We start from the raw sequence: 193,543 nt of genomic DNA, 5'->3' as shown, positions 1-193,543 counted from the left end.
TCAATACCTGTGAGTGTCCACACAGATTACTTGATAAATTGTTAAAGAGCATTTGCACATCTCGGTAGTTCCGAGTGGCTAGGGCTGCGTATTCTACGCAATCCCTTGTTCGCGTCAAGCAGTTTTTGCAAACTTTTTGAGGCTTCACTTTTCAGTGACTGACCACCCTATCGCCTTAGCTACCAAGTGTTTCGACGCCGCGTTATCTGCTTTGCCGTGTCAGTGGATGCGCATTATAGGCAGTTCTGACTTGGGCGCAAGGGCTTTTTCAACGATCGGCGATCGCAAGTCGATCTTTTAATCGCTTCGCTGAATTAAGAAACAAAATGAGGGGAAATCACACAGAACCAATCGGGATCATTCAATATCAAAGGCCGCTAAAGTTCGTTTTTTCATCAATATGCTAGTGTAATTGCTAATAATTCATTACCATATACGAGCTGTTAACAGTTAATTATCAATTCCTCAGAGAACCTATTATATGCAAAAGCCATTTCTTATTGTTTTGATTGTCGCCATCCTAGGCGCATTGGCAATATCTCAGTTCACACCAGAGCTTTATTCAGCGATCGCATTTTTTACTGGTGCTATTATTGCGAGTGTTATTTTCACACTTCAGCCATCTGCCGCTAACGCTACCAGTGGTGATACTTACACTGGCCCCACTATGACACTCTATGTAGGCAATCTGCCTTACCGTGTACATGAAGGTGAAGTGAAAGAGCTATTTGGCAAATATGGCCCTGTTAGCTCGGTGAGATTGGTTCGCGATCGCAAGACGGGACGTCGTAAAGGTTTTGGCTTTATTGAGATGTCTGAAGCGGGCGCTAAGAAGGCGATGGCCAAGCTGAACGAATTCGAATTCCAGGAGCGTACGCTCAAGGTTCGTGAAGCCAAGTCTCAAGACACAGATAAAAACGAAGCAGCACAGGCCAGCTAATTTAATCCAGCTTATCTGACATTAGCTTTATCTTTAGCGGCACCAGAGCTTAGCTGCCGGTTTTCATCAGGCTATCGTTAAAGGCGGTAGCCGAACTGAATCCCCAGGCAGCTAAGGTCTTACTTAACCCCTCGGAAATCGTGTTCGTCGTGAACAGCGCCTGGCTCTTACCTCTCTCTCCGCTATTATCAGCATCGAGCAAACTCACCACCCTAGCCGCGATGGCATTGGATGAATCTAATAGATGCACAGACTCTCCCAACTCACGCTGCAGCTCTTCTCTCAAAATCGGAAAGTGAGTACATCCCAAGACTAAGGTATCCAGTCCAGACGCCTTTATCGGCTCCAGGATACGATGCAGCGCCTCGCGATCGACCGGCTTCTGAGCCATCTTATCCTCTGCCAGATAGACCAACTCAGAGGAGCCAAATCTGTCTACACGACAATTACTGGCAAACTGATCGATCAGATCTTGGGTATATTGGCGATTGACTGTCCCTGGAGTCGCCAGCAAACCCAGATGTTTCTTGTGCGATAGGGCCGCCGCGGGTTTGATGGCCGGCACCACCCCTACCACGGGAATGGTCAGGCAGCTTCTTAGTGCAGGCAGGATAAGCGTACTGGCGCTATTACAGGCCACCACCACGATATCGGCCTGGCATTGGGCAACCGCTTGACTAATTAAGGTGACACAACCCTGTACCAGTTCCTGTTCATCGAGTTCGCCATAGGGCAGCCTGGCATTGTCAAACAGATAACAGTAATTCGCACTGGGAAGCTGTTCTCGCACTGCCGCCAATATCGACAGACCTCCTACCCCAGAATCGAACACGAGTATATTTGCTGACAAATTGGCTCTCCTATCACTAAAAGGCTGGTACATAGAAGCAGGGATTTTTTCACATTCCCGATTAAAGCTAAAGCCATTGGGCTCACAATTGGCTTTTCAGGCGGGTTAATCGCCCGGGAAAGTCCGCTACAATGTTAGCCAACCCCTAGACATCAACGACAAGTAGTATACTATTTGCGCCCCCATAGACAGCAACGGTGTTAAGAAATGAATCTAGAAGCAATGGATCCTCAGCAATACGACGCGCAGCTCGATGTGAAACGTCAGAAACTAGCGCAGCTATTTGCCGACTTCGAGACACCCAAGCTGGAAGTGTTTGCCTCACAGAAGGCCCATTACCGCATGCGCGCCGAGTTCCGTGTCTGGCATGAGGGTGAAGATCTCTACTATTACATGTTTGATAAGGCGCTGAACCAGAAGGTTCGTTGCGACCAATTCTTACCGGCGAGCCAACTGATCAACGACATGATGCCCGAGCTGATGGCGGCCTTGCGCCCCAATCAGGTCCTGCGTCACAAGCTGTTCCAGGTGGACTTTCTCTCAACCCTCAGCGGTGAGATCTTAGTGTCACTGCTTTACCACAAGCAGCTCGATGCCCAATGGCAGCAGGAAGCCGAGGCGCTTAAGCAAGCATTATCGGCTAAGTTCAAGGTGAACATCATAGGCCGCGCCCGTAAGCAGAAGGTGGTGATGGATCGCGACTTCGTCATCGAATCCCTGCCGGTCAATGGCAAGGAGCTTATCTATAAGCAAGTTGAGAACAGCTTTACCCAGCCCAATGGTGAGGTAGCGATCAAGATGTTGGAGTGGGCCATAGATATCACACGTAATAGCAGTGGTGACCTATTGGAGCTCTACTGCGGCAACGGTAACTTCTCTATTGCCCTGGCGCAGAACTTCAACCGGGTATTGGCTACCGAGCTGGCCAAGCCATCAGTCGACTCGGCTCAGTACAATATCGAGGCGAACCAGATTGACAACCTACAGATAATCCGCATGTCGGCGGAAGACTTTACCGATGCGCTGGCCAAGAAGCGCAGCTTCAGACGTTTAGAGGGCGTGGATCTGGACAGCTATGATTGCAACACCATATTTGTCGACCCGCCGCGAGCCGGCCTAGATGACAATACCCTGTCTATGGTGCAGGGCTATGAGCGGATCCTCTATATCTCTTGTAACCCCAACACCCTGCTGGACAACCTCAAGGTGCTGGACAAGACCCACAAGATCACCCGCTTCGCGCTATTCGATCAGTTCCCCTACACAGATCATATGGAATCAGGCGTGTTGCTAGAACGACGCTGATCCAAAACAAGCATCAAAAAAGGGGCCAACAGGCCCCTTTTTTCATACAGATAACTCTAGCGATGTTCCATCTTCTGCTGCAGGCATTCGGCGCCTTTAGCCACCATGCGCAGCTGAATCACCAGGCGATCGGCCAAGATCTTACGATCGACCCGCTTCATGTCCAGCGCTGCCGCCCCGGCGTTAAACACTAAGGTCACTAAGGCCTCCGCCTGAGCCCTGGCCAACTCGGGGGTTCGCTTAGTAGTCGCCTCTGTGTAGTGAGCTAACTCTGAGATGAAATGTTCTATCTCTCTGGCCACCGCCGCACGAAACGGTGCCGAGGTGCCCGAGCGTTCATGCAGCAGGATACGAAAAACGTTGGGATTAGACTCCAGTACCTCCATAAAGGTATCGACTGAAATTCGAATCACGCTACCACCGGCCTCGGCACGCTGGCGCCCCTTGCGCATCATCTGTCTCAGGGTCAGCCCCCCCTCATCCACCATGGTGAGCCCCAGCTCATTCATATCTTTAAAATGACGATAGAAGGAGGTTGGCGCTATGTTGGCCTCGCGTGCCACTTCCCGCAGACTCAGGCTAGAAAAGCTGCGTTCGGCACTTAATTGATTAAATGCCGCATCGACCAAGGCGCGACGCGTTTTTTCTTTCTGCTGTGCTCTGATACCCATCATGATGAATCCACTAGATAAAACTCAATCTGGCAATCATACCTTCTTTAAGGCAAAAACGCAGCCCGCCTTGACCTGCCCTATTAAGTCGGTAGAATTGGCGTACAGCTGTACGCTCAAGTAAAAAAGAATCTGGACACTATAATGAAAAAACCTCCCCTCATCTGGACCAATATTCTCCTATTTGCCATCACCTTCTTAGGTGCTGTCATTCTCGTACCTTGGTACGGCATCACCTATGGCTATGGCATGGCAGAATGGGTTGCCTTTGTCGGGCTCGCCTTCGCCAGCGGTTTGTCGATAACCGCGGGATACCACAGGCTCTGGTCCCATCGCACCTATAAGGCGCACTGGTCGGTACGTTTTCTTTTTGCCTTGGGCGGTGCCTTAGCACTGCAAAATAGCGCCCTGCATTGGTCGTCGGATCACCGTATCCACCACAAGCATGTGGATGACAACGACAAGGACCCCTATTCGGCTAACATGGGTTTCTGGTACAGCCATATCGGCTGGATGCTTAGGGAGTATCAGGCGCAGCGTTATCACGATTATAAGAACGTCCGTGATCTGCAAAATGAGAAAATTGTGATGTGGCAGCACAAATATTACCTGCCGCTACTCCTCATCATGAATATTGGCCTACCGGCACTATTGGGCTGGCTCAACGGCGATGTGTGGGCCATGTTGCTCATGGCGGGTCTGCTACGCCTGGTTGTCGTGCATCACTGCACCTTCTTCATCAACTCGCTCGCGCATATTTGGGGCAGCCAGCCATACACAGATAAGAACACGGCACGAGACAACGGCGTGTTGGCGCTGTTTACCTATGGCGAGGGTTATCACAACTTCCACCACATCTTCGAAAACGATTATCGCAACGGCATCCAATGGTGGCATTACGATCCTACCAAATGGTTGATCAACACCATGGCCTGGACCGGACTGGCCAACAACCTCAGGGTCACCCCCCAGGAGCGCATCGAGAGTGCCAAGCTACAGATGCAGTTGAAAAAGGCGCAACACAAGGCCACACAGCTTGCCAACCACGAAGAGATCCTGGAAAAAATTCAGGCGGAATATGAGCTGCTCAAGACGCATATTGCCGAGTACTACCAGGCGCATAAGGAACTGCTCGAGGCCAAGCGCAAACAGCTAACCACACATCAGCTGATGCAGCAGGTAGAGCACCTGAAACAAGAACTGCTAACGCGCCAAAAACAGTGGAAGTCACTCACCACAGGCTTTGCCTAACCCATTCTCGAAGAGGCCATCCCACGGGGTGGCCTTTTTTCACTCTGAAATAAACAGGAATGATAGCGGCCTCCCGCCATTCATATCTAAGTTAGGCGATTGAAGTGCCGCACCTATGGGTCTATCATGAGCGGCTCTCCATTTTATCCAGAGATAGTTTGCGGTTATGTCAGTAGAAAAGATTAAACTCACCGAATACAGCCACGGTGCTGGCTGTGGTTGCAAGATTTCACCTAAGGTACTAGGCACCATACTGGCCTCTCAGCTACCCAGCTTTGACGATCCAAACATTCTGGTAGGTAATCAGACTCGTGACGATGCCGCCGTTTATCGCCTCAACGATGAGACTGGCATCATCAGCACCACAGACTTCTTCATGCCGATAGTGGATGATCCCTTTACCTTCGGCCGCATCGCGGCGACTAATGCCATCAGCGATATCTACGCCATGGGTGGCACGCCCATGATGGCCATCGCCATTCTGGGCTGGCCGGTCAATGTCTTGCCAGCGGAAATTGCCCAGCAGGTGGTCGATGGCGGACGCCAGGCCTGTAAAGATGCCGGTATCATGTTGGCTGGCGGCCACAGCATCGATGCGCCCGAGCCTATCTTCGGTCTCGCGGTGACAGGCCAGATCCCCCTAAACGAACTCAAACAAAACGACACGGCCAAGGCGGGTGACAGACTCTATCTGACCAAGCCGCTAGGTATCGGCATACTCACAACGGCGCAGAAGCAGAAGAAGCTTGCCGAGCAAGATATCAATATTGCCCCTGACGCCATGTGTCAGCTGAACAAGATAGGCGCCACCATTGCCAAGATCCCAGGCGTTAACGCCATGACAGATGTGACAGGCTTTGGCTTGGCAGGCCACCTCATCGAGATGTGCCAAGGCGCAACGCTGGCGGCCAAAGTCGATCTGAGCGCCCTACCCTTGCAGCCTAAGGCAATGGACTACCTCAAGCTTGGCTGCATTCCAGGTGGCACCCATCGCAACTACGACAGCTACGGCGAGCATCTGCCCCAGGTGAACGACGAGCAGAAAGCTCTATTGTGCGACCCGCAAACCAGCGGCGGCTTGCTGATTGCCGTATCAAACAGTCATGAGGCCGAGCTGCTTGCTCTGCTAGAAAAAGAGGGGCTGCCCACACAATGTATTGGTGAGCTAGTGCCTCAAACCGAGTCGCAGCCACTGGTGGAACTGATCTAATGGGCCACCTAAACGACAAGATTATCCCCGCGAGTGAATATGCTCGCATCCTGGCATCTGACCATCCCATCATGGATGTTCGCGCCCCCATAGAATTTACCAAGGGCGCCTTTCCCGTCAGTAGCAACCGTCCCCTGATGCGTGACGATGAGCGACAACAAGTGGGAACCTGTTATAAGGAACGAGGCCAGGACGCCGCCATCGCCCTCGGTCATTCCCTGGTATGCGGCGAGGTCAAACAGCAGCGTGTCGATGCCTGGCTCGCCTATCTCGACGCTCATCCCGAAGCCTATCTCTATTGCTTTCGTGGCGGACTGCGCTCTCAGCTGACTCAGCAATGGTTAGCCGAGGCCGGTAGAGCCGTGCCCTACATTCAAGGCGGCTATAAGGCGATGCGTCAGTTCCTTATCGACACCATAGACAGGGCGCCGGAGGTGAAACCTATGTTGATCCTCAGCGGCATAACCGGCAGCGGTAAGACAGATTTTCTGTTGCAGCGGCAAGAGGCAGTCGATCTCGAAGGGCTCGCCCATCATAGGGGCTCGAGTTTCGGTCGCTACCATGAGGCGCAGCCGACGCAGATCAACTTCGAAAATGGCTTAGGGGTCGCCCTGTTGAAACACCAACAGAGCGCCGCGCGGGATCTGCTGCTAGAAGATGAGAGCTATCTCATCGGACGCTCTGCGCTACCCAAGGCTTTCTACATGGGGATGCAGACCGCCAGCGTCGTCATCCTTGAAGAACCGCTGGAGGCCAGGCTGACACGTCTGCTGGACGAATATGTCCATAAGATGCATCAAGGCTATGTAGAGCGTCTGGGCGAAGAGGCCGGATTCGACGCATTTAGTGAGTATCTGGCAAACAGCATCTCAGGCATCAAGAAACGCCTCGGCGGTAAGCAACACGACGAGCTGCAACAGCTGATAAGAGACGCATTAGCGGTGCAGCTACAGCGTGGCGATACCCAGGCGCACCTTGAGTGGATCGAATTGCTACTCAGCAAATATTACGATCCCATGTATCAGTATCAGATAGCCAAGAAAGCCGAGCGGGTGATCTTCCAGGGCGACCATAAGGCTATGCATCAATGGCTGGATGAATACGCCGTTCGCTAGCACACTAAAACCTTATAAAGTGAAACCACCGAAAACATAAAGCCAGGTATGATGCCTGGCTTTATGTTTAACCCTTGCAAAAACGGCAAGCCGCTAGGATGCGGGTAACATGGCCTCGACCCGCTCGCGCAGCAGATGGCGGTTAGCCTCGGTACCCGACACCACATCATCGAGATCAACCGATATCTTAGACCAGAAGCGTTTGGGTCTGGTGCTCAGGGCATGCCCATCCTTATGACTGAAGTAGGAGCCCCAGAGGCCACTGAGCGCCATGGGGATCACTGGGACAGGATCGCGGGCGAGGATCTTGTCGATGCCGGGGCGGAATTCGCCCAGCTCACCGTTAGGGGTCAGGCGTCCCTCGGGAAAGATACACACCAAGTCTCCATTGGCCAGCGCCTGATGAATAGCCTCGAACGCCTGATTATAGGTTGCCTCACACTGGCGCGGGGAACAGATGGGGATCACTCCCGCGTGGCGAAACAGATACTTGAGCAGCGGCATCTCGCTGATAGATTTATCCATCACGAAACGGATCGGACGGGTCGAGGCGCCCATGATGATCAAGGCATCCACATAGCTCACATGGTTGCACACTATGATGCCGGCACCTTCGCTAGGCAGCTTGTCGCGGCCGGTCACAGTAACGCGATACAAAATATGGCTCAGCAGATAGCTGACAAATCTCTGGGTAAACTCAGGCACCTGACTATAGACATACAGGGCAACCACGGCATTGAGCAGCGCCAACAATAAGAAGAGATCTGTAATGCTCCAACCTAGGCCCTCCAACAGCAGAATAGACAGCGCAGCCGAGACCACCATGAACAGGGCATTCATTATGTTGTTTGCGGCGATTGCCTGAGCACACTCACCCCTATCGGCGCGCGACTGAATGAAGGCATACAGAGGCACGATAAACAGACCACCGCTCACCCCCACCATAAACAGGGCAAACATCACCCGGTAATGCTGCGACTCGGCGATGAAGCTACTAAAGCTATAGACGGTCTCGGCCTGGGCCGGCAACTCGGGGAGTGACCACAGCAGATCCACGCCAAACAGGGTCAGCCCGGCCACACCGAAGGGCAAGAGACCCAATTCCACGTGTCCAAAAGAGAAACGCTCACACAGGAAGGAGCCCACCGCGATACCGATAGAGAATAGGGCCAACAAGAGCGACACCACTGTCGCATCCGCATGCAGGTGCAGCTTGGCAAAGTTGGGGAACTGAGTCAGATAGGTCGCCCCGAGAAACCAGAACCAGCTGATCGCCAAGATGGCCATCCAGATACTCGGGGTCTTTCTGACTTTAGCTATGCTGCGCCAGGTGCCCGACAAGGGCGCGAAACGAATCTTAGTGATCGCGCCTTGAGGCGGCATGGCTGGAATCGCCCGGCTGGCCAGGTAACCGGCAACGGCCAGCACAAACACGGTCGCCGCGGTAGCGATAATGCCCTTGTCGCTGGCCACCAGAAGCCCGGCGCTGAGTGTGCCTATCAGGATCGACAAGAAGGTGCCCATCTCTACCCAGGCATTACCCGTCACCAGCTCATCTTCCGCTAAGGCCTGAGGCAGGAGCGAATATTTTACCGGCCCGAAATAGGCCGACTGGCTGCCGGTTAAGAAGAGCAACACTAACATCACCATATAACTCTGGCTCAGAATCGCCATGGCCGCGCAGGACATGATCACCAGCTCCAGCTGCTTTAAGCGTCTGATCAATTTGGCCTTATCCATGTTGTCGGCCACCACTCCCGCGTGGGCGGAAAACAAGAAGAAAGGCAGGATAAACACGCCGGCGGCGAGGTTAACGAACAGGTTTACGCTGATGGGCAGTTCCTCTATCTGGCTATAGGTCACCATCAGAAGCAGCACATTCTTGTAGATATTGTCGTTGAGTGCCCCCAGGCACTGAGTGGCAAAATAGGGAAAAAACCGCTTGGTTAACAGCATAACGCCTCCTTGTGATAACCCAATCCTTTAAGTTGAACCGCGATATGGTGGCGAATGGCCTCCTCGATACTTATCCCGGGAGCAAAGAGCTTATCGTCCAGCGCCAGACACACCAAGCCATGCACGCCCCCCCACAGGGCTCGGCTCGCCAGTAATCGTTGCTCACCGGATAGCTCGGGCAACAGCTCGCCCAGGCAAGACTCTATCAAGGCAAACAGCTGCGCAATAAGCCGGGCATGATGCTCGCTCAGCCCCTGCTCATCGGTTGCCTTAAGCTCGAAGATCAGCTGAAAGGCTCTAGGCTGCTCGAAGGCAAATTGCTGGTAGGCGTTGGCCATCGCCTCGAGTGGATTCGAGTCATAGGCTTGAGAGACTTGTGCATTAGAAACCAGGCACTGGTAAAGCTGATCCAGCGTCAACTCGGCGACGGCTAGTAGCAGACCCTGATAGCTCCCGAAGAGATTCACCAGGGTGCTGGGCACATAGCCGACAACTTGAGCCACCTTGCGCAGGCTCAGGCTATCGAGTGACTCGACCGCCAAATGCTGCAGCACGGCGGCGGTTGCCATCGCCCGAATCTCATCATGAGTATGTTCCTTACGTCTTGCCATCTCGGCTCCATCCCTCTGTCAATTTGCGTTCAAGTTACCAGCAAGCAAAATAAAAAACAATGTTCATAATAAGATTGTTTTTCGGCGACCAGAATAAAGAGGGAAATTTATCGGCTGAGTGTCATGAGAACTCTGTCTTCGTCTGGACCGAAGTAGTCGGCCTCCAGCCCTTGCTCGACAAAGCCTAACCTGGCATAGAGGTGCCTAGCAGGATTATCCGGCGCTACCGTGAGCTTCACCTGTGTCACGCTAGCGGGTAGCGCGCTCAAGGACTCTACAATCAAACGCCTGCCTATGCCTCGCCCCTGAGCGGCACTATCGACTGCGACCGAGAGGATCCAGGCACTATCTACCCGTTCGCTCCTGGCCAGCAGTATGTAGCCCAGTAGACACTCGTTTTCGTCACAAGCGACTCGCAGGCCGCTTGGCCAGCAGTCGAAACTCTGACGAAAGAAGAAGTCTGGATAGGCATGAGCACCAAATAGTCCCTGCTCCAGACGATAGAGCGCCTGCAGCTGGTGCTTACCAGCCGCCTTGATAGAAATATGAGGGAGATTATTCACGGGTTAACAGCTCGTCCCATGGCAGGTGGGTCGATCCCACGACGATAAAGTTGGGATTCTCTAGTGATTCGCGCTCGTTATAACTCAGTGGCTGTAGCTCGAGATCCATCACCTGGCCGCCCGCTTCTTCGATGATGATCTGCGCCGCGCCCGTGTCCCACTCACCCGTGGGACCGATACGCACATAACAGTCGGCGCGACCTTCTGCCACCAGACAGCTCTTAAGCGCCGCACCACCCAACACCACTAGCTCGCAGTGTTTAGGGTGATTGAAAAGCTTCAATACAGATTGGGGATCCTGACGACGGCTCACCGCCAGGCGCAAACAAGGTTCATCATCTGTGGTGAGCTGTTTGCTGGCGATACGCACCTCGCCCTTGCTGCTGCGCTTATAGGCGCCCAGCCCCGCAATGGCGTAATAGACCACGCCCGTCATAGGCACATAGACTACGCCCATGATAGGGCGATTGTGCTCGACCAGGGCGATGATCACCGAGAAGTCACCGCTACCGGCAATAAACTCGCCCGTGCCATCTAGGGGATCGACTAACCAGTAGCGCTGCCAGTCGGCGCGCTCGACGTAGGGGATATCGGCATCTTCTTCGGATAAAACCGGGATCTCAGGGGTGAGACTGTTAAGCTGGGAAGCGATGATCTTATGGGCCGCGATATCGGCAGAGGTCACCGGGGTATTGTCGGATTTCACCTCTTTGTCAAAACTGCCCTCGAGGTAGATCCCTTTAATGGCTTCTCCCGCCTCGATGGCAATCGAAATCGCCTGCTCAACATACTCTTCTGGCTTCATCACAACTCCAACAGCCTACATCTGGCAATGCCTAATATGATAATTCGGATTAACTACTTTAGTTTTAGATGTTTCTGTGCCAAAAACAAGGCGCTAACGCTTCGAGATTCGGAAAAGTCATCTTCTAATAACAACTCAGACCACTGGCTCAATGGCCAGCGTACCACCTCTATGGGTTCGGGCTCGTCACCCTGCAATCGACTCTCATACAGATCTTCGGCGACGAAGATCTGCATCTTGCTGGCAAAGTAGCCAGGCGCCAGGCTTAACTCCATCAGATGGGTCAACTTACGGGCACCAAAGCCGATCTCCTCCTGCAGCTCACGGTTGGCCGCCTGGGCATGGGTCTCGCCGGGATCCACCAGGCCTTTGGGGAAGCCCAGCTCGTAACTATGGGTGCCTGCCGCATATTCGCGTCCCAGCAGGAGTTCCTCGCCATGCACAGGCACCACCATCACGGCGCCGCGGGTATTACCCTTCATGCGCTCATATTGGCGCTCAACCTGATTCGAAAATTTTAAATGCACCTGCTCTATCTGGAACAGACGGCTCTGGGCAACAACTTCGGCATGTAGGATCTGCGGCTTTTTGTCCGACATTGAACTTCCTGAAAAATGGCGTTTGCTTAACCACTCAATCTTACTATGATGGGCCTAATCCACAACTCAAACCAAGGAATTTTTTTACTACCTTTATGTTTCCCTGGAATAAGATAGATACCGTATTGTTAGACATGGACGGTACCCTGCTGGATCTGCATTTCGACAACCACTTCTGGCTCAGCCTGGTGCCTCAGGCCTTGTGTCAGCAGCGGCAGATCCCACCGGCCGAGGCCCAGCAACTGGTAGAGAGTGCCTATGCCAAGGTCTTCGGCACCCTGGAGTGGTATTGCCTCGAATATTGGCAACAGGAGTTGGGTCTGGACATTCTGGCGCTGCATCACACCCTGGTCGACAGGATCCAGCTGCGTCAGGACAGCATGCCCTTTCTCGGCACGCTCGCCAAATACGGCAAGCGGCGCATCTTAGTCACCAACGCCCATCCCCACAGTCTGGCGTTGAAGCTCAAACATACCGAACTGGCTAGCGGGTTAGACGAGATGCTCTCCAGCCACACGACAGGCTATCCCAAGGAGCATCCCAAGTTCTGGCGTCACCTGTTTAATGAGTTTTCCCTGGATCCCAGCCGCTGCCTGTTTATCGACGACAGTGAGCCCATTCTACTGGCGGCCCAAAAAGCCGGCGTAGGCTATCAGCTAGGGATCAAGAATCCCGACAGCCAAAAGCCGCACAAGCAGTTTGCCGACTTCCCTGCCATCGACGATTACCATCATCTACTCGTCTCCCTAGAACAGGCTCAACGAGACTAGCCGCCTGCGCTTTACGCGCTAATCGCTTGATGTGACTGACAGAAAATCTGGTTAATACTTGCACTGTATAAAATACTGTATATACTGACAGGTACTGTATGGAAAGACAGGATTAATCATGAGACCCTTAACCCCGAGACAAGCCGAGATTTTAGATCTGATTAAACGCAATATTGCCGACACTGGCATGCCGCCTACCCGTGCGGAAATTGCGCGTCGCTTAGGCTTTAAGAGTGCCAATGCTGCCGAGGAACACCTCAAGGCGCTGGCCAAGAAAGGTTGCATCGAAATCATGCCCGGCACCTCACGCGGTATTAAGCTGACCCAAGAGGAAGAGCCTGAAGATCTCGGTCTGCCTCTAATCGGCCAGGTTGCCGCCGGTGAGCCCATTCTGGCCCAGGAGCATGTGGAGCAGCACTATCAGGTTGATCCAAGCATGTTCCGCCCCAGCGCAGACTTCCTGCTGAGGGTCAAGGGTGACAGTATGAAAGATATCGGCATTCTCGAAGGCGATCTGCTGGCAGTACATAAGGTCGAACAGGCCAGAAACGGTCAGATCATCGTTGCCCGCGTGGAAGACGATGTCACGGTTAAACGCTTCGAGAAGCGCGGCAGCACCGTGTTCCTTCATGCAGAAAACGAAGAATATTCCCCTATCGTCGTCGATCTCACCACTCAGAGCCTGAGTATCGAAGGCCTGGCCGTTGGCGTGATTCGAAATGGAGACTGGCAATGAACAACCTAATGGGCATGGCGCCACGTCATCCAGGACTTTGGGTCGATCTCGACAGCTCGCTTAAGCGCGGCGATGGCAACACTATCTCTACCACGGCAAGTTCGACTCAGGGCAAGCAGGAGCTCCAGGCCCTCACCCCTGAGCTAGCCAGACTCAGTCAGCAGGGGCAATGGGTGGTGCTGATCAGCCCGCCAAACATAGGCTACAAACAGATGCTGGCCGACGGCGGTGTTCGCATGGACCGTATATTACTTGTGCACACCAAGGATGAGGTCGAAACCCTGTGGGCGATGGAAAAAGCCCTCACAAGTGGTACATCCAGTGCGGTGATCTGCTGGGCACAAACCCTGGATGCCCGTGACAGTCGTCGCCTACAGATAGTCGCCAAGAATACCCGCGCATTAGGGGTAGTGATCGAAGATGCGAACGGTCACTTACCTGCCAGCCCGTTTTCCCAAGAGGATCTCAGCGGTCAGCCCTCGAATCTGTTTAGCTCGCTACACTAATCATCCTCGCACTACCTTTCCATACAAACGCCCCGCAAGGGGCGTTTTTGTGTCTGTTTTGTTTAGCAAAATAAAATAAAAGTGATCTTGATCAATATTTAAACAGCCATTAAGTTAGTAATAGATATCAACGATTATTTGTTATATCGCACAATTTGGTTGTCGGCTTGAGCGGCGAAAATAATCTTGTAACACCTCGCCCACGGAAGCTGAAATTGGTCTGATATATTCAGCCGTAAGTGCAAGCGTGGTCACCACCAACAGAACAAGAGTTTCACCACCGACGCACTTTGAAGTCATCGTTGCTTTTTTGGGAACTGAAGAGTTTGCATAGAGCCGAGACATACTGTGTGGCTCTTCTTTGTAGTTGCCTTCGCAATTGACAGAGGAGAAGTCTAGTGAAGCAAGTGTTGTGTTGTTTGCTGGCGTTGCTATTTACGCCCACCATACTCGCAGCAGATATGCCCCTGAACATGACATCAGGGGTCACAGAGATCAGTAATAAGGTGTTTAGCCTGCATATGACGATTCTCTATATCTGTTGCGCCATAGGCCTGGTCGTCTTTGGCGTGATGATCTACGCCATCATCAACCATAGACGTTCTAAGGGTGCCGTCGCGGCAAACTTTCATGAGAGCACTAAGGTAGAGATCGCCTGGACGCTCGTGCCTTTTGCCATCTTGATCCTCATGGCCATCCCAGCCACTAAGACACTGATCGCCATGGAAGATCCCAGCAATGCCGATCTCACCATTAAGATCACAGGTTCCCAATGGAAATGGCACTACAGCTACTTCGATCAAGACATAAGCTACTACAGCCTACTCGCCACTCCCAGAGAACAGATAGAGGGCAAGGAGGACAAAGGCGAACACTATCTGCTGGAGGTCGACAAACCGCTGGTGCTGCCGGTCAATCGTAAGATCCGCTTCCTGATGACCTCGGAGGATGTGATCCACTCCTGGTGGGTGCCGGCCTTCGCGGTGAAGAAGGATGCTAACCCAGGCTTCATCAACGAGGCCTGGACCCGCATCGACAAGCCAGGCATCTACCGCGGCCAGTGCGCCGAGCTTTGCGGCAAGGATCACGGCTTCATGCCGATCGTGGTGCAGGTGCTTTCCGAGGCCGATTTCGACAACTGGATTGTCGAGCAGGAGGCACAGGCCAGCGCGGCCGCCGCCGAGGCGCAGGCCGCACTGTCGAAAACCCTGTCGAAAGAAGAGCTGATGGCCCAGGGCGAACAGGTGTATATGGCGCGCTGCGCAGCCTGCCACCAGCCAAATGGCGCCGGCCTCCCGGGTGTATTCCCCTCGCTCATCGGCAGTCCAATCATAAAAGGCCCTGTCGCCGATCACATCTCTGTGGTGCTACACGGTCGATCTGGCACGGCGATGCAGGCCTTCGCGCAGCAGTTGACCGCCACAGAAATTGCCGCCGTGGTGACCTACGAGCGTAATGCCTGGGGCAACGATAGCGGCGATATTGTTCAGGCAGCCGACGTTAACCAGGCAAGCTCAGGTGCACCAAGCGGCACAGATGCCGGTACAAATGCCGAGACGGCCCAGCCGACACCTCCACCAGCAGCCACAACGACCGAGTCAACCGAGCCGGCCTCCTCTAATGATGACGCTAAAGCAGTGGTTTTAGACGACCTCAGCATGGATGAGCTGATGGCTAAGGGCGAGCAGGTTTACCTCGGCCACTGCGCCGCTTGCCACCAGGCCACAGGCATGGGTCTGCCGGGCGCCTTCCCGGCACTCAAGGGCAGTGCCATCGCCACAGGGCCCGTTGATAACCACATCGACATAGTGCTTCACGGCAAGCCGGGTACCGCCATGCAGGCCTTTGCCAGCCAGTTAACGCCTCAGGAACTCGCTGCGGTGATCACCTTTGAGCGCAACGCCTGGGGTAACAACACAGGCGATATGGTTCAGGCAACAGACGTCAATCAAGCAGGTCAATAGGGAGGCATTATGAATGCAATAACGCGTGAAGCAGATATGGATGCCACTCATATTGGCGAACATTCGACCCACCATGAGGAGCACCCCACGGGAATAAAGCGTTGGCTGTTTACCACCAACCATAAAGATATCGGTACCCTCTATCTCTGGTTTAGTTTCATCATGTTCTTAACCGGCGGCGCCATGGCCATGGTGATCCGTGCCGAGCTTTTCCAACCGGGTCTGCAACTGGTGGAGCCGAACTTCTTCAACCAGATGACCACGGTACATGGTCTGATCATGGTATTCGGCGCCGTGATGCCAGCCTTTACCGGCCTGGCTAACTGGCTGATCCCTATGATGATAGGGGCGCCAGACATGGCCCTGCCGCGCATGAACAACTGGAGCTTCTGGATCTTGCCCTTCGCCTTTGCGATCCTGATTAGCTCGCTGTTTATGGAGGGCGGTGGCCCTAATTTTGGCTGGACCTTCTATGCCCCGCTGTCGACGGCCTATAGCCCGGACAGTACGGCCTTGTTTGTCTTCTCGGTACACATCATGGGGATCAGCTCCATCATGGGCGCCATCAATGTGATCGTCACCATAGTCAACATGCGCGCCCCCGGTATGACCTGGATGAAGCTGCCACTGTTTGTCTGGACCTGGCTGATCACCGCCTTCCTGCTGATCGCCGTGATGCCAGTGCTTGCCGGTGTGGTCACCATGGTACTGACCGACAAGTTCTTCGGCACCAGCTTCTTCGATGCCGCCGGCGGTGGTGATCCTGTGATGTTCCAGCATATCTTCTGGTTCTTCGGCCACCCCGAGGTCTACATCATGATCTTGCCATCCTTCGGCATCATCTCGGCCATAGTACCGGCCTTCAGCCGCAAGAAGCTGTTTGGCTACTCCTCCATGGTATACGCCACCGCCAGCATCGCGATCCTCTCGTTCCTGGTCTGGGCCCACCACATGTTTACCACAGGGATGCCGGTGTTCGCCGAGCTCTTCTTCATGTACTGCACCATGCTGATCGCCGTACCGACCGGGGTGAAGGTATTCAACTGGGTAGCCACCATCTGGCGCGGCTCACTTACCTTCGAGACCCCCATGCTGTTCTCGCTGGCCTTCATCATCCTCTTCACCATAGGCGGCTTCTCCGGGTTGATGCTGGCCATCACGCCGGTGGATTTCCAGTACCACGATACCTACTTCGTCGTGGCTCACTTCCACTATGTGCTGGTGTCGGGCGCCATCTTCTCCATCATGGCGGCGGCTTATTATTGGCTGCCTAAGTGGACGGGACACATGTATAGCGAGAAGCTGGGCAAGCTGCATTTCTGGTGCTCCGTCATCTCGGTGAATGTGCTCTTCTTCCCCATGCACTTCCTGGGACTGGCGGGCATGCCGAGACGTATTCCAGACTACTCGATTCAATTTGCCGATGTGAACCAAATTGTCTCTATCGGTGGTTTCGCCTTCGGCCTGTCGCAACTGATCTTCCTAGTGGTGGTGATCAAGTGCATTCGCGGCGGCGAGGCGGCTCCCAGCAAGCCATGGGATGGCGCCGAGGGTCTGGAGTGGACCCTGCCAAGCCCGGCCCCCTACCATTCATTCTCGACACCACCCGAGGTGAAATAGCATGACGGACACTAAGGCGTACTCCAACCGTAAGCTGATCGGCCTATTGCTACTAGGTTGCGTGGGCATGTTTGGATTCGGATTCGCCTTGGTGCCCCTATACGATGTGCTATGTGAAAAATTAGGCATCAATGGTAAGACGCAATCGACCGCCGCCGAATATAAGGCGGTGACCATAGACACCAGTCGTACGGTAACGGTCGAATTTATGGCTCAGACTCAGAAAGATATGCCCTGGGTCTTCGCCCCCGAGATGAAACGTATTCAGGTGCATCCGGGTGAGGTGATCCGTACTCAGTTTCACGCCAAGAACCTCTCGGCACAGCAGATTGTCGGACAGGCGATCCCCTCTGTCTCACCGGGACAGGGCGCGGCCTACTTCCACAAGACGGAGTGCTTCTGCTTTAACCAGCAAAGACTCGAAGCCAATGCCGATGCGCAATTACCCTTGATCTTCTACGTCGATACCGAGCTGCCCGAGCAGATCTCGACACTGACCCTCTCTTATACGCTATACAACATCACCGACAAGGGGTACGTAGGTGATGTTGAGCAAGGAGCTGTGAAATGACAAGCAAACATGAACACTACTATGTCCCCGCCCAGAGCGCCTGGCCCATCATAGGTGCCGTCGGTCTCTTCCTGATCGCCTATGGCGCCGGCAGTTATGTACAGCAGTTACAGACGGAACAAACCAGCGGGGGTTATATCCTCACCGCAGGGATCGCCGTCATCCTCTACATGGTCTTCGGCTGGTTTAGGACAGTGATAGGCGAGTCCATGTCCGGCCTCTACTCTAAGCAGATGGATCGCTCCTTCCGCCAGGGAATGAGCTGGTTTATCTTCTCCGAGGTGATGTTCTTCGCCGCCTTCTTCGGTGCCCTGCTCTATGCCCGCACCATTGCCGTGCCTTGGCTCGGCGGCGCCTCAAACAATGCTATGACTCACGAGGTGCTCTGGCCCAATTTCCAGGCGGTCTGGCCCCTGGTGACCACACCCGATGGCACCAAGACGGAGGCCATGGGCTGGACGGGTCTGCCTCTGTACAACACCATCATACTGCTGACCTCGTCGGTCACCCTGCACTTCGCCCACGTGAGCCTGGAGAAGAGTAAACGCACCGCGCTCACCCTCTGGCTGGGGATCACCATACTCTTAGGTCTCGCCTTCCTCTTCCTCCAGGCGAAAGAGTATGCCCACGCCTATCAGGAGATGGGGCTGACCCTCTCCTCCGGCATCTATGGTAATACCTTCTTCCTGCTCACTGGATTTCACGGCATGCACGTGACCCTGGGAACCATCTTTCTGTTCGTGCTCTTCTTACGGGTATTAAAGGGGCATTTCACGCCTGATAAGCATTTCGCCTTCCAGGCGGGTAGCTGGTATTGGCACTTTGTGGATGTGGTCTGGCTCTGCCTGTTCGTATTCGTCTATGTCCTCTAAGGAGCCTTATGACCACCTATTAATAGGGTCTGGGATTTGGGGTGATCACCCCAAGTCCCAGGGCAATCAACAGCAAGAGCACCACCAGCACAGAGAAAAGCACACGCCGCCCCAGATACTGACTCATGGGCGCCTTGCTCTCTCCCTTCACCAAGACAAATAGGGCCCGGCCAAGATTAAAGATAATGAAGACCAACAGCAGTACTAAGACGACTTTAAACAGCAATATTTCGCTCATGAAGGCTCCCACAATTCGCGGCGGCACGATTTTTCTCGTTTTAGTTACTTTGCTGGTATTCACCGTCTTGGTCAAGTTGGGGCTGTGGCAACAAGGCAGAGCCGCCGAGAAGCAGGCACTGCAACAGGCGCTCGAACTCAAGCAGGCCGCCGCGCCGCTGGATTATCGGCAACTACTTAACCTAGCCGAGCACGAACCCCTCACCGGATACCGATTAGAAGTCACGGCGACGCCTGTAGACGCCCCCGCCATACTGCTGGATAACCAGGTCTATGAGGGCCGCGTCGGCTATCTGGCCTATCAGGTGATGCGTGTCGAAGCCGATGCGCCTTTGCTAATGGTCGAACTCGGCTTCATCGACAGTGGCCTAGACAGACAAAAGTTACCCCAAATAACACGAATGGCTCAGACGGTGACATTAAGCGGGCGTGTCTATCAGAGGGCTAGTAACCCCTTGAGCCAACACCTACTGCCCGAAGTGGGCGATCCCATGCGAATTCAAAACCTTAACCTGACCGAGCTATCTCAGCAGCTAGGCATGCCGTTGGCCCCCGCCATACTGCAACCCGAGGCGATACCGGGCGGCGCACTGCCACATCCCTGGCTGCCGATCCCCATGAGTGCACAGAAACACCAGGGCTATGCCCTGCAGTGGTTCTCCATGGCGACCGTCTTTCTAATGCTCATGACTTACCTGCTGATATTTAAGAGGAAAAATAAGGAATCCAGTGAAAACAAATGAGTGTCGTAACTTGTTGCGTAAAGACATCTGACCCTGTAGGTTAATCAATAGGCACCTTGATAAATAGGGTGCCTACCCAGGTAAATGGTCACTTCCTAGCCGTCTCGGGGAGTTGATATTTTTCGGTGTCTGGCGCGCGCTAACCCATAAAATAATCAACCAGAGGATTAAGATGAGATCCCCAAAGAGCCAAGGCGCAAAACCCCTAATTATCTTACTGCTGGTCTTTGTCTTGCCCGTGGCGGTAGCAAAACTAGTGCTGAGTCTGAACCTCTATCATGGCGGCGCCACCAATAAGGGGGAGCTTCTGCCGCCCGACACAAACTATGCCCGCCTGGCCATGACCAATCCCATGCCCAAACACTGGCAGATGATCTACCTGCTTCCGGCACAATGCGATCAGGCCTGTATGAACCGACTCTACATACTGCATCAGAGCCAGATCGCCCTGGGGCGAGACCAGCACAGGGTCAATCCCATTATATTATTGCAAGCTGACAGCGATCTCATGGCGCTGCAGGAGAGTGAGTTCGACTTCGCCACGGCCCAGGCCACCGAGGCGGTCAGCCAGATGCTGACCCGGGAGGAGATCATCATAGTGGATCCGCTGGGTTCGCTGGTGATGCGCTACCCCCAGGTTGAAGATGAACAGGCCCAGCTGATGCTCGGCAAGGCATTGATCGCCGACTTAAGAAAGATGCTTAAACTGTCGAGGGTCGGCTAATGCAGATGACATCGGTACTGAAACTCACCTTAGTCTTTACCCTGTGCGTGATCTTGATGGGAGCCTACACCCGACTCTCGGACGCCGGCCTAGGCTGTCCCGACTGGCCGGGCTGCTACGGCATGATCAAGGTGCCCACCCAGAGCCACGAACTGGCCAAGGCACAGGACAGCTTTCCCGAACATACGGTAGAACCAGAGAAAGCCTGGCTGGAGATGATCCACAGGTATATTGCCGGCACCTTAGGCCTACTGGTCGCTTTCATCCTCTTCATCAGCTTCAGGCAGCCCGATGCCCCTAAGAAGCTTCCCAGCTTTATCGCCCTATTAATCCTGTTCCAGGCGGCGCTGGGGATGTGGACGGTCACCATGAAACTCATGCCCGTGGTGGTGATGTCGCACCTGATAGGCGGTTTCACCCTGATCTCCCTGCTATGGCTGCTCTACCTCAGAACCAAGCCACTGCGACTACCCGGCGGCGAGCCCAGGCTGAGAAAACTCGCCCCCTACGCCCTCTTCTGCCTCGGCTTACTCGTGCTGCAGATCATCCTGGGCGGCTGGACCTCATCTAACTATGCGGCGCTGGCCTGCACCACACTGCCCATCTGCGAAGGGGACTGGGTAAGCAATCTCGACCCACTGCATGCCTTCTACCCCCTACATAAGACGGAAGGCAGCTATGAGTTTGGCATACTCGACTACTCCTCCCGCATGACTATCCATGTGGCGCACAGATTCGGTGCCATCATTACGGCGACAGCCCTGCTTTGGCTGGTCTACCGCATGATCAAACTGTCTCATTCCCAGCTGCTGAGACGCAGTGCCTGGGTGCTACTAGGCTTATTGTGCCTACAGATAGCGCTTGGCATCAGCAATGTTGTGCTGCACCTCCCCTTGGGAGTTGCCGTATCCCATAACGCGGGCGCCGCACTCTTATTACTCACCCTGGTTTTCATCAACTACGCCCTGTGGCGTAAGGCATAAGGAGGCATCGCCATGGCCAAACCTATGACAATCATCGAGCATGCCGTTACCCCTCTCCCCTGGCGCGCCTATCTGGAGATGACCAAGCCCAGGGTAGTAGCCCTGATGCTGTTGACCGTATTGGTCGGCATGTGCCTGGCGGTACCTGGCGCCGTACCGGTTCAACCCTTAATCGCCGGTCTAATTGGCATAGGCATGATGGCGGGGGCGGCTGCGGCCTATAACCATCTGATCGACCGCCGCATCGATGGCCTGATGGCCCGAACCTATAATCGTCCGCTCCCCAAGGGGCGCGTCTCCATCACCAAGGCGTTGACCTTTGCGACCGGGATGGCGATTCTCGGCTTTATGCTGCTCTACTGGGCCGTCAACCCGCTCACCGCCTGGCTCACCTTCGCCAGCCTCATAGGCTACGCGGTGATCTATACCGCCTATCTCAAGCGTGCCACGCCGCAGAATATCGTCGTCGGCGGCCTGGCCGGAGCCATGCCACCGCTGCTGGGTTGGACGGCGATAACCGGCGAGTTTCACGGCCATGCCCTGCTGTTAGTGATCATCATCTTCGCCTGGACGCCGCCCCATTTCTGGGCGCTGGCGATCCACAGACGCGCCGAGTATGCCAAGGTCGATGTGCCCATGCTGCCAGTGACTCACGGCGTCGAATTTACCAAGACCTGCATCCTGCTCTACACGGTTTTACTGGCCCTGGCCTGTCTCTACCCTGTGCTCGTTGGCATGTGTGGTCCCCTCTATCTGGTGGGGTCTACCCTGTTAAGTTGTGGCTTTATCTATAAGGCCTGGCAGCTCAAGTATAGAGACCAGCCGGGACTGGCGATGCAGGTGTTTCGCTTCTCCATCTACCACCTGATGCTGCTCTTCTTGCTGCTCTTGGTCGACCACTATCTCTGGAGCTAACGATGAAGCCAATACTGGTCATCATTACCTTACTCATCTTCAGCGGCCTGGGGGCGATCGCGGCGGTTAACTACACAGCTAAGCCCACGCCGCCCGAGTTGCTCACCAGCTATCGCTATCCCCAGCAGCGACCCTTGTCCCCCTTCGAGCTAACCGATCAGAATGGCAAGGCCTTTACCAACGACCAGCTTAAGCACAAGTGGAGCCTGTTCTTTGTGGGCTATACCTCCTGCCCGGATGTGTGCCCCACCACGCTTGGCAAACTGGCGGCGGCCTATCAACAGCTGGAAGGTGTGGTGGATCTGCAGGTGGTGTTTCTGTCGGTCGACCCTGCACGGGATACCCAGGCAAGGCTCAAAGATTACATCAACTTCTTTAATCCCAACTTCGTTGCCGTCACGGCCCCCCATAGCCAGTTGCTCCCGCTGACCCGGGAACTTGGCTTCGTCTATACCATGGTGGGCGAAGGCGAAAATTATCAGGTGGATCATAGCGCCTCCATGGTGCTCATCTCTCCCGACGGCACCCGAATGGCAACGGTTAAGCCCACCAGCCTAGATTCTCGTCAGCTACCTCAAATCCGCAACAAGCACCTCATTCACGATGTGATCGCCCTGGCGACCCACTATGGTGAGTAACAAAATCCTTCACTGTCGGCTCCCACACGGGAGCCGACTTAGTTAAAAAACTGTTATTTTTCAGGCAAGCTTCTTATTTACCGTCTATCTTTTGATCCTAGTGGAGTCTTAATGACAGGGATTGTAGAGGAGCCCCCCGATGACCCAGAGTCCGATTCGCTTGGCGTCTGAGCTGACGATTCGTAACATCCAGCAGGTCCACCATGATATTGCCGAACAGCTCACCGCGTCTGACACCTTGAGTATCGACGCCAGCCAGTTGACCCGGGTCGATACCTCAGGTGCCCAGCTGCTCTACTTTTTGCATCACTATTGCCAAACGCACCACCACGCCATCGAATGGACACCTCCCACCGAAGAGGTCGGGCATACCTTGGCCGAGTTGGGGCTCGACGCGGCACAGATCTTTGCGCTTGCTCAGGAGACAATTCAAGAATGAAGAAAATACTCGCAGTGGATGATTCTGCCTCCATGCGCCAGATGGTGGGCTTTACCCTTAAGACGGCTGGATTCGAGGTTACCGAGGCCTGCAACGGTGACGAGGCGCTGACCCAGGCCAAGAGCCAGGACTATGACTTAGTGATCTCAGACGTCAACATGCCAGTGATGGACGGTATCACCCTGATCCGTAACCTGCGCACCCTACCCAACTACAAGTTTACCCCTCTGCTGATGCTCACCACCGAGTCGGGCAGCGACAAGAAGCAGGAGGGACGATCGGCCGGTGCCACCGGCTGGATAGTCAAACCCTTTAATCCCGACCAGTTGCTTGCCACGGTCAACAAAGTATTACGTTAATTTGATTGGATGGTGAGATATGGAAATCGATCTGAGTCAATTCAGCCAAGTCTTCTTCGAAGAAAGTCTCGAAGGCTTGGAAAGCATGGAATCAGAGCTGCTGAAATTAGATATCGCCGCGCCGGATCCAGAGGCGATCAACACCATCTTTCGCGCCGCCCACTCCATCAAGGGCGGCAGCGCAACCTTCGGCTTTACTCAGGTCGCTAACTACACCCACCTGCTGGAAACATTACTCGACGAGATCCGTGACGGTCGCCGCGAGATGACCAGCCATCATCAGGACATCTTGCTGCTGTCGGTCGATCTGCTGCGCAACATGCTCGATGCCGTGATGCACCAACAGACCTTCGACGACCCCATGCTCAGCGAACTTGAGCAGAAATTTGCCGCCGAGCTGAACCAGGCTAACTCGCCAGAGCAAACACCAAACGAACCCGAAACGCCAGAGCTAATCACCTGGCAGATCACCTTCAAGGCGGGGACGGACATACTCAGGTACGGTAACGATCCCCTGTTGATGTTCAACGAGCTCAACCTATGTGGCAAGCTTAGAGTCAAGCTTGTCCCCCAGGAGATCCCCGACTTCACTCAGTATGACCCCGAGGCCTGCTATCTCACCTGGTCGCTCACCCTCACCACTGACCAGCCCCTGTCCCGTCTCAAGGAAGCCTTCGAGTGGGTCGAGGATGAATGTGAAATCGATTATCAGGCGCATACGCAAGAGAGCGCAACGCCGCCAGCCGAGGCTGAAGCCCCATCAGAGCCGGTTAGCCAAACCGATACACCAAACAAGGCTGCCAGCCCGGTAAAACCCAGCGTGGTGAGCAATAAGAACCAAGATGCGGGTTCGATTCGTGTCAGCATCGAGAAGATAGATCTATTGATCAACATGGTGGGCGAACTGGTGATCACCCAGGCCATGCTCGGCCAGATTGGTCAGCAGGAGGAGATGACACCAGAATCCTTCATCACCATGAAGCAGGGACTGGAGCAGCTGGCCAGCCACACCAGGGATCTGCAGGAGAGTGTCATGCAGATCCGCATGCTGCCCATCAGCTTTGCCTTTAACCGCTTCCCCCGTCTGGTGCGGGACATAGGTCAGCAACTGGGTAAAAAGGTGGAGTTGATCCTCAAAGGGGAAGATACCGAGCTGGACAAGACGGTAATGGAGAAGATCGTCGACCCTATGGTGCACCTGGTGAGAAACTCCCTCGACCACGGCCTCGAGACTCCAGAGGTGCGCCGCCAGAAGGGTAAGCCCGAGACAGGCACTCTCACACTGAATGCCTTCCATCAGGGCGGCAACATCATCATAGAGATCATCGATGACGGCGCCGGCCTGAATACCCAAAAGATCCTCGACAAGGCACGGGCCAAGGGGCTGGTAGGCAGCGATGAAGAGCTCAGCGAAGAGGCCATTCACCAGCTTATCTTTAAACCCGGCTTCTCTACCGCAGAGACAGTCTCCGACCTCTCGGGACGAGGCGTCGGCATGGATGTGGTGCTGAGAAACATCCACGAACTCAACGGCACCATAGAGCTGAAATCCACCCAGGATAAGGGCAGCCGCTTTACCATACGCCTGCCGCTCACCCTGGCGATCCTCGACGGCCAGTTGGTCCGCATAGGCAGACACACCTATGTCGTGCCTCTAGTCGCGATCCATGAGTCACTCGAGGTGCCCACGGCCCACATCAATCGCCTGAGTGAAGAGCATGAGGTGGTTCGTCTACGGGACGAATATCTGCCAGTGCTCAAGGTCTACGAGGCCTTCAATCATGAGGCCGACGCCAAACAGATTAAAGATGGCCTGGTGATGGTGGTCGATGCCAACAACGACAAGGTCGGACTCTTGGTCGACGAGCTTCTGTCTCAGCAGCAAGTGGTGATTAAGAGCCTGGAAGACAACTACAGCAAGGTGCCCGGCATCTCGGGGGCCACCATACTCGGCGACGGCACGGTTGCCTTGATCATAGATATTGCCGGATTAGTCGGCCTCGCGGGCATCAACAGTACCCAAGAGCACGCCGCCTAGGGAACCAAATGAAAAGGGAGATTCATCCATGACACAGGCAGATGAAGCAGGCATCACACTCACCGCCAAAGACGATGCCAGCGACCAGTATCTAACTTTCATCATGGCCGATGAGGAGTATGGCGTCGACATTCTCTCGGTACAGGAGATACGAGGCTGGGAGCCCACGACCGTCATTCCCAACTCCCCGGGCCATGTCAAAGGGGTGATCAACCTGCGCGGCACCATAGTGCCCATCATAGATCTGCGGCAGAGATTCGGTATCGCCAGCCTAGACTATGGCCCCACCACTGTGGTGATCGTCATCAAGGTCTGCGTCGGCGACGAACACAAGGTGATCGGCATAGTGGTCGATGCCGTCTCCGATGTCTTCAGCGTCCATCACAAGGATCTTCGCGATGCTCCTGACTTTGGCGAAGAGACAGATCTCACCTTCATCAAGGGACTCGCCAATCTGGCGGACAAGATGGTCATCCTTTTGGATATCGACACCCTACTAAACAGCGAGGTGTTGCCCGAGGCCGCCCAACTGTCAAACATCATCAATACTATCGACGCTGAATCGACACAGGCTATCAGCGCCTAAACCGGCAAGAGAGGAACAGAGAATGGATGCAATGAACAGCAAGACTGGCAACGCAAACAATCTGCCAATCATTGGACTGCTTATCGCCGCCGTCGCAGCCCTATTGGCCTTCACCCAGCAGCCCTCGCTCTGGGTTGGCATAGCTCAGGTGATTGCCATCGCCATCATCGCCCTGGGTATTCAACAGCAGGGACAGGTGCAACACAATCTGCGACAGGCCTTCGACGAGATCCGCCAGGCGATCAATGGCAAGAATCCCCCCAGCTTTTCCACCTTCGACTATCCTCATTGGCCAGAGATCAGCCACAGCCTGACCCAGCAATGGCACGCCAATCAAGCCAGCCAGGCGCAGCTGAGGGCGTTGGAGATCTGTCAGGCCAACGTGATGTTAGCCGACCCACAAGGCAATATTAACTTCCTTAACCAGTCGCTACGCCACACCCTGGAGCAGGCCGAATCAGACATACAGCAGGTCATTACCAGCTTCAGCGTCGATACGCTGATTGGCACCAACATGGACACCTTCCACCAGCAACCCAGCCATCAGCAGAACATCATAGCCAGCCTGAAGCGACCTCATTCCGCTCAGATCAAAGTAGGCAGTCGCATCTTCTCGCTGATCGCCTCCCCCGTGTTTGACGATGAGCATCAGCGCATCGCAACCGTGGTCGAATGGCAGGATAAGACGGAAGCCCTGGCCAAGGCCGACGCAGAGAACAAGCTGGCTCAGGAGAACAGCCGCATCAAGCAGGCATTAGATGTCTGCCGTGCCAACGTCATGGTGGCGGATGCCGATTACAACATCATCTACCTCAACGACTCTGTTACCCAGATGCTTAAGGACAATGAGCAGACACTGCAACAGACGCTGACCAAGTTCAACACAGATAGCCTGATCGGCAGCAATATCGATCTCTTCCACCAGAACCCTGCCCATCAACGTAAGATGCTCGACAGGCTCACCGGCAGCTATGACACCAGCATCCAGGTCGCGGGGCTGGACTTCACCCTGATCGCCACCCCGGTATTTGAGAATGGCGTGCGCACGGGGACTGTGGTCGAATGGCAGGATGTGACCGAGAAGCTGGCCAAGGAGGCTACAGAGCGTCAGCTGGCCGCCGAAAACGCCCGCATCAAGCAGGCGCTGGACAATGTCTCCTCCAATACCATGGTGGCCGACGCCGATCTGAATATCATCTACATGAACAAAGCCGTCAGCCAGATGTTCAAGCAGGCGCAGAACGATATCGCCAAGGATCTGCCGAACTTCGATGCCAGCAACCTCATCGGCGTCAACATAGACAACTTCCACAAGAATCCCAGCCACCAGCGCAACCTGCTCAAGACGCTGACCAACACCTATACCAGCCAACTCAAGGTGGGCGGACGCACCTTCCAGGTGGTTGCCAATCCCATCCGCGACCCTAACGGCACCAGCATAGGCACGGTTGTGGAGTGGTCCGACAGAACCGCCGAGGTAGCCATAGAGCATGAGATAGACTCCATCATCAGCGCCGCCAGCAAGGGCGATCTCTCCCTGAGGGTCGGCACCCAGGATAAAGAAGGCTTCTTCCTCAACCTCTCTAACGGTCTCAACCGTCTGGTCGGTATCGCCGATCAGGTGATCGGCGATGTGGTGAACATGTTTGATGGCCTAGCCAAGGGGGATCTCAATCGTCAGATCCAGGGCGAATATCAAGGCCAGTTTGGTAAGCTACAGGCCGATGCCAATGCCACCGCCTCCAAGTTGACCGAGGTGCTTGACGGCATCAACCAGTCTGCCAATACCGTCACCTCGGGGGCGGAAGAGATAGCCCAAGGTAATGCCGATTTGAGTCAGCGTACCGAGGAGCAGGCCGCCTCCCTCGAAGAGACCGCCTCCAGCATGGAGGAGATGACGGCGACGGTCACCCAGAGCGCGCAAAACGCGACGGTCGCCAACCAACTGGCCCAGGAGGCCAACACTAAGGCCGCCCATGGTGGCAAGGTGGTCGACCAGGCCGTGACCGCCATGGAGGCGATCAACGAATCGAGCAAGCGCATCGCCGACATCATAGGGGTGATCGATGAGATCGCCTTCCAGACCAATCTGCTGGCCCTCAATGCCGCCGTCGAGGCCGCCAGAGCGGGCGAACAAGGTCGCGGCTTTGCCGTGGTGGCTGGCGAGGTGCGTAATCTGGCCCAACGCAGCGCCGGCGCCGCCAAGGAGATCAAGGAGCTGATCCGCGACAGCGTGACCAAGGTAACCGACGGCACCCAGCTGGTTAACCAGTCTGGCGAGACTCTGGAAGATATAGTGCAGGCTGTCACTAAGGTAGCCGACATGATAAGCCAGATCAGCATAGCCTCAGATCAACAATCGGCGGGCATCCAGGAGGTCAACAAGGCGATCTCCCAGATGGATGAGATGACGCAGCAAAATGCCGCCCTGGTCGAACAGGTATCGGCCGCCGGCGATGCCATGGCGGAGCAGGCACGCAACATGAAGGCCCAGCTCGGCTTCTTCCAGTCCCAGACCCCGGTGCATTCGGGCATGACCTCGGCGCCGCTCTCGCTGGTATCCGGCGACAGCCATGGCCCCCTGAATATCAGCAACGAGGAGTGGAATGAGTTTTAATACTAACCATTGTAAGTAAGCGATCAGTTATTGATTACGATTGGTATAAAGTCTATGGGCGCCAAGGGAAGGCGCCCCCATTGAGTCGAATCGAACGCCAGGAGCCAAGATCAGGCTAGGGGAAACAATTGGAACAGAGCAACGAAAAGGAATTTCCGATGGCACAGCAAGACTTCGAATTTATTCGACAGCTTGCCTATCGCGAGTCGGGCATAGTGTTGCCAGACAGGAAGCAGCACATGGTCTACTCGCGCCTCAGCAGACGCCTGCGTGCGCTCAAGTTGAATAACTTCAATCAGTATTGCCAAAGACTCGAGGACGATGGCGGTGAGCTGATCAACTTCATCAACGCCCTAACCACTAACCTCACCTCCTTCTTTCGCGAGGCGCACCACTTCGACTATCTCGAGCAGCACTTGGTGCCTCAGTGGCAACAGAGACGCAACCGTCGCCTGCGCATCTGGTCATCGGCCTGCTCTAGCGGCGAAGAGGCTTACAGCATCGCCATGACTCTGGCGAAACACTTTCCACCGGCCAGCTGGGATCTGAAGATACTCGCCACGGATCTCGACACCAACGTGCTGGACAGGGCCAAGGCCGGTATCTACAGCCAGGAGGCTATGGCCAACCTGCCCAAGTCACTGCTGAACCAGTATGTCGAGCCAGGACCTAATGCCGATGAGGTCAGGCTTTGCGACTCGCTCAAGCGACTGATCCACTTTAAACAGTTAAACCTACTGGGCGAGTGGCCCATGCACGGCCCCTTCGATCTCATCTTCTGTCGCAATGTGCTCATCTACTTCGATATCCAGACCAAGGTGAAGATCATCCGCCAGTTTCGACAACTGCTCGCCGAAGATGGCCACCTATTTATCGGCCATTCGGAGACGCTGCATAATATCTCCAGCGATTTCAAACTGATCGGTCAAACCATCTATCAACCTCAACATGCCGCCCTGGTGCGGCAACGACTCGGTGCTAGAGCATGAGACAGATGACACGAGAGGATGGCGCCAGATGATAAAAGCATTGATCATAGATGACTCACCTCTGGTCAGGCAGCTGCTTACCCATATGCTCTCACAGGCGCCGGATATCAAGGTGGTCGCCTCTGCCGAAGATCCCTACGAGGCCAGGAGCCTGATCAAGCAGTTCAACCCAGATGTGCTGACCCTAGATATCGAGATGCCCAAGATGGATGGCATCGCCTTCTTGCGCAACCTGATGAAACTCAGGCCTATGCCGGTCGTCATGGTCTCAACCCTGACCCACAAGGGCGCCGAGGTCACCCTGGAGGCCTTGGCCTTAGGGGCGGTAGACTTCATCTCTAAACCTAAGTCGGACCTCACCAATACATTGCTGGATTATACCGATGAGCTGATCGACAAGGTGCGCACCGCCGCCGTCAGCCATGTTAAGCCGCTCACCCGTCCGGTGGCCCGGGTAACCACAAGTAGTAAGTTTGAAAACACAGGGGACAAGTTGATCGCCATCGGCGCCTCCACCGGCGGTACCGAGGCGATCCAACGGGTGATCACTCCGCTGCCGGCAAATACGCCTCCCATAGTCATTACCCAGCATATTCCCGCCGCCTTTAGCCTCTCTTTCGCCAAGCGACTGGATACCCACTCGGCGATGAAGGTGATCGAGGCCAAAGGGGGAGAGCTTATAGAGAGCGGTACCGCCTATCTGGCGCCTGGGGATGCACACCTAGCGGTGGAGAAGCGTGGCACCAGGCTCTATACCAAGCTGCTGGATTCAGATCCGGTCAATCGCCATAAACCCGCCGTGGATGTGTTGTTCAACAGTATCGCCGAGTGCTATGGCGCCGATACCATAGGCATACTGCTGACTGGCATGGGAAGAGATGGCGCCCAGGGGCTGGAACGACTCAAGGCCGCCGGCAGTCACACCATAATACAAGATGAGGCCAGCTCTGTGGTCTGGGGCATGCCGGGCGCAGCTGCCGAGCTCAATGCCCACAAGGAAATATTACATCTGGATAAGATCCCCACCCGGCTGATGCAGCTACTCAACAGCAACAAGACGGCGGAGATCTCCTAACACACGTTACTCCTGTATCCAGGTACCATCATTTTTCGGTCTAACCCAGGCCTGGGAGAACCAGTAGTAACGACCACTCACCTTACTTGGCGCGGTACAGTTATAACGTGAACGACCCGGCGGTAGATCCATCAGCGCGCGAATACTAAAGGTATCCTCACTCGACCAGGTCGGCTTCATGGCGCCTTGCCCCTGTACGAAGCACATCACCTGCCCGGCAAGGATATCTGTCATATCCAGGGTCACCTGCATCTCGGGTCGCCACTGTCCCTGCTCTAGCTGCGTATTGCGCGGCGTGATCGCCAGCACTGGCATGTTCAGGCTATAGAGCTTGGCCTTGAGTGAGGTAAGATCCGCATAGGCCCCCGCCACCGGAAAGCGCGGTAAGGCGGTAAGCGACGAGTAGCCTCCAGCGGCGCCAGACTCCTGCCCAAAACCCACGAAACCTAAGCTTTCCATTAAGGTCTCTATGGCCGTATTATATTCGCCATAGGGATAGGCTAACATTTTCACACTCTGGCCGGTTTTTGCCTGTATCTCTGCCTCGGTGGCGAGTAGATTGTCCTTAATCCGGGCCAACCAGGCCTGCTCATCCTCACCGTGCAGGCGTCGGATCAGATGCTCATGGCCCCAGCTGTGATTGGCCAGCGTCACCCCTTCATCGCTGAGGCGTTTCAGGGTCGCCCAGTTCATCACATTCTTATGCTTGCGCACTATGGGATCGATGGAGATAAAGATGGTGTAGGGGTAGCCGAACTCCTTCAAGATAGGATGGGCGGTATCGGCAATGTTCTGATAGCCATCATCGAAGGTGATGGCCACCGTCTTGTCGGGCAGTTCCCGTCCCTGCTTTAGCGCCTCGACCACTTGGGTCAAGGGCTTGACCTTGAAGCCATTCTCCCTCAGGTAGCTCATCTGCTCTCTGAACTGAGCGGGTGTCACGCTGGTCACCTTAGGGGTATCCTCGGATACATGATGATATTGTAGAATCACCACCGCCTGAGCCGAATAACTGAGACAGGCCAATAGCGCTGCTATCACGCTTCTAAACATATTGAGTAACCTCTGAGAGTCTATGTCGCCACTAAACTTATTGTTAAATAAACAGAAAAATAGCCAGCTGTTCGCGCTCGCCGTCCCCATGATTCTGTCTAACATTACGGTTCCCCTGCTGGGGCTGGTCGATACTGCCGTCGTGGGACATCTGAGTAACGCCTATTATTTAGGGGGAGTCGCCGTCGGGTCAACGGTGATCACCCTGATTTTGTGGATTCTGGGCTTCCTGCGCATGTCGACTACGGGCTTGGTAGCGCAGGCCTTCGGCGCCAAAGAGATGCAAACCCAATACCGTCTGCTGATACAGTCGACCAGCCTGGCACTTCTACTCGCGCTATTAGTCCTGCTTCTGCAGCAACCCATCATAGACACGGCCATGGCACTCTCCGATGCCAGCGAGCAGGTACAGTATTACAGCCAGGCCTATTTCAACATCCGCATCTGGTCTACCCCATTCGCTCTGGTCAACCTGGCACTGCTAGGTTGGCTACTGGGTCGCCAGCAACCTAAGGCCGCCATGTGGCAGCTCATCGCCGCCAACATCATCAACATACTGCTGGACCTCCTGTTTGTGATGGGGCTAGGCTGGGGCGTCGAAGGGGCTGCCCTGGCCTCTGTACTGGCCGACATGACTGGTTTTGCCGTGGCTGCCAGCATGGTACTGCGCACCATCAAACAGGAAGGTGACTTCGCCTTTATGCCACTGTGCCGCAGTCTGTCGCTCAACTGCTATCAGAGATTGGTGCGCCTCAACCTGGATATCTTTGTGCGCAGCCTCTGCCTGCAACTCGCCTTCGCCTTCATGACCTTTCAGGGAGCCAACCTGGGCGACAATACGGTGGCCGCCAACGCCGTGCTGCTCAACCTCCTGCTGCTCATCTCCTACGCCTTGGATGGCATAGCCTATTATGGTGAGGCCGAGGTAGGGCGGGCCGTGGGCGAAAAGAGCCATGAGCGCCTAACCCAAAGCGTCACCCTCGCCGGGCTATGGTCGGCCATCTTTGCCCTGCTGTTCACCCTATTTTTTGCCCTGTGGGGCGAGCAGATAATCCATCTTCTGACCAACATACCTAAGGTGCGCCAGGAGGCTCAGGCCTATCTTGCCTGGGTCGTTGCCCTGCCGCTACTCGCCTTCGGCTCCTACCTGTTTGACGGCGTCTATATCGGCGCTGCCCAGGGCAAGGCCATGCGCAACACCATGATACTCGCCACCTTCGCGGTCTTCTTCCCCACTTGGGCGCTGCTGCAGGACCATGGCAACCATGCCCTGTGGGCCGCCATGAGTCTGTTTATGCTCACCCGTAGCCTCAGCCTAGCACTGGATTACCACTACCGCCTCAGCAAGATGTTGACTCCAACGAAAACGGGATGACCTAAGTCATCCCGCTGTCTGCTTGCTTACTCTTTATACCAATCACGGTAAGTAAGTGATCAGAAATAGCGTAGGAAAAACATTCGAGAACAAGGCAGTATTTTCGATAAGTAGTTATTCTACAATCTAAAATACTAACACCGTTATCGGACGTTTTAACAAGCTAGCATGATCAATTATTTACTACGATAGGTATTATTGGTAAGAATGTTCACCGTGTTGGTGTTCGGTGACATCACGCACCCCGGTCAGCTCGCCAGGGAACATATCCAATAGCTGCTTCTCGATGCCATCTTTCAGGGTCACGTCAACCATAGAGCAACCGTTACAGCCACCGCCAAATTGCAGGATAGCAATACCGGCTTCGTCGATATCCACCAGCATGATGTTACCGCCGTGGCTGGCCAGCTGAGGGTTGATTTCAGACTGGATCACATACTCGATACGCTCTTTCAGCGGCGCATCGGCATCGACCTTACGCATCTTGGCATTAGGCGCCTTCAGAGTTAGCTGCGAACCGAGTTGATCGGTAACGAAATCGATCGAAGCCTCTTCGAGGAAAGGAGCACTCTTCTCATCCACCATGGCATGAAAACCATTAAATTCGAGTTCGATGTCGTCTGCCTCTACGGCATCCGGCGGACAGTAAGACACGCCACACTCAGCCGAAGGGGTACCTGGGCTGATAACAAAAACGCGAATATGAGTTCCTTCAGGCTGGTCAGCGAGTAGCTTAACAAAATGCGCCTGAGCTGCATCGGAAATGGTGATCATTAAGACATGCTCCGTCAGGATAAACCCGAGTGTTTTAGTAAGAATTAAGACTATGATACTCCGACTATCACCAGCTTTGTAGCCCCTTTGTCTAATAGTCGTGAGATTTTTGCCTTGGCAGTATGGCTAAAGTCAGACCGTAAGCTGGAAACTGACAGGTCTAACTGTTAATTTAGCCTTTATATACAATAATAAAGAGCATTACCATGCTGCAACTCTGCCTTTTGCTGCTTTCTATCGTTCCCCTGCTCGCGAGCTTTGCGACAAATGCTCAAAGCGTGATCTCAGTCTCGTCCGCCTACCAGACAAACAGCAGCCTGGCATCACCCAGCGAGTTCCTCGGTTACCCCCTTGGCCAGTGGCATCTGCGCCATGATCAGATCAACTATTATCTCAAGCAGCTCGCCCAAAACAGTCCCAGAGTCAGCCTGGAATCCACTGGACAGAGCCACGAAGCCAGACAACAGCTCACGGCGGTGATCACCTCATCCGCCAACCAGGCCAAGTTGGCACAGATCATCCAAGGGCGTCAGCAAGTGAAAGCGGGTAAGGCCCCCGATGGCCCGCTGATCATCTGGCTGGCCTATTCGATCCATGGTGACGAAGCCAGCGGCGCCCATGCGGCACTTGAGGTCAGCTATCGCCTCAGCCAGAGTCAGGAACCCTGGGTGCTGGAGTTACTGGATAAGGCAGTGGTGTTGATCACCCCGTCTCAGAATCCAGATGGCCTAGATCGTTTCTCAACCTGGACCAACAACTATACCGGTAAGGTAAAAGTGAGCGACGAGAATCATAACGAGCACAGACAAAACTGGCCCGCCGGCAGACGCAATCACTATTTTGCCGACCTTAATCGTGACTGGCTGTTCCTGCGCCACCCCGAGTCTCAGGGCCGCATCGCCCTGTTCCACAAGTGGCAGCCTCACTACCTGGGCGACTTCCACGAGATGGGCCACGACCAGACCTTCTTCTTCCAGCCTGGGGTACCGACACGCACCCATCCGCTGACCCCCAAGGAGAATCAGGCGATCACCCAAAAATTCGCCAGCTTCCATGCCAAGGCACTGGACGAGGGCAAGCAGCGCTATTTTACCAAGCAGATGTTTGACGATTTCTACTATGGCAAAGGCTCGACTTACCCGGACATTAACGGCGCGGTAGGCATACTGTTTGAACAGGCCAGCGTGCGCGGACAGCAGCAGGATTCAAAGAATGGCCTGCTGCGTTTCAGCCAGGCCATAGACAACCAGATAGCCACCTCCTTCTCCAGCCTCAAGGGGGCCCTGGCACTGGCAGATGAGCTGAAGCAGTATCAGAGCCGCTTCTATCAGCGCAAAGACAAACACCCACCATCGGGGCGCGAAGCCGGCTTCCTGCTCGGCGCGCCGGGGGATCCCGGCAGACGCGACGATCTCGCCCACCTGCTGCGCCGTCATGGAATCGCCTTCTTCTATCTCAAGGAAAGGATGCAGCAGGGCAGACATCAGTACGGCCAAGACGACAGCCTGTTCGTGCCCATCAATCAGCCGCAGAAGACGCTGCTACTGGCCATGTTCGATCTGCGCACCGAATTCGATGACGCTACCTTCTACGACGTCTCCAGCTGGAACCTGGCCTTCTCCTATAACCTGCAGATGGCCCGCAACGTTAACCTGAATGTCGACGACCTGCTCACCGAGCCGCAAGCCAGAACGCCCGGCATGCTGAGCAGCAATAACGTCGCGGTGTTGATCGATTGGCGACAGCAGAACGCCGCGCCCATGCTGCAGGCCCTGCTTAGCGAGGGCATTCGGGTCAAGTTTGCCGCCAAGCCCTTCAGCCTTAATCTCGACGGCCAGCCCCTGAATATGGAGGCCGGCACCCTACAGATCCCAGTGGCCCAGGCCGCCTTAGCGCCGGACGCCCTGCTCGAAAGGCTCGCCGCGCTGGCTAAGCAACATCGGGTGCAGCTAGTGGGCGTGGATACTGGACTTGCCAGCTCAGGAATAGACCTCGGCAGCCCGGATTTTCACGATATAGCCCCCATCAAGGCGCTAGTGGTGACCGGCTACGGCACCTCGTCGACCGAAGTGGGTGAACTCTGGTATTTCATGGACAACCTTATCGGTGCCCCCCTGACCCAGGTGGATGTCAGCCGTCTGCCCAGCATAGATCTGACGCCATACACCCATGTGTTCCTCATGGACGGAAGCTACGCCAACCTGGAAGATAAATACGCTCGCAAGCTGGGACAATTCGCCATAGAGGGAGGCGTCATCGTCGCCCAGAAAGGCGCGCTGCAGTGGCTATCCAAGGGCAACCTGCTCAAGAGCGATATCAGAGAGAAACGTTATTTCAGTCAGCTGTTCGCCACCGATGGCCTCGCCTTCGGCGACAAGGGCAAGCTGGATGCACGCCAGGCGATCGGCGGCGCCGTACTGGCACTGAATCTGGACACCAGTCACCCGATCACCTTCGGCTTGGGTGGCAATCGCCTGCCAGTGCTGAAGAACAAGGCGTTTGGCCTGAGCAAGAACCAGCCGCCTTTCGTCACCGCCGCCACCTACGCCGATGAGCCCCTGCTGGACGGCTTCCTGGCAGAGGAGTATCAGCGCAGCCTGAGTCAGACCCCCGCCATTCTCGTGGAGCGACACGGCAAGGGCGCCCTGGTGGCCCTGGCGGACAATCTCTTATTTAGAAATATCTGGCTTGGCTCGCAGAAGGTGTATGCCAACAGCCTCTACTTTATTCCGGCTCTACATTGATCTTCGCGCTTAACCCTTTTTCGACGCGGCAACGTTATAAAGGGTTAATCGCTAATCAGAGAATAGGAAAATGACATGAAGATATCCCACACCATAGCGGCGCTGCTTTTCACCCTTGGCTTAGCGGCTTGTCAGACGCAGGTGGACAAGGAGCAAGACGCCGCAGAGTCCAAACCACTGTCTATGGCGAACCCAGCCGCCCTCTACTGCGAATCCTTAAACGGCACGCTCGACCTCGAGAGCGGCATCTGCACCCTGCCCAGTGGCGAGCAGATAGAACATTGGACCCTATATCGCCGGGATCATCCTCAGGCTGAGGGCCAATAGCAAAAAAGCACCCTAGGGTGCTTTTTTAATACTAAGCGAGTAAGGCTAGCCGATAAAGCTGAGATAGCCCTGCAATATGATGGCGTTAACTATGTCGATGAAGAAGGCACCGACGATGGGCACCACCATGAAGGCCTGAGGCGATGGGCCCGTGCGTGACACCAGGGCCCCCATGTTCATCACAGCCGTCGGCGTGGCACCCAAGCCAAATCCACAGTGACCACCGGCCATGACGGCGGCGTCATAGTTGGCGCCCATCAGCTTGAAGGTGATCCAATAGGCAAACAGTGCCAGCACGGCGGTCTGCACCAACAAGATAATGAGCAGCGGCACCGCCAAATCGAAGATCTCCCACAGCTTAAGATTCATCAGCGCCATGGCCAGGAAGAGCGCCAGGGAAACCGTCCCCAAGACGTCGACACTCTCGCGGTTGATCTTAAAACCACGCGACACCTCTGTGATGTTGGTGATCACCACACCGAAGAAGAGCGCATAGACGAACTCAGGCATCTTCAACCAGCCGATATCCAGATAGCCCACCAGGGAGCCAAACCACTTGGCACCGGCCACACACAACAAGAGAATAAAGAGCACCTCAAGGATACTCTTGGCCGTCACCCTGTCTTCTTCGAGCTGGTCATAGGTCACCAGATCCGGATGGTCCTTGTGGTGATTGCCACCGACACCGTAAGCGGAGATGAGACCATTCTTGTTGATCAGGCGCTGCGCCACTGGACCACCTATGATACCGCCCATCACTAGGCCGAAGGTTGCCGCCGCCATCGCCAGCTCCAGGGTGTTGATACCATACTGATCGGAGAAGGTCTGCGCCCAGGCCGCACCTGTGCCGTGGCCTCCCGACAGGGTGATCGAACCGGCGATCAGTCCCATCAGCGGTTCCAGCCCCAGGGCGGTGGCGATACTGACCCCCACGGCATTCTGAATAATGATGTAGAGCGAGGCGATAGCCAGAAACAGGAACACCTTGGTGCCACCCTTCATCAATAATTTGTAACTGGCCGCCAGCCCCACGCTACTGAAGAACATCAGCATCAGGGTATTCTGCATCGACAGAGAAAACTCCAACGAAATGTTGTAGGAATGCAGCGCGGTGATCACAGCCGCCACCAGCAGGCCACCCACTATGGGTTCGGGAATATTATATTTACGAAACGCTGCCACGTGACGATTAACCGAATGGCCAATAAAGAGCACTAAAATCGCCACCAGAAACGACTCCAGCTCTCCAACGGTATAAACAGTATTCATGGTTCTCCTTATTTAGGCGATAGCCATATCGGCCTATCTAGCCTTGTCAGCGGACGCGCTACATCAAGCCGCCCAAGCATTGCCCAGTCTTGGGTCGCTCACGCCGGGCACAACTCCAATGTGTATCTCGTCAGGAGAGTCAAGATAGGAAGATGTCGGCAGTAAAGCGCCCCAACGGGACGAATGAAAATAAATTGAGGAAGGTCTCTAACCTAAGAGACGAGTTCAGCGGGTGGTTCGGCCGCCTCGGCGAGTCGTTCGCGTTCGGCCTTGGCGATATACTTAGGCTTACCTGTGCGATGAAGTTTAGCGTTCGCCTTCTTCGCCTTGGCCTTAAGTGTTTGATTGATTTTCTTCTTTCTGTTCATGGCGGCGATTATAGCCTAAAACGCCGCCCCGTTGGGTTATCAGAAAGTTAACAGTACAAATTTAATGCAAGTCAGTTCGGCTTAAATTGGGCGCCAGCGGCCTAATCCCCCTCGAAAGCCTTAGCCGCCTGCGCCTCGATCTCTACCCGCCAGTGTGGGTCAAACAGCCCCTGGACGAAGAGCAAGGTGGTTGGCAATCCGCCCACATCGAACCCCAGACGCGCCTTGGCGGCTTGGTAGGCTGGCAGATCATCTCTGTCGACAAGGTAGATACGCACCGACACCAAGTCTTTCAGGTCCATCTCGTTGGCCCGTAACACGGCGCGTAAGTTCTCCCACGCCTGCACTATCTGCCCCTCTGCATGGGGCGCAAGCTTGCCCTGCCTGTCTATGCCCAGCTGTCCGGCAATATTCAGCCAACGCGAGGGCGCAGGGATTAGCGCACATTGATGATAGTTGGCCGCAGGGACCGCCAGGGTATCCGGACTCCAGATCTTATTCATCTTCTCTCCTTTACTGGTTTGAATTAGACCCAGCGAGTCTGGCAAGTCGAGATACGGAGAAAAAGGGAGGTGGCTTGAACTCACTGTTCAGGCCAGGGGTAACAATCTGCCATAAAAAAGCGCAGCCTATGCCGCGCTCTATTGCTAGATATCGAACAAGACTGAATCTCGAGCAATATTTAGTCTCGAACAAGACTTAAGATTTGGTCACCACCCACAGGGCGTGTAACAGGCCTGGAATGAAGAACAGCAGGCAGAGAATGATGTTGATCAGCAGATCCTTACCGACACCACTCTTCAAGAAGACGGCAACCGGTGGCAGCAGAATAGCGATGATGACGAGCAGCAGTTTATTGGTATCCATAGACAGGCTTCCTTAATTGACTCAATTTCGTTTTGGCCAATCTAACTTCTCAGGCTTACCCCATGTTTGCAACTGGTTTTTTACCCCATCCAGGCCAAATGCCTCGCCCTGCTCAGGCGCGCGCTGATAGGCATAAGCCTGCCCCTGCCATTCGAACCCTAGGGCGAAGGCGTGCAGGTAGCCACGATCGGCCTCCTCACCACCATAGAGGCTATCGCCGAGGATCGGCACCCCAAGGCTGGCCAGCGCCACCCTAAGCTGATGTGTCTTACCACTGAGCGGCTTGAGCAGATAGAGACGCAGACCCTCGGCCACGGATTGCGAGAAAAACTGAGTGATCGCCGGGTTCTCCTTGCTGCGCAGCAGCTTATACATGCTGCGACGAGACTTGGCCATGTCGCCCACTATGCTGCCCTGCTTCTTCTTCGGCTTGCCCTTGGCCAGCGCCAGATAGTACTTCTGCACCTTGTGCTCGCTAAAGCGCTGGGTAAAAGCTGCCGCCGCCTCGCTCGACTTGGCAAACAGCAACAGGCCAGATGTCATGGTATCCAGGCGATGCACAGAATAGAGCTTGATATCGAGATCCCGCTCCAGCTGCGCCATCACGCCGGCACTGCCGTCTTGGCTGTGAAAGTGAACCCCGGGTGCCTTGTCGATCACCAGAAAGTCGGTCTCGTCGGCAATGATCTTGTACATGAAATGTCGGCCCTATGAAAAACGTATGCTCACCTGCAGCCCAGGCTGGTTATCGGAGAGCTCGATGCGGGCATTATGACGTTGCAGGATAGCCTTGACCAGCGAAAGCCCCAATCCCGTACCCTTGTTGTGACGGCTCGGGTCCAGACGCACCAGACGATCGAACACCTTCTCGGTGGCGTCATCCGGGATACCCGGCCCATTATCGCGGATCAGTATTTCATTGCCTTGCTGGATTATCTCAATCTTGGCGCCCTCGCCGGAATACTTGATGGCGTTGTCCACCAGGTTAAACAGCGCCTGGAACAGCAGGTATTTATCCCCCATCACGCTATAGTCTTGATCCAGCGACAGGCTCAGGGTCTGGCGATTGGACTCGGCCATCGCCTCGGCCATCTCAAACAAATCCTGACACAGGTCGTTAAGGCTCAAGGGTTGTAGCTCGAGATCCTGCTGCCCCTCCTCGATACGGGTGAGGGAGAGCATGGCATCGAAGGTCGCCAGGCAGTGATCCAGCTCCTCGATCAGGATGGCGCTGGCCTCATCCAGTTCCTCGGCGGGCCGCTGCGGTAACTGCTCCAGGCCTATCCTCAGATGAGACAGCGGAGTTCTGAGATCGTGGGCGATATTGTCGGTGGCGCCACGCACCGCGTGCAGGTTAGCCTCCAGGGTATCCAGCACCTGGTTAAAGTTACCCGCCAGCATGTCAAACTCATCCTGGCGCCAGCTGATTGGCAGACGGGTGGAATACTCGCCCCGCTCGATGCGGCGACTCAGGCGGTTGTACTGCACCAAGCGGCGCAGAATCGCCTTGGAAAACAAATAGCCCAGGGCCAGGGTCAGCACAATAGTCAACATCAGCGCCGTGATGGCCGCGTTGACGAAACGCTCGATAAGGGTGGCGAGCTGATCGGTGCGGGTGGCGATAAGCACAGGGCCATAACGGGTGATCACCAGGCCACCGGTAAGAATATGCAGCTTGTCCGGCCCGCTGGTGAGAATGGGAAAGTCACGCGTCTCAGGCAGCAGCGGCATGTCATCTGGCATCAGGCTCAGCGCCCCCACCAGATCCAGCGAGCTGCGCCACACCACCAGGGCCGTCTTGGGATCTGCGGTGCGGATCTGGGTGGCAAAGCTGCGTCTGTCCAGGGTGAGCGCCATCTGCTGATAACGCAGTTTTTCTGCTGCCAGGTGCTGATTGGTCTGCAGCTCCTGCTCGTTTATCAATTGGCGATACATGCCAAACAACAGGGTGCCGATAATCAGGGTCACCAGGGCAGAGAAGATGATGGTAATGCGCCAGGCACTACTCTGATAGGGTCTAATGCCCTTGACGGAGGCGATAGCCAGCCCCTCGAACCGTTTCGATCAGCTCGCCAAAGCCCAGCTCTTCAAACTTACGTCTCAGCTTGGCGATATGCACGTCGATCACATTGGTGCGAGGATCGAAATGGTAATCCCACACCGCCTCGAACAAGAGGGTGCGGCTGATCACCTGATTCGGGTGTTCCATCAAGTACTTGAGCAGTTGAAACTCTTTGGGTTGCAGTAAGATCTCGCTGCCCGCCAGGGTTACCTTGCGGGTCAACAGCTCCATCACCAGCTCGCCCACCTTAAGCTCTGTCTGCGCCGGCGCGGAGTTCCCACGCTGCATCAGCTTCTCGGCGCGCACCAGGAGTTCGGAGAAGGCAAAAGGCTTGGTCATGTAGTCGTCGCCACCGGCCCTGAGGCCCTTAACGCGCTCATCCACATGGCTCAGCGCCGACAGGATGAGTACCGGTGTCTGGTTGCTGGTCGCGCGCAGCGCCGCCAATAGCTTGAGGCCGTCGAGCTGCGGTAGCATGCGATCCAATATCACCAGGTCATACTGCATACTGGTGGCCAGCAACAGGCCCTGATGGCCATCGCTAGCGGTTTCGATATTGTGCCCCTGTTCGGCAAATCCCTTGACCACATACTCTGTGGTGGTCGCATCATCTTCTACCAGTAATATTTTCATCTGTTAATCCCACTTCAACAGGGGCAAAGGCCGCTGATTTTCGATATCGAAGGCTATCTTATGTTTGCCGTTGGCATCGATAAGCTTGAGTTCCAAGTAGCTGATGCCCAGGTCGTGATCCAGCTGCGCCTCGAGAATATGGGCGTTGCTGTCACCCATGGCCAGCTTAAGCAGTTGCGAGAAGCTCTGCTCCATCTCTTTGAGCAGGCGCACCGCCTTGAGCTCATCCTTATCGTCGGCTTCTAGGGCCTCCACCTTCTGGCGAATGAGTCGGCCATCTTTCGCCCAGAACTCAAATTCGCTTATGGTGTCGTCCTTGGTGTTGATCATGCTGATCTCATAGATCAACTGACCATTTTCCACATCGATCTGAAACTCGGATATCACCCCAGAGTAGGTCTTCTCCGCCTGCTGGATCATCTTCTGTGGAGTCAGGCTTTGGCTATCCGATAGCAACTCAAGCACTGCCGGATTGGCCTGGGCCGCATTCGCCCCCGCCAGTCCAGACAACAGCATTAAACTGATAAACCAACGAGCCATAGCTCCTCCATTAAATTCTTCAATATCGGTATCTTACACGCAAAAAATCCCAGTACCAATGGGATAGACGAGGGGCTTAGGGCTTTCAAGATTAAATTTAGTTTAAACTCATTTGGCCCATTTCACCCACGCCAGCGAGTTGGTCTCGGCCTAATGCGCCTGATCCACCAACTCTATGCTGTCGATCTCTATCTCGATACCGCGCCATTCGTCGTCCACCTCACCCCTCAGGGTGACAGTTGTATCGCTGGAGACCTCTATGTCGCGCCACAGGGCGTTGTCTATCTCCACCTCGACTTCGCCGCTGCTGTCGCGAAACAGGTACTTTTCATCCCCCAGGCTCTTGATCAGCTTGCCTGTCAGCTCCACTGGTGTGTCATCTTTGGCCGTGTGGGCGTCGCTAGCCTGCTGGATCACGCCGCCCGCCTTGGGGCCGTTGTAGGCGGCGAAGGCCGGCAGGGTGAGTACGCAAGAAAGGATTAGGGTGCCTGTGAGTTTCTTCTGCATCGTGTGTCTCCTCGAGTCTTAATACCCAAGGATAAATGACGGCAAATATCGGGGAGATGGAAGCCGTATTAAGGATTGATCATATTCTATTCAGCGGCGCAACAGCTTAGTCATTTTCCAGGATATGGATCAACTCAGACTTGAGGGCCACCTCTGTCTCGACGCCGGGCGACAGGCCCATCTTCTGGGCGAAATGCAGCGGCACCTCGGCATTGAGATGATGCTTCACCCCCTTGATGCTAGCGAGGATGCGCATGGTCTCACCCATACTCAAGCAGGACTCTATGGTGATACTGAGCTTGTTGAAGCTGCGGCACAGACGCCCCTTGGTGATGGAGTTAAACCTCACCCCCTGATTAGGGATCACCCAGCGCACCTTGGCGCCTATATCTAACTCTTCACGGTAATTACCGGCAATCAGGTGCTCACCAAACCTGAGCCAGGTAATCTGTCGCTCCGCTTCCTGCGCCACCACATGGGCGTCGAACAGGTTTCTTAGTCCCATCTGTTTGGCGACCGCCTCGTTGCGCGGACGGCTCAACACCTCCCGCGGACTGCCTTGCTGCAGCAGGGTGCCCTGGCTGATAAGGATCATGCGATCCGCCAGCAGCAACGCCTCGTTGAGATCGTGAGTCACCATGATCACAGGGATCGCCAGCTGCTCCTTGAGCCTGGCCAGCTCGAGATAGAGACGCTCGCGGGTCTCCCTGTCGACGGCGGAGAAGGGCTCGTCCAGCAGCAAGACTCTGGGCTCACGGGCCAGGGCCCTGGCCAGGGCCACCCGCTGGCGCTGACCACCGGACAGGTTGGCCGGCAGCCTATCCGGCAAGCCGTGAAGATTTACCCGCTCGAGCCAGTCTTTGGCCCGCGCGACCCGCTCCGCCTTGGGGATATGATCCAGCGCCGCCACCACGTTGGCCAGCGCCGTCATGTTGGGAAATAGGCCAAAGTGTTGCGGCACATAGCCGAGATGACGCTGCTGAGGCGTCAGGTAGCGCCCACTCTCGCTGCTAAACCAGACGCTGTCGCCATAGCGAATCTCACCCGACTCTGGCTTGGTCAAGCCGGCGATCATTCGCATCAGGGTCGACTTACCGCCCCCCGAGGGGCCGACCACGGCCAATACCTCGCCGGCGCGGCAGACAAACTCGGCATCCAGGGCGATGCCCTCTTGCTGATAGATCTTACAACTGAGATCAGCGACGTCTTGAGACACTCACGCCTCCTAATCGACGGGACAGGCTGGTGGTGAGCGCCAGCGCTGTGATGGCAAACAGCAGGAGCAGCAGAGACATCTGCCCCGCGGCGGCGAAATCGAACGCCTGCACGCTGTCATAGATGGATATGGCGATGGTCTTGGTCTCGCCGGCGATATTGCCACCCATCATTAGCACCACACCAAACTCACCCAGCACATGGGAGAAACAGAGCACCAGCGCGGTCAATACGCCCGGCCACACCAGAGGCAACTCTATCTTAAACAACACCTTGGCCGGACTCATGCCGCAGCAGGCGCCTGCGTCGCGCACCTCTTCGGGCACCGCCTCGAAGGCGCGCTGAATCGGCTGTATGGCAAAGGGAATATTGACCAGCACTGAGGCCACCACCAGCCCCGAGAAGTGGAACACCAGCTGTTGCCCCAGCAGGGCTTCGAGCGTCTGACCCAGCCAGGACTGGCTACCCAGGCCCACCAGCAGGTAGTAGCCGATCACGGTCGGGGGCAGCACAAGGGGCACCATGATCAGCGCCTCCAGCCAGGACTTGCCCCTAAACTGACGATAGGCCAGGAAGCGGCCTGCCCAGATGGCAAAAGGGATCAACACCAGCACAGTGACACAGCTTAACTTGATCGAAAGCAGCAGCGCCTGCCAATCCATCAGTGGTCTCCAGCCGGCTTATTAGCAACATCAGCGACTTCATTGCCTCTGCCATCGCCAGGTAGGCCGAAGCCAAACTCGAGGAACACCGCCCTCGCCTTAGGCTGACTCAGATAGGCATAGAAGGCCTTGGCGGTCTCACCCGCCTTGGGTGTGAGCACCATGCGCTGGTTCATGGGTGAGTGCCACTCGCTCGGCAGCACCACATAGTGGCTGGCGGCGCGAAACTGAGGCGCCATCGCCAACGACAGGGCGACGATACCGCCATCGGTAGAGCCGCTCAGGGCAAACTGCGCCGCCTGAGACACGTTCTCGCCATAGATGAGATAGGGCTGCAGAGGTTGCCAGAGTCCCAGATGTTGCAGCGCCTCTCTGGCGCGCTCACCATAGGGGGCGTGATCGGGATTGGCGATGGCAAAACGCTTTAATCCGCCCTGCTCCAGCAGTGTCTTAACGCCGACCAGCTCGGCATCTAAGGTCAAAGGCGAACGCTTGGGCGCCGCGAGTGCTAAGCGGCCGATGGCGTAGATCTCGCCATCGCTCTGGGTTACACCAAGCTTATGTAATTGATAGATATATTTGTCGTCTGCCGACAGAAACAGCTCGAACGGCGCACCGTGGCGCAGCTGCGCCACGAAGTTGCCTGAGGAGCCATAGGAAATGCGCACCCGCTTGCCCGTATCCAGGGTAAAATCGGCGGCTATCCTATCCAGGGCAAACTTGATGTTAGAGGCGGCGGCGATGGCCGGCACCTCGGCGGCCCAGCTTGGGGTTACTCCCAACAGCAGCAGGCAGCCTAAGACAAAACCTCTGAGTAAATCCATTTCAACCCTTCCTCATCACCAGGGTGCTGGCCCCGGCTTACTGCTTGTCCCACATTTTGGCAGCCTGCTCGTCGGCATCTTTAGCCTCGACCCAGTTCTTGCCCTGATCCCCGGCCTCCAGCTTCCAGAATGGCGCCTTGGTCTTGAGGAAATCGATCAGGAATTCACAAGCCGCGAACGCCGCCTTGCGGTGGGCACTGGTGACACCGATGAAGACGATCTGCTCGCCCAAAGCCATGGTGCCGACCCGGTGAATAATGGTCACATGGGTCAATGGCCAGCGCTCTCTGGCTTCGGCAGCGATCTGGTTGAGCACCGCCTCTGTCATGCCAGGATAGTGCTCCAGGGTCAGGTCGGTCACCGCGCTGCCGTCATTGAAATCACGCACCTTGCCTACGAAGGTGACCACGGCGCCGTCGCTGTCATCGGACGCGATACGGGCATATTCCTCGGGCACGCTAAAATCTTGCGTCTGCACCAATACTCGGTCAATCGCCTGGCTCATACTAACCTCCGGTAACGGGGGGGAAGAAGGCCACCTCGTCGCCATCTTCAACCTGGGTATCCCAGCTGCTGATGGTCTGATTGACCGCTACCAGTAGCTTGTCGGAGGCCAATACCTTGCCCCACTTGTCATCTTTGGCCGCCAGCAGTGCACGCAGGCCTTCGGCGGTAGTGGTCTGTTCGCTCGCTTCGACTTCGAGCTTGCTCTCGCCTAATAGTTCGCGCACCTGGGCGAAAAACAGCACATGAATCATAAACTTTCCCCTAAATACTCGTGTCGCTTAAACCTTAAAGTGCCCAGACTTGCCACCCCGCTTCTCCAGCAGGCGTGTCTGAGAGATCACCATATCTTTCTGCACCGCCTTGCACATGTCGTAGATGGTCAGTGCCGCCACCGAGGCCGCGGTCAGCGCCTCCATCTCGACCCCAGTCTTGCCGGACAGCTTACACAAACTGGTGATGCGTACCCGGTTATGTGCCGGCTGCGCCTCAAGATCCACCTCGACCTTGGTCAGCATCAGGGGATGGCACAGCGGGATAAGATCTGAGGTCTTCTTCGCCGCCTGGATCCCTGCGATGCGAGCCGTGGCGAACACGTCGCCCTTGTGATGGCTGCCGCTCATGATCATCTCAAGCGTCTCGGGCGCCATCTCGATGAAGGCCTCGGCGCGGGCCTCGCGCTCGGTAACCGCCTTCTCGGTGACATCCACCATGTGGGCATTGCCATCGGCATTAATATGGGTAAATTCACTACTCATCGATTGCTACCTTCTTCACGTGCATCACAAAGTTACAGGGTCTGTGAGTGGCATCCAGTTGTTCTTTTAAGATCTTGTTCCAGCCCGTCTTGCAGGCACCGGTAGAGCCCGGCAGACAGAAGATGGCTGTCTTATTGGCGAAGCCGCCCAGGGCGCGGGACTGTACCGTCGAGGTGCCCAGCTCCGTGTAGGTGATATGCCGAAACAACTCGCCAAAGCCCTCTATCTCGCGATCCAGCAGCGGCTTGACCGCCTGTGGTGTGTTGTCCCGCTCGGTAAAGCCTGTACCGCCGGTGGTGATGATCACCTGCACATCACTCGAGGCTATCCACTGAGACAATACCGAACGTATCTGATACTTGTCATCTTTAATCAGTCGGCGCTCGGCAAGCTTGTGTCCGGCCGCTAACAGAGCCTCTTGTAAAAACTGTCCCGAGGTATCTTGGCTCAGATCTCGACTATCGGAAAGGGTTAATACCGCTATATTGAGCGGTTCAAATTCGGTTCTCGTGCAATGACCCATAACGTCTCTCTTCACTCTTGGTGTGGTTTGCGGTTAACAGATGCGCCGACAGGAATATGGGCAGAGTATACCCACACGGCGAACGCGACTTCTTGCGCTGGCGCAAGCCAGCCTAGCCTCCGATAGAGGCCAGATGCTGGGTCACGCCTGTGATGCCATCGTGGAGGAAGTGGGTTTCCTTCTTCGCCCTCAACTGGCCGTGGAGTCGTTCGATCAACTCACCACGCTGCTCGTGGGATTGCAGCAGATCCCGCAAATCGACACCGTGTTCGGTGAAGAGGCACAGGTGCAGTTTCCCCTTGGCTGAGACCCGCAGGCGGTTACAGCTGGCGCAGAAGTTCTTCTCATAGGGCATGATCAGGCCGATGCGTCCCTTGAAGTCGTCATGGCTGAAGTTTTGCGCCGGGCCATCGTCGACCGCCGACTGATCCAACTGCCAGCCATCCTGAACAAGCTGCGACTTGATGTCGGCACCCGCCAGATGATGAGCCTTGAAGTAATCACGCCCCAGGCCGGTTTCCATCAGCTCGATGAAACGTAGGTCGATTGGGGTGTGCTTGATCCAGTGCAGGAAGCGTGGCAAGTCTTTGTCGTTTAAGCCCTTGAGCAGCACGGCATTGATCTTCACCCGCTCGAAGCCCGCCTCCAGGGCCGCGTCGACGCCGCGCATCACCTCGTCGAACTTATTCTCGCCAGTGATTTGATAGAACATGCGCGGGTCCAGGCTGTCTACCGAGACGTTGATGCGTCTCAGGCCGGCATCGAACCACTCCTTGGCATGCTTCTCCAAACGATAACCGTTGGTGGTGGTTGCCAGCGTCTTGATCTTGTCGTTATCGGCGACGATACGCACGATATCGGTAAAGTCTTTACGCAGGGTGGGCTCGCCACCTGTGATGCGGATCTTCTGGGTGCCGACCTCGGCAAAGGCGCCCACAAGATTCTCGATCTCATTGAGATCTAAAAACTTAGGCTTACCGTCGGGGCGATAACCATCCGGGAGGCAGTAGGTGCATTTGAAATTACAGACATCGGTAACCGACATCCGCAAATAGTGAAATCTTCGACCAAAATTGTCTTGTAGTTGAGACATGATCACCTTTCCAAGTAAGGGGAGGTGAGTCAATTTCTTTCCTCACCCCGGTGGCACTATTGCCACGGCTTAATCTCCCTATCTGTGGACGTAGGAGAGAAAGCTCGGAGAACCGTCGTTTCCCAATTATAGGCCGATATAGACCGGCTTTTATAGCAGAAACTTCCCGTTTCTTGTCTGAGATCAATCGGGCGTTAACATAATGTGACACCGCTCACGAAGATAAATACCATCAATTAGTCTATCCTGACTGCTTAAACTCTGTGCCATTTCGCCATTTTAGGGTAAGGTGGATGCAAAGAATAAAACACCCGTTTCAATCGGGGGAAAGCTAAAAGAGGTGAAGTGATGGAACGCGAATCGATGGAGTTCGACGTCGTTATCGTTGGCGCAGGCCCTGCCGGCCTGGCTACCGCATGTCGACTAATGCAAATCTCACAAGACTCTGGCCAGGAGCTCAGCGTCTGTGTGGTCGAGAAAGGTTCGGAAGTGGGCGCGCACATTCTCTCGGGTGCCGTGTTCGAACCTAAGGTGCTCGAAGAGCTATTTGGTGACTGGAAAGAGCAAGGTGCACCGCTACACACGGCCGTCACCCACGACGAGCTGCACATGCTCAGTTCAGACACGGCCTCACGCGCCATGCCCAACGCCCTTATCCCTAAGACGATGCATAACGATGGCAACTATATCATCAGCGTCGGCAACCTGGCCCGTTGGCTCGCCGAGCGTGCCGAGGCCTTGGGCGTCGAGATCTTCCCAGGCTTCCCCGCCAGCGAGCTGCTTTTTAACGAAGATGGCAGCGTAAAAGGGATCATCATAGGTGACATGGGTGTCGGCGCCGATGGCGAGCCCAAAGACAGCTATGAACCGGGCATGGAACTGCACGCCAAGTACACTGTATTTAGCGAAGGCTGCCGCGGCCACCTGGGCAAGCAGTTGATCGAGAAGTTCCACCTGGATAACGGCAAGACACCGCAACACTACGGCCTGGGCTTCAAGGAGATCTGGAAGGTCCCCGCCGAGCAGCACGAGCAGGGTAAAGTGGTTCATACGGGTGGCTGGCCGCTCACCGACGGCGCCTCGGGCGGTGGCTTCCTCTATCATATGGAAGACAACCAGATCGCCGTGGGTCTCATCATAGATCTCAACTATCAGAACCCACATCTGAGCCCCTTCGATGAGTTCCAGCGTTACAAGACACATCCAGTGATCAGCCAGTACCTACAGGGCGGCGAACGACTCTGCTATGGCGCCCGCGCCATCACCAAGGGTGGTCTCAACTCGCTGCCTAAGATGAGCTTCCCAGGCGGCCTGATCATAGGTTGTGACGCAGGTACCCTGAACTTCGCCAAGATCAAGGGTACCCATACCGCGATGAAGAGCGGCATGATCGCGGCCGAAACCATCTGCCACGCCCTGCATGCTGGCGTAGAGGGCGGTAAAGATCTCGACTGCTACCAGGAGAAGTTCGAACAGAGCTGGCTGCAGGATGAGCTCTACTGCTCACGTAACTTCGGCCCCGCGATGCACAAGTTCGGTGCCTACCTGGGCGGCGCCTTCAACTATATCGATCAGAACTGGTTTGGCGGCAAGTTCCCTATCACGCTCAGAGACGAGAAGGCCGACTATGCCCAGATGGCCGAGGTCAGCGCCTACAGCAAGATAGATTATCCTAAGCCCGACGGTAAGCTCAGCTTCGACAAGCTTTCTTCTGTCTACCTGTCGAACACCTTCCACGAGGAAGATCAGCTGTGTCACCTGCGTCTCAAAGACGAGCGGATCCCTATCGAGGTGAACCTGGTCAAGTTCGACGAACCGGCCCAGCGTTACTGCCCGGCGGGTGTGTATGAGGTGGTGGAAGACGCCGGCGAGAAGAAGTTTGTCATCAACGGTCAGAACTGCATCCACTGTAAGACCTGTGACATCAAAGATCCGAGCCAGAACATCACCTGGGTCACCCCAGAGGGCGGCGGCGGACCTAACTACCCGAACATGTAAGCCTGGCCTTGTTGCTCGACAAACAGACTAATTCAAACGCGCCTTAGGGCGCGTTTTTACTTGCGCTTAACATCCCTGGCCACCATAATGGCCCCATACCTACAAGCGTTACCAAGACGCACTCTATGATCCAGAGTGGATCGCCCTACCCTCAAAAAAAGTTCAATGGTTTAGCGTGTTTAGAAAACAGCGACTAACCTTAATAATCAAGTTGTCACACTCCGAGGGATGCTCGGACAGAGTAGATGCGAGTCATAAAAGATGAAACTAAACATGCTCACCATCAAGCAGAAAATATTACTCACGGTTACGGTCGCGGTATTGTTGTCTACCGTGCTAGTGGGTGTCTTGAGTCAACGCAGCGCCAAGGAAGTCGTCGAGCAACGCATGCTAACCTCCGAGCTGCCCAACACCTTGCAGGCGATCCGCAACAAGGTAGAGATGGATATCGCCACCCTGATGAACGCCGCCGAGCAGCTGGCCAGCAGCAAGATGCTCAAGCAGTGGCTGGTCGAGGGCCGCCCTGCCGAGACAGAGCCTCTGGTGATCGCCCAGCTCAAGGATGTGCAGCAGCAATATAAGCTGGTGCAAGCCTCCTATGCCGACAGGCAGACCGCCGCCTACTACACCCAGGACGGCTTTTTGCGGATCCTCACTCCGGATCAGGATGGCTGGTTCTTCAACTATAAAAACAGCGGCACAGAGCGCATGCTCAACGTCTTCACCGAGGCCAATGGTGATGTAAAACTCTTCATCAACTATCAACAGCCTAACGACCGCGGTTTGGTGGGGCTGGCCAAGTCACTGGATGACATGGTGCGCCTGCTGAAGTCCTTCAAGATCGAAGATACCGGCTTCGTCTACCTGGTAGATGCCAAGGGCGACGTTAAGCTGCACTCGGACACCAGCCAGATAGGCAAGGCCAGCCTGGCCTCCCTCTATGGCGGCGATGTGACCAGGCAACTGCTGAGCAAAGCCGACTTCGGCCTGACACAGACAGAGCTGGATGGTGAAACCCTGCTGGTCGCCAGCAGCTATATTCCCTCGATGGACTGGTATCTCATCGCCCAGGTGCCAAGAGCCGAGGTGTTTGCCCTGCTGGAAGAGTCGGCCTATCAGATCCTCATCTGGACTCTGCTGATCGCCGCCGCCTTCATTGGCTTCTCTACCTTCGTCTCCGCCTCGGTGAGCCAACCCATCGCCAAGGTAGCCGACATGCTGCAGGACATAGGTCAGGGTGAGGGCGACCTGCGTCAGCGCCTACCAGTCGAGGGTAACGACGAGCTGGCGCAGCTTGCCAAGGGCTTCAACAGCTTCATCGAGAAGATCCAGCACTCCATCATAGAGGTGACAGACACCAGCGTGCAGCTGAGTCACGCCGCCAAAGATGTGGCCAATCAGGCCCAGCAGACCCAGGACGACAGCCAGCTGCAGAAAGATCAGACCATGATGGTGGTCACCGCCATCAACGAGATGGGCGCGACCGTGCACGAGATCGCCGGCAACGCCGCCCAGGCCGCCGACAACGCCAAGGACGCCGACAACGCCTCAAGCAACGGTCAGATAGTGGTCACCCGCGCCCGCGACACCATCAATCAACTCTCAGAGGATGTGGAGCAGGTAGGCAATGTGATCGAGTCCCTGGCCACCCATACCACCTCCATAGGCAGCATCCTGGATGTGATCCGCGCCGTGTCGGATCAGACCAACCTGCTGGCCCTCAACGCCGCTATCGAGGCCGCCCGTGCCGGTGAGGCTGGCAGAGGCTTCGCCGTGGTCGCCGAGGAAGTCCGTAACCTCGCCTCACGCACCGCCGCATCGACCGATGAGGTGCAGAAGATGATCGACAACCTGCAGAGCGAGGCCGCCCGCGCCGTCGAGGCGATGACCCAGAGCAAGAGCCGCAGCCAGGAAGGGGTGCAGGCGGTCGACGAGGCCAGCCACACCCTGACGGAGATCAGCCAGCAGATAGGCGCCATCACAGACATGAATATTCAGGTCGCGGCGGCCACCGAGGAGCAGTCTACTGTGGTGGAAGATATCAACCGCAACGTCACGGAGATCAGCGAGATCACCCAGCGTACCAGCGAGACCTCCCAGGCCGTGGCCCAGGCCAGCCAGTCGCTCAACCAGCTGGCCCACAGGCTAGACAGCTTGGTCGCCGGCTTCAAGGTCTAGGCGGTTCGAAGCTTATAAGTGCTTCGGCCACAAAAAAGCCCGCAATCGCGGGCTTTTTATTTTGCCTAACAAGCATCAGGCCTTAAGAAATTTAATCGTCAATGGATACTGATAACTAATGCCCTCGCTGGCCTTCATGGCGGCTATGATGGTGACCACGATATCGAAGATCGCCAGCACACCCAGCAGGATAAAGCCGATGCCGACGAACATGAGGATCATGCTGATGATGGCGTATACCATCACGCTTATCTTAAAGTTCAGACAGTTGCGACCACAGCTGTCGACGAAGGCGATCTCCTCGCGCTTCATCAGCCAGACAATCAGGGGCCCTAGTATAGAACCGAAGGGGATCAGATAGCCGGAAAAGCTGGCCAGATGCACCGCCACCCCCATGTTTCTATCGTCACGGGACAGTTGTTCAATATCAGACACGAATTACACTCCTTGATGATTCATTATCAATTTTACGTATTGCTACAGGCGGTTAGGCCCAAATAAACGCACTTCCCAAGGCTCAATCTTGCGACTTTCCAGGCGGCGCTGCAAGCTATTTACCCAAGACTTCGCCAGCCCCTCACAACTGGCCAGGCGATCGTAGGCGCCGGGATCAAAGGTGGGCGAGAAATAGATACTCATCGCCTCGCGCAGGCTGATGTTGCTGCGGCGCTCGATAAGCCTGATATCATCTTCCAGACTAATTTCACCTGGCATGATCACCCGATAGAACCAGCCACACAGGCCACTGGTCTGCATGGCGAGGGCAAACTCGGGATGACCAAACTGATGGTTGAGCTTGAAGCAGGGAGAGCGCGGCTGAGTCACCTGCAGGCGCACCTCGCCGATGGCGATGATGTCGCCGATATTCACCTGGGTCTCGTCCAGCCCAACTGTGCTGATGTTCTCGCCCATGGCGGGCACATCCTTGAATCCCTGCATCATGTCCCAGCGACGATACTGACCATAATGCTCGCGAGGAAAATGGTGCAGCACACGGTCGGCGCCGCCGTGATGCTTGGGATCCGCCTGGCCGTCACCCTCGACGCCCAGCTCCCCCACCACCAAACGACTGCACGCCCGCTTGGCGTCGATCATGCTGGGTATTCCCTCGAACGCCTCGGCCTTGTCGCCACGATACAATCCCGAAATCTTATCTACCAACCGCGTCATATCCTTCACTCCCCTGACTACTGCTTACGCCTCTCGCCCTCAGACAAAGGCGAGACGATTCGATACAAACTCCCTCTGTCGCCTCAGGCATTGCCCCTGAAAAATAGCGGCCTAGGGCCTGTTTATCTTTCGCGTTCATTTTTGCAGCACTCTGTATCGATTTTATACAAGGCAGAGCGATTGTAATGTGGTGTGCTACATCAATGAGCGATAACGCAGTAGAAAAATGATACAGACGCTGCCCGCTGGGGTCGTCTTGAGCACGTTCAACTCTTTGTTACTCGGCTTTTATATAGAATAACTATACTTCAAGCCTCATGCCGCGATTTGAACGTGCTCAATTAGAACAAAAATTGTTCTCAAAAGGTCAACAGGCCCTAGTTCTCCCTCAAGAAGATATCATGAAACAACACCTATTAGCCGTCTTACCGCTTAATTTCATACTCTTGCAGGCCCAGTTAGGCCTAAGCCATAGCAACAGGCGCTAGACAAGGAACAAAGAACAAGAGGCAAGAAACTGCAGGCAAAAAAAAGCCCCAGAAGATGGGGCGAGAGAACAGAAAAACACACTATGTTTGAAAAGAAGCTACACAAAACAAGGTCAGGGAACCGCTTACGACCAATGGCGTTACTCTAATCTGGATAAATGACACTATGATGACAAATCTAGGCCTTTTGTGTGACCGCCTGCTCTAGGTATGCCTTTAACTGTTCTCCGGGTATCGAACTCTCTGTCGCCACCGCAAAGGCCGCCCAGCGCGCCCCCTCGGCCATGGCCTGACAATAGCCATCACCACGCACTAATCCATGGATCAAGCCCGCCGCATAGGCATCTCCAGCCCCAGTGGTATCCACCACAGTGGCGGCCTCGGCGGCGACTCGCGTCTCGCCTTCTGGCTGATAGAGCATGGCGCCGTCGGCACCATCTGTCACGATAAACGCCCTTAGACTCTCGCCGGCGATGGAGAGACCGAACTGCCAGGGCGACAGCTCGCTACGTCCCTGCATATCGGCGCGCGAGGCGATTAACAGATGGCAGGGACGCTCACGGTTGTCTTTGGCCAGCTGCGCCACGACTAAGCTATGAGGCAAGGCCGTCTTGGCCCAGCTCACCGAGCCTTCTGCCGAAGAGTTAATATAGAGGGCGTCCCAATTTCGCCAGTTAGGCGGGGCGGCAAGCTCAAACCTTGGTCGCTCGGGGCGTATGATGGTGCGCTCGCCATCAGGGGTCATCACCAGCAGCATCTCACAGGTATGTTGTTGATAGCGCTGCATCAGGCGGCAATCTATGCCTAGGGTACTGGTCTCGGCCAGCAACCAATCCCCTATCTCGTCGCGCCCCACCTGACTGACCAGTGCCACCTCGTGACCGGCCCACACCAGACCTATCCCTGTGTTGGCACCACCGCCACCTAGGCGCTGACCACCATCCTGATAATGAAAACGTCCCCCCATCTTCAGGGGCTTATCGAGTCTGAGAATACGATCGCAGTTGAGGTTGGCAACCAGCAAAATATTAGCCATGAATGCTCCGGGTAACGGGGGAGATGGAAAGATTAGGCTCCCCTAACGAAAAGGTTACTGGCCCCTAACCTCGTGTATCGGGGCCTGCCGTGCCTCCTTTATATCAAGCCAGGCAGGAGGGCTCAACAGATTAGGGCTGCAGCAGATACATGCCCTCACTCGCCGGTCGCGAGAATTTAAAACCAAACTTCAGATAAAGTTCTGGAACATCAGCCATTAAGGTAATGTAAGCCCCCTTAGGCGCCGCCTCATCCAGATACTCCATGATGGCGGACATGATGGCACTCCCCAGGCCTCGTCCCTGATAGCCGGGATCCACGGCGATGTCCACCAGCTCGAAGTTTAGGGCGCCATCTCCCACGACTCGCCCCATGGCTATCACTCTTTCACCCCCTAGTCTGTCATCGGCTAAGATGTGTACCCCAAACAGACTGAGGGGGAGCCCGGCTATCGCCGCGGCGCGGGATCTCGGCGTCAACCCTGTGATCTGCCTAAGGCGCAAAAAGTCAGCCAAGGGCGCGACCCGCCTTATCAGGCGAAAGTCCTGAATGCTCTCCCCTGTCTGTACTTGCCGCCACTCGCTTGCCAGCAGGGCATAGCCATACTCGCTGCCCCAACTCCCCTTGAAGAAGATATTGTCTCGGTAATGGGCCTCGCGGCGAAACTCCAGGCGCTCAAGCAGCCCCCAGGCGGCATGGTTTTTCACATCCGTGATGGCCGAGATTCTGTGCTTGCCGAGGCCATCAAACAGGTAGATAAGCAGGGCCTGTAGCGCCTCACGTGCCAAGCCCTGACCTTGATACTCGCTCGCCAGGGTAAAGCCAATCTCGACCTGTTGCTCGTCGATAAAATGCAGCGCCAGATCCCCGACCAAGACTCGGTTCTGATGACACTCCAGCGCCAACTGCATCCAGGTGCCCGACGTCTCGAAGGCAGTGTTTTGCAATTCATCAAACAGCGCCAGCGCATCGCGATATTGATAATCTTGCCAGCCCTGGTAGCGGGCCACCTCAGGGTCGGCGCGGTAGGCGGTAAAGGCCGCTAAATCGCTGAACTCAAAGGCGCGGCAAATTAGCCGCTCTGTCTCGAAGTAGATCATGGCTACATCCCTGCCCCTATGCTTATGCCAGTACTAATGCTAAGCCAGCGCGTAGTAGCCACCGGTCGGCGGCGCGGCAAACAGTAACATGGCGTCCTGCATCTTATCCTTTGGATAGGCCTGCACCGAGGCGCGGTGATGCTCGGCTGACTCCCAACGCTCGATCACCAGCAGGCGCCCCGCCTCATCGAGTGGGCATAAGACCTCGTAGCTTAGGCAGCCAGGCGATGCACAGATGTACTCGCTTAACGAGAGAAGGAAGGACTTTAACGCCTCAGCCTGACCCGGCGCGGCCTGAAACTCACCGATACGTACTATCATCAGATTTCCCTGTAAAAATGAAGAATTCACCAAGCTACCCTATTACCGGGTGCTCCACAAACGTCTCTTATGCGCTTTTCGACCAATGAGTGCATAAGTGATCGCCCATATTAGCTTAGGTGATATGCGACCTCTGACCTAAGCCAACTTTGGGAATGAAATAAGCATATGAAAAAATTAACAAAAAACTCATCAACCTTTCGGCTTATGCGGTTTTAGGATAAAAATCAGCCTCTACAAGCTGCCAACTTGACGTTAGGCTGACAAGCAAAAGAGGTTGTGAGGTTATTGAATGGACTCAATACTGACATTAGAAGAGCTGATGGATAAGCCCCTATGCAAGGAAGAAAAACTGCGCCGTTACCGCCAGTGCCTGAGAGAATTTGAGCTGCTAGGTTATCAAGATCTCTTTATCGAACAGATACGTCAGGAGGCTCGTCAGCTCGAGCAGAAGTTAGCACGCCGCGCTAAGGGTAATCACAAACAGGCTCCCAAGCGGGTCCCCTAGATCTCTTGCGCCAGCTGGTCGAGAAAGTCCTGCATCACCCGGGTGCGATGCCTTGCTTCTTCCCTCGCAGCAGCCGTCTGCATGGTATCGGCCAGGGTAAACAGCTTCTGCTTGAAGTGATCTAAGGTATAACGGCTGTCATCGGCCTCCCTGTGCTGGCAGAAAGGATCCTCGGCATGATATAGCGGGCGCCCGAGCGTTGTGCCTACCTGCAGGCAACGCGCCACACCTATGGCGCCCAGGGCATCGAGCCTGTCGGCATCCTGCACTATCTTGGCTTCCAGCGTCTCGGGGATCACCCTGGCGCTGAAGCTGTGGGCATGAATGGCATGGTGAATGGCATCATGGTACTGCTGGGGATAATCGATGCGCTTAAGGAAGGCGATCGCCTTATCGGCCGCCAGCAACGAACTCTGGCTGCGTCTTGGATCGTCTTTGGCCAGCGTCACGCAGTCATGCAACCAGGCCGACGGCACCACCACTTGCGCATTGGCCAACTCGAGCTGGCACAGGCGCTTGGCGATCTTCACCACTCGCTTCACATGATTGAGATCGTGGGCGGCATCGGCGGGTAACTCGGCGGCGATAAACTGGGCAAACAGGGTCTCGAAGGCCTGCATGGGGCGAACTCCGGCAATAAGAAAGGCCGATCTATGATCGGCCTCTTTAGCTTAGATAGCAAATGCCCCTTACATCTCGCAGGGCTACATATCACATGGCTACATATCGCAGGGCTTAAGCGGCTTACGCAGCTGCGCCCGCACGTTATCCATGCCTGAATAGAACTCTTTCATCATCAAGAGGCCCATCATCTTGCCGTTGTCCGTCACGATGAGATTATCGGGATCATTCGGGTCATTCTTGATGGCGCCGATCGCCTTCATCGAGGTCATCTCTTTAAACAGTGCCCAATCTAGGTTTACGCCGAAGGTATCGCGGAAATACTTGCGCGACAGACGACCCGAGAACATGCCCAGCAGGAAGCGATACTGCATCACATCCTTCTGACTATAGTTCTTCTGCTGCTCGACACCCATGCGGCCCGAGGCGATGTTTTCCTGATACTTGCGCAGAGAGAAGGTGTTCACATACAGGGTGTCGTTGAGGAAGCTGAAGGAGCCCGAACCCACCCCCAGGTATTCGTCATAGTCAATCACATACTCGTCGAAGCCTTCGTTGTTGGCCTTGCCAAACGCCCAGGCAGACAGCTGGTTATACTGACCATTGAGGCTATTGAGGATCTGGCGATACTGACGTGCCATATCCCCCTGAGGCGCGGCCAGCTTACCCTTGACGCTCTTACGGGTCTGATGGGTGATCATCAAGGGATAGGTGGTGATCTGACGAGGGTCTAGGCGGGAGGCCATATCCAGATCGTGCTGAATCACCTCGTCTGTCTGGCCACGGAATCCGAAGATGAGATCCACGTTGATGATAGGGAACAGCTCCTTGGCCGCCATGATCTTATCGAAGGTCTGCTGGCCCGAACCAAACTTCTCCAGACGATCTGTCATCGCCAGGATGTCGTCGTTGAAGCTCTGTACCCCGATAGACATGCGATCCACCAGGCCTTCGAGCAGTTTAAAGCCTGGGCTGTCCAGATGCTGAGGATCCGACTCGCAGGAGACCTCTTTGATGCTAGGGAACAGCTTCTTAGCATGTTCTATGGTGCGCGCCAGTTCATCTTCTAAAACCGTTGTGGTGCCGCCACCTATATACATGGACTCGAAGTCATAGCCCAGCGCCTTGACCATCTCCATCTCCTTACGCAGCGAGACGAAATAGGCGCGCGCCTTCTCCTCTTTGAACAGGAAACGGTGGAAGGTACAGAAGGAGCACAGGGTGTGGCAGAAAGGCACATGGGCATAGAGCATGTACTTCTTGCCTTCGACGGGCGCCGGCATCATGGAGGCGGACTGGGTATCGAGTCGCAGGTTCTTGTCGACATAATACTGCATCACTCGTTCCATCGAGTTCAGCATCCAGTTAGGGACGGTAATGTTAGCTTGGTACGGCTTAATCAATGCACCTGGCGCCGCTTGAACAATAGAAGACGAAGACATAGATATTCCTGGCTGAACCGGCCTTGAGAACAAAGCCTTTTTATAAATAAGGACTTAAAGCGATACACATCCATTTGCGGAACACAAAAGTATCACTTTAGGAATATATAAAACGTGAACTGGCTTAGAGTTACAACACCTAGCATTGGATTAGCCAAAGAATTGTTAAGCATGTCATGTTTTAGGAAATGTTGAATAAATGTGATCGCGCATTTTTACCCGATAAGGGTAGCGAGATAACAGGGAAAACGTTTAACAAAAATCGACCTGTTGCAGCGATGATTTAAATAGCGTAGGTTAAATTGGTAATAAAAATAAATATATAGACTCCGGCCCTTATGGCGGAGCGTTAACCTCTACAGGGACGTTAATCATGAAATGGAATCTATTGGTTTCGGTGCTGCTCACCGCATCGCTGGCACTCTTTGGCTATATCAAATACGACGAACTCGCGGCCAACCACCTCGCCACCACGCAACAGCTCTCCGCCCTGAGTAAACAAATCGCCGACAAGGGAAGCATCATTCCGGCTAAGACGGTCGCCTACTTCGACCTTGCCAGCTGCCCTGAGGGCTGGCAGCCCTACACCGAGGGGCGTGGCCGCTTTACCTTAGCCGTGAATCATCAGGAGAATGCGCTGTCGGTACGTAAACTCAATGCCATCGGCGGCGAAGAGAAACATAAACTGACACTCGCCGAGCTACCCAAGCACACCCACGTCTATGACGACTGGTACTACTATGACTCGGGAGACGAACCGGAATACGCGACAGGCGAAGGGGACGATGTGGGCATGCGCCAACATCAGAAGCGTCGCACCGAGCCCGAAGGCCACAGCGTCGCACACAACAATATGCCCCCTTTCGTCGTGCTATTGCAGTGCATCAAACAGTAAGAAAACCTTATCTGGCACATTCCCCCGGACTGTGGCTGAAGTAGCGTTTGAACTCGCGGCTAAACTGGGCCGGGCTCTCGTAGCCTACCTCGATGGCGGCCTGCTTCACCTTCACCCCAGGGCGCTGCAGCAACTCCCTGGCCTTGTTCAAACGCAGCTTCTTCAGGTACTGAATCGGCGACGAAGCGGTGACCTCCTTGAAGCTGCGATGAAACGCCGAGGGACTCATGTTCACTAGGGCCGCCAGCTGATCCACCTCTATGCTGGCAGCATAGTGTTTATGCAGATAGTTAAGGGCCTTGTCGATGCGCGACAATCTAGTATGACTCAGCGCCAGGGCATAGAGGGGGGCCGCGTTGGGCAGAGCTAGCAGGCGATATAGGATCTCCAGCACCATGGCTTCACCCAGCGCCTCGGCCTCCAGCGGCGATTGTAGCGCCAGTAGCAAACGATGAATGCTGCATTCGAGCGCCTCGCCGGTCGGCGCGACAAAATAGCCGGGCAGTCGAGACTCGTTCAGCGCCTGCGGTACCCTGTTGTGGTTGTCCATGACAGGAATGAGGCGGTTAAGCTGCGCCAGATCGATATCTATCATCATCACCAGCACAGGCTCTTCTGTGCTGGCAAAGGTTTCACACTCCACCGGCATGGGCACTGTCATCACCAGGGTGTTCTGGGGATCATAGTCAAACACCTTATCATCTAGGTAGACCCGCTTCTTGCCCTGCCCCACTATCATGATCCCCTGGGAGTAACACAGAGGACCACGGGCACCGTAGGCGGAGCAGCGAAACAGCTTGATGCCGGGCAATACACTATCATTCATCCCCTCATCGGGGGCCAAGGCAGACATCAGCTCGGCAATACTCTTCACACTTCACCTCTTGGGACAGGATAAGGGTTCAACGGATAGCGATAATATCACCCAAGCAGAAAAAGGCATCAAATTATATCAAATTTATGCCTTTTAAACCCAACAAAGCAGAAATAGGCAAGCACAGGGCAGCAATAGGTATTTAAAACTCGCGCCAAGAGACTAGTATGTGCAGCATATTCTTAGGTGACACAAGGTATCCCCATGCTTAACTTCGATTATCGTAATCCCACACAGATCGTCTTCGGTAAAGATCGCCTGGACGAGCTCGACAAGCTAATTCCAGCCGACGCCCGCGTCATGGTGACCTATGGCGGCGGCAGCGTAAAACGCTTCGGCACCCTGGACAAGGTCCTCAATGCTTTGGGTGACCGCACCGTCGTCGAGTTCGGCGGTATCGAGGCCAACCCACAATATGAGACCTTAGCCAAGGCGGCCGAGCTAGCGAGAGAGGAGTCTATCGACTTCCTACTGGCAGTCGGCGGCGGCTCTGTGATGGATGGCACCAAGTTCATCGCCCTGGCGACACGCTTCGAGGGTGACAGCGCCAGCCTGCTGTTCCACGGCTTCGCGCCTGTGCCGGTGGAGGCTGATCGCGTCCTGCCGCTGGGCACCATAGCCACGCTACCGGCCACAGGTTCTGAAATGAATGCCTTCGGCGTAGTGAGCTATAACGGCGGCAAATTCCCGGTCAACCATCCCAGCATCTATCCAACTTTCTCGCTGCTGGATCCGACCCTGACCTTCACCCTGCCTAAGGTTCAGGTAGCCAATGGTGTCGTCGACGCCTTCGTCCACGTGCTAGAACAGTATGCCACCTATCCGGTAGACGGCAGAGTGCAGGACAGAACCGCCGAAGGGATCATGCGTACCCTGATCGAGATTGGCCCTCTCACCCTGGAAGAGCCGGAGAACTACAACGCCAGAGCCAACCTGATGTGGAGTGCCACCTCCGCCCTCAACGGCATGATAGGCGCGGGCGTGCCGTTTGACTGGACGACTCACATGATAGGCCACGAGCTGACGGCGCTGTTTGGTATCGACCATGCCCAGACCCTGGCCGCGGTGTTGCCGTCTGTCTGGCGTGTACGCAAGAGCCAGAAACACGCCAAGCTGCTGCAATACGCCGAGCGCGTATGGGATATCACAGAAGGTGATGAGGCGAGTCGCGTCGACCTGGCGATCGACAAGACAGAGCAGTTCTTCCAGCAACTGGGCCTCAAGACTCGCCTGCGCGACTATGATATCGCCCAGGATCAGATTGACGACATAGTCACGGCGCTGGAGGCCCACGGCATGACCGCCCTGTCTGAGTCAGGCGATCTCGGCCTGGATATAAGCCGCGAGATCTTGCAGCTGGCCTGGTAAGACCGAGCACATTGAACCGAGAAAGGCATCCCTAGGGATGCCTTTTTGTTTGATAAGGCGACTCTGTCGGAATCACCATCCTCTCGATTCGCCGCTCTCTAAGCGGCCTTACCCCAAACCGCCGCGGGTCAGGCGCTCGGGATCCAGCAAGTGCCTGAGCTCCTCCTCGCTAAGATCTGTGAGTTCCATGGCAACCTCGAGTATGGGCCGCTGCTCCTGATAGGCCTGCTTGACGATTTTAGCGGCCTGCACATAGCCAACCTTAGGACTCAGAGCGGTGACCAGTATGGGATTGCGATGCAGGGAGTCGGCTATCTTGTCGCGATTCACCACGAAACTCGCAATCGCCTTGTCCGCCAGCAGGCGCGATACATTGCTGAGGATCTCTATGCTCTCCAGCAGGTTGACGGCGATCAGCGGCTGCATCACATTCAGCTCAAAGTTACCGGACTGCCCGGCAACTGTAATAGCCATGTCGTTACCCATCACCTGCGCGGCGACCATACAGGCAGACTCAGGGATCACTGGGTTGACCTTGCCCGGCATGATGGAGGAGCCTGGTTGCAGAGGTTGCAGGCTGATCTCACCGATCCCCGCCAGCGGGCCTGAATTCATCCAGCGCAGGTCGTTGCTGATCTTCATGATAGCCACCGCCAGCGTCTTCAACTGACCCGACAGGGCCACGGCGGTATCATGGCTCGCCATGCGGCTGAACAGGTTATCGGCCGGGCGAAACTGGGTGCGCGTCAGGGCGCTGAGTCTCTCACAAAATAGCCTTGAGAAATTCTCATGGGTATTGACCCCTGTCCCCACCGCCGTGCCGCCTACCGGCAGCTGAGTCAGCTCACCACTGAGCGCCACTAGTCGCTGGCGACACAGATCGATCTGACTCCCCCAGCCCCCCAAGACCTGATCGAAACGAACCGGCATGGCATCCATCAGATGAGTACGCCCCGTCTTGGTAACATCGGCCAGCTGCTGCGCCTTGGCCGTAATAGTTTGCGACAGGAGTGTTAGCGAAGGCAGCAACGACTGCTCTACCGCCAAAAGGGCACTGATATGAATGGCGCTGGGAATGATATCGTTGCTGCTCTGCCCTAGGTTGATCACATCGTTGGGATGCACCGCCTGACCCAGGCTCTTCGATACCAGGGTCGCCAGCACCTCGTTAGCGTTCATGTTGCTGCTGGTGCCTGAGCCGGTCTGAAACATGTCGATGGGGAAATGGCGCATCATCTGGGGATCCGCCAGCAGCTCCTGCACCACCTTGGCGACCGCAGGGGCAATATTGGGCGGCAGCAGCCTAAGCGCCACGTTGGCCTCGGCGGCGGCGAGCTTAGCCAGCAGCAAGGCACGGATGAAGCTGCGTGGCATAGGGCGACCACTGACCGGAAAATTCTTGATCGCCCGCGCCGTCTGCGCGCCGTAGAGGGCATCGGCGGGAATATTGAGATCGCCCATGCTGTCGCTTACCGCTTTACTCTCCATCTCTCTCTCCTGCTTGTTGAGACTAGCTTGATCTTAGGTCAAATACTGCTGGGTCGCGACCCGGCAACAAAGCACAAACCAACTCTAAACAGACAACAAACAAGCCGTTATCATTCAAGCTGTTATTGTAAGAACCACCTAGGTTTTGCTTGCAAATGTCACCCAAGCAGTTAGGCTGCCTCCACTTTATTTAATGCTAAGCGTTAACCTGTAGATGCGAGTAACCATGAGACATAAAGGAGCCTCTGGCTTTACCCTGATAGAGATGGTGGTGGTGATCATCATACTGGCCATTCTCAGCGTAGCGGCCGCCAGCAGGTGGATAAGCCTGACGCGAGAGGCGAGGATCGCCCAGCTTAAGCAGCTCGAGGCCTCGGTGCAGGCCGCCAATCAACTTGTCTATGCCCGCTCGGCCATCTTAGGGGTGGAGACGCAGCCCACGGCAAGCTACTACCTCAACCCAAGCGACAGCCAAAAAGTCCAGGTGAGATATGGCAGACCAGAATGGAGCAGCGACACCGTGTCTCAACTGCTGACAATCACCATGAAGGAATGGTTCTACGGGGCCAGCTGGATCCAAAAGGATATTGAGCTGCGCATCGGCCAGCGCAGCCTGTTTAAGACCCCAGGGGATCTCCTGGCTGACGATGCCCTCGCCTGCTACCTCAGGGTTGAGACCAAGGCCGACAGCGTCACCACAAGCATACGCGATGACGACTGTTAACCGGGTCGGTTAGACGGCTAGGACAATCGCGTCCTCATACATAGCGGCGCAACATCTGGTGTCATTGGCTAAGATCTTCAGCAGATCATCCCGCTTCAGACATAAAAAAACACCCCACCGGAAACCGAGTGGGGTGTTTAATCTTTCAGATACGAGACGCCAAAGCCTTACTCTTTGTACTTCAGCGTGCCGTTTTCTTTGATCTCGTCATACCAAAGGTTGTGATGCTGGGTCGCCCAGTTCTCATCACAGTAACCCGACACCATACACTCCATACCACCTTCTGACATCACGGTTGCCATGAAGATATGCACGATAGAGAAGGCGCAGATAACGATGGCACTGACAGAGTGAAGTACCAATGCTATCAGGCTCAGGGTGCGGCTCGGCTCGAACAGGTTCGGGAACAGCAATAACATGCCTGAGGCCGAGATGATGAGGCCGAATAGAGCAAAGGCCCAGAACCACATCTTCTCACCCGCGTTGGCAAAGCCTGCATCCGGGTGCTTACCCTTGAATGGGCCGAAGTTGATATAACCGCCCACAACCAGGAACCACTTAACGTCATACATCTTAGGCAGCTGGTTCTTAGCCCAAAGGGTAGTCATCAACGCCCAACCTAGCATGAAGGGGATCGCCATGTAGTCGTGAATCTGCTTAGCACCATAGACCAGGCCGGCCCAGAAACCTTCACCCAGGTAAGGCTGGAAGAAGAAACGTCCTGCCAGCAGCGTCAGACCCGTGAGGATCAACAGCAGACAAGGGATCGCCCCCAACCAGTGGATAGAGACATCAAATTTCGACCAGCGATACACCATCTTGCCCGAGAAGCCATGATGCAACTTGGAGATACCGTTCACCTTGATGAACAGCACGAAGATGATGATCATGCCAAACAACGCCGCCATCAAGGCGGGTGCCAGCCAGTCGCTGCGAAGCTCCAACACCCGCAGATCATAGCTGTTGATCGGCTGGTTATGGAACTGACCGTGAGAGGTCGTATATCCGGTGGCGCCCGCCTGTAGCTCAGACCAGATCTGCCCCTCGGTGGCGGCATGGGTATGGTCGGTCGCATCGCCATGGGCGAACGACAGGGCACTGAATGTGGTACCTATCACTAGCGCTAAGATCACGCTAAATTGTTTGAACCATTTGTTCATATTACATCCTTATCGTCCACACCGGGCAGGCCCGGTGTGGATTGTTGTGGCCTTATACAAGCTGGGGATTAACCCCAAATCGCATTTTTCGAACCACGGTATGCAACACGCTCGCGGAAGATGTTTGAGATAACCTCAGCATCACCGGCAAGTAGCGACTTAGTCGCACACAACTCGGCACACATAGGCAGCTTGCCTTCGGCAATACGGTTAGAACCGTACTTCTGGCGCTCTGCATCTGAATGGTTCTCTTCAGGACCACCGGCACAGAAGGTACACTTATCCATCTTACCGCGGCTGCCGAATGCGCCCTTCTTAGGGAACTGAGGCGCGCCAAACGGACAGGCGTACAGGCAGTAGCCACAACCGATACAGGTATCTTTGTTGTGCAGTGTCAGACCATCTTCCGTCTTGTAGAAGCAGTTTGCCGGACAAACCGCCTGACAAGGGGCGTCGGTGCAGTGCATACACGCCACAGAGATAGAGGACTCGCCAGGCTGACCGTCATTGATGGTCACCACGCGGCGACGTTGAATACCCCACTCGAGCGCAGAGTCGTTTTCGTTCTTACATGCCGTGACACAGCCGTTACATTCGATGCAGCGCTTGGTATCACATAAAAATTTCATTGTAGCCATAATGGCAAATCTCCCGATACTTAAGCTTTAGTGATCTGACAAAGCGACGCTTTGGTCTCTTGCATCTGCGTGACAGGGTCATAACCATAGGTCAATGCCGTGTTCGCAGACTCACCAATCACATAAGGCACAGTACCTTCTGGATAGTTATTCTCTAGGCTCTCACCGTGCATCACACCGGCGAAGTGGTATGGCATCCAGGTCACGCCAGGCTTAACGCGAGGAGTCACCATGGCCTTGATCTTGATGCGGCCGCCTTCGGCACCTTCCAGCCATACTGTGTCGCCGTTGCGGATACCGCGATCGGCGGCATCGCCTGGGTTGATCTCAACAAACATCTCTTGTTGCAGCTCGGCCAACCATGGGTTAGAACGAGACTCTTCACCACCACCCTCGTACTCAACCAGACGACCCGAGGTCAGACCCAGTGGGTACTTAGTTGCCGTGTCTTTCTCTTGAATAGACTTGTACAGCGTAGGCAGACGATGAACCTGCATGTCGTCGTATGTTGGGTACTTAGACACGAGATCGCGACGCGGCGTGTACAGCGGCTCACGGTGTACAGGCACTTGATCCGGGAAGGTCCACACGATACAGCGGGCCTTAGCGTTACCAAATGGGATACAACCGTGCTTCATGGCCACACGCTGGATACCACCAGAAAGGTCGGTCTTCCAGTTCTTGCCTTCGGCTTCAGCTTTCTCTTCGGCGGTCAGATCGTCCCACCAGCCAAGTTGCTTAAGCAGCTTGTCGCTGAACTCTGGGTAACCATCCTGAATCTCGGCACCCTTAGAGAAGCTGCCTTCGGCCAGCAGGTTCTTGCCTTGGTACTCGACGCCATAACGGGCACGGAAGTTACCACCGCCTTCCAGCACGTGCTTGTGTGTGTTGTAGAGGATCTGGGTACCAGGGTGTTTCTGCTCTGGTGTACCCCAACATGGCCATGGCAGACCATAGGTGTCGCCCTTGGCCGGGCCGCCTTCTGCCTCGAGCGTCTTGTTGCTGAAGGTGCCCCAGTTTTGGGTGTGCAGCTTCAGACGCTCTGGGCTCTGGCCAGACATACCGATGGTCCACATACCGCGGTTGATCTCGCGGGTGATGTCTTCGATCACTAGCATATCTTTGGCATCTTTAGCGATGCGCTTAGTGTATTCCTTGTCGAAGCCTAGCTTCTGCGACAGGCGATACATGATCTCGATATCTGTCTTAGATTCGAATAGTGGCTCGATCACCTTCTCACGCCACTGCTGGCTACGGCCAGAGTTAGATACCGAACCTTCAGTCTCGAACTGAGTCGCCGCTGGTAGTAGGTAGACACCATTCTTACGACGGTGCATGACACCCGCCATTGTTGGGAATGGATCCACAACCACGACTGTGTCCATCTTATCCAGGGCGTCACGCACCTCGCGCTGACGGGTTTCTGTGTTGACAGATTGTCCCCAGAAGAAGGCCATGCGTACGCGATCTTTCTGCGCCAGCTTCTCAGGCGTTTCTAATACGCCGTCGTGCCAACGAGAACACGGAATACCAGGAGTATTCATTGGGATGCGACCCAGGTATTCGTTCTGGTCGAAACGACCCTTAACCCAGTCGAAATCCAGATCCCAAACGTGTGACCAGTGCTTCCAAGAACCTGTCTTCAGGCCGTAGTAGCCAGGCAGGGTATCGAACAGCAGACCCAGGTCGGTCGCGCCCTGTACGTTATCGTGACCACGGAAGATGTTAGTACCGCCGCCAGAAACGCCCATGTTGCCCAGTGCAAGCTGCAGGATACAGTAGGCACGAGTGTTAGCGTTACCTACGTGGTGCTGGGTACCACCCATACACCAAACCACAGTACCAGGACGGTTTTCGGCCATCAGCTTAGCCGCTTGGTAAACCTGCTCTTCGCTCACGCCTGTGATGTTGGCCACTTCTTGTGGTGGGAACTTCTTCACCTCTTCACGGATGGTGTCCATCTCGAACACGCGCTGCTGGATGAAGGTCTTGTCTTCCCAGCCGTTTTCGAAGATGTGCCACAACATACCGTAGATGAAAGGAATATCGGTACCAGGACGCAGTGCACAGTGCAGATCAGAGTGAGCCGCAGTGCGTGAGAAACGTGGGTCGACCACGATGATCTTAGCGTTGTTCTTCTCTTTAGCGATCAGGATATGCTGCATGGCAACAGGGTGTGCCTCGGCAGGGTTTGAACCGATAAAGAAGATCGCGTTGGCGTTCTGGATATCGTTGAAAGAGTTGGTTTGCGCACCATAACCCCAGGTGTTTGCAACACCGGCTACAGTGGTAGAGTGACAGATACGTGCCGAGTGGTCGACGTTGTTGGTGCCCCACATGGCCGCAAATTTACGGTACATGTAGCAGCCTTCGTTAGAGAACTTGGCACTACCCATGAAGTAGAGTGAATCTGGACCAGACTCTTGACGAATGCTCAGCATCTTGTCGCCAACTTCGTTGAAGGCCTGCTCCCAAGAGAGCTTCTTCCACTTACCGTCGACCAGCTTCATTGGGTACTTAAGACGCTTCTCGCCGTGACCGTGTTCACGCAGCGCAGCCCCTTTGGCACAGTGACCACCGGCGTTGAATGGGTGATCAAATGCAGGCTCCTGACCCGTCCAGACACCATTTTGTACTTCGGCGTACAGACCACAACCGACCGCACAGGCACTACATACGGTGCGCTTGATCTCGATAGGTGCATCGTGTGGAATATCTTTCGCTTCGGCGCGGCGCATCATGCCGGTACCGAGAAGAGAGGCTGCCGCGATACCACCGGTAGTGATACCCGCATGCTTCATAAATTGACGACGGCTGATGCCCAAGCTTGGCTTGGCCGCAGCGACTGCCTCATTTGTTTTGCGCGTTAACTTCATCGCTCAAATTCTCCTAATTAGCTACGCAAGCTATTGTAATAACTGCGGATATGTGCAGTTTCATGGTAGCCATCGGCATGTTTTTCTTGAGATTTACTTTCTGTTGCATTGGCAACACTCACACCGCTCGCGGCAATGGCCACACCGGCCGTACCACCTATGGTGAGTGCTTTCAGCAAAGATCTGCGATTCAGATCGGGCTGTTGCTTCTTCATTCTTGCTCCTAGAGGAATAGGAAGTTTCGATTAGTAGGGATGATCTATTCAAACTCGCCACCGCAACACGAGTTAACCCAATGTTATTTACAGGTGGCTAATTGGTAAAAATGCTATATTTTTTAAAAACATCCGATTAATTGCCGTTGCAATATAAGGAAGAAATGAAGCTGAGATATTGATCTGAACAGGGGTAGGTACGCGGAAAAATTGAATAAATGACCAAAGTGTTAAGCCTGTCATACTTTACCAGTAGACGAATGATGGCTATCGCCAAAAACGGGCAAAACCGAGAGGCATCAGATGTAATGAAGTTGTTGTTATTGCAAATAAAAGGTTAGTCTGATATCTGGTAAGAGCCTAGAGTTCCACCATAAAAAACACCCCGCCAGGCAGCCAGGTGGGGTGTTTCGTTTATGCGCTTTTATTCAATAACGCGGCTGCGCTTTGAGTCTAGTCGCTGTAGGTCTAGTCCCTGTACGTCAGGGTACCGTTCTCTTTGATCTCGTCATACCAAAGGTTGTGGTGCTGTACCGCCCAGTTCTCGTCACAGTAGCCCGACTTCATACACTCCATACCACCTTCACTCAATACGGTCGCCATCCAGATGTGGACGATCGTAAAGGCGATGATGATGATGGCGCTGAGGCCGTGAACCAGCAGTGCCGCCATGGAGGCTTCACGTGGCAGTTCGAGCCCAGGCATTACCAGCATGATGCCGGAAACCCCGATGAAGAGACCGAACAGGGTCAGTGTCCAGAACCACATCTTCTCACCGGCGTTGGCGAAGCCGCTGTCTGGGTGCTTGCCCTTGAAGGGACCGAAGTTGATGTAACCACCAACCACCAGAAACCACTTAAGGTCATACAGCTTAAATGTCTGCAACGGCATCCATTTAACCACACAGATGGCCCAAGCCACGATGAACAAGGGACCCGCATAATCGTGGATCGTCTTGCTGCCGTAGATCAGCGAACCCCAAATACCTGTGCCCACATAGGGTTGCAGCACATGCTTACCCAACATGATGTTAAGACCGGTAAAGATCAACGCCAGGCAGGAAAGTGCCATCACCCAGTGAATCCAAAGATCGGCCTTGGTCCAGCGCAATACCATCTTGCCAGAGAAACCATGACTTAGCTTTGAAGGACCATTCACCAGATAGAAGATCAAGAAAGCACCGAACACACCACAAACGGCCAGTGCCATCACAGGGGTGAGATAGTCATTCTTAACGTTAGTGCCTTCGATGGCAGACACGTTAATCATTACCCCAGTCTCCACGCCCTTGGCTGTGGTGTATCCCTTGTCTCCTGACTTCACGGCTTTCCATAACTCAGCGTCGCTGGTATTGGCCATCTGTTGACTGGTCTGTTCGTCAACGGCGTAGGCTGACGTCGTCAGACCTAAGCCCATTGCCAAGACCAATGGCAATAACAACACAGTGAATAGGCTGCGCAGTGATTTTAATAACATAGTCACTCCTTTACAGACCGTAAGCCCGAAGGCTTACGGTACTATTCACTTTAAACGCCAGTCTTAGGGGTATAACCCCAGATCGCATTAGGGTTACCACGGGCCGCGATACGCTCACGGTAGATGTTGGAAACCACTTCCGCATCACCGGCGAGCAGCGCCTTGGTCGAACAAAGCTCGGCACACATAGGTAACTTACCCTCGGCCAGACGGTTAGCGCCGTACTTCTTACGCTCCGCATCGGAGAAGGTCTCTTCTGGGCCACCGGCACAGAAAGTACACTTGTCCATCTTGCCGCGGCTGCCAAAGGTGCTCTTCTTAGGGAACTGAGGCGCACCGAATGGGCAGGCGTATAGGCAGTAACCACAACCGATACAGGTATCTTTGTTGTGTAGTGTTAGGCCATCTTCCGTCTTGTAGAAGCAGTTTGCTGGGCAAACCGCCTGACAAGGGGCGTCGGTACAGTGCATACAAGCCACAGAGATCGAGGCTTCACCGGGTTGACCATCGTTGATGGTCACGACGCGACGGCGCTGGATACCCCACTCGAGAGCGGAATCGTTTTCGTTCTTACATGCTGTGACGCAACCGTTACACTCGATGCAGCGTTTGGTGTCACATAGAAATTTCATGACTGCCATAATGGCTTATCTCCTCATCAAGTTGCGTTAGGCTTTAGTGATCTGACACAAGCTAGACTTAGTCTCTTGCATCTGAGTCACGACGTCATAGCCATAGGTCAATACTGTGTTGGCCGATTCACCAATGATGTAAGGCACTGTACCTTCTGGGTAGCTCTTCTCCAGGCTCTCGCCTTCGAACATACCCGCGAAGTGGTACGGCATGAAACACTCACCTTCAATCACACGCGGTGTCACCATTGCCTGCACCTTGATCTTGGCGCCTTCTGGGCTGTGAACCCATACGACATCGCCATCACGTAGACCACGATCCGCCGCATCGGCAGGGTTGATCTCGATGAACATCTCTTGCTGAAGCTCTGCCAACCAAGGGTTAGAACGTGTCTCTTCACCACCGCCCTCGTACTCAACCAGACGACCAGAGGTCAAGGCGAGTGGGAACTCTTTGGCAAAGTCCTGATCCTGAATAGACTTGTACAGGGTAGGAAGACGCGCAACCATACGGTCATCGTAAGTTGGGTACTTAGACACAAGATCACGACGAGGCGTATACAGAGGCTCACGGTGAACCGGAATATCATCCGGGAAGTTCCAAACGATACAACGGGCCTTAGCGTTACCAAATGGAATACAGCCGTGCTTTATGGCGACGCGCTGAATACCACCAGAGATATCTGTCTTCCAGTTCTTACCTTCGGCAGCCGCTTTCTCTTCGGCAGTCAGGTCGTCCCACCAGCCAAGCTGCTTGAGCATCTTGTCGGTGAACTCTGGGTAACCATCCTTGATCTCGCTGCCCTTAGAGTAAGAGCCTTCGGCCAGGATGTTGTTGCCATTGTGCTCAACACCGTAACGGGCACGGAAGTTACCACCACCGAAGCGGACTTCACGGTCGGTACGGTAGAGGATCTGGGTACCTGGGTGCTTCATCTCAGGCGTGCCCCAACATGGCCAAGGCAGACCATAGGTTTCGCCCTTAGCTGGGCCACCCGGTGCTTCCAGGCTCTTGATGTCGAATGTGCCCCAGTTTTCCTGGTGCATCTTGAGACGCTCTGGGCTCTGGCCTGTGTAACCAATAGTCCACATACCCTTGTTGTATTCGCGGGTGATATCTTCGATCAACGGCTCGTCACCATTCACCTGGATATGCTTACAGAACTCTTTCTCTATGCCCCACGTCTTCGCCAGCTTGTACATGATGACGTGGTCAGGCTTAGACTCGAACAGCGGCTCGATCACCTGTGAACGCCACTGCAGTGAGCGGTTAGAGGCAGATACCGAACCATAGGTCTCGAACTGAGTCGCCGCCGGCAGCAGGTAGACACCGTCTTTACGGGTATGCATGACACCCGCCATGGTTGGGAATGGATCCACAACCACTACTGTGTCCATCTTGTTCAGTGCTTCACGCACCTCACGGCCACGGGTTTCGGTGTTGACCGACTGACCCCAGAAGAATGACATACGGATGTTGTCTTTCTGGGCGATCTTAGACTTGTCTTCCAGCACACCGTCGTGCCAACGAGAACAAGGAATACCGGTAGAGGTCATAGGATCCTGACCCAGACGCTGTTCCTGGTCGAAGCGAGCCTTGACCCACTCATAGTCCAGATCCCATACGTTACACCAGTGCTTCCAAGAACCTGTCTTGAGGCCATAGTAACCAGGCAGGGTGTCGAACAGCAGACCGAAGTCGGTAGCGCCCTGAACGTTATCGTGACCACGGAAGATGTTAGTACCACCACCGGAGATACCCATGTTACCCAGGGCCAACTGCAGGATACAGTAAGCACGGGTGTTGGCATTACCTATGTGGTGCTGAGTACCACCCATACACCAAACTATGGTGCCAGGCTTAGTCTCGGCCAGTGTCTTGGCCACACGGTACATCTGCTCTTTAGGTACACCGACCACGTTTTCAACTTCTTCAGGGGTCCACTTAGCGGCAGCTTCGCGAATGCGCTCCATGCCGTAGACACGCTGGTCGATGAAGGTCTGGTCTTCCCACTTGTTTTCGAAAATATGCCACAGCAGACCATAGATATAAGGAATATCGGTACCTGGGCGAATATGCACGTACTCGTCAGCCTTAGCCGCAGTACGGGTGAAACGAGGATCGACAACGATAATCTTCGCGCCGCGCTCTTTACCTTCCAGAATGTGTTGCATGGCAACCGGGTGAGCTTCTGAAGGGTTAGAACCGATAAACATCATCGCCTTGGCGTTGCGGATATCGTTGAACGAGTTGGTTTGCGCACCATAGCCCCAGGTGTTAGCAACACCGGCTACAGTGGTAGAGTGACAAATACGTGCCGAGTGGTCGACGTTGTTGGTGCCCCACATGGCAGCGAATTTACGGTAGAGGTAAGCCTGCTCGTTAGAGAACTTAGCACTACCCATAAAGAAGATTGAATCCGGGCCCGATTCCTTACGGATATCCAGCGCCTTCTGGCCTACTTCCTCGATAGCCTGATCCCAAGAGATACGCTTCCACTTACCGCCTTCTAGCTTCATGGGGTACTTGAGACGCTTCTCACCATGGCCGTGCTCACGCAGAGACGCACCCTTGGCACAGTGGCCACCGGCGTTGAATGGATGGTCGAAAGCAGGTTCCTGACCTGTCCACACGCCATTTTGCACTTCGGCATAGATACCACAGCCCACTGAACAGTGAGAACAGATGGTACGCTTCACTTCGGTTGGCGCATCATGTGGCACTTCTTTCGCTTCGGCTTTGCGCATCATTCCAGCGCCAAGCATAGAGGCCGCGGCAATACCACCAGTAGCAAGACCTGCAGACTGAAGGAACTGACGACGACTTAGACCCAGGGCAGGCTTTTTAGCGACTTCTGCCTGGTCTGTTTTGCGGGTTAATCGCATCACACACTCTCCTAATGTTATTGAATTACTGCGTAATTACTCGTCCAAGGCTTACTTGGTACGTAAAGACGCGTAATAACTACGAATATGATCTGTCTCGTGGTAACCATCGCCATGCGCTGCATCTTTTTGAGGTGCAGGCGTTGCTGCCGCAGCCTGGCCGCTCACGGTTGCCACGGCACCCGCTGCACTGCCCAGGGCTAATGCTTTTAGCAATTGACGACGACCCATATCGGAAGCTTGCTTCTTCATAGTGTCTCCTTGATGTTGACTCAATTTGGGCCCCAGTCTCATCATCTCGGTCAACCTAGCTTTCTGCCAGTTAACACTAAGACCAGAACCCGACGCTTGGTGAGGGTTGCCCCTCGGTTTCAGTATGTCGGCGCGTTGGCGCCGACATCAAAGCTAAACCACAGCCTAGGACGCGAGTTCGCTGGCTGTTGGTTCAATCTTCTCCGCTTCGCTGCCGGGGCAGTTCACCGGAATATCTAACTTAAGTTGTTCAAACTCATTGGCTTCGATAATGAAAAACGCCTTGGCCAGCTGCGCCACAGTGGCGTAGAAGGCCGCGCTTGGCGCCCGTCCAAGATGGTCGCAGAAGCGATCGATCCAGCTGCCGATGTGGCGCTGATAGAAGGCAAGCTGGCGGAAGCCCGGCGCCTCCAGGATCAAGGTGCCCATCACCTCACACAGGGCGGCCACGTGATCTTCCGGCTCCTTCACCTCTTCGCTGCGCTCAAACCCCAGCTGCGCCAGATCCTGTCTTAGCAGGGCCAGCGGCTTGTCCATCAGCGAGCCCGTCATAAACCAGCTGCCGTAGGGCAAGATCTCTCCGCTGCCGACGCCGAGGAAGATATTGAAATACTCATCTTCCAGCTGCTCGGGGGTAAACTGACCCGCCGCCAATTTCAGTGCTAACCAGGCCTTGGTCATGTCGCTGTCATCGTCGGCATCTATCTCCAGAGTGGAAAGGAACTGCAACAGTTCAGCACTTGGCTGCTTACGTAAAAGTGCCGCCAAAAGCTGGTAGATATCGGCTCTTAACTGATCGTTTTCTGATACTTCTCTTACTAATTCGGTCATGGCTAAACTCTTATCGCAGTTGCTTTTCAGGATCTTGAAGTATGTCTTCAAACATGTCTTTTACCCGGCAGTCGCTACACATCTTCAGACGCTCGGTATTCGCGCTAAAGGCACTGTGTCCGCCGACTACATCCAGCATCCGTTGCACCATGGATTGGGTGGCGAATGGGGTACCACAACGAATACATTCGAACGGGGCCTCCTCATTCAGGGTTTGACGGCTCTGACGGGCCGCCGCATCGAAATTAATCTGTGGTGTCAGGCTGATCACCTTCTCCGGACAGGCCGACTCACAAAGGCCACACTGCACACAGGCCTGCTCGACAAAATAGAGCGCCGGCTTGTCGCCGCCGTCGGTCAGTGCCTGGGTAGGACAGGTCGACACACAGGAGAGACACAAGGTGCAGTTGTCGGTATTAACACTCACCTTGCCGTAAGGAATATTGCTCTTGCTCAGGCAGGCATCGGTAGAGGCCGCCTGGCTGTTGAGGTGATCGATCGCCGCATAGAGGGTCTCACGCTTAGTGGTGGCAGCGAATTCACCCGGCACTATCACGGGCCAGCTTGCGCTCGGTTCGATCAGTGCGGCTAGCTCGGCAATCTGCTTGGCCTCAATCACGCTCACTCGCTGGGGCTGCCCCATCTCGTCGAGGATCTCGTTGGCCAGCTTGAGCTCGCCGTTGAGCATCTGGGTCAGGGTTGGCGCCGTGGCCTCAGTGTTGAGCACCAAGATCTGACGCGCGCCCCAGGCCAAGGCCGCCATCCAGTGATCCATGCTGGCGACCGTGATCTCCTCAATTTCTACCGGCAAGATGGCACCAGGCAGCTCGTCGCCGATCAGTGAGGCACCCAGGCTGGCATCGTGGAACAAAATCACGGGGGCGGTCTGCGCCGCACTGCGGAAGCGTGTCACCAGCTTGTTCAGGTAGGAGTGCAGCGCCTGTGGCGTCGGCAGGTCATAGCTGATGGCGCCGGTCGGGCAGGCATTGGTACAGCTGCCCGCACCGTGGCAGAGGTAAGGGTCGATCTCTATCTTGTGATCTACGCTGGCGATGGCATCGGCCGGGCAGAAGTTGAGGCAGCGGTTACAGCCATCGATACCGTTTCTGTGGTGAGCACAGATGTCGCTGTTCACCTTGACGTAGCGAGGCTTATCGAACTCGCCGATCAACTCGGGCAGCTGGGCGATGGCATCCATCAATTTGGCCTCATCCTGCCCCACGTAGAAGTAACCCGGTGGCAGCATCTCGAGGTTGATGCAGGGCACTTGGCTAAGGTCGAGGATCAGGTCGAAATGGGCCTTACGAATGGCCACCAGGCTGAGGTCGGCGGTGCCGTTGTCGTGCTCCACCTTCACCTGGAACTGGCCAAGGAAGCCTTTGATCTCGATTAGCTTGTTGTAGTAGCTCTCGACATCTTCGGCGGCGTTCATCACCTTCTCCAAGTGTTCTTCATCCTGGCTGGTGATCGATTCGTTGGCCAGAATGGCGCGCTGACCCATGTTGGTCAGCTTGTCGGCCGCCAGGCGTGCCAAGTCTTCCGGGCCAATGATCAACACATTGCCCTCTGTGGTGTAACTCACTGTGGGTGGGATCAGGTTTTGCAGAATTTGTGTCTGTCCCAGCACTTGCTGGCGCACCTGTTTCAGGTGGGCCAAATTGTCGCTCGTCTCTAAATGCATGCTCACATTGCGTTCCTAAGCAGTATTTGGCTGCTGTATCAGCCGGGTGGCTGTTGTGCTCTGACGGCATGCGCTTGTTGCGCCAGCTTCACCCTGAATTCAACGATTATCTAACTCGTTGTTAATTGCGGTTAATACAGCAATTCACGTACCAAATTTATGGATTTAAAAGCACTCTAAACTTACCTTAAACAACAGGTGGCTTGGTTGATACCTGTAATTCTGGTTCATTTTGGGGCACCTCATCGGATGCCCTGTCCAAATTGTCCTCGACCTGCGCCGCAGCGTTTTCCTGCTGCGCCAGCTGTGTTTCAGCCGCGTCGGCGCCAGCCTCCGCCGCCTCTTCATCCTTAGTCAGATGCCTGAAGACCTTCTTGGCTAATTCGGCCGATACCTCGGCGGTCAACTTGGGTTGATCCGTATAGTCCAGGGCATATTCCAGCAGGCCATCGATCTCGTTATAGTGAGGCTGTTTCCACAGGGCTCGCAGGGCCGCCGTCTTGGCTTCTGGGTCGACATTGTCGGCCATGAAACTGGCGAAACTGCCGCCCACCTCTATCTTCTCGGGATCCGGCAGGTCCTCGGCGGTCAGTATCTTCTTCTCTTCACCAGAGGCTTGGTCGCTCGGCTCGTTAACCTCTGCACCTTCGGCCTCAACCGAAGGCGGAGCAACTTGCTCCTCGGTCTGTTCGGCCAGGCGCGCCGCCTCTTCCTCGGCCTGCACCTGCTGGCGACGCTGGGTCCAGCGTGCGAAGAGTCCGCTTGGTTTATCACTCATCAGGACACCAGCCCCCTATCCGGATTGGTACTCGGCCCCTCGTTCTTACGGCGATTAACATGCTTGCGCCTATGGGCGCAGATCTCCACCTCGCCGTGACGGGTGATGAAGGCCTCGATCCAACAGGCGATCGCCTTAGGCATGGGGAAGTTCAGCACAGGAGTGTCGCCTTCAAGGCAACCGGCTGCGACATTTTGGTCGGCCGAGATATAGGCGGGTACCCAGGTACCATCTTCCAGCTCGTCGCACACCACGTAGAGCATGGCATTATCCATATCCAGGTTGATGCGATAGCTACCGCGCTCATCTTTGTAGAGCTCCAGCATGACGATGTGGGCCCCGGCAGGCGCGGGCTGAGTGGCTGGGACTATCTGATCTAACTCCCAACTTTCAGCGGTCCAGCGCCCCATCTGTTTCTCCACCTTTTTCAGTGAGACATACATGGGCCATTGACTTTCGGTATGTTGCATTGCGTCTCCGTTTTGCCTAGCAGGCCGGCGTATTGCAGATTCGCCGGGCATTGGGTTAGCGATAGACCTACCAAAGCAATTTACATGCCATCGCCAGAAGGGAAATAGTTTGAACTGGATCATCAAATCCCTAACAAGCGTAGGACAATTTGTCCTAAAAGCCATTTTGGCCGGGACAGAAAAGGGCGACATCTCACAAAGTCGACGCCTGGATCACGCATTTACACTCGAAATCCTTGCATGGGAACGATACTTGCTATGCTCAGTGCGCCCCCAATGCAACAAGACGAGAGCAATGACAAGTTATAAACACCCCACACTGGTCAAGACCCAGGCCGATGCCCCACTCACCATGGCCGTGAAGGCCATCAACGAGCAGGGCGAAGTGGTCGACAAGTATATCGCCTGTGAACGTCCCCTCACCCTCTACCTGAACTGGCGTCCCATAGTGACCCTGATGACACTCGGTGCTCGTCCCGAGGCGTTGGCACTGGGCTACCTGAAAAATCAGGGCTTCATCAGCGATGTCGAACAGCTCGAGTCTGTGATCGTGGATTGGGCGGTTAACTCGGCGGCGGTGATCACCAAGGAGTCGACCGCACACCTGGAAGAGAAGCTGGCGGAGAAGACGGTGACCACAGGTTGCGGTCAGGGCACTGTCTATGGCGGCTTCATGGATGGCGTCGAAGATATTCGCCTGCCGACTCCAAGGCTGAAACAGAGCATGCTCTACAGCCTGCTCAATAACATCAGCGCATACAACGAGACCTATAAGAATGCCGGCGCCGTGCATGGTTGTGGCCTGTGCGAGGGCGATCAGATCATCGGCTTCGTCGAAGATGTCGGCCGTCACAATGCGGTCGACACCCTCGCCGGCGAGATGTGGCTCAAGCAGCAAGGCGGCGGCAACAAGCTGTTTTACACCACGGGGCGACTCACCTCGGAGATGGTGATCAAGGTGGCCAAGATGGGGATCCCCGTCCTGCTTTCGCGCAGCGGTGCCACCCAGATGGGGCTGGAACTGGCCCAGAAGCTGGGGATCACCATGATCGCCCGCGCCAAGGGTCGCCACTTCCTCATCTACCATGGTGCGGAAAATATCGAATTTGATGCCACGCCGCCGAAACGCAACCTAGGTTAACGGCAAAGGTTTAAAGGACTATCCATGACTGAACCCAGCGAACTCGTCTACATGAGCGCCAAGCAGGTCGCCGAGTATCTCGACCTGAACGAGAAGAAGGTCTACTCCATGGCCAACGACCGCATATTGCCCGCCACCAAGGTGACGGGTAAGTGGCTGTTTCCCAAGATACTGATCGATCGTTGGGTCATGGACTCCTGCCACAGTGGCATGTTATCGGATCGCATGCATATCACGGGCAGCGACGATCCCCTGCTCTCCATGCTGGTGGCCCGTCTCATGTCTAAGATAGGCAAGAGCGATCTTATCAGCTACAGCTCCACAGGCTCTCGCATGGGGCTGGACCTCTTGTCTCGCGGCTATGCAGACGTCTGCACCCTGCATTGGGGGAATGTGGAAGAGCGTAACATTCGCCACCCTGCCCTGTTAAAGGGCTACCCTAACCACCAGCAGTGGGTGATGGTACACGGCTATACCCGTCAGCAGGGGCTGATGATGCGCAGCGAGATGCACCACAGATGTCAGGAGGAGGATAAGGTGATAAGTCTGCCCTGGCGCTGGGTGGGACGCCAGTCGGGTGCCGGTAGCCAGCAGCATCTGGAACACTGGCTGATCAAACAAGGGGCCAGCATAGAGCAGCTCAATCCCCAGATCACCGCCTACAGCGAGCGAGAGCTGGCAGGCTTCATCGCCCGCAACGAGGCCGACATAGGCTTCGGCTGCCAGTCTGTGGCGCTGGAGAGCGGCCTGAGCTTCGTGCCCCTTGTGACCGAATCTTTCGACTTCGTGATGCCCCAGGGGATCTACTTCAGACGTCAGCTTCAGGCGCTGTTCGAGATGCTGGGCAGCCCCCAGACCCGACAGCTCGCCGCGCAACTCGGTGGCTATGATCTCAGCCAGTGTGGTCAGATGCTTTGGACGGCCCATTAGCCCGAAATCTTTTGGCTTCATCGCCTTACAAAGCCTGTGCTATGGGGTAGTATGTAGGGTATTAGCAAAACATCTACAGGCAAGCCGATGGAAGCAGAGTTAAACGAGATCCAAAACTTCTTAGTCCAGTATCCCCCGTTTAACACCCTGCCCGAAGAGGTGATCAGCATGGTCAGTCGCCATGTGGAGATCGCCTACTATCGCCAAGACACCCCCATCATCCACTTCGGCGATCATATCCATGACCTCTACATGGTGCGCAGCGGCGTGGTGGAGGTCTATCGACGCAAGGGCGAACTCTATAACCGCCTGGACAGCGGCGATCTCTTCGGCCAGATGGGCCTGCTGACCAACAACAAGGTGCGTTTCCCCGTCAAGGCGATAGAAGATACCCTGGTCTATTGCATTCCCGAGGCGATCTTCCAGGAACTCTATGAGCAGCACGATACCTTTGCCGACTTCGTCGAGGTGGAAGACAGCGCCCGCCTGCGCCAGACGGTATCTAACTCCAGCGATCAAAATGACCTGACCACCTCTAAGGTGAAGACCCTGCTGACCCGGGATGCCCCGGTGATCCATAAAGATGAGAGCATCCAGCAGGCGGCCATCCGAATGGCCCAGGAGAATGTCTCCTCCCTGCTGGTGATCGATCCGGACGTCTTGGACGATGAGGAATCCGATGTCTCGCCCCTGCTGGGGATCATCACGGACAGGGATCTCTGCACCCGAGTCGTCGCCGAAGGCATAGACCCGGCCACCGAACTGGCCAGCGTGGTGAGCGCAGAGGTGATCACCCTAGATCACAACGCCTATGTCTACGAGGCCATGCTCACCATGCTGCGCTACAACGTGCACCACCTGCCGGTATGCAAGGGACGCAAGCCCATAGGCATCATAGAAGCCACGGATATCGTCAGATACGAGTCACAGAACTCGCTCCTCTTGGTCAGCAGCATCTTCCAGCAGCAGAGCCTGGAAGATCTGGCAACGCTTTCTGCCCAGGTTAAAGATAGCTTCGTGCGTCTGGTCAACGAGGATGCTAACTCCCACATGGTGGGCAGCGCCATGTCGGTGATCGGCCGTAGCTTCAAGCAACGCATACTCGAAATGGCGGAAGAGAAACTCGGGCCGCCGCCCATCCCCTACTGCTTTCTCGCCCTCGGCTCCATGGGCCGCGACGAGCAGCTGATCGTCACCGACCAGGACAATGCCATCATACTCGACGACAGCTTCGACAAGGGCAAACACGACAACTACTTCAGCCAGCTGGCCCAGTTTGTCTGCGACGCCCTGGATCGCTGCGGCTACAGCTACTGCACCGGCGATATCATGGCCACCAACCCCATGTGGCGCATGACCCGCAAGGAGTGGGAAGCCTGTTTCGCCGACTGGATTGACGACCCCAATCCCAAGGCCCTGCTTAACGCCTCCATCTTCTTCGATCTCGACGGCGTCTATGGCCGCCTCAAGTGGGCCGAGCAGCTCAACGGTTTCATCGTACGCCGGGCACGGAAGAACAACCGCTTCCTGGCCTGCCTGGCCCGCAACGCCCTCAATCGCACCCCACCACTGGGCTTCTTCAAAGACTTCGTGATGGAGAAAGATGGCCGCCATAACAACTCCATCAACCTCAAGCGACGCGGCACGGCGCCGCTGGCGGATCTGATCCGAGTACACGCCCTGGCGGTCGGCTCACGCTCTCGTAACTCCTTCGAGCGCTTGGACGACATCATAGACGCCAATATTCTTCCCAAGGGCCGTGCTCAGGATCTGCGCGACGCCATGGAGTTCATCTCCATGGTCCGTATCCGCCATCAGGCTTTTGATGTCGAGCAAGGCATAGATCCCGACAACAACATAGAGCCGGAAAATCTATCCGACTTCGAGCGGCGTAACCTCAAGGATGCGTTTCAGATCTTGAGTAATGCCCAGAACTTCCTCAAGTTCCGCTACAACGCCAGCAATCAGTTTAAGTGAGGCCAAGATGCTGAAGAAGCTACTCTCACCGCCTAGCATCGACTGGCCCGGTAAGTTCGAACAGAGACTCAAGACCACTGAGCATGAAGGCTTACGCCAGTACTACATGGGAGGCCTGCCCGATCCCGACACCCCGCTGGCGGAGATAGAGTTTCTGGCCATGGATTTCGAGACCACGGGCCTGAATGTCGACAAGGATGATATCGTCAGCATAGGCACAGTGCCCTTTAATCTGCGGCGCATCTTTCTCAACCGCGCCAAACACTGGACGGTAAGACCCAGAGAACAGCTGGCCGAGGAGTCGGTGATTATCCACGGCATCACCCACAGCGACATCCTGGACGCACCGGATTTTTCCGCCATCTTCGAACAGGTACTGCAGCAGATGACGGGTAAGATCATGGTGGTGCACTATCAAGAGATAGAGCGACGCTTCCTGGAACGGGCGCTGATCAACCGTATTCGGCAGGGGATAGAATTTCCCGTGATAGATACCATGGCGCTGGAAACCGACATACAGAATCGCCAGCATGGCGGCCTGCTCAATCGTCTCAAGGGCGACAAACCGGGCTCGGTAAGGCTGGGGCAAAGCCGCTCGAGATACGGCCTGCCCAGCTATCCGCCCCACAACGCCCTGACCGACGCCATCGCCACCGCAGAGCTGCTGCAGGCACAGGTCGCTCATCACTTCGACCCCAGCCGTCCTATCAAGGATTTTTGGCAATAAAAAAGGCGGCCAGGCCGCCTCTTTTGTCTGCTTTAACCGACTCAGCTTTAGAAGCGCTCGGTACGCATCCCCTTGAGCAGGCTGACACACATCAGCAACAGAATTACGGTAAAAGGTAGCGCGGTAGAGATAGCTCCGGCCTGCAAGGCCTGAATCGCCCCAGTGCCGCCAATCCACAGCAGTGCCATGGCAATCGCACCTTCCAGTAGCGCCCAGAACACACGTTGCGGTACGGGCGCGTCTATCTTGCCGCCGGCAGTAATGCTGTCGATCACCAGAGAGCCGGAATCCGACGAGGTGATGAAGAACACCAATACCAGCACCACGGCGATGATGGATAACAGAGTGCCGAAGGGTAATACATCGAACATCTGAAACATGGCCAGCGGCACGTCGGTCAGGCCTTTCTCACCCAGCTCGCCCACCTTATTGACCACTTGATCGATCGCCATGCCGCCAAATACCGACATCCAAATAAGGGTCACAGCCGTAGGTACCAGCAGCACTGCGGTAATGAACTCACGCACTGTACGGCCCTTAGAGACCCTGGCGATAAACATGCCCACGAAAGGCGACCAGGAGATCCACCACGCCCAATAGAATACCGTCCAACCCTGGAACCAGGCCTCATCGGTACGGCCGTGAGGATTACTCAGGGGAATGATGTTCTCCACATAGGCCATCAGGGTGGTGGGAATGGTGCCCAGACTCACGGCATAGCCGATCATGGCCACCAAGATAAGCAACAGGAAGGCGACGATCATATTGATATTACTGATCACCTTAACGCCACCGTCGATGCCGCGCACCACAGAGACCACGGCAAGCAGGGTCACACCGACAATCACTATCATCTGCAGCCCAAGGCCGGCATCTATGCCAAACACGTGGTGGATACCACTGGCGGCCTGCTGCGCCCCGAGTCCTAGCGAAGTTGCCAGGCCAAACAGGGTGGCCAACACGGCGAGGATATCGACTATGTGACCCGCCCAGCCCCAGGCTCTGTCACCCAGCAGGGGATAGAAGATGGAGCGGATAGAGAGAGGCATACCCTTGTTGTAAGCGAAAAAAGCCAGCGAAAGGGCGACCACACCATAGATGGCCCAGGGGTGCAGACCCCAGTGGAACATGGTGGCACCTAAGGCCAACTTGGCCGCCTCGGGTGTGTTCGGCTCAACGCCGAGCGGCGTCTCATACCAGCCGGTGAAGTAGGCCACCGGCTCGGCCACACTCCAAAACATCAGGCCTATCCCCATACCTGCCGCAAATAGCATGGACAACCAGGAGAGGAAGGAGTAGTCCGCCGTGGCCTCGTTGCCACCTAGGCGTATCTTGCCATACGGCGACAGGATCAGGCCGAGGCAGAAGATCACAAAAATATTGCCCGACCAGATAAACAACCAGTCGAACGCGCCAATAATCTTCCACTTGATACCGTCGAGCACAGACTTAGCCGTCTCGGGATCGGTCAGTAGGGTCGCCAGCAAGAAGGCAGCGATCAACCCGGCACTCACCCCAAATACGGGGTTGTGTACATCAAACCCCCACTTCTGCACATTGTCCTGACCAACCGTATAGTCGGTGCTTTCAATGCTGTATTTATCAATACCTTTCGTCATCGATTCTCTCCGTTAAAACCTCAAAGAATCGCCACCAGGCCATCATTTAGATTCGATTAAAATGATTTGAACTCATAGCAATATAATAAAAATATTCGCCCCCATTGTAACAGCCATAGCGGTGTTATTCCAAATTGAAGCCAAAGTTTGGCCATATATATCTATTTTTCCGGATAAAAACTGTATTTAGCGGCATATCGACAACCGGCGATATAATTCGAACACAAACAATAAAAGATTTATTGGAGGAGAATAAACTTATAACCATCCAGATAAAAAAGCCCCAAGACAAGGGCGGTTGGCCCGAAAGCACTTGAACCCGGCGAGTCGCCGCGGCTACTATCGATGCCAACATCGGCAATTCCAGAGAGCATCAGGATGCAAAAAACCATACTCATCACTGGCGTAGGCAAACGCATCGGCCTCTATCTGGCCAAGGCCTTTCTTGCCCGCGGACACAGGGTGCTCGGCACCTTTCGCACTCACTACCCCAGCATAGACGCCCTCGCCGAACTGGGCGCCGACCTCTATCAATGTGACTTTACCGATCAGGCACAGCTCGACGAACTGATCCAGACGCTGAAGCTGCGTTACCAAGGCCTGGATGCACTGATCCACAACGCCTCGCTCTGGCTGAGTGACGACGATCCTGCGGGTGTCGATGGGGTCATCAGCCAAATGATGCAGGTACATGTCTATGCCCCCTACCAACTCAACCTCGCCCTGGCGCCGCTACTGCAAAACCGAGAGGCCATGACAGACATCATCCATCTCACCGACTATGTGGCTCAGAAGGGCAGCAAGAAGCATATCGCCTACGCCGCCAGCAAGGCTGCGCTGGAAAATATGACCCTCTCCTTCGCCGCCAAGCTGGCGCCACAGGTCAAGGTCAATGCCATCGCCCCGGCGCTGATCTGTTTCAATGAAGATGACGATGAAGACTATCGTGACAAGGCCAGGGCCAAGTCTGTGTTGGCAAGAGAGGGTGGCGAAGCCGAGGTGCTACAGGCGATCGACTACCTGATGCAGAGCCAATATGTGACGGGGCGCTCCCTGGCGCTGGATGGCGGCAGACACCTGAAGTAATACCAATCGTAATAAACAATTGAGCATTCTAGCTTGTTAAAACGCTCGATAACTGTATTAGTATTTTTAATTGTAGAATAACTACTTATCTAAAAATCCTGCTTTGTTCTCAAGCGTTTTTCCTGCGCTACTTCTGATCACATGTTTACTGTGATTGGTATAATACTCAGATAACGGCAAAATCGACCGGACATAAAAAAGCGAGGCCAGGCCTCGCTTCTCACTTCACCATAAGTAAACACTCACACACCGCATACCTGGCAGCCAAACTGCTTAGGGAGTTTCATCTCGCGAAACTCCATGGTCATGGCATCTATCATCAGGATGCGGCCGCTAAGTGTCTTCCCCATCTTGGCCAGCACCTTGATCGCCTCCACCGCCTGCATGCAACCTATCATACCCACCACGGGCGCCAGAATGCCCGACTCGACACAGGTCAACTGTTGATCACCAAACAACTTGCTATAGCAGTGATAACATGGGCTCTGCTCGCCATAGTCGAACACCGTGACCGTCCCCTCCATACGTATGGCGGCGGCCGATACCAGTGGTACCTTGTGCCGGAAACAGGCCTGATTAAGCTGTTCACGCACCACTATGTTGTCGGTGCAGTCCATCACCAGCTGATGCTCTGCCACCAGCGCCAGGATCTGCTCGTCATCGAGCACGGCGTTGATCGTCTCCACCTTTAGATGCGGATTAAGCTGCATCAGCGATGCCTTAGCCGACTCCACCTTGGGCTGGCCGATATTGGCATCATGATGCAGTACCTGGCGCTGCAGGTTCGACAGCTCCACGGTATCGAAATCCACCAGCGTCAGCTGACCCACACCCGCGACGGCAAGATACTGGGTGGCGGCGCAGCCTAAACCACCGGCACCTATCACCAACACCTTGGCCTGCTTGAGTCGCTCCTGGCCGTCGAAATCCATCGCCTTGATAGAGATATGGCGGCTATAGCGCAGAATCTCAGCGTCAGAGAGGATCTCCTCTTGCATATTCGGCTCCATCTACCCTACCCCTAGAGTGCCAGCACTGAGTTGAAGGGCTCCACGGTCACCAGGCTACCGTCCGGCGTATCCCCCTGATCCTGAGACAGGATGATAAAGCAGTTGGCCAGGCTCATGGAGGTCAGCATGCCAGAGCCCTGACCACCGGTGACGCTCACCTCGGCCTCACCCTGGGCGTTTTGACTCAGCACACCACGTTGATATTCGACGCGGCCGGGGAACTTACGCAGGTTACCCTTGAGCTTGGCCTGCAATTGCAGTGGCTTCACCTGAGGCAGCCCCTGCATCTTATTTAACAGCGGCCACACCAGCTTGTAGAAGGTCACCATGGAGGAGACAGGATTACCCGGCAGACCACAGAAGACAGCCTCGCCGATGCGCCCGAAGGCGAACGGCTTACCCGGCTTGATGGCCAGCTTCCAGAAGGTGATCTCCCCCTCCTCGTCGAGGATCTGCTTGGTAAAGTCGGCATCACCCACGGAGACACCGCCCGAGGTGAGCACCATGTCGGCACTGGCCGCGGCATTACGGAACGCGGCGCGGATCGCCTCCGGATCATCCTCAATCACCCCGAGGTCTATCCATTCCACGTTGGCGCGGCTCAATAGCCCCTGAATGCTATAACGGTTAGAGTCATAGATCTGACCCGGTGCCAGCTCACTGCCCACGGGACGGAGCTCGTCACCGGTAGAGAAGAAGGCGACCTTCACCAGACGGGTCACCCGCACCTGGCTGGCGCCTATGGTGGCCAGCACGCCCATCTCTGCAGCACCAATCTGAGTCCCTGCCGACAACACCTTACCGCCAGTTTTCACCTCTTCGCCGCGACGACGCACGTTGGCGCCAAGGGCCTTGGGCGCCTCGATCACTATGCTATCGCCGTCTGCCTCGACCTTCTCCTGCATCTGTACCGTGTCGTAACCCGGCGGCACAGGCGCGCCCGTCATGATACGCACACAGGTATTGGCGCTGGCCTCGCCCTCGAAGGGATGACCGGCAAAGGATTGACCGATAAGCGTGAAACGATTTCCCTGGGCCAGATCCTCGAAACGGAAGGCATAGCCGTCCATCGCCGAGTTATCGAATGGCGGCAGGTCTATGCTAGACGCCAGATCCTCGGCCAGCACACGTCCCAGCGCATGGGGAAGCTGCACCATTTCCGATTCTTCCAATGGACGAACTTGTTCCAAAAGCTTGATGATGGCTTCATCGGGATGCATTAGGCTGGGTTTTGCACAGGGATCGGCTTGCATAGACATAGAGTACCTTAGCGTTAACTGTAGGATATGAGTAAAAGCGAATATTGCCGCTCATTATGCCATGCTGAGATCAGAAGACTATGATCTCGACGGCAGTTTTTGGCCGCAATCTGCCGAGATTCAACCAAAAAGCCGACACAGGTGGGACCTATGTCGGCTCGACTATCTCCAAAGATATAGATTAACCGGCGCTCAGCACCGGGGCGTCACCCTGCACTTTTACCTGTTGACCATCTTGCAGCGTCTCGGCGCCGCGGATCACCACCTGATCCCTGTCGCTTAGCTCGCCTTTGACGGCGATCCACTCCCCTTCACCGTCACCCAGCTCCACGGCCACCTTCACCGCCTTGTTGCTCTCATCTATCTTGAACACGAAGGCACCGGCGGAGCGCAGCACCACGGCATCGCGAGGCACTAAGGTGGTCAATTGTTTGGGAGCGATCGGCAGGGCAAGAGACACCAGCTCGCCAACGTTGAGCATATCCTGGCGCTCCAGCGGCAGGTCGATGCGGGCCTCGAAGGTCTGCGAGCGCACGTCGGACACAGGGATCAGGCTGCGGATCTTAGCGGAGAACTCTCCCAGGCCGTGGTAGACCCTAAGCTCATCCCCCACCTTCACCCGGCGGCTGTGCTTGAGCGGTGCATGCAAGCGGATCTCCAGGTTGTCCGGGTCTGTGATGGCGACGATAGACTCGGCGCGGCTGATATCCTCGCCCGCCTGACGCTGACGCGCCGTGATGATCCCTGCAAAGGGCGCCTTCACCTGGGTGCGGGCGATATCATCGAGGATCATCTTGAGCTTGATCTGCGCCAGCTTGAGGTTGGCCGCCGCCAGATCACGGTCCGAGCGCGCCTTGTCTAACTCGGTTTCCGAGGCATTCTTGTTAACGATCAGCTGCTGCAGCCGCTTCAGCTCGCGGTTAAGCCGCGATAGTCCCACGGTTTCATACTCTATCTGGGCCTCCTGCTGAGCCTTCTGTAATTCTAGGCGCGTCTTCTCGATACGGGCCACAACCTCGCCCGCCTTCACCTGAGTACCCGCCTCGATCACCCACTCTAGCTTGCCCTCGATACCCGAGGTCAGCTCGGCATAGTTACGGGAATGGACAGAGCCTATCACCATGATCTTGGGCGACAGGGCGCGGTTCTCAACCTGAACCACCTGCACCAGACGCTCAGGCGCCTCGCCCTGAGCCCAGCTCATGGGGCCGAAAAGAGAGAGCGCCAGCACGCCGACAATTAAGGATCTCATGACTTCACTCCTGTGGTGGATGCGAGGGCTGGCTCATCGGCCACCCGATCTGTAACTGGACTCAGCCTATGGGCCAGACGCAACAGGCTGGGCATTAAAATAAGGGTAAACAAGGCACTAAAGGTCATGCCGCCGACGATAACCGCCGCCAGGCCACGATAGATCTCGCTACCTACCCCCGGCACCAACATCAGCGGCAGCATGCCGAAGATGGAGGTCAGGGTACTCATGTACACGGGGCGGGCACGGGTCGCCACGGCCTGGGCGATGGCCAGATCGATATCCGGGTTGTCCCTATAACTCTGGCGAGTCTGATCCACCAGCAAGATGGCGTTATTGACCACCAGCCCCAGCAAGATGATGAAACCTATCATGGTCAGCAGATCCAGACTCTGGAAGCTAAACAGGTTAAGCAGGCGCAGGCTCACCACGCCACCGCAGATCGCCAGCGGCATGGAGAGCAAGACCAGCAGGCTATCCTTGGCAGACTTAAACATGGCCGCCATCAGCAGGAAGAGGATCACCACGGCCAGGGCAAAGTTGGCTCCCATGTCTTTGATGGTGCTGTCGAGCTTGTCGGCACTACCACGATACATGAGGGAGCTGTTCTCCGGCAGGCTGGCTCTCAGGGTCGGTACCGCCGATTCGTTGAGCTTCTCCAGCGCCTCATCCAAGGACATATCCGCCGGCGGGAAGATCAACAGGCTGACGCTACGCTTGCCGTTAACCCGCTGCAGCTGAGTCGGTCCAACAGTGCGCTTGAGGGTCGCCAGTTCGCCTATGGTCTGTATGCCCGCCGCCTGGGTATAGACGGGGGTCGCCGACAGCTGTTCGGGCACCTGCCACTTGGGCCCCTTGAGCAGCACATCCATGCGCTCGTTACCGTCGAAATACTCGCCCACAAACAAGCCAGAGGTATAGGCACGAATGGCATTGGCTATCTGTATCCTGTCGACACCGGCCTGGGCCAGGCGGCGCTCGTTAGGGATCAGCTGCAGCTCGGGTTGTGCCATGGAGAGCCCAGGGATCGGCCTGACAACCGCGCCAGGCAGCGCCTCCTGAATGAGCCCCATCCCCTTGCCTGCCGTCTCCATCAGGGCCTCCATGTCGGCCCCCTGAAGGTCGATATTAATCGCCCGGCCGCCATTAAAGCCAAACTGCAGCAGGGAGCCACGGTTGGTGAAGGCCTGGGTATCGGGCAGGCCCACCAAGATCTCCTTGTTGAGCAGATCTATCATGGTATCGGCCTGAGACGGGTCTTCGGGATAGATGAAGAGCACGTTGAAGGCGCTGTACATGGAGAAGTTATACCCCTTGATATAAGGCTGCTTCTCCTTGTCATAGTAAGGCTTGAGGCGCTCGATGATCACATCGCCCACCTCCTTCTCCAGCGTCTTCACATTGGCGCCCGGCGGCAACGCAAAAAAGGCAAATATGCCGTCGGAGCGCGCCTGGGGCAGAAAGTCGGGCCTAGGCATCAGGGCAAACGTCAACAAGGCGGCCCCTATGATCAGGGTGACACACCAGAAGCTGGCGCGTTTCAAGTCGCCGGTGAGGCGCTGGACAGTAGTCGATATCCACTGCCACAGGCGACCTTTTTGCTGCCCATCTTCCTGTGAGGAGAGTTTGAGCCACAACAGGCTAAATACTGGGATCAGGGTGATGGCACTGATAAAAGAAGAGACCACGGCCACCGACAGGGTAAGCGCCAGGTCTGAAAACAGCTGCCCCTCCACCCCAGGCATAAACAGGATCGGCAAGAAGATGGCCACTGTCGTCGCGGTCGAGGCCAGCAGGGCGCCCTTCACCTGATCTGTGCCCCGGGCGATGGCCTCGCGAACAGGTGCCCCCTGCTGCAAGATACGCACTATGTTTTCCTGCACTATGATGGCCGCATCCAACACCAGCCCCACGGCGAAGGCAAGGCCTGCTAGAGAGATCACGTTCAGAGTACGCCCCATCATCTCGAGGAAGAAGAAGGCGATCAACAACGCGACGGGGATGGTCGAGGCGATCATCAGGGTCGCCCGGAAGCTACGCAGGAAGGCATAGAGGATCACTAGGGCGAGTACCACACCTATCGCCAGGTTACCCTTCACCAGCCAGATGGCCCGCTTGATATGTACAGAGGCATCGAAGGAGAGATCCAGCACCAACCCCGCCTCCTTGAGCGGGCCCTGGTTGAGCTCGGCAATCGCCTCGTTAACGCCGTCCAGCACCTTCACCGTATTGGCATCGAAGGTGCCTTCTATCGTCATATAGTAGGCAGGATAACCATTACGCTTGGTAAAACCCTGCACTTCTGCGGTAGAAACGGCCACATCCGCCAGCTCGTTGAGGTAGATGGGGCGCCCCTCGTTATAGGTGACGATGAGATTGCCTAGGTTTTCCGGCGTGTACTGACCAATGAAGCGCACCGTATATTGGCGACGCCCCACATTGGCGGTACCGCCCGAGATATCCGCCGCCCGCGAGAGGGTGCTGCGCAGTTGATCTAAGGTGATCCCCAACGCTGCGGCGCGGTAGGGGTCGAACTCGATATGCAGCTCTTTCGGCAGGCGGCTTTGCAGTTGCACCGAGCCTACGCCTGAGATCAGCCTCAGCCTAGGCTCCACCACATCGTCGATCAGCTTCTGATACTGGGCAAAGTCGGTGGCCGGATTGTCCGGCGCCATGCGGATCAGCAGAGAGGCCAGATTCGGCGCACCGTTGCCCCCGCCGACATTGATGAAGGGCTCGTTGGCGTCCAGCGGCCGCGGCGGCGTCTGGTTGAGGGCGTTGATCACATTGATCATCCCCGCCTGCATGTCGCTACCCACCTCGAAGGTGAGTGTGATGCCGCCAAAGCCCTGAGAGATGTTGGAGGTCATTTCGACAACTCCCGGCACCTGGCGTAACACATTCTCTTGAGGCTCTATGATGTTGGATTCCATCTCCTGTGGCGCCGCCGAGCGCCAGTTGTTGAAGACAGAGATTTGCGGCCGCTGAATGTCGGGCAACAGCTGAATCGGCAACTTGCCTATGGCTAACACGCCGAATATCGCGATCAGCAGCAGCGCCACTAAGGTGCCGGCAGGATTACTAGTGCTTAATTTGGTGAGGTTCATCGGTTGTCCCACCCCTGGCGCTAAGGCTCGGCCGGGGTCATGAGATTAAATTCTTGACCCTAAAGCCTAGAGACAAAGTGTTAATAAATCCGCATGATTTGGTTAGCAAATGTAACAATTGAACGAAGAGCCACTTAATTAAGCCATTAACGATAATTATTTGCATTTAAAAACATTGAGTTAAGTAAAGATGGTTGCAATTCGCCGGGGGGTTAAACACAATAAAAAGGGCCTGTACCTTTCCTGTTTGTTTTTGCCGCAGTTTGAGGGTAATTGATACAAGGCAGAGCCTGAATCCTGTCGTTATTCAACACAAACTGGCGATAGCGCAGCAGAAATGGCCTAAAAACGCTGCCCAAAGGGTTCATCTAAACCCGTTTAGATCGAACAAAAACTGAACCTGAAAGATAAACAGGCCCTAAGCAATTAGAAATGACCCAATTAAGGAAGTAACTATGCTGGCACAAACGATGATAGATCAGTTGAACGCGCAAATTAATGTGGAGTTCTTCTCCTCTAACCTCTACCTACAGATGAGCGCCTGGTGTGAAGACAAGGGCTTTGAGGGTGCCGCGAAATTTATGCGTGCTCACGCCGACGAAGAGATGCAGCACATGCATCGTCTATTTACCTATGTCAGCGAAACCGGTGGCATGCCGCTGCTGGGGGCGATCGAGGCGCCTCAATCACAGTTCGAATCGCTGCTTGCCCTGTTTGAATACACCTATGAGCATGAGCAGATGATCACAAGCAAGATCAACGCCCTGGCTCACACCGCCTTTACCAATCAGGACTACTCGACCTTCAACTTCCTGCAATGGTATGTGTCTGAGCAGCACGAAGAGGAGAAGCTGTTCAAGTCTATCGTCGATAAGATCCGTCTGGTAGGCGAAGATGGCAAGGCGCTATTCTTCGTCGATAAAGATCTGGCACAGATGGCTCAGCAGGAGTCTGCCAGCGTGATGACAGTCGGCGAATAAGCCCGATGCGGGGCATAACGCCCCGCCTTCAACTCCCCCACAGGCCTCAACCCACAGGACTCACCCCACAGAGCTGAACCAATAGCCTCACCCCAAAGTCGCTCGCCTAATTTGGTGAAGATGACGCTTACCTGTAGTCACGAGTAAATAGCTGCCGCTCACAAACCTAAATGATTACTGCAGAGAAGTCGGTCTCACCCGAACGATGCGCTGCAGCAAGGGCTCGAGCTCGCTCACAGGCATAGGCTTAGCAACAAGATAACCCTGCACGAAATCACAACCTAATCCCTGTAGGAAGCTACGTTGAGGCTCACTCTCCACCCCTTCGGCCACCAGGCGCATATCCAGACTCTGTCCCATGGTGATGATCGCCTTGATCAGGTTGGCATCTGCCCTGTCTTCCAGCATGTTGTCGACGAAGCTCTTGTCTATCTTGATCACTGAGATGGGGAACTGCTTTAAATAGCTCAAAGAAGAGTAGCCGGTGCCAAAATCATCCAGATAGATCTCGACCCCCAGATGGCGAATCGCCGTCAGCGCCGCGAGGGATAGCTCGGTATCGGCCATCAGCATCGATTCGGTGATCTCTATATGGATATATTGAGGCGCCACATCATACTTCTGCAGCAGGCCGTTGAGCATACAGGCGAAATGGCTTGGGTCACCATGGGCCAGCTGGCGGCCAGAGACGTTGATCGCCATGTTGATCATAATCCCCTGGTTATGCCATTGACGCAGATCCCGCAGCGCCTGCTGGATCACCCACTCTCCGATAGGCTCGATCAGCCCAGTCTCCTCGGCGATGGGAATAAATTCATCGGGGGGGACCAAGCCCCGCTGCGGATGACGCCAACGCAGCAGGGCCTCGAGGGCTATGCCTTCACCGCTGCTGGTATCGACAATCGGCTGATAATGCAGGCAAAACTCATGTTGCAACACGGCGCTTCGCAGCGACTGCTCCAGAGTGATACGTGCCAACATGTTGTTGTTCATATCGGGCGAGAAGTAACCGAAGCAGTTGCGGCCATCTTGTTTTGCCTGATACATGGCTGTCTCGGCATTACGGGTCAGCACCTCGACACTGGTGCCGTTGCTGGGGTAGCAGCTGATACCGACGCTGGCGGAGATCAGCAACTCGTTGCGATTGATGCCGAAGGGCGATGACAGGTGCTGCAATATCTGCTTCGCCCGCAGCTCTATCTCGCCCTGATGTTTGGTGTGCCCCATAACCACCACAAACTCATCGCCGCTAAGCCGCGCCACGAAATCGTGCTGTTCCAACAGGGCTTCCAGCCTAGCCGCCGCCACCTGCAACAGCTCGTCACCCACAGCATGGCCATAGATGTCATTGATGTACTTAAATCTGTCCAGATCGATGAAGAGCACGGCCACCGAGCAACAACGTTGCTCCGCCAGCTGCAGCATCTGCGACAGACGCGAGGTATAGAGCTGACGATTAGGCAGGTTGGTCAGGGCATCATAGTTGGACTTGTACCAGATATCCTGTTCGTACTTCTTACGATTGCTGATATCCAGGAAGAGGCCGATATGCTGTACCACCCGTCCCTTGTCATCCTTAACCACGGTAATGGCTAGGTATTCGGGATAGATCTGGCCATTCTTACGCTTGTTCCAGATCTCCCCCTGCCACTTGCCGTACTGCTTGAGCGACTGCCACATCTGCTCGTAGAAGTGATGAGGCTGCTGATGAGAATTAAGGATCGCCGGGCTGCGTCCCTTGACCTCCGCCAGGGTATAGCCGGTGATCTGGGTAAAGGCGGGGTTCACCGCCTCGATCAGGTTCTCCTTGTCGGTGACCACTATCCCTTCGGCGCAGTATTCAAACACTGCCGAGGCCAGGGAGAGTTCACGGTTGGCCTTCTGGCGCTCGCTCAACATGGCGTTGAGGGCCATCGCCATCTTGGCGACCTCGTCTCGCCCATCCACCGGCACTGACAGCTGCAGCTGAGTATTCTGGGCCATGCGCTGCATCAGAGAGGCTATGGTACCGATGCGGGTCACCAGGTTGTTGACTATGAGGCGACCCAAGACGATCAAGAACAGAAAGTTGCACATGGCAGCCATGATACCGAGCACCAAATAACCCAGCGCCTCACGCCCCTGCCGTTCCACCAACAAGGCAATATTGCCACTCAAGATCAGGCTGGCCTGATTCATCTGGCTCAAGGACTCACTGGCCAAGGCCCACCAGGCTTCGCTGGTCACCGCAGGGGGTTGATGCTGTAACAGTGACAGCGCCTCCAGCATAGGCTGCTCTTCCCTGACTAGCGGCAAGGGCCCGGTATTGCCTGACAACTTATGCTGGCGCTGAGCGTATATCGCCTCACGATATTGCGACACGGCGTTAGCAATTTGCTCTAACGCCTTACGCTGTACCGATGTCACATAGGGTAACCCCTGTGCCTGACGCAGCGATTCCTGTATCGCCTGACGATCCTCTTCGAACAGCGTAATATTGGACGCCTCGCCTCCGAGCAGGTAATCCTGAAAGTGATCGATCAGGCCACCATACCCCAACCTTTCCCGGATTCGATTGGCGAGCAGAATCAGGTTCACCTGCCCCCTCACCCGCTCCTTCATCAGAGCCAACTCCTGGGTCGCTTCATTGTCCAGGGTCTCCTGGATAAGCACGAGATCCGCCATGGAGGTCGTGGACAACAGCTCATGGAAGGCATCATTCAGCTCATTTTCCATCGAATAGCCAGCAAGATAGGACTGATAATCCAGGCTATCGGCCGACAGCAGCCGGTTCAGCAAGTCTCTATCCTTGCCCGCAAGCTCCTGCAATTTAAGCATATGGATGAGATCGTTATAGGCCTTGGCGAGCAGGGTATTTTGCACCTGAGACTGGATCTGGGAGATGAGCACCAGGAGGTGCTGGGTAAACTCGCTGTAGAAGCTGAAACTGCCACTCTCCTTGAGCCTATCGACATCCTGACGCACCTCCTCCAGCCGCGCGGCGAGACTATGAATGGTATCGACACTCTGTTGCAGGTTGACGCTGGGTCTATCTATCTCGCTCAGGGAAAGATGCAAGTTGGCAATATTGGGAGCATCGAGTAGCTCCTGAAACGCCTTTTCAGTCTGACGCCGCTGGGTCTGCAGCCGCCGTTCAAATCGCTCCCCCTTGCTGGCAATAAAACCGGCCGACAGGCCGCGTTCGTTCTGCAGGGCATAAATGAGCTTCTGGGTCTGCTCTGTGATCATCACCCCAAGGGCATTACGTTGAGCCGTCTGCTGCCGCTCGATCAGATCGAACATGCGCAAGCTGCCGAAGATCAGCAGCAACAACATGGGGATAGTCGCCAGCAAGATTAATTTCTGGCTCAAACTATACCGGTTCAGCATAGATGACATCTAAAGCGCTCCTTGCTCGACAATCACAAAAGCAGACACGAGGGAATTAGGGTCTGAGAGTAGTAACATAGCCTAAGGCCCGGCGTCACACCTATTTAACCAAAGTCTAATCTAGGTCACGAAATTGACGGATCTATGGCGCAATATCCAATAAGCCTTTATTTTTTATTAACATTTAAATTGGTAGGAAGATTTGGTGAGAACGACTTTGGGCTCCAGCTAACTAGGCTGGCACAGGTTTTGACAAACCAGAAGACGGTTAACAGGGAGATTTTTGCGTCCTATTAATAAACAAAGAGCCAACATATGACTCTTTGTTCACCATAGATACTCAATAGAGTCCACAAATGTGAACCGACGAGCATTGAATTAGCTCGCCTGTTCGAGTAGCGACTTACGATAGCAGACGATATCTTCGATGGTCAGCACAGGCATCTTATGCTGCTCGCCGAAGGCGATGATCTCAGGCAGACGGGCCATGGTGCCATCGACATTGGTCACTTCACACAACACACCGGCCGGCTTAAGCCCGGCCAGTTTCATCAGATCGATCGTACCCTCGGTGTGGCCGCGACGCGTCAATACGCCACCAGGCTGTGCCCGTAGTGGGTAGACATGGCCAGGACGCGCCAGATCGCTCGGCTTGGCATCATCGGCAATGGCGGTCTTGATGGTCGTCACGCGATCGGCCGCCGACACCCCTGTGGTTACCCCCACCTTGGCCTCGATGCTCACGGTAAAGGCGGTGCCATACTGGCTGGAGTTGTCTGCCACCATGGGCGGGAGATCCAGCTGTTTCACGCGCTCGTCAGTGAGACAGAGACAGACGATGCCGCTGCATTCACGGATCAACAGTGCCATCTGCGCCTGGGTCAGGTGTTCTGCGCTATAAATAAGATCCCCTTCGTTTTCACGATCTTCATCGTCGACCACCAGCACGCCTTGACCGGCCCTTAGCGCGGCTAAGGCAGCTTCGACACGAGTGATGGCATCACCAAAGGGAGAAAGTAGAGACTGATTCATGGTTAAATCCTTAGTAAGACTAATAAAATGGTTTTTCCAGAATCAGGGCATACAGAAAATGGCGCGCCTTGAGATAAATTTATCTCGGCTCGCCGAATAAGAGGTGTGCAGGCACGAGAAAAGCAGAGGCTTGGCCTCATCTTCTCGCAGTCACGCTATCTTATATTCTCTTTCATCCGGACTTAGCGCACTAGGTGCTCATTACCGTCGGCTCTGGAATAAATGGCTTGGCGCGCACTTCACCAGATCTGCTGACCCTAGTTGCAAACTAATACCTAGATGCAAATAGGCGCTCGCGGGCTGACAACCCGAATGGATTGATCACCGCCGGTGGGGAGTCTCACCCCGCCCTGAGAATGTACTCTCCGTCGATGGAAAGCGTGGCTATGGTGCGCCTAAATCCATCAAAGTACAAGCGTCAGGGGTGACAAATATAAGCCAGATCACCTAAGCTCTTGCTCCAGCACCCGCTCACTTTCGATTCAGAATAAGGTCAGTCCTATGTCAGGGATAACTCCTCCTATCGCCCGCAAACAGCCTCATGTACTCAAGCACCATGGCGATGAGCGTATCGATGACTACTATTGGCTTAGGGACGATGACCGTCAGTCCCCCGAGGTACTGGCACACCTAGCGGCGGAAAACCGCTACCATAAGGCCTGCTTCGCCCCCTTCGAGTCGTTGCAACAGACACTGTTTCAGGAGCTGGTTGGCCGTGTGGACAAGGATGAATCCAGCGTCCCCTATCGCTGGCATGGGCATTGGTACTATAAGCGCTACCGGGGAGAAGACGAGTACCCCCTGTTTGGCCGTAAGCGAGCGTTAGAGGGCGAAGAGCAGCTGCTGTTAGATGCCAACGAGCGCGCCGAGGGTAAGGAGTTTTATAGCCTGGGCGGCTTGAGCGTCAGCCCAGATGAAACCCTGCTGGCGATCAGTGAAGACACCCTGAGTCGCCGCATCTATACCATCCGCATCAAACGACTCGACCAAGAGAGCTGGCTCGAGGACAGCCTAACCGACACAGACGGCGAAATCGTCTGGGCCAACGACAACAAACACCTCTTCTATATCGCCAAGGATCCGCAAACCCTGCTGGGCGACCGCGTCTATTGCCACCGTTTGGGCGATCCCCAGGCTAATGACCGTCTGGTTTATCAGGAAACAGACGACAGCTTCTATCTGTCGATCGGCAAGAGCCTGGATGAGTCGCGTATCCTGCTCACTCACGAGAGCACACTCACCAGCGAGGTCTCTGTGTTGGATGCCCAGCAGGCCGAGGGACACTTTAAGCCGCTGCTGCCGCGGGAGACGGGCCACGAATATTCGGTGGCCAAGCGGGGCGATGAGTATTACATACTGACCAATTGGCAGGCGGTAAATTTTCGGCTGATGAAGGCCCCCGAATCGAGCTTCGCCGACAAGCACAGCTGGCAGGAGATACTCCCGGCAGACGAGTCGCAGCGCCTGGAAGATCTCCTGGTACTGAAAGACTATCTGGTGGTGCAGTATCGCCAGCAGGGACTGAGCCAGATCCTTATACTGCCCGACAACGCCCCGGCCTATGAACTCAGCTTCGACGATGCCGCCTACGTGGTGGGGCTGGATGTCAATCCGACCCAGGACAGCCATTATCTGCGTATCTACTATGCCAGCCCATCGACGCCGGAATCTATCTACCAGGTAGATCTCACCCAGGCAACGCCGAGGCAACTGCTGAAACAGGAACGGGTGCTCGGCAACTTCGATAGCCAGCACTACCAGACCGAGCGACTGTTCATCGACGCCCGAGATGGCGCCAAGGTGCCCGTAACCCTGGTCTATCGTAAGGACAGATTCCGCCAGGATGGCAGCAACCCCTTATATCAATATGGCTATGGCGCCTACGGCTACACCATAGAGCCCGACTTCGACAGTGCCATCATTAGCCTGCTGGATCGCGGCGTCGTCTATGCCGTCGCCCACATTCGCGGCGGTGAGATGCTGGGCCGCCCCTGGTACGATGCCGGTCGCCTGATGCAGAAACAGAACAGTTTCAATGACTTTATCGACGTCACCCAGGCCCTGGTGAAGCTAGGTTACTGCGCCCGGGATAAGGTGGTCGCCAGTGGCGGCAGTGCCGGTGGCCTGCTGATGGGTGCGGTGATCAATCAGGCACCGCAGCATTATCTCGCCGTGGCGGCGCACGTTCCCTTCGTCGATGTGGTCACCACCATGCTGGACGAATCCCTGCCCCTCACCACCAACGAATATGACGAGTGGGGTAACCCAAATCAGGCCGAGGCCTACCGCTACATGTTGAGCTACTCCCCCTACGACAACATCTGCCGCCAGGCCTACCCACACCTGCTGGTCACCACTGGCCTGCATGACTCTCAGGTACAGTATTTCGAGCCCGCCAAGTGGGTGGCTAAACTCAGAGAGCTCAAACAAGATGACCATCTATTACTGTTTCATATCGACATGGAGGCAGGTCACGGCGGTAAGAGCGGCCGTTATCGCCACTATGAAGATACGGCCGAAGAGTATGCCTTCTTCCTCGGCCTGTTAGGGCTGGCCTAAGATGACACAAGAAGCTATGAACACAGGGCCTTGGAGCCTCTACATGATCCGCTGCGCCAACGGCCACCTCTACACGGGGATTACCACAGATATCGATCGCCGCTTCAAGGAGCATAGTGACAATGGCCCCAAGACCGCCAAGTATCTCAGGGGCAAGGGGCCGCTGACCCTGGTCTATCGTGAGCGGGTCGGTAGCCGCTCGGCAGCCCTGAAGCGGGAGATCGCAGTGAAAAGGCTCACAAAAGCACAAAAAGTTGCGCTAATACACTTTGATTCAAATGATGAAAACCCGTAGAAAATGCAAGGGAAAGCAGCTGTAAATCATAGGCTAAAGCCAGAACAAACCAGAGCGACTCGGCCCAACAAGATGTAAACCCAGGTTTTACATCGGGTTAAACGCCTTTACTTACCCATAACAAACCACTATCGTAGGCGGGCGCGTTTATGTGGAAAGACTATGAATTTACAACAACAAGCAAAGGCGATGGGAATGCCTGCGCAAGACAAGTACCAGGGACGCGGCTTTATTGGGTTACTCTTGTTTCTACTTTGTCTACACCTCTTAGTGTTAGACGCCTCGAACAATCTATCCCTATTTAGATTCTTTAACGGCATTGCGGCCTACGCACCCGCCGATCTCCTCCTGCTGATCACAGATCTCGGCAATGGCGTCACCCTTGGGGTGATCACTCTCTGCTGCCTGGTGAAACGTCCGGAGCTTCTGCTCAGGGTCGTCATCGCCAGCGTGCTGTCGCTGATCATAGTGCCCCTGCTGAAGCAGACCTTCGACGCTCCTCGTCCGGCCGTGTTGCTGGAGACGCTCAATATTGTCGGCGAGATCCGCCTCAAACACAGTTTCCCTTCAGGCCATACCGCCACCGCCTTCCTGTTTGCCGGCACCCTCTTCTTCGCCTTTAGGCAGACGCAGATCAAATGCCTGGCAATCGGCTTCGCCAGCCTGGTGGGACTGTCGCGTATCGTCGTCGGTGCACACTGGCCACAGGATGTGATCATGGGCGCCTTCGTCGGCCTCTTCTGCGCCTACGCAGCGGCCCATTGCCCTCTAGTCAAGCTAAGCCAGTTACACAAGGCGCTGATCATGGCCTTCCTCTGGTTTGTACTCGTGATATGCGAACTGGATAAGAGTTTCGATAAAGATCTTATCTGGCCGATACTCATGCTCAGGTGGGGCCTGATCACCACTGCCGCTATGTTGATCTGGCGCGAATATGGTGCCATGTATCGCACCAAGGCGTTGGCAGGCATTGCAAGGTTAACCACCCAAAAGGCGTAAGACTTTCACCAAGGTTCACGCTTTCTTCACACTTGGGAGCCTACACTGGAGACTCCTAAGATGAAGAGGTGTGCCATGTTCAGATTAACCCAGGCTCAGAATGCCAGGGAAACCTCCCTGACGATGACCACAGATCGCAGCCGCTATGGCGTCCTGCTACTGCTGGTCAGCATGCTCCTGCTCCTCTGCCTGAATCAGGTTCTCAACCTTGACCTCTTTCATGCCATCAACGGCCTCTCGCCCAAGGTGCCGCAGTGGCTACAGCTCGCAATTACAGATCTCGGCCACGGCAGCACACTGGGCACTATCGTACTCATCTGCCTGCTGCGTCGCCCCGAGCTGATGCCGCGAGTGCTGACCGCCAGCCTGCTGTCGATGATTTTAGTCCCCCTGCTGAAACAGTATTTCGATGCCCCCAGACCGGCGGCGGCCCTGGATTTTCTCTATATCGTCGGCGAGACACGCCTGCACCACAGCTTTCCCTCGGGTCACAGCACCAGCGCCTTCCTGTTTGCCGGCACCTTACTCATGGTCATGCGAGATAAGAAGAGCAAGTGGGCGTTGCTGATGGGGGCTGGCATGGTGGCGCTATCACGCATCTTGGTGGGTGCCCACTGGCCGGTAGACGTGCTGGCTGGCGCCTTATTGGGACTAAGTTGCGCCTACGTTGCCTCCTATATCCCCTTGGTGCGTATGTCGCCTAAGCGTTGGGGAATAATGGCAGGCGTATTGCTGATCACCCTGCTGACATGCCAATACAAGGAAACCTCTTCGCAGATGGCCTGGCAGATCATCGGTCTGCGCTGGGGACTCCTGCTGCTTGCCAGCATCTTGGTGATCCGCCAATATCTGCAAGCTCGCCAGCCTTTAGCACCCCGTAAGCTAGCCAGAGCCTGACCCCAGGTTTCAGGTTTAAAGGGTGGGCATCGGCTAATCCCTAGGTTCGTGCGACCCCGAGATTAGCCTCTGCGCCGGGAAGTCCTGGCTTAGTCTATGCTGACCTGACCCTGAATCTTGTCGAAGCTGAGGCTGCCTGAGCCTGCGTCTATGATGTGAAGCCCTTGGGTGTCCACTACACTAATGCCACCTGAGCCATCGTCTATGGTGACCTTACCTTTGATCCCTCTAACCTCTATGGCACCCGAGCCGTCGTCGATCTCCACATCTCCTTTTACCGATGCGATAGTCAGGCTGCCTGAGCCATCCTTAACCTGAATATCACCCGCCACATTGGTGAGCGAGATGCTGCCCGAGCCGTCGTCTATGGTGAGCTTGTTCCCGCCATCTATCTCTATGGCGCCGGAGCCATCTTCAATCTGCATGTCAGCCTGCACGCCGCGGATCACTATGCTGCCCGAACCATCGTGAATATCCAACATCATGTCGGCAGGCACCTTCACCATAAGATCTATGTAGGGCGACTGACCATTTGAGAAGCTCATGCGATGAAAGCTATCGAAGTTGGCCACCAGCTTGGCCTTGCTGCCGCTGCGGGTAAGTGTCAACTCGGGCTCGGCGCCATCATAACCATAGATGTCGGCGTCTAGGGTGATCTGCTCAACCGAGGCATCACCCACTATCTTCAGGTTACCAGCGCCCGTATCGGCGACCAGGGTATCTAGCGATTGGGCCTCCAGGGTCAGTTGAGTCTGCTTGTGATAATCGAAGTTGTCCCTACCCGCACTATTCACATTCACAATGCATCCAGTGAGTCCGAGTACCAGGGCGGTCACCATAGTAATTGCGCGAGCCAACATAAAAACCTTCCTTATTCTTTATTAGAGTCATTCGTCACGCCTCGAAGTGGCGTCTTAGATAGCCCAACTAAGCAGATAGCATGCCAACAAGTTATCTTATTGTTTTTAATGTGTTATTGTTATGTTTGCGCGATTTGAGGATGGTGACATCACCACCTGGTTCGTGGGATTAGTTACTATTTAGTGAAATACTTCATCAACTTATGAGGCGCCCAGTGGATTACTTAACCCTAAATCGAACGGCCTGGAATCACAGAACCTTAGAGCACCTAGAATCCAGCTTCTACGATGTCGAAGGCTTTCTCGCCGGTAACAGCTCCTTGCAGGAGATAGAGTTGGCAGCGCTTGAGGTGGAAGGGAAAAGCCTGCTACATCTGCAGTGTCATTTCGGTCTGGACACCCTCTCCCTGGCACGCCTAGGCGCCGAGGTGACCGGAGTCGATCTGTCCGATACCGCCATTCATCACGCCCAACAGCTGGCTAAGGCCTGCGGACTCGAGGCCAATTTCATCTGTAGCGATGTTTATCAGGCTGGTGCTCAACTGCAACAGCAATTCGATATGGTCTACACCTCCTATGGCGCCCTCTGCTGGCTGCCAGATCTACGGCGTTGGGCCGAGCTGGTCCATCAGTCGCTGCTACCGGGAGGCCAGTTTTATATGGTGGAGTTTCATCCCGTGCAGGCGATGATGGAGGGTTACAGCTACTTCGCCCAGCAGGAGGGCGATGTTGAGGAAGAAGGCACCTACACGGAAAATGCCAGCGACACCAAACACACCATGGTGACCTGGCCTCACTCGTTGGCCGACGTGATAGGGGCGCTCATCCAAGCCGGGCTCAGGATAGATGCGATTGAGGAGTTTCCTTTCAGTCCCTACGACGCCTTCGACAATCTGGTGACAGGTGAGAGCCTGGGACTGACCAGCGACAGGCCCAGATATTATCAGCTGCATCAGGGCAAGCCGATCCCTATGGTCTACAGCCTGTCGGCCAGCAAGCCAAAGGCACTGGAGTAACGCCTCGTTAGTCAGACCCGAATAGACAGGCCCGAATAAACAGGCATAAAAAAGCAGGCCAGGCCTGCTTTTTGGTTTAATCCCTTAGCACGGGATAGACACCGTACAGCTTGTCGTAATAGGGACTGCGCTCATAGAACCAGCGCAGTCTCGCCTCGGCATCCTTGGCAAACTCAGGATCCCTAAGCGCGGCCTCAAACTCGGCCGCCAGGGCAGGATCTTCTTCGAGCATCTTGGCCGCCAGCGGCTCTACCGCATAGTGCTCGATATATTCGGTGCGGGTAAAGATGGGATTGAAGAAGCCCCACTGCAGCAGCGAATCGGGCGACTGCGGCTCCAACAGGAGAATCGCCAGATCGCCGAGCGGCTGATGAGTGCTGATCTTCACAGTGCCCGCCGGCAGCACCACCTTAGTCTTATGGCTGGACACAGGGGCGGAGACCCGCTGACGCCCCTCGTAATCCTTGGCATCAAAGGCCGGCTCACCGAATCGATATTGGGTCAGGGTGAGTGTCTTGGCCTGCTCCAGGCGCGTCATGCGGATACCGTGAATACTCAGGCGCTCGATCACCTCCTGCCACTGGGGTGGAATATAGTAAGCCTTGGGGCGATTCACCTTGATGTCGGCACGGGTCTTACCCTTCACGGGCAGGTTCTCATACAGCTTGGGCTCACCGGTCCAGCGCACCACTGTCTCGCCGCTGATGGGGCTCTGCTCCAGGCGATAGTCTATCCCCTTGAAGTCCCAGCCCTTTGGCTGAGTCTCCGATTGCCAGGTGAGTGTGATACGGTCGCTATAGCGATAGCTGTCCTGCTTGATGGCGCTACGCAGCGCCGTGCCCTGCTCGCCTAGCACCTCTAGGGTCGAGGTCAGCATCACATAGGTGCCCAGAACCCGCTGCTTAAAAGGCTTGAGGCTGTGATTCTCGATCAATATGGTCGGCAGATGGCGCGCGTCACCATAGCCGTTCGAGTAGCGTGGACTGGCGTTCCACAAGGACAAGCCCTGGCTCAAATCACGATTGTCAAGGGCGAAGACCAGGGGGCCGGGCACATGCCCCTGGGCTCTTAGCGTCTGTTCCACTCGAGGACGATACTTATCATTGAGCCAGCGATAACTGGCGGGGCTCAGGCCCTGGGCCAGGTTATAGCCGAAGGTGACGTCATACTGATAATCGATGCCGTCGGTGACATGCACATCGATATAGAGATCCGGCTGCCAACGATTAATCGCCGCCAACATATGCTGCATCTCCAAGGTATCGGCCTTGGCATAGTCACGATTAAGGTTGAGGTTATTGGCCGTGGTGCGCCAGCCCATCTCCACCGGGCCACGCTGGTTAACCCTGTTAAACTGGCCGCTGCGCTCGTGGGCATCGACGTTGAAGATAGGCACAAAGAGTAGGTTCGCACCGGTTAACAGCGCCTGCTTGTCTCCCATGACCATGTCGCGTAGCAGCATCATGCCCGCATCCTTGCCATCTATCTCGCCCGAGTGGATCCCCGCCTGCACCAGCAGGGTCGGCTTGCCGTTGGCCTGAAGTTCATCGGGCGTCGCACCGCCCTCCTCGCTCGCCACTATCATCCAGATATCCCGCCCCTGAGGACTCTTACCCAAAGAAATCTTGCGGAGCTTGTCGCTGGTGGCGAGCAGCTTATCCAGCCAGGCGAAGGTGTCATCATAGCTAGGGCTGGACTTGAGGCCGCCCTGCTCGAAGGGCGTCGCCCAAGGATCATCTGCCGCGCGCAGCAAGGCCTCGCTGGCGCCTTGCCAGGTGATGCTCGGCGGCAAGATGGCATCGTTAATGTAAGTCTTATTTATCGAGATTTGGGCCGGTTGAGGGCCGCCAGTCTCCGCCATGGCGGAGCTGCCAAGGGCGGCGAAACAGAGGAGCGTAGCGCGAGAATATAGGGACATCTTAGGTTACCTAACGGCTTATTATTAGCCGATTATCTTTCAATAAATAGCCTGCAAGTGCAATATGTTAGACAATAAAAAGCCCGGTTATTACCGGGCTTTTTGACGAAATGGCTAGGCCTACTCTTGAGGCGTCGACTCGACGGGCTGAGACGCCGCCCCCTTCTTCTCGCGCTTGCTGAAGATACGCTCGACGATCACGAAGAAGATAGGGATAAAGAAGATCCCCAGGAAGGTCGAACTCATCATGCCGCCCAATACGCCGGTACCGATAGCGTTCTGACTGCCCGAACCTACGCCCGAGCTGATGGCCAGTGGCACAACACCCAGACCGAAGGCCAGCGAGGTCATCAGGATAGGACGCAGACGCACACGCACCGCGTGAAGTGTCGCCTCAACCAGACCCGCGCCCTTCTCGTAGAACTCTTTGGCGAATTCGACGATCAGGATGGCGTTCTTGGTCGCCAGACCTACGGTAGTCAACAGACCCACCTGGAAGAACACGTCGTTAGGCAGGCCGCGACCATTCATCGCCAGCAAGGCACCTATGATCCCCAGTGGTACCACCAGAATCACCGCGAACGGCACAGACCAGCTCTCATACAGGGCCGCCAGTACCAGGAAGACCACCATGATAGACAGGGCATACAGCGCCGGCGCCTGGTTACCCGAGAGACGTTCCTCGTATGACAGGCCGTTCCACTCGACGCCGAATCCTGGCGGTAGCTTGGCCACCATGGCCTCGATGTCGGCCATGGCCGCACCCGTACTATAGCCTTGGGCCGTACCACCCTGGATGTTCATCGCTGGCAGACCGTTGAAACGCTCTAGACGCGGCGAACCATATTCCCAGGTACCTGTGGCGAAGGCCGAGAAAGGCACCATCTCACCCTGGCTGTTACGCACATACCAGGTATCGAGGTCTTCCGGCTGCATACGGTACTGGGCATCACCCTGTACATAGACCTTCTTCACACGACCACGGTCGATGAAGTCGTTCACATAGCTACCACCCCAGGCAGTACCCAGCACGCTGTTGACCGCGTCGATATCGATACTCAGGGCGCGAAGCTTAGCGTGATCGATATGGATGCGATACATAGGCGCATCTTCCTGACCATTTGGACGCACGCCCACCAGGTTAGGGTTCTGCGCCGCCATACCCAGCAGCATGTTGCGCGCCTCGAGCAGCTTCTCATGGCCTTGGCCATTTCTGTCTTGTAGATAGAAATCGAAACCGTTTGCCGTACCCAACTCGATCACCGCGGGGGGCACGAAGGCAAACACGAAGGCTTCCTTCATCTGCATGAACATGCCCATGGCACGTCCGGCAACCGACTTAACGTCTTGACCCGGGCCGGTACGCTCAGACCAGTCTTTCATGCCCACGAAGGCCAGACCCATGTTTTGACCACTACCGGCGAAACTGAAGCCAGATACGCTAAATACCGACTTAACGCTGTCACCCGTCTCGTTGAGATAGAAGTCGGAGATCTTGCTCATCACCTTCTTGGTGCTCTCTTGAGTCGAGTTGGTCGGCAGGATCGCCTGGGTAAACAAGATACCCTGGTCTTCGTCCGGCAAGAAGGCGGTTGGCATACGCATGAAGATCCAGCCTACGGCTACGGTTAGCGCCAGGTAGATCAACATGACGCGTCCGGCGCGCTTGATCATAGCCGCCACGCTGGCCTCATAACGCGAGGTCATCTTGTCGAAGCTACGGTTAAACCAACCAAAGAAGCCGGTCTCGACCGCATGATGCCCCTTGGCAATCGGCTTCAGCATGGTGGCACACAGGGCCGGTGTCAGGATGATCGCCACCAGCACAGAAAGCGCCATGGCCGATACGATAGTCACGGAGAACTGACGATAGATAACCCCGGTCGAGCCCGACATAAACGCCATAGGCACGAATACCGCCGACAGGGTCAGACCGATACCCACCAGGGCGCCGGTGATCTGATCCATCGACTTCTTAGTGGCTTCTATCGGGCTCAGTCCCTCTTCCGACATCACACGTTCGACGTTCTCCACCACAACGATGGCGTCGTCCACCAACAGACCGATGGCCAGTACCATGGCGAACATGGTCAGGGTGTTGATCGAGAAACCGGTCGCCGACAGGATGGCGAAGGTACCCAGCAAGACCACAGGCACCGCGATCGTCGGGATCAGGGTCGCACGGAAGTTCTGCAAGAAGAGATACATGATGACAAACACCAGTACCACGGCTTCCAGTAGGGTATGCACTACGCCCTCGATCGATTTCTCGACGAAGGGAGTGGTGTCATAGGGATAAACCACTTCCAGCCCTTGCGGGAAGAAGGGCTGCATCTCGTCGACCTTCTCACGCACGCGCTCGGCGGTCGCCAGGGCGTTAGCCCCCGTAGCCAGCTTGATCGCCAGACCGGCAGCCGGACGACCGTTGTAGAAGGACTCTACCGAATAACTTTCCGAGCCCAGCTCGACGCGAGCCACATCTTCCAGGTAAACCTTGGCACCCGAAGGATCTGACTTGATGATGATTTTTCTGAACTCTTCCGCCGTCTGTAGACGACTCTGCGCCGTTACCGTGGCGTTAAGTTCCTGGCCCGCGATAGATGGCGCACCACCCAACTGACCCGCAGACACCTGAGCATTCTGCTCACGAATCGAGGCCATGATGTCCAGGCTGGTGAGGTTGTATTGCGTCAGCTTGAGGGGATCTAGCCATATACGCATGGCATATTGAGCACCGAACAGCTGGATCTCACCCACACCGGGCACACGACTCATGGGGTCTAAGATGTTAGAGCCCACATAGTCGGAGATATCATTCTTACCGAGCGAACCATCCTGGGACACGAAGCCCAATACCATCAAGAAACCCGAGCTGGATTTGTTGACCTTAACCCCTTGTGCCTGCACCTCTTGCGGTAGCAGAGGCATCGCCAGCTGCAGCTTGTTCTGCACCTGGACCTGGGCGATGTCTGGATCGGCCTCGGCGTTAAACGTCAGGGTGATCTGCGCGTTACCGAAGCTGTCACTGGTGGACGAGATGTAACGCAGATGGTCGATACCCGTCATGCGCTGCTCGATCACCTGGGTAACCGTATCTTCCATGGTCTTGGCAGACGCGCCCGGATAGATGGCGCTAATCACCACGGTCGGCGGCGCAATACTCGGGTACTGCGACACGGGAAGCTTCATGATAGATAGCACCCCGGCCAACATAACAATAATTGCAATCACCCAGGCAAAGATAGGGCGATCGATGAAAAAACGAGCCATAACTTTACCTTACTTCTGTGGTTGCTTGTCTGATTGCATCTCGCTGAGCGGCTTACCCACTACCGGGGCGCCTGGACGTATCTTCTGTAAACCCTCGACGATCAGCTGATCGCCGGCCTTCAGGCCACTGGTGATGCGCCACTGGTGATCGATCACCTCGGCTGTGGTCACCACTCTCGACTCAACCTTGCCCTCGCCGCCAATCACCATGGCTACGGCCTGGCCCTTGGTATTACGGGTGACCGCCTTCTGTGGCACCAGAATCGCCTTAGGATCTGTACCTGCGTTCAACACGGCGCGCACATACATGCCAGGCAGCAAGACGCCATCCGGGTTAGGGAATTCGGCCCTTAGGGTTACCGAGCCGGTGTTTTCATCCACGCTCACCTCGGCGAATCTGAGAGAACCCATATGTTCATACTCTGTGCCATCTTCCAGGATCAGACGCACATCGGCATTGTCGGCCGCCTGAAGTTGTCCCTGCTTAAGCTTGGCCTTGAGGCGCAGTAGCTGGGCGCTAGACTGGGCGATATCGACATTAATCGGATCTAGCTGCTGAATCGTCGCCAGGGCATCGCTCTGATTCGCGGTGACCAGGGCCCCCGCGGTCACAGACGACTTACCGATACGGCCTGAGATAGGCGCCTTCACCTGGGTGTATTCCAGGTTAATCTTAGCGGTATTGATCGCCGCCTTAGCCACGGTCACGTTAGCCAGTGCCTCTTTATAGAGGGCGTCGGCCTCGTCGAAATCTTGTTGGCTGATGGCATCGGTCTTGATTAGGGCCTTATATCTGGCCGCCTTGGCCTTGGCCGAGACGAGGCTGGCATTGGCACGGGCCAGATCGGCCTCGGCACTGACCAGCGCCGCCTTATAGGTCGACGAATCGATCTGATAGAGAGATTGACCCTCGGTCACCTCACCACCCTCGACGAAGCCGCGCTCTGTAATGATTCCCGTAACCTGAGGACGCACCTCGGCTTCAAGGTAGGCCTTGCTGCGACCCGGTAGCTCAACCTGAATAGCCTGGGACTGTTCGACAACCTGAACCACCCCAACCTCCATGCTTTGTGGAGCTGCCGCCGAATGACCTGGGTTCTCGTCCTGGCCACAACCTGTTATCCATAACGCCACACTAACTAACGAGGCAATTTTTACTATTTGCCGCATGAGAACTCCTGATCAAAGCCGCAACAAAAAATCCCCATGCACGATCGAGGCGCTATGGGATATCTAATGTGAGCAAAATTAAAAAAAGATTTAGAAACTATTTATCTCACACCTAGCTTAGTGCAACAAGAACAAGTAGGCGGAGATATTGTAAGTTAATGCAAATTTTTATTTTTAATCATGTTTTCTTGTTAAGAAACAGTTAAAGATTGCAACTTTTGGCTCAGTTTTAGCGTTTTTTGTGTCTAAATAGTGATCTTCGTCATTCGAACATGATGAAAACTAACACCATATTAAACATGAGGTTAAATCAAAGTTGTTCATAATTGTTCACATCTTTATTTGATCAGTTCATCTGTGCCAACAAGGCCATTCACAACTTGGACTTATAGTCGCCTCATCAGCCAAACAACAGCTAGATGAGATGAAGATGATGAAGACCTTAACTCAGTTAAAATGTTCGATACTCCTTGGCAGCCTGTTAGCCGCTGGCGGCGTCATGGCCGAGCCGCAAAGCACACAAGTGTTAGGTGGCAATATCACAGGCAAGCTGACCTTTGCCTCAGACTATGTCTTTCGTGGTGAGTCAGAGACCATGGATGGCGATGTCCCTGTTGTGCAAGGCACGCTGGGATGGGGAAATGATCAAGGTTGGTACGGCGGTGTTTACGCTTCAAACATCAAGTTTGCCGATCCTAACCTGGAAATCGTCACGGCACCCTACATAGGTAAGGCTGGCACCTTCGGCGATTCAGGCATTACCTATGATGTCATGCTCTTCTCCTATCTCTACCCTGGCGCCTCATACTCTAACTACACAGAGTTATGGCTCAAGGTAGGCAAACAGTTTGGCCAGGCCAACCTGCAACTAGAGGTTACACCCACCGTCGATGACTGGTTTGGCGTGGACGGCTGGCAAGGCGTCAACTATGCCATCCATCCAAGCTATCAGTTTGAAAATGGCATTAGCCTCTCGGGCAGCGTAGGTTATCAGGATCTCGATGGTAATGGCGCCGAGGGTTGGGGCCACTGGAACCTTGGGGTAAGTAAGACTTTCGCGGGCCTCAGTTTTGATCTCAGATACCACGGCAGCACAGTGGATGAGAGCCATAAGGTGTACGGCACACAGACCAAGATTTTTGATGACCGAGTCGTTATCGGCGTCAGCAAGAGTTTCTAAGCACTCGCAGTTTCCAATCTCTGCACGTTTTGCCAGCCCTCGGGCTGGCTTTTTTGTATATGGATGTGCTTATGGATTTATACATGGCCAAAAATGTTCCTGACATTTTTTGGCATTTCCTTCATCCATGAAGGTCAGTGAGCATAGAGGGGATATGTACAAGGCCAAAAATGTTTCCCACATTTTCTGGTATTCCTCCCTTCCATGGGGTCAGTTCGTTATCCCCTAAGTACAGGGATGAGCACTTAGTTATATCCTGTTGTCGCCCACGCCACAGGCGAGAATACGGCTGATCTCTGCCAGGGAGCGACCCGATTGAGCCTGCCAATCGTTGAAGGTTTCCTGCACCTGAGCCAAGCCCCGCTTCGAGGTAAAACCGGCGTCGATCAGCTTATGGACCTGAAAATACCCCTTGATATCCTCGGTCAGCAGAAAGGTGTCCTTGCCTATGGTACGCAGAAAATAGGGGCCGGTATTGCCACCCAGTCGGCAGCCCAGGCGTTTCAGCTCGGCCCAGAGTCCAACGATATTCTCGCTGGGCCAGTCGGCAATAAACTTGGCAAAGCTGCCGTGGGCGAGCTTAATATCATGCACCATCAGAGCGTTGTCATAGATCGCCATGGTCTTTTTCAGATGACGTATTAGCTCGGGGTCGCTGGCACGCTGCTGAATCTGCTCCGGCGACAACATCAAGATCTTATGGGGCTCGAAATTGAAGAAGGCCGCCTCATAGGCGGGCCACTTGTTGTCGACGATGCGCCATACAAACCCAGATTGAAACACCTTCTTACTCAACTCAGACAGCAACTCGGCATCCGAGTATTGAGCGATCTTCGCCTGAGGTAGCCCCTCTGGCAGACGGGCAGCCAGGCCCTCTTCTCCGCCTTTGCGCTCACAGGCGCGCTGATAAATGCTGTCGAATGATTCTAATCGCGCCATACTGTTGGCCGCTCCTTAAATACTTTTTGCCCCCTGATTACGTGTCTCACCTTGCCATAGATCACCCACCTGCAGACTCGCCATCACGCTCAGACTTTGACTTATTGGTTATCATCAACAATAAATAACCCATATATTGGGCTATTCTTACAACATTAGTAAACAATAACCAGAGATAATTGCTATCGGCTTGCCCTAAAGCTGGTGAGGTTAATTATGGACGCATCACAACTCTACCGCATGTTGGTCTTTGCCAGCGTGGTCGAACAGGGCTCGCTAACCCGCGCCGCCGAATCACTAAACATTAGCCGCTCTATGGTGAGTCAGCACCTGAAGAAGCTGGAACACAGGTGTCAGTCGCGCCTGTTAAACAGAACCACCCGCAGTCTGTCTCTGACCCAGGAGGGTCAATCCTTTTACCGCTACTGCGCCGAGTTGCTCAAACTCGCCAAACAGGCGGAGACCTCCCTAAAGCCCAGCGATGCCGAGCTACAAGGCAGCATCACGCTTGCCGTTCCGCAAGCCCTAGGCTATGAGGTCATCGCCCCCATCATCAAGGCGTTTCATCGAGATTACCCTAAGGTGCATCTCTCCTTGCTGATACAGGACAGACAACTGGATCTGGGCGACCACCAGATCGACGTGGCAATTCAGATAGGCGCCGCCAGTCAGCCCTGCGTTAACGAGACCAAGCTGGGCCGCTTCGATGAGTTACTGGTCGCCAGCCCGGAATACCTGGCCCACCATGGTGCGCCATTGCACCCGGACAATCTCAACCATCATCATTGGATAGGCCTAGCCGGCGACAGGCTCCCCAGGCACTGGCAGTTTGAAAACAGCGAGGGGGAGCGCATCCGCCTGCAGCTCACCCCCTTCTTCAACTGCAACAGCCTACAGGGTACCCTGAGCCTGGTGTGCCAGGGGCTGGGCGTGGCTCTACTGCCCGTTCCCTTGATAAACCAGCACCTTGCCAGTGGGCAGCTGGTGCATCTGCTACCCGACTATCACCTGGGACGCGGCGCCCTCTACCTGGTGCATCCCTACCTTGAGGTGATCCCACCCAGAGTCAGGGCGCTGATCGAGTTGCTGACCACCCGCCTGACGCCGCACACAACGGCATAAGGCAAGGTAAAAAGCAGGCCAGATGCGGGATTTCGGACTAAGATTAGCTTATCGGTTCTGGGCAAGTGGGAGGTGCATTTGATGGAACTGTTTTACCATCCCCTGTCACGATATTCCCAGAAAGTCTTGATCGCCCTATACGAGAAACAAGCTAACTTCTATCCCAGGGTGATAGAGCTGAGCGATCCCTTTTCCCGCAACGAATTTAAACAGCAATATCCCCTGGGGAAATTACCCCTGCTCAAGACACGTACCGGTGAGCTCTTGCCAGAGTCCAGCATCATCATCGACTACATAGACCATGAATTTTCTACCGGCACAAGGCTGCTGCCACAGGATTACCCACAGCGCCTACAGGTGCGCCTGTATGACCGTCTCATCGATAACGACCTGAATAATCCCCTCTACCTGCTGGAGCAGATGGATGCACGAGAAGAGGAAAATCCGCTCAAGGCGAGACAATTAGAGAAGGAGATCATGCTGCTTCTAAACGAGCTGAACGACAAGTTAAGAGAGAATCACTGGCTCTGTGGCGACGCCTTTACCCTGGCAGATTGCGCGCTGATCCCTTGCCTGAATCACGCCAGAAACCGCTTCAAGCTGTACCAGTTAGATCCCATCGACAGGTACCTGAATCAGGCTAACACTCGAGGTGCCTGGATCCAGGTACAGGAAGAGATAGAGTTAACCAGCGCCGCGGTGCAGGCGGGTTTTCGCCCCATCCCCTAATTGGCAGGTAAATTACGCTCTTTCTTCAGCGTGAGGAAGGCTTTCCACTTCTCGACTTCCGGCGGCAAGCTCGGCGCTGGGCCGCCGAAGCCTGCCTCCTTCAGCATATCCGGAATCGGCACCTGTTTACGGTTGTTCACGAATACGCCGCGCACATGCACGATACAGTGGAGCGTGTCGTCGCTGACGAAGCGCTGCTCGATATAGAAATATTTCTCGTCCCACCCCACCAGGCGGCTCTCGATATCGAAACGACGCAGCGGTTTGATGTCGCGGATATAGGTAAACTCGGCGGCGTTGACTATAGGTAGCCACTTGAGCTTCAAGAAACGTTTCAGTAGCCCCATCTCGGCCAGCATATAGGTGCGAGCCAGATCCATCAGGGCGGGATAACGTGAGTTGGTCAGATGCAGGTTGATGTCGCAGTCCATCGGCAAGGCGCGATAACTGATCTTACTCGTACCCAGAAAATCGATACTCCGGCAATGGCGCACCCGCCAAAACATCAACCAAAACAAACGAAAATAGAGGTTCATCTCACCTGGCTCCCTTAAATGAAGGGCAAAGGCTACCAGAGGTCTGACCAGGTGACAAGCAAGATCGCGCCAAGGCAAGGGCTGTTGTCAGGGCGCGATGAACGGAGAGTAGAGACTAATCCTTGAGGGTTAACAGGTGCTCAGCATATAACTTAACGTCTTCCCAGTCGGTGTAATCGATCACCGCCTTGGGATCGGTTGGGCCGTCGGTGATCTTCATGATCAGCTGGATCATCCACCTGTCATACCAACGCCAGGAGGGGTAATCCACCTTACCGGCGATCACCTTGACATCATCAGGCTTCCAGGGAGAAAGCTCGATAAATTTCTGCAGATACTTGTTGTTCTCGGGGATCCGCTTCTCTGGGTTACGGGCCACCACGTTGACACTAAAGAAGCTGTTTGGCTTGGCCGCCAACTCGGCCTGATAGCGGGTCACAAATTCGAACACTGACTTGTGGTAGCTACCATAGAGCACACAGGCACCTACGGCGACGTAGTCGTATTTTTCCCAATCTATACGCTCAAACTCGCCAATGCGCAGGGCATCACAGCTATGTCCCAAGGTGTTCAGGTGCGCCGCCATCGCTTGGGCTATCTTGGCCGTATGACCGCCGCGAGAGTAATAAACAATTAGTACTGAGGCCATAAACGACTCATCTGTATTGGAAAAGAGAGTCACATTGTTGCAGCAAAGCGCGAGAGAAACCTCAAATTGGATCACAATTTAGTTAAGGTTTTTGTGAAATACACCACCAATTGGATATTTAACTCGGGGTAAAATAACTACAAAATTATGAGCAATCCTAAAAGGACACAGGTCGGCTCTCGTTGAGTTACCCAGGCTGGCTGAGTATCATTGCTTTCACTTTCCCATTCAATTAGAATAATCTAATTAATAGAGTACAAGAGAGTTGCCGTATGCAAAAAGATATTGATGTAGATGCAATGGTCACCAATGCCCAGAGCGCAGCCAAGTGGCTAAAGGCAATAGCAAACCCTTATAGACTGATGATCTTGTGCCAGCTACTCGACAATGAACTGAGTGTGACCCAGCTGAATGAGAACGTGCCCCTGAGCCAGTCGGCGCTGTCACAACACCTGGCGGTATTGCGCGCAGAAGACTTGGTAGCGACCCGTAAGAGCTCACAGATCGTCTACTACACACTGAAGAACGAGCAGGTCACCGAGGTGATCTCCATCCTCTACAAGCGTTACTGCGCATAAGCCCTGGGAAGATGAAAGCCTTTAACGTTCGCTAAAGGCTTTCGCAAACTCCTGCACCTTATCCCAATCGGTAAATTCAAACGTGCCCGAGGTATCTGTTGGGCCCTTGGTGATCCACATGATGAAACGGATCATGAACTTATCGAAGAATCGATACTTGGGATAATCTATCTTACCGGCAAACACCCCCAGCTGCTGCGGCTGCCACAGCGTCAGCTGCAGAAACTTCTTCATGTAGGGATTGGTTTCCGGCGTGTTCTTCTCCGGCTTTCTCGCCACCACGTTTACGGTAAAGAAGGCATTCTTCTTGCTGTTTAACACGGCTCTGTGACGATTCACATACTGGAACAGCTCGGGTCTGTGTTTACCGTAACGAATGCTCGCCCCTATGAGGACCTTGTCAAAATAGGACAGGTTGACCGACTGTGCCTCTTCCAGGCTAACCATGGTCACCAGCTGATAGTCCGATTTGCACTGCTCGGCAATCCGATCACAGATGGCTTTCGTCTGACCGTCTACGGTCGAATAGATAATTAGGGTACGACTCATTAATTCTTCCAAAATGTCGGTGTAAACAACACCAATAAGGTAAACACTTCCAATCGGCCGAATAGCATGGCCACCACCAACACCCACTTCTCGCCATCGCCTATGCTGGCATAGTTACTGGCGACCTCACCCAGCCCAGGCCCCAGGTTATTCAGACAGGCCGCGGTGGCGCTGAAGGCGGTGATATTATCCATGCCCAGCGCCATCAGGATCAACATGCAAACCACAAAAACGAGGGCGTAAGCAGAGAAGAAACCCCACACCGCATCTATGATGCGATCCGGTAGCGCCTTGCCATTAATGCGGATGGAGAACATGCCCCTTGGATGTACCAGGCGTTTGAGCTCTCGGGAGCCCTGCAGCAACAGCAAGATCATCCGCATCACCTTGATACCACCCGCGGTCGAGCCACCACAGCCACCGATAAAGCTGGAGAAGATCAGCAGCATGGGCAAAAACAGCGGCCACATGTGGAAGCTTTCGGTGCCAAAACCGGCCGTGGTAGAGATAGACACCGCCTGGAACAGGGCGAAGTCGAAGGTCTCCTCGGCGCTGTCATAGATGCCGGTATGGTAGAGGGTCGCGAAACAGATCAGCGTCAGCGCCAGCTGGATCACGATAAGCGCCTTAAACTCGGCGTCTCTCAGGTAAACCTTGAGGTTGATGCCACGGCGGGTAAAGGCCGCAAAGTGCAGGCTGAAGTTCAGCGCCGCGATCAACAGGAAGACCACACACACCATGTTAATCGCGGTGCTGTCGAAATAGCCCATGCTGGCATCATGGGTCGAGAAGCCGCCGATGGCGATGGTCGAGAAGGAGTGACAGATGGCATCAAACACATCCATGCCGGCGATCCAATAGGCGATGGCACAGGCAATGGTGAGCGCCAGATAGATATACCAGAGCGCCTTGGCGGTCTCCGCGATTCGCGGTGTCATCTTACTGTCTTTCACCGGCCCGGGGATCTCCGCCCGGTAGAGCTGCATGCCCCCGATCCCCAGCACGGGCAAGATGGCCACCGCCAACACGATGATCCCCATGCCCCCCAGCCATTGCAACAGGTGGCGGTAGAAGAGGATCGCCTTCGGCAGGCTATCCAGCCCCACCAGCACGGTCGCCCCCGTGGTGGTGAGCGCCGAGAAAGACTCGAAGAAACTGTCGGTGAGCGAGAGATCGGGCTGACTAGAGAAGATAAAAGGCACGGCACCTATGGAGCCCAGCACGCCCCAGAAGAGCACCACCAGCATGAAGCCTTCACGGGTACGCAGATCCTTCTTGTGGCGTCGGTTGGGATACCAGAGCACGAAGCCGAGCAACAGACTGAGAAAGAAGGCCTGCAGAAAGGCGGTGCCTCCGCCATCTTTGTAGATCACGGCAACTAGCGCTGGCGGCAGAAGCGACAAAGAAAACAGCCCCATGAGCAGGCCTGTAATTCTTATTATGGTTCTATATTGCATTAGGGCGTTTTTATTATTCCGTTTGCGAAGACGCACTGGCGCATTCTCGCATAGTTTATCCCGGCAGTTGTATAAAATTTATTGGCACTTTGTGACCCGAGGCAAAAAGCCCTTTGCGAACATGTTAGTCCGCTCCCGAATTAGTCGGAAAACTCCGCCTTAAGGCGTCCCTGGCTTAACGTCGCCAACTCCTGATTGAAACGATTCTGGGTCGCCCTGGGCATCTCGAAACTCAGGCTCACCCTGTCGGTAAATATCTTGTCGCAGATCTGGCCGTCGCAAAGCTCGAGAAAGTGCTCCACATCTTTGAGCTGATGATAGTCACACGCCAGCCTTCCAGGATATCGGATCTGTTTAACCTCTGTCTCCAGCTGTGCCAGCCCCTGTTTAACGCCTGAGCTGTAGGCGCGCACTAAGCCGCCGACCCCAAGCTTGGTGCCGCCAAAATAGCGCACCACAACCGCGCCTACCTCGCCTATCCCGGCACCTTGCAGGCTCGCCAACATAGGGCGACCGGCGCTGCCAGAGGGCTCACCATCATCGCTACTGCCTATGGCCACATTATTGCCCGGCGCACCGGCGATAAAGGCATAGCAATAGTGATTCGCTCCCGGATACTCCAGCTTAATGTTAGTAAGTGCACACTTCAGAGATTCTTCAGACGGGCAGTGAAAGAGAAAAGAGATAAAGCGGCTATGCTTTATCTCTTCTTCTATGGTGATCGGCTGAGCCGGAATGGGATAACTCTCGCTCAAAAACGCCTTACCTGTTAACCATGCAGACCCAGATCACGGGTCATATTCTCGTTACGATCGCTATGGACAATCACGTTGTCTTCGATACGAATGCCACCGAAAGGACGCACCTGATCCACCATAGCCCAGTTAATCGACTCGGCGCGGCCATCCTGCTTAAACTCGTTGAGCAGGGTATCTATGATGTACAGGCCCGGCTCTATGGTCAGCACTTGGTTGGCCGCCAATGTACGGGTGCAACGTAGAAACGGATGCGCATCAGGCGGCGCAATATGCGTGCCGCGCTCATCGTGGAGGAAGCCCCCCATATCATGCACCTGTAAGCCCAACATATGCCCCAGGCCGTGAGGGAAGAAGGCGCTGGTGATCCCCTGCTCTATCAGTCCCTGCACATCGCCTTGCACCAGCTTGAAGTTCAGCAGCAGCTGCGCCAGCTTCTCGTGGGTCGCCAGATGCAGATCCACATATTTCATGCCGGGACGCATCATGTCGATGATATCCAACTGTAGCTTGTCCATGGCGGCGATTAGGTCGCCGAACAGGTTCTTCTCAAAGGCATAGGTACGGGTGATATCCGACGCATAACCATGGAAACTGCCGCCGGCATCGATAAGGAAAGAGAGTCGCTGCTTGGGCGACACATGCTCAAGCGCCGTGTAGTGCAGTATGGCCGCATTTTGGTTCAGCGCTATGATGTTGCCATAGGGCACATCGTTCTCACCCATATCGGTCGCGGCCAGATAGGCCTGCTGGATCTCAAACTCGCTGGCCCCCGCATAGAAGGCGCTCTTGGCCGCCACATGACCACGCACACCTATCTCACTCGCCTTGCGCATGCAGGCCAGCTCATATTCTGTCTTGCTGGCTCTGTGATAATGCAGGTAGCTCATTACCGCTTCTGGATTGCGACTGCCAAAGCTGAGTACATCGGCGACATCCAGGTGCTCACCAATATAGGCCCACTCTTGCAGGTTAACCGGCAGAAGATCCGCCACCTTGTCGGCCTTGGTCAGCACTTTAATCTCTATCTCGGTCGTCCAGAAATCATCGGGCAGGTCCGCGACCTTATGCCAGAAATCCACCGGACGATAGAAGATGAGCTGCGGCTTGTCCCGACCATTCACTATCAGCCAGCAGTGGGGATTATCGATAACCGGAAGCCAGGCCTTGAAATGGGGATTAACCTTAAAAGGGTAATCCAGATCATCGAGAAACTGACGATGAGGCTGACCCGAATGAATCACTAAGCCGGCCAACTGCTCTCTTGCGGTGATCTCGGCGACACGCCGGTTGAGTTCGGCAATATGGGCGGGATAAAGGGTGGCTAAGTTTTCCATAATAGGCTTCCTGTTATTCTTTTTCGGCCCCTTCTTTCACCCCTCCCTTTAGCTGAAAAGGTGTAATGAAAAGGCGCTATTTTTAGTACAGCGACTATGATCTAGTGAGTCTAACATAAGGGCAAAAATCCCCCTAATCGAACAAAATTAAACAAGTGTTTAAATTGGGTGTTGAAATTTATCTGATTTAGACGCACACTGAGCAGCAACTGGTCAAATGATGGCCTGCTGTAAGATAGAGATTTTTACCTACGCAATAAGATTCTAATAGTGGGTGGCGCTCTTTAAGCAATAAGGAAGCAAGCAATGATCTACCAAAGTCCTACGATTCAAGTGGAATTACTTGAAGACAATATCGCTCGGCTCTGTTTTAACGCCGAGGGCTCAGTCAATAAGTTTGATCGAGAGACCCTCAATTCTCTTAACGACGCACTCGATGCCCTGACACAAACCCAAGGGGTCAAGGGTCTGATGCTCACCTCGGGCAAAGATGCCTTTATCGTAGGCGCCGACATCACAGAATTCCTGGGACTTTTTGCACAAGAAGATAGCGTGCTACAGGGCTGGTTAGAAGACGCCAACAAGGTGTTCAACAAGCTCGAAGATCTGCCGTTCCCCACCCTGTCGGCCATCAAGGGTTTCGCCCTGGGGGGCGGTTGTGAAACCATCTTAGCCACGGATCTGCGTATCGCCGACACCACGGCGCGCATCGGCCTTCCGGAGACCAAGCTAGGCATCATTCCAGGCTTCGGCGGTACCGTTCGTCTGCCTCGCGTGATTGGTGCAGACAACGCGCTGGAGTGGATCACCACAGGTAAAGATCAACGCCCGGAGGCCGCCCTCAAAGTTGGCGCCATCGACGCGATTGTCGCCCCCGAAATGCTAGAAACGGCAGCGCGCCAGATGCTACAAGATGCCATCGCCGAGAAGATAGATTGGCAGGCCCGTCGTCAGCGTAAGTTGTCGCCACTCACCCTGCCTAAGCTGGAAGCCATGATGTCTTTCGCCACTGCCAAGGGCATGGTATTCAAGGTTGCCGGTAAACACTATCCTGCACCTATGGCCGCCGTCGAGGTGATCGAACAGGCCGCCAAGAGTGAACGTGCTGAGGCACTGCAGGTAGAACATCAGGCCTTCGTCAAGCTGGCCAAGACAGACGTGGCCAAGGCGCTTATCGGCATCTTCCTCAACGATCAGTTGGTGAAAGGCAAGGCCAAGAAGGCATCCAAACAGGCAAGTTCGGTTGACTCGGCCGCCGTGCTGGGTGCGGGTATCATGGGTGGCGGTATCGCTTACCAGAGTGCCAGCAAGGGCACGCCTATCGTGATGAAAGATATCAATCAGGCGGCACTGGATCTTGGTCTAAATGAGGCGGCTAAGCTGCTCACCGCACAGATCAATCGCGGCCGCTCGACACCGGCCAAGATGGCGGGTGTACTCAACAACATCCACGCCACCCTGGACTATGACGCGCTCAAGCAAGCCGACGTGGTGGTGGAAGCCGTTGTCGAACATCCTAAGGTCAAGTCGACGGTACTGGCCGAGGTAGAACAAGTCGTTGCCGACGATGCCATCATCACCTCTAACACCTCGACCATCTCCATCAACCTACTGGCCAAGAGCCTACAGAAGCCAGAGCGTTTCTGTGGCATGCACTTCTTTAACCCGGTACACAAGATGCCGCTGGTTGAGGTTATCCGCGGCGAAAACAGCTCTGAAGAGACCATCGCCTCCGTCGTGGCTTACGCCGCCAAGATGGGCAAGACGCCTATCGTGGTCAACGACTGCCCTGGCTTCTTCGTTAACCGCGTACTCTTCCCCTACTTCGCCGGCTTCAGCGGCCTGCTAGAAGATGGCGCCGACTTTGCGGCCATCGATAAGGTGATGGAGAAGCAGTTTGGCTGGCCTATGGGCCCCGCATATCTGCTCGACGTAGTCGGTCTGGACACGGGTCATCACGCCCAGGCGGTAATGGCCGAAGGTTTCCCAGACAGAATGGCGAAACAAGGCAAAGACGCCATAGATGTCATGTTCGAGGCCGAGCGTTTCGGTCAGAAGAACGGCAAAGGCTTCTATCAATATTCGGTGGATCGCCGCGGTAAGCCTAAGAAAGAGGTCGACCCGCTCAGCTATGAACTCCTAGGTAACGCATTCGGCGAGCAGAAGGAATTCAGCAGCGACGAGATCATCGCCCGCACCATGATCCCTATGATCATCGAGACGGTACGTTGTCTGGAAGAAGGCATCATCGCCACGCCGGCCGAAGCCGATATGGGACTCGTTTATGGACTCGGTTTCCCTCCATTCAGAGGAGGTGTGTTCCGCTACCTGGACACCTTAGGTGTCGCTAACTTCGTCGCCCTTGCCGACCAGTACGCCCACCTGGGTGGCCTGTATCAGGTAACCGACAAGATGCGTGAACTGGCTGCCATCAACGGCAGTTACTACCCAGCCTAATCACCCGGAAGGAATAGAATAATGAAACAAGCAGTTATTGTAGATTGCATCCGTACTCCCATGGGCCGCTCTAAGGCTGGGGTATTCAGAAACGTGCGTGCCGAGTCGCTCTCTGGCGAGCTGATGAAGGCGCTGTTGGTACGCAATCCTCAACTCGATCCTAATACTATTGAAGACGTTATCTGGGGTTGTGTACAACAGACGCTGGAACAGGGCTTCAACATCGCACGTAACGCGGCGCTGCTAGCCGGCATTCCGAAACAAGCTGGTGCCGTCACGGTAAACCGTCTGTGTGGGTCTTCCATGGAAGCCATTCATCAGGCGGCTCGCGCCATCATGACAGGCATGGGCGATACCTTTATCGTCGGCGGTGTCGAACACATGGGCCACGTGCCGATGAACCATGGTGTCGACTTTCACCCCGGCCTGGCCACCAACGTCGCCAAGGCCTCGGGCATGATGGGCCTCACCGCCGAGATGCTGGGCAAGATGCACGGCATCACGCGCCAACAGCAAGACGAGTTTGCGGTACGCTCACACCAACGTGCCCACGCGGCAACGGTCGAAGGCCGCTTTGCCAACGAGATCCACGCCATCGAAGGTCACGATGCCAATGGCGCACTGATCAAGGTAATGCATGACGAGGTGATTCGTCCAGAGACCTCACTGGAATCATTGGCGACACTGCGTCCGGTATTCGACCCTGCTAACGGCACTGTCACCGCAGGCACCTCGTCGGCACTGTCAGACGGCGCCTCGGCCATGTTGGTGATGGAAGAAGAGAAAGCCAAGGCATTAGGTCTGCCGATTCGCGCTCGCATCCGCTCTATGGCGGTAGCCGGCTGTGACGCGGCCATCATGGGCTATGGTCCTGTACCGGCCACTCAGAAAGCCTTGCAGCGTGCAGGCCTTACCATGAATGACATAGACCTTATCGAACTCAACGAGGCCTTTGCCGCGCAGTCGCTGCCTTGTGTGAAGGATCTGGGCTTGATGGATCTGGTCGATGAGAAGGTTAACCTCAACGGTGGCGCCATCGCCCTGGGTCACCCGCTGGGCTGCTCGGGTGCTCGTATCTCGACTACGCTAATCAACCTGATGGAAAGCAAAGATGCGACCTTAGGTCTGGCGACCATGTGCATCGGCCTGGGCCAAGGCATAGCAACCGTATTCGAGCGCGCATAACCCGCCACCCGAATATTAGCCTGATAAAAGGAGCGACCGAGTCGCTCCTTTTTTGTTTCACGTGAAACACCAAGACCACACTTCCCTCTGCAAGCCTTTTACGCCTCAAGCGACTAATACCAATCACAGTAAGTAGATGGTCAGAAATAGCGAAGGAAAAACGCGTGAGAACAAGGCCGGATTTTTAGATAAGTAGTTATTCTACAATCAAAAATACTAACGCCGTTATCGCGCATTTTAACAAGCTAGAATGAACAGCTATTTACTACGATTGGTATAAGATAGTTTCTAGCTTTAACTTCGCCACCACTGCTGTAATATCATCATCAGGCGCATGAATTAAGATGGAGGCATATGGACATTATTCGGTTAATCGACAAGCCCGAGGCCATAGGACAAGTGGCTACCTGGTATCACGAGGAGTGGGGACACTTAGGTGTCAATCGCACTCAGGCTGAGTTGACTCATACGCTAAGCCAATATCTGCAACTCTCGGGGATCCCGCAACTCTGGCTCGCCTTAGTCGACGGCCTTCCCGTCGGCGCAATTCAACTCAGATATCAGGAACACCCCGAGTATCCAGTCGATAGCGTGTGGCTAGGTGGCATCTATGTAATACCCGCTAATAGAGGACAAGGCATTGCAAAGAGACTGATAGCCACCGCAGAGCATTACGCATTAGCCTCTGGCGCCGACAGCCTCTATCTGCAAACGGAAGCTAAAAACCTCGCCCTCTATCACAGCCTCAACTGGCGGGTTATCGCTACACTTCCCTACTCAGACCTTTTGGTCAAGGTTATGCGTAAATCGCCAATAAGAGAGAATCATGACACCCGCGACTAAGATGCTCGATAAGGCCAAGATCACCTATCGTCTCCATGAATATCAACACGACGCCAATGCAGGCGCCTATGGCCTGGAGGCCGCCGAGAAGCTCAATCTTGCTACCGAGTTAGTCTTCAAGACTTTAGTGGCTGAACTGGACAGTGGCAATCTTGTGGTCGCCATCATCCCAGTAGATAAGAAGTTAAACCTTAAGCAACTGGCCAAGGCGGCAAAGGCTAAGAAGGCGGCCATGGCAGCACCGGATAAGGTTCAACGTAGTACAGGCTATGTGCTGGGCGGGGTTAGTCCAATAGGACAGAAGAAACGTCTTGCCACCTTTATCGACGTAAGTGCCGAGCACTTGCCCGAGATCTATGTCAGTGGCGGGCGCCGTGGCCTGGATATCGAGCTCACTCCAACAGATCTTCAAGGGGTGACTCAGGCTCGTTTCGTCGCCTTGGTATGATCAGGCCTGTTTCACGTGAAACGTCCTTAAAAGGATCACAAATCCAGGGGGCATGACTTGGCTTAACCGCCCGGCTAGCGTAATATTAGCCCCCTCTATTTCATCCGGTCTCACTTCAATTAAGGTTTACGATATGAGCGACCCTTTTGCACAAGCCCAACACCAACTCGATGCCCTAGGGCTACGTTGTCCCGAGCCTGTGATGATGGTGCGAAAGTCGGTACGTAAGATGAGTGACGGAGAGACGCTGCTGATCATTGCCGACGACCCAGCGACCACACGTGATATTCCCAGCTTCTGCGAATTTATGGATCACACCTTAATCGCCAGCCAGACAGAGTCTACTCCTTATCAGTACCTGATCAAGAAAGGGCTCTAAGCCAGCACTTTCCCTAGCATTCAAGGCTGTAATGCATTCGGCGCAGCCTTATCTGCCAACCTTTTCCCTCGCCACCTAAACTCGCTCGGCACTGTGCCGATTCCCCTTGCCAGCGGTTCGAGTCACGGTTTACACTGAGATTCGGCATTCAAAAGGATTGATAGAAATGGCAAGTTTACAAGGCATTAGCTACAAGGTAGTCAAAGGTGGATCCATGCTGGAAACCTCGGCGGCACTCGTCACCACCAGCACTGGGGTCGCACAAGATGTATTTGGAAAGCCAGGTAAACGTCAGGTCACCCTACTGTCGGCGCAGCAATGGCAAGATGCCTGTCAGACACTCGATACCGAACTCCCCTGGACAACACGTAGAGCCAACTTACTCATAGACGGCATCAGCTTCAGCAAGCAAGACCTAGGCAAGATCATTCGAATCGGCTCGCTCGAACTGGAGATCACCGGCGAAACCGATCCCTGCAAGAAGATGGAAATGGCTTATGCAGGACTCGAGGCAGCCCTGCGTCCCGACTGGCGCGGCGGAGTCACCTGCAGGGTGCTTAACGATGCCGAGATCAGTATCGGCGATAGCGTAGAGCTAGCCGAATAGCTCGGATTAAACGCCCCCCTCTGGCAGCCACCCAGGCTGCCAAGCTATCTACCCTCCCAGGTTAACTTAAGCTTCTACATAGATTGCGACTTAGGCTTCGACTCAGGCCAAAACGCCCCTGTCGTATCAACATTCACTATGCCTCTCGAGCCCGCCAAACTTAAACCGGATTTAAGCCCAACTTAAGCCACCCAGGCTATGCTCACCATTCACCAAATGTCACAGAAATTAGGTTTTACTGTTATTGAATTTATGCGATAACTAGGGCTGATTGTATACAACACTCTCTATGTAGCCACTCTAAGGCGCCCAACCAAGGATAATAATGAAACTGGGAACTCCTATGCTAAAACAAAAATTAACGCCCCTCTGCGCGGCGATCGCCCTCAGCCTTTCCCTGCCCAGCTGGGCGGCAGACAAAGATGCCGACTCAGCCTGGCAGGTGAATGCTCCGACCAAGGCCCCACTGGAACAGGTTAAGATAGACGTTACCGAAGGCACTTGGATGAACGTCAGTGTCAGCCCAGACGGCAAACATATAGTGTTCGACCTGCTGGGTGACATCTATCAGATGCCTATCGAAGGCGGCGAAGCCAAGCCACTGGCTCAAGGCATCGCCTGGCAGATGCAACCCGTCTATAGTCCCGACGGTAAGCACATCGCCTTCACCTCGGATGAAGATGGCGGCGACAATATTTGGGTGATGAATGCCGATGGCACAGATCCTCGCCCAGTCACCAAGGAAACCTTTCGCCTGCTCAACAGCCCAGCATGGAGCCCGGATTCTCAATACCTCATCGGCCGTAAACACTTTACCGGTAGTCGCAGCCTGGGGGCCGGCGAAGTCTGGCTCTATCATGTTGCCGGCGGTACAGGGGTTAAGTTAACCGAACGCCCGAACGAACAGAAAGACCTGGGCGAGCCAGCTTACTCACCGGATGGTCGCTATGTCTATTTCAGTCAGGATGCCACCCCGGGTAAGACCTTCCATTACTCCAAGGATTCGGTCAAAGGCATCTACAAGATCAAGCGCTATGACACCCAGACCGGCGACATAGAGGTACTGATCGAAGGTACCGGCGGCGCGATTCGCCCAACCCCTAGCCCAGACGGCACTAAACTCGCCTACATCAAGCGCGATGGTTTCCAGTCGACGCTTTATTTGTTGGATCTTAAGTCGGGCAAACAGGCCAAGCTTTATGACAAGCTCGACCGCGACATGCAGGAAACCTGGGCCATCCACGGCGTCTATCCAAGCATGAGCTGGACGGCAGATAATGAAGAACTGGTCTTCTGGGCTGGTGGTAAGATCAACCGCCTCGACGTTGAGAGCAAGTCGGTGAAAGAGATCCCCTTCAAGGTGAAAACGGAGCTCGCGGTGCAACCCTCGGTGCGCTTCAAGCAGAATATCGATCAAGACAGCTTCGACGTGAAGATGCTGCGCATGGCACAAGTATCACCGGACGGTGATAAGGTGGTTTACGAGGCACTGGGTAAGCTGTGGATCAAGCGTCTTCCTGAAGGCAAGGTCAGCCGCCTGACTAATTTAGACGATGAGGTAAGAGAGCTCTACCCTCAGTGGTCTCGTGACGGAAAGAAGATAGTCTTCACCACCTGGGACGATGACAAGCAAGGCAGCGTCCGCATCATCAATGCTCGCGGCGGTCGCAGCAAGACACTGACCCAAGAGCCAGGCAAGTATGTTGAACCCACCTTCTCTCCCGATGGCGATCTGGTGGTTTACCGTAAGATTAAGGGCGGTTATATCACGCCGCGCACCTGGTCACAGGAACCCGGCCTCTATGTTGTCGACATCAAGAGCAAAGAAAGCCGCAAGATCACACCCGATGGCTTTCAACCCCAGTTTGGTGCCGACAGTGATCGCGTCTTCTTCATGGATCATGGAGAGACACCTCAGCTAGCCTCGATCAACCTACATGGTTTCCAGAAGCGAGTGCACTACACCAGCAAGCATGCCACCGAATTCAGGGTCTCTCCAGACGGCGAGCAGCTAGCCTTTGCCGAGCGTTTCAAGGTATGGGTCACCCCATTTGCCAAGCATGGCGAGACCATAGAGATAGGTCCTAAGGCCGATAACCTACCTGTCACTCAGCTCAGCGTTCGCGCCGGTGAAAGCATCAGTTGGAACGGCGACAGCTCGCAACTCTACTGGACACTTGGCCCGGAGTTGTACCAGATGGATGTCGACACCGACTATCAGGCCGACGAAAAAGCGCCGACTATCGAACCCAAGATCACTCAGATTGGCTTCGAGAAGAAGGCCGATGTTCCACGTGGAACCATAGCCTTCGTCGGTGGACGCGTGATCACCATGGAGGATGACAAGGTGATCGAAAACGGCGTGGTGATCATCGAGAACAACAAGATCATCAAGGTCGGCGACGCCAACACTCAGGTGCCTAATGGCACCCAGGTTATCGACATCAAGGGCAAGAGCATCATGCCCGGCCTGTTCGACGCCCACGCCCATGGTGCTCAAGGAGAGAATGAGATCATTCCTCAGCAAAACTGGGAGCTGTATGCCAACCTGGCATTGGGTGTGACCAGCATTCACGACCCATCTAACGACACGACTGAGATCTTCGCCGCCTCTGAGCAGCAGAAGGCGGGTAATATCGTCGGGCCGAGAATCTTCTCAACGGGTACCATTCTCTATGGGGCGAACTTACCCGGCTATACCTCGCACATCGACTCGGTAGACGACGCCAAGTTCCATCTGGAGCGCCTCAAGAAGGTTGGCGCCTTCAGCGTGAAGAGCTATAACCAGCCAAGGCGCAATCAGCGTCAGCAGGTGATCGCGGCGGCGAGAGAACTTGAGATGATGGTGGTACCAGAAGGCGGCAGCCTGCTGCAGCATAACCTGACCATGATCGCCGACGGCCATACCACGGTAGAGCATTCTCTGCCGGCGGCCGCCATCTACAGCGATATCAAACAGTTCTGGAGCCAGACAGAGGTTCACTATACGCCAACCCTAGTGGTGGCCTATGGTGGTATCTCGGGAGAAAACTATTGGTACGATAAGACAGATGTCTGGTCTCACCCTCGCCTGTCTAAGTATGTGCCGAGCGATCTGCTAGAGGCACGCTCCATGCGTCGCCCTACCGCACCGGACGGACACTATAACCACTTCAATGTCGCCAGAGTCGCAAACGAACTCAACGACCTTGGCGTGAAACCAAACATAGGTGCCCATGGCCAGCGAGAAGGTTTAGCCGCACACTGGGAGATGTGGATGTTTGCCCAAGGTGGTATGGATAACATGGAGGTGTTAAAGACGGCCACCATCAATCCGGCGGAAACCTTCGGCATGGATCATCAACTCGGTTCGATCAAGACGGGCAAGCTGGCCGACCTGATCGTTATCGATGGCAATCCGCTGGAAGATATCCGAGTAACAGACAAGGTGAGTTACACCATGGTCAACGGTAAACTGTTCGACGCCGAGTCGATGAATCAGCTCAATGGTGACAAGAGCAAACGTAAGCCATTTTTCTTCGAAAATTAAACGTTTTGAATTTTAAAATCTGGCCAATATCTGCCACGAATTTTAATTTCAGAAAAATTTAAAAACAGATCAAAAATGGCCTAAAAGGCAGAAAGGGTGTTTCACGTGGAACACCTTTTTTATATCTTGTATTTACACTCGCCAGCAAATTAGCCTAAGCTAATCGACCAAAGCTCAATCAGGAAGAGCACAACCAAAAGGACGCTGGAAATGAAATCCCTAAAACTTCCCTTACTCATATTATTATCCATCTCGGCCATCGCCTATTTGATGCTAGAGGCAGACCATGCTCAATCAAGAGATGAGCCAAAAGCTCCCATCGCCCAAGTTAACCAAGACAAGAGTGATCAAAATCAGTCTCCGGCCCAGACTCATACTAGCAGCAAGGTAGAAACAGTAAGCCTTATAAGTGAGAACACCGACAGCGGGAATAAGGTCGATACAGATACAAACGAATCGAATGAAGTAAAGGACGACAAGCAGACCTCGGCCAAGCAGCTGGTGGCGCAAATCATTGACGCGCAGGGGGTCGTTGATGGTGAGCAGATAAAAAAACTATTTGATAAAGACCTGGAAGCCTATGTCGATCTCATCGAGTCCCTCGACAACTATGATGCCATCGGCCAGCAGCGCCAATCGGCACTGGCCGACAGACTCACCCGTTTGCCGAAGACCATATACAGTGAAAAATATGCCTGCGGAGACAGAATCTGCGTTCTAAGCCTTACAACAGACACTATCAGCCAACAAAGTATTGATAAATTAAGTGAATTTGATAAGAACTACGCATTTATCAAGCAGGCTCAACTCGACACGGGTGAGACACAATTTCAGGCCATCTATCTACAGACAGATGACCCTTCCACCATGCGCTTTAAGGGTTACTAAGCACCTTAGTTAGACTTATCTTGGTAACAGAAACAGTCGGCGGTGTGGTCGTTGACCATGCCTACCGCCTGCATGAAGGCATAGCAGATGGTCGGGCCGACAAAATTAAACCCAAGCTTTTTCAATGCCTTCGACATGGCTTCCGACTCGGAGGTCTGTGCCGGCAGCTGCTCCAGCCGTTGAAAGTGATTCATCTTGGGCTGGCCGCCAACGAAACTCCAGAGAAATTCGGAGAAGTCGTTGCCCTGCTCCACGAAGGCAATGTAGCCCCTGGCATTCTTGATGATGGAGTTCACCTTGAGCCGGTTACGAATAATGCCGGGATTTTGTAGTAATTCCTCTACCTTTTGCTCATCAAACTTAGCAATAACGTAAGGGTCAAAATCCGCAAAGGCAGCCTCATAATTTTGCTGCTTCTTGAGTATGGTGATCCAGGAGAGTCCTGCCTGCTGCCCGTCCAGACAGAGCTTGGCAAACAGTTCCTTAGCGTCATACACGGGACGCCCCCAAACCTCGTCATGATACGCCTGATATAGCGGATCTTCGCCGACCCAGCCACAACGCTTAACATCCATGGTGTTTTTTCCTATTTTTCCGCCGTTAAGGTAAAAAATAACCTACATAAGCCTTTTTCAACAAGGTATAATCGAAACCATTTTCTATCACAAGCCGACAGTAGTAGACATGACGACGAAACATGACGTAAAAACATTCCAGGGTTTCATCTTAACCCTGCAGGAATACTGGGCGCAGCAAGGTTGCGCCATCGTTCAACCGCTGGACATGGAAGTAGGCGCGGGCACTTTCCACCCTATGACCTTCTTGCGTTCTCTTGGCCCTGAGCCGATGAGCAGCGCCTATGTTCAGCCTTGTCGTCGTCCTACCGATGGTCGTTACGGTGAAAACCCTAACCGTCTGCAGCACTACTACCAGTTCCAGGTGGTACTTAAGCCGTCGCCAAGCAATATTCAGGAACTCTACCTGGGTTCTCTCGAGGCCTTAGGCGTCGACATGAATATCCATGACGTTCGCTTCGTGGAAGACAACTGGGAATCTCCTACCCTGGGCGCCTGGGGTCTGGGCTGGGAAGTGTGGCTCAACGGCATGGAAGTGTCTCAGTTTACCTACTTCCAACAGGTTGGTGGCCTGGAGTGTAGCCCTGTGACAGGTGAGATCACCTATGGTCTCGAGCGTCTGGCCATGTATATCCAGGAAGTCGACAGCGTCTATGATCTGGTATGGACCGACGGCCCTATGGGTAAGATCATGTATGGCGACGTGTTCCATCAAAACGAGGTTGAGCAATCGACCTACAACTTCGAACACGCCAACGTCGAAGTACTGTTCAAGCAGTTTGACGATTGCGAGAAGGCCTGTAACGAGCTGTTAGCGTTAGAAACGCCACTGCCATTGCCTGCCTATGAGCAGGTAATGAAAGCGTCTCACGCCTTCAACCTACTCGATGCCCGTCATGCCATCTCGGTCACCGAGCGTCAGCGCTATATCCTGCGCGTGCGCACCATGGCCAAGTCAGTGGCTGAGTCCTATTACCAAGCCCGCGAAGCACTCGGCTTCCCAATGTGTAAGTAGAGGTATATTAAAATGAAATTTGAAAACTTACTCATTGAAGTAGGCACAGAAGAGTTACCGCCAAAATCACTGCGCACCCTAGCCGAATCTTTCCTGGCTAACTTCGAAGAAGAGCTGCAGAAGGCCGAACTTAGCTATGAATCTGCTACCTGGTACGCGGCGCCGCGTCGTCTGGCTCTTAAGGTCAACGCCCTGGTTACGGCCCAGGCCGACAAGGTGGTTGAAAAGCGTGGCCCTGCCATCGCCCAGGCTTTCGACGCCGAGGGTAACCCAACGAAAGCCGCCATGGGCTGGGCCCGTGGTAACGGCATCACGGTCGACCAGGCCGAACGCCTCACCACAGATAAGGGCGAGTGGTTGCTACACAAGGCCAAGGTTGTCGGTGTAGAGACTAAGTCACTGGTTGCCGAGATGGCTCAGCGCGCCCTGGACAAGCTGCCTATTCCTAAGCCTATGCGTTGGGGCAGCAACAAGACACAATTTATCCGTCCGGTACACACAGTAACCATGCTGATGGGCGATGAGCTGATCCCTGGTGAACTACTGGGTATCGAATCGGCGCGCACCATACGCGGCCATCGCTTCATGGGTGTCGATACCCTGGAGCTGGATCATGCAGACAACTATCTCACCGCGCTGGAAACCCAGGGCAAGGTGATGGCCGACTATCAGGCGCGTATGGCCGTGATCAAGGCCGATGCTCAGGCCGCTGCCGATACCATTGGTGGCACAGCCGAGATCGATGAAGATCTACTGGAAGAGGTAACCTCCCTGGTCGAGTGGCCGGTAGTGCTCACCGCCAACTTCGAAGAGAAGTTCCTCGACGTACCGGCCGAAGCTCTGGTTTACACCATGAAAGGCGATCAGAAATACTTCCCAGTATTCGACAAGGCGGGCACTCTGCTGCCGCATTTCATCTTCGTATCGAACATCGAATCAAAGGATCCAGCACAGATCATCGCGGGTAACGAGAAGGTGGTTCGTCCACGTCTTGCCGATGCCGAGTTCTTCTTCGAGACCGACAAGAAGCATAGCCTGGAATCTCGTCTCGCCAGCCTGGAAACCGTAGTATTCCAGCAGCAGCTTGGTACCATCAAAGACAGAGTCGAGCGCATCTCTGCCCTCGCCGCCTTCATCGCCCAAGGCATTGGCGCCGACAGCGAGCAGGCAGGCCGTGCGGGTCTACTCTCTAAGTCAGATCTCATGACCAACATGGTGATGGAGTTTACCGATCTGCAAGGCACCATGGGCATGCACTACGCTCGCCTGGACGGTGAAACCGAGGCGGTAGCCCTAGCCCTGGAAGAACAGTACAAGCCTAAGTTCTCTGGCGACACAGTGCCGACTCAAGCTATCTCAATCTCGGTCGCACTGGCTGAGAAACTCGATACCTTAGTGGGTATCTTCGGTATAGGTCAGGCGCCAAAAGGCGCAGCGGATCCTTTCGCCCTGCGCCGCGCGGCAATCGGTATCCTGCGTATCTGTGTCGAAAACAACTTACCGCTGGATCTGGTTGACCTGATTGCCAAAGCTCAGGCACTCCATGGTGCCAACCTGAGCAATGCCGACACCGCCGAGCAGGTGCTCGAATTCCTCATGGGTCGCTTCCGCGCCTGGTACCAAGATCAAGGCATCAGCGTCGATGTGATCCTGGCGGTATTGGCACGTCGCCCAACTTCACCTGCCGATTTTGACAGTCGCATCAAGGCCGTTACCCACTTCAGAAGCCTGGAACAGGCCTCTGCACTGGCTGCAGCCAACAAGCGTGTGTCTAACATCCTGGCCAAGGTCGAGGGTGAGATCGCCAGCGAAGTTAACGCGACTCTGCTACAAGAGAGCGCCGAACAGGCACTGGCCAGCAAGCTCAACGAGCTGCAGCCACAGCTGGAGCCACTGTTTGCCAACGCCGACTACCAACAGGCACTGGCTTTGTTAGCCAGCCTGCGTGAGAGCGTAGACACCTTCTTCGAAGACGTGATGGTGATGGCCGACGACGAAGCCCTCAAGCAGAACCGTCTGGCGCTGCTGGCTAAGCTCAGAGCCCAATTCCTGCACGCGGCAGATATCTCGCTGCTGCAGTAAGTCGCTGCTCGTTAAACAAAAAACGCATCCCTAGGGGTGCGTTTTTTTATGTCCGGACATGGGATTAATGGCTATTGCGCCTCAAGCTGGGTAGACTCAGATGATTAGTGTCAGTCACAGGTTAATGCCCGCTTTGCAGACAAGTATCTACCCCCTGGGCGAACGCGCCCTGGTTCTCGATCCCGCGCCCAAAGCCACACTCTCTTGGGCGCTGCAATCCAAGCTCTGCTGGATAGCCGAACAATTGCGCCATTTACCGAGCGTCGAAGAGGCAATTCCCGGCATGAATAACCTGACGATAGTCGTCAGGGAGAGCAGACACTTAAAAGCCCTGCAGGCGAAACTCGACGCCCTTTGGCACAGCGCGCCAACTGAGGAGCTCGACAGCCGCACCATAGAGATCCCTGTAAGCTACGGCGGTGAGGCGGGGCCGGATCTGCATACTGTCGCCAAATACCATAGCCTGAGCCCGGAAGAGCTGATCAAGCTTCACAGCCAGGCCTGTTACCGGGTGTTTTTCGTCGGCTTTCAGCCTGGGTTTGCCTACCTCGACGGCCTACCCGAGACGCTACACACACCCAGGCTGGCAACCCCAAGACTAGAGGTTCCCGCAGGCTCTGTGGGGATAGGCGGCGAGCAGACGGGGATCTACCCCCTGGCCAGCCCTGGTGGCTGGCAGATCATAGGTCAAACAAAGGAAGTGCTGTTCGACCCCAAGAGAGAGCATCCCAACCTGCTCAAGCCTGGTGACAGAGTAAGATTTACGCCCGTGGAGATCTGCCTATGATACGGCTAGATAGCGTAAACGGCCTAGCCAGCATTCAAGATCTCGGCAGGCAGGGACAGGGGCATCTCGGCGTGCCGAGCGGTGGCGCCATGGACAGGTACTCGCTCATCCTCGCCAACCGCCTGCTGGGCAACGAGGACAATACCCCCGCCATCGAACTCGCCAGCGGCAGCTATGAATTGACCTTCGAGGCCCCAAGCTGGGTCGCCCTTTGCGGCGCCACCTTTGAGGCCAAGATAGATGATCGTCCCCTGTGGCATGGCTGGCGAGGACGGATTAATCCAGGGGAACGCCTGACGCTGAGGGGACCGAGACAAGGCGTGTGGGGTTACCTGGCCATCTTAGGCGGCGTGGTAGTGCCCGAGGTACTTGGCGGCAGCGGCACCTTCCTGGCCGGACAGTTCGGTGGCCATAGAGGAGGCCGGCTGGCATCCGGTGACAGCCTCAGTATAAAGCTAGAAGCCAAGGCTAGTTTCAGCCGCCCCGTCGGCGCAGTGCACAGGGCCAACGACGGTATCTTGCGGGCCCTGCCCGGCCCGGAGATGAGTCTGTTTAGCGACCAGGATCGTAAGGCCTTCTGGCACTATGCCTGGACCGTCTCGCCCCAAAACGATCGCATGGGCGCCAGGCTAACCGGCGAATCACTCGACTCGGCCAAACAGCTGAGTCTGCGCTCCCACGCCGTGCTGCCGGGTGTTGTCCAGGTGCCACCCGGCGGTCAACCTATCGTCTTGCAGGCCGATGCGCAGACCAGCGGTGGCTACCCAAGAATGGCGGTGGTTATCGAGGCCGACAGATGGAAACTGGCCCAGGCCAGAACGCCTCAGGCGATCCGCTTTCAGCATGTGAGCCCCAACCAGGTGGAAGATGCTAACCTTGAATGGCAACACTATTTCTACCGCCTAGCGAGGGCTATGGATGGAAGTTAAGCCACTAAAAATCGACCTCAACGCCGACCTCGGCGAGGGGGGTACTCAAGATGAGGCGCTGTTAGCCCTAGTCACCTCGGCCAATGTCGCCTGCGGCGGTCACGCCGGCGATCACCAGAGCATGCTGGCGACCGTTAAACGTGCCAAGGCACATCATGTGAAGGTTGGCGCTCACCCCAGCTACCCCGACAGGGCCAACTTCGGACGACTGTCTCTCGACATGGATGCCGAACAGCTTTTTGACTCACTAATACAACAGATTAACGCCTTAGGAGCCGTATGCAACGAGCTGGGCGTCAAACTCCACCACGTGAAGCCTCACGGTGCCCTTTACAACGACGCGGCCCAGGATCCAGTCCTGGGCGGTATTCTCATTCGAGCCATCGAGGCGATTAATCCTAATTTGAAGCTGATGATACTGGCAGGCAGCCCCTTGGTGGGTCAGGCGAGGCGCGCAGGCCTTGAGGTGATAGAAGAGGCCTTCGCCGATCGCGGCTACCTGGCCGATGGAACACTGGCCTCCCGCGCACAGCCTGGGGCCCTCATCAAAGACACACAAGGGGTACTTGCCCAGGTCGAATCTATTGTAAAGCAGCAACGAGTGAAGACATTAAGCGGTGAAGTCGTTAGCTGCCGAGCCACCAGCCTCTGCCTTCACGGCGACAATCCAGAGGCACTAGAGTTTGCCAGGGCGATTAGGGCAAGCCTAGAACGATAACCAAAAGCCTGTGGTAAGCGTGAAGCACTGAGATAGCTTTGCGTCGTACACATACAAAAAAGCCCCGGAAGACCGGGGCTTTTCACATTCGCAACCTGTTATACGTCCAGGTTGGCCACGTTGAGGGCGTTAGACTCGATGAAGTCACGACGCGGCTCAACCTGATCACCCATCAAGCAGGTAAACAGTTGATCGGCGGCGATGGCATCTTCGATGGTCACCTTCAGCATGCGACGCGACTCAGGGTCCATGGTGGTTTCCCACAGCTGCTCAGGGTTCATCTCACCCAATCCCTTGTAGCGCTGGATGTAGAGGCCACGCTTAGAGTCGTTCATCAGCCAATCTAAGGCTTCAACGAACGAAGAAACTTCTTTCACTCGCTCGCCACGCTTCACATAACCACCCTCTTCGATCAGACCTTCCAGTGCTTCGGCCAGTGCCGTCATGCGCTGGTAATCGCTCGACTGCAGGAAGTCGTAAGAGAACAGGTAGTGGGTATCGATACCATGCTTACGTACCGTCACCTTAGGCAGATAGACCTGACGCTCAGGGTCGAGGAAAGGCTCGGCGCTAAAGATAAAGCCACCGGATTCCGCCTCGGTCAGGGCCGCCACATAGTTGTCACACCACTGCTTCACCTTAGCTTCGTCGGCCAGGGTATCGCTGGTCAAGCCAGGCTGATACAGCATGCGCTCGGTCAACATGATAGGGAAACGTTGCTCTAGGCGATCGAAAATCGCTTCCACTTCGCGGTATTGATAAACCAACTTCTCGAGTGGCGCGCCAGACATGGCCGGTGCGTCTTGAGACGGATGGATCTCACCGCCGTCCAGGGCCAGGTTGGTCAGGTATTCGGTCAGTGCCGGATCATCTTTCAGGTACTGCTCCTGCTTACCCTTCTTCACCTTGTACAGTGGTGGCTGAGCAATAAACACATAGCCACGCTCAATAAGCTCAGGCATTTGACGGAAGAAGAAGGTCAACAGCAAGGTACGAATGTGCGAGCCGTCGACGTCAGCATCGGTCATGATGACGATGTTGTGATAACGCGTCTTATCAGGGTCATATTCGTCACGGCCAATACCACAACCTAACGCAGTGATCAGGGTTGCCACTTCCTGTGAAGAGAGCATCTTGTCGAAACGGGCCTTCTCCACGTTAAGGATCTTACCCTTAAGCGGCAGAATCGCCTGGTTCTTACGGTTACGACCCTGCTTGGCACTACCACCCGCAGAGTCACCCTCCACTATGTAAATTTCAGAAAGCGCAGGGTCTTTCTCTTGGCAATCCGCTAGTTTACCTGGCAGACCACCTAAATCTAATGCGCCCTTACGACGGGTCATCTCACGGGCCTTACGCGCCGCTTCACGGGCGCGGGCCGCATCGATGATCTTGCCGACAATCAGCTTAGCCTCGTTCGGGTTCTCCAGCAGGTAGTCACCCAACTTCTCACCCATGGTCTGCTCAACAGCCGACTTCACTTCGCTCGATACCAGCTTGTCTTTGGTCTGAGAGCTGAACTTAGGATCCGGTACCTTCACCGAGATAACGGCGGTCAGACCTTCACGAGCATCATCACCTGTGGCAGAGGTCTTGCCTTTCTTATTAAAGCCTTCCTTGTCCATGTAACTGTTGAGGTTACGGGTCAGGGCACTACGGAAACCGGCAAGGTGAGTACCACCATCACGCTGAGGAATGTTGTTGGTGAAACAGAAGATGTTTTCCTGGAAGCCATCGTTCCACTGCATCGCTACTTCAACTGTGATGCCGTCTTCGCGCTCCTGCACGAAGTGGAAGATCTCTTTGTTGACCGGGGTCTTGTTCAGGTTGAGGTAATCGACGAAGGCACTGATACCGCCCTCATACTTGAAGAACTCATCCTTGTTGTCGCGCTCGTCGATCAGGCGAATACCTACGCCCGAGTTTAGGAATGACAGCTCGCGAACACGCTTAGCCAGGATATCGAAGTGGAATTGTGTGTCCGAGAAAGTCTCGGCGCTTGGCCAAAAACGGATCTCTGTACCTGTGTTGGTAGCCTCGCCTATCTCGGCGATAGGAGCATCGGGCTCACCCATGGTGTAGAACTGTTCATACAGCTTGCCGTCACGGCGAATGGTCAGCTTAAGCTTCTCAGACAGGGCGTTAACCACGGAAACACCCACGCCGTGCAGACCACCAGATACTTTATAAGAGTTATCGTCGAACTTACCGCCGGCGTGCAGTACCGTCATAATAACCTGAGCCGCCGAAACCCCCTCTTCAGGGTGGATAGCAACCGGAATACCACGTCCGTCATCCTTTACCGATACCGAACCGTCGGCATGGATAGTAATGATCACGTCATTACAGTGGCCCGCTAACGCCTCATCGATAGAGTTATCGACCACTTCGAACACCATGTGATGCAGACCCGTACCGTCGTCGGTGTCACCAATATACATCCCAGGTCTCTTCCGTACCGCATCAAGGCCTTTTAGTACCTTAATACTCGAAGAATCGTAACTATTCTCTGACATATTATTCTCTCGTCGGTTATTCAATTACCGTTACACGCCCTTGTTCCACATGGAACACCTTAACGGGTGGCGTGTTTAACGAATCCATTATTGCCGCAGGCTCGATGGCGGTGACAAAGACTTGTGCGCCCGTATCGCTTAGCTGCTGCAGCAAGAGTTGCCTGTGCCTAGCATCCAATTCCGATGGCAGATCATCCACCAGATAAATACTGTTTTTATCTATTTGTTGTTTGAGCAACTTTCCCTGTGCAATACGCAGTGCGCATACGAGCAACTTCAATTGCCCTCGGGATAGGGCATCCTGTACCGGCAAAGTCCCGACCCTTAATCTGAGGTCGGCCTTATGAGGACCACTGGCCGTGTGTCCCGCCGCTACATCTCTGGGATATTGTGCCTGCAACAGAGTCTGATAATCAGTTTTACTATCCCAGCCTCGGGTAAAGGAAACCTTAACATCAACCTGAGGTAAAAACTCTTCGATTATACCCTTAAGTCGTTCATTTAACGAGCCTACATATCGCTTTCGTATCTCAGTCACAATTTCGGCGTAGCGCACCAATTCCTTATCCCAAAACTGAATTTGTTGATAAGGAGTTTCGCTCTTAAGCATCTGATTTCTATGCTTTAAAATTCGTCTTACATTAGCCCAAGCGGTATAGAAGCCTTTGTCGGTATGAAAGGCTCCCCAGTCGATAAACTGACGACGGGATTTTGGCCCCTCAAAAAGTAGCGAAAAACTCTCGGGAGTGATCACCTGAATGGGCAAAGTTTCGGCTAAGGTGGACAGACGTTTCACCTTCTCGCCGTTCATCTTGACTTCGGTTTCCCCGGAGCGATAACGCCTCAGCCCTATCTTGGTCTCCTGCTCGCCCTGTTCTAGATGGGCAAATAGGGTGAGCTTGTCCTGATCGTTCTGAATCACCCGCTGGGACAGGTGACTGCGAAAGGAGCGCCCCATCCCCAGAAAGAAGATCGCCTCGAGAATACTCGTCTTACCGCTGCCGTTCTGGCCATAGATTAGATTCAGGCCGTCACCGAGCTGCAACTGGGCACTGGCGATATTACGAAAGGAATCGATATGAAGGCGAGATAAACTCATCTAATACTCATGACAATGGCGCAGGGGCCATCTAAGAAGAGGCACGCCCTTGTGGGCGTGCACAGCTTAAGACTAGAGTCGCATCGGCATCACGACATACATGGAATCTTCTTCGACGTGATTTTCGATCAGGGCACTGGAGTTACCATCGATCAGCGTGATACGCACATCATCCGATGGCAGGTTGTTGAGCACGTCCAGCAGATAGCTGACGTTAAAGCCGATCTCCAGGGGCGCGTTGTCATATTCGATATCGAGAATCTCTTCCGCTTCTTCCTGCTCAGGGTTATTCGCGGTGATCTTAATCAGATTCTGTTCTAACTGAACGCGCACACCACGGAACTTCTCGTTGGAGAGGATCGAGGCACGCAGCAGCGCCTGCTTGAGCTGATTACGGCTGGCGATAACTATCTTGTCACCGCCCTTAGGCAACACACGACGATAATCCGGGAAGCGACCATCCACCAGCTTACTGGTAAACACGGCGCTCTGAGTCGTCGCACGAATGGCATTCTCACCGATAGCCAGGGTGACATCGAGATCTTCACCCTCAAACAGGCGCTGGAGCTCCAACACGCCTTTACGCGGCACGATCACCTGCTTCTCTGGCAGAGAATCTTCTACCATGCGATGGCTCAGGGCCAGACGGTGACCGTCCGTCGCGATGGCGCGCAGCACATTGCCTTCGGTTTCAAGCAGCAAACCATTCAGGTAGTAACGTACATCCTGGTTAGCCATGGAAAACTGAGTGGCATCGATGAGGGACTTGAGGGTGCCCTGCTTGAGGGTAAATTCGATGTCGGCCTGGAAGGCATCCACATTGGGATACTCTTCTGCCGGTAGGGTCGCCAGCGTAAAGCGGCTGCGACCCGAGCGTAGCAAGAGGCGATTGTCCTGCTGCTCAATTTTTAATTCGACTTGATCGGGAAGTGACTTGACGATATCGAGAAATTTCTTCGCCGGTACTGTGGTACGGCCCTCTTGGACCTCGCCTTGCAGCTGTGCCTGGCCGACTAACTCGACCTCTAAATCGGTACCGGTCAACTTAAGTGAGTGACCACTTACTTCAACTAAAAGGTTTGCCAGAATTGGTAAATTATGTCGTCTCTCCACCGCCCCACTCACGAGTTGAAGCGGCTTTAATAGGGCATCCCTATCAATTGAAAATTTCATCAGTTTCAATTTCCCAGAGTTTATGAAGATAGCGTACGGATTAAGTTAGCATAATCTTCTTTAATGTCATGACTTTCTTCACGTAGCTGGGCAATTTTGCGACAGGCGTGTAGCACTGTCGTATGATCACGGCCACCAAAGGCATCGCCAATCTCAGGCAGACTCTGGTTAGTTAATTCTTTCGACAATGCCATCGCCATCTGTCTCGGTCTGGCGACGCTGCGTGAGCGACGCTTCGACAGCATGTCGGCCATCTTGATCTTATAGTATTCAGCTACGGTTTTCTGAATGTTATCTATAGTGACCAATTTTTCCTGTAGAGCCAAGAGATCTCTTAGGGCTTCACGCACAAAATCGATAGTGATCGGACGTCCGGTAAAGTTAGCGTTGGCAATCACCCTATTCAGCGCGCCTTCCAGCTCACGTACGTTTGATCTCAGACGCTTGGCAATAAAGAAGGCCACCTCGTCAGGCAGGTTAATGCCACTCTCCTGCGCCTTACGCATCAGGATCGCCACACGGGTTTCTAACTCAGGCGGCTCGATGGCTACCGTCAGACCCCAGCCGAAGCGAGACTTGAGACGATCTTCCACCCCATCGATCTCCTTAGGGTAACGATCTGAGGTCAGGATCACCTGATGATTACCCTCTAACAAGGCGTTGAAGGTATGGAAGAACTCTTCCTGGGATCTGTCTTTGTTGGCAAAGAATTGAATATCATCGATAAACAGCGCATCGACGCTACGGTAGTAGCGCTTAAACTCTTCGATCGCATTGTTCTGCAGTGCCTTTACCATGTCTTGCACGAAACGCTCTGAGTGCATATAGACCACCTTGGCATCGGGCTTATTCTTGATGATGCCATTACCCACGGCGTGCAATAGGTGAGTCTTACCAAGACCCGTTCCACCGTAAAGGAACAGAGGGTTATAGGCACCACCCGGGTTTTCAGACACCTGCAAGGCAGCCGCCTTACCCAGCTGGTTCGACTTACCCTCGACGAAGTTATCAAACTGATAGGTGGGGTTGATGTTACTTCTATGATTGGCCGTAACCGCAGGTTCGTTGCTGTTAAATGACGGCTTGCTTGGGGACTTGCTGGCCGCGGGCGCAACAGGGCTCTTAGTCGAGGCAGCCGGCGCTACCGGTTTGCTCACCGGGCGGCTACCAATGTCGAAACGTAGCTTAGGGGCGTCACTGCCCATCTGTTCGGTAAAGAACTGATTGATGGTATTAAGGTACTTGTCTCTCACCCAATCGAGTACGAATCGATTCGGTGCATAGAGCACTAGAGTTTCCCCGTCCATTTCGGCTTGTAACGGTCTGATCCACATGCTGAATTGCTGAGCGGAAAGCTCGTCCTGTAGTCGTCCGATACATTGCTGCCAAAGTGAAACCGCCACGTACTTATCCCCAAAAGATCATACAAAAGAGGTGTATTCTATAGCGAGATCACTAGGATCGCTATCCTTTAAATAGATTTATCCCCAGTAAGATCATCTTTATTTATTTACACAGATCCAAAACGATCCTTATCGATCAAAATAATCTGACAAAGCAGTAAACTCAGCTTTATTAAGCGATCCAGATCGATCTATAATTGGCGACCTTCGATCTGGCTAATGATCACTAGATCCACAAGATGTAGTGGCCATTCACAGAGTTATCCACATTAGATAGTGTGTAAGGATGACAAGATAGGAAGATTTAGAGGCAGATTTTACCCACTTGACGGTTTTGCATGTTGACGGGCTTAACTAAAGTGATTACAATTCGGCCTCTTTTTTGCCCTTACCTCTTTTATAGGGATAAGGTTTATTCACCTAACAAAGACGGATTGCCATAATGAGTAAACGTACTTTTCAACCTAGCAACCTGAAGCGCAAGCGTTCTCACGGCTTCCGCGCTCGTATGGCTACTGTTGGTGGCCGTAAGGTTATCGCACGTCGTCGTGCAAAAGGTCGCGCTCGTCTTTCTGCTTAATAAGTAGAAATGCAAGTGACCAGCTATACCTTTACGCGGGAGTTACGTCTGTTAACTCCCGCGCAATTCAAATCTGTATTCTCCAATCCCATCAAAGCTTCTTCAGCTGAAATAACCTTACTCGCCATCCCTAATGAGCTACAGCATCCTCGTATTGGATTAACTGTTGCAAAGCGTTATGTTAAGCGAGCCAATCAGCGCAACCGAGTTAAACGTATCATCCGCGATAATTTTCGTTTGCACCAACACGAATTACCGCCACTCGATATTGTCGTGCTCGTCAGAAACGGCGTATTGGATATGGATAATGCAGCATTGCACAAACTGGTAGAGAAGTTATGGCGCAAGCTCAGTCGCCGTTACAATGGCTAGCCACTAAGCTGATCCGAGGCTACCAAATCTTTATCAGCCCTATACTGGGGCCAAAGTGCCGTTTTCACCCCACATGTTCCAATTACGCGCTCGAAGCGATTCGATTGCACGGATTTGTGAAAGGGAGTTGGTTTGCAGGGAAACGCGTATTAAAATGTCACCCTTTACATCCGGGCGGAGAAGATCCCGTCCCTCCAAAAAATAACAGGTGTAATAAATAGGCTATGGAATCTCAACGCAATATATTGCTCATCGGTCTGCTTTTTGTCAGCTTTTTGCTGTGGCAGCAATGGCAAACAGACAAAAATCCGCAACCGGTTGCCACTGAATCTTCAGTTGTAGCTTCAACCGTCACAGATGCGCACAGTGCTGACGTTCCTGATGCCGACGCTGCTCTTCCCGAAGCAGTGGCCGCCTCTAAAGAACTCATTAGTGTCACAACTGACCAACTGACCCTGAAAATTAACCCAGTGGGTGGCGATATCGTCTACTCTGCGCTGGTGGGTCATAAGCTAGAGCAAGACAAGGAAGAACCTTTCGTCCTGCTACAGCAAACCAAAGATATCTACTACATCTCTCAGAGTGGTCTTATTGGCCGCAACGGTATCGATAGCAGCGCTAAGGGCCGTGCTCACTTTACCAGCCAATCTCAAGCCTACAGCCTAGCCGATGGCCAGGATATCTTGGAGATCCCACTGAGCTATGTTGCCGACAACGGCGTGACCTATACCAAGGTGTTCACCCTGCACAGAGGCAAGTTCGATGTAGGCGTAGAATACCGCATCAACAACACCTCAGCAGAGCAGCTTCAGGTGCAGATGTATGGCCAGATCAAGCACAGCATCAAGAAGAGCGAAAGCAGCATGATGATGCCGACCTATCGTGGCGCCGCCTTCTCAACGGCAGATACTCGCTACGAGAAGTACAGCTTCGAAGATATGGCTGACAAGAACCTGGACAAGAAGACGCTAGGTGGTTGGGCGGCAATGCTGCAACACTACTTCGTATCGGCCTGGGTGCCACCAGCGAATGATCAAAACACCATCTTCTCTAGCGTAAGCGCCGGTGGCTTGGCCAATATCGGTTTCCGTGGTGCCGTCTACGATATAGCACCGGGTACACAACAGACGATTAGCGCCCAGTTCTACGTAGGTCCTAAGGATCAAGAGGCCCTATCGGCCATTTCTGAATCCCTGAACCTGGTAGTCGATTACGGCTTCCTATGGTGGCTGGCTATCCCAATCCACTGGTTATTGATGTTCTATCAGTCTTTCGTGGGTAACTGGGGTGTAGCAATCATCCTAATCACTCTGACCGTACGTGGTATGTTGTACCCGCTGACTAAGGCGCAATACACCTCTATGGCCAAGATGCGTAACCTGCAACCTAAGCTGCAGGAGATGAAAGAGCGCTTCGGCGATGATCGTCAGAAGATGGGTCAGGCCATGATGGAACTGTACAAGAAAGAGAAAGTGAACCCTATGGGTGGCTGTCTGCCTATCTTGCTGCAGATGCCTATTTTCATCGCACTCTACTGGGTACTGCTGGAAAGCTACGAGCTGCGTCACGCGCCATTCATGCTATGGATCACCGACCTATCGGTACAAGATCCATACTATGTACTGCCGCTATTGATGGGTGCTTCTATGTTCGCGATGCAGAAGATGCAGCCTATGGCACCGACCATGGATCCTATGCAACAGAAGATGATGCAGTGGATGCCGATGATCTTTACCGTCTTCTTCCTCTGGTTCCCAGCGGGTCTGGTGCTTTACTGGTTGGTCGGTAACTTGGTAGCCATCACCCAGCAGAAGATCATCTATGCCGGTTTGGAGAAAAAAGGGTTAAAATAACCTCTAGCTCCAACTAATGAGAAAGCGGTCGGATACTTTGTATTGACCGCTTTTTGCTTTTTAATGAAGACAACTTTCACTCCATCAGCGCAGGAAACACAGTAATGACGACAGATACTATCGTGGCACAAGCAACCGCACCAGGCCGCGGCGGCGTAGGTATCATAAGGGTCTCTGGCGACAAGACCAGCGACGTAGCCATGGCCGTACTAGGGCATCTGCCTAAGGTTCGTTATGCCGACTACTGTGACTTCAAAGACGCCGATGGTGCCGTGATAGACCAGGGCATCGCCCTCTACTTCAAGGGCCCTAACTCTTTCACCGGCGAAGATGTCCTCGAGCTGCAGGGCCACGGTGGCCAGGTGGTACTCGACATGCTGATCAGACGCGTCATGGATGTCGAGGGTGTACGCATCGCCAAGCCTGGCGAATTCAGCGAGCAAGCCTTCTTGAACGATAAACTGGATCTGACTCAGGCCGAGGCGATTGCCGATCTTATCGATGCCACCAGCGAACAGGCGGCCAAGAGCGCCCTTCACTCGCTACAGGGTGAGTTCTCCACTCAGGTACACGAGCTGGTGGAGCAGGTCACCAACCTGCGTCTCTATGTGGAAGCCGCAATAGACTTTCCCGACGAGGAGGTAGACTTCCTCTCAGATGGCAAGATTGCCGGCTCGCTCAGCAGAATCATCACTAAACTCGACTCTGTGCAATCCAGCGCCAAGCAAGGTGCCATCATACGCGAAGGGATGAAGGTGGTGATCGCCGGTCGTCCCAACGCGGGCAAATCTAGCCTGCTCAATGCCCTCGCAGGTAAAGAGTCGGCCATTGTCACCGAAATTGCCGGTACCACCCGCGACGTGCTGCGCGAACATATCCATCTCGACGGCATGCCGCTGCACATCATAGACACGGCCGGCCTACGCGATACCACAGACACGGTAGAGCAGATAGGGATAGAACGCGCCTGGGCCGAGATAGACACCGCAGATCAGGTGCTCTTCATGGTTGATGGTACCACCACGGACGCTGTCGATCCCCATGATATCTGGCCAGACTTTATCGATCGCCTACCCAAAAACTTAGGGGTTACTGTGGTGCGTAACAAAGCCGACCTCACAGGCGAGACACTCGATGCCACCGACGAGCAGGGCCATAAGGTATTCCGCCTGTCTGCCAAGACAGGTTCGGGCGTGGATGAACTCAAGGCGCACCTTAAGTCCCTGATGGGCTATCAGAGCAATCTCGAAGGGGGCTTCCTGGCCCGTCGTCGACACCTGGAAGCGTTAGAGCTCGCCAGCAGCCACCTGGCGCTCGGACAGGAACAGTTAGAGGTCTATCAAGCGGGTGAACTCCTGGCAGAAGAGCTTCGCATGTGTCAACTGGCACTGTCGGAAATCACCGGAAAGTTCACCTCGGACGATCTCCTCGGCAAGATCTTCGGCTCCTTCTGTATCGGCAAATAAGCATACTTATTGCTCTCTTATTGCACTATAGATGAGCGTTTTTCAAACAGCCATTTATGCTGCCCTCTACAGATAGCCTAAGGCTAGGGCCTTTGCCGTATCCAGAGAAGATTATTTAAACAAACAGTGAAAGATCCCGCAGGGATCTTTCCTCATTTTGGTGCATAAACATCCAAGATGGCGATCGAATTAATCAACAGAGATATCAACAAGTAATTCACTTGGCGATCAAAATTGGTGCATAACTCCTAATTAAAGCTAATTTATTGATTATATTTATTTTTTGTTCTTGCTTATTTTACACTCTGCTAAATTTCGATCCCTCAATGGGATCGAAAGTAAAAAGTTATACTCAAAAGCATGTCATGAATTTTGAATAAGATCTTTAAGGATCGAACCGCTAGTTGACCTCTACCACCCGACTGGCTTTCTTATACTTGACCCGCCAACCCTGCCAGCGCGGCAATTCCCAACGTTTGGGGCCAGATTTACGCTGCCCACTCAGGTACTCACACACCACCCACTTCCCCTTGATCTGATAACTGACACTGAGTTTAAGATCCGCCAGCGTCAACTGCATTGGGTAAGCCAGATCAAAGTCTTGCCGCAACCAGTCGGGGATCCCCGCAAACTCAAGATCCCCTGCCGAGATAAGCTCAAGATCGGCTAGTGTTTCAACGCCTAGGCTCGACAGTCGCTGCGCCAAAAATGTCTCCAATGTCTGGGGCTTGGGTACAGGTAAGGCGACACCACTGGCCTTAGCCTCCTCATAACCACCAAGCTCGAGCCAGATGTTCCAGGCCACAATATCCTGTGCTAGACGCTCACCAAGACCGGGAAACAACAGATTCTCGACAATACTATTGATGATAGAGGGGATAACCTCTTGCGCCTTTATCTTCTCGCGGCGCGTATCTATCACCCTGCCTGCATAGCATCGCTCAATACGCACCTCATCTGGGCTCAGCTGCTCGGCGACACTGTCTTCACCCAGTCCAACCTGCAACAAGGTATCTAAGGTTATCGGCGCCATACAGAGTGCCAGATTGATAGTCTGTTTCACGCCACGACCTGCGGTCACATGTTGATCAAACACCACGGCCGCCATTGGCGACGACTTGTCCTTGTCTGTTGGGCCGAAACGAGACTCCCGGCCGATAAGCACTTCACTCAAGCCATTCCCGAGCGCCTGATGACGCTTAAGCCGACAGATATAGGCGAGTTCGGGCTGGGCACGCATCACCGCAAGCAGCCAGTTACGCCTAAGTAGTGAGTCAGTAAGATCAGCCTTAGGAAGGGTGGTGAGCCGCAGCGCGCCGCGGATCTGCCCGGCCAAGTGTCGGGCCTCGGCTATCGCCTGATGATTAATATCTTTAAGGGGGATCTCATCGGCTTGCTCATCACTCCTAAGTAGCTTGATCAAGCAATAGGCATCGCAGCCAAAAGGCTCCCATAGCGACAACCTGTGTCGCTCATATTCATCATTGGGCAGCCGATAGAGACGCCCAGGCGTGGCCAAAGCTGCGGCCAGGTCTATCATCAAATCCAGGCAGTTGTCGTCAGGCATGACGCTAATCAAATGGGCAAATAGCGTATCTATGGGAAGCGGAAACAGACGCCGCCCATGGTCGGTGGCACGGCCCGCAGCATCCAATGCCCCCATGGCGATTAATCTCTTCTTCGCCAATTGCAGTGACCTCTCCGGCAGAGGATCGACAAAATCCAGCTGCGCCAAGTTGGCACCGGCACAGGCTGCCGCCAGCATGGGCTCGACCAGCTCCTCCCGCCTTAGCTCAGGCGGAGTGTTCGCCAGCAAAGGCGCCGCCCGTCCCCAGAGACGGATACAGATACCCGCCTGAACGCGCCCGGCCCTGCCCATACGCTGATTGCTACTGGCCTTGGAAATATGAGACAGGGACAAGACGGTACGACCATTGCGCTGATGCGTGCGGCGCTCCAATCCTGAGTCGATCACCGCGGTCACACCGGGAATGGTCAGGGAGGTCTCGGCAATATTGGTGGCAAAGATCACCCTGCGATGCTCGCCAGTCTGTAGCACCTTGGCCTGTTCCAGGGCATCTATGCCACCATGTAGCGGCAGCAGAGTGATATGTCCATCGACTTCGGCGAGTGGCGCCCGGCTGGCCTGTATCGCAGATAAGATCTCCCCCTTGCCCGGCAAAAAGACCAATATATCTCCCTGGGTCGACGCCAGGGATTGCTGCAACGCGGGGATCAGGCGCTGCTCTAACCCACGAATATCCGGCAGATGATGACTCTCTCTTGCCAGGTAGCTTAGTTCCACGTGAAACTTCTTTCCCTCAGCCCTCAGGCTGATGGCATTAACATCATGGTTATCAGATAGATAGTCAGCAATCACCCTACCCGCTATGGTAGCCGAGGTGATGATCAGCCTATGCTGCCCTCTGGCCTTAAGCAACGCAAGAAGCAAATCGGTATCCCAACGACGCTCATGAAACTCATCGATCATCACGGTATCAAAATCGCCAAGGCTGGCCATGTCGCCAGACAACCAGCGCAGGGCGATGCCCGGCGTGACGAAGGCAATTTGGGTTTCGGTCGTTATGGTGCAATCGAAACGGATGGCGTAGCCGACCCTTAAATCCGTCAGGCCTTGCACATATTCAGCCAACGCCAAACATGCCACCCGCCTAGGTTCCACCACCAATACTCGGGGACGCCTCCCCTGCTCGTCGGGTTCGGCGCACCACAGAGGCAGTCGGGTAGACTTACCCGAGCCCGTATCGGATTCGATCACCAGATGATGCCCTGAATAGGCAGCTTTAAACTCGGTGTAGAGGGTATCGATTGGTAGAAATGGATTCGTCATGGCAACAATTATCGGTAAATTATTCACCCAGAATAATAACCCACTGCAGACCCGAAACGAAAACCACCTTAGTTAAACAATCACTGATACAAATTAAACTTTGTAATTAAAATACTTACGATTTTCTGGCCCAGCCAGGTTACTGCTTATCTTTCGCTCGTGCTTATATTCATCCCAGCTGGCCACATTTCGGCCCCGATTAAGATGGGGAAACGCTTGCTGATGGCTGACAACCAGGGGATCGACACCGATGAAGTTAGCTAATTGCGACAAACTCTGGGGGTGATCCAGCTGCAGGCTCAAAAACTGCTGCGTCATCGCCTGACTTTGTTGAAAATAATCAAATACCTGCTGCTTATGCGCCAGATAACAAGTCTTTAAATGCTCGGCATCCATGGGATTCGCCGCTCGATAGATGTCAAAGGTATGGCCAAAACTGCGCTTGAGCAGCGGGTGAAAACGCCCTCGTCTCTCATCCAAATGCACCAGCATTCGGCCGAGTAGCATCTGCATCGAAGGTACCCAGGCATCTAGTGGCCGATCCAGATAAACAAATCTGGCGTCAGGATAGAGACGATGCAACTGACGATAATCGCTGAAACAAGGGGCATCGGAAACCGCGTCGGCCAGCATGACAGCCTGCTTGGTAAATGCCTGATGCGCCACCTTGAGTCCCATCTCTAGCATGGCAACACTGACGCTGGTGGTACCGGTACGTGGCAATCCTATGATGAAGGTTTTACTCGCAGGTCTTACTTGACGATCCGTCGATGTAGGCTGGTGAGAATTCATAGAGATGGCTCGGGAGAAATAGCTCGTGAGAAATAGGGGGCAGTATAATGAAAAGAGCTGGGCAGGAAAACAGGCGCTAGCGACCATAGACAGTACCTATCAAGCGTAAAGCTTAGCTGCCAACGAGATAGCGGCTTTAACTAACAGATCACTGTTAATCTAACACTAACCCTGTACAATCCGCGCCTTGTTTGACCCAAGACGGCACATTTGTACACCCACCATGATAGATCTGGCACTACTCCCCCTCTACTTAACCACGGTAATCGCCCTACTCCTAATCCCCGGGCCCGACATGCTACTGATCGCCAGCTCGAGTCTCAGCTATGGTAAAAAGGTGGGCGTCTATGCCAGCTTCGGTAATGCCACCTCAGGATTGATCTTGACCCTGTTGGCGGCATTGGGGGTCTCTGCGCTGATCGCACTCAATCCGGTAGCACTCGAAGTGTTAAGGATCGCCGGCGGCCTCTACTTACTGAAAATGGGCTGGGACTGCATGCGCGCCGCCCCGAGCCAGGCACCAGAAATTGCAGGGCAGAATAAATTAGCCAGGCAGCTCTACCGCCGCGCGGTGATCAGCAACCTGTTAAACCCCAAGGCGCTGATCTTCTTCGTGTTGTTTTTACCTCAGTTTGTCTCCAGCCAACTGACTGCCAGCTCGGCGGAGCAGATGCTGGCCCTGGGATTGCTGCTCAACATCATGGGACTCAGCTTCAACCTCTTGCTGGTGGCCCTAGTTGGCAGCTTAGGCAAGAATCTGCTTAACAATGAAAAGTTCAGAGCCAATCAGAACAAGTTCATGGGGCTTATCTTCTTCGTCCTGGCCATCTGGCTACTGGCCTCACAGCTACAGAGCATAGGCTAGGCAGCCCTGTTACACCGAGACCCGCTTACCATAATCCACTAGGGTGTCCCAATAGAGGGCGAGTAATCGCTTGTCCTCCACTGCCACCCCGATGCGCTGAGACGGCTTGTCCTGCCACTCATCGTGAGGATACGGGCGGCCATCAAATTTCTGTATGGTATGGCCTTCGGCCGGCCCATCTGTGACCACACGAACCGGGCCCTCTCGTAGGGTAAACAGGCTCTTGTCGATCACATAGGCGATGGCCGATGGATCATGCACATGGCAGCCTTCCAGCCCCAACTTCTGGGAATAAAACTTGAGGTAGAAGCGGCTAATCTTCCAGATAAACTCCCCCGGCTCCCCGGCCCCACCGCGCAGTTCATCGAGATATTGGCGGGTAAAGAAACTCTGCTGCGTCACATCCAGGCCTATGATGGTCGTTGGCCAACGCGCCGTGAAGACCAGATCCGCCGCATGGGGATCGTCATGGATATTGGCCTCGGCATAGGGCGTCACGTTACCTCTGTGACCGTTGACACCGAAGGCGCCGCCCATCACCACCACCTCTTTCACCAGATCCACTATATCCGGCGCCGCCTTAAGGGCGAGGGCCAAATTAGTCAGCGGCCCAACCGCTACCAGGGTGATCTCGCCGGGCTGAGATCGCACACTATCTATGATGTATTGATAGGCGGGTCTTGGATCGGCCTTAAGATCTTCTATCTTAGGCGCATGAAAGTCACCAAATCCCGTTTCACCATGGACTATGGTTGTCGCCCCGACCGGCGGCCGCTCAAGCGGTTTGTCTGCGCCTTTAACCACATCGGCCTTAAGCGAATATTTCTTTTTTAAAAACAGCGCATTTGCCGTGGCATTTTCTATTATCGCGTTACCATAGACGCAGGTGATCGCCTCAAGGGAGATATCGGGATGCGCCTCGGCAAACAAGATGGCCATGGCATCGTCTATGCCAGGATCTGTATCTAAAATAATTTTCTGTACCATGATCTTCACTTCCTTGAACAGACGTATAAAGTGACACAAGCTTAGCCTGCTCCTGGACAAACTAACGTGATCCAGCTTTTAGCTCATCAAAGTCACAGGGAGCATCACCTATAATGCAGTGATAAATAGCGGTTCTCCTGTTTTTAGACTAGATGCTTAGACTCGAGTAGCCGCCTTTATCGCCACAGACTAAGGCATTAGCCCATGTTAGACAAAAGCCAACTGAGCCGCTTCAAAACCAAGATAGACAGCCAAACGGAGATCGCCAAGTTCGATGCCCTGGCGAAGGAGTGGCGCGATCCCCAAGGTAAATTTAAGTATGTGCTCGGCTTTAACCAGACACGCCTCACGGCCATAGAAGATCAAATAGCCAGCCACTTTAACCGCGATCTCACCCAGGACATCCCCTTCGATGGGCTCTCGCTTTTAGATATCGGCTGCGGCGTCGGCCTCTTGTGTGAACCCTTAGCCAGCCAGGGCGCCCAGGTCACAGGAATAGATGCCAGCGAACACAACATCACCCTGGCCTGTCGCCACGCCAACAGCTGGTCAATTCCCATAGATTATCGCCACTGCTTAGCCAGCGATCTGCCAGGGGATCAGCCTCAATATGATGTGATCTTAAATACCGAGGTGATAGAACATGTGGAGGATCAGGCCGCGCTGGTGGCCACCTGTTGCCATCTGCTAAAACCAGGCGGTCTCTTAGTGATGGCAACCCTTAATCGCACCCTGAGATCTTATATCATTGGCATAGTGGGCGCCGAGTACATCATGCGCTACCTGCCCATAGGCACACACGACTGGTACCATTTCGTTACTCCGAAGGAGCTAGACGAGATGCTCACTCCCCACGGACTGTCGACTAAGGCTGTCGAGGGAATGGGCTTTAATCCCTTCACCCGCCGCTGGAAGCTGTCCAGCAATTCGGCGGTCAATTATCTACTCTACGCCAGCAAGCCCCCTTCAGGGCTTCTAGAAGCCTAAGCCCTTTCAGCTCGCGAAATAAGCGATGCAGAGAAGACCGCTAACGATAATTGGCTTATGATGGCTGCAATCCGTAACTGACAGCATTAGCTGTCTGGTTAGTGTCTGTTTATCTGTCTGGTTTATCTTGCTCAATCAAGGCGCATTTTGCGCAAGTTGAGAGCCATGAAACATAGTTGCACTATGTGAATAGCAAACGTTCAGGTCAACAGGAGCCGAGTTAACCATTTGAATTTAGGAAATATAATGGCAAAAATTGAACTTATTGTCGGCACCACTCTGGGAAGCGCAGAGTATGTCGCCGACGAGTTAGCCGGCCAATTGGAAGATCAGGGCCACGAAACCCAGGTACATCTAAAGGCAGAACTGAGCGATCTGGATCCCAAGAGCCTGTGGTTGATCGTCTCATCGACACATGGCGCTGGCGATCTACCCGACAATATCCAGCCATTTTTCGATGAGATCGACAGCAAAAAACCGGATCTGAGCCGAACCAAATACGCCTTATGCGCCATCGGCGATTCGAGTTACGACACCTTTTGTCAGGGCCCGGAGAAACTGATTGAAGCGATGGAAAATTGCGGTGCACAAGTCTATGTGGATAAGATCCAGATCGATGTGCAATACGATCCCATTCCCGAAGAGCCCGCTCAAGCATGGTTGAGCAGCTGGCAAGATAAACTTTAGATCCCCTCCCCCGTAATCAAAGCGATCTCACCCACAGATTAGATCTACCTTATCCACAAATTGCGATCTTAAATGATAAATATGTGGATAAGGTATTATTTTGATCTGATCTAACTCTGCATTATTCAACCCCTATCGATGAGTAAGATCTGCATTGTGGATAAGTAAGGGATCTACCCACAAGCTTATTTCGTTTAGATCGCGATCAGATCACAGGATCGAATGGCTGTTATCTATTGATTTTAAATGATAAATAGACTTACCCACAGAAGATCGCGATCTTAATAGTAAACATAACAAAAGATCTATATAAAGATCTTAAGATCTATAAGCCAGATCCTTTGGCGATCGAAAGGCCTAAATTGATCTTTCACCTATGGCTTTCCAGATGCTAAAATACTCGGCTACTCGATGAGTAACTCTGTCCGATCTCGGGGCAGTATCATTTTTATTTTCGATATAGGTTTTAAGGTAATCTGATGCATTTTCATGAGCGGTTTGATGTAATTGTTGTTGGCGGTGGTCATGCAGGAACCGAAGCAGCATTGGCATCTGCTAGGATGGGATCCAAGACATTATTGTTAACCCATAATATCGATACCTTAGGCCAGATGTCCTGTAACCCGGCAATTGGTGGTATTGGTAAGGGTCACCTTGTTAAGGAGATCGATGCCTTAGGTGGCGCCATGGCCACTGCAACCGATCATGCCGGTATTCAATTTCGTACCTTAAACTCGAGTAAAGGCCCTGCGGTGCGTGCAACCCGTGCCCAGGCGGATCGCGCCCTCTATCGCGCCAAGATCCAACAGATCCTGCAAAATCAGCCTAATTTACGCCTGTTCCAACAATCGGTAGACGATCTAATCGTTGAGAATGATCGTGTTATCGGGGTCGTTACTCAGATGGGACTCGCCTTCGAGGCGCCTGCTATCGTACTGACTGCGGGAACATTTTTGAGCGGTAAGATTCATATTGGTCTGGAAAATTACAGCGGTGGCCGTGCCGGCGATCCGCCATCGATCTCCCTTGCCGATCGTTTACGTGAATTACCGATTCGTGTTGGCCGCCTGAAGACAGGTACGCCACCGCGTATCGACGCCAACACCATTAACTTCGATCTCATGACTGAGCAGAAAGGTGACGATCCTTTACCTGTGATGTCTTTTATCGGTGACGTCAAGGATCATCCAAGGCAGATCTCCTGTTTTATTACCCATACCAATGAGCGCACCCATGAGATCATTCGTGGTGGCTTAGACAGAAGCCCAATGTACTCTGGGGTGATCGAAGGAATAGGCCCGCGCTACTGCCCTTCTATCGAAGATAAGATCAACCGTTTCGCCGATAAGAGTTCGCATCAGATCTTTATCGAACCTGAAGGCTTGAACACCAACGAGATCTACCCTAACGGGATCTCCACCAGCCTGCCTTTCGATGTACAGCTGAATCTGGTGCGCTCAATTCAGGGGATGGAAAACGCCGAAATCATTCGTCCGGGTTACGCCATCGAATATGATTATTTCGATCCGAGAGATCTGAAAAACTCTTTAGAAACCAAAGCAATTTCAGGTTTATTCTTCGCCGGTCAAATCAACGGTACCACGGGCTACGAAGAAGCCGGTGCCCAAGGTCTGTTGGCGGGCATGAACGCCTCATTGCAGGTACAGGGCAAAGAAGCCTGGTGCCCGCGTCGTGACGAGGCATATCTCGGGGTATTGGTAGACGATCTGTCGACCCTAGGCACCAAAGAACCTTACCGTATGTTCACCAGCCGCGCCGAATACCGTTTGTTGCTGCGTGAAGACAATGCCGATCTGCGTCTCACCGAGAAAGGCCGCGAGTTAGGACTGGTGGATGACGATCGCTGGGCTAAGTTCAATGCCAAACGTGAATCGATCGAGCTCGAATTACAGCGTCTGCGTAGCCAGTGGATCCACCCTAATTCGCCACTGGTCGATGCGCTTAACCCGCATCTTAAGACGCCAATCACCCGCGAAGCCACCTTCGAGGAACTGCTGCGCAGACCCGAGCTGGATTACCCCAAGCTGATGAGTGTAGAGGGTTTTGGTCCGGCCATCGAAGATCAACGCGCCGCTGAGCAGGTGCAGATCCAGGTGAAATACTCGGGTTATATCCAGCGTCAGCAAGACGAGATCGACAAGGCGATTCGCCACGAGAAGACCGGACTGCCACAAGATCTCGACTATCAAGAGGTACCAGGTCTCTCCAACGAGGTGATCGCCAAGCTTAACGATCATAAGCCGGATACCGTAGGTCAGGCCTCGCGTATCTCGGGGGTCACGCCGGCGGCTATCTCGATCCTCTTAGTTCACCTGAAGAAACGTGGCCTGCTCAGAAAGAGCGCCTAAATCACTAAAAAATCTATTTTGATGACCGGGATGGGAGGTCTAACACTTCCCATCCCTGCGACTCGGCTTCATAATATCCCATTGTTTATCGAGGATACCCCAGTGTTAGCAGCCCAATTAGACACCTATCTTGCCGACATGCTGATGACGGCTACCCCTAAGCAGAAGCAACAATTGCTTGATTTTGTTGCCATGCTTGCCAAGTGGAACAAGGCCTACAACCTGACATCTGTACGGGATCCCGAGCAGATGTTGATCCGTCATATCATGGACAGCCTGGCGGCCAGCCCTCATCTGGTGGGTGAGCGATTTATCGATGTGGGAACCGGGCCAGGCCTTCCAGGGATCCCGCTGGCCATCATGAATCCAGATAAAGAGTTTGTGTTGCTCGACAGCCTGGGCAAGCGGATTCGTTTTCAAAAACAGGTTCAATTTGAGCTGGCGATAGGTAATATTAGTTCGGTCGAGAGCCGGGTCGAAGCCTATCAACCCGAAGAGAAGTTTGATGGCGTGCTCAGTCGCGCCTTTGCGTCGATTCAGGACATGTTGCAGTGGTGCCACCATCTGCCAAAGCCCACAGGCTGTTTTTACGCCTTGAAGGGGCAATTGAGCGATGAAGAGATGGCGAACATGCCCGAAGGATTCGAGCTGACAGATGTCTTCGAACTGCGCGTACCTCGCCTAGACGAACAGCGCCACCTGCTACGGGTGGTCAAAGCGGCTTAGTCCCCTGGGTTAAGAGTTGCATTATTTAACCAGTTCAAGCAATTTGATAGAGCGTTTTACTATCTAATCGAAGAACGTGATAGACAGGATGATATTGTGGGTAAAGTGATAGCCGTGGCCAACCAGAAAGGTGGCGTCGGAAAAACAACAACTTGTGTGAACTTAGCGGCCTCTCTGGCTGCCACCAAGCGAAAAGTGTTGCTTATCGATCTTGATCCTCAAGGTAATGCGACTATGGGGAGCGGCGTAGACAAGTACAGCGTCGAAAACACCGCCTATGAACTCTTGGTCGAGGAAAAGTCGGTGGATGAGGTGGTCTATCGCGACACTGCCGGCAAATACGATCTGATCGCCGGCAATGGTGATGTGACCGCGGCCGAGATCAAGTTGATGGAGTTCTTTGCCCGGGAGATCCGCCTGCGTAACGCCCTGGCTCCGGTCAAAGATTACTATGATTTTATCTTCATCGATTGCCCGCCTTCGCTGAACATGCTGACGGTTAACGCTATGTCGGCTGCCGATTCGGTGTTAGTACCGATGCAGTGTGAATATTATGCGCTGGAGGGATTGACCGCCCTGATGGATACCATCAGCAAGCTGGCGGCCATGGTGAACCCAGGGCTTTCCATCGAAGGGATTCTGCGTACCATGTACGATCCCCGTAACCGACTCGCCAACGACGTGTCGGATCAGTTAAAACAGCATTTTGGCGATAAAGTTTATCGCACAGTGATCCCGCGTAACGTGAGGCTAGCCGAGGCGCCAAGCTTTGGTGCGCCCGCTATGTATTACGATAAGTCCAGCGCAGGTGCCAAGGCATATCTGGCGTTGGCAGGCGAGATCATTAGACGCGCTGAGCAGCATACTCAGTTAGAGCAAGCTTAAGGAAAAACAGATGACACCCAAGAAACGTGGTCTAGGCAAAGGATTAGACGCACTGTTAAGCACTAGCCATGCGGCGGCAAAACAGGCCCCGAATCAAGAGGCCGAGCCGAGCAACAATGAAGAGCTCAAGATGATTGCCCTGGATCTGCTGCAGCCAGGAAAATATCAGCCCCGTAAGGATATGTCGCCCGAAGCGCTTGAGGAGCTGGCAGAGTCTATTAAGACCCAGGGGATCATTCAGCCTATCGTGGTGCGCAAGGTGTCGGACCAGGGTTATGAGATCATCGCCGGTGAGCGTCGTTGGCGTGCGTCGCAATTGGCCAAGCTCGACAAGGTTCCCTGCATCGTCAAACAGGTACCGGACGAGGCCGCCGGTGTTATCGCCTTAATCGAGAACATTCAGCGTGAAGATCTCAACGCGATGGAAGAGGCTATTGCACTTGAGCGTCTGATCAAAGAGTTCGATCTGACTCATCAACAAACCGCCGATGCCGTGGGTAAGTCACGCACGACTGTATCAAATCTTTTACGTTTGAATGGCTTAGAAGAGCCAGTTAAGCGTATGCTTGAGTATGGTGACATCGATATGGGTCATGCCCGAGCGCTGCTCGCATTACCTGGAGATGAGCAAACCAACCTGGCCAGAGCCGTGATAGCCAAAGAACTAACTGTTCGTGAAACTGAACGATTAGTGAATAAAACCTTAAATCCACCTGAAATTGTCGATAAACCCGCAAAAGATCAGGATGTCGCCCGTCTGGAGAGCCAATTAATTGAAAAATTAGGGGCAAAAGTTTCCATTAGCCATAACAAAAAAGGCAAGGGCAAAATGGTAATTAACTATCAAAATTTGGCTGAATTGGATGGTATTATTGAGAAAATCCGTTAATTAGCCCAAGTTAACGTAATATTATGTAACTTTGTGACATCTGTTAATCTTTCACTTTTAGACTTTTGGCGTAGATCACGTTAAAAGTCCCTATTTTTACTTACCTTGAACTTGCTTTGAATGTGCGAAAAGGTATACTTTCGCAAGCTTTTTGTACCTCTAAGATGGCCTGATAATTTGTCGTCCGGTCATAGAAACAAAAAGTAAGAATGCGGAGAAGATGAATTGAGCAAGGTTTTAGCACGTCGTGGCCGGTGGTCTGCCTATAAATTGGTGTTGATGCAGGCGGCGGTGGCTGGGGGTGTTTCGATTGTCTTTTTCGCCGTGTGGGGAGCTCAGTACGGACTGTCTGCGTTAGCAGGTGGCGCCATTGCTGTACTCCCTAATTTTGTATTCGCGACCCTCGCTTTTTCCCATACGGGAGCAAGTTCAGCAGGAAAAGTAATGAAAACTTTTTACTGGGGGGAAGCGGTAAAGTTGCTGTTAACCATAGCAATGTTTTCGCTGGTGTTTATCAATCTAAAAGTGGTCTTTATGCCGCTTTTTGTTTGTTATATCTCGGCGCTAATAGTGCATTGGACAGCTCCTTTATACTTCAAGCAAAGTTAAGTGGGATGAATCATGGCTGCAACTGGTGAAGCGTTAACACCGCAGGGCTATATCCAGCACCACCTTACCAACTTACACGTTGGTGAAGGCTTCTGGACATGGCACATTGATTCGTTGTTCTTTTCGGTTGGGCTTGGTGTTCTATTCTTGTGGCTATTCCGCAGCGTTGGCAAGAAGGCAACGACAGGTGTTCCCGGTAAGCTTCAATGCTTTATCGAGATGATCGTTGAATTCGTCGATGGCAGCGTGAAGGAAACCTTCCATGGCCGCAATCCTGTTATTGCTCCGTTGGCACTAACGATTTTTGTGTGGGTATTCATGATGAACTTCATGGATATGATTCCAGTTGACTGGATTCCTGAGCTGGCAGCTGCTGCCGGTATCCCATACATGAAAGTGGTTCCAACGACCGACCTAAACATCACCTTCAGCTTAGCTATCGGTGTGTTTGTGCTGATTATCTACTACAGCATCAAGGTCAAGGGCGTTTCAGGCTTTGTTAAAGAACTGACATTACAGCCTTTTAACCATAAGGCAATGATACCCGTCAACCTCCTATTAGAGTCGGTTACCCTCATCGCTAAGCCTATTTCATTGGCATTGCGTCTGTTCGGTAACTTGTACGCAGGTGAGTTGATCTTCATCCTTATTGCGCTGATGTATGGTGCTAACTTGGCGTTATCTACCCTAGGTGTGACTCTACAACTAGGTTGGTTAATCTTCCATATTTTGGTTATCACTCTGCAGGCGTTTATCTTCATGATGCTGACGATCGTATATCTCAGCATGGCGCATGAAGATCATTAAGGGTTGCTGAAGAAATTTTTTTTAAGCTAAATCACAAACTAACTAAAGATTTAGAATATTGGAGATAGAGATGGAAACTGTATTAGGCATGACAGCTATCGCTGTTGCTCTACTGATTGGTATGGGTGCTCTAGGTACCGCTATCGGTTTCGGCCTACTAGGTGGCAAGTTCTTGGAAGGCGCTGCGCGTCAACCAGAAATGGCTCCTATGCTACAAGTTAAGATGTTCATTGTTGCTGGTCTATTGGATGCGGTAACCATGATCGGTGTAGGTATTGCACTATTTATGCTGTTTACTAACCCACTGGGTGCAATGCTGTAATCAACGCTTCTGTCTTTAATCTAAATAGGAGGCTGTTGTGAATATCAACGCTACCCTAATCGGTCAGACGGTTGCCTTTATTATCTTCGTGTGGTTCTGCATGAAGTTTGTTTGGCCCCCTTTGATGAATGCCATCGAAGAGCGCCAAAAAAGGATCGCCGACGGTCTAGCTGATGCTGATCGTGCTGTAAAAGACCTAGAGTTGGCACAGGCGAAAGCCACTGACCAACTAAAAGAAGCTAAGGCAACTGCTAACGAAATCATTGAGCAAGCTAATAAGCGTAAAGCTCAGATTGTCGATGAGGCCAAAGCCGAAGCAGACGCTGAGCGTGCGAAAATCATCGCTCAGGGTAAAGCAGAAATTGAAGCTGAACGTAATCGCGTGAAAGAAGACCTGCGTAAGCAAGTCGCTGCTCTGGCTATCGCCGGTGCAGAGAAGATCCTTGAGCGTTCGATTGATGAAGCCGCCCACAGTGACATAGTTAACAAACTAGTTGCTGAAATTTGATTAGGGAGTGAGTTATGGCTGAATTAAGCACCATCGCTCGTCCTTACGCAAAGGCAGCATTTGACTATGCTATTGAGAAAAATGCAGTAGAAAGCTGGGCACAAATGCTTAGCTTTGCCGCTCAAGTCAGTGAAAACGAGACGATGAAGCCGCTGCTGTCTGGTGCTCTCGCGAGCAGCCAGCTTGCCGACCTTTTCATTAAGGTATGTGGTGAGCAGATCAATGAGCAAGGTCAAAATCTGATAAAGGTAATGGCTGAAAACGGTCGTTTGGAAGTACTTCCTGCTGTATATGAACTCTTTCATGAGTTCAGCAACGAGTGGGCGAAAGAGGTTGAAGCAACTGTTGTTTCTGCCACTGAGCTTAGCGCAGAGCAACAGCAACAAATTAGTGCTTCTCTAGAAAAACGTCTCACACGCAAAGTTAAGCTGAATTGCAGCGTAGATGCCAGCCTGGTGGCTGGTGTAATCATCACGGCAGGTGACCTGGTCATAGATGGCTCGGTCAGCGGTAAACTAAACCGTCTGTCTGATAAGCTGCAGTCGTAATTGGGAGTTTGAGCATGCAACTGAATTCCACTGAAATCAGCGATCTGATTAAACAGCGGATCGAGCAGTTCGAAGTCGTTAGTGAAGCTCGCAACGAAGGTACTATCGTTGCAGTGAGCGACGGCATTATTCGCGTTCACGGCCTTGCCGATGTAATGCAAGGTGAGATGATCGAACTGCCTGGTAACCGTTATGCGATCGCGTTGAACTTAGAACGTGATTCTGTCGGTGCCGTAGTTATGGGTCCTTATGCCGATCTGGCAGAAGGCCAAAAAGTTAAGACAACTGGTCGTATCTTGGAAGTGCCTGTTGGCCGTGGTCTACTAGGCCGCGTCGTTAACACTCTGGGCCAACCAATCGACGGTAAAGGACCTATCGACAACGATGGTTTCTCTCCTGTTGAAGTGATCGCACCAGGCGTTATTGAACGTAAGTCGGTTGATCAGCCAGTACAAACTGGTTATAAAGCCGTTGACTCTATGATCCCAATCGGTCGTGGTCAGCGTGAGCTGGTCATCGGTGACCGTCAGACTGGTAAGACAGCACTGGCGATCGATGCCATCATCAACCAAAAAGATTCAGGCATTAAGTGTGTATACGTAGCGGTAGGCCAGAAGGCTTCTACCATCGCTAACGTGGTACGCAAACTTGAAGAACACGGCGCACTGGCTAACACAGTGGTTGTTGTGGCTACAGCTTCTGAAGCTGCGGCGCTACAATACCTGGCTCCGTACTCAGGTTGTTCAATGGGTGAATACTTCCGTGATCGTGGTGAAGATGCGCTGATTGTATATGATGATCTTTCTAAGCAAGCTGTTGCTTACCGTCAGATCTCATTGCTACTGAAGCGTCCACCTGGACGTGAAGCATACCCAGGTGATGTTTTCTATCTTCACTCTCGTCTACTTGAACGTGCTTCACGCGTTAACGCTGAGTACGTTGAGAAATTCACTAATGGCGAAGTTAAGGGCAAAACTGGCTCTTTGACTGCACTGCCTATTATTGAAACTCAAGCGGGTGACGTATCTGCATTCGTACCGACCAACGTAATTTCGATTACCGATGGTCAGATCTTCCTTGAAACTGACCTATTCAACTCAGGCCTACGTCCTGCGGTTAACCCAGGTATTTCGGTTTCTCGTGTTGGTGGTGCGGCTCAGACTAAGATCATCAAGAAACTGTCAGGCGGTATCCGTACTGCACTTGCACAGTATCGAGAGCTTGCAGCGTTCTCTCAGTTTGCATCTGACCTTGACGATGCAACTCGTGCTCAGCTTGAGCATGGTGAGCGTGTTACCGAACTCATGAAACAGAAGCAATATGCGCCAATGAGCGTAGCCGACCAGTCTGTGTCTATTTTCGCAGCTGAAAAAGGTTACCTAAAAGGCGTTGAGCTGAACAAGATCGGTGATTTCGAAGCTTCTTTGCTCTCTTACATGAACAGCGAGCATGCTGACCTAATGAAGACTATCAACGAGACTGGCGACTACAATGCCGACATCGAAGGTGGTTTGAAGGCTGGCCTCGACAAGTTCGTAGAAACCCAAACCTGGTAAAGACACGGAGGTGTCTTAAGGCACCTCAGGTCCAGATTGGAGAGTAAAGATGGCCGGCGCTAAAGAGATTAAAACCAAGATCGCGAGTGTTCAGAACACTCAGAAGATCACATCCGCGATGGAGATGGTTGCAGCCAGTAAAATGCGCAAGGCGCAGGAACGCATGGCAGCGAGCCGTCCATACGCGGAAAATATGCGTAAGGTGATCGGTCACGTGGCGCAGGGTTCTCTCGAATATAAGCATCCATATTTGGAAGTGAGAGAAGCCAAGCGAGTTGGTTACATTGTTGTGTCAACCGACCGTGGTCTTTGTGGTGGTCTTAACGTCAACCTATTTAAGAAGGTTGTCGCGGACGTGAAGAAGCAGCGTGAAGCCGGAGCGGAAGTTGAATTCTGCCCAATCGGTGCACGCAGCGTACAATTCTTCAACAGCTTTGGCGGAAAAGTGTCTGCTCACGCGTCAGGACTCGGCGATGCTCCTAAGCTCGCTGACCTGATCGGAACAGTACGCGTAATGCTAAAAGCATACAACGAAGGCACGCTAGACCGTCTGTATGTGGTATTCAACAAGTTTGTGAACACCATGAGCCAGACGCCTGTGATCGAACAGCTGCTACCTTTGCCTAAGTCAGAAGATGATGAGATTGCTCATCACTGGGACTACCTATACGAGCCAGATCCAAAAGAACTTTTGGAAACCTTATTGGTTCGTTATGTGGAGTCGCAAGTGTATCAAGGTGTTGTTGAAAACATCGCATCAGAGCAGGCAGCCCGTATGGTTGCTATGAAGGCTGCGACAGACAACGCTGGAGAACTTATCGATGACTTGCAGTTGGTCTACAACAAGGCTCGTCAGGCTGCGATTACGCAGGAACTGTCGGAAATTGTTTCTGGTGCCGCTGCGGTTTAGGCTGGGTAACGAATACAAGTTTTAGAGGATTAATCATGAGCACAGGTACTGTTGTCCAAGTAATTGGCGCGGTTGTGGACGTTGAGTTTCCACATGATGCCGTACCTCAGGTCTATGACGCTCTAGAGATCAAAAGTGAAGGCTTGGTGCTGGAAGTTCAGCAGCAGCTTGGTGGTGGTGTAGTTCGTACCATCGCTATGGGTTCTTCTGATGGTCTGCGTCGTGGTATCGAGGTAGTAAACACAGGTTCACCTATTACTGTTCCGGTTGGGAGTGCAACTCTTGGCCGTATCATGAACGTACTAGGTCAGCCAGTTGATGAAGCGGGTGAAATCGGTGAAGAAGAGCGTTATGAAATTCACCGTGAAGCGCCTTCATATGAAGATCAATCAAACACCACTGAACTTTTAGAGACTGGTATCAAGGTAATCGACCTTGTATGTCCGTTTGCTAAGGGTGGTAAAGTAGGTCTGTTTGGTGGTGCGGGTGTTGGTAAGACAGTTAACATGATGGAACTGATCAACAACATCGCTAAAGCACACTCTGGTTTGTCAGTATTCGCCGGTGTAGGTGAGCGTACTCGTGAGGGTAACGACTTCTACTACGAGATGGAAGAATCTGGCGTACTCGACAAAGTGGCCATGGTTTATGGTCAGATGAACGAGCCTCCAGGAAACCGTCTTCGCGTGGCACTGACCGGTCTGACTATGGCTGAGAAGTTCCGTGACGAAGGTAAAGACGTACTATTGTTCGTCGATAACATCTATCGTTACACCTTGGCGGGTACCGAAGTATCTGCACTGCTAGGCCGTATGCCATCAGCGGTAGGTTACCAGCCAACACTGGCTGAAGAGATGGGTGTTCTTCAGGAGCGTATTACCTCTACCAAGACAGGGTCTATTACCTCTGTTCAGGCGGTATACGTACCTGCGGATGACTTGACGGATCCGTCACCAGCAACAACCTTCGCTCACTTGGATGCGACAGTTGTATTGTCACGTAACATTGCTTCTCTGGGTATCTACCCAGCGGTTGACCCACTGGATTCGACTTCACGTCAGCTAGATCCACAGGTTGTTGGCCAAGAGCACTATGACGTAGCAAGTGGTGTACAGAACGTACTACAGCGCTATAAAGAGCTGAAAGACATCATCGCGATTCTGGGGATGGACGAACTATCTGATGAAGATAAGACTACCGTTGCCCGTGCGCGTAAGATTGAAAAATATCTTTCTCAGCCATTCTTCGTAGCAGAAGTATTCACCGGTTCTCCAGGTAAGTACGTTTCCCTTAAAGACACTATCCGTGGCTTTAAAGGTCTATTGGAAGGTGAGTTCGACCACATTCCAGAGCAAGCGTTCTACATGGCAGGTTCAATCGACGAAGTTATCGAGCGAGCTAACAAAAAATAATCAGGCATTAGCTTGATATTTTAAGGAGAACGGATGGCAGCCATGACAGTACAACTTGATATTGTAAGCGCAGAAAGCAGCATCTTTTCGGGTCTAGTAGCACACCTACAAGTCTCAGGTGCTGAGGGTGATTTAGGCGTTATGCCTGGCCACGCGCCTCTGCTTACGCATATCAAACCTGGCATGGCGCGCATCGTCAAGCAAGATGGTAAAGAGGAAGTGTTTTACCTTTCGGGTGGTATCCTGGAAGTACAACCTTTCTCAGTATCCGTATTGGCTGACGTAGTATTGCGTGCCGAAGAGATTGATGAGCAGGCAGCCGTAGAAGCCAAGCGTCGTGCAGAAGCCCATATGGCTAACGCTGGCGCAGACTTTAACTATGCCGCTGCAGCGATTGAATTAGCTCAGGCTATCGCTCAATTGCGCGTTGTAGAGACCATCAAGAAGAACATTGCCAGATAAGGTTATTGTTTGATGATAAAAGGCGGAAACCGCGAGGTGACCGCCTTTTTTGTATCTGTTTTCCTTCCCTAAATCTTCTATTTGCTTCCTTTACGTGATCGGGCCAGACGTTTCGTATTGATTGCAATGATAGGCTGATGCTCCTGTTTTCACTGGAGGATATGCCATGCAACAAGTCTTAATCGTCGTCAACGATGCGCCCTATGGGTCTGAGAAACTCTTTAACGCCCTACGTCTGGCGATACAGCTCAATGAGCAGACTCCCACACCTAAGGTTAAGCTGTTTCTCTTGTCCGATGCCGTGACAGGCGTGTTACCTAGGCAAACACCGGGTGAAGGCTATAACCTGCAGCAGATGCTGGAGATCATCTTGGCCCAAGGCGCCGAGGTGAAGTATTGCACCTCCTGTGTGCAGGCCCGAGGCCTCACCGAACTCTCTGTTATCGAGGGATGTATGAAGGCCACCATGGATGACCTCGCGCTCTGGCTGCTGGAGTCGGACAAGATAATCAACTTCTAAGCGGCTTAAAGGCGTGCCGTGTTCGCTTTTGCTGGCGCAATCTATTAAAATCGGCCGACTTAATTTGCATTTTCTTCTGTATCAGCAGTAATCACCCAAGGATATCTTCATGGCACTGAACGTCGTTATTTTGGCCGCAGGCAAAGGGACCCGCATGCGCTCAGACCTTCCCAAGGTTCTCCATCCCATCGCCCACAAGAGCATGGTGCAGCATGTGATAGACACCGCACATCAACTGGGAAGCGACGCGATTCAGCTGGTGTACGGATACGGTGCCGATAAGCTTAAGGCCCGCCTGGGCGAGCAGGCACTGAACTGGGTGTTACAAGCAGAGCAATTAGGCACCGGCCATGCGGTGGCACAGGCAAACGACAACATTAACGATGACGATACCGTGCTGATCCTTTACGGTGATGTGCCTTTGATTCAGGCTTCAACCCTGGAGGCGCTGCTGGGTGCACGTGACGATAACGGCCTGGCTATTCTTACCGTCAACTTGCCGGATCCTACAGGCTATGGTCGCATCGTGCGCGAGGCTGGTAAGGTCGTCGGGATTGTCGAGCAGAAAGATGCTAACGAAGAGCAGTTAAGCATCAAGGAGATCAACACGGGTATCATGGCGGCGCCGGGCAAGCAGCTAAAGGCTTGGTTGAGCCAGCTGTCGTCGGATAATGCTCAGGGCGAATATTATCTTACCGACATCGTGGCTATGGCTCATCGTGATGGCGTGAGTATCACCACGGCGCAACCCGCTTCGGCCATCGAGGTGGAGGGGGCCAACAATCGCGTACAGCTGGCCCAATTGGAGCGTGCCTATCAGGCGCGAGCAGCCGAAAAGCTGATGCTCGAAGGGGCTAACCTGCGCGACCCTGCCCGCATCGACGTGCGCGGCGAGGTGACGGTCGGCATGGATGTGATGATCGACGTCAATGTGGTCTTCCTGGGGAAGGTCACCATAGGTAATAACGTGACAATCGGCGCCGGTGCCATTCTCATCGATTGTGAAATAGCAGATAACGCCGAGATTAAGCCTTATTCTATTATCGAAAATGCGATTGTGGGTGAAGCCGCCAGTGCCGGTCCTTTTGCCCGCCTACGTCCAGGCGCCGAGCTCAAGCGTGATGCGCATATTGGCAACTTCGTCGAGATGAAGAAGGCCGTGCTGGGTGAAGGCTCCAAGGCGGGTCATCTGGCCTATATCGGCGACGCTCAAGTAGGGGCTGGCGTCAATATCGGCGCAGGAACCATCACCTGTAACTATGACGGTGCCAACAAGCACCTGACGGTAATCGAGGACGACGTGTTTGTCGGCAGCGATACTCAGCTGGTGGCACCAGTCACCATAGGTAAGGGGGCCACCTTAGGTGCGGGCTCAACCATCACCCGTGACGTGGCGGCCGATGAGCTGGTGATCACCCGCGTTAAGCAGCGTCATCTGACTGGCTGGGCACGCCCGGTGAAGCAGAAGAAATAGGCTGACTGCAGCGAAAGAAGCGACCCAGGTGGTCGCTTTTTTTATGCCTGTTTGTGCCAATGGAGGGCGAGCAAGTATCTGAGCGGGCTAATTTAGTGAACGAGATCTCCCTACAGTGTAAAGGGATGTAAATAAGCTTAAATAAAAATAATTCTCATTTATATTTGTCTCAACTTTCGTTTACTTGTCGTTTAGTGGTGAGGTTTGCATGTCATTTAAGTTGTGTTCGTTTAACTATTCTCCTGTCGGATTTGCGGTACTGGCCGCGCTGACGGCTACGCCCGCTTTGGCTGATGATGCCGAAAGCAGCCTGGTCGAAGCCAATATCGAACGCATCACCGTGACGGGGCGAACCTTTAACGACTATAAGGTTGGGGTCGCCTCGGGTGCCATGCGCGGCGATATCGATCTTATGGATACCCCGCAATCTGTAGCTGTTATCCCCGACTTTGTGACCGACGAGCAGTTGGCGACCAACCTGTCAGAAGTATTGGTGAACGACTCGAGTGTCACCAGCGGCAGCGAGAAGTGGAATCGCCAGGTATTCAACATTCGCGGCTTCGAACTGTCATCGGGTTCGGGTTATCTGATCAATGGTCAGCAGCAGTGGTCTCACTATGTTCAGCCTATTGAGACCCTACAACAGGTCGAGGTATTAAAGGGACCATCTAGCATGCTCTATGGTCAGTCTGGCCCTGGCGGTCTGATCAACATGGTGACCAAGAAACCAACCTACGACACCTTGTTCAACCTGGGATTCGACACCGATGAACATGGTTCGACGCGTTTTCAGCTTGATGCCGGTGGCAGCCTGAATGAGGCGCAGACCATACGCTACCGCACGGTGCTGGTTAAGCAAGACACCCAATACTGGCGAACTTATTTTGGAGAGAATGGGCAAGACGATACTAACCAAGAGCGCGATCGCTGGTTAGGCTATCTGAACCTTGAGTTTGATATCACAGATGATCTTATGCTGTCGCTTAAGTATGACCATACCCAGGACAAGACGGGTATCGACCGCGGTGGCTGGTTAAATAGCGATGGCGAGCTAATTGGTGGTAGAGATATCATCTGGGATATGCCCTGGGCCTTTACCGACAACACCATCTCAAACCTGGGCGCCGAGTTGACCTATCATCTCAGCGACGACTGGCAGGTTAAGGCAGGTTATAACGATCAGCAGTTTAATCGTCAGCGTTTAGATTCTTCACCTAGCCTGCTAAAGGGCTCGGAAGATCCCTTTACCGATGGTTACACCATTAGTCCGTTCGACCGTTATGACGACTGGCAACATAAGACCGGCTTCATCGATTTCACTGGCATAGTTAATACGGGTAACGTTGAGCATCAACTCTTGATTGGAGCCAACATGCTGGACTACTACTATGGCCAACTAAAAGAGTCAGGAAAGAAAAACCAGCCAGTGATGCCGGGTCAGCCACTGCCTAAGCCTGATCTGGATTATCACAATGATCCTGATGGTAAATATGAATCCGACTACAAACACTATGGTTTCTATATTCAGGATCTGATGACCATCAACCAGCAATGGCAGTTGTTGGCTGGCGTACGCTACGATGAGCAGAAGAAGGACGGTAAGGGCAACAACAGCTATGCGGTATCGCCTAAGTTTGGGGTGATCTACTCGCCAGCCGAAAATGGCAGCATCTACTTCAACTACTCTAAGAGCTTCACGCCACAGGGGATGGTGAATGATCCGGATGATGTGAACGATCAGATGAATCTGGACCCAGAGTATGGCGAGCAGTATGAGATCGGTACCAAGTGGGAGCTGTTCGATGGCAGTCTGCTGCTAACCGGCGCTGTTTTCGATATTACGGTATCCAATGTTACCGTGACCCAAGATCTTGAGGTGATCCCTACCAGTGGCGATAAGACGATCACCACTCAATCCGGTGAACAGCGTCATAAAGGCTTCGAGATGGGGGCCCAGGGACAGTTGAGCGACAAGTGGTTCATGACAGGATCTATGATGTATCTTGATGCCGAGTATCAACGGCCGGAAGAAGACAGACTCAACGGCAAGACGCCTGTGGACGCACCCGAATGGTCGGCTAACATCTGGACCCGTTACGAGATGACAGAAGACTTGGCATTTAACTTTGGTGCCGTCTACGTAGGTGAGCGATTTGCCAATACGGATAACACCATCACTAAGGATGCCTACGTGCGTTTCGATGTCGGCGCCGCCTATACCATGGATCTTATGGGCAGCGATGTCAGCGTGCGCCTTAACGTGAAGAACCTGTTCGATACCGACTATCTGGCTGGTGGCACCAATACCGATGTCACCGTAGGCGAGGGCCGTCACTTCGGTTTGGCGTTGGAGGCCAAGTTCTAGATTTACCCTGCCTAATTCTAGGTGTCGAGCCGCTATCTTAGATAGCGGCTTTTTTGTTTTTCGCTCAGCTTTGCGTCAATAGGGCTGGTAAAAAAGTTTCGAATAACTATAATTCATCTTTCGAAACGAAACTTAAGTGAAACTCTTTGTGAATAAACGAAACACCCAGCAGCGCCGTCATAGCATCATTGCCGTCTTGAACGAGACCGGCGAGGTGAGCGTGGATGAGCTGGCCAATCGTTTCGAGACCTCTGAGGTCACCATACGTAAGGATCTGGCTGCGCTGGAGAAAACCGGCTTGCTGCTGCGTCGTTATGGTGGTGCCGTGGCTATCCCGGACGAGGTCACTCAGCAGTTTAGCGCCAAGATAGCACCCAATAAGCTGTCGATTGCCGAGGCGGCGGCCAGGCTGATCAAAGACCATAACCGCATCATTATCGATAGCGGTAGCACCACCTCTGGCCTGGTACAGCAACTTAACGGCAAGCGGGGCCTGGTGGTGATGACCAACTCGCTGCAGCTGGCCAATGCCATCCACGAGCTGGAAAACGAGCCGACTCTGCTGATGACCGGCGGCACCTGGGATCCCCATTCAGAATCTTTCCAGGGGCAGGTGGCCGAGCAGGTACTGCGCTCCTATAACTTCGATCAGCTGTTTATCGGCGCCGATGGGATAGATCTCGCCCGAGGGACCACCACCTTTAACGAGCTGACCGGCCTTAGCAAGGTGATGGCCGAGGTTTCCCGTGAGGTGATCGTCATGGTGGACTCCGACAAGATAGGTCGGCGCATTCCTAACCTGGAACTGGCCTGGCAGCAGATAAGCGTGCTCGTAACCGACGATAGGGTCGATGAGCAGACGGTAAAACAGATTAGTGAGCAGGGGGTTGAGGTGATCCTCGCTCCCTACTCGAAATAGTATTTAAATTTTATTTTCATATTAGTGAGTAAGTAGGAAAAAACTATGTGCGGAATCGTTGGCGCAGTGGCGCAAAGGGATGTTGCGGAAATTCTACTCGAGGGGCTACGCCGCCTCGAATATCGTGGTTATGACTCTGCCGGTGTGGCGGTGATCCATAACAATGAACTGGCAAGCACGCGCCGTGTGGGTAAGGTGCAGGAGCTGTCTAGCGCCCTGGAACAGGCACCGCTCGTCGGCGGTACGGGTATCGCCCATACTCGCTGGGCGACCCATGGCGAACCTAGCGAGCGTAACGCTCACCCTCACCAGTCGAGTGGCGACATTGCCGTGGTGCATAACGGCATCATCGAAAACCACAATAAGCTGCGCGACATGCTAAAGGGCCTGGGCTATACCTTTAACTCAGACACTGATACCGAAGTGATCTGCCACCTGGTACACCATGAACTTAAGTCTCATGACACCTTGCTCGGTGCGGTACAGGCAACGGTTAAACAACTCGAAGGTGCCTACGGCACTGTGGTGATAGACCGTCGTGACAGCGAGCGCATGATAGTCGCGCGCTCAGGCAGCCCACTGGTAATTGGTTTTGGCTTGGGTGAAAACTTCGTCGCCTCGGATCAGCTGGCACTGCTACCAGTGACGCGCTCGTTCGCCTTCCTCGAAGAGGGAGACGTGGCCGAGGTGACTCGTCGCACAGTGAGCATCTTCGATGTCGATGGCAACGCGGTCGAGCGTGAAGTGAAAGAGTCTGAAGTGACCCATGATGCCGGCGACAAGGGCGAATACCGTCACTATATGCTTAAAGAGATCTATGAGCAGCCTCGCGCTATCGCTCATACCCTTGAGGGACGCATCGCCGGTGGCCATGTGCTGGATTCTGCCTTCGGTGAAAACGCAGCCGAGTTCCTAAAAGATATCAAACACGTGCAGATCATCGCCTGTGGTACCAGCTACCACGCGGGCATGGCGGCACGTTACTGGCTCGAGGATTGGGCTGGGGTTTCCTGTAACGTCGAGATCGCCTCAGAGTTCCGTTACCGTAAGTCGCACCTGTTCCCCAACAGCCTGTTGGTGACTATTTCGCAATCGGGCGAAACTGCCGACACCCTGGCGGCGCTGCGTCTAGCCAAAGAGATGGGCTATAAGGCGACCCTGACCATCTGTAACGCTCCGGGTTCTTCTCTGGTTCGCGAGTCGGATATGGCCTATATGATGAAGGCTGGCGCCGAGATTGGCGTGGCCTCAACCAAGGCCTTTACAGTACAGCTGGCCGGTCTTTTGATGCTGACTGCAGCCATCGGTCGTCACAACGGCATGTCGCCCGAGATGCTCGCCGAGATCACCCAGAGCCTGCAGTCTATGCCGGCCAAAGTGGAACAGGCGCTGGGCTTGGACGATGCCATCGCCGAGTTGGCCGAAGACTTTGCCGACAAGCATCACGCTCTGTTCCTGGGCCGTGGCGATCAATATCCTATCGCGATGGAAGGTGCGCTCAAGCTTAAGGAGATCTCCTACATCCACGCCGAGGCCTATGCCTCTGGTGAGCTTAAGCATGGCCCGCTGGCGTTGATCGATGCCGACATGCCTGTGATCGTCGTGGCGCCAAACAACGAACTGCTGGAGAAGCTCAAGTCGAACGTCGAAGAGGTGCGTGCCCGTGGTGGCCTCATGTATGTGTTTGCCGACAAGGACGCCGAGTTTGAGTCGGATGACACCATGAAGGTGATCCCTGTGCCACACTGTGACGACTACATGGCGCCGCTCATCTACACCATACCGCTGCAGCTACTGTCTTACCATGTCGCCTTAATTAAGGGCACCGACGTGGATCAGCCGCGTAACCTGGCTAAGTCGGTGACGGTAGAGTAACTTACGCTCTTAGTTAAATACCCCTTAGAAAAAGCAGCCCGTCCATGGGCTGCTTTTTTTGTGCCTTGCTACTGCTCAATATTGTTTCAATTTTTTATCTATCACTCCCTTGACCTGTGTCTAACACATAGGTTTATAGTCAGAGCATGAGCTTAAAAAAGTGTCTTGTTGGAGTGGTTATGCGCGTCAATCAACTAGCAAAAAATCTCAATATCACGGGTGATACCGTGCGCTTCTATACCCGCATCGGCCTGTTGAGCCCGGCTAAGTCTTCGGTCAACGGCTACAAGGACTATAGCGACAAGGATCAGTCGCGTATGCAGTTTATCTTAAGCGCCAGAAACCTGGGGTTTAGCGTCGATGAGATCAAGGTGATCTTCTCGCGCACGGATCAGGGCGAGAGCGCCTGCTCTCTGGTGCGTAAGATGATCCAGCAGAAGCTCGAGGAGACAGAGAAGCAGTTTGAAGAGATGGTGAAGCTGAGACGCAAGCTGTCGAATGCTGTGGAGGATTGGTCCCACAAGCCAGACAGGGCGCCCACCGGCAACATGATCTGCCATCTAATCGAAGGCACTTATACAGAAAGTAGTCAGTCAGAAGCCAATCGTGAATCAAGCATGACGCCTAGCCTGGAGGATTGAAGATGGACACCAACAGAGTACAACTCAATATCATAGGTGCCGGCTGTGCCAGCTGCGTCGGTAAGATAGAGAAGGCACTAAAGGCGGTGCCTGGTGTCGACTCGGCCGAGATGAACTTTGCCGAGCGCGTCGTCGATGTTTCGGGCTCGGCAACACCGCAGCAGCTGATTGCGGCCGTCGAGGCGGCAGGTTATAACGCGACCCAGCTGCAGGCTGAGGCAAGCTTTGATGCCATGGATGAGAAGGAGCAGGCGGATCTCGACTATTACCACAGCCTACTGCGCCACACCTTTATCGCCTTGTCTGTCGGTATTCCCTTGATGATCTACGGCCTGTTTATCGGTGAGATGACAGTGTCTACTACCGCAGAGCAGCTGGCCTGGGGGCTGGTGGGGCTGGTGACCCTCTCTATCATGGTGTTGTCGGGTAGGCACTTCTATGTGGGGGCGTGGAAATCCTTTGTGCACCACAATGCCAACATGGACACACTCATCGCCTTAGGTACGGGGACCGCCTGGCTCTACTCTATGCTGGTGGTCGCCTTTCCGACCCTGCTGCCCGAGATGGCGCGCCATGTCTACTTTGAGGCCACGGCGATGATCATAGGTTTGATCAACCTGGGGCTGGCGCTGGAAGTCAAGGCCAGGGGTAAGACCTCAGAGGCAATTAAGCGCCTGATCGGCTTACAGGCCAAGACTGCGCGAGTGATTCGTGATGGTAAGGAGCTGGATATCGATATCGCCCAGGTGCTGCAGGGGGATAAGGTACGGGTGCGTCCCGGGGAGAAGATCCCCGTCGACGGCGTGGTCATCGAAGGCAGTACCAGCGTCGATGAGTCTATGTTGACCGGCGAGCCCATTCCGGTAGAGAAGCATATCGACAGCGAAGTGGTCACAGGGACCTTAAACAAGTCGGGTGCCATCGTCTTTACCGCGACCCATGTGGGTAAAGACACGGCGCTGGCAAGAATCATCGCCATGGTGAAACGGGCGCAGAATTCTAAGCCGCCTATCGGTCGGCTTGCCGATGTGATCGCCAGCTATTTCGTACCTGCTATCATGATCATCGCCATCGTTAGCGCCATGGTGTGGTTTAACTTCGGCCCCGAACCTTCCATGGTGTTTGCCATCGTTTCGGCCACGACAGTGTTGATCATCGCCTGCCCCTGTGCCCTTGGGCTGGCCACGCCTATGTCTGTCATGGTGGGAGTGGGCAAGGCCGCTGAGTCTGGGGTTTTGATCCGTAACGGCGAGGCGCTGCAAACCGCCTCTAAGATCAGTGTCATGGTGTTAGACAAGACGGGCACTATTACCCAGGGCTCGCCTCAGGTCACTGACGTAGTCGTTACTCAGGCCTCTTCCCTTGATGAGCAAGGGGTATTGGCCCTGGCGGCGGGTATCGAGCGTCACTCTGAGCATCCTTTGGCCGAGGCTATCGTCGAGTCGGCGACTCGTCGTGAAATTGAGCTTGAGGATGTCGAGGCATTTACTGCCATTTCGGGTCGCGGCGTACAGGCTCAATTGAATGGTCAGTCGCTGCTGTTTGGTAACCAGGCGTTGATGCAGGACTATGAGGTGGATATTCAGGCTTATCAAGCCAAGGCGCAGCAGCTGGCGGCGGAGGCTAAGACGCCTATGTATCTCGCGCGTGATAATAAACTGCTGGCCATCATTGCCGTGGCGGATCCTATCAAGCCTGACTCGGCCGAGGCGATCGCCCGGCTCAAGGATAATGGCATCAAGGTGGTAATGTTAACCGGAGATAATCAGGCCACGGCCGCCGCGGTTGCCGCAAAGGTCGGCATAGAGACGTTTTTTGCCGAGGTGATGCCCCAGGATAAGGCCGGCAAGGTGGCTGAACTGCAAAAAGAGGGCGAGATAGTGGGCATGACGGGCGATGGCATCAACGATGCCCCAGCGCTGGCGTTGGCTAACGTGGGCTTCGCCATAGGTACGGGCACGGATGTGGCTATTGAGAGTGCCGATATAACCCTGATGCGAGGCTCCTTGCACGGCTTGGCCGACGCGATAGCCGTGAGTAAGGCGACACTGAGAAATATTAAGCAGAACCTGTTTGGTGCCTTTATCTATAACGCCGCAGGTATTCCCATTGCTGCGGGCATTCTCTACCCCATGTTTGGCGTGCTGCTTAGCCCAGTGATCGCCGGTGCGGCCATGGCCTTCTCATCGTTGACCGTGGTGAGTAATGCCAATCGTCTGCGTCTGTTTAAAGCCAAAGCGCATTAGGAGGCTGGTATGTTATTTATTAATCTGATTTGTCTCGCCTTGATAGGTTTTATCGTCTGGTGGTTTTGGCTCTATTCGCCGGAGGCGGCCGTGAGTCAGGAGGGCATAGAGATAGTGGTTAAAGACGGAGTCTATACGCCTTCGCGTATCAAGATAGCAGCGGGTAAGGCGACGACACTTACCTTCCTTAGGCAGGACAAGTCGGCCTGTTCGGCGACTCTGCAACTGCCGGCGTTATCGATCAGCGAGGAGCTGGCATTGGATAAGCCTACGGTAATCAAGATTCCGGCCACGACACCGGGGGAATATGCATTTCACTGTCAGATGCAGATGTATAAGGGTGTGCTAGTCGTCGAATGAATGGGGCGACTGAAGGGTGAATGAAAGAGTCGCATAAGCGCCAAATAAAGGGATTGAGTATAAATGGTAGGCAAACCTTATCTTCAGATTTGCCTACTTTTTGCTGGGTAATTTAGAAGCGATATCCCAGGGCGAAAGTAAAGGTATGGGTATCGAGCAGGTCCATCGCCTGATAGTGATAGGTGAGGCCGAGATCCATGCCCGAAGCGAACTCCATGCGCCAGCCTAGTCCAGCCAGCAGGCCGGTACCGTCATCGGTAAACTTGCGGTCGTTGTTGTCGGTATCGGTAAACTTCAGCCGATATTGGTTAGCGCCGAGTTTAAATATCAAGCGGTTTCTCTGAGACAGGGGAAGGGTATACAGGGCCGCTGCTCGGAAGCTGTCGACATCGTCGAGTTGATTGCCAAAGCTAAAGAGGTTGGTGAGAAATACATCCTGTCGCATGTAACCCACTTCAACTCCCCATTCTGGGCTGAAATGGTAGCGATAGGCGAGATCATAATGGGTCTGGAAATCATCACCGTCGATAGCTCTGTCTGATGAGACATTGGTATCTCCTATACCGGCCCCGATTGACAGGGCGTGATGGTAATCTGAGGCGAAAGAGATAGGGGTGATAAGCAGACAGGCTGCGGTAAGAATAGCTTTCATGACAATCCTTTGAAAGATGATAACAACATAAATATCGAGCTTGACTTATAGCAGAAACCATCCGCAAAAGGTATAGGTAACTCGCTATTAATTGAAGTTATCCGCTATTTGTCTTGAGTTGTCTCTGTTATTAAACTAAAAAACAACAATCATAAAGCATTTATCGCTTATATGATTTACCTGGTTGGCTGTTAGGCAAGTAGCGGTCGGGAGCGCTTCTCGATACGCTGCCACACCTTATCGTGAAAGTAGAAGACGATAGTGTTGATTGCCGGTTCAATAAGCGCCACCGCTCCACCAATCACTATGCTACCCGTCAGTAGGTAGGTGATACCGAATGCGACACCGAAGTGTAATATTGCGAAAGTGATTGTCTTTGCCATGATGCAACTCCTCTTTAATTAACTTAAATGATAATCGTTATCATTTGTAGTGTAAATGAAATTGGTCAGATGGCTTTAATCTTAAAAAACGATTAATTTTGCATGTTTGATAGCTTTCGTTGGTTTACTCCTTTCCAATTTCTACTCATAAACCGTTTTTATTAATTCCTCTAATTCCGCAATGCAGCTTCCGCAGCCACTACCCGCCTCAGTCAGCGTCGTTAGTGTCGCGGTATCTTTGACCTCTTGTTGCTTTATGGCGCAGGAGAGTGTTTTCTCGCCGACCTGCTTGCAGGCGCAGATGATTCTGCCTTCAGCCAATGTCCCCTTAGGCTCCGTCGACAGCAGGCTGCTTAATAGGGTTGAAAGCTCATCCTGATCATTAAATAGTGCTGCAAACCAGGCATGGTGGCTCGGATCAAGTTGCTCACTCACTATGTAGGCAAATTGCACCTGCTGCTGGCTACTCTGGGCTAATCGATAACACTGTTGTTGGGGCGACTCGGCCATGACTTGGGTTATCTGTTGATATGGTGACAGGGCTTTTAGGCTTTTATTAAGCAACCCTGGTGACAGCTCACTGGCAATGAAATAGCAAAACCCTCCCTTGATTGTCTGCTTTACCCAGTAGGGAGATTCGAGCCGCGCTAATGGTTGGCGACACACGAGTAATGCCTGACTCTGGGGGCTATAGCGGCGGATACTTACAGGTGTTGCTTTCATCTCAGGTTGACCTGAAATGGGGTCGATAAATGCCTTGCCAAGGGTACTGATCTTGCCGGCACTGGAGTTGCTATTGCTCCAGTGAATCGTCGAGAACGGCTCGCCGGGCTTAACCTCTTTGCCGACGTTGACCCTCAATAACGCCTTGCCCGTCACACTGGTTATCTCTGCAATGTCATGCTGATCGAGGCGATAAGCTGCGGCATCTTCGGGATGGATCTGCAGCTGTGGTTCTGGCTGATGTTGACATAGCCGAGCCGCCAAGGCGGTGCGTGTCATGGTGTGCCACTGATCCCGGCTGCGACCACTGTTGAGTTTCAGAGGAAACTGCTGATCACACGTTTGTGCTGAAGCAATATAGCGCACCGGGATCAGCCTGGCTCTGCGGTTATCGGTATTAAATCTGCCGTCTGCAAACAGGCGTTGATGGAACATTTGAGATTGCAATCGGTTAACAGGCCACTGCTGGGGAGCTAACCGATAATAATCGCTATCAGAAATATCGGCCAAGTCGCCGAGAACCAGCGCATTTTGGCTTAACCCATGAGCTTTGTTGGTGAGGGTGGCATATTCTCGGAATATCTGTGCTTCATGGCGATAGTTAAACCCATGAATAAATCCCATCTTTTTGGCCACTTCACTGATGATCCACCAGTCGGGTTTAGCCTCGCCCTGTGTGGTCGTTACCCTGCGCTGGCGCGATATGCGTCGTTCAGAGTTAGTCACTGTTCCCGACTTTTCTGACCAGCCCTGAGCCGGTAGCTTCACATCGGCTAATGCCAGAGTGTCGGTATCGGCCACACAATCTGATACCACCACAAAAGGACATTTGGCTAAGGCGGCTTTAATTTTATGGCTATCGGGCAGGCTGACGGCAGGGTTGGTAGCCATGATCCAGATGGCTTTAATTTTTCCCTCTGCAATTGCGTCGAACATATCTATGGCTTTGAGGCCGGGTCGGGTTGCTATTTGAGGCGCGCGCCAGAAGTCTCTCACAAGTTCACAGTTGCGGTCGCTAAAGTCCAAATGTGAGGCAAGCATATTGGCCAAGCCGCCCACTTCACGTCCGCCCATGGCATTGGGTTGCCCGGTAATAGAAAAGGGGCTGCTGCCGGGTTGACCTATTTTTCCCGTGGCCAGATGACAATTGATGATGCTATTGACTTTATCTGTACCCTGAGTGGATTGATTAACGCCTTGAGAATAGAGGGTTAATACTTTATCGCTGTGGCCAAATAGCTCAAAGAACTGCTTTAGCTGTACAGGACTTATCTGCAGCTGTTTAGCGGTCTGCTCCAGGGTGAGTTTATCTTGCTGTGCACTTTGTAATGTGGCTTCAAAACCCTGAGTGTGTTGCTCGATATAGTCGTGATCGAGCAATTGATTATCGGCGAGGTAAGCCAATAGGCGATTAAATAACAGTACATCTTTACCGTTAGCAAGGGCTAGATGCAGATCGGCATCATAGCATGAGGCGGTTTTTCTGGGATCTATCACCACCAGTTTGCAGTCGGGGTTTTGGGCCTTTGCCGCTTTTATGCGCTGAAAGAGGATGGGATGACACCAGGCTAGGTTTGAGCCCACAAGAATGATGAGATCGGCGGCCTCAATATCCTGATAACAACCGGGCATCGAATCACTGCCAAAGGCGCGTTTGTGACCCGCAACGCTCGAGGACATGCACAGTCTCGAATTGGTATCGACATTTGCGCTACCAATAAAGCCTTTCATCAGTTTATTGGCGACATAATAGTCTTCCGTTAATAGCTGGCCTGATAAATAGAAAGCCACCGAGTCGGGGCCATGTTTTGCTATGGTTTGCTGAAATTGCTCAGCCACGGTCGATATTGCCTTATCCCAACTCACTCGTTGGTTTTCGATCATTGGAAACTTAAGTCGATGGGTGTCCGATAGCGTTTCCCCTAATGCTTGTCCTTTAGAGCAAAGTTTACCTAAGTTGGCCGGATGGCTCTTATCACCGCGAATGAGTAGTGCACCGTTACGCTGCGGTTTTGCTTCGACACCGCAACCCACACCACAATAAGCGCAGGTTGTTTTAATCCAAGGAGTTATCGGATTTTGGCTCATGAAAACCTCTCTCTGCCGGATGGAATGGTTTTAAATTTACTCTTTGGAAAGCAAGTGGTAGGCCATGATGGTTTTATGTCTGGCATTGGTTTTTAAAGTTGTTATAAAACAATATCTTGAAATTTAATTTTTATAAATATACCCATTTAGAGGTATGTGGTTGGTGCTATATTTTTCATTGGCTTAGGATAAATGTTCAATAATGATCATTGTTTGCACGATTAGTGTGCGATCTAATTTGTTTTCAAGTCCTTAAAAACATCAATCTTTGCCTTTTATTTTTACGTGTATTTAATTATCTATTTGATTTTTAACTGCTTAAATCATTAACCAGTGCCTTTTTAAAGTTGTTGGCATCAAGTTTGCTCAATACTTGTTCAGTTGGCGATAACATTGAGGCTTAATTATGAACGAGCATGAGCAAACCCCTCACCACAGTGTCATCAATATCGGCTTTGGCGAGACTGGAAAGCCTGCATGCCAGGGGCGTGTCAGTCTAGTGGGCGCTGGGCCTGGTGATGCAGAGCTGCTGACCCTAAAGGCGATGCATATTATTCAGCAGGCAGATCTGATTATTTATGATCGCCTAGTCAGTGATGAGATCTGTGCCTTATTCCCAGCAAAGACGCCGGCCCTATATGTAGGCAAGGCTAAGCATGAACACAGTGTCGAACAAGAACGCATCAACGAAATCCTGGTTGAGCAAGCCTTACTGGGAAAACATGTCTGCCGTTTAAAAGGCGGGGACAGTTTCATCTTTGGCCGCGGGGGAGAGGAGATCCTCTCTCTTAAAGCGCAAAACATCTCTGTTGAAGTGGTGCCTGGCATTACCGCCGCCTCTGGCTGCACCTCTTATGCCGGTATTCCTTTAACCCATAGAGGGGTTTCCCAAGGCACCACCTTTGTTACCGCCCATGCTGAATCAGAGCTACGGCTCAATTGGCAGAGTCTGGCGATGTTGCAGCACACCTTAGTGTTTTACATGGGGCTAAGTAAGGCATCACTTATCGCCAAAGAACTCATTCAAGCCGGGCTAGCCAGCCATACCCCTGTGGCGCTCATCGAGCGTGGTTGCTCTAAAGAGCAGAGAGTTATCAGCGGTTTACTAAGAGAACTGCCCAATCTGGTGGTTAATCACCAGCTGCAATCGCCCACTTTAATTGTGGTGGGGCAAGTGGTGGATCTTGCGTCCCAGCTAAGTTGGTTCGAGCAGCAAGCGCAAGCTAAAGACAAGTATATATCGGCCCGTTTGAGTGCCTAGCGATATAAGGAGAGCAAGATGGATAACATATCTGTACTCGTGGTGGGCAATGGCATGGTTGGCCACAAGTTTATCGACAATATCTTAGCCAGCGAAGCGGCGGATAATGTGCAACTAATCACCTTCTCAGAAGAGCCCAGATTGGCGTACGACAGGGTACAGCTGAGTGCCTATTTCAGTGGTAAGACAGAGCAAGATCTGGCGTTAACCGATGAGGCTTACTATCGTCAGCACAAGGTCGATTTTCTGCTAGATACCAAGGTGATAAGTATCGACCCCACTGCGCATACCGTATTGACCGATAAGGGAAATACCCTGGCTTATGACAAGCTGGTGCTGGCGACTGGCTCTTATCCCTTTGTGCCACCAATTCCCGGCAATGATCAACCCCACTGTTTGGTTTACCGCACCATTGCCGATCTTGAGGCGATCACCGAGTCGAGTTGTCATAGCCAGTGCGGGGTGGTGATCGGCGGTGGCCTGCTGGGGCTTGAGGCGGCGAATGCCCTGAAAAATCTCGGCCTGGAAACCCATGTGGTGGAGTTTGCTCCAAGACTAATGGCGGTTCAGCTCGATGAAGGCGGCGCGAATCTATTGCGCCATCAAATAGAAGCCCTAGGTGTGCAGGTACATACCCAAAAGGCGACGACAGAGATTGTCTCGGGTGAGCAAAGTCGTTACCGATTGAATTTTGCCGATGGTACACATCTTGAAACCGATATGGTGGTGTTTTCTGCCGGGATCCGGCCACAGGATGAGCTGGCTCGACAGGCGCAGCTGGCGGTCGGTGAGCGTGGCGGTATCGTGATAAACGACTTTTGCCAGACCAGTGACCCAGACATCTATGCGGTGGGCGAGTGTGCCCTGTGGCAGGGGCGTATTTTTGGGTTGGTGGCGCCTGGCTATACCATGGCGGCGGTCGCCGCGGCGCATCTATCTGGCGGCGAACTCGCCTTCAAGGGCGCCGATATGAGCACCAAGTTAAAACTCCTTGGTCTGGATGTCGCCAGTATCGGTGACGCCCACGGGCAGACTGAGGGGGCACAGTCTTACACTTTTCATGATGAGATAGCTCAGGTTTATAAGCGTCTGGTGGTCAATCAGGCGGGAGATCGAGTCTTGGGAGCGGTATTGGTGGGTGATGTCAGCGCCTATGGCCAGCTGCTGCAGATGATGCTCAATGATATGCCACTGCCGGATCATCCTTCGGCGCTTATCTTACCTCAAGTCGAGGGCGAGGGGGCTGCTGGCATGGGCGTCGAAGCTTTACCCGCCAGCGCCCAAATCTGCTCCTGCTATGACGTGAGCAAAGGGGATGTGGCCGCTGCCGTGGCTAACGGGGCTACCGATATGGCCATGATAAAGAGTTGCACTAAAGCCTCCACCGGCTGCGGAGGTTGCAGCGCCTTGGTCAAGCAGGTGATGGACAGTGAGCTCGCCGCTTTGGGCCATGAAGTGGATAACAGCTTGTGTGAACACTTTGCCTATACCCGTCCTGAGCTGGTGGATATTGTGCGGATTAAGCAGATCCGTAGTTTCGATGAGCTGTTAGCCAGTCACGGCAAGGGGTTGGGGTGTGATGTCTGTAAGCCTGCCGTTGCATCGATTCTGGCTTCTTTCTGGAACGATTATATCCTCGACGATGCCCATATCGGACTACAAGACACCAATGATATCTATTTGGGAAATATGCAAAAAGATGGCACCTACTCTGTGGTGCCACGCATCGCCGGTGGTGAGGTGACTCCCGATAAGTTGATCGTGTTAGGCGAGGTGGCTAAGGAGTTTGATCTCTATACCAAGATCACCGGTGGCCAGCGAATAGACCTGTTTGGTGCGCAACTGCATCAGCTGCCGCTGATCTGGCGCAAGCTGGTGGATGCAGGGTTTGAGACAGGCCATGCCTACGGCAAGTCGGTGCGCACGGTGAAGTCCTGTGTGGGTGATGCTTGGTGTCGATATGGGGTTAAGGACAGTTTAGGCTTCGCTATCGATATCGAAAATCGATACAAGGGCTTACGTTCTCCCCATAAGTTAAAGTTTGCCGTCTCAGGCTGTACTCGTGAGTGTGCCGAAGCCCAATCTAAAGATGTCGGCATCATTGCCACCGAACATGGCTGGAACCTCTACGTTGGCGGCAATGGCGGCATGCGTCCAAGGCATGCCGAGCTGTTTGCCACAGGGCTTGATGACCAGACCTTGATCCGCTATATCGACCGATTCCTGATGCTTTACATTCGCAGCGCCGAAAGGCTACAGCGCACTTCTGTGTGGATTGAGAACCTCGAAGGGGGCCTGGAGTATCTTAAATCCGTGGTGATCCATGACAAGCTGGGGTTGGCTGACGAGCTGGAAGCTGAGATGGCCGGCAACATAGCTAAGTATCAATGCGAATGGAAAACCACGCTGGAAAATCCGGAAAAGCTCAAACGTTTTAAGCATTTCGTTAATGCCGAACAAGAGGATAGCTACTTGGCCTATGAGGTAAAGCGTTCACAGCGTATGCCGGCCAAGTCCAGTCAAATCATAGATGTATTAACCGTTGAATAGGGAGACAAGTGATGAACCTAGCAATCGATAAGGTGCAAGATCTTTGGGTATCTGTGTGTTCGCCACAAGATATTACTCCCGGTACCGGGGTGTGTGCCTTGGTTGGAGGGCGGCAGGTGGCGCTGTTTTGTTGTCGTCAGACACAGGCCTTTTATGCGATTGATAATTTCGATCCTATCGGCGGCGCCAGTGTGTTATCTCGGGGGATCATGGGATCGATTGCAGGTGAGCCTGTAGTGGCCTCTCCTCTGTATAAGCACTATTTCAATCTCAATACCGGTCGCTGTATTCAGACTCCAGAGCATCAACTGAACACCTACCCGGTGCGCATCAGTGGCACTGAGGTTCAAATAGGTATTAACAGCTAACCATTAATTTTATTAACGCTAAAGCATGCTACATGAGTGTGGCAGGGGACTTTGCAACTAAAAATTGCCCCTAATCCCCGGTTAAGGAGAGTTCCATGAGTACAGATAATCGCTTTAATTTACTGAGCTTTACCGGAAAAATGAAGGTGCTACACCTGAGCTGGATGGCGTTTTTCATCACCTTTGTGGTGTGGTTTAACTTTGCGCCGCTGTTGCAGTCGGTTAAGGCGTCGTTAGGGCTCACCACGGCCGAAATCAAGACGCTGCTCATTCTTAATGTCGCCTTTACCATCCCGGCGCGGGTGGTCATAGGCATGCTTACCGATCGCTTTGGGCCCCGCATCATCTATTCGGGGTTGCTGGCAATTTGTGCGCTGCCCTGTTTTGCCTTTGCTTTAGCCGACAGCTTTGTACAAGCCGCGATAGCGCGTTTCCTGTTAGGGTTTATTGGCGCGGGTTTTGTGGTGGGAATACGTCTGGTGTCAGAATGGTTTCCCCATAATGAGCTAGGCACTGCTGAAGGCATTTACGGCGGTTGGGGTAATTTTGGTTCCGCTGCTGCAGCATTTACTTTGCCCACTCTTGCCGTGCTCTTTGGCGGTGAAGATGGTTGGCGTTATGCCATGGGGTTGACCGGGGTGATCAGTCTGGTTTTTTCCTGGGTGTTTTACCTTAATGTAGCCGATACACCTAAAGGCTCGACTTATTTTAAGCCTAAGAGCCTCACTGCCATGGAAGTGACCTCTAAAGGTGATTTCTTACTGCTTCTGATTATGAAGCTGCCTATGTATGGCGCGCTGGCACTATTGGCTTGGAAGTTGTCTCCGGCTGGTGTGGCTATGTTGAGCGATCTGAGTGTTTATGGCATCTATCTTGGCTTGCTTCTGCTCTACCTTTATGAAATCTCCCAAGTATGGAAAGTGAACAAGAGTGTTTTTGAAGGGCCGGTACCTGAGATCCATAGATATAAGTTTAAGCAGGTTGCGGTATTAAATATTCTCTATTTCGCGACATTTGGCTCAGAACTGGCCGTGGTGTCTATGTTGCCACTGTTTTTTGCCGAGACCTTCGAGCTCACTCCTGTGATGGCCGGCATGGTCGCCTCGGCTTATGCCTTTATGAATCTGATGTCGCGTCCAGGTGGTGGTTGGATTTCTGATAAATTCGGTCGCAAGCCAACCCTGTTGATATTAACGGCAGGATTAGCGGCGGGTTATTTCCTGATGGGACAGGTGAACAGTGAATGGCCGGTTTGGATTGCTGTGGCGGCGGCAATGGCTTGCTCTTTCTTTGTGCAGTCGGGAGAGGGGGCGGTATTTGCCACAGTGCCACTGATTAAGCGTCGAATGACAGGGCAAATTGCGGGTATGACCGGGGCCTATGGCAACGTGGGTGCAGTGTGCTATCTGACAGTATTATCCTTTGTGGATTACAGCACTTTCTTTTATGTGATTGCGGCCACGGCGGTATTGGGTTTTGTTGTACTGACATGGATGGAAGAGCCCAAGGGACAAATGGCTGAAGTGAACCAAGATGGTAGCGTCACCTTGATCGATGTGTCGGGTCGTTGAGTGAGAGGCTAACTTGATGAATGCTCATCCTAAGCTTATCGAAGCGGTAAATTCAGCGCAGACTCCTGGGCAGACCAAGATATTAGCGTTGAATTTCGGTGGCAGTTCATGCGCTGGCGTTAGGCCGCAGAATCAGGATGCATTTGCCGTACACCATAGTGTCGATAGCCATCAATTGCTGCATAAAGGGGTGGTCGCTTGCATTGCCGATGGTGTTAGCTGTAGTCAAAATGGTCAGTTGGCCAGTCAGCTTTGCGTGACGCAGTTTATCGAAGACTATTTGAGTGCTTCCGACAGTTGGGGAGTCAAACGTGCGGCAACTAAAGTGCTTAACGCCTTGAACATATGGCTTAACCATCACAGTCAGCAGACGGCACTGCGGCATAATGGTTACGTGACCACCTTCAGCGCCTTGGTATTTAAGTCTAACCGGTTGCACCTTTTTCACGTGGGTGACTGCCGGGTCTATCGACTGAGAGAGGGCGAGTTAATTCAGCTTTCTAAGGATCATTGTCATCAGGGATTTGGTGAAAAAGGCTTTCTGACTCGAGCCTTGGGGATGGACAGTCATTTAGAGGTGGATTACCAGAGTCATGAGGTGCAGCCGGGCGATCGCTATCTGTTAACCACAGATGGCGTCCACGATAGCCTCAGCTTGAGTCGGCTAAGAGATGTGGTCGCTCGCAACGAGCATTTAGAGGTGTTGGCCAGGCAGTTGACCTCGATGGCTTTAGCCGAAGGGAGCCAGGATAACAACAGCTGTCTATTGTTGCAGGTGGACTCATTGCCTTATGCCGATGCTCAGGGGGTAACCTTGTCGTCATCGCAGAAAGTGATCCCGCCTGTGATGACGGTTGGCAATACCATAGATAACCTTGAGGTGCTCAAAGTCCTCTACAGCGGTACACGCAGTCATATCTATCTTGTGAAGCAGTTGGGAACTGACGCCGTATATGTACTCAAGGCTCCTTCACTTAATTTCAGCGAGGATGGGGATTATCTGGCGAGTTTCGTGCGAGAACAGTGGCTGGGGCAGCGAACCCAGCACCCATCTCTGATGAAGGTTTATCCTAGTGAATCTCCTTTCTTGTATCACCTTTGTGAATATATTCAGGGACAAAGCCTGAGGCAGTGGATGTATGACAATCCAGCTGCCGATTTAGGTAAGGTTAGATCCATACTGGAGGGGATAGTCATTGCGGTTAGAGCCCTGCAACGCATGGGAGTGGTACATAGGGATATAAAACCGGAAAACCTGATGCTTACCTCGGATGATAAAGTGGTGTTGATCGATTATGGCGCCGCCCAGATAGACGGCTTGGCAGAGTTGACTCCAGTGACTCAGGAGGCGCTGCCACTTGGCGCCGTGGGATATATCGCCCCCGAATATTTGCAAACGGGGATGGCGTCTCATCAGGCGGATATATTCTCGATTGGAGTCATTGTCTATGAGATGTTGAGCGGGAAATTACCCTATGACACAGGTCGGTCCCTATCCATTTATCACCATAGGAACAGGGACTGGTGTTATACCTCTTGTCGTCAGTATCGCGAGTCTGTCCCCTTGTGGCTCGACCTGGCACTCGAGAAGGCGTGCCATCCAGATACCCGCGTAAGGTATCAGTCCATGTCTGAGATGCTGTTGGACCTGAATAGTCCTAATCAACAGATGGTGCAGAAATATCAGTCACAGCCCTTCATTGAACGTGAGCCGATTATGTTTTGGAAGGGGTTAAGCGTATTGCTCCTGCTGATTGTGGTGTTGCAAGCTTTGCTACTGTGATACAAGCGGTTGAACAGGCCAAAGCGATGGCCTGTTCTGGGTTGTCGCGTAATAACGGCTTAGTAGTGCCAAGGGAATTTAGAGAAATCCTGATCCCGCTTTTCCAGGAAGGCATCACGGCCTTCAACTGCCTCATCGGTGCCATAGGCCAGACGGGTGGCCTCGCCGGCAAACAGCTGCTGGCCCACTAAACCATCGTCCGGCAGGTTAAAACCGTATTTCAGCATGCGCATGGCGGTTGGCGACTTAGAGTTGATCTCTTTACCCCACTTAAGGGCCTCGGTTTCCAATTCGGCATGGGGAATGGCGCGATTGACCATACCCATATCGAAGGCCTCATCTGCGCTGTAGTTAAAGCCGAGGAAGAAAATTTCCCGGGCGCGTTTCTGGCCTATCATCTTAGCCAGATAGGCGCTGCCATATCCTGAGTCGAAACTGCCCACATCCGGGTCGGTTTGTTTGAATATCGCATGCTCTTTAGAGGCTAGGGTCAGATCGCAGACGACATGCAGGCTATGCCCACCGCCGACAGCCCAACCAGGCACGACGGCAATCACCACCTTGGGCATGAAACGGATCAGGCGTTGTACCTCTAAGATGTGCAGGCGCCCCATGCGGGCCAAGTCGGGTTTATCAGTCTCTTGGCCCTCATACTTGTAGCCATCCTTACCGCGGATGCGCTGGTCGCCGCCTGCGCTGAAGGACCATTGTCCCTTGGCCGATGGACCGTTACCCGTCAGGAGTACACAACCTACATCTGACCATTGGCGGGCATGATCCAGGGCGATATAGAGTTCATCGACCGTCTTAGGGCGAAATGAATTGAGGCAATCAGGGCGATTGATGGCGATACGTACCGTGCCCTGATCTTTGGCCCTGTGGTAGGTAATATCTTCAAAATCAAATCCAGGTACTCGATCCCATAAGGAGGGATCAAAGATATCGGAAACCTTGTCTGTCATGTTCGTAACCCTATGTGTGTCGCATCGAGAAGATGAGCCAAGGCTAGGCTCATTATGAGTAGAGATCAATTAGGCTGCAGAAAACCGTGCACTGGGCATAGCTTTCTGCCGCCTTTGAGGGATTATCTGAGCTTGTCGCAGATAAATTGCTGGTTATCTTTGCTCAATTTATCAAAGCGATTACTGCTGTTGTCGCAGTATTTCTCTTTAAACTCGATTACCGTGTCTCTGGACTCGAGAATATCGTCCAGCGCAGCCAACTCCTGTCGAGTCAGTCGCTCGGCAATTTGTGTCTTGAACATCGCAATGTTCTTGTCTACTCGGATGATCTGGGTGCCCGTCATCGAATCGAGTTTACGTTCGATTCGCTTCAACAGGGCATCCGTTTGCGCGATGGGCTCATCGAGTTTGTCTGTCTCGGTTGCTAGATAATAGAGTAATCCTATCCCTGCACCTAAAATAATCCAGCCTCTCATTATTTATCCAACCATGGTGAACAATCAGTATTAGAAATGTATAATAAGCCAGTTTTCATGGAATATTAAAGCTGTAAGGCTGTTAAATATGAACGCAGAATCAAATAAAAAGGATTATTCCAAGGCTGAACGGATCAAAATTCATCAGCCCGACGAGAATAAATCCGATCGTTTTAATCCCCGCAATCGTATTTATGTTAGAGCAATAGAAGGATTTTGGACTCAGCTACGTCGCCGCTTAGGCTGGGTTGCTATGCTCTTCTTCCTTATCTTGCCCTGGATTCCCTGGGGAGACAGACAAGCCGTCTGGTTTAACCTGGGTGAGCAGAAGTTTCATATCTTCGGCCTAACCATTTGGCCTCAAGATCTGACCCTACTCGCTGCATTATTAATGATAGCCGCGTTTGGTCTCTTTTTTGTGACAACCTATCTTGGCCGTGTCTGGTGTGGTTATACCTGCCCGCAGACGGTGTGGACCTTTATTTTCATCTGGTTCGAAGAGAAATTTGAAGGTGCGCGTAATAAGCGAATGAAATTGGATCAGATGCCCTGGAGCTTTAATAAGGTCTGGCGCAAGACGGCCAAGCATCTCTCCTGGTTATTGGTGTCGCTATTAACGGCCATGACCTTCGTCTCCTATTTCGTGCCGACCACCGAAGTCTACGTCGACGTCTTTACCGGCAGCGCCTCGGGGGCCATCTATTTCTGGGTAGCCCTGTTTACCGTAGCTACCTATGGTAATGCCGGCTGGATGCGCGAGATCATGTGTATTCATATGTGTCCATATGCTCGCTTCCAATCGGCCATGTTCGACAAGAATACCTTTATCGTGGGTTATGACACCAAGCGCGGTGAAAGTCGTGGCCCCCGCTCACGCAAGGCCGATCCTAAGGCGCTTGGTCTGGGCGACTGTATCGACTGTGATCTTTGTGTGCAGGTATGTCCAACCGGTATCGACATTCGTAACGGTCTGCAATATGAGTGCATCAACTGTGGGTCTTGTATCGATGCCTGTGATACCACCATGGACCGCATGGGTTACGAAAGAGGCCTGATCGCCTATACCACAGAAAATAAACTCGAAGGCGTCAAAGAGAAGGTACTTCGACCTAAGTTATTAGGTTATGGTGCGGTATTGGCATTTATGGTCTTCGTCTTTATATATGCGACTGTGACTATTGCCCCTGTGCGTATCGATATTATTCGCGATCGTAACCAGCTCTTTAGGGAGAATAATCAGGGGCTGATCGAGAATACCTTTACCCTGAAGATCTTAAATAAGACTGAAGCCAAACATGAATATCAACTCAGTGTCGAAGGTCTGCCTGATTATGAGTGGTACGGCCCACAGTCTGTGACCATTGAGGGAGGCGAGGTGCTGACGTTGCCTGTAAGTGTTGCCGTCGATCCCGTGGGGCTGTCGCGTGCCATGACTAAGGTCGATTTCAAGGTGACGACTGTATTAGATGGTGAAACCGTAGAGGCGACCCAGGAGTCGCGGTTCTTTAGCCAATAGGCTGGCAGTTAACGGTGAAACATCTTAAAAGGGGCTTTTTAGCCCCTTTTTTATACGTAATGCCTGATAATTGCCCGCTTGATCATCAAAGTGTCATTTTCTTTCAAAAAGCCCTTGCGTAAAAGAATCGTCTCCCTATAATGCGCATCCACTGACACGGCGCAGCAACTTCTTCAACGGGTGAAAGCCTGATAAATAGAGGGGTTCAGCCTAGTCAGAGACTCTGGTTAGTAAGCGGTTATACGCACTATGCTGAGTCAGGCAGAAAGTGGTTTAAGGCTTTCAAATGTCGCCTTCTGGTTAAAGAATCGACGCTTGAAAAACTTCTTAAAATTAACCCTTGACGCCAACATCGGGAAGTGTAGAATACGCATCCCTAAGCCGACGGCCCAGCGCTAACGGCGGCATCCAAAAGTAAGGATGCAATGCTCTTTAACAAGATAAAACAAGAAATCTGTGTGGACACTCACAGGTATTGAGTTAATCGAAAACGATTTAAATCTCAATGCAATGATGAGAGTCCATAGCAATATGTACAAACATCCTTAGATTCTTCCGAGTCTAAGTGATGAATCAGAATTCATTGAGTCGATTCTTTACTCTTTATTGAGTGAGAGTCAAAAAACTTTTAATTGAAGAGTTTGATCATGGCTCAGATTGAACGCTGGCGGCAGGCCTAACACATGCAAGTCGAGCGGTAACAGGAAGAAAGCTTGCTTTCTTTGCTGACGAGCGGCGGACGGGTGAGTAATGCCTAGGGAACTGCCCAGTCGAGGGGGATAACAGTTGGAAACGACTGCTAATACCGCATACGCCCTACGGGGGAAAAGAGGGGATCTTCGGACCTTCTGCGATTGGATGTACCTAGGTGGGATTAGCTAGTAGGTGAGGTAATGGCTCACCTAGGCGACGATCCCTAGCTGTTCTGAGAGGATGATCAGCCACACTGGGACTGAGACACGGCCCAGA

174 protein-coding genes, 1 rRNA gene, 2 pseudogenes and 2 riboswitches are annotated in these 193,543 nt (G+C 53.8%); of the genes and pseudogenes, 97 read left to right on the top strand and 80 right to left on the bottom strand.

The annotated features are described in order from the left end of the window. Positions 1 to 481: 481 nt before the first annotated feature. Entirely contained in the window at positions 482 to 940 is a 459-nt protein-coding gene (locus tag L1D43_RS18700; RefSeq protein ID WP_239853954.1) for an RNA-binding protein, read from the top strand. Positions 941 to 989: 49 nt separating this feature from the next. Here L1D43_RS18700 and murI read toward each other — a convergent pair whose 3' ends face one another. Next, on the bottom strand, positions 990 to 1,790 hold the full coding sequence (murI, locus tag L1D43_RS18695) for a glutamate racemase (RefSeq protein WP_239853953.1): 801 nt from the start codon (positions 1,788 to 1,790) through the stop codon (positions 990 to 992). A gap of 207 nt (positions 1,791 to 1,997) precedes the next feature. Between murI and trmA the strand changes: the two genes are divergently transcribed. Continuing rightward, entirely contained in the window at positions 1,998 to 3,095 is a 1,098-nt protein-coding gene (gene trmA / locus L1D43_RS18690; RefSeq protein ID WP_239853952.1) for a tRNA (uridine(54)-C5)-methyltransferase TrmA, read from the top strand. A gap of 56 nt (positions 3,096 to 3,151) precedes the next feature. Here trmA and fabR read toward each other — a convergent pair whose 3' ends face one another. Next, positions 3,152 to 3,766: an HTH-type transcriptional repressor FabR gene (fabR, locus tag L1D43_RS18685; protein ID WP_041509741.1), complete on the bottom strand. Its 615-nt coding sequence runs from the start codon at positions 3,764 to 3,766 to the stop codon at positions 3,152 to 3,154. A gap of 144 nt (positions 3,767 to 3,910) precedes the next feature. Between fabR and L1D43_RS18680 the strand changes: the two genes are divergently transcribed. The 3 genes from L1D43_RS18680 (at position 3,911) to mnmH (ending at position 7,342) form a co-directional block, all read left to right on the top strand. Beyond that, entirely contained in the window at positions 3,911 to 5,017 is a 1,107-nt protein-coding gene (locus L1D43_RS18680) for a fatty acid desaturase (protein ID WP_239853951.1), read from the top strand. Between the two features lie 166 nt (positions 5,018 to 5,183). After that, on the top strand, positions 5,184 to 6,227 hold the full coding sequence (gene selD, locus L1D43_RS18675) for a selenide, water dikinase SelD (RefSeq protein ID WP_239853950.1): 1,044 nt from the start codon (positions 5,184 to 5,186) through the stop codon (positions 6,225 to 6,227). Continuing rightward, complete coding sequence (mnmH, locus tag L1D43_RS18670) at positions 6,227 to 7,342, top strand: tRNA 2-selenouridine(34) synthase MnmH (protein ID WP_239853949.1); 1,116 nt, start codon at positions 6,227 to 6,229, stop codon at positions 7,340 to 7,342. The genes selD and mnmH overlap by 1 nt, the downstream gene beginning before the upstream one ends. 93 nt (positions 7,343 to 7,435) lie before the next feature. Here the strand turns inward: mnmH and L1D43_RS18665 are convergent, their stop codons facing one another. From L1D43_RS18665 to nudE, 5 genes are all read right to left on the bottom strand, one after another. Beyond that, positions 7,436 to 9,298, bottom strand: a complete 1,863-nt coding sequence (locus L1D43_RS18665) for an MFS transporter (protein ID WP_239853948.1) — start codon at positions 9,296 to 9,298, stop codon at positions 7,436 to 7,438. Then, the gene (locus tag L1D43_RS18660) at positions 9,289 to 9,909 is read right to left on the bottom strand and encodes a TetR-like C-terminal domain-containing protein (protein ID WP_160795786.1); all 621 of its coding nucleotides are present in this window, start codon (positions 9,907 to 9,909) and stop codon (positions 9,289 to 9,291) included. The genes L1D43_RS18665 and L1D43_RS18660 overlap by 10 nt, the downstream gene beginning before the upstream one ends. A gap of 107 nt (positions 9,910 to 10,016) precedes the next feature. Then, the gene (locus L1D43_RS18655; protein ID WP_160795784.1) at positions 10,017 to 10,472 is read right to left on the bottom strand and encodes an N-acetyltransferase; all 456 of its coding nucleotides are present in this window, start codon (positions 10,470 to 10,472) and stop codon (positions 10,017 to 10,019) included. Next, complete coding sequence (gene cysQ / locus L1D43_RS18650; RefSeq protein ID WP_041509710.1) at positions 10,465 to 11,277, bottom strand: 3'(2'),5'-bisphosphate nucleotidase CysQ; 813 nt, start codon at positions 11,275 to 11,277, stop codon at positions 10,465 to 10,467. The genes L1D43_RS18655 and cysQ overlap by 8 nt, the downstream gene beginning before the upstream one ends. A 53-nt stretch (positions 11,278 to 11,330) precedes the next feature. After that, entirely contained in the window at positions 11,331 to 11,876 is a 546-nt protein-coding gene (nudE, locus tag L1D43_RS18645; protein WP_239853947.1) for an ADP compounds hydrolase NudE, read from the bottom strand. 95 nt (positions 11,877 to 11,971) lie between these two features. On the opposite strand from nudE, the gene yrfG reads away from it, so the two are divergent. The 7 genes from yrfG to L1D43_RS18610 all read left to right on the top strand — a co-directional run bounded on the left by yrfG (position 11,972) and on the right by L1D43_RS18610 (position 18,915). Further along, a complete protein-coding gene (gene yrfG / locus L1D43_RS18640) occupies positions 11,972 to 12,646 on the top strand; it encodes a GMP/IMP nucleotidase (RefSeq protein WP_239853945.1) in 675 nt (224 codons plus the stop codon). A 118-nt stretch (positions 12,647 to 12,764) separates the two neighbouring features. Further along, positions 12,765 to 13,382, top strand: a complete 618-nt coding sequence (lexA, locus tag L1D43_RS18635) for a transcriptional repressor LexA (RefSeq protein WP_041509707.1) — start codon at positions 12,765 to 12,767, stop codon at positions 13,380 to 13,382. Beyond that, positions 13,379 to 13,888: a SulA-like leucine-rich domain-containing protein gene (locus tag L1D43_RS18630; protein ID WP_239853943.1), complete on the top strand. Its 510-nt coding sequence runs from the start codon at positions 13,379 to 13,381 to the stop codon at positions 13,886 to 13,888. Before lexA ends, L1D43_RS18630 begins: the two co-directional genes overlap by 4 nt. Positions 13,889 to 14,286: 398 nt before the next feature. Further along, positions 14,287 to 15,852 (top strand): cytochrome c oxidase subunit II, encoded by a 1,566-nt coding sequence (coxB, locus tag L1D43_RS18625; RefSeq protein ID WP_239853941.1) that lies wholly within the window; start codon positions 14,287 to 14,289, stop codon positions 15,850 to 15,852. A 36-nt stretch (positions 15,853 to 15,888) separates the two neighbouring features. Next, positions 15,889 to 17,472, top strand: a complete 1,584-nt coding sequence (gene ctaD, locus L1D43_RS18620) for a cytochrome c oxidase subunit I (RefSeq protein ID WP_041509704.1) — start codon at positions 15,889 to 15,891, stop codon at positions 17,470 to 17,472. A 1-nt stretch (position 17,473) separates the two neighbouring features. After that, positions 17,474 to 18,043 carry a cytochrome c oxidase assembly protein gene (locus L1D43_RS18615; protein WP_239853940.1) on the top strand — a complete coding sequence of 190 codons (570 nt, stop codon included), beginning with the start codon at positions 17,474 to 17,476 and terminating at the stop codon, positions 18,041 to 18,043. After that, positions 18,040 to 18,915, top strand: coding sequence for a cytochrome c oxidase subunit 3 (locus L1D43_RS18610; protein WP_239853939.1), 876 nt, complete (start codon positions 18,040 to 18,042; stop codon positions 18,913 to 18,915). Before L1D43_RS18615 ends, L1D43_RS18610 begins: the two co-directional genes overlap by 4 nt. Positions 18,916 to 18,934: 19 nt before the next feature. Here L1D43_RS18610 and L1D43_RS18605 read toward each other — a convergent pair whose 3' ends face one another. Next, positions 18,935 to 19,153, bottom strand: coding sequence for a DUF2909 family protein (locus tag L1D43_RS18605; RefSeq protein WP_041509701.1), 219 nt, complete (start codon positions 19,151 to 19,153; stop codon positions 18,935 to 18,937). Between L1D43_RS18605 and L1D43_RS18600 the strand changes: the two genes are divergently transcribed. The 12 genes from L1D43_RS18600 to L1D43_RS18545 all read left to right on the top strand — a co-directional run bounded on the left by L1D43_RS18600 (position 19,152) and on the right by L1D43_RS18545 (position 31,258). After that, positions 19,152 to 19,895: an SURF1 family protein gene (locus L1D43_RS18600; protein WP_239853937.1), complete on the top strand. Its 744-nt coding sequence runs from the start codon at positions 19,152 to 19,154 to the stop codon at positions 19,893 to 19,895. The two genes, L1D43_RS18605 and L1D43_RS18600, sit on opposite strands and share 2 nt — an antisense overlap. A gap of 172 nt (positions 19,896 to 20,067) precedes the next feature. Continuing rightward, positions 20,068 to 20,619 (top strand): hypothetical protein, encoded by a 552-nt coding sequence (locus tag L1D43_RS18595; RefSeq protein WP_239853935.1) that lies wholly within the window; start codon positions 20,068 to 20,070, stop codon positions 20,617 to 20,619. Beyond that, complete coding sequence (locus L1D43_RS18590) at positions 20,619 to 21,602, top strand: COX15/CtaA family protein (protein ID WP_041509698.1); 984 nt, start codon at positions 20,619 to 20,621, stop codon at positions 21,600 to 21,602. Before L1D43_RS18595 ends, L1D43_RS18590 begins: the two co-directional genes overlap by 1 nt. A 12-nt stretch (positions 21,603 to 21,614) precedes the next feature. Then, positions 21,615 to 22,517: a heme o synthase gene (gene cyoE / locus L1D43_RS18585; protein ID WP_239853933.1), complete on the top strand. Its 903-nt coding sequence runs from the start codon at positions 21,615 to 21,617 to the stop codon at positions 22,515 to 22,517. A 2-nt stretch (positions 22,518 to 22,519) separates the two neighbouring features. Next, on the top strand, positions 22,520 to 23,155 hold the full coding sequence (locus tag L1D43_RS18580) for an SCO family protein (RefSeq protein ID WP_239853932.1): 636 nt from the start codon (positions 22,520 to 22,522) through the stop codon (positions 23,153 to 23,155). 139 nt (positions 23,156 to 23,294) lie between these two features. Continuing rightward, a complete protein-coding gene (locus L1D43_RS18575) occupies positions 23,295 to 23,594 on the top strand; it encodes an STAS domain-containing protein (protein WP_041509695.1) in 300 nt (99 codons plus the stop codon). Then, entirely contained in the window at positions 23,591 to 23,953 is a 363-nt protein-coding gene (locus tag L1D43_RS18570) for a response regulator (RefSeq protein ID WP_041509694.1), read from the top strand. Before L1D43_RS18575 ends, L1D43_RS18570 begins: the two co-directional genes overlap by 4 nt. A gap of 19 nt (positions 23,954 to 23,972) precedes the next feature. Then, positions 23,973 to 25,991, top strand: a complete 2,019-nt coding sequence (locus tag L1D43_RS18565; protein WP_239853931.1) for a chemotaxis protein CheA — start codon at positions 23,973 to 23,975, stop codon at positions 25,989 to 25,991. A gap of 28 nt (positions 25,992 to 26,019) precedes the next feature. Further along, complete coding sequence (locus L1D43_RS18560) at positions 26,020 to 26,577, top strand: chemotaxis protein CheW (RefSeq protein ID WP_239853930.1); 558 nt, start codon at positions 26,020 to 26,022, stop codon at positions 26,575 to 26,577. A gap of 22 nt (positions 26,578 to 26,599) precedes the next feature. Continuing rightward, complete coding sequence (locus tag L1D43_RS18555) at positions 26,600 to 29,194, top strand: methyl-accepting chemotaxis protein (protein WP_239853929.1); 2,595 nt, start codon at positions 26,600 to 26,602, stop codon at positions 29,192 to 29,194. A 158-nt stretch (positions 29,195 to 29,352) separates the two neighbouring features. Next, a complete protein-coding gene (locus L1D43_RS18550) occupies positions 29,353 to 30,183 on the top strand; it encodes a protein-glutamate O-methyltransferase CheR (protein ID WP_239853928.1) in 831 nt (276 codons plus the stop codon). 28 nt (positions 30,184 to 30,211) lie between these two features. Continuing rightward, positions 30,212 to 31,258, top strand: a complete 1,047-nt coding sequence (locus tag L1D43_RS18545; protein WP_239853927.1) for a chemotaxis response regulator protein-glutamate methylesterase — start codon at positions 30,212 to 30,214, stop codon at positions 31,256 to 31,258. Positions 31,259 to 31,264: 6 nt separating this feature from the next. Here L1D43_RS18545 and L1D43_RS18540 read toward each other — a convergent pair whose 3' ends face one another. Further along, positions 31,265 to 32,311 carry a polysaccharide deacetylase family protein gene (locus tag L1D43_RS18540; protein ID WP_239853926.1) on the bottom strand — a complete coding sequence of 349 codons (1,047 nt, stop codon included), beginning with the start codon at positions 32,309 to 32,311 and terminating at the stop codon, positions 31,265 to 31,267. Positions 32,312 to 32,333: 22 nt separating this feature from the next. On the opposite strand from L1D43_RS18540, the gene L1D43_RS18535 reads away from it, so the two are divergent. After that, positions 32,334 to 33,686, top strand: a complete 1,353-nt coding sequence (locus tag L1D43_RS18535) for an MATE family efflux transporter (RefSeq protein ID WP_239853925.1) — start codon at positions 32,334 to 32,336, stop codon at positions 33,684 to 33,686. Between the two features lie 195 nt (positions 33,687 to 33,881). Here L1D43_RS18535 and nfuA read toward each other — a convergent pair whose 3' ends face one another. After that, positions 33,882 to 34,460 (bottom strand): Fe-S biogenesis protein NfuA, encoded by a 579-nt coding sequence (nfuA, locus tag L1D43_RS18530; RefSeq protein ID WP_144202418.1) that lies wholly within the window; start codon positions 34,458 to 34,460, stop codon positions 33,882 to 33,884. A 206-nt stretch (positions 34,461 to 34,666) separates the two neighbouring features. On the opposite strand from nfuA, the gene L1D43_RS18525 reads away from it, so the two are divergent. Further along, complete coding sequence (locus tag L1D43_RS18525) at positions 34,667 to 37,204, top strand: M14 family zinc carboxypeptidase (protein ID WP_239853923.1); 2,538 nt, start codon at positions 34,667 to 34,669, stop codon at positions 37,202 to 37,204. Between the two features lie 75 nt (positions 37,205 to 37,279). Beyond that, positions 37,280 to 37,531, top strand: a complete 252-nt coding sequence (locus tag L1D43_RS18520) for a DUF333 domain-containing protein (RefSeq protein WP_239853921.1) — start codon at positions 37,280 to 37,282, stop codon at positions 37,529 to 37,531. Positions 37,532 to 37,576: 45 nt separating this feature from the next. Here the strand turns inward: L1D43_RS18520 and gltS are convergent, their stop codons facing one another. From gltS to moaA, 17 genes are all read right to left on the bottom strand, one after another. Continuing rightward, positions 37,577 to 38,800 (bottom strand): sodium/glutamate symporter, encoded by a 1,224-nt coding sequence (gene gltS / locus L1D43_RS18515; protein ID WP_239853919.1) that lies wholly within the window; start codon positions 38,798 to 38,800, stop codon positions 37,577 to 37,579. Positions 38,801 to 39,012: 212 nt separating this feature from the next. Further along, positions 39,013 to 39,168, bottom strand: coding sequence for a DUF2986 domain-containing protein (locus tag L1D43_RS18510; RefSeq protein WP_239853918.1), 156 nt, complete (start codon positions 39,166 to 39,168; stop codon positions 39,013 to 39,015). Between the two features lie 101 nt (positions 39,169 to 39,269). After that, on the bottom strand, positions 39,270 to 39,671 hold the full coding sequence (locus L1D43_RS18505; RefSeq protein WP_239853917.1) for a RidA family protein: 402 nt from the start codon (positions 39,669 to 39,671) through the stop codon (positions 39,270 to 39,272). A gap of 196 nt (positions 39,672 to 39,867) precedes the next feature. Then, positions 39,868 to 40,035, bottom strand: coding sequence for a YqaE/Pmp3 family membrane protein (locus L1D43_RS18500; RefSeq protein ID WP_011863909.1), 168 nt, complete (start codon positions 40,033 to 40,035; stop codon positions 39,868 to 39,870). Between the two features lie 21 nt (positions 40,036 to 40,056). Then, positions 40,057 to 40,731 carry a TIGR01621 family pseudouridine synthase gene (locus L1D43_RS18495; protein WP_239853916.1) on the bottom strand — a complete coding sequence of 225 codons (675 nt, stop codon included), beginning with the start codon at positions 40,729 to 40,731 and terminating at the stop codon, positions 40,057 to 40,059. A 12-nt stretch (positions 40,732 to 40,743) separates the two neighbouring features. Next, positions 40,744 to 42,003 (bottom strand): HAMP domain-containing sensor histidine kinase, encoded by a 1,260-nt coding sequence (locus L1D43_RS18490; RefSeq protein WP_239853915.1) that lies wholly within the window; start codon positions 42,001 to 42,003, stop codon positions 40,744 to 40,746. 49 nt (positions 42,004 to 42,052) lie between these two features. After that, on the bottom strand, positions 42,053 to 42,730 hold the full coding sequence (locus L1D43_RS18485; RefSeq protein WP_239853914.1) for a response regulator transcription factor: 678 nt from the start codon (positions 42,728 to 42,730) through the stop codon (positions 42,053 to 42,055). A 3-nt stretch (positions 42,731 to 42,733) separates the two neighbouring features. Continuing rightward, positions 42,734 to 43,270, bottom strand: a complete 537-nt coding sequence (locus L1D43_RS18480; protein WP_239853913.1) for a PepSY domain-containing protein — start codon at positions 43,268 to 43,270, stop codon at positions 42,734 to 42,736. 150 nt (positions 43,271 to 43,420) lie between these two features. Beyond that, a complete protein-coding gene (locus L1D43_RS18475; RefSeq protein WP_041406247.1) occupies positions 43,421 to 43,777 on the bottom strand; it encodes a NirD/YgiW/YdeI family stress tolerance protein in 357 nt (118 codons plus the stop codon). 106 nt (positions 43,778 to 43,883) lie between these two features. Further along, positions 43,884 to 44,993, bottom strand: a complete 1,110-nt coding sequence (locus tag L1D43_RS18470; RefSeq protein WP_239853912.1) for an ABC transporter ATP-binding protein — start codon at positions 44,991 to 44,993, stop codon at positions 43,884 to 43,886. Continuing rightward, a complete protein-coding gene (gene modB / locus L1D43_RS18465; RefSeq protein WP_041509679.1) occupies positions 44,974 to 45,654 on the bottom strand; it encodes a molybdate ABC transporter permease subunit in 681 nt (226 codons plus the stop codon). The genes L1D43_RS18470 and modB overlap by 20 nt, the downstream gene beginning before the upstream one ends. Further along, a complete protein-coding gene (modA, locus tag L1D43_RS18460; RefSeq protein ID WP_239853911.1) occupies positions 45,654 to 46,478 on the bottom strand; it encodes a molybdate ABC transporter substrate-binding protein in 825 nt (274 codons plus the stop codon). The genes modB and modA overlap by 1 nt, the downstream gene beginning before the upstream one ends. Before the next feature lie 37 nt (positions 46,479 to 46,515). Next, positions 46,516 to 46,983, bottom strand: a complete 468-nt coding sequence (gene moaE / locus L1D43_RS18455; protein WP_041509677.1) for a molybdopterin synthase catalytic subunit MoaE — start codon at positions 46,981 to 46,983, stop codon at positions 46,516 to 46,518. 1 nt (position 46,984) lies between these two features. Continuing rightward, complete coding sequence (gene moaD / locus L1D43_RS18450; protein WP_239853910.1) at positions 46,985 to 47,236, bottom strand: molybdopterin synthase sulfur carrier subunit; 252 nt, start codon at positions 47,234 to 47,236, stop codon at positions 46,985 to 46,987. 27 nt (positions 47,237 to 47,263) lie between these two features. Continuing rightward, complete coding sequence (moaC, locus tag L1D43_RS18445; RefSeq protein WP_041509675.1) at positions 47,264 to 47,740, bottom strand: cyclic pyranopterin monophosphate synthase MoaC; 477 nt, start codon at positions 47,738 to 47,740, stop codon at positions 47,264 to 47,266. Then, entirely contained in the window at positions 47,733 to 48,263 is a 531-nt protein-coding gene (gene moaB, locus L1D43_RS18440) for a molybdenum cofactor biosynthesis protein B (RefSeq protein WP_041509674.1), read from the bottom strand. The genes moaC and moaB overlap by 8 nt, the downstream gene beginning before the upstream one ends. A gap of 112 nt (positions 48,264 to 48,375) precedes the next feature. Then, positions 48,376 to 49,356 (bottom strand): GTP 3',8-cyclase MoaA, encoded by a 981-nt coding sequence (moaA, locus tag L1D43_RS18435; RefSeq protein ID WP_239853908.1) that lies wholly within the window; start codon positions 49,354 to 49,356, stop codon positions 48,376 to 48,378. Next, positions 49,344 to 49,478: riboswitch (molybdenum cofactor riboswitch) on the bottom strand. (Overlaps the previous gene by 13 nt.) A 226-nt stretch (positions 49,479 to 49,704) precedes the next feature. Here moaA and L1D43_RS18430 point away from each other — a divergent pair. After that, positions 49,705 to 51,354: an electron transfer flavoprotein-ubiquinone oxidoreductase gene (locus tag L1D43_RS18430; RefSeq protein ID WP_239853906.1), complete on the top strand. Its 1,650-nt coding sequence runs from the start codon at positions 49,705 to 49,707 to the stop codon at positions 51,352 to 51,354. Positions 51,355 to 51,615: 261 nt separating this feature from the next. Beyond that, on the top strand, positions 51,616 to 53,532 hold the full coding sequence (locus L1D43_RS18425; RefSeq protein ID WP_239853904.1) for a methyl-accepting chemotaxis protein: 1,917 nt from the start codon (positions 51,616 to 51,618) through the stop codon (positions 53,530 to 53,532). A gap of 75 nt (positions 53,533 to 53,607) precedes the next feature. Here the strand turns inward: L1D43_RS18425 and L1D43_RS18420 are convergent, their stop codons facing one another. The 6 genes and pseudogenes from L1D43_RS18420 to L1D43_RS18395 form a co-directional block, all read right to left on the bottom strand. After that, positions 53,608 to 53,928 carry a DUF4870 domain-containing protein gene (locus L1D43_RS18420; RefSeq protein ID WP_011863893.1) on the bottom strand — a complete coding sequence of 107 codons (321 nt, stop codon included), beginning with the start codon at positions 53,926 to 53,928 and terminating at the stop codon, positions 53,608 to 53,610. An 81-nt stretch (positions 53,929 to 54,009) separates the two neighbouring features. Further along, positions 54,010 to 54,702 carry an MOSC domain-containing protein gene (locus L1D43_RS18415; protein WP_239853902.1) on the bottom strand — a complete coding sequence of 231 codons (693 nt, stop codon included), beginning with the start codon at positions 54,700 to 54,702 and terminating at the stop codon, positions 54,010 to 54,012. A 666-nt stretch (positions 54,703 to 55,368) separates the two neighbouring features. Then, the gene (locus L1D43_RS18410; protein ID WP_239853900.1) at positions 55,369 to 56,226 is read right to left on the bottom strand and encodes a PfkB family carbohydrate kinase; all 858 of its coding nucleotides are present in this window, start codon (positions 56,224 to 56,226) and stop codon (positions 55,369 to 55,371) included. 130 nt (positions 56,227 to 56,356) lie between these two features. Further along, positions 56,357 to 56,704, bottom strand: coding sequence for a GNAT family N-acetyltransferase (locus L1D43_RS18405; protein WP_275659224.1), 348 nt, complete (start codon positions 56,702 to 56,704; stop codon positions 56,357 to 56,359). A gap of 96 nt (positions 56,705 to 56,800) precedes the next feature. Next, positions 56,801 to 57,325, bottom strand: a pseudogene (locus L1D43_RS18400) (GNAT family protein); the annotation flags it as partial. Between the two features lie 39 nt (positions 57,326 to 57,364). Further along, on the bottom strand, positions 57,365 to 57,646 hold the full coding sequence (locus L1D43_RS18395) for an antibiotic biosynthesis monooxygenase family protein (protein ID WP_041509668.1): 282 nt from the start codon (positions 57,644 to 57,646) through the stop codon (positions 57,365 to 57,367). A gap of 292 nt (positions 57,647 to 57,938) precedes the next feature. Between L1D43_RS18395 and L1D43_RS18390 the strand changes: the two genes are divergently transcribed. Beyond that, complete coding sequence (locus tag L1D43_RS18390) at positions 57,939 to 58,154, top strand: hypothetical protein (RefSeq protein ID WP_239853899.1); 216 nt, start codon at positions 57,939 to 57,941, stop codon at positions 58,152 to 58,154. Here the strand turns inward: L1D43_RS18390 and L1D43_RS18385 are convergent. Both L1D43_RS18385 and L1D43_RS18380 read right to left on the bottom strand, forming a co-directional pair. Then, positions 58,151 to 58,774, bottom strand: coding sequence for an HD domain-containing protein (locus tag L1D43_RS18385; protein ID WP_239853898.1), 624 nt, complete (start codon positions 58,772 to 58,774; stop codon positions 58,151 to 58,153). The genes L1D43_RS18390 and L1D43_RS18385 overlap by 4 nt on opposite strands. 99 nt (positions 58,775 to 58,873) lie before the next feature. Then, positions 58,874 to 60,217 carry a coproporphyrinogen III oxidase family protein gene (locus L1D43_RS18380; protein ID WP_041509666.1) on the bottom strand — a complete coding sequence of 448 codons (1,344 nt, stop codon included), beginning with the start codon at positions 60,215 to 60,217 and terminating at the stop codon, positions 58,874 to 58,876. Between the two features lie 373 nt (positions 60,218 to 60,590). On the opposite strand from L1D43_RS18380, the gene L1D43_RS18375 reads away from it, so the two are divergent. After that, on the top strand, positions 60,591 to 61,112 hold the full coding sequence (locus L1D43_RS18375) for a hypothetical protein (RefSeq protein ID WP_239853897.1): 522 nt from the start codon (positions 60,591 to 60,593) through the stop codon (positions 61,110 to 61,112). 7 nt (positions 61,113 to 61,119) lie between these two features. Here L1D43_RS18375 and L1D43_RS18370 read toward each other — a convergent pair whose 3' ends face one another. Beyond that, the gene (locus L1D43_RS18370; RefSeq protein ID WP_239853896.1) at positions 61,120 to 61,986 is read right to left on the bottom strand and encodes an AraC family transcriptional regulator; all 867 of its coding nucleotides are present in this window, start codon (positions 61,984 to 61,986) and stop codon (positions 61,120 to 61,122) included. A 204-nt stretch (positions 61,987 to 62,190) separates the two neighbouring features. On the opposite strand from L1D43_RS18370, the gene L1D43_RS18365 reads away from it, so the two are divergent. Continuing rightward, a complete protein-coding gene (locus L1D43_RS18365; protein ID WP_239853895.1) occupies positions 62,191 to 63,354 on the top strand; it encodes an iron-containing alcohol dehydrogenase in 1,164 nt (387 codons plus the stop codon). 108 nt (positions 63,355 to 63,462) lie between these two features. Here L1D43_RS18365 and L1D43_RS18360 read toward each other — a convergent pair whose 3' ends face one another. After that, a complete protein-coding gene (locus tag L1D43_RS18360) occupies positions 63,463 to 64,842 on the bottom strand; it encodes a class II fumarate hydratase (protein ID WP_239853894.1) in 1,380 nt (459 codons plus the stop codon). Positions 64,843 to 65,068: 226 nt separating this feature from the next. Between L1D43_RS18360 and L1D43_RS18355 the strand changes: the two genes are divergently transcribed. Beyond that, positions 65,069 to 65,566, top strand: a complete 498-nt coding sequence (locus L1D43_RS18355; protein WP_239853893.1) for a type II secretion system protein — start codon at positions 65,069 to 65,071, stop codon at positions 65,564 to 65,566. A gap of 167 nt (positions 65,567 to 65,733) precedes the next feature. Here the strand turns inward: L1D43_RS18355 and L1D43_RS18350 are convergent, their stop codons facing one another. The 12 genes from L1D43_RS18350 to L1D43_RS18295 all read right to left on the bottom strand — a co-directional run bounded on the left by L1D43_RS18350 (position 65,734) and on the right by L1D43_RS18295 (position 79,461). After that, positions 65,734 to 66,726 carry a formate dehydrogenase subunit gamma gene (locus L1D43_RS18350; protein WP_041509661.1) on the bottom strand — a complete coding sequence of 331 codons (993 nt, stop codon included), beginning with the start codon at positions 66,724 to 66,726 and terminating at the stop codon, positions 65,734 to 65,736. A gap of 68 nt (positions 66,727 to 66,794) precedes the next feature. Further along, positions 66,795 to 67,364, bottom strand: coding sequence for a formate dehydrogenase FDH3 subunit beta (fdh3B, locus tag L1D43_RS18345; RefSeq protein ID WP_041509660.1), 570 nt, complete (start codon positions 67,362 to 67,364; stop codon positions 66,795 to 66,797). Between the two features lie 20 nt (positions 67,365 to 67,384). Continuing rightward, positions 67,385 to 70,240 carry a molybdopterin-dependent oxidoreductase gene (locus tag L1D43_RS18340; RefSeq protein ID WP_239853892.1) on the bottom strand — a complete coding sequence of 952 codons (2,856 nt, stop codon included), beginning with the start codon at positions 70,238 to 70,240 and terminating at the stop codon, positions 67,385 to 67,387. Positions 70,241 to 70,257: 17 nt separating this feature from the next. Beyond that, positions 70,258 to 70,455, bottom strand: coding sequence for a twin-arginine translocation signal domain-containing protein (locus L1D43_RS18335; protein ID WP_011863872.1), 198 nt, complete (start codon positions 70,453 to 70,455; stop codon positions 70,258 to 70,260). A 468-nt stretch (positions 70,456 to 70,923) separates the two neighbouring features. Next, entirely contained in the window at positions 70,924 to 71,931 is a 1,008-nt protein-coding gene (locus L1D43_RS18330) for a formate dehydrogenase subunit gamma (RefSeq protein WP_041509658.1), read from the bottom strand. Between the two features lie 50 nt (positions 71,932 to 71,981). Next, the gene (fdh3B, locus tag L1D43_RS18325) at positions 71,982 to 72,572 is read right to left on the bottom strand and encodes a formate dehydrogenase FDH3 subunit beta (RefSeq protein WP_041509657.1); all 591 of its coding nucleotides are present in this window, start codon (positions 72,570 to 72,572) and stop codon (positions 71,982 to 71,984) included. 27 nt (positions 72,573 to 72,599) lie between these two features. After that, positions 72,600 to 75,449: a formate dehydrogenase subunit alpha gene (locus L1D43_RS18320; protein ID WP_239853961.1), complete on the bottom strand. Its 2,850-nt coding sequence runs from the start codon at positions 75,447 to 75,449 to the stop codon at positions 72,600 to 72,602. Between the two features lie 51 nt (positions 75,450 to 75,500). Next, a complete protein-coding gene (locus L1D43_RS18315) occupies positions 75,501 to 75,701 on the bottom strand; it encodes a twin-arginine translocation pathway signal (RefSeq protein ID WP_011863868.1) in 201 nt (66 codons plus the stop codon). Positions 75,702 to 75,866: 165 nt separating this feature from the next. Continuing rightward, positions 75,867 to 76,532 (bottom strand): molecular chaperone TorD family protein, encoded by a 666-nt coding sequence (locus L1D43_RS18310; protein WP_239853890.1) that lies wholly within the window; start codon positions 76,530 to 76,532, stop codon positions 75,867 to 75,869. Between the two features lie 10 nt (positions 76,533 to 76,542). Then, entirely contained in the window at positions 76,543 to 78,213 is a 1,671-nt protein-coding gene (locus L1D43_RS18305) for a 4Fe-4S binding protein (protein WP_239853959.1), read from the bottom strand. Positions 78,214 to 78,400: 187 nt separating this feature from the next. Beyond that, complete coding sequence (locus L1D43_RS18300; protein WP_239853889.1) at positions 78,401 to 78,991, bottom strand: DUF3306 domain-containing protein; 591 nt, start codon at positions 78,989 to 78,991, stop codon at positions 78,401 to 78,403. Continuing rightward, on the bottom strand, positions 78,991 to 79,461 hold the full coding sequence (locus L1D43_RS18295; RefSeq protein ID WP_144202355.1) for a DUF3305 domain-containing protein: 471 nt from the start codon (positions 79,459 to 79,461) through the stop codon (positions 78,991 to 78,993). The genes L1D43_RS18300 and L1D43_RS18295 overlap by 1 nt, the downstream gene beginning before the upstream one ends. Positions 79,462 to 79,756: 295 nt before the next feature. Here L1D43_RS18295 and L1D43_RS18290 point away from each other — a divergent pair, with 295 nt between their 5' ends. From L1D43_RS18290 to L1D43_RS18275, 4 genes are all read left to right on the top strand, one after another. Beyond that, positions 79,757 to 80,602 carry a formate dehydrogenase accessory sulfurtransferase FdhD gene (locus tag L1D43_RS18290; protein WP_239853888.1) on the top strand — a complete coding sequence of 282 codons (846 nt, stop codon included), beginning with the start codon at positions 79,757 to 79,759 and terminating at the stop codon, positions 80,600 to 80,602. A gap of 24 nt (positions 80,603 to 80,626) precedes the next feature. Continuing rightward, positions 80,627 to 81,532 carry a helix-turn-helix transcriptional regulator gene (locus L1D43_RS18285; protein WP_239853887.1) on the top strand — a complete coding sequence of 302 codons (906 nt, stop codon included), beginning with the start codon at positions 80,627 to 80,629 and terminating at the stop codon, positions 81,530 to 81,532. An 87-nt stretch (positions 81,533 to 81,619) separates the two neighbouring features. Next, positions 81,620 to 83,509 (top strand): DUF294 nucleotidyltransferase-like domain-containing protein, encoded by a 1,890-nt coding sequence (locus L1D43_RS18280; RefSeq protein ID WP_239853886.1) that lies wholly within the window; start codon positions 81,620 to 81,622, stop codon positions 83,507 to 83,509. A 7-nt stretch (positions 83,510 to 83,516) separates the two neighbouring features. Then, positions 83,517 to 84,236 (top strand): 3'-5' exonuclease, encoded by a 720-nt coding sequence (locus tag L1D43_RS18275; protein ID WP_239853885.1) that lies wholly within the window; start codon positions 83,517 to 83,519, stop codon positions 84,234 to 84,236. Between the two features lie 47 nt (positions 84,237 to 84,283). Here L1D43_RS18275 and L1D43_RS18270 read toward each other — a convergent pair whose 3' ends face one another. Further along, positions 84,284 to 85,855: a BCCT family transporter gene (locus L1D43_RS18270; RefSeq protein WP_239853884.1), complete on the bottom strand. Its 1,572-nt coding sequence runs from the start codon at positions 85,853 to 85,855 to the stop codon at positions 84,284 to 84,286. 378 nt (positions 85,856 to 86,233) lie between these two features. On the opposite strand from L1D43_RS18270, the gene folM reads away from it, so the two are divergent. Continuing rightward, positions 86,234 to 86,941 (top strand): dihydromonapterin reductase, encoded by a 708-nt coding sequence (gene folM / locus L1D43_RS18265; RefSeq protein ID WP_239853883.1) that lies wholly within the window; start codon positions 86,234 to 86,236, stop codon positions 86,939 to 86,941. 242 nt (positions 86,942 to 87,183) lie between these two features. On the opposite strand, the gene moeB is transcribed toward folM, so the two are convergent. The 4 genes from moeB to L1D43_RS18245 form a co-directional block, all read right to left on the bottom strand. Further along, positions 87,184 to 87,951, bottom strand: coding sequence for a molybdopterin-synthase adenylyltransferase MoeB (moeB, locus tag L1D43_RS18260; protein WP_239853882.1), 768 nt, complete (start codon positions 87,949 to 87,951; stop codon positions 87,184 to 87,186). An 11-nt stretch (positions 87,952 to 87,962) separates the two neighbouring features. Further along, positions 87,963 to 89,210: a molybdopterin molybdotransferase MoeA gene (moeA, locus tag L1D43_RS18255; protein ID WP_239853881.1), complete on the bottom strand. Its 1,248-nt coding sequence runs from the start codon at positions 89,208 to 89,210 to the stop codon at positions 87,963 to 87,965. Positions 89,211 to 89,391: 181 nt separating this feature from the next. Further along, complete coding sequence (locus tag L1D43_RS18250; RefSeq protein WP_239853880.1) at positions 89,392 to 90,462, bottom strand: efflux RND transporter periplasmic adaptor subunit; 1,071 nt, start codon at positions 90,460 to 90,462, stop codon at positions 89,392 to 89,394. Further along, positions 90,459 to 93,569, bottom strand: coding sequence for an efflux RND transporter permease subunit (locus L1D43_RS18245; protein WP_239853879.1), 3,111 nt, complete (start codon positions 93,567 to 93,569; stop codon positions 90,459 to 90,461). The genes L1D43_RS18250 and L1D43_RS18245 overlap by 4 nt, the downstream gene beginning before the upstream one ends. A gap of 455 nt (positions 93,570 to 94,024) precedes the next feature. Here L1D43_RS18245 and ftnA point away from each other — a divergent pair, with 455 nt between their 5' ends. Further along, positions 94,025 to 94,549: a non-heme ferritin gene (gene ftnA, locus L1D43_RS18240; protein WP_041509641.1), complete on the top strand. Its 525-nt coding sequence runs from the start codon at positions 94,025 to 94,027 to the stop codon at positions 94,547 to 94,549. A 174-nt stretch (positions 94,550 to 94,723) separates the two neighbouring features. Here ftnA and L1D43_RS18235 read toward each other — a convergent pair whose 3' ends face one another. Both L1D43_RS18235 and ribB read right to left on the bottom strand, forming a co-directional pair. Continuing rightward, positions 94,724 to 97,927, bottom strand: coding sequence for an EAL domain-containing protein (locus tag L1D43_RS18235; protein ID WP_239853878.1), 3,204 nt, complete (start codon positions 97,925 to 97,927; stop codon positions 94,724 to 94,726). Between the two features lie 369 nt (positions 97,928 to 98,296). Next, complete coding sequence (ribB, locus tag L1D43_RS18230; protein ID WP_239853877.1) at positions 98,297 to 98,950, bottom strand: 3,4-dihydroxy-2-butanone-4-phosphate synthase; 654 nt, start codon at positions 98,948 to 98,950, stop codon at positions 98,297 to 98,299. A gap of 160 nt (positions 98,951 to 99,110) precedes the next feature. Beyond that, positions 99,111 to 99,312, bottom strand: a riboswitch (FMN riboswitch). 139 nt (positions 99,313 to 99,451) lie between these two features. Between ribB and L1D43_RS18225 the strand changes: the two genes are divergently transcribed. From L1D43_RS18225 to L1D43_RS18210, 4 genes and pseudogenes are all read left to right on the top strand, one after another. Continuing rightward, positions 99,452 to 101,509: a S9 family peptidase gene (locus L1D43_RS18225; protein WP_239853876.1), complete on the top strand. Its 2,058-nt coding sequence runs from the start codon at positions 99,452 to 99,454 to the stop codon at positions 101,507 to 101,509. Between the two features lie 31 nt (positions 101,510 to 101,540). Then, positions 101,541 to 101,804: pseudogene (locus tag L1D43_RS18220) on the top strand (GIY-YIG nuclease family protein); the annotation flags it as partial. Between the two features lie 162 nt (positions 101,805 to 101,966). Continuing rightward, positions 101,967 to 102,803 carry a phosphatase PAP2 family protein gene (locus L1D43_RS18215; RefSeq protein ID WP_239853875.1) on the top strand — a complete coding sequence of 279 codons (837 nt, stop codon included), beginning with the start codon at positions 101,967 to 101,969 and terminating at the stop codon, positions 102,801 to 102,803. 75 nt (positions 102,804 to 102,878) lie between these two features. Next, positions 102,879 to 103,700 (top strand): phosphatase PAP2 family protein, encoded by an 822-nt coding sequence (locus L1D43_RS18210; RefSeq protein WP_239853874.1) that lies wholly within the window; start codon positions 102,879 to 102,881, stop codon positions 103,698 to 103,700. A gap of 89 nt (positions 103,701 to 103,789) precedes the next feature. Here L1D43_RS18210 and L1D43_RS18205 read toward each other — a convergent pair whose 3' ends face one another. Continuing rightward, on the bottom strand, positions 103,790 to 104,560 hold the full coding sequence (locus tag L1D43_RS18205; protein ID WP_239853873.1) for a hypothetical protein: 771 nt from the start codon (positions 104,558 to 104,560) through the stop codon (positions 103,790 to 103,792). Between the two features lie 215 nt (positions 104,561 to 104,775). Between L1D43_RS18205 and L1D43_RS18200 the strand changes: the two genes are divergently transcribed. Next, complete coding sequence (locus L1D43_RS18200; RefSeq protein WP_239853872.1) at positions 104,776 to 105,576, top strand: class I SAM-dependent methyltransferase; 801 nt, start codon at positions 104,776 to 104,778, stop codon at positions 105,574 to 105,576. 76 nt (positions 105,577 to 105,652) lie between these two features. Here the strand turns inward: L1D43_RS18200 and L1D43_RS18195 are convergent, their stop codons facing one another. The 3 genes from L1D43_RS18195 to L1D43_RS18185 all read right to left on the bottom strand — a co-directional run bounded on the left by L1D43_RS18195 (position 105,653) and on the right by L1D43_RS18185 (position 111,934). Beyond that, positions 105,653 to 107,437, bottom strand: coding sequence for a M14 family metallopeptidase (locus L1D43_RS18195; protein WP_239853957.1), 1,785 nt, complete (start codon positions 107,435 to 107,437; stop codon positions 105,653 to 105,655). A gap of 177 nt (positions 107,438 to 107,614) precedes the next feature. After that, positions 107,615 to 110,764: an efflux RND transporter permease subunit gene (locus L1D43_RS18190; RefSeq protein ID WP_239853870.1), complete on the bottom strand. Its 3,150-nt coding sequence runs from the start codon at positions 110,762 to 110,764 to the stop codon at positions 107,615 to 107,617. A 9-nt stretch (positions 110,765 to 110,773) separates the two neighbouring features. Continuing rightward, positions 110,774 to 111,934 (bottom strand): efflux RND transporter periplasmic adaptor subunit, encoded by a 1,161-nt coding sequence (locus tag L1D43_RS18185; RefSeq protein WP_041509633.1) that lies wholly within the window; start codon positions 111,932 to 111,934, stop codon positions 110,774 to 110,776. A gap of 424 nt (positions 111,935 to 112,358) precedes the next feature. On the opposite strand from L1D43_RS18185, the gene L1D43_RS18180 reads away from it, so the two are divergent. Continuing rightward, positions 112,359 to 113,114, top strand: coding sequence for a TorF family putative porin (locus L1D43_RS18180; RefSeq protein ID WP_239853869.1), 756 nt, complete (start codon positions 112,359 to 112,361; stop codon positions 113,112 to 113,114). 249 nt (positions 113,115 to 113,363) lie between these two features. Here the strand turns inward: L1D43_RS18180 and L1D43_RS18175 are convergent, their stop codons facing one another. Further along, positions 113,364 to 114,053, bottom strand: a complete 690-nt coding sequence (locus L1D43_RS18175) for a DNA-3-methyladenine glycosylase I (protein WP_239853868.1) — start codon at positions 114,051 to 114,053, stop codon at positions 113,364 to 113,366. A gap of 216 nt (positions 114,054 to 114,269) precedes the next feature. Between L1D43_RS18175 and L1D43_RS18170 the strand changes: the two genes are divergently transcribed. Together L1D43_RS18170 and L1D43_RS18165 are read left to right on the top strand one after the other, a co-directional pair. Continuing rightward, the gene (locus tag L1D43_RS18170; protein WP_239853867.1) at positions 114,270 to 115,175 is read left to right on the top strand and encodes a LysR family transcriptional regulator; all 906 of its coding nucleotides are present in this window, start codon (positions 114,270 to 114,272) and stop codon (positions 115,173 to 115,175) included. An 81-nt stretch (positions 115,176 to 115,256) separates the two neighbouring features. After that, positions 115,257 to 115,904, top strand: a complete 648-nt coding sequence (locus L1D43_RS18165) for a glutathione S-transferase family protein (RefSeq protein WP_239853866.1) — start codon at positions 115,257 to 115,259, stop codon at positions 115,902 to 115,904. On the opposite strand, the gene L1D43_RS18160 is transcribed toward L1D43_RS18165, so the two are convergent. Both L1D43_RS18160 and hemG (L1D43_RS18155) read right to left on the bottom strand, forming a co-directional pair. Then, positions 115,901 to 116,440, bottom strand: a complete 540-nt coding sequence (locus L1D43_RS18160) for a thioesterase family protein (protein ID WP_239853865.1) — start codon at positions 116,438 to 116,440, stop codon at positions 115,901 to 115,903. The genes L1D43_RS18165 and L1D43_RS18160 overlap by 4 nt on opposite strands. A gap of 115 nt (positions 116,441 to 116,555) precedes the next feature. Next, on the bottom strand, positions 116,556 to 117,089 hold the full coding sequence (hemG, locus tag L1D43_RS18155; protein ID WP_239853864.1) for a menaquinone-dependent protoporphyrinogen IX dehydrogenase: 534 nt from the start codon (positions 117,087 to 117,089) through the stop codon (positions 116,556 to 116,558). A 272-nt stretch (positions 117,090 to 117,361) separates the two neighbouring features. On the opposite strand from hemG (L1D43_RS18155), the gene L1D43_RS18150 reads away from it, so the two are divergent. Next, positions 117,362 to 117,667, top strand: coding sequence for a metalloregulator ArsR/SmtB family transcription factor (locus L1D43_RS18150; protein ID WP_041509627.1), 306 nt, complete (start codon positions 117,362 to 117,364; stop codon positions 117,665 to 117,667). 21 nt (positions 117,668 to 117,688) lie between these two features. Here L1D43_RS18150 and hemG (L1D43_RS18145) read toward each other — a convergent pair whose 3' ends face one another. The 4 genes from hemG (L1D43_RS18145) to pepQ all read right to left on the bottom strand — a co-directional run bounded on the left by hemG (L1D43_RS18145) (position 117,689) and on the right by pepQ (position 121,765). Then, a complete protein-coding gene (gene hemG, locus L1D43_RS18145) occupies positions 117,689 to 118,216 on the bottom strand; it encodes a menaquinone-dependent protoporphyrinogen IX dehydrogenase (RefSeq protein WP_239853863.1) in 528 nt (175 codons plus the stop codon). Next, positions 118,216 to 119,673 (bottom strand): TrkH family potassium uptake protein, encoded by a 1,458-nt coding sequence (locus L1D43_RS18140; RefSeq protein WP_239853862.1) that lies wholly within the window; start codon positions 119,671 to 119,673, stop codon positions 118,216 to 118,218. Before L1D43_RS18140 ends, hemG (L1D43_RS18145) begins: the two co-directional genes overlap by 1 nt. 140 nt (positions 119,674 to 119,813) lie before the next feature. Further along, entirely contained in the window at positions 119,814 to 120,428 is a 615-nt protein-coding gene (locus L1D43_RS18135) for a YigZ family protein (RefSeq protein ID WP_239853860.1), read from the bottom strand. 14 nt (positions 120,429 to 120,442) lie between these two features. Further along, positions 120,443 to 121,765 carry a Xaa-Pro dipeptidase gene (gene pepQ, locus L1D43_RS18130; protein WP_239853858.1) on the bottom strand — a complete coding sequence of 441 codons (1,323 nt, stop codon included), beginning with the start codon at positions 121,763 to 121,765 and terminating at the stop codon, positions 120,443 to 120,445. A gap of 306 nt (positions 121,766 to 122,071) precedes the next feature. Here pepQ and fadB point away from each other — a divergent pair, with 306 nt between their 5' ends. The 8 genes from fadB (at position 122,072) to L1D43_RS18090 (ending at position 132,101) form a co-directional block, all read left to right on the top strand. After that, positions 122,072 to 124,222 carry a fatty acid oxidation complex subunit alpha FadB gene (fadB, locus tag L1D43_RS18125; protein WP_239853857.1) on the top strand — a complete coding sequence of 717 codons (2,151 nt, stop codon included), beginning with the start codon at positions 122,072 to 122,074 and terminating at the stop codon, positions 124,220 to 124,222. A gap of 21 nt (positions 124,223 to 124,243) precedes the next feature. After that, positions 124,244 to 125,407 carry an acetyl-CoA C-acyltransferase FadA gene (gene fadA, locus L1D43_RS18120; RefSeq protein WP_239853856.1) on the top strand — a complete coding sequence of 388 codons (1,164 nt, stop codon included), beginning with the start codon at positions 124,244 to 124,246 and terminating at the stop codon, positions 125,405 to 125,407. A gap of 354 nt (positions 125,408 to 125,761) precedes the next feature. Further along, a complete protein-coding gene (locus L1D43_RS18115; protein ID WP_239853855.1) occupies positions 125,762 to 126,250 on the top strand; it encodes a GNAT family N-acetyltransferase in 489 nt (162 codons plus the stop codon). Beyond that, entirely contained in the window at positions 126,234 to 126,698 is a 465-nt protein-coding gene (ybaK, locus tag L1D43_RS18110; RefSeq protein WP_239853854.1) for a Cys-tRNA(Pro) deacylase, read from the top strand. Before L1D43_RS18115 ends, ybaK begins: the two co-directional genes overlap by 17 nt. Positions 126,699 to 126,831: 133 nt before the next feature. Then, entirely contained in the window at positions 126,832 to 127,077 is a 246-nt protein-coding gene (gene tusA, locus L1D43_RS18105) for a sulfurtransferase TusA (RefSeq protein WP_041509619.1), read from the top strand. A 166-nt stretch (positions 127,078 to 127,243) separates the two neighbouring features. Beyond that, entirely contained in the window at positions 127,244 to 127,684 is a 441-nt protein-coding gene (locus L1D43_RS18100) for an MOSC domain-containing protein (protein WP_239853853.1), read from the top strand. 343 nt (positions 127,685 to 128,027) lie between these two features. Next, positions 128,028 to 131,213 carry an amidohydrolase family protein gene (locus L1D43_RS18095; protein WP_239853955.1) on the top strand — a complete coding sequence of 1,062 codons (3,186 nt, stop codon included), beginning with the start codon at positions 128,028 to 128,030 and terminating at the stop codon, positions 131,211 to 131,213. A 210-nt stretch (positions 131,214 to 131,423) separates the two neighbouring features. Further along, positions 131,424 to 132,101, top strand: coding sequence for a hypothetical protein (locus L1D43_RS18090; protein ID WP_239853852.1), 678 nt, complete (start codon positions 131,424 to 131,426; stop codon positions 132,099 to 132,101). A gap of 5 nt (positions 132,102 to 132,106) precedes the next feature. Here L1D43_RS18090 and L1D43_RS18085 read toward each other — a convergent pair whose 3' ends face one another. After that, positions 132,107 to 132,676, bottom strand: a complete 570-nt coding sequence (locus tag L1D43_RS18085) for a DNA-3-methyladenine glycosylase I (RefSeq protein ID WP_239853851.1) — start codon at positions 132,674 to 132,676, stop codon at positions 132,107 to 132,109. Positions 132,677 to 132,785: 109 nt separating this feature from the next. On the opposite strand from L1D43_RS18085, the gene glyQ reads away from it, so the two are divergent. From glyQ to pxpA, 5 genes are all read left to right on the top strand, one after another. Next, positions 132,786 to 133,691 carry a glycine--tRNA ligase subunit alpha gene (gene glyQ / locus L1D43_RS18080; protein WP_011863820.1) on the top strand — a complete coding sequence of 302 codons (906 nt, stop codon included), beginning with the start codon at positions 132,786 to 132,788 and terminating at the stop codon, positions 133,689 to 133,691. Between the two features lie 12 nt (positions 133,692 to 133,703). Continuing rightward, positions 133,704 to 135,773, top strand: a complete 2,070-nt coding sequence (gene glyS / locus L1D43_RS18075) for a glycine--tRNA ligase subunit beta (RefSeq protein ID WP_239853849.1) — start codon at positions 133,704 to 133,706, stop codon at positions 135,771 to 135,773. Positions 135,774 to 135,873: 100 nt separating this feature from the next. Then, a complete protein-coding gene (gene pxpB / locus L1D43_RS18070; protein ID WP_239853847.1) occupies positions 135,874 to 136,560 on the top strand; it encodes a 5-oxoprolinase subunit PxpB in 687 nt (228 codons plus the stop codon). Beyond that, the gene (locus L1D43_RS18065) at positions 136,557 to 137,489 is read left to right on the top strand and encodes a biotin-dependent carboxyltransferase family protein (RefSeq protein ID WP_239853845.1); all 933 of its coding nucleotides are present in this window, start codon (positions 136,557 to 136,559) and stop codon (positions 137,487 to 137,489) included. The genes pxpB and L1D43_RS18065 overlap by 4 nt, the downstream gene beginning before the upstream one ends. Beyond that, positions 137,479 to 138,207, top strand: a complete 729-nt coding sequence (pxpA, locus tag L1D43_RS18060; RefSeq protein WP_239853843.1) for a 5-oxoprolinase subunit PxpA — start codon at positions 137,479 to 137,481, stop codon at positions 138,205 to 138,207. The genes L1D43_RS18065 and pxpA overlap by 11 nt, the downstream gene beginning before the upstream one ends. Positions 138,208 to 138,305: 98 nt before the next feature. Here the strand turns inward: pxpA and gyrB are convergent, their stop codons facing one another. From gyrB to dnaA, 4 genes are all read right to left on the bottom strand, one after another. Further along, complete coding sequence (gyrB, locus tag L1D43_RS18055; RefSeq protein WP_239853841.1) at positions 138,306 to 140,723, bottom strand: DNA topoisomerase (ATP-hydrolyzing) subunit B; 2,418 nt, start codon at positions 140,721 to 140,723, stop codon at positions 138,306 to 138,308. Between the two features lie 16 nt (positions 140,724 to 140,739). Beyond that, positions 140,740 to 141,822, bottom strand: a complete 1,083-nt coding sequence (gene recF, locus L1D43_RS18050) for a DNA replication/repair protein RecF (RefSeq protein ID WP_041509611.1) — start codon at positions 141,820 to 141,822, stop codon at positions 140,740 to 140,742. 72 nt (positions 141,823 to 141,894) lie between these two features. Continuing rightward, positions 141,895 to 142,995 (bottom strand): DNA polymerase III subunit beta, encoded by a 1,101-nt coding sequence (dnaN, locus tag L1D43_RS18045; protein WP_239853839.1) that lies wholly within the window; start codon positions 142,993 to 142,995, stop codon positions 141,895 to 141,897. Positions 142,996 to 143,015: 20 nt separating this feature from the next. Next, positions 143,016 to 144,398 carry a chromosomal replication initiator protein DnaA gene (gene dnaA / locus L1D43_RS18040; protein WP_239853837.1) on the bottom strand — a complete coding sequence of 461 codons (1,383 nt, stop codon included), beginning with the start codon at positions 144,396 to 144,398 and terminating at the stop codon, positions 143,016 to 143,018. Between the two features lie 442 nt (positions 144,399 to 144,840). Here dnaA and rpmH point away from each other — a divergent pair, with 442 nt between their 5' ends. The 5 genes from rpmH (at position 144,841) to mnmE (ending at position 148,669) form a co-directional block, all read left to right on the top strand. Further along, the gene (gene rpmH / locus L1D43_RS18035) at positions 144,841 to 144,978 is read left to right on the top strand and encodes a 50S ribosomal protein L34 (RefSeq protein WP_011867659.1); all 138 of its coding nucleotides are present in this window, start codon (positions 144,841 to 144,843) and stop codon (positions 144,976 to 144,978) included. 15 nt (positions 144,979 to 144,993) lie between these two features. Continuing rightward, positions 144,994 to 145,350 (top strand): ribonuclease P protein component, encoded by a 357-nt coding sequence (gene rnpA, locus L1D43_RS18030; RefSeq protein WP_152619114.1) that lies wholly within the window; start codon positions 144,994 to 144,996, stop codon positions 145,348 to 145,350. Then, positions 145,317 to 145,571: a membrane protein insertion efficiency factor YidD gene (yidD, locus tag L1D43_RS18025; protein WP_011867657.1), complete on the top strand. Its 255-nt coding sequence runs from the start codon at positions 145,317 to 145,319 to the stop codon at positions 145,569 to 145,571. Before rnpA ends, yidD begins: the two co-directional genes overlap by 34 nt. Positions 145,572 to 145,574: 3 nt before the next feature. Further along, positions 145,575 to 147,203 (top strand): membrane protein insertase YidC, encoded by a 1,629-nt coding sequence (gene yidC / locus L1D43_RS18020; protein ID WP_239853835.1) that lies wholly within the window; start codon positions 145,575 to 145,577, stop codon positions 147,201 to 147,203. 104 nt (positions 147,204 to 147,307) lie between these two features. Continuing rightward, a complete protein-coding gene (gene mnmE / locus L1D43_RS18015) occupies positions 147,308 to 148,669 on the top strand; it encodes a tRNA uridine-5-carboxymethylaminomethyl(34) synthesis GTPase MnmE (RefSeq protein ID WP_239853833.1) in 1,362 nt (453 codons plus the stop codon). A 400-nt stretch (positions 148,670 to 149,069) separates the two neighbouring features. Here the strand turns inward: mnmE and L1D43_RS18010 are convergent, their stop codons facing one another. Together L1D43_RS18010 and L1D43_RS18005 are read right to left on the bottom strand one after the other, a co-directional pair. Beyond that, positions 149,070 to 151,520 (bottom strand): helicase-related protein, encoded by a 2,451-nt coding sequence (locus tag L1D43_RS18010; RefSeq protein ID WP_239853831.1) that lies wholly within the window; start codon positions 151,518 to 151,520, stop codon positions 149,070 to 149,072. A gap of 93 nt (positions 151,521 to 151,613) precedes the next feature. After that, positions 151,614 to 152,312 (bottom strand): sulfotransferase, encoded by a 699-nt coding sequence (locus L1D43_RS18005; protein ID WP_239853829.1) that lies wholly within the window; start codon positions 152,310 to 152,312, stop codon positions 151,614 to 151,616. A gap of 223 nt (positions 152,313 to 152,535) precedes the next feature. Here L1D43_RS18005 and L1D43_RS18000 point away from each other — a divergent pair, with 223 nt between their 5' ends. After that, the gene (locus L1D43_RS18000; protein WP_239853827.1) at positions 152,536 to 153,177 is read left to right on the top strand and encodes a LysE family translocator; all 642 of its coding nucleotides are present in this window, start codon (positions 152,536 to 152,538) and stop codon (positions 153,175 to 153,177) included. Positions 153,178 to 153,186: 9 nt separating this feature from the next. On the opposite strand, the gene L1D43_RS17995 is transcribed toward L1D43_RS18000, so the two are convergent. Further along, positions 153,187 to 154,164 carry a nucleoside hydrolase gene (locus tag L1D43_RS17995; protein ID WP_239853826.1) on the bottom strand — a complete coding sequence of 326 codons (978 nt, stop codon included), beginning with the start codon at positions 154,162 to 154,164 and terminating at the stop codon, positions 153,187 to 153,189. A gap of 204 nt (positions 154,165 to 154,368) precedes the next feature. On the opposite strand from L1D43_RS17995, the gene ubiG reads away from it, so the two are divergent. From ubiG to L1D43_RS17880, 23 genes are all read left to right on the top strand, one after another. After that, the gene (gene ubiG, locus L1D43_RS17990) at positions 154,369 to 155,151 is read left to right on the top strand and encodes a bifunctional 2-polyprenyl-6-hydroxyphenol methylase/3-demethylubiquinol 3-O-methyltransferase UbiG (protein ID WP_239853824.1); all 783 of its coding nucleotides are present in this window, start codon (positions 154,369 to 154,371) and stop codon (positions 155,149 to 155,151) included. A gap of 246 nt (positions 155,152 to 155,397) precedes the next feature. After that, complete coding sequence (mioC, locus tag L1D43_RS17985; RefSeq protein ID WP_239853822.1) at positions 155,398 to 155,838, top strand: FMN-binding protein MioC; 441 nt, start codon at positions 155,398 to 155,400, stop codon at positions 155,836 to 155,838. Between the two features lie 479 nt (positions 155,839 to 156,317). Then, positions 156,318 to 158,207 (top strand): tRNA uridine-5-carboxymethylaminomethyl(34) synthesis enzyme MnmG, encoded by a 1,890-nt coding sequence (mnmG, locus tag L1D43_RS17980; protein WP_041509603.1) that lies wholly within the window; start codon positions 156,318 to 156,320, stop codon positions 158,205 to 158,207. Positions 158,208 to 158,309: 102 nt separating this feature from the next. Beyond that, positions 158,310 to 158,933: a 16S rRNA (guanine(527)-N(7))-methyltransferase RsmG gene (rsmG, locus tag L1D43_RS17975; RefSeq protein WP_239853820.1), complete on the top strand. Its 624-nt coding sequence runs from the start codon at positions 158,310 to 158,312 to the stop codon at positions 158,931 to 158,933. Between the two features lie 96 nt (positions 158,934 to 159,029). Then, positions 159,030 to 159,818, top strand: a complete 789-nt coding sequence (locus tag L1D43_RS17970) for a ParA family protein (RefSeq protein WP_041509601.1) — start codon at positions 159,030 to 159,032, stop codon at positions 159,816 to 159,818. Positions 159,819 to 159,828: 10 nt separating this feature from the next. After that, positions 159,829 to 160,707 (top strand): ParB/RepB/Spo0J family partition protein, encoded by an 879-nt coding sequence (locus tag L1D43_RS17965; protein ID WP_239853818.1) that lies wholly within the window; start codon positions 159,829 to 159,831, stop codon positions 160,705 to 160,707. Between the two features lie 225 nt (positions 160,708 to 160,932). Beyond that, on the top strand, positions 160,933 to 161,316 hold the full coding sequence (locus L1D43_RS17960; protein ID WP_011867642.1) for an ATP synthase subunit I: 384 nt from the start codon (positions 160,933 to 160,935) through the stop codon (positions 161,314 to 161,316). Positions 161,317 to 161,328: 12 nt separating this feature from the next. Beyond that, positions 161,329 to 162,123 carry a F0F1 ATP synthase subunit A gene (gene atpB, locus L1D43_RS17955; RefSeq protein WP_041509600.1) on the top strand — a complete coding sequence of 265 codons (795 nt, stop codon included), beginning with the start codon at positions 161,329 to 161,331 and terminating at the stop codon, positions 162,121 to 162,123. Between the two features lie 70 nt (positions 162,124 to 162,193). Beyond that, positions 162,194 to 162,445, top strand: a complete 252-nt coding sequence (gene atpE / locus L1D43_RS17950; protein WP_011639455.1) for a F0F1 ATP synthase subunit C — start codon at positions 162,194 to 162,196, stop codon at positions 162,443 to 162,445. Between the two features lie 37 nt (positions 162,446 to 162,482). Next, entirely contained in the window at positions 162,483 to 162,953 is a 471-nt protein-coding gene (gene atpF / locus L1D43_RS17945; RefSeq protein ID WP_041509599.1) for a F0F1 ATP synthase subunit B, read from the top strand. A gap of 14 nt (positions 162,954 to 162,967) precedes the next feature. Beyond that, the gene (gene atpH, locus L1D43_RS17940) at positions 162,968 to 163,501 is read left to right on the top strand and encodes a F0F1 ATP synthase subunit delta (RefSeq protein WP_041509598.1); all 534 of its coding nucleotides are present in this window, start codon (positions 162,968 to 162,970) and stop codon (positions 163,499 to 163,501) included. 14 nt (positions 163,502 to 163,515) lie between these two features. Continuing rightward, positions 163,516 to 165,057, top strand: coding sequence for a F0F1 ATP synthase subunit alpha (atpA, locus tag L1D43_RS17935; RefSeq protein WP_041509597.1), 1,542 nt, complete (start codon positions 163,516 to 163,518; stop codon positions 165,055 to 165,057). A gap of 49 nt (positions 165,058 to 165,106) precedes the next feature. Beyond that, positions 165,107 to 165,967: a F0F1 ATP synthase subunit gamma gene (gene atpG / locus L1D43_RS17930; RefSeq protein ID WP_239853816.1), complete on the top strand. Its 861-nt coding sequence runs from the start codon at positions 165,107 to 165,109 to the stop codon at positions 165,965 to 165,967. Positions 165,968 to 166,002: 35 nt separating this feature from the next. Then, complete coding sequence (gene atpD, locus L1D43_RS17925) at positions 166,003 to 167,379, top strand: F0F1 ATP synthase subunit beta (protein ID WP_041509595.1); 1,377 nt, start codon at positions 166,003 to 166,005, stop codon at positions 167,377 to 167,379. Between the two features lie 33 nt (positions 167,380 to 167,412). Then, entirely contained in the window at positions 167,413 to 167,841 is a 429-nt protein-coding gene (locus L1D43_RS17920) for a F0F1 ATP synthase subunit epsilon (protein WP_011867635.1), read from the top strand. Between the two features lie 166 nt (positions 167,842 to 168,007). Then, complete coding sequence (locus L1D43_RS17915; RefSeq protein WP_239853814.1) at positions 168,008 to 168,361, top strand: DsrE family protein; 354 nt, start codon at positions 168,008 to 168,010, stop codon at positions 168,359 to 168,361. 109 nt (positions 168,362 to 168,470) lie between these two features. After that, positions 168,471 to 169,835 (top strand): bifunctional UDP-N-acetylglucosamine diphosphorylase/glucosamine-1-phosphate N-acetyltransferase GlmU, encoded by a 1,365-nt coding sequence (gene glmU / locus L1D43_RS17910; protein ID WP_239853813.1) that lies wholly within the window; start codon positions 168,471 to 168,473, stop codon positions 169,833 to 169,835. Between the two features lie 208 nt (positions 169,836 to 170,043). After that, positions 170,044 to 172,200, top strand: a complete 2,157-nt coding sequence (locus tag L1D43_RS17905) for a TonB-dependent receptor (RefSeq protein WP_239853812.1) — start codon at positions 170,044 to 170,046, stop codon at positions 172,198 to 172,200. 148 nt (positions 172,201 to 172,348) lie between these two features. After that, positions 172,349 to 173,119 carry a DeoR family transcriptional regulator gene (locus L1D43_RS17900; RefSeq protein WP_160795513.1) on the top strand — a complete coding sequence of 257 codons (771 nt, stop codon included), beginning with the start codon at positions 172,349 to 172,351 and terminating at the stop codon, positions 173,117 to 173,119. A 45-nt stretch (positions 173,120 to 173,164) separates the two neighbouring features. Beyond that, positions 173,165 to 174,994: a glutamine--fructose-6-phosphate transaminase (isomerizing) gene (gene glmS, locus L1D43_RS17895; protein WP_239853811.1), complete on the top strand. Its 1,830-nt coding sequence runs from the start codon at positions 173,165 to 173,167 to the stop codon at positions 174,992 to 174,994. A gap of 179 nt (positions 174,995 to 175,173) precedes the next feature. Then, the gene (locus L1D43_RS17890; protein WP_239853810.1) at positions 175,174 to 175,635 is read left to right on the top strand and encodes a MerR family DNA-binding protein; all 462 of its coding nucleotides are present in this window, start codon (positions 175,174 to 175,176) and stop codon (positions 175,633 to 175,635) included. Between the two features lie 2 nt (positions 175,636 to 175,637). After that, positions 175,638 to 177,881: a heavy metal translocating P-type ATPase gene (locus L1D43_RS17885; RefSeq protein WP_239853809.1), complete on the top strand. Its 2,244-nt coding sequence runs from the start codon at positions 175,638 to 175,640 to the stop codon at positions 177,879 to 177,881. Positions 177,882 to 177,890: 9 nt separating this feature from the next. Then, positions 177,891 to 178,241, top strand: a complete 351-nt coding sequence (locus tag L1D43_RS17880) for a cupredoxin domain-containing protein (protein ID WP_239853808.1) — start codon at positions 177,891 to 177,893, stop codon at positions 178,239 to 178,241. A 112-nt stretch (positions 178,242 to 178,353) separates the two neighbouring features. Here L1D43_RS17880 and L1D43_RS17875 read toward each other — a convergent pair whose 3' ends face one another. The 3 genes from L1D43_RS17875 to L1D43_RS17865 form a co-directional block, all read right to left on the bottom strand. Beyond that, a complete protein-coding gene (locus L1D43_RS17875; RefSeq protein ID WP_239853807.1) occupies positions 178,354 to 178,893 on the bottom strand; it encodes a porin family protein in 540 nt (179 codons plus the stop codon). 191 nt (positions 178,894 to 179,084) lie between these two features. Beyond that, positions 179,085 to 179,276, bottom strand: coding sequence for a DUF2061 domain-containing protein (locus L1D43_RS17870; RefSeq protein ID WP_239853805.1), 192 nt, complete (start codon positions 179,274 to 179,276; stop codon positions 179,085 to 179,087). A 141-nt stretch (positions 179,277 to 179,417) separates the two neighbouring features. Then, positions 179,418 to 182,087, bottom strand: coding sequence for a nitrate reductase (locus tag L1D43_RS17865; RefSeq protein ID WP_160795499.1), 2,670 nt, complete (start codon positions 182,085 to 182,087; stop codon positions 179,418 to 179,420). Between the two features lie 406 nt (positions 182,088 to 182,493). Here L1D43_RS17865 and cobA point away from each other — a divergent pair, with 406 nt between their 5' ends. From cobA to L1D43_RS17840, 5 genes are all read left to right on the top strand, one after another. Next, positions 182,494 to 183,348 carry a uroporphyrinogen-III C-methyltransferase gene (gene cobA / locus L1D43_RS17860; protein WP_239853803.1) on the top strand — a complete coding sequence of 285 codons (855 nt, stop codon included), beginning with the start codon at positions 182,494 to 182,496 and terminating at the stop codon, positions 183,346 to 183,348. A gap of 18 nt (positions 183,349 to 183,366) precedes the next feature. After that, entirely contained in the window at positions 183,367 to 185,898 is a 2,532-nt protein-coding gene (nirB, locus tag L1D43_RS17855) for a nitrite reductase large subunit NirB (RefSeq protein ID WP_239853801.1), read from the top strand. Between the two features lie 11 nt (positions 185,899 to 185,909). After that, complete coding sequence (gene nirD / locus L1D43_RS17850; protein ID WP_239853799.1) at positions 185,910 to 186,266, top strand: nitrite reductase small subunit NirD; 357 nt, start codon at positions 185,910 to 185,912, stop codon at positions 186,264 to 186,266. A 95-nt stretch (positions 186,267 to 186,361) separates the two neighbouring features. Further along, positions 186,362 to 187,837: a NarK family nitrate/nitrite MFS transporter gene (locus L1D43_RS17845; RefSeq protein ID WP_239853797.1), complete on the top strand. Its 1,476-nt coding sequence runs from the start codon at positions 186,362 to 186,364 to the stop codon at positions 187,835 to 187,837. Positions 187,838 to 187,853: 16 nt separating this feature from the next. Then, positions 187,854 to 189,620, top strand: coding sequence for a bifunctional protein-serine/threonine kinase/phosphatase (locus L1D43_RS17840; protein WP_239853795.1), 1,767 nt, complete (start codon positions 187,854 to 187,856; stop codon positions 189,618 to 189,620). A gap of 59 nt (positions 189,621 to 189,679) precedes the next feature. Here the strand turns inward: L1D43_RS17840 and L1D43_RS17835 are convergent, their stop codons facing one another. Beyond that, entirely contained in the window at positions 189,680 to 190,582 is a 903-nt protein-coding gene (locus L1D43_RS17835) for a 1,4-dihydroxy-2-naphthoyl-CoA synthase (RefSeq protein WP_239853794.1), read from the bottom strand. Positions 190,583 to 190,704: 122 nt separating this feature from the next. Beyond that, positions 190,705 to 191,058 carry a hypothetical protein gene (locus L1D43_RS17830; protein ID WP_041509580.1) on the bottom strand — a complete coding sequence of 118 codons (354 nt, stop codon included), beginning with the start codon at positions 191,056 to 191,058 and terminating at the stop codon, positions 190,705 to 190,707. A gap of 88 nt (positions 191,059 to 191,146) precedes the next feature. On the opposite strand from L1D43_RS17830, the gene ccoG reads away from it, so the two are divergent. Beyond that, positions 191,147 to 192,574, top strand: coding sequence for a cytochrome c oxidase accessory protein CcoG (gene ccoG, locus L1D43_RS17825; protein ID WP_239853792.1), 1,428 nt, complete (start codon positions 191,147 to 191,149; stop codon positions 192,572 to 192,574). Positions 192,575 to 193,203: 629 nt separating this feature from the next. Next, positions 193,204 to 193,543, top strand: a 16S ribosomal RNA gene (locus tag L1D43_RS17820); the annotation flags it as partial.

The sequence above is a fragment of the Shewanella sp. Isolate8 genome, from assembly GCF_022398495.1.
Classification (GTDB): Bacteria; Pseudomonadota; Gammaproteobacteria; order Enterobacterales; family Shewanellaceae; genus Shewanella; species Shewanella aquimarina.
Note: the sequence above shows the minus strand (reverse complement) of the source record. Positions and strands in the feature narration are given on the sequence as shown.

What these genes read in the sequence shown, in the direction of transcription:
- L1D43_RS18305 (WP_239853959.1), bottom strand. Translation starts at nt 78,213, where the DNA reads ATGCATTTAGAGACGAGCGACAATTTGGCCCACCTGAAACAGGTGCGC.
- dnaN (WP_239853839.1), bottom strand. Translation starts at nt 142,995, where the DNA reads ATGAAATTTTCAATTGATAGGGATGCCCTATTAAAGCCGCTTCAACTC.
- L1D43_RS18315 (WP_011863868.1), bottom strand. Translation starts at nt 75,701, where the DNA reads ATGAAGAAGCAAGCTTCCGATATGGGTCGTCGTCAATTGCTAAAAGCA.
- modB (WP_041509679.1), bottom strand. Translation starts at nt 45,654, where the DNA reads ATGGATTGGCAGGCGCTGCTGCTTTCGATCAAGTTAAGCTGTGTCACT.
- L1D43_RS18290 (WP_239853888.1), top strand. Translation starts at nt 79,757, where the DNA reads ATGACAAGTTATAAACACCCCACACTGGTCAAGACCCAGGCCGATGCC.
- yrfG (WP_239853945.1), top strand. Translation starts at nt 11,972, where the DNA reads ATGTTTCCCTGGAATAAGATAGATACCGTATTGTTAGACATGGACGGT.
- ftnA (WP_041509641.1), top strand. Translation starts at nt 94,025, where the DNA reads ATGCTGGCACAAACGATGATAGATCAGTTGAACGCGCAAATTAATGTG.
- L1D43_RS17890 (WP_239853810.1), top strand. Translation starts at nt 175,174, where the DNA reads ATGCGCGTCAATCAACTAGCAAAAAATCTCAATATCACGGGTGATACC.
- L1D43_RS18510 (WP_239853918.1), bottom strand. Translation starts at nt 39,168, where the DNA reads ATGAACAGAAAGAAGAAAATCAATCAAACACTTAAGGCCAAGGCGAAG.
- cyoE (WP_239853933.1), top strand. Translation starts at nt 21,615, where the DNA reads ATGGCCAAACCTATGACAATCATCGAGCATGCCGTTACCCCTCTCCCC.
- L1D43_RS18535 (WP_239853925.1), top strand. Translation starts at nt 32,334, where the DNA reads ATGTCGCCACTAAACTTATTGTTAAATAAACAGAAAAATAGCCAGCTG.
- L1D43_RS18375 (WP_239853897.1), top strand. Translation starts at nt 60,591, where the DNA reads ATGAAATGGAATCTATTGGTTTCGGTGCTGCTCACCGCATCGCTGGCA.
- L1D43_RS18580 (WP_239853932.1), top strand. Translation starts at nt 22,520, where the DNA reads ATGAAGCCAATACTGGTCATCATTACCTTACTCATCTTCAGCGGCCTG.
- L1D43_RS18570 (WP_041509694.1), top strand. Translation starts at nt 23,591, where the DNA reads ATGAAGAAAATACTCGCAGTGGATGATTCTGCCTCCATGCGCCAGATG.
- L1D43_RS18300 (WP_239853889.1), bottom strand. Translation starts at nt 78,991, where the DNA reads ATGAGTGATAAACCAAGCGGACTCTTCGCACGCTGGACCCAGCGTCGC.
- gltS (WP_239853919.1), bottom strand. Translation starts at nt 38,800, where the DNA reads ATGAATACTGTTTATACCGTTGGAGAGCTGGAGTCGTTTCTGGTGGCG.
- glyS (WP_239853849.1), top strand. Translation starts at nt 133,704, where the DNA reads ATGAAATTTGAAAACTTACTCATTGAAGTAGGCACAGAAGAGTTACCG.
- L1D43_RS18495 (WP_239853916.1), bottom strand. Translation starts at nt 40,731, where the DNA reads ATGTACAAGATCATTGCCGACGAGACCGACTTTCTGGTGATCGACAAG.
- atpG (WP_239853816.1), top strand. Translation starts at nt 165,107, where the DNA reads ATGGCCGGCGCTAAAGAGATTAAAACCAAGATCGCGAGTGTTCAGAAC.
- atpA (WP_041509597.1), top strand. Translation starts at nt 163,516, where the DNA reads ATGCAACTGAATTCCACTGAAATCAGCGATCTGATTAAACAGCGGATC.
- L1D43_RS18245 (WP_239853879.1), bottom strand. Translation starts at nt 93,569, where the DNA reads ATGAACCTCACCAAATTAAGCACTAGTAATCCTGCCGGCACCTTAGTG.
- recF (WP_041509611.1), bottom strand. Translation starts at nt 141,822, where the DNA reads ATGAGTTTATCTCGCCTTCATATCGATTCCTTTCGTAATATCGCCAGT.
- L1D43_RS18410 (WP_239853900.1), bottom strand. Translation starts at nt 56,226, where the DNA reads ATGGCTAATATTTTGCTGGTTGCCAACCTCAACTGCGATCGTATTCTC.
- L1D43_RS18340 (WP_239853892.1), bottom strand. Translation starts at nt 70,240, where the DNA reads ATGAAGTTAACGCGCAAAACAAATGAGGCAGTCGCTGCGGCCAAGCCA.
- L1D43_RS18010 (WP_239853831.1), bottom strand. Translation starts at nt 151,520, where the DNA reads ATGACGAATCCATTTCTACCAATCGATACCCTCTACACCGAGTTTAAA.
- L1D43_RS18360 (WP_239853894.1), bottom strand. Translation starts at nt 64,842, where the DNA reads ATGGAGAGTAAAGCGGTAAGCGACAGCATGGGCGATCTCAATATTCCC.
- mnmH (WP_239853949.1), top strand. Translation starts at nt 6,227, where the DNA reads ATGGGCCACCTAAACGACAAGATTATCCCCGCGAGTGAATATGCTCGC.
- L1D43_RS18275 (WP_239853885.1), top strand. Translation starts at nt 83,517, where the DNA reads ATGCTGAAGAAGCTACTCTCACCGCCTAGCATCGACTGGCCCGGTAAG.
- L1D43_RS18415 (WP_239853902.1), bottom strand. Translation starts at nt 54,702, where the DNA reads ATGACGCGGTTGGTAGATAAGATTTCGGGATTGTATCGTGGCGACAAG.
- L1D43_RS18595 (WP_239853935.1), top strand. Translation starts at nt 20,068, where the DNA reads ATGAGATCCCCAAAGAGCCAAGGCGCAAAACCCCTAATTATCTTACTG.
- L1D43_RS18000 (WP_239853827.1), top strand. Translation starts at nt 152,536, where the DNA reads ATGATAGATCTGGCACTACTCCCCCTCTACTTAACCACGGTAATCGCC.
- L1D43_RS18475 (WP_041406247.1), bottom strand. Translation starts at nt 43,777, where the DNA reads ATGCAGAAGAAACTCACAGGCACCCTAATCCTTTCTTGCGTACTCACC.
- L1D43_RS18665 (WP_239853948.1), bottom strand. Translation starts at nt 9,298, where the DNA reads ATGCTGTTAACCAAGCGGTTTTTTCCCTATTTTGCCACTCAGTGCCTG.
- L1D43_RS18095 (WP_239853955.1), top strand. Translation starts at nt 128,028, where the DNA reads ATGCTAAAACAAAAATTAACGCCCCTCTGCGCGGCGATCGCCCTCAGC.
- L1D43_RS18605 (WP_041509701.1), bottom strand. Translation starts at nt 19,153, where the DNA reads ATGAGCGAAATATTGCTGTTTAAAGTCGTCTTAGTACTGCTGTTGGTC.
- fdh3B (WP_041509660.1), bottom strand. Translation starts at nt 67,364, where the DNA reads ATGGCTACAATGAAATTTTTATGTGATACCAAGCGCTGCATCGAATGT.
- cobA (WP_239853803.1), top strand. Translation starts at nt 182,494, where the DNA reads ATGAACGAGCATGAGCAAACCCCTCACCACAGTGTCATCAATATCGGC.
- atpB (WP_041509600.1), top strand. Translation starts at nt 161,329, where the DNA reads ATGGCTGCAACTGGTGAAGCGTTAACACCGCAGGGCTATATCCAGCAC.
- mioC (WP_239853822.1), top strand. Translation starts at nt 155,398, where the DNA reads ATGGCAAAAATTGAACTTATTGTCGGCACCACTCTGGGAAGCGCAGAG.
- L1D43_RS17865 (WP_160795499.1), bottom strand. Translation starts at nt 182,087, where the DNA reads ATGAGCCAAAATCCGATAACTCCTTGGATTAAAACAACCTGCGCTTAT.
- L1D43_RS18190 (WP_239853870.1), bottom strand. Translation starts at nt 110,764, where the DNA reads ATGGCTCGTTTTTTCATCGATCGCCCTATCTTTGCCTGGGTGATTGCA.
- L1D43_RS18600 (WP_239853937.1), top strand. Translation starts at nt 19,152, where the DNA reads ATGAAGGCTCCCACAATTCGCGGCGGCACGATTTTTCTCGTTTTAGTT.
- L1D43_RS18310 (WP_239853890.1), bottom strand. Translation starts at nt 76,532, where the DNA reads ATGACCGAATTAGTAAGAGAAGTATCAGAAAACGATCAGTTAAGAGCC.
- moaA (WP_239853908.1), bottom strand. Translation starts at nt 49,356, where the DNA reads ATGTCTCAACTACAAGACAATTTTGGTCGAAGATTTCACTATTTGCGG.
- L1D43_RS18610 (WP_239853939.1), top strand. Translation starts at nt 18,040, where the DNA reads ATGACAAGCAAACATGAACACTACTATGTCCCCGCCCAGAGCGCCTGG.
- L1D43_RS18170 (WP_239853867.1), top strand. Translation starts at nt 114,270, where the DNA reads ATGGACGCATCACAACTCTACCGCATGTTGGTCTTTGCCAGCGTGGTC.
- L1D43_RS18225 (WP_239853876.1), top strand. Translation starts at nt 99,452, where the DNA reads ATGTCAGGGATAACTCCTCCTATCGCCCGCAAACAGCCTCATGTACTC.
- L1D43_RS18505 (WP_239853917.1), bottom strand. Translation starts at nt 39,671, where the DNA reads ATGAATAAGATCTGGAGTCCGGATACCCTGGCGGTCCCTGCGGCCAAC.
- L1D43_RS18545 (WP_239853927.1), top strand. Translation starts at nt 30,212, where the DNA reads ATGATAAAAGCATTGATCATAGATGACTCACCTCTGGTCAGGCAGCTG.
- atpD (WP_041509595.1), top strand. Translation starts at nt 166,003, where the DNA reads ATGAGCACAGGTACTGTTGTCCAAGTAATTGGCGCGGTTGTGGACGTT.
- L1D43_RS18660 (WP_160795786.1), bottom strand. Translation starts at nt 9,909, where the DNA reads ATGGCAAGACGTAAGGAACATACTCATGATGAGATTCGGGCGATGGCA.
- pepQ (WP_239853858.1), bottom strand. Translation starts at nt 121,765, where the DNA reads ATGGAAAACTTAGCCACCCTTTATCCCGCCCATATTGCCGAACTCAAC.
- L1D43_RS18575 (WP_041509695.1), top strand. Translation starts at nt 23,295, where the DNA reads ATGACCCAGAGTCCGATTCGCTTGGCGTCTGAGCTGACGATTCGTAAC.
- L1D43_RS18335 (WP_011863872.1), bottom strand. Translation starts at nt 70,455, where the DNA reads ATGAAGAAGCAACAGCCCGATCTGAATCGCAGATCTTTGCTGAAAGCA.
- selD (WP_239853950.1), top strand. Translation starts at nt 5,184, where the DNA reads ATGTCAGTAGAAAAGATTAAACTCACCGAATACAGCCACGGTGCTGGC.
- fdh3B (WP_041509657.1), bottom strand. Translation starts at nt 72,572, where the DNA reads ATGGCAGTCATGAAATTTCTATGTGACACCAAACGCTGCATCGAGTGT.
- L1D43_RS18550 (WP_239853928.1), top strand. Translation starts at nt 29,353, where the DNA reads ATGGCACAGCAAGACTTCGAATTTATTCGACAGCTTGCCTATCGCGAG.
- moeA (WP_239853881.1), bottom strand. Translation starts at nt 89,210, where the DNA reads ATGTCTATGCAAGCCGATCCCTGTGCAAAACCCAGCCTAATGCATCCC.
- L1D43_RS18100 (WP_239853853.1), top strand. Translation starts at nt 127,244, where the DNA reads ATGGCAAGTTTACAAGGCATTAGCTACAAGGTAGTCAAAGGTGGATCC.
- L1D43_RS18235 (WP_239853878.1), bottom strand. Translation starts at nt 97,927, where the DNA reads ATGTCATCTATGCTGAACCGGTATAGTTTGAGCCAGAAATTAATCTTG.
- moaC (WP_041509675.1), bottom strand. Translation starts at nt 47,740, where the DNA reads ATGAGTAGTGAATTTACCCATATTAATGCCGATGGCAATGCCCACATG.
- nfuA (WP_144202418.1), bottom strand. Translation starts at nt 34,460, where the DNA reads ATGATCACCATTTCCGATGCAGCTCAGGCGCATTTTGTTAAGCTACTC.
- L1D43_RS18355 (WP_239853893.1), top strand. Translation starts at nt 65,069, where the DNA reads ATGAGACATAAAGGAGCCTCTGGCTTTACCCTGATAGAGATGGTGGTG.
- L1D43_RS18160 (WP_239853865.1), bottom strand. Translation starts at nt 116,440, where the DNA reads ATGAACCTCTATTTTCGTTTGTTTTGGTTGATGTTTTGGCGGGTGCGC.
- ubiG (WP_239853824.1), top strand. Translation starts at nt 154,369, where the DNA reads ATGTTAGACAAAAGCCAACTGAGCCGCTTCAAAACCAAGATAGACAGC.
- L1D43_RS17995 (WP_239853826.1), bottom strand. Translation starts at nt 154,164, where the DNA reads ATGGTACAGAAAATTATTTTAGATACAGATCCTGGCATAGACGATGCC.
- L1D43_RS18480 (WP_239853913.1), bottom strand. Translation starts at nt 43,270, where the DNA reads ATGGCTCGTTGGTTTATCAGTTTAATGCTGTTGTCTGGACTGGCGGGG.
- atpH (WP_041509598.1), top strand. Translation starts at nt 162,968, where the DNA reads ATGGCTGAATTAAGCACCATCGCTCGTCCTTACGCAAAGGCAGCATTT.
- mnmE (WP_239853833.1), top strand. Translation starts at nt 147,308, where the DNA reads ATGACGACAGATACTATCGTGGCACAAGCAACCGCACCAGGCCGCGGC.
- rpmH (WP_011867659.1), top strand. Translation starts at nt 144,841, where the DNA reads ATGAGTAAACGTACTTTTCAACCTAGCAACCTGAAGCGCAAGCGTTCT.
- L1D43_RS18150 (WP_041509627.1), top strand. Translation starts at nt 117,362, where the DNA reads ATGCAAAAAGATATTGATGTAGATGCAATGGTCACCAATGCCCAGAGC.
- hemG (WP_239853863.1), bottom strand. Translation starts at nt 118,216, where the DNA reads ATGAGTCGTACCCTAATTATCTATTCGACCGTAGACGGTCAGACGAAA.
- L1D43_RS17905 (WP_239853812.1), top strand. Translation starts at nt 170,044, where the DNA reads ATGTCATTTAAGTTGTGTTCGTTTAACTATTCTCCTGTCGGATTTGCG.
- gyrB (WP_239853841.1), bottom strand. Translation starts at nt 140,723, where the DNA reads ATGTCAGAGAATAGTTACGATTCTTCGAGTATTAAGGTACTAAAAGGC.
- L1D43_RS18365 (WP_239853895.1), top strand. Translation starts at nt 62,191, where the DNA reads ATGCTTAACTTCGATTATCGTAATCCCACACAGATCGTCTTCGGTAAA.
- L1D43_RS17880 (WP_239853808.1), top strand. Translation starts at nt 177,891, where the DNA reads ATGTTATTTATTAATCTGATTTGTCTCGCCTTGATAGGTTTTATCGTC.
- L1D43_RS18390 (WP_239853899.1), top strand. Translation starts at nt 57,939, where the DNA reads ATGGACTCAATACTGACATTAGAAGAGCTGATGGATAAGCCCCTATGC.
- nirD (WP_239853799.1), top strand. Translation starts at nt 185,910, where the DNA reads ATGAACCTAGCAATCGATAAGGTGCAAGATCTTTGGGTATCTGTGTGT.
- trmA (WP_239853952.1), top strand. Translation starts at nt 1,998, where the DNA reads ATGAATCTAGAAGCAATGGATCCTCAGCAATACGACGCGCAGCTCGAT.
- L1D43_RS18250 (WP_239853880.1), bottom strand. Translation starts at nt 90,462, where the DNA reads ATGAGATCCTTAATTGTCGGCGTGCTGGCGCTCTCTCTTTTCGGCCCC.
- folM (WP_239853883.1), top strand. Translation starts at nt 86,234, where the DNA reads ATGCAAAAAACCATACTCATCACTGGCGTAGGCAAACGCATCGGCCTC.
- L1D43_RS18285 (WP_239853887.1), top strand. Translation starts at nt 80,627, where the DNA reads ATGACTGAACCCAGCGAACTCGTCTACATGAGCGCCAAGCAGGTCGCC.
- nudE (WP_239853947.1), bottom strand. Translation starts at nt 11,876, where the DNA reads ATGTCGGACAAAAAGCCGCAGATCCTACATGCCGAAGTTGTTGCCCAG.
- ctaD (WP_041509704.1), top strand. Translation starts at nt 15,889, where the DNA reads ATGGATGCCACTCATATTGGCGAACATTCGACCCACCATGAGGAGCAC.
- L1D43_RS18700 (WP_239853954.1), top strand. Translation starts at nt 482, where the DNA reads ATGCAAAAGCCATTTCTTATTGTTTTGATTGTCGCCATCCTAGGCGCA.
- L1D43_RS17845 (WP_239853797.1), top strand. Translation starts at nt 186,362, where the DNA reads ATGAGTACAGATAATCGCTTTAATTTACTGAGCTTTACCGGAAAAATG.
- L1D43_RS18615 (WP_239853940.1), top strand. Translation starts at nt 17,474, where the DNA reads ATGACGGACACTAAGGCGTACTCCAACCGTAAGCTGATCGGCCTATTG.
- glmU (WP_239853813.1), top strand. Translation starts at nt 168,471, where the DNA reads ATGGCACTGAACGTCGTTATTTTGGCCGCAGGCAAAGGGACCCGCATG.
- L1D43_RS18395 (WP_041509668.1), bottom strand. Translation starts at nt 57,646, where the DNA reads ATGATAGTACGTATCGGTGAGTTTCAGGCCGCGCCGGGTCAGGCTGAG.
- ccoG (WP_239853792.1), top strand. Translation starts at nt 191,147, where the DNA reads ATGAACGCAGAATCAAATAAAAAGGATTATTCCAAGGCTGAACGGATC.
- L1D43_RS17915 (WP_239853814.1), top strand. Translation starts at nt 168,008, where the DNA reads ATGCAACAAGTCTTAATCGTCGTCAACGATGCGCCCTATGGGTCTGAG.
- pxpA (WP_239853843.1), top strand. Translation starts at nt 137,479, where the DNA reads ATGGAAGTTAAGCCACTAAAAATCGACCTCAACGCCGACCTCGGCGAG.
- L1D43_RS18280 (WP_239853886.1), top strand. Translation starts at nt 81,620, where the DNA reads ATGGAAGCAGAGTTAAACGAGATCCAAAACTTCTTAGTCCAGTATCCC.
- L1D43_RS18320 (WP_239853961.1), bottom strand. Translation starts at nt 75,449, where the DNA reads ATGCGATTAACCCGCAAAACAGACCAGGCAGAAGTCGCTAAAAAGCCT.
- modA (WP_239853911.1), bottom strand. Translation starts at nt 46,478, where the DNA reads ATGGATTTACTCAGAGGTTTTGTCTTAGGCTGCCTGCTGCTGTTGGGA.
- L1D43_RS18185 (WP_041509633.1), bottom strand. Translation starts at nt 111,934, where the DNA reads ATGCGGCAAATAGTAAAAATTGCCTCGTTAGTTAGTGTGGCGTTATGG.
- L1D43_RS18085 (WP_239853851.1), bottom strand. Translation starts at nt 132,676, where the DNA reads ATGGATGTTAAGCGTTGTGGCTGGGTCGGCGAAGATCCGCTATATCAG.
- L1D43_RS18590 (WP_041509698.1), top strand. Translation starts at nt 20,619, where the DNA reads ATGCAGATGACATCGGTACTGAAACTCACCTTAGTCTTTACCCTGTGC.
- L1D43_RS17920 (WP_011867635.1), top strand. Translation starts at nt 167,413, where the DNA reads ATGGCAGCCATGACAGTACAACTTGATATTGTAAGCGCAGAAAGCAGC.
- L1D43_RS18165 (WP_239853866.1), top strand. Translation starts at nt 115,257, where the DNA reads ATGGAACTGTTTTACCATCCCCTGTCACGATATTCCCAGAAAGTCTTG.
- cysQ (WP_041509710.1), bottom strand. Translation starts at nt 11,277, where the DNA reads ATGAAGCCAGAAGAGTATGTTGAGCAGGCGATTTCGATTGCCATCGAG.
- L1D43_RS18330 (WP_041509658.1), bottom strand. Translation starts at nt 71,931, where the DNA reads ATGTTATTAAAATCACTGCGCAGCCTATTCACTGTGTTGTTATTGCCA.
- L1D43_RS17870 (WP_239853805.1), bottom strand. Translation starts at nt 179,276, where the DNA reads ATGGCAAAGACAATCACTTTCGCAATATTACACTTCGGTGTCGCATTC.
- L1D43_RS18380 (WP_041509666.1), bottom strand. Translation starts at nt 60,217, where the DNA reads ATGTCTTCGTCTTCTATTGTTCAAGCGGCGCCAGGTGCATTGATTAAG.
- L1D43_RS18205 (WP_239853873.1), bottom strand. Translation starts at nt 104,560, where the DNA reads ATGTTGGCTCGCGCAATTACTATGGTGACCGCCCTGGTACTCGGACTC.
- L1D43_RS18540 (WP_239853926.1), bottom strand. Translation starts at nt 32,311, where the DNA reads ATGTTTAGAAGCGTGATAGCAGCGCTATTGGCCTGTCTCAGTTATTCG.
- yidC (WP_239853835.1), top strand. Translation starts at nt 145,575, where the DNA reads ATGGAATCTCAACGCAATATATTGCTCATCGGTCTGCTTTTTGTCAGC.
- L1D43_RS18140 (WP_239853862.1), bottom strand. Translation starts at nt 119,673, where the DNA reads ATGCAATATAGAACCATAATAAGAATTACAGGCCTGCTCATGGGGCTG.
- L1D43_RS18180 (WP_239853869.1), top strand. Translation starts at nt 112,359, where the DNA reads ATGAAGATGATGAAGACCTTAACTCAGTTAAAATGTTCGATACTCCTT.
- L1D43_RS18630 (WP_239853943.1), top strand. Translation starts at nt 13,379, where the DNA reads ATGAACAACCTAATGGGCATGGCGCCACGTCATCCAGGACTTTGGGTC.
- L1D43_RS18005 (WP_239853829.1), bottom strand. Translation starts at nt 152,312, where the DNA reads ATGAATTCTCACCAGCCTACATCGACGGATCGTCAAGTAAGACCTGCG.
- moeB (WP_239853882.1), bottom strand. Translation starts at nt 87,951, where the DNA reads ATGGAGCCGAATATGCAAGAGGAGATCCTCTCTGACGCTGAGATTCTG.
- mnmG (WP_041509603.1), top strand. Translation starts at nt 156,318, where the DNA reads ATGCATTTTCATGAGCGGTTTGATGTAATTGTTGTTGGCGGTGGTCAT.
- ybaK (WP_239853854.1), top strand. Translation starts at nt 126,234, where the DNA reads ATGACACCCGCGACTAAGATGCTCGATAAGGCCAAGATCACCTATCGT.
- L1D43_RS18680 (WP_239853951.1), top strand. Translation starts at nt 3,911, where the DNA reads ATGAAAAAACCTCCCCTCATCTGGACCAATATTCTCCTATTTGCCATC.
- L1D43_RS18420 (WP_011863893.1), bottom strand. Translation starts at nt 53,928, where the DNA reads ATGGGGGTGGCGGTGCATCTGGCCAGCTTTTCCGGCTATCTGATCCCC.
- L1D43_RS18565 (WP_239853931.1), top strand. Translation starts at nt 23,973, where the DNA reads ATGGAAATCGATCTGAGTCAATTCAGCCAAGTCTTCTTCGAAGAAAGT.
- L1D43_RS18485 (WP_239853914.1), bottom strand. Translation starts at nt 42,730, where the DNA reads ATGAAAATATTACTGGTAGAAGATGATGCGACCACCACAGAGTATGTG.
- L1D43_RS18175 (WP_239853868.1), bottom strand. Translation starts at nt 114,053, where the DNA reads ATGGCGCGATTAGAATCATTCGACAGCATTTATCAGCGCGCCTGTGAG.
- L1D43_RS18270 (WP_239853884.1), bottom strand. Translation starts at nt 85,855, where the DNA reads ATGACGAAAGGTATTGATAAATACAGCATTGAAAGCACCGACTATACG.
- glmS (WP_239853811.1), top strand. Translation starts at nt 173,165, where the DNA reads ATGTGCGGAATCGTTGGCGCAGTGGCGCAAAGGGATGTTGCGGAAATT.
- L1D43_RS18425 (WP_239853904.1), top strand. Translation starts at nt 51,616, where the DNA reads ATGAAACTAAACATGCTCACCATCAAGCAGAAAATATTACTCACGGTT.
- moaE (WP_041509677.1), bottom strand. Translation starts at nt 46,983, where the DNA reads ATGAGCCAGGCGATTGACCGAGTATTGGTGCAGACGCAAGATTTTAGC.
- L1D43_RS18195 (WP_239853957.1), bottom strand. Translation starts at nt 107,437, where the DNA reads ATGGCGGAGACTGGCGGCCCTCAACCGGCCCAAATCTCGATAAATAAG.
- L1D43_RS17830 (WP_041509580.1), bottom strand. Translation starts at nt 191,058, where the DNA reads ATGAGAGGCTGGATTATTTTAGGTGCAGGGATAGGATTACTCTATTAT.
- moaD (WP_239853910.1), bottom strand. Translation starts at nt 47,236, where the DNA reads ATGATTCATGTGCTGTTTTTCGCCCAGGTGCGCGAACTATTAGGCGAG.
- fadB (WP_239853857.1), top strand. Translation starts at nt 122,072, where the DNA reads ATGATCTACCAAAGTCCTACGATTCAAGTGGAATTACTTGAAGACAAT.
- L1D43_RS18500 (WP_011863909.1), bottom strand. Translation starts at nt 40,035, where the DNA reads ATGGATACCAATAAACTGCTGCTCGTCATCATCGCTATTCTGCTGCCA.
- L1D43_RS17965 (WP_239853818.1), top strand. Translation starts at nt 159,829, where the DNA reads ATGACACCCAAGAAACGTGGTCTAGGCAAAGGATTAGACGCACTGTTA.
- pxpB (WP_239853847.1), top strand. Translation starts at nt 135,874, where the DNA reads ATGATTAGTGTCAGTCACAGGTTAATGCCCGCTTTGCAGACAAGTATC.
- yidD (WP_011867657.1), top strand. Translation starts at nt 145,317, where the DNA reads ATGGCGCAAGCTCAGTCGCCGTTACAATGGCTAGCCACTAAGCTGATC.
- L1D43_RS18295 (WP_144202355.1), bottom strand. Translation starts at nt 79,461, where the DNA reads ATGCAACATACCGAAAGTCAATGGCCCATGTATGTCTCACTGAAAAAG.
- L1D43_RS18525 (WP_239853923.1), top strand. Translation starts at nt 34,667, where the DNA reads ATGCTGCAACTCTGCCTTTTGCTGCTTTCTATCGTTCCCCTGCTCGCG.
- glyQ (WP_011863820.1), top strand. Translation starts at nt 132,786, where the DNA reads ATGACGACGAAACATGACGTAAAAACATTCCAGGGTTTCATCTTAACC.
- L1D43_RS18065 (WP_239853845.1), top strand. Translation starts at nt 136,557, where the DNA reads ATGATACGGCTAGATAGCGTAAACGGCCTAGCCAGCATTCAAGATCTC.
- L1D43_RS17885 (WP_239853809.1), top strand. Translation starts at nt 175,638, where the DNA reads ATGGACACCAACAGAGTACAACTCAATATCATAGGTGCCGGCTGTGCC.
- fadA (WP_239853856.1), top strand. Translation starts at nt 124,244, where the DNA reads ATGAAACAAGCAGTTATTGTAGATTGCATCCGTACTCCCATGGGCCGC.
- L1D43_RS18560 (WP_239853930.1), top strand. Translation starts at nt 26,020, where the DNA reads ATGACACAGGCAGATGAAGCAGGCATCACACTCACCGCCAAAGACGAT.
- fabR (WP_041509741.1), bottom strand. Translation starts at nt 3,766, where the DNA reads ATGGGTATCAGAGCACAGCAGAAAGAAAAAACGCGTCGCGCCTTGGTC.
- L1D43_RS18115 (WP_239853855.1), top strand. Translation starts at nt 125,762, where the DNA reads ATGGACATTATTCGGTTAATCGACAAGCCCGAGGCCATAGGACAAGTG.
- L1D43_RS18430 (WP_239853906.1), top strand. Translation starts at nt 49,705, where the DNA reads ATGGAACGCGAATCGATGGAGTTCGACGTCGTTATCGTTGGCGCAGGC.
- L1D43_RS18350 (WP_041509661.1), bottom strand. Translation starts at nt 66,726, where the DNA reads ATGAACAAATGGTTCAAACAATTTAGCGTGATCTTAGCGCTAGTGATA.
- L1D43_RS17835 (WP_239853794.1), bottom strand. Translation starts at nt 190,582, where the DNA reads ATGACAGACAAGGTTTCCGATATCTTTGATCCCTCCTTATGGGATCGA.
- tusA (WP_041509619.1), top strand. Translation starts at nt 126,832, where the DNA reads ATGAGCGACCCTTTTGCACAAGCCCAACACCAACTCGATGCCCTAGGG.
- L1D43_RS18555 (WP_239853929.1), top strand. Translation starts at nt 26,600, where the DNA reads ATGGATGCAATGAACAGCAAGACTGGCAACGCAAACAATCTGCCAATC.
- moaB (WP_041509674.1), bottom strand. Translation starts at nt 48,263, where the DNA reads ATGGGTCATTGCACGAGAACCGAATTTGAACCGCTCAATATAGCGGTA.
- atpE (WP_011639455.1), top strand. Translation starts at nt 162,194, where the DNA reads ATGGAAACTGTATTAGGCATGACAGCTATCGCTGTTGCTCTACTGATT.
- L1D43_RS18210 (WP_239853874.1), top strand. Translation starts at nt 102,879, where the DNA reads ATGTTCAGATTAACCCAGGCTCAGAATGCCAGGGAAACCTCCCTGACG.
- L1D43_RS18385 (WP_239853898.1), bottom strand. Translation starts at nt 58,774, where the DNA reads ATGCAGGCCTTCGAGACCCTGTTTGCCCAGTTTATCGCCGCCGAGTTA.
- L1D43_RS17840 (WP_239853795.1), top strand. Translation starts at nt 187,854, where the DNA reads ATGAATGCTCATCCTAAGCTTATCGAAGCGGTAAATTCAGCGCAGACT.
- lexA (WP_041509707.1), top strand. Translation starts at nt 12,765, where the DNA reads ATGAGACCCTTAACCCCGAGACAAGCCGAGATTTTAGATCTGATTAAA.
- L1D43_RS18215 (WP_239853875.1), top strand. Translation starts at nt 101,967, where the DNA reads ATGAATTTACAACAACAAGCAAAGGCGATGGGAATGCCTGCGCAAGAC.
- L1D43_RS18520 (WP_239853921.1), top strand. Translation starts at nt 37,280, where the DNA reads ATGAAGATATCCCACACCATAGCGGCGCTGCTTTTCACCCTTGGCTTA.
- nirB (WP_239853801.1), top strand. Translation starts at nt 183,367, where the DNA reads ATGGATAACATATCTGTACTCGTGGTGGGCAATGGCATGGTTGGCCAC.
- L1D43_RS17875 (WP_239853807.1), bottom strand. Translation starts at nt 178,893, where the DNA reads ATGAAAGCTATTCTTACCGCAGCCTGTCTGCTTATCACCCCTATCTCT.
- hemG (WP_239853864.1), bottom strand. Translation starts at nt 117,089, where the DNA reads ATGGCCTCAGTACTAATTGTTTATTACTCTCGCGGCGGTCATACGGCC.
- L1D43_RS18090 (WP_239853852.1), top strand. Translation starts at nt 131,424, where the DNA reads ATGAAATCCCTAAAACTTCCCTTACTCATATTATTATCCATCTCGGCC.
- ribB (WP_239853877.1), bottom strand. Translation starts at nt 98,950, where the DNA reads ATGAATCAGTCTCTACTTTCTCCCTTTGGTGATGCCATCACTCGTGTC.